We start from the raw sequence: 230686 nt of genomic DNA, 5'->3' as shown, positions 1-230686 counted from the left end.
AGACAAGCCCGTGATTAAGGGCGTGAGCTTTAACGCGCGCAAGGGCGAAAAGGTGGCTTTGGTGGGTGAGTCCGGCGGCGGCAAGTCCACGCTGGTCAACCTCATGTTGGGCTTGTACCACCCAAGCCACGGCACCTTGAATGTGCTGGGGCACGATGCGAGTGAGCTGACGGCTGCGCGCCTGCGTGCCTCAGTCGGCGTGGTCTTCCAGGAGGCGTTCTTGTTCTCTGGTTCTATTCGCGAAAACATTGCCTACGGCAAGCCGGGTGCGAGCGATGAAGAGATTATCGAGGTTGCCAAACGCGCCAATGCCCACGAATTTATTCAGGCCTTCCCTAATGGTTATGAGACCGTCATTGGTGAGCGTGGTCTGCGCCTGTCTGGCGGGCAGAAACAGCGCGTGGCAGTAGCGCGCGTGATGCTTAAAGACGCCCCAATCCTGGTGCTCGATGAGGCTACCTCTGCGTTGGATACCAAGTCTGAACGTGCAGTTCAGGCTGGTCTGGAAGAGCTCATGAAAGACCGCACCACGCTGATCATTGCCCACCGCCTGTCCACCATTGCGAACGTGGACACCATTATCACCTTGGACAAGGGCGTGGTGGATGAGAAGGGATCGCCGGAGTATCTGTCCACCACCGGCGGTATTTATGCGCAGTTGCTCAAGCTCACCGCCTCGACATCGGCAGCCGACCGCGCCAGGTTGAAGAAGTTCGGCTTCTCCCGTGAGTCTGAGACGAGAGACGAAGAAGTAGAGCACGAGGACTAAGCTGCGCGCGGGAGTACTAGGGTAGAAATCATGAAGTTTCCTACTCAAGATGAATTACGTGCCCGATTTACCCGCAAGTGGACTCAATTTGAGCCCGATGTACTCCCCCTGTTTATTGCGGAGTCTGACTTCCCCACCGCGCCGGCGGTGAAAAAGGTAATCCTGGATTACACCGAGCGTGAATGCTTCGGCTACAGCCCAGCGGCCAACGCTGTTGGTCTCGGTGAGGCGGTCGCTGATTTCCATGACGCTCGCTATGGCTGGCGTCCTGACGCTAAGAAGGTCTTCTGGATTGGTGACGTTGTCCGTGGCCTGCTGCTGGGAATCCAGTACTTCACTCGTCCTGATTCCCCAGTGGTTGTGCCGCTGCCGGCTTATCCACCATTCCTCGAGCTGCCTGAGACTGCTGGACGTGAGCGTATTGATGTCGGCATTAGCCCAGCCAACGGTGACTTGAAGGAAGGCGAAAAGCCGCGCTTAGACCTCGAGGCAATTGAAAAGGCGTTTGCGGAAGGCGCCGGCTCCATTCTGTTGGCAAATCCGTTCAACCCTTTGGGCTATGTCTTTGATGAAGAGCACTTGAGTGAGCTCGTTGCCCTCGCCGATAAATATGATGCCCGCATCCTATCTGATGAGATTCACGCGCCGTTGGTTTACGAGGGCCAGCACATCTCCATCGCGGGCCTATCAGAGACCGCGGCGCGCGTGACGATGACCGTGACTGCAACGTCCAAGGCATGGAACTTCGCTGGCCTCAAGTGCGCGCAGATTATCTTCTCCAATGACAAGGACGTAGAAATCTGGAACAGCTTGCCTCACGTTGCCCAAGACGGCGTGGGCACCCTGGGCATCATCGCCGCTGAAGCTGCATACCGCGACGGCATCTCCCACTTGGAAGAAGAAGTGGACTACCTGCGCGAGACCCGCGACTGGCTGGTAGAAGAGCTGCCAAAGCGCATTCCAGGGCTCATTACTTCCCGTCCTGATTCCACCTATCTGATGTGGCTGGACTTCCGGAACACCGCAATTGGGGACAAAGAATACCCAGCCGCGTGGCTCATCCAGCATGCGCGCGTGGCCTTCAATGAGGGCCTGACCTTCGGCGATATTGGCGCTGGTCAGGCTCGCCTGAACTTCGCTACCTCGCGGGAGATTCTGGAAGAGGCCATCGACCGCGTGGCCACTGCGATTGAAAAGGCATGAGATTAACAGCCCCCGTATTGCTATCTCACAGCACGGAATGTAATATCCCACACACTGGATAAGTGCAAGAAGCTGCGCTTATTAAATTCACTGTAACTTTCTACATTCCAAAGGACGGGCACTTCAATGTCAGACACCGTCGCATCACCCGCGAAGTCCAAGTCGGCTTCGCCGCTGATCACCATCCTCATTGCATCGCTGATGCTTTTCTCGATGTTCTTTGGTGCCGGCAACCTAATCTTCCCGCCCATGGTGGGCGTAAGCTCCGGCACCAACTTCTGGCCAGCCATCATCGGCTTCCTCATTGCCGGTGTGCTTCTGCCCGTCGCGGCGATTGTCTCCATTGCTATCTCTGGCTACAGCGTGCGTGACCTGGCCGGACGCGGTGGCCTCTTTTTCGGCATTGCATTCTCCGTCATGGCGTATCTGTCCATTGGTGCGTTCTACGCTTTGCCACGTACCGGTGCGGTTTCTATGGAAACCGCTATTACCCCACTGTTGGGCTGGGAAGGTACCGCTGCCAACGGCATTTTCAACGTCATCTTCTTCGGCATCGCCCTGGCGCTGTCCTGGAAGCCGAACAATGTCATTGACATCCTGGGCCGCTTCCTCACCCCAGCGCTGGTCATCTTGCTGATTGCCCTGATCACCCTAGCGGTGACCAATTATGAGCGTATTCCGGGCACTCCAACTGAGGCTTATGAGTCCAGCCCACTGGTAACCGGCCTGTTTGAGGGCTACAACACCATGGACGCCATCGCCGGTCTGGCGTTCGGTATCGTCATTATTTCTTCCCTGCGTGCTAAGGGCTTTGGCCGCGGCGGTACTCTGATTCGCTCCACCATCATCATTGGCATCATCGCTGGTACCTTGCTGGCTGCTATCTACCTGGGCCTGGGCTACATGGCGCAGACCGTCCCAGATGGCCAGTCTTATGAGTCCGGCGCTATCTTGCTCGCAGATTCCGCGAAGCTAACCATGGGCACCCCAGGCCAGACCGTCTTCTCCCTCATTGTCGTCCTGGCATGCTTGACCACCGCCGTTGGTTTGATCACCTCGACCTCCGAGTTCTTTAACTCCCTGGTTCCAAAGATCAGCTACCACGCTTGGGCAATCATCTTCACCGTGCTCTCCATCCTGATTGCTTTCCGTGGCCTAGATGCCGTGATGGCCGTTGCGGTTCCATTTATCGTCTTCCTGTACCCACCGGCAATCGCTCTGATTGTCATGACCTTGGTGCAGCCACTGGTGCGCAAGGTCGTTGGTTTCTACTGGGCCTACCGCCTTGCCTTGTGGGTATCTGTTTTGTGGTCCGCACTGACCACCATCTCCGCACAAGGTTGGGGAACAAATATCCTCGAACCGATGTTGAACCTATCGCCGGGTCAGGACCTGGATTTGGGCTGGATTACTCCAACGTTCATCGCATTCATCATCGGTGTCGTCATTGACGTCATTGCTAAGAATGCTGACCGTGAGGTTCAAAAGGCCAAGATCACTGACTAGTACTGAAGTCCCCAATCTCCTGCCCCGCAGCCTGGAAGTGAAATTCTAGATAGCGTGGCAGGAGATTTTGTTCTTGATATCCGTAAAAAGAGATTTGTTGGAGAAGAGTTAAAATGACAGAAGCAAAAAGCACCTCTCGCGCACACCTATCCGTTCTGGATTTCTGCACCATCTATGAAGGTGAAACCGAAACCGCTTCCATCGAGCACTCGGTGCAGCTGGCGCAACGCGCAGAGGAGCTGGGCTACTCCCGTATCTGGTACACCGAGCACCACAACATGCCATCGATTAGCTCTTCCAGCCCAGCCGTCTTGATTGCGCATATCGGCGCGAAGACCAACTCCATCCGCCTCGGTGCGGGTGGCATCATGTTGCCTAACCACTCCCCTTATGTAATCGCGGAGCAATTCGGCACCCTGGAGGAGATGTACCCAGACCGCATCGATCTGGGCCTGGGCCGCGCACCAGGCACCGATGCCCAGACTTTGGGCCGTGCACTGCGCCGTGATTTCAATGCGGCAGAGCGCTTCCCTGGAGACGTACGAGAGCTCGAAGCCTACTTGGCAGATAACTCCCCTATTCCGGGCGTCCAGGCGGTACCTGGCGCGGGCACCAATGTTCCGCTCTACATCCTTGGCTCCTCCATGTTCGGCGCTTCCTTGGCCGCAAAATACGGCATGCCTTATGCCTTCGCTTCGCACTTCGCACCAACCCATCTGGAGCAGGCCACTCAGTACTACCGTGAGAATTTCCAGCCATCGGCAACTTTGGATAAGCCTTATGTCATCGCGGGTGTCAATGTCACTGGCGCGAATACCAAGGAAGAAGCAGATGCTTTGTACGAAAAGGTCTGTTTTAACCGCATCAAGACCATGGTGGGCCGCGGGCGAATGCTCACCGATAACCAGGTGGAGCAACTCATCGGCTCCGCTCAAGGCCAGCAGATTCTAGATATGCTGCGCTACTCCGCCGTTGGCACGGAAACTGAGATTCGTGAATACCTGACTGATTTCCAAGAAATCTCCGGTGCGGACGAGCTCATGATTTCCGTGCAGGCAACCTCCCGTGAGACCACCCTGACTGGACTTGATGTCTTGGCGCGTGCGTGGGAGCTTGATCCAGCAATCGTTGCTGGCCGTCCGGGCGGCAACTAGACCTTTTGTTTATTCCCTGGAGACGGTGGCGAACTTTGCACACAAATTTTGAGGTTTCGCCACCCGAGGAATCAATTCCCGGCGCTGACCTGCTCGCTTATGGTGAATAAAATGAGCTAAAATTAGTGAGCTTTCACACAATGGGTCGGATAGATATTTTTAATATGTTTCTACCTATAGTTAGTCCGTGCATGAAACTACAGTGGATTAAATTCACGAAAGTGCCACAACCTGTAGATATGTCTACAAACCCCTCCCTCCCACGGGTTGAGATATAAACAAAAAGAAACTGAAAATTTCGGCCAGCAAAGCAGACATGTCCAATCTAGTAAACACTGCACCGATAAAGTTCAACGACAAATATATTTCCCCATCAAACTGCAACCATTAGCCACCATACGGTGATTGACCTCGGGCTTTTACGCCGCCACCATGCAAGGACAAGCCCAGCTGTCCCAAAGCCAATCAGAACAATTAACCTCAGCATGAGCTCAGCGCAGCCATAACAAGCTTGCAGTGAGAGAACCCATCCCTTAGTGTGAGTCGGATAGAAATTGACGTTGGCAGGCAACCTCCAGCACTTAAAGGTCTAGAAAACATTCAATGATCTGCTGGTGCTTTCCAGAGTTAATCGGAAGTTCCGATAAGGTGGATAAAGGAAGTTATAACCAACATCGAATTCTGAGTTGAAAAATTACTATAAATAGTTTCAAGCGTCGGGAGAAATCCTTGTTAGATTGCCGTTATGCGCATTTTTAGCAGCGTTTAGCCGAAGCGCACTGAATGCCAAAGCCGTGAATTCTGCCGAGTCACAGCCTGGGTTCAAGACTCAATATTCCCTGACAAACTGCCGTCATCAACTTTCGGTAATTGACTTTTCACCAAAGTCGATTCACCCATCTTCAAAACTGCGTCCTGGACTTAGAAATAAGGTCGGGGCCCCAGAACAAAAAGAGGAGCCACTCTCGATGTCTGCCCGCCGAGCACCTCAGCAGCACATGAAAATCGCCGAACACCTACGGAGCAAAATCCTGTCGGGTGATATTCCAGCGGGTAGCCTTCTGCCGTCTGAGGCCGAACTCTGCGAAGAATTCAGCACTTCCCGCGGGCCGGTGCGGCAAGCTTTGGCATCTTTACGCACAGAGGGAATCATCTCTTCGGGCCGTGGTCGCCGTTCTGTCGTACTGCCGCATGAGAAGACCGAAACTTTTGAGACCTTCATTTCCAACTATGACTGGATTGAATCCAATGGCTGGGAAGCAAGTTCCAAGACATTGTGGATGGCTCGCTGCCCAGCGCCGGAGCATATATCCCAAATGCTGTCCATAAATGAAGGTGACCCAGTGGTGTTTCTGCACCGTGTTCGCTCAGCCAACGGGATCCCTATCGCGGTAGAGCGCAGCTACTTCACGTTGCCGGTAGGCAAGCATGTTTTGTACATGGATCCAGATCAAGGCTCTTTGCACGCCAAGCTGCGGGATGTTGGATTGGGTCTGGACCACGGCCGCCGAGAAATGTACGGCAAGGTCATTGCTGATGAAGATGCCAAGCATCTGGAACTAGAGCCGGGTTCTTCTGCTATGGTTTCGAAGCTGCTGCTGTCCGACCACAACGGCACCCCAGTGGAATACACAGAGATGCTGCATGTCTTGGAAGGTATGACCATTACCTACAACTACATAGCCGGCACGCCTTCCCCGCTGGACATTTCTATGCGCCACTCCACCCGCTACGAAAAGTAAAGACGTGGAGAATTCCACATTTCACTAAGGCATTGGTTACTCTGCCTATATGAAATCGAGCACTAGAAGCCGGACACGGCTTCTGTATCTCCCCGCCAGCGTCATTATGGCCGGGTCACTATTGACCGGCTGCGCGGCGGGGCATACTGCTGTTGTTGATCCGGGGGACACAGATACATCGGCGATTTCGATTGCCATGACGTCCAGTGCCACCTCCCTGGATTTCACCACCACTGGTGGCGCCGCTATCCCCGCAGCGCTCATGGACAATGTCTATGAAACTCTCGTGACCATTGATCCCGAATCCGGCGATATCATTCCGCGCCTGGCGCACAGCTGGGATGTCTCCGATGATGCCACCACCTATACTTTCCATCTGCGTGATGATGTTGCCTTCACCAACGGTGATGCCTTCACCGCTGAGACCGCGAAGTTCTCCATCGAATATGTGCAAAATGAGTGGAGCAACGGCATTGCTTCCCAAATGGCGCCGGTTGAGTCCGCCGAGGCCATTGATGAGCACACCTTAGAGGTCACGCTCACCCAGCCTTCACAGTCTTGGTTGTGGAATATGTCGACGGCGATTGGGGCAATGATGAGCCCTGGGGGCATCGACAAGCTAGCAACTGAACCTGTCGGCACTGGCCCTTATCAGCTCAAGCAATTCTCAACCGGCGAGTTCATCGCGTTGGAGCCCAACCGTGACTACTGGGGTGAACAAGCGGAGTCCGATGTGACTATCTCCTACTATCCCGATGCGCTGAGCTCCATTAATGCCCTGCAGGCCGGCCAAGTCAACGTGGTGTGGTCCATGCAAACCCCGGAGCTGCTCAACACTTTGCCGGAGGAATTCAACGTTGAGGTAGGCACCACCAACGGCGAAGTGTTGTTGTCCATGAACAACAATGCAGCGCCTTTCGATGACCCCCTGGTCCGCCAAGCCGTCTCTTACGGCGTGGACCGCGAAGCCTTGAATGACGTGTTGTGGGAGGGCCTGGCCGCGGATACCGGCGGGCAGCCTGTGCCACCGACCGACCCGTGGTTTAGCGAGCACGACTTCTATGAATTCGACCCCGAGCGCGCCAAGCAGCTGATGGAAGATGCTGGCGTTGTGGGCACCGAGCTGACGCTGACGCTTCCCACCGTGCCATATGCCCAGACTGCCTCGGAGCTGTTGTATTCGCAGCTGACGGACATTGGTTTTGATGTCCGCCTCGAATCCGCCGAGTTCCCGGCCGTGTGGTTGGGCCAGGTCATGGGCGCGCAGGATTACCAAATGTCCTTGGTGGCGCACGTTGAGCCGCATGATATTCCCGTGCTTTTTGGCAACCCTAATTACTACTTGGGCTATGACTCGGAGCAAACTCGTGAGCTGCTGGCGGCGGCTGACACCGCTGAGTCCGTGGAGGAATACCACCAGCTGATGGAAGAAGCCGTGGGCACCATCATGGCTGATGCCGGCGCGCTGACGCTGATGAATATGCCCAATATTGTTATCTCCGACCCGGCTATTTCCGGGCTGCAGGTCAATGCCATTACTGATGCCATGATCTTGCGCAATCTGAGCTCGGAGGATGCCTCATGACATTCTTAAAGATTCTCGGGCGCTACATCATCACGCTCTTCGCTGCCTCCGTGCTGATTTTCCTGCTCATGCGCGCAGTCCCGGGCAACCCGGCGCGCGTAGCACTGGGTGTCAACGCGACTGAGGAAGCCGTGGCGGAGCTGACCACCAGCATGGGCTTGGACCGCCCGCTGTTGGTGCAATATGGCGATTGGATGGGCGGGTTGCTTACTGGCAACTTTGGTACATCCTTGTCTTCGCAGCAAGACATCACGGCACAGGTGCTTGACCGCGCGCAGGTCTCCCTCATCTTGGTGGCTGTCGCACTGGTATTGGCTCTGGCCATCGCTATCCCGGTTGGCATGTGGACTGCGCGGCGCAATGGACACATGGATGCCACGGTGGTCACTGCGCTCACGCAGGTGGGCATCGCTATCCCGAGCTTCCTGGTGGGTATTGTGCTCACCGCGTTCTTTGCCATCAATTTGGGCTGGTTGCCGGCCAATGGCTGGTCTCCGCCGAACTGGGGCTTTGGTACCTTCTTATCGCACCTGGTCATGCCGGTTATCGCACTCGCGCTGGTGCAGGGCGCTATCTTAACCCGCTATGTCCGCTCGGCTGTGTTAGATGTGCTGGACCAGGATTACATCCGCACCGCGCGTGCACTCGGCCAGTCCCCGGCGCAGGCACTGTGGCGCCATGGCCTGCGCAACGCGGCTCTGCCTGTGCTGACGGTGGCGGGTCTGCAGTTCACCACGCTAATTGTGGGCGCCGTGGTGATTGAGGCAGTCTTTGTCATTCCAGGTTTGGGCAGCATGCTTCTCGATGCCGTCTCCGTCCGCGACCTCACCACCGTTCAATCGTTGATCATGCTGCTGGTCGCGTTTACTCTCACCATCAATGCGCTCACTGATGCCGCCTACCGCTTCATTGATCCCCGCCTGCGCGAAGGAGCACAATCATGAGTTTCCTTCATCGCCTGCCTGCCACGGGCATCATCGGGTTAATCATCGTTTGCCTGACGGTGCTGGCCGCGCTGATCTCTTTGGTGTGGACTCCTCATGATCCGCTCATGGCCATTGCCGCGGACCGCTTGCAGGGATCCAGTGTTGAGCACCTTTTGGGCACGGACCGCTTTGGCCGTGATGTGCTTTCCCGATTGATGGTCGGCGCGCAGATCACGCTCTTTGTTGGTCTTGTTGCGGTGTCTATCTCCGCTCTCATCGGCGTGCCCCTGGGCATTGCTGCTGGCATGCGCCGCGGCAAGTTCCTTGACTCGCTGGTCATGCGCACCGCTGATTTGCTGCTGGCATTTCCCGCATTGCTGCTCGCCATCATCGCGGGTGCTGTGTGGGGCCCATCCACTCTCACCGCGATGATTGCCATCGGTATCTCCGGTATCCCCTCGTTTGCCCGCGTCGCCCGCTCCGGCACGCTTCAGGTGATGTCCCAGGACTTCATCGCCGCTGCACGTGTGTCGAAGGTCAGCGAGCTGACCATTGCTACCCGCCACGTTTTCCCCAACATTACCGGGCTAGTCATCGTGCAGGCATCTGTGTACTTTGCGCTCGCCATCCTGGCTGAGGCCGCGCTGAGCTACCTCGGCTTGGGCACCGCCCCGCCCGCCGCGTCGTGGGGACGTATGCTCCAAGACGCGCAGTCCCTGCTGGCCGTGCAACCTAGTCTCACCCTGTGGCCAGGTCTTGCTATTGCACTGACTGTCTTGGGCTTCAACCTCTTGGGCGACGCCCTGCGTGATGTTCTGGATCCCCGTCAAACCGCACAAAGGAACTGACCATGCCCGATGCACCAGCACCAGTGTTAGATGTCTCCAATCTAAAGGTCACCACCCACTCCACCACGCTGTTGGAGGGACTGAGCTTTGACATCACCCGCGGGGAACGCGTGGGGCTCATCGGCGAATCCGGTTCCGGCAAGTCCCTGACGGCGCTGTCCATCATCGGGTTGTTGCCTTCTGCTCTCAAGGCTTCCGGTTCGGTGTCCTTCCACGGCCGTGAGCTTCTTGAACTGCCAGATAAGCAGATGCGCAAGTTTCGTGGCACCAAAATTGGCATGATCTTCCAAGAGCCCATGAGCGCCTTGGACCCGCTGATGAAGATTTCCAAGCAGATTCCGGCATCCTCTTCCACCACCACTCGCCTGCTGGAAGAAGTCGGTCTAGATTCTTCTTTTGCCACGCGCTACCCACACCAGCTTTCCGGCGGGCAGCGCCAGCGCGTCATGATTGCCATGGCGCTCGCCCTCGATCCTGAACTTCTTATTTGTGATGAGCCAACCACAGCGCTCGACGCCACCACGCAGGCCGACATCCTGACTCTGATTGAGAAACTCGTTGAAACCCGTGGGCTTTCCTTGCTGTTTATCACCCACGACCTGGATGTGGTGCGCCGCATGTGCACCGAAACCATGGTGCTGCGCGACGGCGAGATCGTCGAAGCTGGCGCCACCGCCGACATCCTCAACGCCCCACAGCATGCATATACCCGGCAGCTCATCGCCGCATCCCAGCTGGGCAAGTCAATCCCGGATGACTCGCCGTTAACCGAGATTGACGTCAATATTGCCGAGGTCAGCAAGCTATACGGGAACAATGCCGCTGTGGACAAGGTCAGCCTGCAAATCACACGCGGCAGCCGCTGGGGCCTCGTCGGTGGTTCCGGTTCCGGCAAGACCACACTGATCAAAATGATTGCGGGGCTAATTCGGCCATCCGCCGGCGAGGTGGACGTGAACGGTTCCGTACAGATGGTCTTCCAAGACCCGCAGGGTTCCTTGAATCCACGCATGACCATTTTCAACATCATCGCCGAAGGTCTACCGGATAAGACTGATGTTGCCGCCAAAGTGGATGCGGTGCTCAAGTCCGTGGGGCTTTTGCCCGAGCATGCCGCGCGTTACCCGCACGAGTTTTCTGGTGGCCAGCGTCAACGCATTTCCATCGCGCGAGCCATCATTGGCAACCCAGAGATTTTGCTCGCGGACGAAGCCGTCTCCGCGCTGGATGTCTCCGTGCGCTCACAAATTCTGGAGCTGTTGAGCAAGCTTGTCGATGAACTCGACCTCACACTGATCTTCATCTCCCATGACCTAGCCGTGGTGCGCCAACTGTGCACGCACGTTGCGGTGATGAAGGACGGAAAAATAGTAGAACAGGGCCTCACCGAAGAAATTTGGGGAAGCCCTGAGCATGATTACACACAGAAACTACTCTCTGTGGTCTAGATATTGTGGGTTTAGCTTGACTGGATATCCAACATCAGGGATCCATCGAGCAAGTGTTCTTCGTGGTACTCAAAGACAGTAAAAGCTTCTTCAAGTGAAGCCATCTCCGCAGCATGGGCTTGTTGCGCGAGGTGCTCTTCCGACGGGGAACGGTGATTAAAGAAGTTCATGAGCACGAACCCACTTTCACATCCGCTAAAGGTTAATGTTCCAGGAACTAATATAGCTCACATCAATGTGATTTGCCTAGCTTAAGATCCGCCTAAGATAAGTGTATGCCCACTGAAACAGTCCTAGATGGATACACGCTCACAGAGCAACACACCATTGACCATGAGTACCTTCTCATCGGCTCGCCGTTTTCCACGCAGACCCCGCTCTTTCTCATTCTGCTGCTCATTGGCGTGCTTGGGCTCATCGCGGTGAGCCTCACCATGGCCTTGGGCAAAACCAGCAAACCGCTACATGTTTCTATAGCAGTTGTCTCCCTGCTGCTGATTGCGTCGAAGTACCTGTGGCTGCCCGTCGTCATGGCCGTGAAATACTCCGACTTCCAGCTATTTTGGTACTCGTGGAAGATCTATCCCAGCTACTGGATTGAGTACACAATCGCGATTGGAATCTTGATGATTTTGGGGCTGTTCGTGATGGCGGTCGCGCTGCGTAAGCGCTGACTTGTCCCCCACACTCGCGATTATAAATTGTGATGTCCACTGATTACCGGAATAACAGGCGGTTCTCTAGGAATTGTTAAACTTTTGTAGTCGATCTCTTAAGGATCTCCATGAGCGATACTTCATCGCAACCCCATAATTCCGACGGTCGGGAAACCGCAGTCGGAATCTACCCTCACAATATGCACCCGGCCTCGTTCCGGGTATTCCAGTTGAGGATCAACGAAACCGTTTCGGTATCGACAAAATCATTTTCTCCGTCACGGCCGTCCTAATTGTTAGCTTTATTATCTGGGGTGTCACTCGCCCGGATCAGGTCTCCTCCGCATCATCGACAGCCTTCGCGTGGGCAATCACCAACGCTGGTTGGCTGCTGAACTTCACCATGATCATGGCTATCGTGGTCATGGCATACGCTGGTTTTTCCAAACTTGGCCGCATCAAGCTTGGCACCGATGATGAAGAACCAGAGTTCAGCCGTTTCTCCTGGGTAGCCATGATGTTCGGCGCCGGTATCGGCGTGGGTCTGTTTTTCTACGGTCCATCTGAGCCACTGTCTTACTTCATCTCTCCCCCACCACACACCGTTGATGGCAATTCGGTGGAGGCTCTGCACCAGGCGATGGCACAGTCGCACTTCCATTGGGACATGTCCCCCTGGGCTGCCTACGCACTGGTGGGCGCAGCAATCGCGTACTCCTCCTACCGTCGTGGCCGTGTCACCCTGATCTCCTCCATCTTCAAACCACTGTTTGGTTCCCAAGACACCGACGGTCCGTTAGGCAAGGTTATTGATATCCTCGCGCTGATTGCCACGCTATTTGGCACCGCTGCCACCTTGGGTATCTCCGCCGTTCAGATCGGCGAAGGCGTGGAGATTGTCTCCGGCGCAGGCCCTGCCACCAACACCACGTTGATTATCATCATCGCGGTCCTCGGCATCGGCTTCGTCATCTCCGCAGTCTCCGGTGTCGCGCGTGGTATTCGCTACCTGTCCAACATCAATATCTCTCTGACGCTGGGCTTCATTGTCTTCTGTTTCATCGTGGGCCCAACCTTGTTGCTGCTCAACCTGATTCCATCCGGCATCTTGATGTACATCAATGAGCTGCTGCCGATGATGTCCAAGTCCCTATCCTGGGGCGATGAGACCATTGAATTCCAGTCCTACTGGACAGCCTTCTACTGGGCATGGTGGATTGCTTGGACCCCATTCGTGGGCATGTTCGTAGCGCGCATTTCCCGCGGCCGCACCCTGCGCGAGTTCACCGCGGTCACCGTCTTCGCCCCAACTCTGATTCTGGTTCTCGCGTTCACCGTCTTCGGTGGCACCGCGATTACCTTCCACCAGCAAGGTGTTGAAGGCTTCGACGGCTCCGCGGGTGGCGAGGCCGTACTATTCGCTATGTTCCAGAACCTGCCACTGGGCACCATCACACCGTTTATTTTATTGACTGTTCTGGCAATCTTCTTCATCACCTCCGCGGACTCCGCATCCGTGGTCATGGGCACCATGTCTTCCAAGGGCAACCCGGCACCAAACAAGCTGCTGGTTGTCTTCTGGGGCCTGTGCATGATGGGTATTGCGGTTGTCATGTTGCTCACCGGCGGCGAAGATGTGCTGTCCGGTCTGCAGAATCTGACTATCTTGTCCGCACTGCCATTTAGTGTGGTGCTGCTGGTCATGATGGTGGCATTCGTGATTGACCTGCGCGCGGACCCAATGTTTATCCGCCGCACCTACGCGCAGGCCGCTGTGGCCAACGCTGTTATTCGTGGCTTGGAGGAGCACGGCGATGACTTCGAGCTCACCGTCCGCCCAGCCGAAGAAGGCCGCGGTGCTGGTGCTGACTTCGACTCCACCTCAGACCGCTACACCGAGTGGTACCAGCGCACCGACGAAGACGGTGACGAGGTTGAATATGACTTCGACACCGGTGAGTGGGCCGATGGCTACACCCAGGATGTCGAAGGCGTGGAGAAGAAAGAGGATTAATCCTCAGGCTTTTTCACCGGGTCACCGGCTTTAGCACTAGGGCTGCCCGTCTGCACTGCAGTACGGGCAGCTTTTGTGATCGTGGAAGGATGCGCGTCTTCGGTGGCGAGTCGCTCAAAGGCTATCGATGCCAACGCGGCCGCCTGGTCCCCCAGAATCGAGTCATCAAAACGCGCTAATGGTGAGTGGTTCCATTCGCGTTGCGCGTAGGGAGTTTCCGGGTTGGAAGTGCCCAGCCAGAAGAAAGAGCCCGGTACTTGCGCAAGCACGGCGCCAAAGTCTTCCGATGCCATCATCGGCGCCTCAAATTGGCGGATCGAATCCTGTCCAAACTGCGCGCCCCACACCGTGGCCGCGAACTGGTTCTCACGCGCATTGGTCTTGGTGGTTGGGTACAGAACCTCAAAGTCCACTTCGACCGAGCAGCGGTGAGCGGCGGCAATATTAGAGGTAACCTCACCGATGACTTGGCGCACGGCCTGAATCTGCTCATCGCGCAGCACACGCACCGTGGCCCCCAAAGCCGCCTTATCTGGGATGGCGTTGAAGGCACCGTCGCCGGCGCGCAGGTTAGTCACCGTCAACACGATGGGCTCTAACGCATCAAAGCGGCGGGTAATGGCGGTCTGCAACGAGGTAATGATCTCCGCCAAACACGTCACCGGATCCACGGCATCATGCGGACGCGAACCATGCCCGCCCTTGCCGTAGACGGTAATGGCCAAATTGGACGAGGATGCCATGGTCGGGCCATTGATGTAGTGAAACGTTCCCCTATCCTGCGGGCCGACGTGCAAGCCATAAGCGGCAATCGGACGGCGCCCAGCAACATCGAGCACGCCCTCATCAATCATCAAATCAGCGCCACCGGGGCCTTCTTCGCCGGGCTGGAACATGAAGATGACATCGCCAGAAATTTCATCGCGGTACTGCGACAACACGCGCGCAGCCCCCACCAATGCTGCCGTGTGCAAGTCATGCCCGCAGGCATGCATGTAATCATTAGTCGAAGAAAATGGGCTGCCTGTGCGCTCTTTCACGGCGAGAGCATCCATATCCGCACGCAGCAGGACGGATACTGGGCGCTCCCCGCGCTTGCCACCGCGTAATACAGCGGTGACAGAACTCAAATCCTGCCCGAGTGTAATCTCCAGCGGCAATCCATCAAGAGCATCCAGCACAGCCTTCTGGGTGCTCGGGAGTTCCAGACCAATCTCTGGATGACGGTGGAGCTTGCGCCGCAAATCCTGCAGCTCTTCCAGCATCCCCTCGCCGCATTCACGGAAGACTTCCCCCGTTGCGCGGCCCTCAATCGTGGAAGAGACAAATGGCAGCGGCGGCAGCTGCTGACCTTGGCGCGGAAGCTTGCGCTTCTGCTTAAATTGGCCAGGCAGCGGCTTAGTCTCGATTGGGTAAGGGTTTCCAACAGGTTTTTCCATGCCAACCGAGTTTAGCGAGTTTACTCCGAGTCAGTAGACAGCGCCGCCACGAATGCTTCCTGTGGAACATTCACAGAACCAATGGCCTTCATGCGCTTCTTACCGGCCTTCTGCTTTTCCAGCAGCTTACGCTTACGCGAAATATCGCCGCCGTAGCACTTGGACAACACGTCCTTGCGCATCGCGCGGATATTCTCACGGCTAATGATCTTGGAGCCAATCGCTGCCTGAATAGGCACCTCAAACTGCTGGCGCGGGATGAGCTCTTTGAGCTTCCTGGTCATCTTATTGCCGTAGTGACCAGCGTGGTCCTTGTGCACAATCGCAGAGAATGCATCTACCGGCTCACCTTGGAGCAAAATATCCACCTTGACCAGGTCTGCTTCTTGCTCGCCGGCTTCTTCATAGTTCAAGGAAGCATAGCCCTTGGTGCGTGACTTCAACATGTCGAAGAAATCAAAGATGATCTCACCCAAAGGCATGACATAACGCAGCTCAACGCGGTCCTCGGACAGGTAATCCATGCCCTGCATCTGGCCACGCTTGGACTGACACAGCTCCATGGTTGGGCCGACATAAGCTTCAGGAACGATAATCGTCATCTTCACAATCGGCTCAAAGACTTCCGGAATCTTGCCGCCCGGCCAATCCGATGGATTGTGCACCATCTTCTCGGAGCCATCTTCAGAAATGACGCGGTAAGTCACCGAAGGTGCCGTGGAAATCAGATCCAGGTCAAACTCGCGCTGCAAGCGGTCACGGGTAATTTCCATGTGCAACAGGCCCAAGAAACCACAGCGGAAACCAAAGCCCAATGCGACGGAGGTTTCGGGTTCGAAGGTCAAGGAGGCATCGTTAAGCTGAAGCTTTTGCAACGCATCACGCAGATCTGGGAAGTCCGCCTGGGAAATTGGGAAAAGACCCGAGTAGACCATCGGCTTCGGGTCTTCATAACCCGTCAACGGTGCATCTGCGCCCTTATTCGCCCAGGTGACGGTGTCGCCGACCTTGGTCTCACGCACGTCTTTCACGCCGGTGATGAGGTAGCCCACCTCACCTGGCCCCAAGCCCTTGACCGGAGTTGGGGTCGGTGACACCACGCCGATTTCGAGAATCTCCAGCTCCACGCCGGTATTCATCATGCGCACCTTCTGGCGCGGAGTGAGCTTGCCGTCAACCATACGAATGTAGGTGACCACACCGCGGTAGGTGTCATACACCGAGTCAAAAATCATGGCGCGCGCTGGTGCATCCGCCCCAACCTCGCTGGAAGGTGCTGGGATGAGCTCTGCGACCTTGTCCAGAAGCTCTGGCACGCCCTCACCGGTCTTGCCGGAAACACGCAGAACTTCTTCCGGTTCCACGCCGATGATGTTCGCGATTTCCAGCGCGTACTTCTCAGGCTCGGCATTAGGAAGGTCGATCTTATTAAGGACCGGGATGATCTCCAGGTCATTTTCCATCGCCATATACAGATTCGCTAGGGTCTGCGCTTCAATGCCCTGCGCGGCATCGACAAGCAAAATTGCACCCTCACACGCATCCAAAGCGCGGGAAACCTCATAAGAGAAGTCCACGTGACCCGGGGTGTCAATCATCTGCAGCACCAGCTGCTCACCCTCATGCTCACCGGAGCGAGGAATCCATGGCAAGCGCACGTTCTGCGCCTTAATGGTGATACCGCGTTCGCGCTCAATATCCATGTTGTCCAGATACTGATCACGCATATCGCGGGCGTCAACGACGTTGGACAACTGCAAAATGCGGTCCGCTAACGTCGACTTACCATGGTCGATGTGCGCGATAATGCAAAAGTTCCGGATCTGGGCTGGATCCGTCAACGTTGATACGGCAAAATTGTTAGTCAAAAGATTCCTATTCGGTATTTCCATGCGCGTAAAGAAAGCTTGTATCAACCATACCGAAGACATGGTGAAAAATAGGAGTTAGGATGGTGGGCATGACTAAGACCTTTGTGTCGCGTTTGCGCAAAGTAGCTGGCATTGAGGTAAAAGACCCGTTAGACCTAGGCCTTTCCCGCATCAACGCACGACTGGGAATGCACGGTAGCCACGGCGGCACCGACCCCCGCAAGCCTGCCAAAATTCGAGTTGAGCACACTGAGAGCCGTTCCCGCTCCATTTTCTTCGCACCAGATATGGACGGCCAAGCCGACTCCGGTGAAGTTGTGTGGGTGTGGGCGCCCACTGGTGGGGCAGGCACTCCTCCCACTGAGCGCGCCATCCTGCTTGTCGGCCGCACCCGCTCCACTGTGCTGGGACTGCTGATTTCCCCGAACTCCGCGCATTCTGATGAAGACTCCTGGCTGGAAATCGGCTCCGGCGAATGGGATGACTCCGGCCGCCAATGCTGGGTCCGCCTGGACCGCGTGCTGGAAGTCTCCGAAGAGCAAGTCCGCCGCAAGGGCATCTTGTTCCCGCAGCGCCGCTTTGAGCGCATTGCCAACCGCCTGCGCCAGATGTATCACTGGGGATAGAAATTTGGTTTTGCCCCTGGACTGTTGGTATTATGTCCAGGTTAGTTAACTTCTTTTGCGTGATTGCGCTAGCGGTCAGGACCTTGGGTCCGCTCGTTAATCGCCGAGACTTCCATTAATGGTGGTCGGGAGCTATGCAGCTGAGGTTAAATATCCAATCACATTCGATTTACAAGAGGTATTTCTCATGGCAAACATCAAGTCCAAGCAAAAGCGCGTCCTCACCAACGAGAAGGCACGTCTGCGCAACAAGTCCGTACGCTCTGCTGTACGTACCGAAATCCGCAAGTTCCGTACCTTGGTTGAGGCTGGTGACAAGGCTGGTGCTGAGGCACAGCTGCGTACCGCTTCCCGCGCACTGGACAAGTCCGTATCTAAGGGCGTCTTCCACCGCAACACTGCGGCTAACAAGAAGTCCGGTATGGCTGCCGCTTTCAACAAGATGAACTAATCTTTTTCAAAGCACAACTGGTGCCCCATGCAAGTAATTGTGTGGGGCACCAGCTGTTTTCTAATGTTGTTCGAACTAATGCCGGCCGTGTTCGGTGTTGCGGCTAAGATACTTCTACGATGACTTTCCTGAAGCCCTTGGTGAAATGGGTAGGCGGTAAACGCCAGCTCTTGCCACAGATCCACGCTGCTCTGCCGCAGCAAGGCTACTCAACTTATTTTGAGCCTTTCTTCGGCGGCGGCGCTGTTTTGTGGTCCCTGGCTCCAGAAAAAGCGGTGGTCAATGATCTCAACATGGAGCTGATTAACCTCTACACCGTGGTCCGCGATGATGTGGAAGCTCTCATCGCCGAATTGCAGAACTACCCCAATGATGAGGCGTTTTTCTATGAGCTGCGTGCCATAGATCGGGATACCACCAAGTTCGCATTGCTTTCCGATGTCAAGAGGGCCGCCCGCACCGTCTACCTCAACAAGACGTGCTACAACGGCCTGTACCGCGTGAACCTCGCTGGTCAGTTCAACTCCCCTTTTGGGCGCTATAAGAAGCCGTTGATCTGTGATGTGAAGACGCTGCGGGGGGTCAGCGAGTATCTCAACTCCAATGAGGTCACTTTCCTCAACGGTGATTTCAAGGACTCTGTTGCCACTGCCCAGCCTGGTGATTTTGTGTATTTCGATCCTCCCTATGACCCGGTCAATATCACCAGCAACTTCGTTGGTTATGCCGCTGGTGGTTTCGGCCGCAGCAACCAAGTTGAGCTCAAAGAATTATGCGATGACCTGACCGACCGCGGCGTCAACTGGATGCTTTCTAACTCCGCCACTGATTTCATCCGTGACCTTTACTCTGACTACCACGTTGATATCGTGGGAGCATCCCGCGCTATCAACTCCATTGCGTCTAAGCGCGGCAAAGTCGATGAAGTCCTAGTGAGAAACTATGAGAAGTGAAGCTGACCTTCGCTCACACTTCAATGTGCCGAAAAGCCAAGTTCTAGGCCGCAATGATTACGGCTGGTTGCGCGTCTTTATGCACAAACAGCTCAACGCAGACGGCTTCTTCCGCATCACCGCGGCTGAGCTCAAAGAAATCTCCGCGCGTGAACCGCGGCTGATGGCCAAGCATGATTCCACGGCCGCACGGCCCTGGATTTTCAAAGAGCTCGGGCTCAACATTATCCCCGTATCGCGCTCTGAATACCTGGTGGGGGCCTTCGATCTCTTCACCAAGTTTCCCGATTCTGAATCCCTCGGCCCTATTCGCTACAAGCCGTTTCCTGGGAACATCGAGTCCTTGGACCCCAACGAGATTACCTCTGAGTCCGCCGCACTCAACGCTTCTGCCCTGTCTGAAATCTTGCAGGACTTCCTAGGCACTGACACTCTGCAGGCCACTGTTGCTGGCCGCATGTCCACCGGCAGCATCGATATGAGCCTCGCATGCGGCAATTTTCAGGTCACCAAAGCCCAGATGGAAATCGATGCTGGCCTCGAATCATCAGACCAACTATGTCTGGTTGAAGCAAAGAACCATCTTTCCGATGACTTCAATATACGCCAGCTCTACTTCCCCTACCGCCGCTTTTCTCAGTCCCTGACCAAGACTGTATCGCCTGTCTATCAGGTCTATTCCAACGGCATTTTCTATCTCTACCGCTTCGACTTTGAAGACGACCTGCGCCCAGAGTCAATCACACTAGTGGACTCCGCGCGCTACACGCTCACGCCATCCAACATCACGCTGGAAGTTGTGAAGCAGCTGTTGAAGTCCACAGCAATGACCGCCGAACCAGAAGGCATTCCTTTCCCACAGGCCGATAGCTTCGCGCGTGTGATTAACCTCTGCGAGCAGCTCCAGGATGCACCGTTGAATGTTGAGGAAATCACCGAGAATTATGATTTCACCTCGCGCCAAACCAACTATTACACCAGCGCCGCCAAGTACTTAGGCCTCGTGGAAGATAGCCACCGCACCTGGTCACTGACCGACTTCGGCGCAAAGGTTATGAGTTCTGAGCGCAACGAACGCAACATCGCGCTGATTAAGGCGCTTGCGCGCCACCAGGTCTTTCATATGGTGCTCATTCGCGCCTTAGAAAACGCCGAAGTCCCAGACAAGAACGCAATCATTGACATTATGAATGCTTCTAATCTGGGACTCAAGGACTCCACTGTCACCCGCCGCGCGGGCACCGTGATGTCCTGGGCGCAGTGGGTGTGGGATGTGGCCACCACCCAGGAGCTAGAAATCTAGATTCCGAATACGTCGCGGAATCCAGTGACGGCTAGGGCAATACCAGCGATTATGAAGAAGGAACCGGCAGCGATATCAATCCACGGCCCTGCTGCCAACAACTTGCGGCGCACTGCCTTCGTGGACACCACAAAGCTGATGAAGACGAACATGACGTAGCAGGACAAGCTCATCGCCAAAATCAGCGTGATTGCCACACCGATGGACGGACTCGCGGGTAGCAAGGGCGCAATCAATGCTGAGAGGAACAGAACAATCTTCGGGTTGGACAGGTTCGTTGCCAAACCGGTGCGGAAAGAATGGCGCATTCTTCCCAGCTGCGCTTCTTGTTCTGCCAGTGACATCGGCACTGCGCTGCGGGAATCCCATCCGGCTTTGAAGGTGGAATAGCCCATGTACACCAACCAGCTACCGCCCAGAAGCTGCACTAAACCAAGCAACTGCGGGAATGCCGTCAACAGCGCGGCCGCACCGAGTACGGTCAGCGTGGTCCACATCAGCACGCCTACTTGGATGCCAGTCACCGCGGCAACAGCGTGCCGGCGGGACTTGGTGGCCAAGCGGGTGATCAAAATGGTGTCCGGGCCTGGGCTTAATGCGCCCAGCAGGTTTAGAACAATGATTGTTGCAAGAGACGACAGGCTCACTCGAAGCGTCCCAGAAGATCCTCACGGCCAAACATCATCGCGGTATCAACTGCACTTGGGGTGCCAGCCTGTGGGTTTGCGCCTGCTTCCAGAAGTGCATCAATAACAGCATCTTCCTTCTTAAAGATCGCACCAGCCAATGGTGACTGCTTGCGGTCATTGAGCAGATTCACGTCAGCGCCCTCAGCGGCCAATGCCTTGACCAGTTCAGCGTGGCCGTTGTATGCGGCGAGCATGACGAAGGACTGGCCGTCCTGATTTACTAAATCAACGCTAACGCCCTGCTTGATGTATTCAATCAAAGAAACATCGCCATTGCGCGCGAGGTCAAAAAGCTTGGAAGCGAATTCCGCTACTTCTTGTTCATTATTTTGTTCAGTCATGCCGATTAGTTTATCGTGCGAGCTCCGAAATTCTCTTAACGGCTGCTTCGACCGCATAGTCCGCACCATCGCGGCCTAAGCTTTTGACCTGTCCGTCGAGGTCAGCAATCACGATGACAGCCTTGCTGATGTTCTCACCCGACCAGCGCCTGGCAATTGGTGCCGTCTTTTCCGCGACATAGGGGTGCAAACCGGACTGCTTAGCAAGGGAGAACTTGTCCCCGCGCGCGGTATACAGCCTTGCGATGACCCCGACTTTGTTCGCCAGCGCCGCTGCAATACCGACTGGTTCTGCGCCCAACTGCAATGCGCGACGACACGTGGCAATCGCCTCACCCGTGCGTCCCGCGACAGCCGCATCCGCGATGTCCCAGTTCTCTACCTCGGCCACGCCCGCGTAGTAGCGTTGCACCGTTTGGCGTGTGACATTGCCGCCGGTATCCGCCACCAACTGTGAAATGGCCGCTGACAAAGAGCGCAGGTCTGACCCCACGCCGGACAACAACGCGTCCACTACATCAGGGGTCGGGCGAACGTCATGCAGTGTAAACTCGCGCGTCGCCCACGGTTTGACCTCGTTGTCATAGAGCGAGAAAACCTCGTGGACTTGCGCGAGTTTTTGAATCTTGGCCACCAGCTCCGGCGGCTTCTTGCGGTTCTTCAGGTTTTTTCGCGAAATCGCGAAATTTATCACCATCGTCATGCCCGGCGCGGGATCCTTCGCCGCATCCACGATGAGCTTAATCAGCGCCGAACCCACACGTTCTGTATCGGAGATGACAATCACGCGGGTCTCACCAAACAACGACGGGCTCGTCGCCTCAATAATCTCCCACTCGGTGACCTCCGCAGCGCGCAGCACCTTCAGCTCCGGCTGCTCCCCCGTCTCTTCAGCCACCGCCTTTTGGATAGACCTCCGGGCACGCTCTGCCAAAAATTCATCATCGCCCAAAATCAGGTGCACCGGTTCCATGCTGACCATCATAGAATAAAGGCAAAAAGGAGAAGAACCATGTCAGGAAATGTTGAAGCAAAGACCACCCACGAATTCACAGCACCAGCCGAGGACGTATTTGACGCGTGGCTAGATCCAGTAAAGGTACGGTCCTGGTTCGCTGAGGATGCTCGAACGATTGAGACCGACCCGCAAGTAGGCGGCAAGTTCACGTTCTCCGATATGCGCGAAGACGGTGAAGCCGTGCACTGGGGTTACTACAAGGAAATCACCAAGCCGCAGAAACTGGTGTTTACCTGGTTTACCGACGATGAGGAAGAACAAGAGGATAACTCGGTGGTCACCCTAAACATCGAGCAGCTTGCCGATGGCTGCCGCGCCACCATCATCCACAGCATGGATGCCCGCTGGGCGGAGTGGGTAGAGCAGACCGTGAAAGGTTGGGCTTCTATGCTGACCGCGATCGATAGCTACCTTTCTTCCAATTAGAACCTGCCGTCCGCCGCGTGCTGGGAGCCGTCGGTGTAGACGGTGACTTGGCCGTCGCGGTTGGGATAGAACACGGGGATGCCATCGGGAGTTTGGATGCCACGGCTGCTCTTTCGGCCCTCACCGTCGAGCACGATGATCGCTTGGGTGCCTGCTGGGATGTCGTCGATTTCTTCGTCGGTGTTGACGGTAAAGACTTGCGTGATTTCCAGGGGCTGAGGTCGTGGTTGGAAGTTCACGCCAAAGACAATAAGCAGTGCGGCGATGGCGGCGAAAGTCTTACGGGGGTGGCCGCAGACAAGGCCGGCGACAATCCACCCGTAGGCCAGTAACACCACGATGGGTGAGGCAGCAATTACGGCGATGGGAAGCTCATGCGCGCCAGCGGCAATATGGTAGATCCACCAGGTGCAGGGCTCGATGAGTTTGAGGAGGAGAAAGGCGGGGGTATCGAAAGGCAACTGCGCGAGACCTGCGGCGATGAGTCCCAGAATCGTGATCGGCGCTGTTACTGGGGCAACCAGCACGTTGACAAGGACGGAGACCATGGAGACTTCACCGGCCATCAGGGCAACAATCGGCATGGTGGCAAAGTCCGCGGCGATGGCGACAGCTAGCGCGCGGGCGAGGATGTCCGGCCACTGTAGTGGCGCCAAGAGTCGGTGAAACATCGGCGTAAGCACCACGATGGATGCCGTCGCCGCTGATGACAACGCGAATCCGAAGCTGGCGGCCATGTCGCTATCCCACACAATCAGCCCAATGACACCAATGCACAACGAGTGAATGGGCTCCGCACGCGAAGAATTGACCACTGCCAATAGCCCCACCACCCCGGCGACACTCGCGCGCAGGACCGAGGGCTCGGTTCCGACGAGAACCACGAAACCAAACAGCGCGAAGCCGGCGGAGACCACCTGCACGCGTGGGCCCAGCCCAATCCAGCGGCACAATAGAAAGAACGCCGTGAGCACAATCGCCACATTCGCACCGGAGACCGCCGACAGGTGAGACAACCCGGTCTCAATGAACAGCTCTTGCTGGGATGTGTCTTGAAGTGAAGTATCGCCCAACACCATTCCAGGAATCAGTCCCTGGGATGCTTCACCCACGGTGGCTTGCACTACTTCCCGGAAATTATCGGAGACGCGCACGGCGATTCCCGCGAGGCCCGACGGCGGCGAAAAGCCCACCACTTCCCCGTTGCCAACCACCCCAGAGACACTCGGGGACTTGGACTCGCTCCAGCGCGCGTTGACCTCCACGAGGGAGCCGGATTCAATTCCATCGGGCAACTTTTCCACAAAGACCGGATAGGTCGATCCATGTGCCTTCAACCGAATAAGAAACCCCGAGGATGTCCCAGTCGGAGTCATGGTCACCGTGCCAACTGAAATCTCGTCCGGTGCCCAGCGCATGCGAAAATGCGCAACCAGCAGGGCTATTGTTCCCAGCGCGGACACCAGAATCGCTTGCCCGAACTGCTTAATCAGCACGAACGTGGTGGCGGAAATCAGCAGCACAATGACAGCCACCGGGAAATATCCCAGCAGCACCATCAACGTCATTGCCCATACAGAAACCGCTGCGGGTAAAAGGCGAAGCTCACGCATGCGCGGCTACACAGTCACAAGGTGTTGAAGCTTTTCAAACTTGGCCGGACCAATGCCACTGATATCCAGAAGCTGCTCCACCGAAGTAAAGCTCCCCACCGTATCGCGGTGCGACACAATCGACTCCGCGGTCACCTCACCCACGCCGGGCAATTGTGTAAGTTCAGCAGCCGTAGCCGAGTTCAGATTAATCTTCGAGGATTTAGAACCACGTGCACCGCCGTCTTCTCCTGCTTCGACCTGGGCAGGTGGGTCTTCCCCGATGCGGCTGACGTAGATCTGTTCGCCATCGACAAGCAACTGTGCATGGTTGATGGACACGATATCCGCGTCAGGAGCTAAGCCGGAGACCTCCAGGGCATCAGCGATGCGCGAGCCCTGCGGCAAGACAAGAATGCCCTGTTGTTCCACGGCGCCAACAACAGAAACCACCACCTCCTCGGGCAGGGCTTCTTCACTAGTGACCGTGGATATCTCAGGTGCCTGGGCGGCTTCAATGGGCGGAAGCTGCCCATCACTTTTCGGGGAGGACAAAGCCAGCCACAATAAAACAGCAACGATTGCCGCAATGGCAGCCACTATGGCTTGCCACGGGGCAATCTTTAGTCGTGGAGCAGGATAGGAAACGTCGAGGATGGGTTCTTCCCCAGTCGGTGCTGTAAGTTCAGATAACCGCTGGGAGATGCCAGGTTTTTGAGTCATGCCCTGAGACTAAAGCGGTGTCAACCCCCAGCGATAGCCTCAAGCTCAAAATCTGTGGATAACTTTAGTGACGCGTCACCTTAACGGCCGAGTTATCCACAGGCGGCCACGTCTTAAGCCGAGTACACCGCAGACACACCAATCGCGCCCGCGCCAACATGCACAGCCACTACATCATTGAGCTCCGTCAGAATGAAGCTGGAGCCCTCCGGCAACGCCTGCTCCAGCAGGTCTTGCAGGATCTCCGCTTGTTCCTCGGCATCATTGTGCTGCAGCGCGATAAACACCGGTTTGCCGCCGGCTTCCGATGCCACCAGATCCACCAGCTTGATAAAGCCCTTTGTCTGAGTACGGGTGCGGCCCACCAATTCCAGGCGTCCATCATTGAGCGCCATGATCGGTTTGGTAGCCAGCAGCGCCGTGGAAATCATCGCCGTAGTAGTAGACATGCGTCCCGAGCGGCGAATCTCATCCGTGGAGCTCAAATACACCCATGTCTTGCCACGCTCAATCGTGTTTTGCGCCGCTTCATAGCATTCATCCACGTCAGCGCCATCTTTGGCCAGTTTCGCCGCAGCCATTGCGGCAGCGCCCAACACCATGCCAGCAGTGCCCGAGTCAATCACGCGAACCTTATCGTCCGGGAAAACCGCCGATGCCGTGACCGCCGCCGACCACGTCGACGACAACTCCTTAGCCAGGTGCAGGCCAACAAGTCCTTCATCCCCGCCGCGTTCCATCTGCCGTCCATATTCAGCAGCAATTTCCAGCGCGGAGAGCGCTGAGGTGGTTGTATCCGAATCTTCGTTGTCCATCACGTGCAATTGGCACACCGTGATATCAAGTTCATCAACGATTTCTTGAGGCAGTCCAGCAGAAGAATCAGTCACAATACGAACTGGCATTAAATATCAGCCCCGGTGCCGCCCACAACGCGGGCGCCCATATTCCAGCCATCAAAATACCAATTCGCGTTCGCAATATTGTCTTCGTTGAAGCTCACCGGCGCATCCGGACGAGCCGGATCAAACGCAGGACGCGCAGTCAGCTGCGCCCAATGGGTGTTCTTCAAACCAGACAGCATCTGATACTGCTGGTTGTGCAGCGCAATCAAATTGCAGGTCAGCGCAGCAATCGCGCCGCCATGAGCCACCACCAGAACGGTATTGGTGTCCCAATCAGAATAGGACTCCATGAACTCATCAATGACCGGGCGTGCCCGCTTCGCCACATCCACGCGCGACTCACCCTCAGGCGGCGCCCACGTCGGATCATGGCGCCAAATTGCGCGCGCCCCCGGATACTGCTCATCCACTTCCGCCGAAGTCATGCCCTGCCACTGACCCAAGTTGGTCTCACGCATGCGCTCATCAACTTCAACGTCCAAGCCCAATTGCTTGCCGACGATCTCCGCCGTCACCTTCGCCCGCGACAAATCCGAGGCCAAGATGCGGGTAATCCCTTGGTTCTGCAGCAGCCGACCGGCAGACTCAGCCTGCGCCACGCCTTCATCAGAAAGCTGCGTATCCAAGTGTCCTTGCATACGACCTGTGGCGTTATAGGTGGTCTGACCATGCCTGATCAGTATAAGTCGGCGGCTCATGGGAATTTAGCCTAGTACTCTTCGTCGTCTTCTGGCTCTTTTTCAGCCAACGGAATATCATCAATCGACTCAACGTCGCGGATGTTATCCCACGTGCCCGGACGAGTTGCTGGCTCAATGCCCTCAATCTCAATCAGCGGGCAGTCATGGTACAGACGATCCAGTCCGTAGTACTCGCGCTCCTGCTCACGCTGAACATGCACGATGGTGAATCCATAGTCCAACAAAACCCAACGGTTTTCGCGCACACCTTCACGACGCTTCGGCTCAAAGCCTTCCGCAGTCAGGGCGTCTTCTACCTCTTCAACGATGGATCGCACCTGACGCTCATTATCTGCAGAAGCGATAACGAAAAGTTCCGTGATGGCCAGAACGTCAGAGACATCAATCACTGCGATGTTGCTGGCGGACTTTTCATCGGCAGCATGCGCTGCCAACTCTGCCATCCGGCGTGCCGCGTCAGTAATACTCACAAATATCCTTTACTTACTTTGAAATATGTATAACCCTCAAACAACTTTACAGCGCTTTACCTTCATTTGGGCTATACAGGTGATTTTTCGCAATATACTGCACAACCCCGTCCGGCACCAAGTACCAGACCGGCACACCACTGCGCGCGCGTTCGCGGCAGTCCGTCGAAGAAATCGCCATCGCTGGAATATCAATCAGCTCAATGCCGTCACGCTGGTCTTCCGGCACCATATCGCGGGTCAGCGGATAGCCAGGTCGGGTCACACCCACGAAGTGTGCCATCTCCAGCATTTCTTCCCAATCACGCCAAGACATGATTGAGGCCAGCGCATCCGCGCCAGTGATGAAGTACAGCTCCGCATCCGGATAAAACTGGCGGATATCGCGCAGCGTATCGATGGTATATGTCGGCCCCTCGCGCTCAATATCCACCCGGGATACCGTAAAGCGGGGGTTCGAGGCCGTGGCAACCATCGTCATCAAATAGCGATGCTCCGCGTCCGTGACATCACGATCCGCCTTCTGCCACGGCTGACCCGTGGGCACGAAAATGACCTTGTCCAGGTCGAAACGGTAGGCAGCTTCGCTCGCTGCCACCAGGTGGCCGTTGTGAATCGGGTCAAACGTGCCACCCATGATTCCAATTTTGTTCATAGACCCTAACCGTAGCGACGCTGATCAACGAAGCGTCCAAAGACATCCGCTACTTGCGCATCCCACTGGGATCCGCGCAGGAAGTAGCGGCCATGGTATCCGCCATTACCCTCAGAAGCGCGCAGCGTTCCCACGGTTGCATTGCACACGCCGTCCAGCGGCAGACAGTAGTTAATGCGGTTGTTGGTTCCCTTGGAAGCCACGGTGTTGTTAGGCATATCGCCCAAGATGCCGGAAGCATTTGGCACGCCCACGGTGTATGGATCATTGCGGTTGGTCATTGGGTTACCCATGTAGACCACGCCCGCGAGCTGACCACGGTTAGCCAACTGCTTCTCATGGCCCGCGAGGATCATCGCGCCCTGGGAGTAACCAATCAGAACGTAGCCTGGCTTGCAGCCAGTGGAGTTCTCATAGTGACCAATAGCCTGCATAACGCCAGCCTGACCGGTTTCTACGGAGTAACGGAACTGGCCCAGTGCGGATACCGCAGTGTTCACAACAGGAGCTGCGTAGCGGTAAGCAATGCGCAGCATGTCCATTACGGTTTCAGGCGCCGCTACGTTTGGTACTTCATATTCTGGGTAGGTCGCTGGGTACACGTTTGGGCTAAGCCCCAGTACGTGAACGTCCTTCATCAAAGAGTTGCCACCATGAGTTGCCTGGTAGCGACCTTCAGCTGTCTGCAGGAATGCGCGGATGGTCTCGCCTTCCCAACCATTGGACGGGCGCGGGCCGCCGTACCAGGTTGGAGAAATATTTGTGTTCTGTCCCGAACCACGCGCTGCAACTGCAACTACTGCTGGGCAGTGTTCTTGAGCAGTAGCGGTAGCTTGAGGGATAAAAGCAAGAGACAATGCAGCTGCTGCTGCCGTAATCAACGCGCGTACAGACTTCATGGCTATACAAATTCCTAGGGATTAAAAGGCGACCAATAACTGACTTGAACGGCTCCTAACACTAGCTTATTAAGGAATTTTTCGCTCACATTAATCTCATTGCCAGCAAAACCAAAGCCAAAAGAGTCACTGCAGTTGACATCACTACCACCGACCACACCTGTGGCCGAATTTTTTCTTCCACTAGCCCCGTATTACTCCGCTCATAGCGGCCAGCTTGGCGAACAGTAATATTAAGCGCCGCCACCATCGCAATCACCGCAATGAGCAAGAACGCGATTTCGTGCACTGAGGCAGACACTCGCATGCTCAGCCCCGCAACCACCAAAAAGGACACAAGGGTCCGCGTCCAGGCCATGGTTGTTCGTTCCGGTTGCAGTCCCGGATCAGGATGCCTTTGCATCACAGCAAGACCACTACCAGGCCAAAGACACAGCCAATCGCGGCGGCCGCAGACAGCACCGGTATCAGCTTCGGCGCAGGCATCGGCTTGCCCAATCGCATTGCGCGCTCGACGATAGCCCATCGTAAAGCTGCTCCCACCGCCACCATTGCTGCCGTGACGATGACGACGACGGAGACCGCGGAGTTAATCCACGGGCTCACGCCTTCGAACTCGAAAATCTCAATGGCGAGGCCGCCGGCAAGGAATGCCAAAGACGTCCGGATCCATGCCAAAAATGTGCGTTCATTCGCCAAAGTAAATCGCGGATCCGGGTCTTCGCCCTCCACCCAAAATTTCATGGTTACATGCTACAACCCCCGGGGTGTAATCTCAGATGAAAATTTAGATAAGGAGAACTACATGGAGACCTGGGAACCTACATTGTCCGCCGGTCCGCTGCTGGGAATCGCCCTAGCTGCGATTGCGCTGATTCTGCTACTGGTTATCAAGTTCCGAATCCACGCTTTTGTCACACTCATCATCGTTTCCGCGGTCACGGCGCTCGCCGCTGGCATCCCAGTCGCGGGGGTTGTGCCCACCATGATTGACGGCTTTGGTTCCACCATCGCCTCGGTCGCGCTGCTCGTAGGTCTTGGTGCAATGATCGGCCGTATCGTTGAAGCATCCGGCGGTGCGCAGTCGCTTGCCGATGCCCTCGTCAACGCCTTCGGCGCCAAACGCGCCCCTCTTGCCTTGGGTATTGCCTCCTTGATTATGGGCTTCCCAATCTTCTTCGATGCCGGCCTCATCGTCATGTTGCCGGTCATCTTCGCTGTCGCCCGCCGCCTTGACGGGCCGGTTCTGGCCTTCGGTATCCCTGCCGCCGGTGCATTCTCCGTCATGCACGTGTTCCTGCCACCGCACCCCGGCCCCGTTGCTGCCGCCGAGTTCTTCAACGCCGACATCGGCTACATCCTCGGCCTCGGCCTCATTGTTGCCCTGCCAACCTGGTACGTCTCCGGTTACCTCTGGGGCCGCTACCTGGGAAAGAAGTTCCCATACAAGGTCAGCGATGCGTTGCTCGGTGAGCAAACCGAACATGATCCTGCAACCGTCGCTTCCCCACTAAAAGTCATCAGCGTCATGCTCCTACCGATGCTGCTCATCTTCTGCAACACCGGCGTCAACACCCTCGCTGCGGCCGGCACCATCGATGGCACCGGCACTTTCGCCGATATCCTCACTTTCGTCGGTCAAACCCCAATCGCGCTGCTCATCACTTTGCTCGTCGCGATGGTCGTCCTTGGTCCGCGCAACGGTGACCAGTTGGAGAAGCTCATGGATGGTGCCCTCGGCCCCATCTGTTCCGTCATCCTCATCACCGGCGCAGGCGGCATGTTCGGCGGCGTTCTACGTACCTCCGGCATCGGCGATGCACTGGCCGACTCAATGTCCGACCTGGGCATCCCAGTCATCTTCGCCGCCTACCTCGTCGCTGCAGCACTTCGCGTGGCGCAAGGCTCCGCAACCGTTGCGCTGACCACCGCCGCAGCACTCATGGCGCCAGCTGTCGAAGCTGCCAACTTGAACGGAACTCAGCTCGCCCTGCTGGTGCTCGCCACCGCTGCAGGTTCCGTTTTCTCTTCCCTGGTCAACGACTCCGGCTTCTGGCTTGTCGGCCGTCTCCTGGGCATGGACGTATCCACGACCCTGCGCACCTGGACTCTGAACCAGGTGTTCATTTCCGTCATCGGCTTTATCATCGTCCTTATTCTGTGGGCGATCCTTCCAAGTAGTTAGCCGCTTGCTGAGCCACTTCTTCCACGGATGGCTCGATATCAATCACGACGCCCGCTTCATCCGGCTCCAACTGCTGCAACGTCTCAAACTGCGACTTCAGCAGCGACGCCGGCATGAAATGGCCCGTGCGCACATTCATCCGCCCCGACAGCAGTTCGAAATCGCCCGCGAGGTGCACAAACACCGCTTCCGGGCAGTAACTACGAATCAGATCGCGGTAGGAGCGCTTCAACGCACTGCACCCGATCATCAACCCACCCGAGGCAGCTAGCTCCTCACCAATGTTCTTCAACCAAGGCATCCTGTCCTCATCATTGAGCGGGATGCCTGATTCCATTTTGTCGATATTCGACTGCGGATGCATATCATCACCATCCCGGTACGGCAGCCCCACCAACGGGCTCAACTTCTCTCCCACCGAAGACTTTCCAGAACCGGAAACCCCCATGAGAACGACATAACGCGAAACTAGTGAATGCTCATTCATTCCTCCATTATCCACAGTTGAACTTGTCGCGATTCTGACAGTCCTAAAATTTCGCGATTTAGAGAAATTTCTTGAAATTTTTAGAAGGATGGGCCTTCGGGGTTGGCGGGTACTTGCTTGATCTCCGCTTAACTCCGGCCCACTCTGAAAATAATTTCGTGTTTTTGCGAAATCTCTTCTGTTCTTTAGAACGGTGGGTCGTCGGGGTTGGTTGGTACTTTGACTGTTTGCTCGGTGTCGTTCTCGTCGGTCTGTTCTGCCTCCTCTGTCTTTTCTGCTTGTTCTTTTTGTTTCATGATTTTGTCGGCTAGTTCTTGTGCGAGCTTTTCGGCTTCTTCCAGAATCCGGCGTTCGTTTTCGGCGCGTTCGTGCTCGAGTATCTTCTTCTGAATCCGGGCCCATGGTGCGATATCGTCACTGACATCAACCTCGATGCCTAGTTTGTGTATGGCTTCTAGCAGCATGAACACATTGTCGTTAGCCAGTAGTGGGTTATTACCGTGTAGGTTTCCTTCGCGCATGAGCGCTTGAGCAAGTTTCACGTCATCGACCCAGAGCTCATCGATAATGTCGCGGTGGTCTTGCTCGCGCTTGTCTGCTTCAGCGCGCTGTGTGTAATACTCATCGATATCATCGGCCATATCGTGTGCTTTGTCTTGCGCGTTCTTTCGCCGTGCGGCAATTTTTTGCTCGAAGGTCTGCAACCAGCGCTTTGCACCGGTACCGATCGGACCGTCTTGTGCGGTATCTGATACCCAGGAGCCGTCTTCAAACAACCAGTAGACAACATCCGATATCGGGTCGACGATGTACATCGCGCGGGTATCAGTCTTAATGTTGTGGTGGTGCTGACACAGTGCAAACAGGTTTGCTGGTGAGGTGGGGCCGCCTTCTGCATAGTTGTGGCGGTGATCGAGTTGGCAGTTGTGTGCGGCAACATTGCAGCCGGGCCAACGACATGTCCCGTCACGTCCTTCGACAAAGGTACGTATTGCATCGGTGGGCTGATAGCTTGCGGTTTCAGCGTGCGCAGCGTCATCCGCGTCGATGATGGTGGCGCCTTCGCGGAGCTTTTCCACGGTTTCTGGTCCTACCCAACCAACACCTTGTAAATAGGCTGGTGCGTTGTCGATGTCTTTCGCGGTAAACAACACCAGCTTGGTGACTGCATCTTTAGCTGGGTAGTCACCGCTTAAGACCTGGAGCATGGCTTCGGCACGGGAAATACCGAGTGCGGTGGCGGTGGCTTTAATACAGTCTTCTGCTTTTTGAATCTCATCATGCGGTGCTTCGACTGCGAGTGAGGATGAGTTGGCGGTGAGTTTGTTTTTAACCATTCGTCGTTGTGGCCGTGGGTCTTTGACCGGTATACGGTCATCGAATTCGTTGACTAGTTGACGTACACGTTGGGCAATGCGGTCTGGGGTGGGAAGTTGCTGGTTTTCTATCCGTGGGGTGAGATACCGGGCTATTTTGGCATCAATCTCGGAAATAACCTCGTCGCTGGCATCCGGCCCCAGTTTGGACATGGCGGTATCGATCGCGACAATGCGCGGAAAATCTAGGTGCCAGTACTTTTCTAGGACCGCATATAACAATGGCAATTCACGCGTTAAACGCTGCAGCGCCAGGAGGGTTTTGGTGACCGTGTTCGGGCTTTGACCGCAGTGCCGGGCGCACTGTTCGGTCACGAGTTCGAAATCTTCTTCTAACGCTGGAATTAGCTTTAACCACGCGGCGTATTCCGCACGGCGGGTGGATAGATAGAGTTGGGCTAACGGTTTATTTTGGTTACAAACTGCATAAAAGGGTGTGCTCATAACTTTCTCATTTGTTTAGAACTGGTTTTCTATAACCATAATACGGGCACCGGACACCACAAATCCAGTCGAACAAAGTAACGAATTAGCAACATTTTTAAAAGTGGCGGCGCGGCGGGCGCGGCTTTGGCACAATGGGACAAAGCGAATCGAAACAAGGAGAATTAAAAGTGACTTACCGCGTGCAAACCCCGATGACCGATGAAGTAATTGAGACCTTCCCAACCGCAACAGCGGAAGATATTGAGCATGTCTTGGCGGAAGCTCATAGTGCTGCAAAGTCGTGGGGCGCGCTAGGTATCGAGAAGCGTGCGGAGATTGTCGCCAAGATTGCAGAGCTTTTCGATGCACGCAAGCACGACCTGGGCGCCATCATCGCGGAAGAAATGGGTAAGCCTTTAGCAGAAGGTATTGAGGAGGCTGAATTCTCAGCGGACATCTTCAAATACTATGCCGACAATGGACCTAGCTTTGCCGCTGATGAAGAGATTCCGACGAACTCTGCAGGCAAAGCAGTTATCCGTCGACTGCCAATCGCCACGCTTTTGGGCGTTATGCCGTGGAATTTCCCGTATTACCAGGTAGCGCGCTTCGCCGCGCCAAACCTCATGCTGGGAAACACAATTATTCTCAAGCATGCGGAGATTTGCCCGCGTTCGGCGCTTGCAATTCAGCAGATCTTGAATGACGCTGGCGTACCGCAAGGCGTTTACAACAATGTGTTTGCTTCACATGACCACATCGCGGAGATGATTGCGGATCCTCGCATCCAGGGCGTATCGCTGACTGGGTCGGAGCGCGCGGGAGCCATCATTGGTGAGCAAGCAGGTAAGAATCTGAAGAAGGCTGTACTCGAGCTCGGCGGGTCGGATCCGTATATTGTGTTGGACACCAAGGACGTGAAGGCAGCTGCAAAGTTGGCATGGGAAACCCGCATGTACAACACTGGCCAGGCATGCAACTCCAATAAGCGATTGATTGTCATGGACGATATCTATGACGAGTTCGTTGTTGAATTAGTCGCGCTGGCGCAGCAGATGAAGCCTGCGGATCCAATGCAGTTGGCTGAATCGACTGAGAATTCTTATGCACCACTATCGTCGCGTTCTGCGGCAGAAGGCTTGGCCGAGCAGTTGAAGAATGCAGTCCAAGAAGGCGCAACTGTGCATGTCGGCGGCGAATTAGCCGAGGACAGCGCGTACTTCTCCCCTGCTGTGGTTACAGGCATCGAGCGGGGTTCGGGTTCTTATTATGAAGAGTTCTTTGGGCCAATCGCCGTGGTCAACAAGGTAAGTAGCGATGAAGAGGCGCTGGAGCTAGCGAATGATTCCCAGTTTGGTTTGGGTGGCGCGGTGTTCTCCGAGGATAAAGCACGAGCAGAGAAAATTGCGCGTCAGCTTGACGTCGGTATGTCCAATGTGAATACGCCTGCCGGTGAGGGCGCGGAGATTCCATTCGGCGGCGTGAAGCGTTCAGGTTTTGGCCGGGAGCTGGGACCACTGGCGATGGATGAGTTCGTAAATAAGCAGATGTACTTCGTTGCCGATTAAGGCGAGGAAGTACATCTGCTGTTGAGGAAAGGAATTGGAATACTAGAGCTCTGCTAGTGCTTCTTCTTCCTTTTCGCGCTTTGCGTTGGCGCGCTTGTTTTGGAAACGGCGGACGAATGCTGCGACTAGGACCAAGCCCATCAGGGTGTACATGCCAATTGCGATTGGGGAGCCAACCAGGATGGAGTAGTCACCGCCGGAGGACAGCAGCGCGTTGCGGAAGCTGGACTCTGCGAGTGGGCCCAGGATGACGCCAATCATGATTGGTGCCAGCGGGAAATCGAAGTGTCGCATGACGAAGCCAACGAGGCCGATGACCAGGACGAGCCAGAGGTCAGCGATAGCTGCGGAGGTTGCGTACACGCCCAGGGCACAGAACACGGCGATGCCTGGGTAGAGGTAGTAGCGCGGAATCAGCAGGAGCTTCGCCCACATTGGCGCCAGCGGCAGGTTCAGAATCAGCAGGACGAACAGGCCGATGAACAGGGATGCAAGCAGTGGCCAGACGAGGTCGGCGTTGCGCTCGAAGAGCAGCGGACCAGGCTGAATGCCATACTGCTGGAATGCTGCCAGCATGATGGCGGCGGTTGCGGAGGTCGGAAGACCCATCGCGAGCAGTGCGCCCATTGCGGTGCCGGCGGTTGCGTTGCCGGCAGCTTCAGGTCCGGCGACACCGCGGATGGCGCCTTTGCCGAACTGTGGGTCTTTGCGTTGTTCGTCGAGCTTGCGCTCAGTTGCGTAGGCCATGAAAGTTGGAACCTCTGCACCACCGACCGGGATGACGCCGAAAGGAACACCGAAGCTGGCACCGCGCAGCCATGCAGGGAGTGCGTCTTTGAACTCAGCCCAGGACAGGCGGGCGCGTTCGATCTTGCCTTCGCGCACCTTCGGAACAGGCTTAGTCTGCTCGTAAATGACGTAGAAGACTTCGCCGAGGGCCAGGATGCCGACGGTGACGATGATGATGCCGATGCCGTCGAACATTTCGGGGACGCCGCCGGTGAATCGCTGGGCGCCGGAGATCTCATCAATACCGACGGTTGCAACCAAAAGGCCAACAACCAGGGAAATCAGGCCGCGCAGCAGAGAGTCAGACACGACGGCTGCCGATGCAAGGAAGGCGAAGACTGCGAGGGCGAAGTATTCGGCAGGTCCGAAGAGGATGGCAAACTCGGCAAGCTTTGGAGCAAAGAATACAACCAGGGTCGTTGCGATAAGACCACCGGTGAACGCGCCGATGGCGGCTGTTGCAAGTGCCTGCGGGGCTCGCCCGCTCAGCGCCATCTTGTGGCCTTCGAATGCGGTTGCAATAGCTGTCGAACCACCAGGGGTGTTGACCAGGATGGCCATGGTGGAGTCACCGAAGAGACCACCGAAGTAGACGCCAGCGAACATAATGAACGCAGCGGTTGGGTCGAGGGTAAAGGTAATAGGTAGGAGCAGTGCCACGGCCATGGAGGAACCCATGCCGGGCAGAACTCCCACGGCGGTGCCGAGCAGCGCGCCGATGAGGACGTAGACGAGGTTCATCGGCGAGAATGCGTCGCCGAAACCCATCATGAGGTTATTGAGTGTTTCCATGATTAGAAGATGCCTCCTAGGATTCCGGCTGGCAGGTTAAGGCCAAGACCAGCGGAGAATGCGACCTGCACTGCGCAGGAGAACACGATTCCAACTGCGATGGCATTGAGGTATTTCTTGTGGCCCATGGCGACGGAGAATCCGGCGAACAGGAATGCCGCGGAGATGATCCAGCCAACTGGCTCAAGAATCAAAATGAAGACGATGAAGATGACGATGGATGCAGTCAGGGACCACCGGCGCGCGGTGTCGGGGCTGATGCGGGCGTCGCCGCGGTATTCACCGAGTGGGGTGACGTAGCGGGGTTCATCGCCAGGCGATGGCTTGCGAATGGTGTCAATGACCAGCATGACAACCAGGATGTATGAAAGTACAACAAGAATTGAGGGGTAGAATTTTGGCCCTGGTAGTGCCGCCGACTCCGGTACGTCCATTGTGAAGATTCCGTACGTGACGTAGGAGGCGAAGATGAACACGATGGCGGCCATGATCAAGAGGCCATAGCCCTTAAAAGACGGCAGGTCAGGGATAGACGAGGTCGTCTCAGATGACGTCTCTGATGGTGCTGAATTAGTCATGATGGAGGTCCTTAGTAGCCCAACTGTTTCCAAATATCGTCAACGATAATGCGCTCTTCTTCGAGGTTCTTCTCAAAGTCCTCGCCAATCAAAGAGCTATCAGCCCACTGGTTACGTTCAAGAACGTCAGCCCAGGTGTCGGACTCAAGTACTTCGCGCATGATGGTGCGAAGTTCTTCCACGTCTTCGTCTTCTAGTCCTGGAGGTGCAACAACACCACGCCAGTTGACCAGGGATACGTCGTAGCCTTGCTCGATCATCGTTGGGGTGTCGATGCCATCGACAGGCTCTTCTGCGGAAATGCCGAGCATCTTCAAACGCCCTGCTTCGATCTGGTCTGAGAAGTCGTTGTAACCAGAAACCGAAGCGTCAATGGTGCCCGACAGCAATGCGGTTGCTAGCTCAGCGCCACCGGAGTGCGCCATGTAGTTGACTTCCTTAGGGTCGACGCCGGCCTCATCGGCAAGCTGAGCGATGATCATCTGGTCCAAAGAACCATCCGATGATCCTTCGGCTCTTTGCCGAGAATCTCGTCCGCCATGGCCGTGACCCCCAGCCCATCATCGACCGCGACTTGGATGCCGAAATTGAATTCAGCCCCAGTCGCCTGCTCATGCACGACACCACCTCTACCCCGGCGTTGGTGGACATGGCGGCGATGCGCGATACCGTCGCGCGCGAAGGCGGCGACCCGCGCGCCATCCGCCCGCACCTGCCGGTGGAGGTATCCATTGACCACTCGCTCGCGGTGGAGCATTTTGCCCGGCGCGACGCGGCTCGGCTGAACATCGCTGAGGAAATCCGCCGCAACAAGGAGCGCTACCGTTTCCTCAAGTGGGCGTCGAACTCCATGGAGGGTATCCACATCAACCCACCGGGTACGGGCATCATGCACACCATCAATTTGGAACAGCTGGCCACGGTGGCAACAACCGATGGCACTTATGCTTTTCCTGACATGATGCTGGGTACGGACTCGCATACTCCGATGATTAACGGCCTGGGCGTTTTAGGCTGGGGTATCGGCGGTGTGGAGGCAGAGACTTTGATGTTCGGTATGCCCACTACGTTGCGGGTGCCGGAGGTGATTGGTGTGCGGCTCATCGGCAAGCTAGGTGCGGGAGTAACCTCAACGGACCTGGCGCTAACCTTGACCAGCAAGCTGCGAAAGTTTGGCGTGACCGGCAAGTTTGTGGAATTTTACGGTCCTGGAGTGTCCACCTTGAGCGTTGGTGACCGCGCGGTGGTGGCTAATATGGCGCCGGAGTTTGGTGCGACCACGGCATATTTTCCTGTTGATGAAGCCGGCATGGACTACCTCGCGATGACCGGGCGCAGCACCAAGCACATTGATTTTGTGCGCTCCTATTACAAGGAAGCGGATTTGTGGTTTGACCCGGAAGCCAACCCTGAATACGACCAAAGCCTGGAACTGGACCTGGGCACGGTGTTTCCTTCCGCGGCTGGTCCCCGCCGCCCGCAGGACTTGCACAGTATTAATACTCTCGCAGGAGTTCTCGCGGACGTTGAGCCGGAGGCAGAAGCATTTCCGCTGGCTATTGCCTCAACTACCAGTTGTACGAACACCACCGACCCGCGACTACTGATCACCGCAGGGCTTCTTGCCCGCAATGCCCGCGCAAAGGGTCTGACCCCGCCAAGCTGGGTAAAGACCTCGCTGGCACCAGGCTCCCCTGCCGCGGCGAGTTACTTAGAACGCGGTGGACTGCTGGAAGATTTATCCGCCATTGGTTTCGACATTGTTGGCTTTGGCTGCACCACGTGCATCGGTAACTCGGGCCCACTGACTCCGGAAATCCATGAGCAGGAAGGAAAGCCCGTCGCGGTACTGTCCGGCAACCGCAACTTCCCCGGCCGCGTGCATCCGGACTTGGATTATGGATTCCTCATGTCCCCACCGTCAGTCATCGCTTTTGCGCTGGCGGGCAGGGCGGATATTGATATTTCTGCGGAAGCCCTGGGAACAGATAGTGCAGGAAAGCCTGTGTATTTGCGCGATATTTGGCCAAGCCCGCACGATATCGATGAGACTTTTACCAAGGCGATGGCACCCGATGACTTCGGCGCAGATTTCTATGAGGCTTCCAACAACAAGTTGTGGCATGAGATTGATGCACCCGAGGGTCCGCTGTTTCCATGGGATGAAAAGTCCACGATATTGCGCCCGCCGCCGTTTGCGGACCTGGACCAGAAGTCGCTGCTTGGCACCTATGATGCTTACCCGCTGATGGTGCTGGGTGATGACATCACCACCGACCATATCTCCCCTGCCAGCGCGATTCCGAAGGATTCCTTCGTCGCTGACTTCCTCGTCGAGCGCGGCGAAGACCGCGATGACCTCAACGTCTTTGCATCGCGCCGCGGCAACTGGGAAGTGATGGCTCGGGGCGCGTTCTACTCCCGTGCGGTGAAGAACAAACTGACGGATGCGTCCGGAATTGCCATGACCACGCACAGTCCCAGCGGAGAAGAGATGCGCGTGTGGGATGCTGCCGGGCGGTATGCGGCGGAGAATCAGCCGGTGGTCATGGTGGCCGGTGACCGCTATGGCATGGGTTCTTCGCGTGACTGGGCTGCGAAGGTCCAGCGTTTGCTGGGCGTTCGCGCGGTGCTGGCCACCAGTTATGAGCGCATCCACCGCTCCAATCTCATCGGTTTGGGCATCTTGCCACTGGAGATTCCGCGTGACTTCGTGGACTTAGCGCCCGGCGACAGCATCCACATCCAGGCCGATGAGGTTAGCCCGCGCTGCCAGGTTCCGGTCACCATGACCAAGGTTGACGGGTCGACGGTGAGCTACGTTGCCAAGGCAGCCATCGAAACAGGCAACGAAGCGCAGTTGCTTGCCGATGGCGGCGTCATCCCCTCCATCCTGAGCACCGCATTGACTGCCTGATTAAGAACATTAGAAAAGGAATAGGAAGCAATGACTACTTTTACCTCTGATACCTATGATGAGCTGGGCGAAAAGCTCGACTCACTCCCATTTAACTTTGAAAACCTCGGCCTCGTTGAGCACTTTGCTGGGCCAGCAGAGACAGTGAAGGTCGACGAAGATAATCAGCTGCTCAAAGAACTGATGAAGCAGCCCGGTGAGGGCCGAGTTCTGGTGGTTGATGGTGACGAGAAGATCACGTGTGCGCTGATGGGCGGCAACATGGCCAAGATGTTTAAGGACAGCGGTTGGGCTGGCTTGGTTATCGTCGGTGCGATTCGTGACCGTGCTGAGCTGGCTGAGATTGAGCTGGGTGTGCTGGCGATGGGCTCAAACCCGCAGCGCAGTAAGAAAGAGCGTACGGGCAAGGTCGGGGTTACACTAGATTTTTCGGGCGTAAAGGTTGTTCCGGGCGCCATGGTTTATGCCGATTCTGATGGAGTGTTGATAGAGCGATGAAAAGTACACTGACGTGGATTCTTGTAGTACCTGCGTCGGTTTTACTTGGATTGGTCTTTAACTACTTCAATGTTGCTGCCGCGTGGATTCTGGCGGGCATTCTCATCGCGGGCGGCACTGCGCTGGTACGCAAGCAAGAACTGGTGCTCAATAAACATATTGAAAAATCTGGCCGCGGTGTCATCGGTGTGCTGGCAGGGTTACCGCTCGTTGGCGTGGGCATAGGTGAGGTCACGCCCTTTGTGCTGCCGGGCCTGGTGCTTTCAGTTATCACGGTGGCGCTCGGGATTGGTGCCGGCGTCATGCTGGCTAAAAGCGTGAAGGGTATTTCCCCGCAGACCGGTATTTTGTGCATGCTTCCGGGTGGTTCATCCACCATTCCGGTGATCGCGATGGAAACAGGCGCGGACTATCGCTTGGTCGCGCTGTCGCAATATTTGCGCCTGCTCATCGTGTCTCTTTCGCTGCCGCTGGTCACGTCAATTTTCAACGTGCACGCCGGCGCAGTAGCAGAGGAAACTGACACCTGGTGGGGTGCGGTGTTGTTGGTGGTGTTTGCGTTGGTGGGGCCTTACATCGGCAAGCTATTACACTTTCCTGCACCCCATATTTTCGCGCCGCTGCTGCTCACGGTGGCTGCCGGGCAGTTCATTCCGGAAGCTCTTATCATGCCGAATTTTGTGGCCGTGATTGGATTTTTGATCATCGGCTGGTTCTGCGGCGGCGGCCTTTCGGTGCCGGTGCTGAAGATATTCGCGCGCCAGCTGCCCATGACCTTGCTATTTATCATCATCACGATTGCGACCTGTGCCGCCACCGCCCTGCTGCTGACTGCCTGGCTCGACATCTCCTACTTTGATGCCTACCTGGCAACCAGCCCTGGTGGCTTGGAAACCGTCCTCGCGCTCGCGCATGAGGGCGGCTCCAGCCCCGCGGTAGTCAGCGTGCAGCTGATAAGGCTGATGACGCTGCTAGTGCTCGCCGGCTATCTGTCCACCATTATTCGGTGGATTATTAAGAGAGGCCGGGGATAATCGCATTAAGTCCAAGGAACAGCAGCAGTGTCAAAAGCGGGATAGCAATAGTCACTACAGCAATGTCTTTATAGGACAGGCGGTGGGTCATGCCACACACAATTAACATGGTAAGGACCGCTCCGTTATGAGGCATTGAGTCGAAGCTGACCGAAGCCATGGCGGTTACACGGTGCATAAGTTCCATACTGATGCCCTGCTCAGTGGCAAGTTGTGCAAGCTGCTCACCCATTGTCTGCATGGTGATGCTCAATCCACCGGATGAGGAACCCGTAATTCCTGAGATGACAGCAGTTGCAACGGTGGAAACCACCAAAGCATTTTCGCTAAACCCCAGCATATTGTCCTGCACTACGGCGAATACCGCGAGTGAGGCGATTACTGCGCCAAATCCAACTTCGGACGCAGTTGTGAAGCAAGGCAGAATTGCATTCTTGGCACCATCCGAAAACTCTCCAATGGACTGCTTTACGCGGCTTGGGAACATTAACACCATGACAACAATGGCCAGCGCCAACGAGATTGTCGGCCCCCAAACACCCGTAAGTGCCTGAATATCTGTCAAACCAAATTTCTCTTCAGCTAGGTAAGCCGTATCCATTCGCTCTGCGAAGTAGAAGACAAACGAAAAGTTAACGACAATGACAACGAGGATGGGAATCATCCCCAGCAAGCCCTGAGTCATAACCGAAGGATCTGTCTTGAGTGCGGTTGAGGCTTTTAGCCTTTCATCACCCGAATCTGTGCCCTCTCCAAGTCCGGCAGGAGTTTCAATGAAATTGCCGTCGGAATCCATCGGCATAAACTCTTCGCCGGTCTTCTTCATCTGCTTCATTCGATACTCGAGCCACGCGATTCCAGCAATAAGCATCACCGCAGCTGCACCGAGACCAAAATAGGGGGCTGCATAAACATTGGTACCGAAGTAGCTGGTTGGAATCGCATTATGCACCTGCGGGGAACCAGGAAGAGCGGCCAGTGCAAAAGTGATGGTGCCTAACGCAATGGCTGCAGGCATCAGACGCTTTGGGATCCCAGCTTCTTTGAAGAGAGCGGTCGCGATTGGCACGATAGTAAACGCAACGACCCATGCGGAGACTCCTCCATATGTGAGCAATGCCGTCGCGATGACTGTTGAAAGCATGGCGCGTTTCGGTCCGAAGAGCGTCGTGATTCCCTTTGCAAGATAGCGAGCTAGTCCCGTCGAAGTCATGAGGTAACCGAATATGGCGCCGAAGAGGAACAGCGGGAAGTAGCTGATGATAAATCCGCCCAACGCGGGCATAAAAATCTGGGTGTATGAACCCATAATCGGCTGTCCGGAAAAAACAACCGCGATGAGTGCTGCGATGGGTGCAACTACCACAACCGAATGCCCACGATAAGCAAAGATAATTAAGAAGGCTAGGGATATCACCACACCTATTAATGCGAGAAACATTGGAACTCCTGAAATTTTGAGGTCATTACTATCGCGAGCGCATTACTATGGAGCTTTATGACTGCAGATGCCCACGAGCGAATCTTGACGTGCTCGCGTCGACTTTTTAGTGAAAGAACTTTTGCGCAGGTCTCCTTGAAAGACATTGCCCACGAAGCTGAGGTTTCAGTTGCGCTGATTGTGAAGCATTTTCAAAACAAGGACTCTCTGTTTGAAGCGACCGTGGACTTCAGTAATTCGTCAGAGGCCCTTTTTTCAGGGCCATTCGAAGAGCTGGGCAGAACAGCAATTAGAGAGACTCTGACTGCACCGCATAATGCGCCTTACTCCATGGCCCGCATGATCACAGTGTCTACTGGGAATCCTGAGAGTTTGAACGCGATTGGCAAACGCATCCGATCAGACCTGCAAGAAGTTTTGGTCGATCGCATCCGCAATGAGGCGCCGCACCCAAACCCGTCGCCGGAAATCCGCGCACAATCTGCTTTGTCCCTGCTACTGGGACTATCAATGATGAGACGTTTCGCTGATACTGACTTTTTGTCATTCAGCGAAACGTCTCTAGAGAACCATTATTCGAAGATTCTCCAGCACATTGTTAATGGCGAAGCTCATTAATCACTGCGGAGAAATCTAGATTCCCGTGGCCATCTTCGACGAATGCAGCATAAGTATCTGCAGCAATCTTTCCGAGTACGGTATTGGTTCCAGTAGCCTGAGCAGATTCCATGGCCAACTTCAGATCTTTGAGCATCAGAGCCGATGAGAAGCCTGGCTTAAACTCACTATTAGCTGGCGATGTAGGCACAACATCTGGAATTGGCGCGTTAACTGAAAGCGACCAGGAGTTGCCCGTCGCATTTGACACGACATCAAAAAATGCTTGATGCTCAAGGCCAAGACGCTCGCCCAAGACAATGGCTTCAGATAGCACCAACTGTTGAACAGCCAGAATCATGTTATTGCAAGCTTTAACAGCTTGACCATTGCCGCTTTGCCCGCAGTGGGTAATGGAACGGCCCATGATGTCCAGCAGCGGTTTCGCCTGGTTAAATGCTTCTTCGGTTCCGCCGACCATAAATGCAAGTGTGCCAGCTTGAGAACCCGTCACGCCTCCGGAGACTGGGGCATCAACGAACAAGGACCCTTGTTCGTTGATGAGCTCCCCTACTTCGCGAGCATCTTGAACCGAAACCGTGGAGGAATCTATGTAGAGCTTGGCAGTGGAGTCTGACTCCACCAATTCCCCAACAACCTTTTTCACCAAGTCACCATTAGGGAGCATGGTAATAACAGCTTCTGCACCTTGAGCTGCTTCAACAGCGGTGTCAAAGGTTTGGACCCCAGCTTCTTCGGCGATCGAGCGGGCTTGGTCAGATACATCGAAACCACGCGTGGCCAGACCAGATTTGGCTAGGTTGACTGCCATGGGACCACCCATGTTTCCCAGTCCGATTACGGCAACTGTTGAGATTGACATGCTGTGTTCCTTCCTTAGTCCATAACCGGCATGGAGAACTGTGGCCCTGCATTGCTGTCATCCGGCCAGCGGCTGGTCACCGTCTTAGTCTTCGTGTAGAAGCGGAAAGAGTCAGGTCCATGCTGGTTGAGGTCACCAAAGCCCGAGGCCTTCCAGCCACCGAAGGTGTGGTAAGCAATTGGCACTGGAATGGGCACATTGATGCCAATCATGCCCACGTTGACCTGAGTAGCGAAGTCGCGTGCCGCGCCACCGTTGGAGGTAAAGATAGCGACACCGTTGCCGTACTCATGCTCATTCGGCAGCTTTACAGCTTCTTCAAGCGTTTCAGCTCGCACCATAGACAGCACCGGGCCAAAGATCTCATCGGTGTAAATCGACATTTCAGGAGTGACATTGTCGAAGAATGTTGGGCCGGTGAAGAAACCGCCAGCGAGAGATTCTCCCTCGTAGGAAGCATCAGTCATGTCGAGGGTGCGGCCATCGGCAAGCAATTCAGCGCCGGCATCGACGCCCTGCTGGATGTAGTTTTCTACCCTATTCTTAGCGTCCTGGGTAACCAAAGGTCCGTAGTCAGAGGTCTTATCCAGGCTGTGGCCGACCTGGAGTGAAGGGATCCTTGCGACCAATGCATCGCGCAGCCTGTCTGCAGTTTCTTGGCCCACTGGCACAACCACGGACAATGCCATGCAGCGCTCACCGGCGGAACCGAAAGCAGCGCCTACCAAGGTATCTGCGGTTGCTTCGATATCAGCATCTGGAAGAACAATTGCGTGGTTCTTAGCTCCGCCGAAGCACTGTGCACGCTTACCTGTCGCAGCACAACGCTCATAGATGTATTGAGCAATTGGAGTAGAACCGACGAAGCCAATGGCCTGCACGACATCGGAATCCAGCAACGCATCCACGGATTCCTTCCCGCCGTGAACCACGTTGAGGACACCAGCCGGAGCTCCAGCCTCCATGAACAATTCCGCCAACTTCACTGGGACGGAAGGGTCGCGCTCTGAGGGCTTGAGAATGAACGCGTTTCCCGCTGCAAGTGCCGGTCCGGCCTTCCACAGAGGAATCATCGCTGGGAAATTGAAAGGCGTAATGCCTGCGACAACGCCAAGTGGCTGACGCATAGAGTAGGTATCGATGCCAGCCCCGACTTCACTGGAGTACTCACCTTTGAGCTGATGTGGAGCACCAAGAGCGAATTCCAAAACCTCAAGTCCACGCTGAATATCTCCCTTTGCATCTGGGAAAGTCTTTCCATGCTCAAGAGACAATGTGGTGGCAAGGCTGTCCATGTTCTCATTGATGAGCGAAATCCACTTCATGATGATGCGAACACGCTTCTGAGGGTTCAGCTTGGCCCACACTTTTTGTGCTTGAGCCGAGCTTTCAATGACATGATTGATGTCGTCCACATTTGCCAGGGCAACCTCTGACTGTGGCTTGCCCAGAGATGGGTTTAGTACCGGCTGAGTCTTTCCTGACGTGCCGTCGTATGCTTGGCCGTCAACATAGTGCTTGATGATGTTCATGATGGTAGACCTTCCTCTGATCGATGTAGGACTCACATTAATGAGAGTCGCCGCACTAAACACGCAAAAATGTGTCCCATAACACCATTCACCCCCCCGTTGACCCGCCTAGCTGCATAGTACGATTTAAGCAGTGGGTGTACACCATTCACTTAATATCGTGGGAGGAATTCGGACGCAATGACGCCAACACACGGGCAATCACGCAAAGACTGGGAAGCCGACGTCATCCTAAATGACGGCGGGATAGCTTCACTGCGCCCCATCCGCACAACGGACACCGAAGAGCTTCGGCGATTCTACTCACGAGTCTCCGATCACTCGAAATACCTGCGGTTTTTCGCGGCCCATCCTGTCCTCACTGATGATGACATCAACCTGTGGGTCAACACTGACGGCTATGAGAAGGTCACTCTAGTAATGCTCGAGCGTGACAACATCATCGCCGTCGCAGGCTATGAGTTGGTGGATTCTTTCCTTCCCGCACGAGTTGGTGATGTGTCCTTCTTGGTGCAAGACTCGCACCATTCGCGGGGCTGCGGGAACATCCTGCTGGAGCATCTTGCTGAGATTGGCCGCGAAGGCGGCATGGAACGTTTCTATGCAGAAATGCTTATGACCAACCGTCAAATGGCCCAAGTATTCATTCGTGCCGGTTACTCTGCATCACCAGAACTTGAAGATGGGTTCTTGACCGTCGACTTCACTATCGAGCCAAACACTAAGTCACGCGAAGTTATGGAACGACGTGAAATGAGAGCAGAGGCTAACTCTATTGCTCGTATTTTGAATCCAACATCGGTCGCAGTAGTCGGCTCAATTGATGGGGTTGGATCCGTTATCCCTTCCCTCGTCCAGGGCAATTACCAGGGAAAACTACACATCCTCACGACAAACTCAAGTGAGGACTTCGCCGTTGAATCCCTGGAAAGACTTGGCGAGGATATTGACCTGCTGTTAATTGAACACGCTCCAGGAAACTTAGCTGCCATCATGGCTGCGGCCGCACAACGCAATGCCAAGAGCATCATTGTTGTCGCTAGCAGCTATAACCCGAACTTGTCCGCGAGCGATAGCCGCGAATTGGTGCTTACTGCGCGTGATTTCGGTCTGCGCGCATTAGGCCCTGCAGCGCTGGGTGTAATCAATACGGATGCGGCGGTAAGACTGAATGCGACCCCTGCTCCCATGCCACCGGCCGGCAGCGTGGGTATTTTTACTCAGTCGGCCGGTGTCGGCACACTCGTGCTTTCTCGTGCCATTGAACGTGGACTTGGAATCAGCTCATTCATCGCCGCCGGATCTTTCGCCGACCTCACCGGCAATGATGTTATTCAATATTGGGGCGCGGACGACAACACCTCAATTTGCCTGCTCTCCTTAGATTCCATTGGCAATCCCCGAAAATTCTTCCGAGTGCTACGGCGCCTCGCGCTGGAAAAGCACGTGGTGGTTTTCATTCCATCCCGGGCCCTCAAGTCTGCGCGCTATTATGCTGACGATGCCCCATACGAGTTGGAAGACGTGGACCCTCGGGCGTTGGACGAAACCATCCGTAATACCGGATCCATGGTCGTTACTCGCCGGGAAACCATGTACGATATCGCCCACTTGCTCGCCCTTCAACCGCTACCGCAAGGAAACCGGGTAGCACTGATCTCCAATAGCGAGGGTCTGACCACCCAGATGGAACAAGCCGCCACCAGGTTCGGACTAGATCCACGCCCTGTAACGGTGTACAAGTCACCCATTGAAAACATTGCTGACCAAGCGAAACAATCTATTGCAAACCCTGAAATCGATGCAGTCTTGGTTGTCGTTGTCGAAGTTGGCTCTGGGCACATGCTCAACCGCGTAAGTAAAGAGTTAGACGAACTCGCTGCTGCAACTCAAGATACTCCACTCATGGGATCCTTCGTGGGTTTTAGACAGCCAGACTTCTCTCCCGAGAGCTTACCCATTTTCGACACTTATGCCGATGCATTGGAAACACTCCAAATCATATTGAGCAATGAAAACAAGCGAAGCGACGCCCGTCCACACCCTAACGACGAGCTGGTTGAAGGCAATTACGCCAAAGCGCTGCACACTGTGGAAGAGATTTTGCGCCAATCTCCAGATGGACGCTGGGCAACGGATGCTGAATGTGCAGCAATCTTGGCCGCCTATGACATCAATGTTGTCCCTTGGTTCGCGGTCAACACCGTGGAAGAAGCAATCATGGCCAGTAAAGATCTGGGATGGGATGTGGTCCTGAAGTCTCTAAGCCCCATGGCGCGAGGAAGATCAGAATGGCCTGCGGTTATCCGCCATATACGCGATGAACACAGCATGAAAGAAGCTTGGAATACCTTGCGAGAAATGGCGGTTGAGCTTGCGTTAATTGAGGATTCGAGCACCGATATCTCGGTTCTAAAACCAGTCGTTCAAGCTAATGCCACAACAGGAGCGTCTTTGACAATCCGAGGCGTTGAAAGCACCGTAGTGGGTCCAATAGTCTCTGCGGGCATCTCCGGGATTACAAATGATCTACTCAAAGACATGGCTTGGCGAGTTCCTCCCATTCGGCGAACCGATGCTAGCTTGATGCTCAATTCACTAGCGGCAAGCCCCTTACTCACTGGATACCGTGGCGCAAAGGCATCTCAGATGTCCACGGTGGAAGACCTAATCATGCGCCTAGCGCGTCTCAAAGATGACATCAGTTCCATCGTGGAAGTGGAGCTAACGCCGGTAATTGCAGGCGTAACCTCCACCCAAGTTGTTGGTGCAAAGATGCGTATTGCCCCGCTAAACGCCCGGCGTGATCCCCTCGCCCGTGCCTTTTCGAAGTAGGTAGGTAAATCTTGAAACTCGCATTAATTGATACGGACGAGATCCACAACTACAGTCTCGGAACCGAGCACCCCATGGGGCCAGACCGCGTCGATGCTGCCCTGGCCCTCTCGCAACAGCTCGGCATACTGGATGCCTTTCAGATTTCCCAACCAAACGTGGCGACTGATGAAATCCTCGAACTCGTTCACAGCAAGGCATACATCCAAGCTACGCGCACCAATCACCCAAACCCGAAGTTTGGAATTGGCACAACAGATAATCCAGTAGTACCGGGGCTATCCGACGTTGCGGGGCGCATTAGCCGTGGAACTCTCGATGCCACACGCGCTGTGTGGGAAGGCACTGCCGACCGTGCAGTTAATCTTGCAGGGGGCTTACATCATGCATTCCCGGATTCAATGTCAGGCTTCTGCATGTACAACGACGCCGCAATAGCCATCACGTGGCTACTTGAGAACACAAATATTGAAAGAGTCGCTTATATCGATTTTGATGCACACCATGGTGATGGAGTGGAAAAGTTCTTCTGGGATGACCCTCGCGTGTTGACTATCTCCGTGCACGAGTCCGGGCTATATCTCTTTCCCGGAACTGGGCATGCTCATGAAATTGGTGGCTCAAATGCTGCAGGAACTGCTATCAATATTGCAGTATCGAAGAACGCTGCCGATCACGAGTGGCTACAAAGCATCCACGCGGTTGTCCCCGCTGTACTTCAGAAGTTCGCACCAGAACTGATCATCAGCCAGCATGGCGCTGATCCCCACCGTGATGACCCACTAACAGACTTGACTCTCAGCATGGATGCAATGGCTCTGGCCTATCATTCCATGAGTTCCTGGGTGGATCAGTTTGCTGGCGGAAAGTGGGTCGCATTAGGAGGTGGCGGCTATGAGCGCGTCTCAGTGTCTAGAGCTTGGACGCATGTACTGGCAGCAGTCAGCAAGCAGCCGGTCGATGCCACCACGAAGGTCTCAACTGAGCTCTTGATGGGTGATGAAGGCATCGACCGGAGTGCTTTGGAAATTTTTAGTCCCACTCTGGTCACAACCAGCCAGCCGAGTCCTGCGCTGATCGCGACTTCACGGGCAGTATTTCCCTATTGGGGCCTGCAGCCCTATGGCTAAACGAACGCAGAGACGCCCGTGATGGCACGGCCCACAATGAGGGAATTGATTTCGTAGGTTCCTTCATAGGTGTACAAAATTTCCGCGTCATTCATCATCTTGGACAGCTCATAGTCTGTAAGAATTCCATTGCCACCTCCAATATTGCGGCCAGCGGCGGCCGATTCACGCGCCAACCGCGTTGTGGTGGCCTTGGCTAAGGCGGCATGTGGCATTTCCAATTCGCCAGCTTCTTGCTTCCTCGCGATTTGGGCCATCATCGATAACGACACAGTGGCATTTCCGAGAATTCGAGACAACGCTTCCTGGATGAGTTGGAACTTTGCAATTGGACGCCCAAATTGATCGCGCGAGACTGCATATTCCCGCGCCTTATCAAATATACCCAACTGCAAACCTGCACCCTGCCAAGCAACCCACGCACGGGAGCTGCACAAAAAATCATTTGTATTCGCGAATGATTCTGCACCTGGAATGAGATTGTCATGTGGAATCACCACATCCTCGAAGTGGATATTGGCATTCTGCATGATGCGCAGCCCCATTTTTCGGGAAATTTTCTCTGCAGATACGCCATCACGATCCATCTCAACGATGAACCCTTTCACCGCATTATCCTCGGTATCGCGGGCAAAGCAGATCGCGAAATCAGCGAAAGTTCCACCACCAATCCAGCGTTTTTCGCCATTGATCACCCATCCGTCCTTGGTACGCTGCGCGGTAGTTGCCAAACCCCCTGCGATATCAGATCCATGATCTGGCTCGGTCAAAGCAAAACAGCCAAGCTTTTCAAATGAACGCAAACCCTCCAACCACTTTTCCCGTTGAGCATCGCTTGCCAAGGCATCAATCAGTGCAACTACCAATTCATTATGAATACCAACGAGCGCAGAAATAGAAACGTCCGCGCGGGTAACCTCTGCATACGCTAGACCACGGTAGAGGCGTGAGGTTCCAGAGAGCGCGATCTCACCAAGACCAAATTCTGCCAGCCTCGGGAGCAATTCAAATGGGAATTCTTCACGGTCCCAGTACTCTCCTACTGCTGGGCGAATTTCAGTCTGTAGAAACTCGTGGAGCTTTTGCAGGCGTTCTGCCTCTTCGACGTTCAATTGATCTGCAACACCAAGGATATCTGCATGCGGAAATGGAATATCATGGAACGAATGCTGCGTCATATCTTCAAGATTTATAATCGGGGGCATGGAAGTACTCTCCAAACATTACGCGGCTAGAGCCCATCCCCTAGCCTATACAGTACGATTTACCTAAGTACCGTACACGTAGATTTCTTCGTTGTCGCCACTTTCACAATCTTTATCAATCAATCTCTAAGGAACTACATGTCCTCCAAAGCACCACTCACCCCTCGCCAGCGAGAGCTCTTCAACTCACTACTGCGAGACTTCCTGGAGGAAGGATTCGAGTCGTTCACCATCGACAATGCAAGCAAGCGCTATCACTGCTCAAAGTCGACCATCTACGGCCTAGGTGCGACTCGAGACGAAATTGTGTCACGCATTCTGGTGAGCTATTTCAAGGAAGTTACAAGGCGAACAACACCAGACCTCGACTCCATAACGTCATATAGCAAGGCTTTTACCGACTATTTTGACAATATTAAGGAATCTCTTTCCGCAGCTAGCCCCAAGTTCATGCAAGATCTTGCCAAAGACCCGGTCGCACATGACATCTACGCAATCAATACCCAAGCCGCGACGCGAATCATCCGCAACTTATTGGAGCGCGGAGTCGAATCCGGAGAGTTCTCCATCGATTCCATTGAGATGACCTCGCACGTCATCCAACAGTCGATGGACAGTATCCAACAGGGGGCATTTTCCGACATTCTCGAAACCCAGGAGGCCTACCCTTACCTCGGACGACTAATACTCAACGGCGTAAGCAAAAAATAATTTCCTCGAATATCGCTAGAATTTACTTCCACTTCGAAGTATAGTTACTTAGGACACACATCACAGTCGGACGTGATACGTAGCTAATCAGACAAATTTTGTGCCGAATCTACGGGTTGTGTCCTTAATCTAGCTTGAGGAGTCTCATGAATCCGGTTACCGATCAATTCCTAGCAGCGCGCGACTTTCTCGTGGACAACCGCGAAAACTATCAAAAAGCAGTCAATGAATTTGAGTGGCCACGGTTAGATTCATTCAATTTCGCAATCGATTGGTTCGACCACCTGGCAACGCAGCCAGAATCCGAAAATCGTGAAGCAATCGTCATCAATGAACAGGACGGAACGAGCACTCGTCGTACATATAGCGAAATGTCTAAGCGCTCCCAACAGTTAGCGAATTGGCTAACTGTCCAGGGAGTCAAGCGCGGGGACCACGTCATGCTGATGCTCAATAACCAGCTTGAGCTCTGGGAGACCATGCTCGCATGTATCCGTGCAGGTTTTGTTCTCAATCCCGCAACCGCAATGTTGGGCACTGATGATCTTCAGGATCGTACTGAACGCGCAGAGGTTTCATGGGTCATTGTTAATGATGACGACGCTAAGAAGTTCCAGGATGTATCCGGAGACTTCACAGTCATTCAGGTTCAAGATGGTGAACCAGCACAAACCTCGCACCGCACCTTGTACTACTCCGACTCTCACAACGCTGCCGTTGAGTACACTCCAACACAAGAAACTCGCGGAGACGAGACCCTCCTGCTTTACTTCACTTCAGGCACCACTTCAAAGGCCAAACTCGTAGAACATACCCATACGTCCTATCCAATTGGCCATCTGAGCACGATGTATTGGATTGGTATTGAACCAGGTGATGTCCACTTAAACGTTGCAGCCCCTGGATGGGCAAAGCACGCTTGGTCAAACTTCTTTGCACCCTGGATCGCGGGAGCAACAATCTTTATTTACAACTACTCCCGCTTTGACGCAGCAGCGCTCATGGCTCAAATGGACCAAGAGGGAGTAACCAGTTTCTGCGCTCCACCAACAGTGTGGCGCATGTTAGTGCAAGCAGACCTCTCATTAATGAAGAAGCCTCCAACGAAGATCGTGGGCGCTGGCGAACCCCTCAACCCTGAACTGTTCAATGCCATTAAGCGTGGTTGGGGTGTAGAAATCCGTGATGGCTTCGGCCAAACGGAAACCTCTGTGCAAATCGCCAACACCCGTAGCGAACAAGTCAAACCTGGTTCCATGGGTAAGCCACTCCCAGGTTTCGACATTGCACTGATTGATCCAGCAACCGGAGAAATCGGCGATACCGGTGAGATTTGCATCAAGCTGGATCCTCGTCCGGTAGGTCTCTTCAGCGGATATGTGGCTTCCCCTGAAAAGAATGATGAAGTCTTCCGCGAAGGCTACTACCACACCGGCGATATCGCAGAACGCGATGAAGACGGATATATCTCCTACATCGGCCGCTCTGACGATGTATTCAAGGCTTCAGATTATCGTCTATCGCCATTCGAGCTAGAGTCAGTAGTCATTGAGCACGCAGCCGTTGCAGAGGTGGCAGTTGTCCCATCCCCGGACCCAATTCGTCTGGCGGTTCCAAAAGCCTATGTGGTTCTCGCCAGAGGATTTGAGCCTGATGCTCAGACCGCCGAGTCAATTCTCAAACACTGCCGTGACGGTCTCGCGCCTTATAAGCGCATTCGACGTCTTGAATTCTTCGAGCTTCCCAAGACTGTCTCCGGAAAAATCCGCCGCGTAGATCTGCGTAAACGGGAGAACGAGATTCATGCTGAAGATGGTGGTGAAAAGAAAGCATCCACCGAGTTCGCAGATTCTGATTTTCCAGCGCTAAAAGGCTAGAGTATTAGCTTAGTCAGAAAAGCAGCAGCCAAGGAGGAGACTATGTCACCACGTTCCGCGGCTGCTGCTTCTTTCGATTCCATCGCCGAGGGCCACCGTCAATGGGAGAAGCATCATTCCATTGAAAGTGCGGATGGAATTGCTGTTTTATCTTCCGCGGCACGTATGACCGAAATTCTCTTCCAGGGTGCAGAGAGTGTTTTAAAGCCGTACGGAATCACCTTCGCACACTTCGAGCTTCTCACCATGTTGGTCTACTCCCGCCGCGGCGGGTTACCCATGTCTAAGATTGGCGCAAGACTTCAGCTGCCGCCGGCGTCATTGACACACACGGTATCGAAATTGGAGTCTGCGGGTCTTGTTGAGCGCAGCCGTGATCCGAAGGATAAGCGTTCAACACTCGTCAGCATCACGGATCAGGGCATTGCGCTTTCAAGCACTGCCACCCCAGCGCTGAATGAGTATTTTACTAATTTGCCAATGCACGAAGCCGACCAAGCTTCTGTGCGCCGCATTGCTGCGGACCTCAGAATCCAGGCCGGCGATGAAGTACTAAATAACTTTAGGAATTCTTAAAGTTCGCTTCCCGCTTTTCTGAGAAAGCTTCCATACCTTCTTTTTGGTCTTGCGATGAAAACAGTGCATGGAAAGTACGTCGTTCGAACAGTAGTCCCTGAGAAAGGGACGTTTCATAAACTGCATTGACCTGTTCTTTGATCATCGATGTGGTGATTTGTGACTTTGACGCGATTAAGCTTGCTGTCTCGAGAACCTTGTCTAAAAGCTCATCTGGAGCGACGACCTGCGCCACTAATCCGCTGCGCTCTGCTTCTGCAGCATCCATCATGCGGCCAGTCAGGCACATTTCCATAGCCTTGGCTTTGCCTACTGCACGAGTAAGGCGCTGGGAACCTCCCATGCCAGGTGTGACTCCGAGGTTTACCTCTGGCTGGCCAAACTTTGCTTTCTCACCAGCAATAATAAAGTCACACATCATAGCCAGCTCGCAACCGCCACCCAACGCATATCCGTTGACGGCAGCGATGATCGGCGTGCGCAAAGCTACAAACTGATCCCAGTTTGCGAACCAGTCCGCCTTGTACATCTCAACACCAGTCTTAGACGACATTTCTTTAATGTCAGCTCCAGCAGCGAAAGCTTTCTCTGAACCAGTCAGAACAATCGCACCGATGGTTTCATCTGCATCAAATGCTCGGGCTGCTGCGATGATCTCATCCTGTGTGTCCATGTTCAAGGCGTTCAGCGCCTTCGGGCGGTTGAGGGTAATGAGCCCTACATGCTCACGAGTTTCAACGATAATGTTGTTGTATTCCATGGTTCTGCTCCTTAAAAATTCGGTCCGATGTTTCCACGACGGTCTAGTATTGCCACGACGGCGCTTGTGTCTACCTCTTCAAGGCTAGTATGGCTCCATTTCGGATTTCTATCTTTTTCAATAATTTGCGCTCTCACGCCTTCTAAGAAGTCACCGTCAGTACGCATGTTCAGTGACATCCAGTACTCCGTTGTTAAGGCGTCCGGCAGAGTACTGACGGATGCTCGATCAAGAAGGAGTTCAGTTACTTTCAGGGACAGTGGCGGATGATTGCTGATCTTCTGTTCAGCCTTAACTGCCCAGTGCTCCTCTGGATTATTACGTGCCAGAATTCTTAATCGCTCGAGCGTATCTTCCACACTGTCAGCTGAGTAAACATCAACCATTTCAGCACGGTCCCCGGGAAAACTCTCTCCGGGCTCAGAAGTGAACTTCTCAATCTCTGTCACATCACCTGAAGATGAAAGTGCTTCAGTCAGTGCATCCAGCTTGTCGTCGGTGACGTAGAAGTCCGCAAAACCCAAGTCAATCGCTTCTGCTGCCCCCACATGCACCGATGTGTAGGCCAAATGACGACCAAGTCGGTCACGCGATTTCGCCAAAACATAGGAGCCTCCGGCATCGGGAGCAAATCCGATTCCTACTTCAGGCATTCCCAGACGAGTTGTATCCGTCGCGATTCGGTGTGAACCGTGGGAGGATACGCCCACTCCCCCACCCAGCACAATGCCCTTCATGAGCGGGACATAGGGTTTCGAATACGTAGCAATCAGGTGATTTAGCTCGTATTCCTCTCTAAAGAAAACTGGCCCAACTTCCGCATCTGCATATAGCGCAGCAATATCACCACCAGCACAAAAAGCACGGTCTCCAGCGCCTCGGACTATGACCAGAGCAACGCTGTCATCACTCTCCCACGCTTTGAGAGTCTTAGTCATCGCCCGAATCATATCCAAGTCCAACGCGTTAAGTGCCTTCGGGCGATTCAATGTAATAATGCCAGCGTTACCTTCTTTGGCAGTTTGCACAGATTCTGTCATTGCAATTCTCCTTTAATTCCGTTCCATAAGTAGGGCTTCGCCCTGCCCGCCGCCACCGCATAAAGCAACGCCAGCCTTCTCTGCTCCATTAGCCAAGGCATGTGCGGCATGGACGACAAGGCGAGCACCAGAAGCTCCAATGGGGTGCCCCATTGCGATCGCTCCGCCTTGCAAGTTCACTGAGTCAGGATCGATCTCTAGTTCTTTGGCGGAGTGAACCACGACCGCAGCAAAAGCTTCATTGATTTCAATAATGTCTAGTTCTTCAACCTCCCATTTCTGGCGCCTCAAAGCTGCTTTGAGAGCATTCGCTGGTTGCGCCTGCAATGAACTATCTGGTCCCGCGACCTGTCCGACAGCGCGCAATGTCGCTAAAGGCACCCAGCCTTTTTCTTGTGCTTTACCACGTGTGGTCAATACGACTGCCGCTGCTCCATCAGAAATTGGTGAAGCATTTCCAGCAGTAATCGACCCATTTTTCTCAAATGCAGGCCGCAATTCTCCTAATGACTTCGCTGTGACTTGGTCTCGAATACCTTCGTCTGCTCCGACAACATCTTTGCCTTTTCGATGCTCTACCTCGACTTTTACTATTTCCTCCGAAAAGTCTGCGGCCAAGGCCCGCTGATGTGACAGTGCCGAGCAATGGTCTTGTTCTTCCCTAGTCACGGGGTACCGGTCCGCATACTTCTCAGACAGGCTTCCCATGGAAATTTCCAAGTCGGCAGCCCGCAATCCATCATGATCCATATGATCCAGCATGGTGGTTGGTCCGTATTTGTGACCACCTCGTACACCTGGCAACAAATGCGGAGACTGCGACATCGACTCCATGCCACCAGCAACGACAACTTCAGCTTCGCCTGATCGAAGTAGTCGCGCAGCGTCAATGATTGCGCTAAGCCCAGAGAGGCACACCTTATTTACGGTCGTGGTGTGTGCGCTGGCTGGTATGCCTGCTCCGAGGGCTGCTTGCTTTGCAGGATTCTGGCCAACCCCTGCCTGCAGCACCTGCCCCATAATAACGGCGTCAATTAGTGACGCATCAACACCGCTTTTGTCTAAAGCTCCACGTATTGCATAGGAGCCTAACCTTGTTGCCGCCAAGGAGGAGAGCCCACCCAAGAGCTTTCCAAATGGCGTTCTTGCTGCACCAACGATGACTATGTCTGTTTGTTTCACCGGTATCCCTTTGACAGTCGGAAGGACATTCACGAACAGTACGTTACAAGTGGCAATCGTACACCGAAGAAGTGAACTGCGTCATCGATTTAGCGTTTAGAGTTCTTGAGTTTAAATAGCGTGACTGCTGCCATATAGTGGATCCGTTGGTGGGGTAAAACATATCATCACTGAAATAACTTTGGCTTAATTGCACAACAGCAAGGAGCATTCATTCAATGTCTGAAACGCAGGTCTCTGAAGCACCTGAGACAAAAGGCACCAAAGGCTCAGTGAATAGGTCTTGGACCATCACACTTTTCGGCACCGCAGTCGGTGCCGGCATTTTGTTTTTGCCTATTTCTGCCGGTAGTTTCGGCTTCTGGCCTTTGCTCATCGCCACGGTACTCATTGGCCCAATGACCTACTTTGCGCACCTCGCGTTCTCGTGGATGATGAGCTCTTCTCGTCTGCAAGGCGAGGATGTTCTGGTAATTCTGACGGACTACTTCGGTAAGAACGCCGGCATTGTCATTGCGATTATTTACTGGTTCACGTTCTTCCCCGTGGTGCTGATTTACGGTGTCAGTATCGTCAACACCGTTGACAGTTTTGTGGTTAACCAGCTCGATGGCCCGTCCATCTCCCGTTGGGTTTTGGCTCCGGTACTTGTTGGTTTGATGACTCTGGCGCTGGCTTTCGGTGACAAGATCATGCTGATTGTCGCGCAGTTCGTGGTCTACCCACTGATTATTGCTCTGGCAGTGGTGTCTTTGTATCTGATTCCGCAGTGGGACTTCGCATCATTTATGGAAGCCGGACCAAAGGACGCCGGCGGCATGGTCAGCGCGATGATTCTGATCTTGCCGGTGCTGGTCTTTGCGTTCTCCTTTGTTGCTGCTATTTCCCAGTTCGTGCTCGACATGGAAAATGAGTACGGCGAGAACCACGGCAAGCAGACCACCAAGGTCATCCGCAATGCTGCTGTCTTGCTGACTGTCTTCACCATGTTCTTCGTTTGGTCCAGTGCACTGGCCATGGGCGCAGATGGCATGGACACTGCTAATGAGCAGAACCTGCCAGTCCTGTCCTACTTCGCCAATGTCACCGGTACTCCATTCATGGCGTACATGGCACCAGTTGTGGTTATCTGTGCGATTGCTTCTTCCTACTTTGGCCACTCATTGGGCACTGTTGAAGGCACTCGATACTTGGTGAGACTGGTTTTCCCATCGGCTAAGAAGATCTCAACCCGCAAGATGGACCTGTGGGTTTACCTGTTCATCTTCATTGCCACTTCCATCGTCGCGGTGATCAACCCTTCGATTCTGGACATGATTTCCGTGGTCGGCGGTATCTTCTTTGCACTGATGACGTACCTGCTGCCAATGTTCGCGATTTACAAGGTGGATGCGCTGAAGAAGTTCCGCTCCCGCAAGACCAACTACTTCGTCATGGTGATGGGTGTACTGGTTCTTTTCGCAACTATCTGGGACATGGTTTCTTAAGTGCTTAAATAGGGGGTATGACTGACAAGAGCAAGACCCTCTCATCCTTGCGATAACGGCCTGCCCGACCGGTATCGCCCACACCTATATGGCGGCAGAAAACCTCGAAGCTGCCGCCGCGAAGCTGGGCTATGACATCAAGATTGAAACCCACGGCTCCATCGGCGTCGAAGGTCACTTCACGCCCGAGGACATCAAGAAGGCCGACACAATTGTCATCGGTGCTGATACCGTCATTAATAAGGAGAGGTTCATCGGCAAGCGGCTGGTTGCCACCGGCGTTGATGAAGCCATCAAGTCTCCAAAAGAGCTCATCAACAAGGCGCTGAACGCATCCACGTTCACCCAAGAAGCCAATGCCGAAGCCAGTGATGAGGAAGAATCCTCCAATCCAGGCTTCGGAACCACGCTGTACAAGGCACTGATGAACGGTGTCTCCCACATGATCCCCTTCGTGGTCACCGGTGGTCTTCTCCTCGCACTGTCGCTCTCTATTGGCGGCACCGCCTCTGCCGAAGGCCTGGTCATCCCGGAAGATTCTCCATGGATGATCATCTCTCAGATTGGTGAGCTGGCCTTTTCTCTGATGGTTCCGGTGCTTTCTGGCTATATTGCCGTCGGCATAGCGGATCGGCCAGGCCTCGCGCCCGGCCTAATCACAGGCCTTATCGCGGTCAATGGCGATCTCTATGGCTCGGAAGCCAACGCCGGCTTCATTGGCGGTATTGTCACCGGTATTTTGTCCGGCTACATCGCTCTGGCCATTAAGAAGGTTCCGGTGCACAAGTTCGTGGCACCAATCTGGCCGATTATCATCATTCCAATCATCACCACGTTGGTGGTTGGCCTGCTGTTTGTCTATCTCATTGGTGCACCGATTGCATCGCTTTTCGATGCCCTGACGGTCGCACTCTCCGGAATGCAAGGCACCTCCACCCTATTTTTGGGCGCACTGCTTGGCGCGATGGTCGCTTTCGACATGGGCGGGCCCTTCAACAAGACAGCGTTCCTCTTCGGCGGTGGGCTCATCGCTGCTGGTAACCCACTTCCAATGGGTATGGTCGCAACAGCCATCGCGGTTCCACCAATCGCGGTTGGTGTGGCAACGCTCCTGCGTCGCGCCTGGTTCAACAAGGCTGAAAATGACCCGGGCATCGCTGCCCTTTTCATGGGCTTCTTCGGCATTACAGAAGGTGCTATTCCACTTGCCGCTGCGCGTCCGCTGCAGGTTATCCCCGCCAACGTGGTCGGCGGGGCGTCGCCGGTGCACTGGCCGGCTTGTTCAGCGTTGCCGATAACGTCATGCACGGCGGCCCCATCGTCGCCGTCCTCGGCGCGGTGGACAATGTCTTCGGATTCTTCATCGCCATGATCGCAGGCATTGCGGTCAACGCCCTGCTGATCATAGTGCTGGTGGGTCTTTCCAAGAAGAAGGACAAACCCGAGGGTAATACAGCAAAAACTGAATCTGACCATGATGTCTCTGGTTCTCCTGTAGCAACGAAGACTCGCACTGAAACTGCCCTGATTGCTGATGACATTGTGTTCTTGGATGCAGAGTTTTCATCTCGCGATGATGCAATTGCAGCGTTAGTAGGCGCCGCTGCCGAGGCAGGACGAATCACCAATGCCGATGATGTCGTTGCCGCAGCACTTGCCAGAGAGAAACAACACTCCACCGGCGTTGACCATCACGTGGCTATCCCGCACGCTCGCAGTGCTGCTGTTTCTAAGCCGACGCTCGCATTTGCCCGGTTGAGCGAACCAGGCGTGGTGTGGGCTGAAGGTGAAAAACCATCCCGGTTGATCTCCCTCATCGCAATGCCGGAAGACGCCGGCAAGGCACACCTCAAGTTGTTGTCCAAACTGGCTCGGCACGTGATGAATCAAGAGTTCCGCGAAGAGCTATATGCAGCAGCAACACCAGCAGATGCAGTTAACAAGATTAATTCTGTGGTGGTCTAGAGCTGATCTCCTTGTACTGTCGGATGAATGAAAGCCGCCCGCATTGCCAGTGCCCTAGCCCTCGTTATTATTTGGTTTATCATCGCTGGATTAGGTGGACCCACCTTCGGGAAAATCTCCGATGTCAGCACGAATGATAGAACCACGTTCCTCCCGGCTAGCTCTGAATCCACCCAGGTTAGTGAGCTAACCCCAGAGTTTTCTGATAGCCAAGGGATCCCGGCGATTATTGCGGGCGAAACCAGCGACGTTGGAGAGGTTGATCTCACCGAAAGACTTGAATCCACTGAAGGGGTCATACAGGTAATTGGCCCCACCCCTTCAGAGGACAGTCAAGCGGTCCAGTACATCGCGCTGATTGATACAGAATCAGCCGATGCCACGGAGGTCGTGCAACTGCTGAGTGATGAAGTCACGGATGACGGCTTCTACGTCACGGGTCCTGCCGGTTTCAGCGCGGACTTAGCCAATGCTTTTGCTGGTATTGATGGCATATTGTTGCTCGTTGCGCTAGCGGCCGTTCTGGTTATTTTGATTGCTGTGTACCGCGCAGTGCTGCTGCCGTTCATTGTCATTTTGACTGCCGTTGGCGCCCTCTGTGCCGCGATTGTGGTGATTTATTACATGGCTAAGGCGGACATCATCGTTCTAAATGGCCAGTCCCAGGGCATTTTGTCTATTCTAGTAATCGGCGCAGCGACGGACTATTCCCTGCTCATGGTGGCGCGTCAAAGAGAAGAGCTTCAAAAACAGGAATCTGTTGCAGATGCGCTGAAGTCATCATGGAAGGCATCGTTCGGCGCAATTACCGCGTCGGCTGCCACCGTGGCTATTGCCCTACTGTGCCTGTTGGTCTCTGATCTAAATTCCAACCGTTCACTTGGCCCTATTGCTGCAACCGGCATTTTCTTTGCCTGGGTTGCCGCACTCACCCTGCTTCCGGCGCTGCTTTATTTGTTCGGTCGCGCATCTTTCTGGCCGGCCAAGCCGAAGTTCACCGGGGAGCTAACTTCAGAGCAAAACGCTCACAAGTTCTGGTACAAAGTCGCTAACTTTGTACAGGGCTCCCCGCGTAAGGTCTGGGCTGGCACTCTAGTTTTGTTGTTCTTGGGTGCCGCATGGGTACCGCTTCTCAATGCCAATGGCGTGTCCAACTCGGATATCTTGTTATCCGATACGGAGGCAAAACAAGGCCAGGAAGTACTCAATGAGCACTTCGATGCCGGCTCTGGTTCCCCAGCCCAGATTATTGCGCCGGAAGAACTTGTCGATGAAGTCACTGGCATTTTAGAAAACCACTCTGAAATTTCCACCGTAACCCTGACGTCTGAGTCAGGCGCACCGGCAAATACTCCGCCAATGAACCTAGAACCAAACGTGGTTGATGGCAATGTTTATGTGCAAGCTACGCTCAACCAGGAGGCTGATTCCCTTGAAGCACAAGACACCATCGCGCAGCTGCGCGAGGAATTCGATGCACTCGACGGTGACGTTCTTGTCGGTGGCGAATCCGCTACCGCACTGGACTCGAATCGCACCGCGGAGCGTGACCTTCGAGTAATTGTGCCGCTGGTTCTCGCCGTCGTGCTACTTGTTCTGATTGTTCTGTTACGCGCCGTGTTGCTGCCGTTGCTGCTTTTGGGTGCCACTGTCGTAAGCTTCGGCGCGGCCATGGGTGTCTCCGCACTGGTCTTTAACGGACTTTTCAACTTCCCGGGCGCAGACCCAACCGTGCCGCTCTATGGCTTTATCTTCCTGGTAGCGCTGGGTGTTGACTACACCATCTTCCTTATGACCCGTGCGAAGGAAGATACACCCAAGATGGGCACACGCAGAGCCGTTCTGCACTCGCTAGCTGTGACTGGTGGTGTGATTACTTCCGCGGGTGTTGTCCTCGCGGCGACCTTCGCGGCCCTGGCGGTTATCCCATTGATGTTTATGGTGCAGCTCGCGTTCATCGTGGCCTTCGGCGTCTTGGTAGACACCTTCATCGTGCGTACCCTGCTGATTCCTGGCCTCGTACTCGAAATCGGCCCAAAGGTGTGGTGGCCGTCCAAGCAGCGTCACGAGGAAAGAACCGACTAAAACTCTGGCTAGCAGAAAAGCGGGAGGGCGACTGGTTGAGGTCGCTCTCCCGCTTTGGCTATGTCGCCTACCAAGTTCAGTGCTTCCACAAACAATATCGGTTTGGGTATAACCGAGTAGCATTTCAGAGTTCCGCCAATCGGAATCTCTTCGTTCAGTCGCCTCTGCGCCAACTCAAAGTCGCTTCTTTCTAGAATCTAGTCCTTAACTGGAAAATTCGACAAGAGTACGAGAATTGAACATTTCGTACTCTACGACGGGAATATTTCCAAAAGTAGGGTTGGACTAGTGGTCTTTCCCTAAAAGCTCTAGGTGGTTAAGCCAAGCCAATTCCATACGGGTATCCACTTCAATTAAGGAACGACTCGTTAGTTCCTCAAACTTGGAAATGCGATAACGCAACGTGTTTTCGTGCACAAAGAGCGCCTCACTTGCTTTGCGATAGCTAAATCCTGCTTCAATGAATGACCAAACTGAGTCGAGAAGCATCGCTCCCCCATCGGGTTCGTCTGCCAGAGGCTGCAAGAAATTTGTTTGAACCAATCGCTCAATCGACGGCATGCCTGGAACGGCGAGACGCCAGGACTGAGAGCGCACATCATGCCACCCGAAGGATCCCTTTGGCAGCGAGTCTCTGACCTGAATTGCCTCTGTCATTGATTCCGGTAGCCCACTCAGAGTACGCGGATCACCTACGGCGAATAGCAGATTGGGATGGCTCGGACGTACTGGACTTGCGGGAACAATCGCAGCAAGAAGCCCATCAAACTCACCGGCAACAGCGGGAGAATCTCCCGTTGAACAGGCCCTTTCCACCAGGTCCATCCATTCCATTCCGCCATCAAATCCGACGATAACCCGGTATTGAGATGTTGAGTCAAGTGAAAGATTGCGGGCACGATTTACAATCGCAATTGTGTCTGGCTCAGAAGAAAGCAACAGCATGATTAGTTCATTCTTCTCCGACCTACGGTGCATAATCTCCCCCGCAGAGTACTGGCGATAATCACGTGCGACAGCTGTCATCAGCTTCTCGCTCATAGCCCAAAACACTTCCAAGACCTCTAAACGGTCATCAAATGGAAGACCCATTTCGCCTGAGTATTGCTTGAATCTGTCCTGCGCTGAGGCAAGCGTCAACCGGTGCCCACGCATTACCGAGTCAACACCGATATTCTGCCCAATCCTGCGTGTGACCACCGATTCCAATGGCAGGCTAGAAGTCCAGTCCGGTACGGTCCCTAGCCCGATCTGGTCCAACACAAGATCGATAATCTCGCCAACAGTATTGACCAAATCCGACCGCTCAACATGAGCATATTCAGGCATTTCTTTGTAGATGCGATTAACCGCAGAAACTACTAATTCTTCATGCTCGAGCTTTAGTCGCGACAAGACCGAACTAATAGTGGAGTAATGAATATCATTCATGGAGCTAATTGTAGAAAATTACAAATCGTTTTGTCAGAGATTAGAACTTTATCCATTGAAGACATTTGTGTCTCACGTCATAGTTGTCACATCGGCAAATGCGAGCCGAATCTCCCTTCCCCCACACCCCGATACGCAAAGGTTGTCCAACATGACTCAAACGATTCGACCGGCTCAGGAAGCAATCCAGCCCGAAAGGACGAAGAAGCAGAAGCGCAAAGCATTCATCGGCGCTATCGCTGGGCACCTAATTGAATGGTACGACTACGGTGTTTATGGCTTCGTGGCCGTCTATGTCGGTACCGCATTCTTCGCAGCATCCACACCAGCGATCGCACTGTTGTCATCATTTGCAACTTTCGCGCTCTCCTTCTTTATGCGTCCACTCGGTGGACTTGTATTCGGTCCACTTGGTGACCGCATTGGCCGAAAGAACACGATGGCTCTCGTCATGTTCTTGATGTCAGGATCCACCTTCGCCATTGGTCTCATGCCGACCTATGCATCCGTCGGAATCTTTGCTCCCGCACTGTTGATTCTCGCCCGCTGTCTCCAGGGACTCTCCGCTGGCGGTGAGATCGGTACGGTTACTTCATACGTCGCTGAATTCGGCGGCGAAAAGCGTCGCGGCCTTGCGACTTCCCTGCTGATGACGATTGCGGTCTCCGGTCTTCTCCTTGGCTCAATTGTCGCGAATGGTCTCGCAGCGATCCTAGGTGAGACAGCGATGCAGGAGTACGGCTGGCGTATTCCATTCCTCGTGGCTGGACCGCTGGGTCTAATGGCTGCGTACATTCGTTCACGACTCGAGGATTCAGCACAGTTTGAAGTCATCTCTAAGTCTGGATTCCAGGAAAAGTCTCCTATTCGAGCTTGTTTCGCATGGAGCCGTAACTTGCTTCTGGTCGCATGCTCGATTGCGCTCTTGGCATCCATGTTCTACATGATCCTCACCTACGCATCCACTTACTTTGTGAACACGTTGGGATTCAGCACTTCGACCCGATTCTGGTTCATCACCGCTGCTGGTTTCACCGCTGCGTGTCTCATGCCGCTCGGCGGGTTGCTCTCGGATCTCTACGGTCGACGTCCACTGCTCATCTCCACGTCGGCCCTGACCATCCCAGCATTATGGTGGTTCTTCACGTCAGCGCCTGGTGCAACCCCAGGCTCAATTTTCCTACCGTTCATGTGCTGCGCAGTGCTGTTCGGACTCTATTCTTCAATGCCATACGCAATCATGACCGATCTGATTCCTACTCAGATTCGCGCAACTGGCATCTCCATGGCCTACAACATTCCAGTAGCAGTATTCGGTGGCTCTGCACCGTTCATCGCAACCTACCTGGTCAATCTAACCGACGATATTCGTACTCCAATGTACTTCTTCATTGGTACAGCGGTACTGTCACTCATTTCTTCCATCGTCATCTCTCCTCGCCACTACCAAGAGGTCAAGGTTGCAGAGAAAAATCTGCTCGACCGCATCGCGGCACATAAGGCAGGTGACCGCGAAGACGAAGTTTCCCCTGAAGTTACTCCTCCAGTGAAATAGTCGAAACTCACTCAGTCGCCCTTCAACACATTGCGCACAATTTCTGCAACGTGTTGAGGGGCGACTCCCGTGCCCTGGTCGATGTGGGTGCGGCAGGAAAAGCCGTCGGCGATGACGGCGTTGCCTTGGGCGCCGGCATCGCGGACTTTGGGGAAAAGCTCGCGCTCGCCAAGAGCCATGGACATCTCAGCGTGGCCCTTCTCAAAGCCCCAGTTACCGGCAAGACCGCAGCAGCCGGTTTCGATGTCGGATTGGGAGACGCCGAGGGCATCGAGAAGCTTGGCGGAATGTTGCGGGTCGCCGAGTGACTTCTCGTGGCAATGTACCTGGGTTAGCGCGCTGATATTCGCGGGCTGAATCTCACCGGAATCGACCTTTTCTTTGATGAGCGGCGCGACGAATTCCGCAAACGAGACAGTGGATTTGGCTAGTTGGTGGATGGCGGGGTCATCGGAAAGCTCTGTTGCCTCGCCTTTCAACATGACGGTGCAGGAAGGCTCAATGCCGATCACGGTCAAGCCACGATCCGTGTATGGCTTCATCACCTTGGCGGTCTGCTTGAGCACACGCTGAGTCATGTCCAGCTGACCGGTGGAATGCCAGGTCAGCCCGCAGCAGACAAATTCCTGGGGAATTTCCACGTTGAAGCCGAGTGCTTCAAGGACCTCGACCGCAGCAGTCGCCGGTGAAGTATCCAGTGAGGCGTTGAAAGAGTCTGGCCACAGGACCACAGTTTTGGTTGCCTGGTTGTTGCTACGCTTCTTATGCCACTTGCGCAGGGAGGATGGCGCGAAACGGATAAGCGGGCGTGAGGTGTCCAAGCCGCCGACTTTCGCGATGATGGTCTTGAGAACCGGCGTGCGCATGGACATATCGATTATGCGCGGGAGCAGCGGAACCTTGTGGGCAATGTGGCCCAGCAGCGGCAGCCAGCCCATCATGTAATGCGCCATCGGACGTATTTTGCCCTTATAGTGCTTGTGCAGAAACTCCGACTTGTAGGTGGCCATGTCCACGTTGACGGGACATTCAGAGGCACACGCTTTGCACGATAGGCACAGGTCAAGAGCCTCGAGGACCTCCTCGGACTTGTAACCATCGGCAACGGATTCACCGCGGAACATCTCAGACAAAAGCCGCGCGCGGCCACGGGTAGAGTGCACCTCATCGCCGGTGATCTGGAATGACGGGCACATGGAATTTTCTTCCGAACGGCACGCGGACACGCCCACGCAGCGGTTGACGGCGTTAACCATTGAGCCGCGGTCATGGCTGAACTTATGCACGGGAGTCAGCTCAAATGTGCGCTGACCAGGCGCCATGCGCAGACCCTCGGTGACCTCATCCGGGTCCACCAGGACGCCGGGGTTAAACAGGCCATCCGGATCGAGGATGTTTTTGAACTGTTTGAACAGCGCGCGCATTTCTTCGGAGTACATCCGGTCCAACAGTGCGGAGCGGGCGCGACCATCCCCGTGTTCACCGGACAGTGAACCGTCATAGGAAGAGACCAGTTCGGCGGCTTCATTCATAAACTTGTTAAAGATTTCGATTCCCTCTTCGCTGCCGAAGTCGAAGGAGATGCGCACATGCACGCAGCCTTCGCCAAAGTGGCCGAAGGGGATGCCGCGCAGGGAGTACTTGTCCATCAGCGCGTAGAGATCCCGCAGGTAATCGGCAAGGTTCTCCGGTGGAACGGCGGAGTCTTCCCAGTTGGGCCACGCTTCCCCACCGTCGGGCAGGCGTGTGACCACGCCGGCGGAAGCTTCGCGGATGCGCCAGAGCTCGCGCATTTCTTGGGGATTTGAAACAACAACTGAGTCGACGGTGGCCACGAACGCGGCGACGGTTTCAGCGAGTGCTTCGGCTTCTTCCAGACTATCGCCGCCGACCTCGCAGTAGAGCCAGCCGCCGGCCGGAATACCTTTGCGGTTGCCAGGCAAATTGCCGCCGGCTTTTTCCTGGCCACGCTTGCTGCGCAGGGCGTCAAGGAGGTCACCGCCCATTCCTTCGATGGTGGCAACGCCAGGAAGACGCAGACGTGCGGCCGCAGATGCGGCGTCGTAGACAGTCTCAAAAGCCAGGACTGCCAGGGCTTTCACCTTGGGCACCTCAACGAGCTTGACGGTCATCTTGGTGATGACACCAACGGTGCCTTCAGTTCCGGCGATGGCTTTGGCGGCATCAAAACCATGCTTATCCAACAGATAGTGCAGACCGTAGCCAGAGACTTGCCGCGGGAAGCGGCCGAGTTCGGTGTCGATGAGGTTGGCATGGGCATCGACAAGCTGATGCAATTGCTTATCGATGTTCTCGTCGCTAACACCATGGGAATCGAAGGTAACCTCTTCTCCGTTGGCCAACATGATGGTGACTGAGACGAGGTTTTCGGCCGCAGTGCCATAAGCAACTGAGTGCGAACCGCAGGCATTGTTGGCCACCATGCCGCCGATGGTGCAGCGCGAGTGCGTGGAAGGATCGGGGCCATAAGTCAGGCCGTGCTCGGCAACAGCGTCGCGCAGCGCGTCGCAGACAACGCCAGGTTCGACCGTGGCCGTGCGGTTGTCCCCGTCAATATCAAGAATGCGGTTGAAATAGCGCGAGGTATCAATAATCAGGCCTGTGCCGATGGCATTGCCCGCGACTGAAGTGCCGCCGCCGCGGGAGATGATTGACCACCCGCGTGCCTTTGCAACTGCGATGCCATCGCGGATGTCCTCAACCGACTTTGGTTCAAGGACCGCCTTGGGGATGCGCCGGAAAATCGACGCGTCCGAAGAATAAGCTGCGCGCGTGGTCATATCCTCGCGCATGCCCGTGCGAGCAATCCGTTTGAAGACGCTGGGATCAATCCGATCAAACTTAAGAGTATTAAGGGGAGCCTCAGGTAGATTAACCATTATCGCTATCTCAACTTTCATCGAAGATGACTGATTCTTGGACATCAGCGTTGAGTAACATGTTACATACAACGGACACAATTATAATAGGAATCAGCATTGGATTTTCGAGCAAACTTTCACGCTTCGGGCGTACCAGAACAGAGTCAGTCTCTGTCATCCCAAGTCATGGACTTTGTACGCGATTCAGTTCAGTCAGGAGAGATGGACACCGAATCCTGGTATTCCGTGTATCAACTTGCTGAAATGCTCAAGATTTCACGCTCCCCAGTACGCGAGGGGCTTTTAAGACTTGAAGAGGCTGGTCTAATCGAATTTGTCCGAAATCGCGGATTCCGAATCATCAAGACTAAGCCTGAGGAAGTTTCTGAAATCTTCGCGTTGAGGTTAGCAATTGAACCCGCCGCGACATCGCGCGCGGCTAAATTGCGGACCCCCGAGCAAATTGAAGACATGAACAAACTGTTATCACTCATGGTGCAGGCTTCTGAGAAAGCTGATGAAGCAGCCTTCTTCCATTGGGATCAACTATTGCACGAGCAAGTGTTAGCAGCAGGAAGATCGAAACGCGGTGCAAAGATCCTGGCGCAGCTTCGCGCTCACACCAGGATCCTGTCAACATCCACCGTGCGGCAATATCGAACGCTGGATCAGGTGCACTCCGAACACGTCCCCATTATTCAGGCCATCGAATCACAGGATTCAGAACTTGCCTTTACAACGATGTCAGAGCATATTACGGCAACCGGGAAGCTACTTCTGCGCCAAGCTATCGCAGCCAATCGCAGCCAATCGAATCATCCCGATGATTCCAGCGAATTACCAAGCCTGGAGTCAGAAGTTGAACGAATTTGGAACCTCTTCGCGTAGTATTTCGCGTTATTCCTCTTCTGTCGGCTTCACCATATCTTTTGAGTAGTTCAACACGAAAGCGCATACCGCACAAGCCGTCGCACAGCTAAATACCCAAGGGCTCAACCACTCATTTACACCCGTAACGGTCCCACCGGAGGCTGTCACGATTCCAAAAGTTTGGATAATGACGATTGCAGCTCCTCCGATTAGGAAAAGCACCATAAACACATAAAACAGCACCTGGAAGAATTTAAAGACTGATTTCATTCCTGATTCCTTATCTCTCACAATTTTCGCTTAACTTGCGGGTACGTAAATCGGTAGCCATTCCATACCAACCACCCAGGCCAACGCCATCATTGGAAGAACGAAATAGATGATGAGCGGAACAAACATCTTTGGCGGATCTGCATCTGCCATTGCAGCCGACAAGTAGATAGGAGCGCCAACAGGCGGTGATGCTCCTTCCGTAGACGTACACAGCAGCACAACAACAATTGCCAAAGTTGGATCCAAACCGACAACAGTAAGAGCAGCAACTGCCGGTGCACCAACGGCAGCAGCTGTCGCGGTCGACGACAGTGGAGTTGCCACAAGCACTGCCAAAATCGCAACCGCAATAAGCATGATCCAGCGAGGCAAATTCATAGAGTCGAGAAGACCGGAGAGCTGGCCGCCGACTCCAAGCTCTTCCATGATTGTCGCAGCAGCCAAGGCTGCGAACAATGAAATTCCCACCGTCGCAAACTGGTGTGAATCACGTCGAAGCTGCGCTTTGAACTGAATATTGTTCAAACGAATGCGGTTCGCACCTTCAATCAGCGCAATCGCGGTAATAAGAATCGGCACCCAAACAATAATCGAGATTGCACCAACGCCGTCTTCCCCGATAATGGCTTCTTTCCCAAGGTATCCAGCAAGCGGGCCAATCGTCAGAAGTACCGGGATGATGATCCCCAAGAAGATTGAAGGCGAACGCCAGCCTTCCTTCCATGCTTGCGAGAATGGTTTCATAGACTCGTGCGGAGTCGCTTCGATCTTGAACTTTCGAGACCAGTAGAACACTACAAGCATGCGATACAACACCGCGTATGCTCCACCACACGCCAAGGCAACATACACCGACGATGCGGATGCACCAGATGCAGCTGGTAGTGCCAAAATAATGAACATAGTTGAGTTTGGCGGCAGTGCAACGCCCAGACCCGAATTGCCCGCAACCAAGGTTGCAGCTCGTTCCGATGACCAACCAGTCTTTTTCATCCATGGAATCGTCACCGATCCAACGGTTGCCGAGTTACCTGCCGTCGAACCAGCGATCAACCCGATCATCGCGGAGGACAATGTAGAAACGTAAGCTGCTCCACCGCGAAGTCGTCCAAAAATGGAATTCAAAATTTCGATTAGTCGGTCAATAAGTCCCGTGGCTTGAACAACGATTCCCATGAACACGAATGCCATGCCCGCAAAGGTAACTTCCGACTGAGCAGCCGTAACCAATGCGTTGCCCAAAAGCTGCGGCGCATCAGCGCCACCTAGAAGTGCCGTAGCTAAAAGAGCTACGACAAGAGATTCAGAAATATCTCTTTTGATAACTGTGTTCATCACGACTGTTACCGCGATGAACACAAGCAGTGCTGCAATACCCATAACCTGCCTCAAAAACTTGTCCGTCAGTGATTGGAATCACGGTAGCATGTTACATGTCACTACACGCGGGAACTTTGCAAAAAGTTTTTGAGATCACCAAAAACACTGGTCATCTAGGCAATAATTTCAGATGCCAGTGTTTCTGGATTGGTTGTTTTAGTCGTTAGAGGAACTTAACACCCTGCGCGAGTGGAAGTTCACCGGAGTAGTTGACGGTGTTGGTGGCGCGGCGCATGTAGGCCTTCCATGCATCGGAGCCGGATTCGCGGCCGCCGCCGGTTTCCTTCTCACCTCCGAAGGCACCACCGATTTCAGCACCGGAGGTACCAATGTTGACGTTGGCGATACCGCAGTCGGAGCCAGAAGCGGAGATGAAAATCTCTGCTTCAGAGCTATCCTGGGTAAAGATAGCGGAGGACAGTCCCTGTGGAACGGCGTTGTGCAGGGCGATTGCTTCATCCAGGTCAGAGTAGGTGATGACGTAGAGGATTGGAGCAAAAGTCTCATTGTGAACGATGTCGGTTTGTTCCGGCATGCGCACCACGGCTGGTTCGACGTAGAAGGACTTCTCGGTATCGTCGACGATAACGCGGTTGCCGCCGACCAGTACTTCGCCGCCTTGTTCCTTCGCGGTTTCCAAAGACTTCTGCATGCCCTCATATGCGCCCTCGTTGATGAGTGGGCCAACCAGGACGGACTCATCGCGTGGGTCGCCGATGGTTAGAGTCTTGTAAGCAGCGACAATATTGTCCACCAGTTCATCCGCGATGGACTCGTGCACGATAAGGCGGCGCATGGTGGTGCAGCGCTGGCCAGCAGTGCCGGCGGCAGCGAAGACGATACCGCGCAGAGCCAGGTCAAGGTCAGCGGATGGGGTGACAATGCCTGCATTGTTACCGCCGAGCTCCAGCAGGTAACGGCCGAAACGAGAGGCGACGCGAGGAGCCACTTCGCGGCCCATGCGGGTAGAACCGGTGGCAGACACCAGTGCAACGCGTGGGTCATCCAGCAGAACTTCACCGACGTTGCGGTCGCCGAGGATGAGGTGGCTGATGTTCTGGTCTTCACCGCACTCTTCAATCGCACGGGCGAGCAGTGCATGCGCGCCAAGAGCAGACAGCGCACACATCTCCGATGGCTTCCACACCACGGTGTCGCCGCAGACCAGCGCGTTCGCGGTGTTCCAGGAGTAGACCGCGACTGGGAAGTTAAACGCGGAAATCACGCCGACCACACCAATTGGGTGCCAGGTCTCCATGAGACGGTGACCAGGACGCTCCGAAGGCATGGTCTTGCCGTAGAGCATGCGGGATTGTCCCAGTGCGAAGTCGCAAATGTCAATCATTTCCTGGACTTCGCCTTCAGCCTCAGAAATGGACTTGCCGGCTTCAACCTGAACCAGAATGCCCAGGTCATGCTTGTGCTCTGTAAGCAGCTCTCCCCAACGCTTCACCACATTGCCACGCCGTGGCGCTGGGACTTCGCGCCAGGACTTGTAGGCTTCATCGGCAGCCGTGATCATCTCAGTGGCCTGCTCTTTCGTGGTGCCCTGAATGGCGAAGAGGTCCTCGCCAGTCAGTGGCGTGCGGGTCTGCAGGTTACCGCCGCTGAGTTCGCCGGTGTAGCCGCACGCCGCAAGTGCGTTCTGGATGGTCTGAAGAAGCTGGTCATGAGTCTGAGTAGCCATGGAAAATATTTCCTTTCGAAGGTTTTAGAAATGTTGGGGGTTTAGCTTTGAAGGGCTGGGGTTGGGTGGATGGTTACTCCAAGTTGCTGCGCTGCGGCTGACAAGGAGGCCTCTTCCTGGGCTTTGTACAACTCGTAAGGTTCGACGATGTCGCGGCCAACAATCTTTGAAAGCGTGTCAAGGTCATAGTCCGTTCCTTGCTGTTCATTGTCACGAGTACCTTCATCTTTCAGGTTCGACTGGAAGATGCCCGCCGCCGAACGCGGCAGGAAGTCCTCGTAGACGATGGGCTGGGCGGTGAGCACACCGGAATCGATAAGCTGCTCTGCGTCGTACTCCCCTGGCTCAGCGCTACTTGTGACTTCATAGGTGAAGTAGCCCAAGCCCTGCTCACGCAGGCCCTTCTCTGTGTTGGGAAGGTTTTCTGCCCACACCTCGCGGGCAAGTTCCACGCGGGTCTTACCAGAGCCTGCAGCAAGTTTTTCATCCACCTGGGTGTTCATGGTGTCGTAGAGTTCGCGACCCTGCGGGGTCAGAGCGATGCCGCGCTGCTCTACCTCGCCGAAGCGCACGCGCAGCGCGCCTGGACCAACGGTGCCGTCTGCGAACTTAAACATGCGCTCTTCATCGAGTGCGCGGAAAGAAGTCTGGCGTAGCAAGATGTCGGGGCCATCCCAGTCTGGTGGGCCTTGGATTTCATCAATCATGGTGATGCCGCGGGCTTCCATGCGGTTGTACAAATCATCAATGTCCAACACACGCGGGGTGAGGTGGTTGATATGCGTGTAGCGCACGCCGCCGATATCAGAAGCAACCGCGGAGATCGCTTCTAGCTCGCGGTACCACTGCTCATCAATTGGCTCATCATTGAGCTCAAATGCTGCGGTAGCTAGCTCAATGAGCTTATCGGCATCGACTTCTTCGAGCCCCTTGCCTTCTGCGGCCTTGGCGGCCATTGCCACCAGTTCATCAGAGAAGATGTGACGCTCAGCTATGTAACTTTGCAAACGCTCTTGCAGTTCGGGACTGAAAAAGCGCGGGTCATCTGCCGCCAGCATGGAGGTAAACACACGGAAGGGGTTCTTGGCCAACTCATCCTTGTCAGTTGGGCGGAATGCCGTGGACACCACTGGGACCGAAGACTTGGAAGCATCACGCAGGTCATAGAAACCCACTGGGTACATGCCGAAACCGGCAAAGACCTGAGCTACCTGGCTCATCTCCTCTGGGGAGCCGACGCGGATGGCGCCGTGGCGCTCTGCCGTGACACGCCCGATGCTGCCCAGGCGTTCTGCCTCCGCGCCCATGGTGTCCATGAAGTCCGTGTTTACTGCCTCTGATACCTCCACCAAAGTGGTGTAGGCAGGGACTTCGGTTCCGTACATATCTGACAGACTGCGAGCAAAGCGAGCGCGAAGTTCCCATGTTTCTTGAAATACCATTGAAATTCTTTGTTCCTTTTACTATTTAGATGATGTTCTTTTCAATGACTGATTTGAGGTCTTGATCAAATCGGGCGGTGGAATAGCCGTCATGGGGAAGGAAAGATTCCCGGCCCTGAATTATGTCGGCGGCAAATTCGCCGGCAGCGGGGCCTTGCAGGAATCCGTGCCCGGAAAATCCAGTACAGTAGTAGAAACCGGTCACGCGGTCAGATGCGCCGATAATCGCGTTGCGGTCGGGAGTGTTTTCATAGAAACCCGCCCAGCCGGAATCCAGCTGTGGGTTCTGAAGTGATGGTGCGAATATCTTCGCCGCGGAATTGAATGCGCCGAGCCATTCAAAGCTGTAATCGCGGTTGAAGCTTGGTTCTTGTGGGTGGGAAATTCCCAGCAGCATGCCGTTGTAGTAGTTGTGCATGTACATGGTGGTGGACAAATCTAAGGTAAACGGCACCGTGGGGTGCGCTTGTGGCATCTGCGTGGTCAGCCCGATCATGCGGCGAACGGGTTCAACAGGCAAGGTGTGCCCGGCCATCTCACCAATCTTTGCAGACCATGCGCCGGCTGCGCACAGCACCTGCTCGGTGCGGATGGCGCCGCGTTGCGTAGTGACTGATTCGATCACCCCGCCGGAGGTAGAAATATCCAGGACTTCGGTGTGGTCCATAACCGTAACGCCAAGGGAGATTGCCGCGCGCATGTAGCCCTCGACCGCGGCTGCCGGGCAGGCATAGCCATCATCGGGAGAAAGTGAACCAGCAAGAATTGCCTTTGGGTCAATGAAGGGATTGACCTCAGCGACTTTCTCCGGGGTGATCATGGAAGAGTTCACGCCCAACTCATTCTGGGTGGCGGTTGCTTCTTCTAGGTTTGCCACTTCTTCTTCGGTGCGGGCCAGGAAAAGGTAGCCGACTTTCGCCAATTCAATGTTGGTACCAAAGTCTTCTTTCCAGGTGCGGAAGGAATCCAAGGAACGCTTGCCTAGGATGACATTCATGGGGTCAGAGAAGTTTGCACGGACTCCGCCCATTGGCTTAGCAGAGGATCCTCTGCCCACTTCGTGTTGTTCCACCACAACAATGCCGGTGACACCACGGGACGCTAGGTGCCAAGCAGCACTCATGCCCATGATCCCTCCGCCGATGATGACAATGCTGGCAATCTCTGGTTGCTTCTGCGCATAGTTCGGAACTAGTGGAACTTTAACGTCAACCACATCTTCCTCCTTTCACACCCAGTGGTCTAAACCACTCATGGCCGGTTATCTGTTATCGATAACTCTAACCCTAGGATTGTGATCGCGCAATAGAATGGAGAAACAATATTAAAAACCCTCACCCACCTGCACTTTAATGCCAGTGAGAGAGGGTTGAAGGGGCGAAAAGGACCTAAGAAGCAGGCGGATAATTCTTGGGGCGAGCGTATTCTAGGTGCTTCAGCATGAGCGCGGCAGCCTTTTCAGGGTCGCGTTCTTGGACCGCTTTCGCGATATCGACATGCTCCCGCGCTGAATGCTGCAGACCTTGACTGTCTTTCAGATAGCGATACGCACCGTTGACACGGGACTCATCACGCAGGTTAGAGATGGTTTTTGACCAACGTGAATTGCCAATGGAATCTACCACCGCCATGTGAAAGTCATGGTCAGCGTTGAGATAAGGCAACGCCGGATCTTCCCGAGTGGACGGCAAGGCCTCGATGGAACGCTGGGCAAGACGCACGATATTTTCAATTGCTTCAATGCCGATGTCGCGGGTGGCAGCCTGGCGCGCGGCTTCAACCTCAATAAGCACGCGCATTTCATAAACCTCATAGCGGTCATGCTCGGATAGCTCCACCACCCGAAAGCCGCGGTTGCGCACCGGCTCAAGTAGGCCGATAGCAGCCAGCGCCATCATCGCTTCACGCGCGGGCGAGTTAGAGATCCCCAGGTGCGAAGCCAAGGAGTTCGCCGAATAAATCTCACCGGGCACCATGATGCCGGAAAAGAGCAGTTGCCTAATGAGGTTTTGCGTCGATTGCTTCAACGTTGATTGACTCAGCGCGGACTCGCGCCCGACCTGTTCAATCCGCTTGGCCCATTCATCACCAGGTGCCATCTTAAGCCACCCCTTAACTCTGATTGTTTCTAACCGGTTCAATCCTAGCCAGGCACAGGCAGTTGATCCTGCATCAATCTAGGAACTTTTAGCCCCAAAAGAAGAAACTTTTGCCAAACGCTTCACTTATGGGTTATCGATAACATACCATGTAGCTCACGTCGCAAAACCCTATGCATTGAAACTCCCATCGTTTTGTGACAGCGGATGTATCCTCGCCTTATCAACCGAAAGGACCTGAGTTGAGTTCTTCATTAACTACCCACTTCCTCGCCCAAGATGCCGGTGGCGGCATCGACGGCGCTATCCAATCGGTCTTCGGACCCTTCGTAGAGTTCCTTGAAACGGCGGTCTTCTTCTCCATCCCGGTTCTCGGCGCGGATCTCCCTCTCGTGGTGGTCTGGCTGGTTGCAGGCGGTGTATTCTGCAACGTCTACTTTCGCGTACGTCCGCTAAAAGACGCCAAGCAAGCTTTCCGCGTTGTCCGCGGCTTGATGGCCAAGAAATCAGACCCAGGCCAGGTGACCAGTTTCCAAGCCTTTGCCACAGAGCTCGCCGGCACCGTCGGACTCGGCAACATCGCTGGTGTTGCCGTCGCCATCACCATGGGCGGCCCCGGCGCATCCTTCTGGATTGCAGCCGCTGGTGTGCTCGGTATGGCGGTTAAGCTCGCTGAGGCCACCTTGGGCCAGATGTTCCGCCGCGTCAACGATGACGGCACAGTCGCCGCTGGTCCGATGTACTTTTTGGAGTACGGTCTAAAATCCATCGGCAAGCCAAAGCTCGGTATCGGCCTGGGCTATTTCTACGCCATCGGCATGGCGCTGGCCGTAATGGGTGCCGGCAACATTTTCCAGGCCAACCAGGTTGCCATGCACCTGACTGACATCACCGGTGGTGAGGACAGCTTCCTCTACGGCAACGGCTGGATTATTGGCGTTGCCATTGCCATCCCGGCGGCAGTTGTACTGATTGGTGGAATTAACTCCATCGCCAATGCAACCAGCCGCCTGGTCCCAGTGATGTCTGTAGTTTATGCCGTCGCTGTGTTTATTGTTCTGGGCTTTAACTTCTCTGAAATCCCGAACGCATTCGTGCAGATTTTCCAGGGCGCATTCACCCCTGAAGGTATCTCCGGCGGCGTGCTGGGCGTGGCGATTATTGGTATTCAGCGTGCACTGTTCTCCAACGTGGCTGGTGTTGGTACCGCGGCTCTTGCCCACGGCGTGACCAAGAACCGTCGCCCCGCTGAGGAAGGTCTGGTTGCCGCATGGGAGCCATTCCTGGACTCCGTCATTGTGTGTACCCTGACCGCTGTTGCCATCATTGTTACTGGTGAGCACCTCAACACCGGCGCTGACGGCATTACCCTGGCTACTAACGCTTTTGCCACCGTCTCCTACGGTTTCACCTTCGTGCTGACCGTCTGCATCGTCTTGTTTGCATTCTCCACCGTGCTGTCCTACTGCTACTACGGCCAGCTCAACTTCGGCTACATCTTCAATGACAACAAGCGCGCAAAGCAGATCTACAGCGTCATCTACATCATCATGATTGTTGTTGGCGCATCCGTTTCCCTGGACACCGTTGTCCGCTTCTCCGACGCCACCTTCTTCCTGGTTGCTATCCCTAACCTGCTGGGCATCTACCTGCTGGCCAAGCCTTTGCGCAAGGAGATCTCTTCATACCGCAAGGCTACGGCCGGTGGTGAAATTGAACCGGTTCCAGAAAGAGACCGCGTGAACTTGCTGGATAACGGTTCCCCTACCAAGAACATTGACTAGAAAGATCTCTCCCCCATGTCTCAGACCAAATCTGCCATTGCCCTTTTCGCCGGCGCCGCTACTTTGTCCCTCTCCGCTTGCTCCTCCTCTGATGGCTCAGGCGATGGCCTTCTCGGTGCCATCGAATCTGGCAATGTCATCCTTGGCGTGAAGTTTGACCAACCAGGAATCGGCTTGCGCGAAGGCGATGGTTCCTTCACCGGCGCGGAATCCGATATCGCGACCAAGATTGTGGAGACCCTGGCCGAAGAAAACGGCTGGGATACTCCAAATATCGAGTACCGCGAAACCCCCGCCGCGCAGCGTGAGACTTTGCTGCGCAATGGTGAGGCGCATCTGATTCAGGGTGGCTATTCGATCACTCCGGACCGCATGGAGATTGTTGATTTCGCAGGACCGCTGCTGCTCACCCACCAGGCCTTGCTGGTGCGCACGGATGACTCCTCCATTCAATCGCTGGATGATTTGGACGGCAAGATTTTGTGCTCCACCACCGGTTCCAAGCCTGCGCAGCGCATCAAGGAAGAGATTCCGGCGGTGCAGTTGCAGGAATATGACACCAACTCCAGCTGCATTGAAGCGCTCTCACAAGGCAACGTGGATGCGCTAACCTCGGATGCCCCAATTCTTGCAGGCTACGCCGGACAGTATGACGGTGATTTTGAAGTGCTCGATATGACCAAGGCTGATGGATCTTTCTTCTCTGATGAGTGGTACGGCATTGGCCTGCAAAAAGATGACACCGAGGGCGTCGACGCCGTCAACCAGGCGCTCACTGACATGAAGGAGTCTGGGGAGCTCAACGCCATCATCGAGGAATACTTCGGTGACCTCGATTCCATTGAAAAAACCACCCCGGGCGATCTGTCCGGCATTTAAGGAGATTGCATGAACACCATCGCTCAACGCATCTTTGACCAGCGTGAAGCATCCCTTCGCCCGCCTTTGGGCGTAGTGCCCCCGGGCGCCGTGTCATTGGCGTTGGGTGAGCCCGACTTCGCTCCCCCGCAGGCGGTCATTGATGCCAGCCTCAAAGCCATTCAGCATGGCCGCACGAATTACACGGATCAGCATGGCATTGCAGAGCTTCGCGATGCCCTCCTGGCCGCACTCCCCGCCCGTCCTTCGGACTGGGATAAAAACAACATCGTGGTCACCCATGGTGCGACGGCTGGTTTGGGTGCGTTGTTCTTCGCGTTGATTGAGCCGGGTGACAAGGTGGTTATCCCGCAGCCGGCCTATTCTTTGTATGCGGACCAGGTGGTTTTGGCCGGTGGCACCGTGGAGTTTGTTCCCATGGGCACCGACCTGCACTTCGACTGTGAAAAGCTGGCAGTAGCGCTTAAGGGTGCGAAGATGGTGGTCTTTTCCAATCCTTCAAATCCCAATGGCATTGTGCACACGCGCGCCGAGCTGGAAAAGCTCGCAGAGCTTCTCGATGGCACAGAGACCATGGTTGTCTCCGACGAGGCCTATTCGGCCCTGACCTACACGGAGGAGAAATTCACCTCCGCGCTAGAAGTTGAGGGACTCAAAGAGCGAACACTCTACGTGCAGACGTTTTCTAAAAAGTACTGCATGACTGGTTTCCGCGTGGGCTATGTCGCCGGCGACAAGGATTTGATTGCCGCGATTGCGCAGATGCACCGCACTTTCAACGGCTCTGTTTCTGAGCAGGCGCAGCTCGCAGCGCTGGCTGCGGTGAAATTGCATGAAGCTGTGGTGACTCCGATGTTGGAGGAGTACGCGCAGCGCCGCGACCTGGTGGTGCGCTTGCTTAGCGATATCCCGCATGTCCAACTCGTGGAACCCGAGGGCGCGTTTTATGCTTTCTTCTCCTATGACACCGGCGTGCCATCTTCTGAGGTTGCGGCCGATTTGGCCGAACGTGGCGTGCTGGTTCGCGCTGGCGCCGAATATGGCCCAGATGCCGAAAGCCACATCCGATTGTCTTTTGCGGCTTCGCAAACAGATATCGAACGTGGCATCGGGATTATTAGGCAGTACTTTGAAGAAGGTGCTTAAGGTTTAAGCCTCTTTGGCAATCTTTTCTTCAATTCCGCGCGCGTCTTCCTCAACTTGTTCCAGGGAAGGCGCGCCTTCCTTTGTGCGCTTAATCCAAGCCGCGAGCACTTCGGGGTCAGTCGGCTTGGTGGCCAGAGAAACCACGATGTACACAATCGCGGACAGAATCAGACCAACATAGATTGGCTCGTTGGCAAAGACGCCGTCGAAGCGGTTTTCTGCCTGGATTTCTAAGATGCCCATGGTGATGAGCGTGCCCAGGGTACCAACGATCATGGCCCACGTCGCACCGGCACCCGTCCCGCGCTTCCATACCAGGCCGCCGATAATGGCAACCAGCAGCCCTCCGACGAGGATGTCATAAGCAATGGTCAAAGCTGCCACTACGTCAGGCACAGCCATGGCGATGAACAGCACAATCACGCCGAAAATCAGGACCCAGCGGCGGTTGATATTGATGTCTTCTTCGGCCTGTTCCGCGCGCGCTGCTGAGGCATCAGCAACCTTGACCACTTCCATTGGGCTCAGCTTGCGTGGTCCACGCTTTTCAGACATGCCCTTAAGCAGTGGGATAACGTCTGCCTGGACCACGGTGGCTGCAGCAATCAGACCACCGGATGCGGTGGACATCATCGCAGCAACCCCCGCAGCTAGTGCGATACCGCCGATACCGACTGGCAGAACTTCCAAAGCAACCGAAGCAAAGACGTCATCGCGAACTTCGATGCCAGGCAGGAGAACAGCTGCGGCCATACCGATGATCGCGCCGGCAACACCGAAGAGGATGCAGTAAACACCAGCCGCAGTACCGCCCAAACGGGCAACGCCCGGGGTCTTGGCGGTAAACACGCGCTGCCAGATGTCCTGGCCAATCAATAGGCCGAGTGTGTAGATGACGAAGTAGGTAATGATGGACTGCAGTCCCATTCCGCCGATGTCAAAGAACTCTGAATCCAAACGGCCCTGCAGCCCAGACCAACCGCCGGCTTGAGACAAGGAGATGGGCAGCATGAGCGCGAAGATACCAATGGTCATAATGACAAATTGCGCCATGTCAGCCAAGGTAATGGACCACATTCCGCCGACGGTGGCATAAACCAGCACCACAGCGCCGCCGACCAGAATAGACAGCCAGCGGTCCCAGCCAAAGAGCACCACGAAGACAGAGGCATAAGCGCCCGAGGAGGTCGCGGCCAACATCAAGGTGTACGCCAACATAATCAGTGAGGAAGCCTGCGTGGACTCGGTGCCATAACGCAAGGTCAGCATCTGCGAGACGGTAAAGATGCGAAGGCGCTGCAGTGCTGGCGCGAACGCCAAGCTGAGCACCAGCACGCCCACGCCAATAGCGGTGACCAGCCAGAAACCAGAAATACCGTAGGTGTAGCCCAAGCCAATGCCGCCCACGGCTGAGGCGCCGCCGAGGACCACTGCAACCATGGTGCCGGCGTATAGGGTGCCGCCGAGGTTACGCCCGGCAACTAGATAGTCAGCGGTATTTTTGATTCTCCTTGCGCCCCACACACCGAAGGCAATCATGCCAAGCAGGTATAGAGCCAAACTGCAATATTGAGCCATTCCATGGAGGTTCCTCTTTAGCGGTCAGTAGCAGGGATTTCTCTTTCTTCAACTTGTATTGCGCATCACAGCGCGTGACCCTATACTAAACATTAGTTGCCCAATAGGCAACAGTCTCCGAGAAGAACTTTCATGAGCAGAACATTCATTAAGGTAAAAGGATGAAGTCACTCCCCATTGAGCCAGTCGCAAGCGACATTGCCCTGGGTAGCCGTCTACGCGCACTGCGCGAACGTCGGCATTTCACCCTGGACCAAGTTGCTGAGCGCACTGGATTTTCCAAAGGTTTCATCTCACGTGTTGAACGTGACCTGACCAGCCCCTCTGTTCAATCCTTGGTCACTTTGTGCCAAGTTCTGGGCATCAATCCAGGTCAACTCCTAGATAGCCCCGAAGTATCCGTGGTGAAGTTTGAGAATGCGCCACGGGTTGATTTGGGAGGCGCGGGAATCATCGAAAGACTGCTCACCCCGCGTACACAGCGGGAAATTCAGATCATCCACATGTCCGTGGAAGCCCACGGACATGGTGAAGAAGAGCCGTACACCATGGATTGCCACATTGAATCCGTGCACGTCATCAAAGGCAGCTTCGTGGTCAATACCTCCTCGGAGGAATTCGCCTTAGAAGCCGGGGACACCCTGACATTTCCCGGCGCAGAACCTCACACCTGGCACAACCCCACTGGTGGCAGCACTGAAGTGCTGTGGGTGCTATCCGGAGTGTCATAAATCCACAGCGTTTAAGAAAGGACGCCCATCCCATGCTAGAAACCCCACGCGTTGAAGAAGGCGGCCACGTCGGCCCAGTTAATTCGGCCTTGGTTCCGCGCTACAGTGGCGAATCCACCTATGCCCTACTGCCGCGCTTACGCGATATTGAGGCACAGGACCGACAAGCTGGCATCAAGGTAGTCGGCGTTCCTTTTGACTCCGGTGTCTCCTACCGCCCTGGCGCACGCTTTGGTTCCAACCATGTGCGCCAGTCTTCCCGGCTGCTGCGCCCATACAATCCAGCGACGGATACTGCGCCTTTCGCGCAGACCCAGGTGGTGGACGCGGGTGACATGGCGGTTAATCCTTTCAACATCAATGAGGCCATTGAGGCTATCCAGCAAGACGCCATGGATCTCACCGCGGATGGTTCATCACTGATGACCATCGGTGGTGACCACACCATTGCACTGCCGCTGCTGCGTGCGGCATCGGCGCGCGCGAAAGAGCCGGTTGCACTGCTGCATTTCGATGCCCACTTGGACACATGGGATACCTACTTCGGTGCGGACTACACCCACGGCACTCCATTTCGCCGCGCGGTAGAAGAAGGCGTGTTGGATACAGAGGGCATCTGCCACGTGGGCACCCGCGGCCCCTTGTACGGCAAGAAGGACTTGGAAGATGACCGCCGCTTTGGTTTCGGCATTGTTACCTCCTCGGACGTGTTCCGTCAGGGCGTGGATGAAATCATCGCTAAGCTGCGTGACCGCGTAGGCAAGCGCCCGCTGTACATCTCTGTGGACATTGACGTCCTTGATCCTGCTCATGCCCCTGGCACCGGCACCCCCGAAGCTGGCGGACTGACCTCGCGTGAGTTGCTGGAAATCATCCGTGGCCTGCGCGGGCTCAACATTGTTGGCGCTGATGTCGTGGAGGTTGCTCCTTCCTACGACCATGCGGAAATTACCGGTGTTGCGGCATCACACGTGGCCTATGACTTGATTACGTTGATGGCTGACCTGCGCGGGAATACCCAGCGCGCTTAGGCTCTGCGCGAAGACAAGAAGGAGAACATATGACTACTCGCAATGGCGGCGACCTGGTTGTTGAAACCCTGCAAGCGCTGGGCATCAAGGATGTCTTTGGTATCCCTGGCCAGCACGCATTGGGGCTTTTTGATGCCCTGTCGCGCAGTTCTTTGAACTTTTACTCCAGCCGCGTGGAGAACAATGCAGCCTTTGCGGCTGATGGTTATGCACGTGCGACCGGCAACCCGGCGGCACTGTTTTTGTCCACTGGCCCCGGCGCGCTGACCTCGCTTGCTGGGCTCCAGGAGGCTTATGCCACTGGTGTGCCAATGATTGTGGTGTCTTCGCAGATTCCGGCCGCGGGCCTGGGCGCGCGCCGCAAGGGCATGCTGCACCAGCTGGATGAACAGACTGAATCCGTGCGCAACGTAACCAAATATCAGGCGACGGTGCAGCAGGCTGCTGCCATTCCAAGCGTTCTGGAAGATGCTTGCCGTGAGGCAATGACTGCGCCGCAGGGGCCAGTGTGGGTGGAGGTTCCGCAGGACATCTTGTTGGAATCTCAGGACACCGCGCATGGGCTACCGGCGATTACCGCCGCGACCACCGCGGCGGAGATCAACCAGCCGGAAGCACACCACGCACTGGTGAGCCGCGCGGCGGAACTGATTAACGCGAACTCCACCGTCATTGTTGCCGGCGGCGGCGTGCGTCGCTCCGGCGCGGGTGAACTGCTAGTGCAGTTGGCGGAAAAGATTGATGCGCCGGTGGTGTGCACTGTCGGTGGTAACACTGCCCTGCCGTTGGATCATCCACTGGCCGTGCATTTTATCGAAGACCGCCATGTCACAGACCTGATGGATAGTGCTGAAACCCTGCTAGTGTTGGGCAGCTCCCTGGGTGAGGTGACGTCCAATTACTTCACTATGAAGCCAACTGGCACCATCATCCAGGTGGATGCTGAGTCCAAGGTCTTGTCTTCAAATCATCCTTCACTGGGTATTCGCGCGGATATCTCCACTTTCTTGGCGCAGCTGCTTCCAGCGGTAGATACTGCAACGCATGCTGGCGCGGACAAGGCAGCTGAAGTAAACACCAAGGTGGCGGAGCGCATGAGCGAGCTTGGCCTGGAGCATGAGCAGCAGGTCATGGATGCAATTCGGGAGGCTGTGCCGGATGACATGCAGGCCTATTGGGATATGACCATCGCTGCTTATTGGGCGTGGAATGTGTGGGATGCCAAGGACGGCGAATTCCACTCGGCACAAGGCGCCGGTGGCCTAGGCTATGGCTTCCCCGCCGCCTTGGGCGGCGCACTAGGACTGGGCAAGCGCACCTTTGCGCTGGCCGGTGACGGCTCTTCCCTTTACTCCACTTCAGAACTAGCAGCCGCAGTCCAGCATGATATTCCGGTGACTTGGCTGATTGTGGATGATGGCGGCTACGGCATCTTGCGCGAGTACATGAATGAAGCTTTCGGCAAAGCCACCGCTACGGAGCTCGCGCGTCCTGACTTTGTGAAACTCGCAGAGTCCTTCGGAGTTCCAGCGTTCAGGGCAGAAAAAGAGACCCTGCAAGAAGTACTGTCACAAGCACTTGATGCAGAGTCTGGCCCCAACGTTGTGGTGTTGGAAACCCACTTGAAGATGTGGGAGCTAACCTAGGCTACGCCCAGCCGGCGGGAACAATTCCAAAGATGCTGCCAATGGAATAGAGGAACGCCAGGCCGTAAACGATGATGATGGTCGCTTGGAGGATCGGGTGCGCGGTCCAACCCAGCGACCATTCTGGGTTGCGGTCGCCGTACTTGCGGGAAGCGTGCAGCAACATCACCGGGATGATGGACATGACTACACCCGCAATACCGCCGGCGTAGCTCAAAGCTGAGACGAATCCGCCAAAACCCGCGAAGGTAATAATCAACGGCAAGCCAACGGTCATCGCTACTGCGACACCACGCTGCCAACCATGCTGTGGCCAGTGGAAGATGTCCAAGACGTTACGCATGGTGGTGTAGCCGATGGCGAGGAATGACGTCATCATTGCAAACAGCGCAAAGAGATTAGCCAGGTAATAAGCAATGGGACCGAGCTCCTCACCCCAAGAAACGGTGACGACCTCAGACACATTGGTACCCAGCAGACCGAGCGCTGCAAAAGGAACCGCAGCCAGGGTAATACCGGTAGCGACCATGCCGCCGATAATGGTTGGCACAATCTTGTCCGAGTGATTATCGCGCATACCGCGGGCAAGCTCCGGCACAACGTACTGCGCCATGAAGGTGAACACAGCCAGGTTCATAATCGGGATGATGAAGTAAGGACGCAAAATCCACAGATTCTCAAACTCAATACCAGGCCCGATGAAGGTCCACATCACCAGAATTACAACAATGGAGGCCATGGCGATGGTAATAACGGCCTCAGCAACACCAGTTGCTTCCAAGCCCTTGTACATAATGAACGTGCCCAGCGCGAAGAACAATAATGTACCGATAGTCGGCGGTATGCCCAACAGGTTATCCAGCAGCTCACCAGAACCAGCGGCATAACCAATCAGCGCGCCGGTGCCATTGACCGCAATCGCGGCAAATACCAGCCAGCGTCCCCAGTGGCCCAAGTACTGCTCAGCCAGACCAGACAGCTGCAGCGGCTTGTTGGTGCGCAGTGACACCTCTGCCACGTACATCATGGACAGCGTGGTCAAAATACCGGCGATTGCGAGTGCGATGAACAGCGCCAGGAAGCCACCGTTGCGGCCGGCATAAGGAAGGCTCAAAATACCAGCACCGATGTTGGTACCGAAGATCAGAGCGACAGCTTGCCACGGCGTGATGCGGCTTTCGCTTTCAGTTTCTTTCGAAGGATTGATAGATTCATCAATCTTGATGTTGTTGCTATTCAAATTTTCATCCCCTGTTTGAAATGAGTGTTCCCCTGACCGGCCCTGCGAAACTAGACGCTGGTCAGGGGGTACAAGTATGGAATTTTAGGCGAGAGCCTCGCGGATTTCCGTGGTAAGGATTTCCAGACCTTCACGCAGCAGGTGCTCCGGGATGGTCAACGCAGGCAGCAAACGAATGACGTTGCCGTCCAGACCACAGGTCAAGATGAGGATGCCCTGCTTCTTACATGCAGCAGCAATCTCATTGGTGACCTCGGCGTTGATGAGCTCAATGGCCATCATGGCGCCGCGACCGCGAACATCTAGGACGGATTCCAATTCGAGCAGTGGCTCGAAGTACTCGCGAACGATTGCTTCGATTTCACGTGCACGACCAGGCAGGTCATGGGCCTCAAACTCTTCGATTGCTGCGAGCGCTGCGGCACAAGCAACTGGGTTGCCGCCGTAGGTACCGCCCAAAGAGCCTGGGATTGGGCTGTCCATGATTTCCGCACGGCCAGTCACACCAGATAGTGGCATACCAGCAGCGATACCCTTCGCAGTGGTCACCAGGTCTGGGATGACCTGCTCGTTCTCAGACGCGAACCACTGGCCGGTTCGGCCGAAGCCGGACTGGATTTCATCAGCGATGAAGACGACATCATTATCGCGGCACCACTGCGCAATGGCTGGCAAGAAGCCTTCAGCTGGGACGATGAAACCGCCCTCACCCTGGACTGGCTCGATGACAACACACGCCAGGTTTTCAGGTCCGACCTGCTGGTCGAGCACCTTGATTGCGCGTGCTGCTGCCTGATCACCCTTGAGACCATCACGTGCTGGGTAGGACATTGGCACCCGGTGGACATCGGAAGCCAAGCTGCCGAAACCTGTCTTGTAAGGCTTGTTCTTCGCCGTCATGGACATGGTCAGGTTGGTACGGCCGTGGTAACCGTAGTCAAAAACTGCCACGGCATTCTTGCCGGTGTACTTACGCGCAATCTTGACTGCGTTTTCTACTGCCTCAGCACCAGAGTTTAGAAGAACGGACTTCTTCTCATGGTCACCTGGGGTGAGCTGGTTTAGCTTTTCACACACCGCTACGTAGGACTCATATGGGGAGACCATGAAACAGGTGTGGGTAAATTGTGCGGCAGCCTTAGACACAGCATCTGCAACTCGCTTATTGGAAGCACCAACGGACGTCACAGCAATGCCGGATGCGAAATCGATGTATGAGTTGTCATCGGCATCAACCAGGACACCACCATCTGCAGTAACGACATATCCAGGCAGACCTGGGGTCAGGGCACGGGCAATGGCTGCCTCACGGCGCGCATTAATCTCCGCGCTCTTTTCTCCCATTCCATCAGTGACTACTCGACGCTCCTGCGGCAGGTGGTAATCGAAGTCCTTCATGCTTCCTCCTTCAAAGGCTCAATCTTTGTGTTCTCACTCAGTATGGCTACTCACTGTGTTGCGCACCATGTACACTATGGCGAAAGATTGTGGTTCGGATATACAGAATGGACATTGCTGGATGCTGGAATTTGAGTGGTTGTTCAACCAAGGCGCCTTGGAAATCAACCCGATCTGCCCGTCCACTGCCGCCACATTTTCTGGTGTTCAGACCAATGAGTTGGAAGATGCCACGGAGTTCATTCAGCAGGATTCTGTAGTTCTCACCATTGCAATTGCGTTTGCCAACCGCGAGGATGAGCTCGCTGCCTACCTTGCCCACCTGGCTGAGGCCGGTGCGGTGGCGGTGGGTATTGGTACGGGTCTGATATTTCCTACCGTGCCGGAGTCGGTAATTGCGACCGCACAGGAACTTGGCATTGGTTTATTTGAGGTTCCACGTCAGATTTCTTTCATCTCTATCGTCGCGGCAGTTCACCAGGAGCAAAGCCGCCGTAATGATATTGCGCAACGCCGGCTTTTAGCGGCACAGGAGAAACTCACGCACACCGCGACCCGCGGTAACCTCACGGAATTGCTGCATGAGGCTGCTTATTTCATTGATGTTGAGCTCTCCATCATTAATGAACGCGACGATGTAGTGGCTTCTACCGCCCCACCAGCCAAAAGGAAATACTTCAGTTCTTATGAGATGACCTCCCATGGCGAGCGGCAGCACACGCTGAAGGTGGATTCTGATCATCCCATCACCGCCGAAGATCGCTCATTAATCAGGCACTGCGCTGGCCTGGCAGACATGTTGCTTGCTCGCCCGGTGGAGCTGCGCCAAGCACGCAATGAGCTCAATTCTTTTGCCTTGCGATTGAGCTTAGGCCTGCCGGATACCACCTCACCTTCGCAGATGCTGCCCACGACCTTGGATTTTCCGCGTGACAAGGAAGGCTTCACGCGCCCGGTAGTGGCACTTGCCGATGACACCCGCAGCCTTGAGCGCGGCAAGCTCGCTCTAGATGCGAACCTGGAAGACCGCGGGCAGTTTCTTTATGTCGCTCAATTAGACCCACTGAGTTTTCTATTCTTATTCCGCGGCGATGCCGAACTACAAGAAATGCTCGACCTCTTCGCCGGCTCACTTCGCCGCTTGCGCGTGGCCATTGGCAAACGCATCCACGCCACCGAACTGTCTTCAGATCACGTTGAGGAACTCGTCGCGCGTGCTCGCCCACTTCCGTTGGGTGAATATCTCTCCCCGCGCAGCCAATCCATGCCCTGGCTCAATTCCGAAGTCGTGCGCACCGCACTGGCCAGCCGACGCCGTGAAACCATCAACGTGCTGCGCACCATCGACGCCGAACGTAACTTGGACCTAGCCCGCACATTGTCCGTCTACTTAAGAAAAGGCGGACAGCTCAACCAAACCGCCGAAGCACTCAAAATCCACCGCCACACCGCCCGCAACCGCATCGCACAAATCGAGCAGCTCTGCGAAGTCGACCTTTCAGAGCCCGCAGTCTTTGCGGAACTGCTTTTCGCAATTGTCCAAGATTCCGACACGGACCTAGACTAAGAGAAAATGAGTTTTGCCGCAACCTCGGTAAATACTTCAACGCCGGCAATGCAGTCCTCGGGCGTGGTGTACTCAGCTTCGTTACGGGAGAATTAGCTTAACGAAGCTGCAGATCCGGAATAGTTTTCCCTAGTCTTTCAAGTTCACTCTCTATTTTTGACGTTAATGCTACGGCGTTTTGATATTGGGATGATTCGACGCCATAACGATTCTCAATGTCTTGGAGCCGCTGATCAAAAGACACTCTTTGCCCTGATCCATTCACACTCATGTCCGCAATATTCAGAATCAATAGTTCATGAGTCATCTCTGTCACTTCTGGGTTACCGTGGCAATAGACTTCTTGGGCGTATTTGAATCCCATCGGTTTCAATATCGTTCCTCCAATTTCTTCATGCTGCTGCTGATCGGAGGAATACTCGTACCCAACATCATGGATAAATCCTAGAATAAACATCTCTCGGGACTTAGATTCTGGCCAGCCGAAGAGAGAATCTGCTAGCTCGGCACATACTCTCCCAACTTCTCGAACATGCAACAGACGTCGATCGTCGATGCCTATAAAATCCTTGTGCCTATCGCTCATGAAATCCTCTTCTCACCCGAGCTCAAGTAGTGCAACAAGTCTGCAATGCGGCGACGCTGCGAATCAGCCATGTCAATAGACATCTCATTGGACAATGAAAGCCACGCGTAATTCACCGACTCATGGTCAATATTTACTTCTGTACTATCTGTTTTCCCCAGAAAGACCACAGTAAACTCTTGTCGAACCTCACCGTCCGAGTATTCAATCTTGACTTCAGGATTGGTATAAGTTCCAAGAACATCCGTGATTTCAACTTGTAACCCAGTTTCCTCCTGCACCTCTCGTATCGCGCAGTGAGGAAGACTTTCACCAAAATCAAGAGTTCCCCCAGGCAAAGTCCACTTTCCACTATCTGCACGCTGAACCATGAGGAGTCGATCGTTATCGCAGACGGCCACGGCTGCCGCTGGTTTTATTGAATTTGCCGCAGGTGCATCCGGATCCTCGAAGTAGTCATTTCTAACAGTCTTCAGTTTCTCCGCCATCCAGGATTTAATTTGTGGAGTGACTTCAAGAAGTCTCTTGTCATTAATTGACGGCACCTTAATGAACAGAATTTCAGTTCCCTGCTTCGACTTCTGCACGTAATGTGTGTGTGGCTTAATGACATAGAAATCACCAGCTGTGAAATCAAATTCTTGGCCGGTACCTAAGTCCTTGTACCGAGTCCAGCCTGAGATCATATACTGGAATTCCGTTGCTTCGTCGTGGTAATGGGGAGATTCCGCGGATGCGGATTCATAGCGTGAAATACCAATTTCTACATCCGCATCAGGAATATGTTTGAGTTCTTGAGGCCTAGCAAGGTTACCCACAAGGTACTGACGTGTCGATATTTCGAGGGCTTTAGAGATCTCAATGGAAAAGATACTTTCAATCATTGTTACTCTCCATCTTTCGAGATATCTTCTTGTTTCTGATGACCTTATTCACCAGTCTAACCGCTCCTGCAAAGACCAGCGTCAACAGCACGCTGGCGAGGCAAATCAAAAGCACCATCATTGAACTTGGCACATGTTCTTGCTCATTCAGTCCAATAATTGACATCGAATAGAACGAAATAATCAAAGTTGGCGCAAAAAAGAGAGCACTGGCAATGGTCAAAAAGGTATTAGTCTTTTGTGCCGCTTCGACATTTTTCTGCTCTGCCATTGCTTGCACCGATTGGGCGGTGTTGGCAAGCAACTCAGAGGCTCTGTATAACATCAAACGTCCCTCTTCAATTGTGTTCTTGATTTCATCTAAACGCTTGGTTGCCATATCTCGAAGTTGCGTATTTTCTAGGAATAGTTGGTTGCGCTTCGTACGACGTTCAAGATTTCTCGCAGCCAAAAATGCAGTAGTAATGAATTCCGACAAGATTCCAATCTCTTTTTGCGCGGTGCCTAATCTACGAGCTGCTACATCAGAATCTCCGCTCGTCACAATCTGAAAGGGCTGATTTTCCCACATGTCGAATTCAATCCGCCAATTTTCAAGATTGTATTGTTCGTACTTTATCGGGATTTCTACTGCATCGAAGATGCTGCCAATGCTGCTCTTTCGCAGAAAATATTCAGAACCTCTATTGAGCCAAATGCCATAATGCGGCCATCTTAAGTTGCTTTTCCGCTCTTCATCAAGCGGCTCATAAAGAGTGATTGTTCCATTTCTTAGTTGGAAGATTCGGCACCAGCGGTGCAAAATTCGTAGAGGTTCATTATGGTTTCCAGACCGAGCAGGCAAATTCTGAGCTAAGAGATCAACGCTAGGGATACTATTTCCATGCTCATCGACTAGTTGAGTATCACTCCTATTCGCGGAGACTCTTTGGATCATCGAGCCGACGGATTCTACAAGCTGCGTGGCCAATCGGGCATCAACTAGATGAGAAAGCATCATGGTGGCAGCATCAAAATGCTTGGAATTAAGTGCAACTTCAACCTCAAATGTCTTCACCCCTTCCCACAATCCCTCTTTGTTTTCTTCCACCCCAACGTCGATGGTGGCTTCGCCAGTTTTGGCCTCGTGAAACTGCACAATTTGGTTCTCAAACTCTATCTGCCGTTTGTGCCATCCATCCGCAATAATTCTTTGATTACCGTCAACGTATTCAACCTTCGCCAAATAACTAAGACCCTCATCCCATAAATCGGGCCAGTCTTTATATGCACGGCTGTACTCACTCATTGTTGCCCCCTTCTATCGCTAACTTCCTTTCTCGATACTACTGCTGTCCGTGCTGGTTCAACGCGGCTGGCAGTCGCGCGATTCGTGGAGTGAAATCAGACCATCATCGCAACAGGTAAAAGCACCACGACCGGCGCCAGGATGCAGCCGAGAATCATGAAGGTTGACCACTTGATGTGCACCCCGGCGCGGCGCAGCTGGTCATGCCACAACAGTGTGGCCAGGCTTGCCCACGGCGTGATGATGGGAGCGGCATTAACGCCGATGAGCAGCGCGATATAGCTGGCTGGTGTGCTCACCAGAGGTTCTAGGAAGAGGAACGCTGGGATGTTGTTCATCAGGTTAGCGGCCACGCCACCAGCGCCGGCGATGGATGCTAGTTCGATGTAGCTCGCAGGACTTGCCGATGTCATCCCCGTCAACCACCCCGCCACCCCAGTGGTGTGAATCAGCGCTGCAACCGTGGAGATAGCCGTGACCAGCAGCAAAGAATTCCACGGCACCAGATCAACCGAAATCAGGTCCTTGCGCCGCGGAGTGCATGAAGCCAGAATGATGAGCGCTGCGATTGAGGTGCTCAACCAGTACGGAATTGGACTTGCTAGCACTGGCATCAATACCGCCACCACCACGGCGCAGGTAGTCAACAGCGGATTTCGGCGTTGGGCATCGCTGCTACGCATGACTGTCGATGTCTCCTCGTTCGTGGCGACTTTCGCCTGATACAAGGTGAAGATGGCAGTCGCCGCAATCACAATAAGGATTGCAATTAGTGCCGGTTTCCACGCATAGGACAGGTACTCCACCGTGCCGCTAAACGCATCGGAGCCCAATGCCAGCAAGTTGGTCAGATTGGATACCGGGAGCGGCAAGGACGCGATATTTGCTATCCACACCACCGCGAAAGCGACGCCAATAACGGGGATTTTGTTGCGCCGAGCCAGTGGCACAGCCAGCGCCGTAATCATGACCGCCGTGGTATCCAGCGACAAAAATACCGTCACCACCACGGCCAAGATAATCAGCAAAATCCACAAGACCACTGGTCGCACAGCCCGGTGCCGCGGGGCGACCTTCTCCAACTTGGAGACAACCTCTTCAAACAGTCCAACCTGCGCGGACACGTTGACCACAATGGAAATCGCAATAACGAAGACAAATATCGGCACCAAGCGTGATACCAAATCACCCAACGAGCTGAGATCAACAATACCCAGCACCACCAGCACAGTTGCTGCCAGTGCGGCCATTCTTGCAGTCAAGCTCACGCGTTGCATCACCAGATAATCATAGGACGGCCTCGCCATTGCGGTTTGCAGGCGACTCCGCACGACCAACCAGACACTGGAGCCTGTCTCAATGTGGGAAAAGTTAACCTGAAATTTACCGTTTCCCGCCCCCGCTGGTCTACATAATAATGCTGGTCAACCTGTTGACGTTTGGAAAATTGGGGGTGGCATAAAAGCAATTAGGTGAGCTGGGGCACTTGACACTTCGATTGTGGACTGGATAGGTTTAAGGCAGATTGAACATGCAAACGTTTGCATGCTGTTGTTCCGGTTACCTCACTTCACGCAAAGGAGTCTGACATGGTGACTGCTCCGACCACGCTGCGAGACATCGCACGCGCCTGCAACGTTTCTGTTTCCACGGTCTCACGCGCGCTGGCGGACAACCCGGCCATTGCAAAAAAGACCCGCCAGCTCATCCAAGAAACCGCTAAAGAGCTCAACTACCGCCCCAATGCACAGGCACGAGCATTGAAGAGCTCGCGCACTGACGCCATCGGAGTTGTGGTTCCCAGCCTGGTCAACCCATTCTTTGCGGCGATGGCTGCCGCTATCGAGGATGAGGCTAATCAGGCGGGTTATGCCACCATCATCACCAGCAGTGGTGAAAGCTCCCCAAAGATCACCGAGGCCATCGAAGCGCTCCGCGCACGCCAAGTTGATGGCATCATCGCCGTTCCCCACATCGAGGCAGCGGAGATGCTCGAGGACGTCGCACTTTCAATTCCCCTGCTGTTTATTGACCGCCACCTCGAGGGCAGCAACATCCCCGCGGTCATCTCAGATGCGGCACCGGGCATCAAGGCAGCGCTTGAGGCTTTAAATTCCCGCGGTCACCACAAGGTCGGCTACTTGGCCGGACCACAAACCACCTCCACAGGCCGTGATCGCCTACAGGACTTCCGCCGCTATGCAGAAGAGCTTGGCATGGACCAGATCGTTCACCACGGCGGATACCTGCATGAAGAAGGCTTCCGCGGCACGCAGAAGCTACTGGAACAACAGCCCACCGCGATTATCGCCGGTGACTCCATGATGACCTTTGGTGCGCTGGAGGCATGCTATCGGGAAAACGTGGACATCGGCAAGCAACTTGCTCTCATCGGCTTTGATGACTTCGTCTTCATGCGCATCCAACCCGCTCCCGTGGCAATTATTGACCAAAGCGTGGAGCACATGGGGCGAACCGCGCTGCGTAACCTAGTGCAGTCATTCAGCGCCAAGTCTCCCCCGGAAGGTGCCGTGGTTAAGACCCGTTTTATCCCTCGCGAATCCATCGAATTTACGCCCTAACTAATTTTTAAGGAGGTGCAATCCATGTCAGACAACAACCTTGAGCACGAAGCCGTCCTGCAGCTAGCGAATGTTTCTAAGTCCTTCGGACCGGTCAACGTCATCAAAGACGTGTCCCTGTCGGTTCGCCGCGGGCAGGTCCAAGCGCTGCTCGGCGAAAATGGTGCCGGCAAATCAACCCTCATCAAGATGATTGCTGGTGTGCACGCGCCAGATTCCGGAAAGATTCTTATTGATGGCACAGAGGTCACCATCGCTTCCACGAATGATTCCGAAGCACATGGCATTGCCACTATCCACCAAGAACTCAACTTGGTGCCGACCTTATCCGTTGCCGAAAACATCATGCTGGGCCGCACCCCGAAGCGCTTTGGTCTGGTCAACTACAAGCACCTCAACGCCCAAGCGCAGGCGGCGCTGAACCTGATTGGTTTGGATGTGCCGCTCAAGCAAAAAGTGGGTGAGCTGGGTATTGCGAAGCAGCAGCTCATCGAAATTGCCAAAGCACTATCCATGAACGCGCGCATCCTGATTCTGGATGAGCCAACCGCTGCGCTGACCGGCAAGGAAGTGGACGCGCTATTCGCCATCCTGGATGAGCTCAAAGCCAAGGGCGTGGCCATGGTGTTTATCTCCCACCACCTGGATGAGCTGGCGCGCATTGCCGATACCATTTCCATTTTGCGTGATGGCGAATTCGTGGCGGAGGTTCCTGCCTCCACCGATGAAGACACCCTGGTGCAGCACATGGTGGGCCGCGCAATTGAAGATCAGTACCCGCGCGGTGTCGTCCCCGAAACCGGTGCACCATTGCTGGAAGTCAATTCCTTATCTTCCTCTGGCAGCTTCAATGATGTCTCGTTCACCGTGCACGCGGGCGAAGTCGTTGGCCTCGCCGGCCTAGTCGGCGCCGGGCGCACCGAGGTTGTCCGCGCGATTGCTGGCGCTGATAAATATGACTCCGGTCAGGTGCTGGTCTCCGGCAAGAAACTCAAGGCCGGCGATATCCAAGGCGCTATCCGCGCTGGTGTCGGCCACATTCCCGAAGACCGCAAGGGCCAAGCACTGGTGCTCGATGGCACCGTGAATGAGAACCTCGGCTACGCCACCTTGGCTGCTACTGCCAAGGCAGGCCTTGCGGACCGATCCGGGCAAAAGCATCGCGCGCAGGAAGTAGCTGAAAAGCTGCGTATCCGCATGGCCAATATTGACCAGCCAATTCGCAACCTATCCGGTGGCAACCAGCAAAAAGCCGTGTTCGGACGCTGGGTGTTGGCGCAGTCCAACGTGTTGTTGCTGGATGAGCCCACCCGCGGCGTGGATGTTGGCGCCAAGGTAGAGATTTACAACATCATCAATGAAATCACCGCCAACGGTGGTGCCGTACTCATGGTGTCCTCTGATCTGCCGGAAGTACTCGGAATGTCCGATCGCATCCTGGTCATGTCCGGCGGGCAGCTCGCCGGCGAATTGCCGAAGAACACCACTCAAGACGAAATCATGGCCCTGGCCGTGTCCAACCTTTCATCCGCCGCTAGCGCCGAAACCGTCGCGGCAGGCGGCCATGAGGCAGCGTTTGCCACCATCGAGGAGGAATCCAAGTGACCACCGCAGTAAATACTCCCGCCAACGCGGCGCCGAAGGCCAAAGGACCAAACAAGTTTTTGTCCTGGGTCATGGACAACGGCGCACTGGTTGGCCTCATCATCTTGTGCGTGGCACTGTTCATTGCCACCCCGCACTTTTTGACCGTTAACAACTTCCTCAACATCGGCATTCAGGCAGCAACCGTCGCCATCCTGGCGTTTGGCATGACCTTTGTCATCATCACCGCCGGCATTGACCTATCCGTCGGCTCGGTCGCAGCACTCGGCGCGATGGTGTCTGCCTCCTTCTTTACGGATTTGAACATGCCGGGCTGGCTCCCCCTGATTGTCGGCCTGCTCACCGGCTTGCTTGCCGGCGCGATCTGCGGTATCGCCACTGCTTATGGCAAGATTCCATCCTTCATCGCAACACTGGCCATGATGTCCATCGCCCGTGGCGCGACCCTGGTTATCTCTGACGGCTCCCCTATCCGCACCGCCGATTCCGTGAACTGGTTGGGCTCCACCGTGGCGGGCATTCCAATCCCGATTGTCATGATGGTCATCGCTGGACTTATCTGCTGGTTCATCCTAGAGCGCACCGTTTTGGGCCGTTCCATGTACGCCATCGGCGGCAACCTCGAAGCAGCCCGCCTGTCCGGTCTGCCCGTCAAGCGCATCCAGATCACCGTCTTCGCGCTCTCCGGACTCTTCGCAGCGCTAGCCGGTCTGGTCATGGCGGGACGCTTGAGCTCCGCGCAGCCGCAGGCCGGTGTTGGCTATGAGCTCGACGCGATTGCCGCGGTGGTCATCGGCGGTGCATCGCTCGCCGGCGGTCAAGGTCGCGCCACCGGAACCCTTGTCGGCGCGCTGCTGCTCGCAGTCATCCGCAACGGCCTGAACCTGCTGAACGTCTCTTCCTTCTGGCAGCAAATCGTCATCGGCCTAGTCATCGCACTGGCCGTGGGCTTCGATGTCATCCGTAATAGGACAGCGCAGTAGCGCTCGTCCTACTACGAAAAAGAACTTCACAACTTCATATCCGCTCTACCTCAACCTTTCTTCTCATCCCCTCACACTGCTTTTGAAAAGGAGCAACCATGTTTAATCTCTCCATCACCGCACGCAAGGCGCTGGCCATTACTTCTGTTGCGGCACTGTCTTTCACCGCCGTTGCATGTAACCGCGGCGAAAGCTCTGAAGGTTCCGGCGACTCCGTAACCCTGGCGCTGTCTACCCAGACCAACCCATTCTTCGTTGAGTTGCGCGACGGCGCGCAGGCAAAGGCAGATGCACTGGGAATTGAGCTGGACATCCAGGATGCATCGGATGACGCCGCAACCCAGACTGACCAGCTGCGCAACGCTGAAACCTCCGGCGCTGACGTGGTCATTGTCAACCCAACCGACTCCGACGCTGTGGGCTCCGCCGTGCAGTCCTTGAACAACGCTGACATCCCAGTTATCGCTGTGGACCGCTCCTCCAACTCCGGTGAGGTAGCAAGTTTCGTCGCATCCGATAACGTTGCCGGCGGCAAGCAAGCTGCTGAGGCTCTGGCTGCAGCAATCGGCGAGGAAGGCGAAATCCTTGTTTTGCAGGGCATCGCCGGTTCTTCCGCATCCCGTGACCGCGGCCAGGGCTTCGAAGAAGGCATCGCAGCATTCCCGAACATCAAGGTTGTGGGTAAGCAGACCGCTAACTTCGACCGCACCGAGGGCCTTAACGTGACCACCAACCTGTTGCAAGCTAACCCAAACATCAAGGCTATCTTCGCCGAAAATGATGAGATGGCACTCGGCGCTATTGAGGCTCTTGGCGCCCGCGCGGGTGAAGAAGTTAAAGTCTTCGGCTTCGACGGCACTGCTGACGGTCTGACCGCGGTTGAGGACGGCAAGATGGAAGGAACCATCGCGCAGCAGCCAGATGAGCTGGGCGCACGCGCGGTTGAGCAGGCTGCCGCTATCCTCGATGGCGAAACCCCTGAAGAAGAGGTTCCAGTTGAGGTTGTCACTGTCACCAACGAAAACGTAGCTGAGTTCAAATAAATGGGAACACTTACTGTTGTCGGTTCTATCAACGCTGACCTAACCGCGCGTGTGCAACGCCACCCTAACCCTGGTGAGACTTTGCTGGGCTCTGGTGGCGGAATTACCGCAGGCGGCAAGGGCGCAAACCAGGCTGTTGCTGCGGCTTATCTTGGCGCGAACGTCAAGTTTGTGGGCGCGGTTGGCCAGGATCCGTATGTTGAGCCGGCGTTGAAGCACTTGAAAGAATCTGGTGTGGACTTAGCCGATGTGGCTGAGGTGGATGACACCACGGGTCTTGCCATCATTACTGTTTCGGATGATGGTGAGAACACGATTGTGGTTATTCCCGGCGCGAATGCGCATGTCGATTCTCACTTCGTTGCCGAGCGCAGCGCTACGATTGCGCAAGCCGAGTTCGTGCTTTTGCAGGGCGAAATCCCTGCCGATGGTTTCGCCGCTGCCGTCGCAGCCGCCAAAGGCCGGGTTATTGTCAACCTCGCGCCTGTTATTGAGGTGGATAAAAATGCCTTGCTCGCAGCCGACCCGCTGCTAGCCAATGAGCACGAAGCAGGCCTTATCTTGGACCAGCTGGGAGTACAGGCTGCATCGGATGCGCCAAAGGATCTCGCACAAGCGCTTATCGATGCCGGCTTTAACTCCGTTGTTCTCACCCTCGGCGCCCAAGGTGCACTGGTAGCAGCAGATAAGGAACTCATCGATATTCCAACGCCGAAGGTCACAGCCGTGGACACCACTGGCGCGGGTGATGCTTTCGCAGGTGCGCTGTGTGCGCGCTTGTTAGAAGGCGACGACCTCGTGCAGGCAGCATCTTTTGCCGCACGCGTGGGTGCTACCTCCACGCTGAAAAATGGTGCGCAGGCCTCGTATCCCCAGCCATCGGATGTTTTAGGAGAGGTGACAGATGCTTAAACGCGGCCTTTTAAACCCGCAGCTTAATGAAGCAGTCTCCCATCTGGGACATACGGACGCGTTAGTCTTCGCCGATGCAGGTTTGCCGTTGCCAAAAGATGTCGCAGTCGTCGATCTAAGCATCACCTTTGGTCTTCCTTCCATGGACGATGTCATCCGCGCGGTCATGGCGGAGTTAGTCGTGGAGGGTGCTACGGTGGCATCGGAAAGCCCTGCGGAGTTTGTCTCTTTGGTGCAAGAAACCGGCAAGCTGGCTGATACCGCCGTGACCTATATCAGCCATGAAGAGCTCAAAGCATCGCTTACAGGTGCCAAGCTGATCATTCGCACCGGCGATACCACGCCTTTTGCCAATGTCATCTTCCGCTGCGGGGTGCCCTTCTAGAGCACTTTCAATCACAGCAAACTCCAGGCGGTGGTCCATAATGGAGCAATGAGTAAAGTCATTCGCGTTGTGGCCGCCGTCTTTTGCCGTGGAAGCAAGGTGCTGGCCTGCCGCAAAGCCCCCGGCACATCTTTGGCTGGGTACTGGGAATTTCCCGGCGGCAAGATCGAAGCTGGCGAGAGCGCTAAGCAAGCTCTTGCCCGGGAGATTTCCGAAGAATTATCTCTTCGCGCGCATGTGGGCGAAAAAATCACCACCACAACGCACGAGTATGACTTTGCCACCATTGAATTAACCACCTACTACTGCGAGATCCTCGACGGCACTCCGCAGCTGGTTGACCACGATGAAACCCGGTGGGTGAGAAAAGAAGAAGACCTAGCGTTGCGGTGGGCACCAGCCGATATCCCCGCGGTGAACATGGTGGTGGATCGTCTATGAGCAGCAACCATGATGATTCCGTCTTGCCTTTCGGAGTCTATGAAACCCCAGTTACCGCGCGGGTTCGCGAGAGACTAACACACACGAAGAGCGCGCACCCGACTGCCGGCATTCGGCTTATCGATGAACACGATGAAGTTAACGCGCACCGCTACCAAGTTGCCGTGTCGCGGGGCATTTCCAGGGTTTTAGAACAGCGTCTGGCTGAGCTGGGTAGCCCAGCGGAGCGGCTAGCGCTTATCAATTCCATCACCAAGGTTTTGGGCAACGATGAGGTCATTGATTCTGAAGAGCTGCTCTATGCCATCTTCGATACCGAGTTAGCTGCAGCCCCCGCCCTGCCCGAGGTTCCTTTCCACTCCAGCGCCTTATTTACTAACGCCATTGGCGATACCAACCTGTCTAGGGAGTTAGCTCGGGAGATTAAAACCGCTGATTCGGTGGATCTGCTGTGCGCATTTGTGAAAAATTCCGGTATCTCGGTACTCAATGACCAGCTTGAATTTTTACGCGACCATGGGATTCCTCTGCGGGTGATTACATCTACCTACTGCGGCGCTACCGAAGCAGCTGCGGTAAAAGCACTGGTTGAACGCTATGGCGCGAAGGTTCGTGTTAGCTACGAGCACAAAAGCACGCGGCTACACGCCAAAGCCTGGTTATTTCGCCGCAATTCTGGTTTCGATACTGCCTTTATCGGCAGTTCCAACCTCTCTCGCTCGGCATTGATTGATGGCTGGGAATGGAATGTGCGTGGCTCGAGCCCTGCGACCCCGGAAATCATCGATAAGTTCATCAAGACTTTCGATTCCTACTGGCACGATAACCACTTCGTGGAATTTAAACCCGACCGTGATTTTTCCCGTTTAGACAAAAGCCTTGTCGAAGCACGTAGCGGCGGTCGCGAAAACGAACGTTTAGAACTATCCGGGCTGCGCGTGGAGCCTTATCCATACCAACAGGAAATGCTCGAAGCACTCGATGCAGAGCGCAATGTCAAAGACCGGCACCGCAATCTACTGGTAGCGGCCACAGGTACAGGAAAGACCGTGGTGGCGGCGCTGGATTATCGTAATTTCAGCGAAGGACTGGGACGTCGCCCGCGGCTGCTCTTTGTCGCGCACCAGGAAAGGATTTTGAAGCAGGCGCAAAGAACGTACCGCGAAGTTTTATCCGATCCTGGTTTCGGCGAGCTCTTGGTGGGTGGTCAACGCCCGCACGAGTGGGATTTTGTCTTCGCCAGCGTGCAATCGCTCAAGCAGTCGGTGCTGGATAGATTACCAGCGAAGCACTTTGATTTTGTCGTGATCGATGAGTTCCACCACGCTGAAGCTGCGACCTACCGGCGTCTATTAGATCATCTTGAGCCCGTAGAACTGCTCGGGTTAACCGCTACCCCGGAGCGGTCCGATGGCGAGAATGTGCAGAAATTCTTTGATTACCGCGTAGCCCACGAGCTGCGCCTGTGGGATGCTTTGCACCTGCAGTTACTTACGCCGATGCACTACTACGGAATCGCCGATGGCACGGACCTTAGCGGTCTAACGTGGAATCGTACGCAGAAGGCATACGATACCGCGGAGCTAAGTGACCTTTATGTGCACGCCGGTGAGAAACGCACCAAATTTATTATCAACGAGATTCAAAAGCGCGTTTTAGATATCTCGCAGCTCAAAGCCTTGGGCTTTTGTGTTTCCATCGCGCATGCCGAATACATGGCCGCACAATTTAATACTTTTGGGCTACCTGCTCGCGCTGTCCACGGCGGTACTTCCCTACCGCAGCGCCAACAGGCCATCGCGGATTTGCGCAGCGGGGTCATCAAGGCGATCCTCTCCGTCGATCTTTTCAACGAAGGCGTGGATATCCCTGAGCTCAACACCTTGTTGCTGCTGCGTCCTTCGCAATCGCCGGTACTATTTGTCCAACAGCTCGGCCGTGGGTTGAGGCTTTCCCACGGCAAAGATGCCTGCGTGGTTTTAGATTTCATCGGCCAGCAAAATAACCAATTCGATTTCACCGAGCGCTACCAAGCACTCACCAAAAAGCGTGGCACTCACCTCATCCAGGAAATCGAAGCAGGCTTTCGCTCCATGCCTGCTGGGTCCAACATCAGCTTGGACCGCGTAACCCAGGAACAGGTATTGAAAAATATCCGCAATGCCGCCAGCAGTTCTTTGAAGAAAATCAAAGCACTGGCAGCGGATATTAACACCACGGATCTCTCAGAGTTTCTCGCCGAGTCCGGTATCCCAATTTCAGACCTATATAAAACCCGCAGCTCCAATCAATATTCCTGGACACGGCTGGTGCGCGAGACAGAAAATATCGATGCCCCCGAAGCGTTTGTTCCAGTTCCAGAACAAGACCGCACTACGGAAGAGTTTCTGCTAAAAAGGCTGCGCACCATGCTGCACATCAACGACCGCGCGCGGGCAGAGAACTACTTGCGTGTATTAGATCCGGTAGGACCTGACCCTGTTTCATTCGATGAAGAACTGCGCTCCTATGCACGAATGCTCGTGCTGTCTTTCTGGGCGAACCAACCGCAAAATCTTCTTCCGGCAGGCTTCGCCGAAGCCGTGAATCTCCTGCGCCGCTTCCCTGCCGTGCGCGAAGAACTACGCCAGATTATGGAATACGGCATTAGTGCTTCCCGCGTTGTTCCGCAGGCTTCTGGGGTAAGTATCTTGCAGTCTCATGCGGATTACTCCTTGGCGGAGCTCATCGGTGCTTTAGAAGATAAACCTTTGAAAGACATGATTTCATTGCCGCGCGAGGGCGTACGATACATCGAAAAGCTGCGCACTGACCTTTTCCTCGTGACTTTTAAAAAGCGAGCAGGCACAAGCGCTGCCACCGACTACCGCGACTATCCGATCTCGCCGGAGCTTTTACATTGGGAATCTCAAAACCGCACCACGCTGGCAAGTCCGTCAGGTCAGCGCTACATCCACCACAAAGAGCGCGGAAATAGCATTCGCGGTTCCACAGTGACAATGAGGTGGGTACAGCAGCTGCCTATGCTTTCCTGGGCAAGATTGACTATGTCTCCCACAGAGGCGAAAAGCCCATCCAATTTGAATGGGCTTTGCATAGGCCTATGCCCAAGAAGGTCTTTGTTGACGGCCGTACTGTTGCATAAGAGATTTTAGATTTCTTAAGTGTGATTGCCCCGAATAGTAGTCACCCTTTTAGCTTGGATGTCTTGTCCATAAGAAATGATGTTCGTTGTGAGTTCCTAAAGGGAGAAACACCACTCAAATGAACTTGACCATTCACCACATCCACTGGCGACGATTCTATAGGCCGCATTACCTGAAAAGAGCGCTCTTTGCTCTCAGATCTCGGTCTAAATTCTCTGGCATACGCGTTTAAAAACCGTGATGTGAAGACCATCAATAAAACTTTTTCTGGTGAGCCATCTCGCGAAGCTCTCAAGGTGTTCAACCGACAGTTCATCACGGGCACACCCGTCGCCACCACCTAGGATTAACAAGAAGCGCCTCGTGGTCGTAGCATAGACTTAAATGACACGGGCACTGCAAAACCACGACTTGTTCCAGTTTGTGCCTAAAATCCAGACCACCCCAGTGGGTTTCAGATGCGAATAAAGCATACCAAGCAATGAAACATTTAAGCCGCACAATTCCTCCAACAGCAGAAATCGCTAAGACTAACGATCGAACAAGTTTAATCGTGCAAATTTGGTTAGCCAGCGCACTCGGAGCCTCTGATTCTTCCATCAGGGATTATGTCGAAAAGCAGCCGCGGTTTCGTTCAGAATACGAGAAAGTGCCAGACCCTTCCACACTTCAGCTAGATAGCTAGGGGAAGCGGGCGGCAGATCTCGTCCTTGAGACGGTTCCAACACAAACCCGGGAGACGAAAGAAACTATGTTTACTACATCCAGAATGTAGTAAACATAGGATCAGATCGCTAGGAGAAGCTATGTTTGCTACATTCTGGATGTAGTAAACATAGAATTCCATCGGCATCTCTGATAGTTTTACTACATGCGTGCTTCTGATGCTCAACCAATTCTCGATGCTTTTGGATACTTACAGCATGGCCTCGTCACCTCTGCACAGGCTGCTGATTCTGGCGTAGATACCACGACGATGACCAGACTGTTCCAAAGAGACGTTATTCGACGGGTGCGACGCGGCGTTTATATCCTTGCCGGAGTTGCAGAAGATTCACTGACAGAGATTAGGGCTGCATGGCTATCAACATCACCGCGGATTCTGGGGGAAGATAGACTAAAAGACGAGTCTCCGATTGTGGTTTCTCATGTTTCGGCAGCCAGTGTATTAAATTTAGGGGATATCACACCGGCTGTACACACGTTCACATCTTCTTTACGCAAACAAACCTCTGCTGCCGACATTCGGCATCGTATGGCAAGCATCCCCACGTCCGACATCACCGTTATCGAGGGAATCCCAGTAACATCCCCGATACGGACCATAACTGATCTCGCAAAAGATCACTTAGATGGAGATCAACTCCATCATGCAATTGCCGACGCGATCCACGATCATCGTGTCAAAATTTCCGATTTAGCACAGGCTCTATTCTCTCATTCCCATAACTACGGCCACAGTAGTGGTGAGGAACTTATCGCAGAATCCATACGTCGGTTCCCGGCAGATGCAAGCAGCACTGAAGCATCCCAGTTCTCAGCTCTAGTCCAAGCCTTGGGAAACCCTAGCAATGGCGTGTTTGAGAATCCTATGGCGGCATTAAATAGAGAACTTCACGCTTCCATACTCAAAAGCTCCTTAGCCGATTCGTACATGAATATGGCCAGGCCAATTATTGGATCCTTCCCAGATCCTCCATGGAAATCCGCTATGCAGAAAAACGCAGAACTGCTGGCAGAAATATCAGGTTCCTTTCCGTCTTTTGCAATACCTGCGCTAGATACCACTTCCCAACTGTCTGAGATAATGCAAACTATCTCTCCGAAGATAAACTGGGATTTAATATGGGGAGACATTGCAGATAATAAGGGGGAAACGGCTGCAAACCACAATGACGCAAAGGGCGACGATGAATAACTCACAAAGAGCGCTAGAAACTGCCCGTAAGCGCACCCAGCTTCTAAATAAACTTCGCAAAGAGGCGCAGAATCAGAAAGTAGCAGCCCTTAATGTTCAGCATCAGTTTGCTTTCGATATGTTTCTCACCAGGCTGTTTTCTCACGCCGAATGCCCCTGGGTACTCAAAGGCGGAACAAGTTTATTGCTGCGTATTGGTTCTGGTCGCCGTAGTAAGGATATTGATCTTGCTCGGAATGATCATCTTCAACCGTCAGAAGCTTTAAAGGAACTCAGCCACTTCGTCAACACCCCGGGCCCGACTGATCCTGACTTTAGTTTTGTACTGAAAGAGCCTGCGCGTGATAATCAAGACCCCCAAGATCTCACTAGAGATTCTATCAAGGTGGCCATGAACATCGGGGGTTACAAAATTGTTGATTTCAGTTTGGATCTATCCACTCAACAACATCTAGATTGTCCGGTTGATCAGGTGCCTATTGCACCAGTTATTGAACATGAGAGCCTGCCTCCAGGGACTATTGTTTCGATGGTTGCAGTAGAAAACGTAATGGCCGATAAGCTGTGCGCTTGCTACGAACTTCATCGAGGGACTGAAGCCTCTACCAGATTTCATGACCTTATTGATCTCGTCCGCATTACCACTTCCCAACCCCTGGATGCGAAAAAGCTGTCGAAGCTAGTTTCTCGAGAAAACGAAAACCGGCCAACTGTCGTCCTCCCCAAGAGTCTTGAAGTCCCAGGGCCCAAATGGGAGAAAGGCTACTCCAAACAGGCACGTTCCGCTGCAGACTTTCCTGCCATCTACCAAAAACTAGAGGTGGCGTTAGAGACCGTGGGAAAATGCCTTAACGACCTACTTTCAGGTAAAGGCATTTCAGGGACTTGGAACCCCGATGGTCAAGTCCGGTTGAGTGGTGTTTCTGCCTTTCGATAAAACAAGCAGTGAAATTGGTCTTCAGGGGCCGGCTCGTTGCCGGTGCTGTTGCCGGTTCATGCAACCTCCTGAGTGTTGTCGGCGTCGATGACGTTGGCGTTGATCATCGCCTTGGTGTGTTCCAGGCTGGTCAGTGACATGTAGCGATTTTGCTGAATCCAGTCATCATGCTGTTCAGCCAGTACCGCACCGACGAGACGGATAACCGCGTCACGGTTAGGGAAAATACCTACGACATCCGTACGCCGACGGATCTCCCGATTATGTCTCTCGGTCGGGTTATTCGACCAGATTTTGGTCCACACTGATTTCGGAGCATGAGTAAACGCTAGGAGTTCCTCGAGGGCTTCTTCCAGGTAGTGAGCAACGTGCGGGAACTTTTCCTCGCAAAAAGCCACGACCTCCCGGGCTTGATTCCATACTGCCTGCGCATCGGGTTGTTGAAAGATGGTATGAAACATTGCCGATAGCGTCGGCCATTGCGTCTTCGGCACCATCGACGAGAGGTTCTTGGCAAAATGCGTACGACACCGTTGCCAGGACGCATTCGGTAGTACTTCACCAATGGCATGCTGGATGCCCAAATGGGCGTCACTGGTCACGAGGTAGACCTCGTTAAGTCCGCGGGCTTTGAGATCTCTAAAGAACCCGGTCCACGAGGCCACTGATTCAGAGGTAGCGACCTGCATGCCAAGTAGTTCCCTGTAGCCTTCGGCGTTAACACCGGTGGCTAGTAGTACGGAGGTTTTGACCACCCGCCCGCCTTCACGGACTTTCATGGTCAACGCGTCACAGGAAACATAGAGGTAGGGTCCGGTATCTAGCGGGCGAGTGCGGAAATCTTCGACCATGCCGTCAAGGTCTTTCGCCATCTCGGATACCTGTGACTTCGACAGGTTATTGATTCCCAAACTGGCGACGAGATCGTTCATCCTGCGAGTCGATACGCCTTTCAGGTAGCAGGTGGCGATCACGGTCGTTAGTGCGCGTTCTGCCCGGGTGCGTCGTTGAAGTAGCCAATCTGGGAAGAACGAGCCGGTGCGCAGTTTGGGCACGGCGACATCAATGGTGCCCACACGAGTATCCAGGTCACGGTGGCGGTAGCCATTGCGGACGTTAGTACGAGACTCAGAGGAGGTGGCGTATTCAGCGCCGCAGACCTGGTCAGCTTGAGTCGACAGGATTTGGTTAATGAAACCTTGAAGCATCTCGCGCATCAGATCAGGCGATGCTTGGGCAAGCAATTCGTCTAAGTAGGTAGTCGGGTCTATAGAATAAGGGGCAGCGGCCATCGTGGTTATCCCTTTCGAGGAAGTGTGGTTATGGAATCGAAAGGTACTACGGTGGTCGCCTCATGCATTCATCAGGCCCTCACCGGTAGTTACAGATACACCACGCTACGGGACACTGATAATAGAGAGTGCGGGACAAGAACCACTCGGAATGACCCACTAGCGGACTGGTCACAATCTGATTGTGTGCCTTCGTTGCGATCTGTCTTCCGGGCTGGTTCTCGCCCCGCACCGCGATCCGGTGATTCGGTCATGACTTTATAGGAGCGTGACCTCTCACCGTGACCACCCTGGCAGGTGTCATGGTACTAGTCCCATCAGTGTCTTGTCTGCCCGAACCCTCGGATCAGCGGCTACCTTCACCATTTCCCTATACGAAAGCGCTGACAGCCATGACCACAGACATCGATTTCTCTGCAAAACCCGTTGCTGGGGTCGACACCCACACCGACACCCACACCGTTGCCACGGTGACTGCAACCGGCCGGCATCTGGCCACCGAAACCTTTCCCACCACCAGGGCCGGCTACACACACCTCACCGAGTTTCTTAACAAGCACGGTGTCGGCACCGTCGGAGTAGAAGGAACCAACTCTTTCGGTGCCGGATTAACCCGGCACCTGATAGACCGTGGCTACACGGTAGTTGAAGTCCTGCGCCCGAAGCGCAGCATCCGACGCCGGGACGGGAAGTCAGATCCGGTGGATGCCCTTGCCGCCGCGCGACAGGTCCTGTCAGGTGAAGGACTGAGCACGCCTAAAGATTCCACAGGCCCGGTGGAGTCGTTACGAGCGTTACAGATCACCCGGAAACAGCTGGTGTCCACCACCACGACACTCATCACGACGATAAAGTCGATGCTGGTCACAGCCCCTAATGATATCCGCGCCCGCTACGGAACTATGACTAACCACACCCTTGTCAACGCATTGGTGTACTGCCGTCCATCGCCGGATCTTAGCGATCCGCGAAATGGTGTGCTGACCAGCCTGAAGATTCTGGCCACGACCTACCGCGCGTTGCGGGTGCAGTGTGATGAGTTGGAAGCCCGGATCGCTGCTCTGGTGTCAATGATCAATCCTCATGTCAGCAATATCGTAGGATGTGGGGCTCTTGTTTCCGCTGATCTGTTGATCAGCATCGGAGATAATCCTGAGCGCATTCACTCGGAAGCAGCGCTGGCGAACTTGTGTGGGGTGGCTCCATTGCCGGCAAGCTCTGGGCGAACCAACCGGCACCGGCTTAATCGTGGTGGTGACCGGCGTGCGAACTCGGCGTTGTATCGGATTGCTCTTGTGAGGATGCGCTATGACCAACGCACCAAAGCCTACGTCGCTAGGCGCACCGCAGAAGGGTTGTCGAAAAAGGAAATTATTCGCTGCCTCAAGCGAGCCATCATCAGAGAGGTCTACCGCGTGATCTGTACCAAGCGCAGTACGCCCCAACCGAGGGATCTTCGGCGAGATGAGCTGAAAGAACTGCGCATCGCGAAGCAGCTCACCCAGGTGTACGTAGCGCAACATTTAGGGTGCGCCCCGGCGAGGATCAGTGACATCGAGACTGGAAAACGTCCGTTAACGGAATTAGCGTCGGCCTACGAAAAATTCCTGAAAACCGCTTGACACACTATAGGAGCATCACAACCACCCCGATCTGCAACGCTGGGAGCAGTAACCTAAGAAAGTGCCCCCATTGTCGTAGTTGCCCCACCAGAAATTATTTAATCAGTGACTGTTGTTTACTGCCAGCATTCCTCCAGCACCAGTAGGGTCAGCGAACTCACAGCAATTTTTAGATAACGCCCATAAACAAGTGTGACGTCAGAAACTGATCAACATACCGAAGGTATCTTCCGATAGAGCACACTTATGTGACGAGGGGGATTCCGCGATAGCCACAGCAGCCATCAGGAGTTGCGGGGATCATTCCTGAATACTTCCGGCAGCGGATCACTGGAGGTGTACCACTCATGAACCGGTGGCGCCACACTGCGAAGTACCCTAAGCAAGTCATTCCTATGGCGTCGGTAGTTGACCGCAAAAATGGGTTCATGGTGAGCGATCCGATTGCGGAAGAGTTTCAACCGATTAATATCTCCTGCCAGCGCGTAGGGTTGTTCACCGGCAGGAAAAGCTCGGCAAATCACCTGGTTCCAGAGTCGTTCTCGTCGCTGCGCTGTAGTGGGATCGGGAAAAAGGGCTATTGATCCGTCATCAAGGGGCCTTGGAGCGGAGGGGATGACATTCCCCCATTCTCCGAGGGTTATCTGGGAGAGAATGTCGCCGTTGGTTAAGGGGGCGTTCTGTCGGCGATGTGGCACAATCGTTAGTCCAGTACCGGTGTCACGGATCTTCTTGGCGTCGTCTGCCCGGCTTCTAAACGTCCGGGCCTTCCCGCCAAATTCGTCCTTGAGGTCACGGGGAGCTTGGTCAATACGCAACAGCCAATCACGGTGGCCGCCGTTGTTCTGGCACCACTGCCCGAGGTATTCGTCGAGAGCGTTACGAAGGCTGACTTCAGTCACCGAAATAAGTGGCCAGAATGATGAAGACAATTCAGCGTTCCACCGGTAGAGATTAAGGGCGCGACCAGGATGCCCTTGCACTTCCGCGAGATAGGAGTGCATACGGTCTGTGCCAATGTGCTCAAGGACATTCTGGTCGCGTTGTGCATGCCCCCTTGATTTTCTCGCCATAGATCTATACTCTCATCTAACGAGAGGGCAGATGTCATAAGTGGCATACTGAACCCCATATAGAAAGCGCTCTCGTCCGAATACCAGGCCCAACCTGAAGCATCGCGACGGGGGCGTTTTCGCGTTATGATCCATCTCATAAATCATCGAGCAGAAACCGCCACACCCGAAAATATACATAATGCGCTAACGCCAGATCCGGGTCAGGCTAGAACTACAATTATCACTGGAGTCGCTGGGGTGCCACTGGATCGCATCCGCACTACCACGTGGAACGACGAGCTCCTGGATCTTCTCCGCATTTTGACCTTGATAATGAAACACGGTGCTGTTCAGCAGGAAATTCTCGACCGCATCCTAAACGCAGAGCTAATCGACGCAGACCAGTTGCCCGAATCTAGTGCCGCATCGAGGAAGGTTCCAAAAAACAATCAAGCGGGATCATTTCCAGGCTATGATTATCTAGCTGCATCACGGCAGGCTGTTTTAGTGAATGATTTGGGGTAGAGGGAAAGATGGCCCAAGCCTGCGGATGATCTCTTCTTGCCAAGATATACGAAAGAAAAATATGAAATTCACTATTTTACGGATTAGTAATTTTCAATCCTTTGGCCCCACGCCGACTATCCTTAATCTCGCCGATATGACATATGTTCTGGGACCAAACGGCGCAGGGAAGACTGCGGTCCTCGAGGCGCTGTCGCGCATGTTTAGCCCGGTTACGGCCCAGCGAACAGTTCGTATCAGTGATTTTCATGTACCTATGGACCATAGTCGGTCCGAGCTCCAGGATGAGGAACCAGTCCTCTGGATTGAGGTAGACATTGAGTTTCCAGAAGCAGATTCTGAGGGTTATTACGCATCCATTCCGCCCAACTTCCACCACATGATGATCGAGAGTGCTGATAGGGTGCCGAAAGTTCGTGTGCGATTAACAGCCAAGCTTGCCTTAGACGGAGTTGTCGAAGAAAGAATCGAGTATATACGTCAGGTAGATGAATCAGGGGAACCGACAGTTTGTTCCGAAATGTCCCGTTACGACCGGGGATACATTGAGGTGCATTATCTTCCGGCACGGCGTAACCCCAGTGAACACATTGCTTACACGGCTACATCTTTAATCGGTCGAACTCTGCGAGCAGCGGACTGGTCGCAAGAACGCACGACTCTTTCTGACCTTTCTGAACAGCTCACCGATGCTCTTACCTCTAACAGTGCGGTATCGAGTATGGGGCTCTCTCTGACGAAAGAATGGGGCGGACTCCATCGGGGTGAATTCTTCACAGAACCGACAATAACTTTCGGGCGGGGAGAATTAGAGGGAGTACTCCGCCAGCTCACTATCCATTTCTCTCCATCTCATGATGGGGCCTCATTGCCCTTCGACCTTCTTAGTGATGGACAGAAGTCCCTTCTGTATATCTCACTCGTACTTGCCTGGCAGTCGTTAGCTCGGCGGGTGTTAAGAAATGAAGAGGCATCGCTCGATCCAACTCGGCTACGACCTCCAGTCCATACAATTATCGCATTGGAAGAGCCAGAGAATAGTCTTGCACCTCAGTATCTTGGGCGGATCATCCGACAGCTGCATAATGCATGCTCCGAGGGTGATCTGCAGGCTCTGATCGCCACTCATGCTTCAACATTGCTGCGTCGAGTCAAGCCGGAGTCGGTCTGCTTCTTGCGGCTGAACTCAGAGCGAGAAACGACTGTCCATCGCGTCCTCTTGCCGGAGGATGATGACGAGGCTGCTAAGCATGTCCGAGAAGCTGTGCAAGCATACCCTGAGTTATATTTCTCACGGCTGGTCATCCTTGGTGAAGGTGACAGCGAACAAGTGGTGCTTCCCCGGATTCTGGCGGCTGCAGGAATTGCTGAGGACGATGCTTCTGTCTCGGTAGTACCCCTCGGGGGACGCCATGTGAATCATTTTTGGAGACTACTCAACGAGTTGAATATCCCCCATGTCACACTCCTCGACCTGGACAGCGGTCGGTACCAAGCCGGGTGGGGACGCGTCCGCTATGCCCTCAATCAGATCAACAAGGTAAAGCCGAAGACCTACCCAAGGGAAGAGCTTAACAATCTTCCTAAATGGGATTCCACAGACTCCTTCCCTCAGTTTCCGAGGGGTAAGGGGCCTATATGGGATCTCGAACAACAAGGGGTGTTTTTCTCTAATCCAGTAGACTTGGATTTGTTAATGCTTGAGGCGTTTCCAGACGCCTACGATGTTGAGCGATCGACTCCGGACAAGAAGGAGATTGTAGCGGTACTGGGAAAATCTCATGTCAACAAAGATCTCCTTAACCCGAAAGTGCTGTCGCTTTTTGGCGATTACCACGAAAACTTTAATTTGAAGAGTAAGCCTGCCACTCACCTACGCGCGCTCTCAATGCTCACCGATGAAGAACTCTGCGAAGGATTGCCCGCAGTTTTTAAGCGACTGATTAAGCATGTAGACGCGAAATTGATGGGACTACCCGAGTGATTCGCCCTGAGGAATGGTGTCCGTCCGATGGGCTGGCGCTGGAACCCTATGCTTTAACCGCTGTGACTAGTACAGGGAAAAATATTGTAGTGGCGGCAGGGCCGGGCGCTGGAAAAACGGAACTACTGGCGCAACGCGCGGATTTCCTGCTCCGCACTGGGGCATGCCCCTACCCCCGTCGCATCCTCGCCATCTCATTTAAGGTTGATGCTGCCCGAAACCTCCGTGAGCGAGTACGTCGACGTGTGGGAAGTCAACTTGCGGCTCAATTTGATAGTTTCACATTCCATGCATTCGCGAAACGGATTGTCGACAATTATCGCCCCGCTTTGACCGGACAAAATGCGCTTTCCCCCAATTATCGACTGGATGTGCATAACCAAATTCAGTATGAACAGATAACTTTCGATGACCTCGTCCCACTCGCCCTGGAAATTCTGAAATCCAATCGCTATGCCAAAAACGGGATCCGACAGACCTACAGTCACGTTTTTCTCGATGAATTCCAGGATGCAACAGCCCCCCAATATAACCTGCTAAAAGAACTCTTCTGGGACTCGCGTACCTTTCTGACAGCAGTGGGAGACGGAAAACAAAAGATCATGACGTGGGCCGGTGCCTTAAATGGAATCCTCCATACATTCGCAGATGATTTTTCAGCAATCCCACTGCCTCTCTATCAGAACTTCAGGTCAGCGCCTCGCCTGCGCAGGATGCAAAATCGCATGATTGCGGAGATGGATCCTGCCGCGGTTAGCCCCGGCCAAGAACTGACTGGAGACGACGGTGTCGTTGAAATAAGGGGATTTGATACTAGCTCCGAGGAGTCTGAAACCCTAGCGGAACGTATTCAAGACTGGCTCGACGAAGGAGTGGATCCGGGTGAGATTGCAGTCTTGGTGCGTCAACAGGCGGGGCTTTACACGGCGCCGCTTGGCGAGGAGCTTGCCAAGCGTGGTATCCCTTTTCGCAACGAACAAGAAAGTCAGGACTTGAATGCTGAACCAGCCGCAGTGTTGGTGTTCAACTTCCTTCGTGTCATAGCTGGTGATGGACAGGCTGATGCGTATGTCGAGCTTATGCGGTTTTCTAACCGCTCCAATTTGCCGGAAGAAGAGAGCCTGCAGTTTGACCGTCGCCTGAAAAACTTACTCCAGGAGGCACGCCAGAAGGTTCGGGTTTCTGAAGGCGATCACTCAGCGCCACAATTCTGGTCTATATGGACCGAGAAATTTCTGTCTCTTATATCCCGCCCGACCCTTGTGGCCTTGTCTCCTAGCTACCAGCAGGGCCAAAGGCTCGACGAAGTAATCCATCAAGCGCTTGATGCTTTCGAGCAGGAGCTTTCTAACTGTGGAGATGTAGTTGTGGCGCTGAAACGTCTGTCAGGAAAGGAGGCTGTTCGCTTCCTGAACATCCACAAATGCAAAGGACTGGAATTCGAAAAAGTCATCATTTTAGGGGTTGAGAATGAGATGTTTTGGGGAGATAAATCGAATTCTCTAGCTGAGTACTTTGTTGCTGTCTCACGTGCGAAAAACCATTTAGTTTTGACCTGGGCTCGATTTCGACCACGCCCTATAGGGCATGTTAAAAGGTGGGACGAGTTTAGAACTCAACACCAGAGGTTCATAAACTTTGGTCGTGGTGATTAGTGGCGTAGAGACGTGTGAGCGGTAAAGCAGTTTCGACAATCGTACTGATCATAAGTCGAGAACCAGCTATATTCGGTCCGGTTCTGTGTTTGTACTAGGTCGAAGATGCAAGCTTCATTTTTACTTATGTTTCACAGAGAGAGTGTCTAATGGTTTGTGTGTGAGGGGTTTCCCTTACATGAAGGAGATAAACCATAATGGATTCTGTGGCGAAACGAGATCCGGAAGATTCCGCGAAGATTAAAGCGATCGAGCAGAAACTGCTGGCGAACCCGGAGATAGCCAAGCTCATTGATGAGCTGGGAACCACAGCAACGGACGCCAACGACCTAGTCCGGGGATTACTGCAAGCTTCGGTCACCCGTGGCTTGGAAGCCGAAATGGATGCCCACCTGGGTTATTCCAAAGGCGATCGTGAGGCCAAAGCGGCCGGTGGTGGCGATAATTATCGCAACGGCTCCTATGTCAAAAAGGTTGATTCGAACTACGGCCCGGTCGATGTCACCGTCCCACGTGATCGGCAGGGCACGTTCTTGCCCACGATGGTGCCGAAAGGCTCACGCAGGTTAACCGATGTCGATGACATGATCATCAGTTTGTATGCCGGTGGCATGACAGTGCGCGATATCCAGCATCATATGGCCACGGCCATGAGGGTTGATATCTCGCATGAAACGATTTCCGCAGTGACTGATGCGGTGCTAGATGAAGTCATGATCTGGCAAAACCGTCAGCTAGACGAGTTCTACCCCGTAATTTTCTTAGATGCCCTGCGGATTAAAGTCCGCGATGGTGGACGGGTGGTCAACAAGTCTGCGTATTTGGCTATCGGGGTGGATATGGACGGTATCAAACACATCCTAGGGATATGGCTGGCGAAAGAAGAAGGCGCCTCGTTTTGGGCGCATGTGTGCGCGAATCTAGCTACTCGCGGTGTCCAGGACGTGTTCATTGTCTGCTGCGACGGTTTGAAGGGCCTACCGGAAGCAGTCGAAGCAACGTGGCCGGATTCGATGGTGCAAACCTGCGTAGTGCATTTGATTCGGGCAGCGAACCGGTGGGTTGCCTACGGCGATCGCAAAGCAGTTTCTGGACTGCTAAAGAAGGTCTACACCGCCCCTGACGAGGCAACCGCGCGCGCAGCGTTGGATGAATTCGCCGACTCAGAACTAGGCCGCAAATATCCACAGTCGGTGAAAGTCTGGTCCGATGCGTGGGAGCGTTTCGTGCCGTTTCTGCAGTTCCCGCCGATGGCCAGAAAGGTCATCTATACGACTAATTCCATTGAGTCGATGAATAACGAGCTGCGTAAAGCTACCCGTAACCGCGTGCAATTTACCAATGATGATTCCGCGATTAAGACGCTGTGGTTGATGATCTGCAATATTGAGGATAAACGCGCGGCTAAACGCGCAAAACAGGGCAAGAAAGCTGCTGCTACCAGCGGAAGGCTCATCGAAGGCAGAAAGGTCACCAACTGGAAACAAGCCATCAACCAAATGGCCGTGGCCTATCCGGAACGATTTACCAACTACCTATAAAGCACTAACCCCGAAAGCCCCACACACAAAATACTTGACACGCTCTTCACAGATGAGCCCCTTCGTCCCCCCACTGACGACCACACACCGACGAGTGAAGGAGGCATATAAAAGCACATTGAAAAGTTCCCCACTTAATAACTCTGGTCTGCGCTGTTGCATTGCTCCGGTATCCCCCGAACCCTTCGCTCGCTTCAAACACGTCGCATCCACGGCAGTGGCGGCTACAATGATTTGTTCTGGTCGTGGGTCCTGCGCAAACAAAAAGCAGGACGCTTCACAGCCAGTCGATGTTCTACTACATCACCATAGTAAAGATAAGAATAGCTTCGAGTATGAAGACAAAACATAGGCGTAGTCGGCATAACCCCGCTACGCACTGCCCCTCGTCGGTACACTACGAATATGTCTCAATCACTACCTGAACGCCATTCACTTCATACTGAACGTCTGCATTTAGAAATACTTCACAAAGACCACGCGGACGAAATGTTTAGCGTTCTACGGAACCCGATAATCTACCGGTATATGGATGGAAGGCCAGATACTCCAGAAGCGCTTCGTCAACAGTACGAGAAACAATCTTCAAACTGGGATGGAAGGCCAATATCATGGCACACTTGGATAATGCGCGAAAAGCGGGCTAACGCAGCCATTGGATATATACAAGCCACCTTGAATCACGCTGAAAAGAACGCTGAACTCGCGTGGGTTCTATCTCCCCTATGGACTGGAAAACGCTATTCGAGCGAGGCTGCCAGAAGAGTCATGCAGGAGCTTCACCATGGGGGTTTAGTCAGCACATTTACATGCACGATAGATAAACGCAATGCACCGTCACGACATCTCGCACAATCACTCGGGTTCGCTATATCCAACTCGCTACCGGTTGAGAGTCAAACATGGACATTGATTTCAAAAAGTATAAGAGAATAAAGTCAGCTCCGAACAGTGCAGGTTACCTCAGCCTCCCTCAGGCCAGAGCTACTTCCCCAAAGGACGACAGACCCCAAGGCCATTAGAATGCCGCAAACAAAAATGACTGATGAAGGGGATACCACGAGAGCTGCCAGCGCCCCTATGGAATAACCCGCAACAACACTCATCATTCCCACAGTACGATTTGCCGCGGTGGCGATCGGGCGTTCCTCATCCGAAATAATTTCGGCGCGAATTGTAGCAATAAACACTGCAGAACCCGCAGAAAACAGCTCGTCAAGCATCATTGAAATCCAGACGATACAAATGCAGGCGGTACCATAAAGAAAACCAAGACCCCACCCTTGCATAAAATATGCCAATAAAGTAAGAGTACCGAATAACTGAAGAAACGAAATCCGTCTTAGCCCAATGCGAGAAAGAATCACCGGCAAATAAGCGCCCAATATAGCAAATCCGACTGCCGAAGCAGACATTACGCCATACTCAAACGATGAAATTCCTGTTCTTTGGAATAAGACAACTAAAAATACCGCCATTATAACTGACTGACCACAATTATAAATAATGGACCATATAGAAAGACGCTGCAGAGGCCCCTTGCTGAAATTAAGAGCTATTCCATACCGAAGATTATACGATCGCTGTTCCCCGCCTACCGCAACCGGGATAGGAATATCTGACCGAACATCCGGGAGGGATCGAAATAGGAGCAGGGCAGCAGCCGCAGCAGCTACTGAAATTCCATACAAATAACCCGGAGACCACAGAGCGAGTAAAACACCAGCCAAAAATGGAGCTCCCGCGTCAGCCGACGATTCCGTAACTGAAAGATGGGAGAAAAGCCTAATTCGACGATCTTTCTCTGCTATGAGAGGGACAACAACATTGATTGCCACATTGGTTAAAATCGACGCCATTGACACAAGCACCGTTGCGAAGATGTATAACGTAGCAGCGACTAAAGGAGGAAAAAATAAGGCTATAATACAGACACAGAATGCTATAATGGGCCTGACCCCCGGAAAGTAGACACAGGGATTTAATCAAGAAGCACGTTTGAGTGTAGCTTCATTGTGCCGTTCAAACACGTTTGGTGCGAGGTGATTACACCACGAGTGCCTTCGCATCGTGTTGTACCTGGTGCACCACCGGAACACCTCCCTCCGACACACCAGCTGGTTAGTGAATGTTTTAGAATCTTGCAGCACTTCACGCTTCATTGAGGCGTTAAACGATTCAGCTAAGGCGTTATCTGCGCTGGTTCCAATTGCTCCCATCGACTGTTTCACCCCAAGTAGCGTGCATGTCTGCTGGAATGCTTGCGAGGTATAAACACTGCCGTGATCCGAGTGAAATATTGCCCCTTTAAGGCTGCCTCGCTGGCCTTTGGCAGCTGTGAGGGCATCTTGAACCAAGCTAGTGCGCATGTGATCCGCAATCGCGAAACCGATTAGCCTGCGTGAATAGCAGTCAATCACGGTAGCCAGGTACATATTTGCCCCACCGTCAATCGGCAAATACGTAATGTCACCGACATAGAGCTGATTTGGCTTGTCGGCAGTGAACTTCCGTCCGACTAGGTCCGGAAACACTGGTTTTTTCTTATCCGAAACAGTCGTGGTGACTTTGCGTTTTTTCGTGAACCCAAACAATTTCATTGACCTCATCACCCGTGCGACCCGTTTATGGTTGACAGGTCTATCCTTTGGATTGTCGTTGAGTTCTGCCGTGACGCGTTTGGCGCCGTAGCAGCCCTTTTCTGCGGCGAACACGGCCTTGACTTTCGCGCCGAGGATAGCATCGCTAAACAAGCGTTTCTTGCGCTTGGCTGCACTAGATTTCCATTTGTAATACGAGGAACGATTCAACGTCAGAACTTCACATAACCGCTTAACCGGGTAGGTTTTTCGCGCGTCGTCAACGAACCGGAAGCGGATCACCAATTCGTCTCTTCCGCGAAATATTTAGCAGCCTTTTGCAAAATATCGCGCTCTTCTTGCAAGCGTTTAACTTGGCGTTCAAGCTGCCGGATCCGCTCGGTGTCGGTGACCGAGGCCGACGAGGAAGAATCCGGGGTAATGATCGTGGTGCGCGCGGCCGTCCCGTACCTTTTGACCCAGTTATGCAAGGTAGCGCGGTTGATCCCGAGATCAGTGGCAATAGTGGTCAATGAAGCACCCGAGGAATTCTCATAGAGTGCGACAGCATCACGCTTGAACTCTTCGGTATAGGTCTTGCTTGGCATAGTGAGGAGATTACCTTTCAGTCCCACGTTGATGGGATATTAGGTGTCTACCAAACAGGGGTCAGTGCCCTGGCGAGAGCACACCGCGCCCAACAGGAAGCCTCCCGCCGCTCGCTGCGCACCAGCCTGCCCGGCCTGATCGGCTTCGCGACCGCCGTGCAGCTGATGTTCGCCGCCGTCATCGTCATCGCCGTGTGGCAGTCCCTCACCGGCGCGGCGAGCGCGGCGACCGCCGCCGTGGTGCTGTTCGCCGCCGCACGCTTCACCGGTCCACTCATCGACGCCGCCGACCTCGGCTCCGCGCTCCGGCTCGCCGGTCACGACCTGGATCGCATCGACAATGTCCTCGACGAACCCGCGCAACCCGAGGGCACAGACAGCATCGAACAGGCCGGAGAACTCGCCTTCGACCACGTCGACTTCACATATCCCGGGGGTCGACAAGTGCTGCACGAGGTGACTTTCTCGGCGCACCCGGGAACCACTACCGCTCTGGTAGGGCCGTCAGGATCGGGCAAGAGCACGATCCTGCAGCTGGCCGCCAGGTTCTTCGACCCCGACGCAGGCACTGTGCGCATTGGCGGTGTCGATGCCAGGCTGCTGCCGGTACAGACCGTGATGGAGCAGCTCTCGGTGGTCCAACAGAACGTCTACCTGCTCGATGACACGATCGAGGCCAACATCCGTTTCGGCAACCCGGAGGCCACTGACGACGAACTGCGCGAGGCGATCCGTCTGTCCCGCGTCGACGAGATCATCGACCGGATGCCCCACGGCCTCGACACGCAGGTCGGCGAGGCCGGAGTCGCGCTCTCTGGCGGAGAGCGTCAGCGCGTCTCCATCGCGCGAGCCTTCCTCAAGGACTCGCCCATCGTGCTTCTCGACGAGATCACCGCATCGCTCGATCCGGAGAACGCGATCGCCGTCCACGCCGGCCTGGCCGCACTGTCTGAAGGCCGAACCATGCTGATCGTCAGCCACGACCTGACGACGATCGCCGGAGCCGACCAGATCCTCGTCCTCGATGACGGCGCGATCGTGGAGCACGGCACCCACACCGACCTCGTCGCCGGCACAGGTCTGTACGCCGACTTCTGGGCCGAACGCGAACGGGCCCAAGGCTGGCGCGTCACCCACCCCACCGACGCCTCATGAAACGACACGCGAGAACAGCGCGGTGTGCGCACACATGCTACGCTGTCATCGTGACCGACCCGGATACACTGAAGGACCCCCGAGGATGACGACAAGCAACCCCGCGCAGATCAAGCTGGTGCTAACGGCGGTGTTCCTGGCCTACCTGGCGCAGATGACGCTGAACCCCATCATTGCCCCGCTCTCACGCGAGGTCGGCCTGGCCGAATGGCAGGTCGGGGTGACCATCAGCACAGCAGCGATCATGGTGGTGCTCACGGCTCAGATATGGGGGCGCCGGTCGCAGTCGCTGGGACGCAAACGCGTTCTCCTCGCGGCGCTGGCCCTCGGTGCGATCGCGACGGCAGCCTTCGCGCTGATCTGCCAGGTCGGCATGATCGGCGCTCTCAGCGGCACCGTTCTGTTCGCGCTGTTCGTCGTGCTGCGCGGTATCGGGTTCGGCACCGCCATTGCTGCTATCCAACCAACCGCGCAGGCCTACATCGCTGATGTCACCACCGATGAGACCACCCGGATCAAGGGCATGGCCGGTGTGGGCGCGGTCCAGGGCGTGGCTCAGATCGCCGGTTCCGTTGTCGGTGGCCTGCTCGCCGCTTTCGGGCTGATGGCCCCGATCCTCTCCGTCCCGGTGCTCCTCGCCCTCGGCCTTGTGCTGGTCGCCCTTCGGCTGCGCCCCGAGGCGCGCACCACACTGATCGAGAAGCCTAAGAGCGTCCGGCCGACAGACTCGCGGGTGTGGCCGTTCCTGCTCGCCGGGTTCGGCATGTTCACCGCCCTGGGGTTCATCCAGATCGTCACGGGCTTCATAGTCCAAGACCGACTTCACCTGGACGCGAAGACAGCCGGAGTGCTCACCGGCGCGGCCCTCCTGGCCGCAGGTATCGGCATGATCCTCGCCCAGACAGTCGTTGTTCCTAGTACGGGATGGGGCCCGGCCACCCTGCTGCGTGTGGGCGGCGTGGTTGCGCTGCTCGGATTCCTCGTGCTGATCCCCGATGCCGGGCCGGTCGCCCTCTTCGGATCGATCGCCCTCATCGGCCTGGGCTTGGGTACCGCCATGCCCGGCTACACCGCCGGACCAACACTGTTGGTCTCCCGCGAGGAACAAGGAGGCCTGGCCGGGCTCATCGCCGCCAACATGGGTCTCACCTTCGTCGTCGCACCCACCGCCGGTACCGTCCTGTACGGCGTCTGGACCTCTCTGCCGATCATCGTCGGCGCGGCCATCATGGCCATCGTCTCCGTGTTCGTTCTCCTTCACCCCCGATTCCGACGCATCCCGACTCCGCCCGAAGGCGATGCGACGAATTCGGACGTGCCAACGCAGGACGCCGGCCATGAACGTTGAGGCAAACGTCGTGGCAGGCATCACCGGGAGCCTGGAGCCTGCTTCGATATTAGGGGCAAGTGGCGCATCTGCTGAAGAATATAATGCAGATGTCTGGCAAGAGGCTGTCGCGCAACACAAGGACAGCGGGGTCCCAGAAAACCATGCGGTTAATGAAGTGTTGAATTTCGTAGAGGGCGCTGGAACAGAAAACCCGTATTTCAACACCAAAGCAGCGCAATCAGCCGGAGCAAGCTCTGAAACACTAGAAGCAGGAGCTATTTTCAATGAAATGGCCGCCAGTCCATCAGGAGTCAGTCCTCAAAATGGCATCCCCGTATGGGGAAATTATTGCGGGCCGGGGCATGGTGGCAGCGGCCTTCCCATCGACGTTCTCGATAGCTATTGCCAAATGCACGATCGATGCTACGCCGAACTTGGCTATTTGAATTGCGTTTGTGACGCTACACTTGTCGCACTCATCAATAACAATCTCGACAAGATGAGTAGTAATGCAAGGCCAGTAGCAATCGCGATCAGCGCCTACTTCACCGTCTCACCTTGCGTGAACTAGTCGCATATGCAGCGTCACACGCCTCCACAACGGTGGCCCCCACTCGAAAACAAGCGATGGGCCCAAGTCGGTGCAAGTATATGCTTCGTGATCGGCGCGCTATGCATCCTTGCGTATTTCATAACATCACCCACTCAAGGATGGGGGCCCTCCATTTTCTTGATCTATGGACCGTTACTACTCGGCGTCACGGGCATCATCTTCGGGATCATCGCGCAACGCTGGTATCTCATTGTGCTCAATGCTCTCCCGCCGTTGGCATTTCCGGCAATCATGTTCTTTGGAACACTCATACTTGGTCCATAAAATTTACTGCAGATTTCCAATCACAACTGTGGTTAGAAACCTGATGCCCAACTGGCTAGGGATCATCCCCGCTTTTACAACTCTCCTTGCAATTCCAAGCGGTGCATTTGGGTATCAACATAAGAAGTAGTTGGGCGCGCAATTTCTATACGTGCGCAGCACCTACGGCTTGCAGACCGCCATATGAAGCTGCAAAAACCCGCCAAATGAAGTTAACAGTCACACACTTGGACTGATGATGACATATGTAAAGTCGGGTACACCCCAAAAGGACAGTTTTTGAATTACAGGAATGCTCACAAACTCAATGTTCACTAGGGTGGGGTTATGGATAATGGAACAGAACCGTCACTACCTCTAGATATTCCTGAACATTCTGAGGTTATTTCCGGGCAAAAGGTCGGCTATGCGCGGGTTAGCTCTAAAGACCAAAACTTAGAGCGGCAAACAGCGGCGTTGAAGAAAGAGAAGTGCTTTCGCATCTTCGACGATACTGTCAGCGGTTCGTCCACCAACCGGCCTGGGCTTGATGGTGCGTTGAATTACGTGCGTCCTGGTGACCAACTTGTGGTTATGAGTATGGATCGGTTGGCACGGTCGCTGATCGATCTTCACCGCCTGGTCGATGACCTCACCGCGCGGGATGTTTCGGTGAAGTTTTTAAAAGAAGGGCAAACGTATTCGTTGAATTCGACTCCGATTGCCAAGCTCATGCTCGGGCTGCTCGGTTCGGTGGCGGAGTTTGAGCGCTCGATTATTCGTGAGCGTCAGGCGGAGGGGATTGCGCGGGCGAAAGCCCGCGGGGTTTATAAAGGACGCGCGAAAGCACTCACGGATGAGCAGCTTGCCCAGGCACAAGAGTGGGTAGGCGCGGGTGTTCCGAAAGCGGAAGTTGCCCGTAGGCTCGGCATTGGCAGGACAACACTGTACAGCTACCTCAATCAAGAAAAATAGCGCAGGCTATGGGTGTGTAAGTTCTTCTCATCCGAGAAGTGCACAACCACATGAAAGAGTGCAGTTCTGCGATTCGTACTCATGTCTATTTTATTCATATTTCTCCACTTGTGAAATTTGTTTTTGGCCAACTACTTGCCAACAATCTTCCTTTGAGCTCGTCTTTTCGAGGGACGTTTGAGGTTTCTTTAGCCCTAATACTGGTAGCACGTTATTTTGTGACGACATCGTTGGCCCAAAAGATGCTCTTTTGTCAGCAAAAGTAGCTAGCATTTGAATTGCTTGCTTTGTAGTGAGCACTAAAGCTGAACATTCGGCTTTAGTTTTTCGGGGAATAGCCGCATTTCGGCGCCTAAAGAAAATTGGAGATTTTGTCATGGGGAAACGTGTGCAATTGAACGTCACAGTAGTGGCCTTGACTGGATTGATTGCTTCGGGGATTAGCGTTCCCTCGTCAGCAATGGAATCGCAGGATAAGGCTGCTGAAGTTGCAAGTACCACTCAGAGCGTTCTGGAACAAACCGAACATAGTGCACCAATTCAACAGCTAGTTGAAACAGACAATGGTGCAATCGCTGCTGACGGTAATTTTTCAGTATCCGGTGGAGATATTGATGTAAGCCTTGGAGAAGGTGAGGTGCTGTCACTGGGACTGCCATCTGAGGTAGAAAAGGAATTGGAGTATTCACCTCGCGGGACGATGATTGCTTCGGGGGATCGGGGCTTAAACGTTGAAATTCAAAAAATTGAAAATGGCTCAGCAAGAATCCTCTCTATTGCTGAGGCACACTTCTCAGAAAGCGACACTCATGACTACGAGTACCCGTTGACTTTACCCGCAGGCGCATGGGCTGAAATGAATCCTGACGGGTCTGTCGCAATCCTGCGCGGATCGGATGAAGCTCCTTTTTCGGTGGAGGAATCTCAAGAGATCCTGGAAGAAAAACTGCCCCCACTCGATACGGGGGAAGATTACGTTGAAATCGACCAGGGATTAGGTGAGGCTGATTCAAACGTTCTTCCAACTGAAAAACTAGACCCTGTTGATCCAATTATGAGCGAGAGCTTAATTGGAATCATTGCACCAGCATGGTCTGTAGATGCTACAGGCACCGCTTTACCTACGGAGCTCAAGATTGAGGGAAACACCCTTATCCAATCAGTGGACACACGAAATGCAGTATTTCCAGTAGTTTCCGACCCTCTCCCACTGGTAGGAATCGCACTTGTAGGACTGGCGCGTATTTTGGCTCCGTTCGCGGTTAGAGCATTCGCAGCAGTCGCTATACGCCGTGGGGCGGCTTATACTATCCGCGGAGGATACGCTAGCTTTAGTGCGTTTAAAGGAGCTTATGGAACCAGAAAAGGCTACCAGTGGCACCACATAGTCGAACAGTCTACGATTCGTAGCCGCGGCTGGGATTCTCGCGCGATCCATCATCCAAATAATCTCGTTCAAATCCCGACCGAAGTTCATCAAAAATGCGTTAACTCTTGGATGGGCAAGAAGGGAGTTACAATCGCAGGCGTAACAGCAGCTAGAGGAAAGACTATTCGCCAAACCATCCAGTCGCGAAGCTTCTCATCGCAGCATGGTTTCGGAGTAGATTTGCTCCGCTATTGTGGAGTGAAAATCTAGAAGCCAATGGAAGGTCACCACATGAAAAGTCCGGCAACGTCGCAATCTTTAACCCAGTTCCGTGAGTGGTTGAATTCGCAGGAAATTCCCGAAGACGTGGCAAAGCCGCGACGCGCAGGATTCTTCATTGAAGAAGACGGAACAACTGAGTCTCTCAATAGAAGATGGCTTGCTGGTGACGAAGTTTCCTGGCTCGGCGGGCCAGCACCCCTAGAGGGAGCATGGCCTGTCAATGCAAATGGCAAACCGTTGGCGCATGTTGCGACGTTATCCCTGCACGTGGAGTTCGATAAAGAACTAGATTTTGACGACTTGGATGTAGGCGAGACTATAGACGGAAGCCCTCGATCTGGATACCTAACCGTCTTCCACGACCTCGAGGCTTATGGCGCTAGCTGGGATGACCCGTCATCATGGCTTGTAAAATGGTACACAGCCTATGACATTCCATCGCAGCGGTTCCCGCTTGTTTCTCCTCCAGCTGAGGTAGATACCCCAACTGAGGCATTTCAAATGGGAAGATTCGTTCCTGGATATTCAATTGTTTCTCCAAATGATGTCCACGGAGAGATCTTCGAACGATACGATCTCGCATACCAGGAGTACCTTCGTCAATGGCAAAAATTGCGCAAACCAAATCAGGGACCTCCATTACGCGAAGATCACCCAGTGCCGCTAACAGCGCTCTATGCTCATTCTGCTGCTGGTTTCGACACGGCAAACAACGAACTACTACCTGAGGTCTTGCCCAAAGACATCGATAATGAATTCAATTACTACGTGTGCCTAGCTCAAATTGAATCCTGGACAACGTTGATGGAATGGTTCGGAGACGCAAGCCCGCTCGAAGTATGGATAGCATTCGCGGACCTAGGACTAGGCGATCTCCACAAAAACTGGTGCCTAACACGAACGGATTAGTTACCATTTTCTATGCTGCTATAACTTTCTAAAAACAAAGGCTCAGTAGCTGTTTCAAATATTTGCAGGTAATACAAGTTTCCTAGGACAAACTCAACAGCTTTTGTCTTGGGAGAGCTATAGCAATGGAATTGCTACCCAGTCAGGAAGCAAAAGTAAGGAGAAGTTATGGGTGAACTTTTAATTATTATTGCTAGTTTGAGTGTCACTCTTCTAATTCCGGCGTTGCTGATAGCGTTCCTAGTTATTCTCCTTAGGCAGAATAAAAAGTAGGTTCCAAACCTGCTCTTTTGAACTCCGCACGGACCGCCAAGCCCATCCTCGGCTTGTGTGACTCTGTGTCGGAGTTTTAAGCGTTTTGCAACAAGCCGAGGGGACTGCTCGCACAAAAGCCCGCAGCGTTTATAAAAGACGCGCGAAAGCCCTTACCGCTAAACAACTTGCCCACAGAAATAGGCACCTCTGTTCGAGAAAGTATCCGTGAGTGTCGTACTCACGTGCAATAATTAGCCTATGACCCAACCTATTGATGAGCTGCTACGCAGTGCTGGTGTGCCGTTTTTCGATGCTAGTGACGGCACTCTCAGTGGTGGGGAGACGGCTAGTGCCAGTATTGTTAGCGCTTTAGTAGCGCATTGGGACAGGCTCGACGGTCAACAACAACGAGCACTCGTGAGCGCGCTGGAGGCTTCCACGCAGGCTACAGAAGAAGCAGAAGCCTTTGTGCGGAAACACCTCTGGAGTGGGCTGGGTTTGTCGGGCCGTTTGATTTGAGAGTCTTTCAGAGCAAACCCCGTTGCGGGGTGGAAAGATGGTCAATGATGAAGAAGTTTAAAAAGCACACCCCAGAACAGATCGTGGGCAAGCTTGACCAGGCCGCGAAGCTCAAGGCGGAAGGTAAAACGAACGCTGATGTAGCCCGCGATCTGAAAGTCAGTGAGGCAACACTGCATCGCTGGCAGAAAACCTATGGTCAGATGGATCGTGCTGGTGCACGAGAACTGAAAGCCCTGCGGGATGAAAACGACCGGTTCAAGAAGCTTTTAGGCGAAGCAGAGCTAGATAAAGCAGCCTACAAGGAGTTGGCTGAGGGAAAATTCTAACCCCCACAAGACGCTACGACGCCGTGCGTCATCTCATGGATGTGCTGGGGTTATCCCAGCGTCGTGCCTGCTTGATCGTGGGGGTTGCTAGAAGTTCTTTCCAACGAGCCCACAAACACGCCAAAGACGTTGTCACGTTCGATAAGTATGCTGAGCTTCGGCAATGGTTGCATACGTGGGCTGCACAGAATCCTCGGTGGGGATATCGCCGTGCCTGGATTAAAACTAAAGAGGAAGGTTTTGATGTGGGACGGGACGTGGTGCGGCGTGTGTGGCGTCAGGAAAATCTTCGGGTTCCGTCGAGGAAACGGTCGAAGCCGAAAACCTTGGCGGATCCCACTCCCAGGGTGGAGCCAGCAGCATGTCCGAATGATGTGTGGGCGTTGGATTTCCAGTTCGATTCGGACTATCACGGCAGGTCAATCAAGGTCTGCAACGTGATGGATGAGTTCACCCGTGAGCATGTCGGGTTTACAGCAGATTCCACTATTGATGCTGCAGCTGTTGTGGAATTGCTGGATGTTATTGCCTGTGAGCGTGGTCAGCGTCCTCGTGTGGTGCGGATGGATAATGGGCCTGAATTTATCAGTAAGACTCTGCAGTCGTGGGCTGCTGAGGAAGAGACGGTGCAGGCGTTTATTCCTCCTGGTCAGCCGTGGCATAACGGGTTTGTGGAGTCATTGCATAACAGGATGCGTGATGAGTTGTTTGAGCAGGAATGCTTCCTGGATCTGGAACATGCCCGGTACTGCATCGGACAATGGTGTCACAGGTACAATACGTATCATCCTCACTCGGCACTGGGATTTATCCCGCCGGAGGAATTCAAGAAGCAGTTTTTAAGCAAAGTCGCTTAAATCAACTGGACCTAAAATCCAGACCACCCCACTTCCTCAATCTACCCCTCACTTTTCCGTTCAAAGTACATGGGCATTAACATCGTTCCCGAGACCAACGTGAACCCCTCCGAGCCTTTGCCTCACGCGGAAAATGCAAGTTCGCACGATTAAATTGGCATGAGGGTCAGCATGGTTCACCAATGTTTAACAATTCCGCCACCTCAATCGAAGTCGAAATCAAGGAGCGATTCCAAGCCCTGAATCACATTGTGGTCAACGGTCGTGTTCTGTCCGCCGAGGCGAGTTAAACGGAGCACCTGATTTATGAGGCAGGAAAATTCTTCGACAGTCTAGATTTCTATCCACTGGACTAAGCCTAATTAATCAACCTTCACCATCACGCTTGCATCAACGTGATGGGTCTCCGGATGACCGGAAACGATGCAATCAACCAAACAGGTACAAAGGAGTAACTTTGTCTACTACATTCAACGATAGGGCGGATCAGGAAGAACCTGAAGAACGCTCGTCAACCGATAACCTTTTAAAAAAGCGCAGTTCTGCTGTACTCGGCCTTTACCCGCACGACCTTCACCCTGGTCTCGTGCCGGGTATCAGCGTCGAAGAGCAAAGGAACACTTTTGGAATTGACAAGATTGTTTTCTCCGTAACAGCGATCTTCATTGTCGCTTTCATCGCATGGGGAATTTCGAGTCCCGAGTCAGTCGCCTCAGTATCTTCAACTGCCTACGCCTGGGCTATGAACAATGTCGCTTGGCTACTCAATCTAGTTATGGGCTTGGGCCTGTTCGTAATGCTCTACCTTGCATTCTCACGGTTTGGAAATATTCCACTTGGCAAGGATGACGAAAAGCCTGAATTCTCCCGATTCTCGTGGATAGCTATGATGTTCGGCGCGGGTATCGGCGTAGGCATCTTCTTCTTTGGCCCCTCCGAGCCTTTGGCGTACTTCCTATCACCGCCGCCTCACACTGCGGAACCAGCAACTCCAGAAGCTTTGCACCAGGCTCTGGCTCAGTCACACTTTCACTGGGGTCTTGCAATTTGGGGACTGTATGGCCTCGTTGGCGGAGCACTTGCATATTCCACATTTCGGCGCGGCCGCCCGTCGCTAATGAGCTCGACTTTCAGGTCTTTAATAGGTTCGGATCCTCATCAAAAAATTGTCGGGCGGATCATCGATATGATGGCCATCATTGCTACCCTGTTCGGCACCGCAGCAACATTGGGACTTTCGGCGTTGCAAATTACCCGCGGCGTTCAGATCATTTCCGGCGCTGGTGAACTCGCGAATAACGTTGTCATCATAATCATCGGTGTCCTCGGTGCAGCATTTATCATCAGCGCTGTCTCCGGAGTTGCCCGAGGAATCCGTTATCTCTCTAATATCAACATCAGTCTTACCCTGGGGCTAGTCGCTTTCGTCTTCATCTTCGGGCCAAGCCTCTTCCTGCTCAACCTCATTCCATCGGGAATGGCCACATACATCGATGAATACATCCCAATGATGGGTAAATCTTTGTCGTGGGGACAAGAAACTCTGGACTTTCAAGGCGGATGGACAGCGTTCTACTGGGCTTGGTGGATTGCCTGGACACCATTTGTGGGCATGTTCATTGCCCGTATTTCTCGGGGTCGATCCATCCGTGAATTCGCACTGGCCACGATTGCGGCACCTACGGTTATTTTGATTCTAGCTTTCACTATTTTCGGTGGGGCTGCAATCAATTTCCATAACGAGGGCCTTGCACTGTTTGATGGCACGGCAGACAACGAGCAAGTCCTCTTCGCATTGTTTGACCAACTGCCTTTGAACTCAATCACCCCGATAATTCTGGTGATAGTTCTCAGCATCTTCTTTGTAACTTCCGCGGACTCTGCTTCCTTGGTCATGGGAACCATGTCTTCTCGCGGTAATCCCGCTCCAAATAAGCTCGTGGTCGTTTTCTGGGGACTGTGCATGGTCGGTATCGCCATCGTCATGCTCTTAGCTGGTGGTTCAACTACGCTAACAGCCCTTCAGAACCTCACCATCCTCATTGCATTGCCGTTCTCGGTTGTGCTGATTTTCATGACTATCGGCTTCATTAAGGATCTTCATACAGATCCCGCAGCTATTCGCCGCAACTACGCAAGCAACGCTGTTCGAAATGCTGTGGTCAGAGGTCTAGAAGAACATGGAGACGATTTCGAATTCTCTGTCTCCCCCGCTCCAGAGGGCCGTGGTGCAGGTTCAAAGTTTGATTCCCAATCTGAGGAACTCACCGAGTGGTATCAACGGACAGACGAAGACGGCAACGAAATCGACTTTGATTATGAGACCGGAAAATGGGGTGACCAGGACGATCCGGAAGAAAATCGCCAGGTCGGGGAAGATTCAGCACCCAGAAGTTAGTTACTGGTAATTGACACCGCTATCCGAAGATAACGGGCGTAAATTTTGTCCCCGAAACCGCCGCTCATAAAATAGTCGACGGTTTCGGGGATTTCTTCCAGTTTTACCGCTTACGAGATAACGTCATCCCAGAAGATGTTGCTGTGGCTAAGAAATTTGATTGCCTGCCGCAAATGCCAGTTTCGGACCAGAGTTTCTGGATTAAATCCGACATGCTCGCTGCTAGCAACGCTTCCAGTAATCACAGCACGCTCACCAATATCGAGTGAATTGACAGCGACCATGACACCGGAATTAATTCGTAAGAAGCCGAAGACGTCATCGATGCTGCCCCCAGGCTTTGAACCTTCAGATGGACCGAAGCAGTGACTCCTCCGATTGCTTTTGCCCACGCGCGGCGCTCCGAACTCGGATCCGAGGCATAAACTGCTTTCGCGCCTGCTTGAGCAGCAACATCACATGTAATCATACCCTGCATGCCCATGCCGACAACCAGAACGCGCTTTCCGGTTAGATCACCGCCAGCCTCAACCGCGGCCATCACGGTTGCGCCAGCGTAAGAGGCAACGGAGGCAACTGAATCCGAGAGGGCTTTGGGCAGCTTTGCTACGGGCTCTTTAGAACGTAGAACAAAAGGTGTTGCGAAGGCACCGGACAACGGCCACGCGCCGGCCCACAGTTAACTCAGGGTTGAAGGGCTTACTCATTTGTTGATCATGGAGCCGATAGAGAATGCGGGATCAGGGACGTAATCTGCGTTAGGAGCCTTGAACTACTCCTCATTCAAATGCCCGGTGAGTACGCCACGGCTGGTATCCCCAGCGCTGATAACCTCTGCTGATTCAGGAATACCTGCTTTACCCATGACTTTGTGGATAAGGAATGGTTCGGGACAGCCCATTGCGCCCAAGATGATATCCACGATTTCACGCGCGAAACCGTGGTCAGGCCGACTTTGAAACCCTGTAAGCGTAATTGCTTGCCCATGCCCTCAATTCCTGGCAACAGAGTCGGTGGTGAAGCTCGGTAACAAGTTTAGATAGCAGCCCCACTGCCCCTGAAGACAGCGCCTCGGTTCCTACGACTGCGCCGAGTCCGGAAATCACCAGGAAAATAATAGCCAAGATGAGCTTCGGTCTGAAGGCACTCCGATTGTTTCCGTGTACCGCCTACGGCTGATGGATGGCGAAAAGTCATGGTGGAGCGGCCGAATTACCCACTGGAAGTAGGCCAGCAGATTGAACGTTCGACTCTGATTCAGGTTCTATTTATCAGCGGCTATTAGATTCCGGCGTGGATATCCCGTCGGAAAGATACAGAGCACGAAAAGCTCACTTTGCCTAAATCCCGCCCGTCAGCAGCTTGGGTCTAATAAGGTGGAATTCAATTATCCACCAATGGAAGGCTCCGACAATGACGCTGATTCACATTGATTCCCACCAGGTTGAAAAGACTTTAAGCCCCAAACAGGCAGTCTTGGCGCTGCGCGAATACCTGCAGCAGGGTTTTGATCCGTCGACAGATTTGGAACGCAGCCGAGCAGAAATCACCAACGGTGACTTTCTATTGATGCCTTCTAATTCGCCGACAGGCTTTGGCATCAAGCTTATTTCCATCCCCGGTAAGACAGCAGACCCAAGCATTCCTAGTGTCAACGGCATTTATGTGCTTTTCGATGGCTCCACATTGCAACCCACCGCTACCATCGACGGCGTTGCTCTGACTAACCTACGCACACCGGCTGTGTCGCTCGCAGGGGTATCTCACTTACTTACTACTTCTTCACAGCCACTCGATGTGGTCATTGTCGGAGTAGGAGCCCAGGGCCGTGCTCACGCTAGAACCGTGGAATCAGTATGCGAAGGTATCCGCGATACAAAAATCACGTTCATCAGCCGCACACAGCCCGCTGACTTAGACAACTGGCTACAAGCGGGAAGCGACCCTGCCCACGAAGCTATCTGCAACGCAGAATTAATCATCACTACCACTACCTCCCCGCAGCCAGTCATCGACGATGCAGAAGTTCGCAATGACGCCGTAGTTGTCGCTGTAGGCTCACACTCCCCCGATGCCCGCGAGCTCCCCGGCGCGCTCCTAGCGCGTGCGCAGGTCATTATGGAAGAAGAAGCCGCAGCATTTCGCGAAGCTGGCGATATCATCCAGGCCGTTAACGAAGGCAATCTCGACAAAGAATCCCTCGTAAGCTTCACCGACGTTGTGCGCGGCGAGGTTGAGCTTCACCGCAGCGCCCCAGTGGTTTTCAAATTCACCGGCATGCCGTGGGAAGACTTGGTTCTCGCTGAGGCCATCGCCGCACGTATCTGATTCATTTTTCTATCGGCGTGCGGCCAAATAGAAAGCCGCTCCTCCGCTACACGGTCTAAAGAACTTTGTTAGACCATTCAGGTATTTGAACTTCAAAGGACTTGACAATATCACCTAACAAATAGGGCAAAGCCTTTTCCTGGTAGCGGCAACACTGGCCTTGAACAAGGCATTTACACCGCTCAAATGGCTGTATTGCTCCTTAAAATAGCTAACAAAGATAGCTTGCAAATTGAAAAACCCATATTTGCAGCTCAGAACCTGCGCGAGTTTGTATGCTGGGTGTTCCCGGCGTTTTACAAACCGCAAGATGAACCAACTGATGGGTGAATTCTTCCCAGGCCTGGAGCCTGAAAAGCTCTGGACAAATCACCGTCAAAGTAATATTGTTCAATTGTCCTAACATATTGCATGCCAAAAGGTAGACGAGCAGAGAAGGAAGCCCCATGACATCCAGCGCACCGGTCTGGCCCGCCGAACTTTTTAAAGACCTAGACCGCAACGGCCCGGTCCCGCTTTACTTCCAGGTAGCACAATGCCTGGAAGATGGAATTCGCGATGGCGTTTTACCTCCCGGCACCCGCCTAGAAAACGAGATTTCTTTAGCCAAGCGCCTCAGCGTCTCCCGTCCTACCGTGCGTCGCGCCATCCAGGAAGTGGTTGACAAAGGTTTGCTGGTACGCCGCCGCGGCGTGGGAACCCAGGTAGTACAAAGTCATGCGACGCGTCCGGTGGAGCTGACGTCTTTTTACAATGACTTGAAAAACGCCAACCTGGATCCAAAGACGGAAGTCTTGGAGCACCGTCTGCTGGCGATACCCCCGTGGCGATTTTGGAAAACCACATTCCCCCAGCCTTTAATGACATCACCCGCGAAGAGCTAGAAGACGGCGGCATGTATGACGCGCTGCGCCAGCGCGGTGTGAACTTGAAGATTGCAAACCAGCGAATCGGCGCACGCCGCGCGGTTGGTGATGAAAGCCGTCTCCTGGGCGTTGATGACGGCGGTCCGCTACTGACTGTAGAGCGCGTTGCTTTGGATAACTCCGGTCAGGTTATTGAGCTAGGTAATCACTGCTACCGCCCTGATATGTACGACTTTGAAACCACACTGGTCGCACGCTAGTCGCAGGCCAATTGAAAAGTAGAAAGACCTGGCATCCGATGGAGGACGGATGCCAGGTCTTTCTGTGTCGCTGGTGCCTTGGAGCAGCACCAGCAAGTTTTAATTAGTCACGCGGTAGATAGCGCTCTCCCTTTCTCCCACGGTCGATAGTGTTCACCACTATCGACCGTGGTTGATTTGGATGTGCTTCGTGCGGGAGTAGTCCTGTAGCGCGTAGAGCGATAGGTCGCGGCCGTAGCCGGAGCCCTTGAATCCGCCCATTGAACTTCGTTCGCAAGCACCAGGTGGGAGTTAACCCAGACAGTACCGGCGTCAATCTTGCGTGGAACATCGATGGAACGTGCGGCGTCCGTGGTCCACACTGAAGCACTCAGGCCGTATGGGGTGTCGTTAGCGCGCTCGATTGCTTCTTCTTCAGTCTCAAAGGTTTCCACAGTGATGACTGGGCTAAAGATTTCTTCTTGGGCAGCCTCTGTGCCAGGTAGAACGTTGGTCAGCACAGTTGGCTGAATGAAGAAGCCTTCACGGTCAGCCGCCGAGCCGCCCAGTGCGGCAACTGCGCCTTCGTTTTGTGCGCGCTCGAGGAATCCTTTGACTCGCTCAAAGTGCTGCTCAGACACCAGCGGGCCCTGCTCGATGTGCTCGCCTTCGGCTGGGTCACCGACCGTGAGGGTGCCAATCTGGGCAACGAGTTTCTCCACCAGTTCGGCTTCCACATCCTTGTCCACGAGGATCCTGGTACCAGCGCCGCACTCCTGGCCGGAGTTCCAGAAGCCAGCTTCACACACGCCCTCGGCAACCGCATCCAAGTCAGCATCCTTGAACACCACGACGGGTGCTTTGCCACCAAGTTCCAAGTGCACGGGCTTGAGGGTGCCGGAAGCTGCGGAGGCAACGGCACGGCCACTGCCAACACTGCCCGTCGTAGCAACCATGGCGATCTTCTCGTGACGAGACAGCGCCTCACCGACCTCACGGCCAAGGCCAGTAACTACGTTGAATACGCCACGAGGAAGAACCCCAGCAATGAGCTCTGCGAGCTTCAGCACTGACAGTGGGGTCTGCTCTGCCGGCTTGAGAACCAAAGTGTTACCAGCGGCAAGGATGGGAGCAATCTTCCAGGCACCCATGAGCAGCGGGTAGTTCCACGGCACGATAGCGCCGATGACGCCCAATGGCTCACGAAGAATGAATGACGTGTGGTCCTCAACGTAATCACCAGCACCCGCTTCAGTGAAAGCACGCGCAGCACCAGCGGAGAAGCGGAAGATATCCACGGTGCCATCGACGTCATCGCCCGCAACTTCCAAAGGCTTACCCGCGTTATGAGCTTCAAGACGTGCAAGCAGGTCAGCGTTTTCTTCCACGACATTCGCTATAGCAAGCATGGCCTCGGAACCCTCTTTCGGCGTCACACTTCCCCACTGCCGGAATGCATCATGAGCTGCATTGACTGCATCATCGACATCAGCAGTCGAACCGCGTGGAACAAGCGCAATTACCTGGCCATTGGCGGGATTGACCACCTCAGAATACTCTTCACCAGCAGACTCCACGAACGCTCCATTGATGAAGTGCTGCAATGGCGGGAATTCTTGCTCTGTAATGAAAGCGGCTACGTCAACACGTGTATTGGACATGTCATTCCTAGTCATTCAGCGGTCATGATGTGGATAACCACAACGGATTTACTGTGTCTAGAACACCATAAATTGTGATCACAAATCGCACAGGGTTTATTCAATCTTTAAAAGTTTGCGAACCACCTTGCTTCAATGCATTTTTGCGATCACACATCACAAGGTGGGTTTGTTGTCCGTCCTCGTGTTCCCTCCATCCCCTTTCCTTTGCAGTACCTCTCAAGGTCCGTCCACTCGTCATTGACCAATCCATCACGCCATCGGCTTTTGTTTCCATCAGAGAAGCTGCCAAGAACAACACTCCGCTGCCTGATGGCTGGGCGTTAAGCATCGAAGGCCTGCCAACACCGGATGCGCTGGAAGCTCTTGAAGGTGCGCTTCTTCCTGCTGGACACAAGCTCGCCAATGTTTGCCTGATGGTGGAATCTTTGGCCGGGCTTGCTGGCGGGCTGTGGTCTTTGGAGTCTCCCGCGTTTGATAAGGGCGGCGAGATCCCGTCGATTGGCGTTTTCATCATCGCGATCAATCCGGCTTTCTTTGGCGAGAATTACCTGGAGCGAATCGACTCCCATGTCCAGGTGCTTGAACGTGAACATGGGGTTTACATTCCTGGCCGCCAACGCGAAATCAAGAACGACATCAAGGTTGATGAGCAACTCTATGAACAGCTGCTCGCCAGCATCCAGGCAGCGGAATTGGTTCCAGTGCAAGGAGTGATTGGTGACGACTAAATGCATGACCTCGGCCGGCGTGGTCACTTCAATTCTCGCGTCGGTGCTTTTCGGAGCAATCTTCTTTGTCTCCGGAGCCATTGAAGCGCAAGCTTCGACGCTCGTTGCGTGGCGGGTGCTGCTCACTGCAGCCTGCTACGGACTCTTGCTAAGTTTTCCCGCTCGCCGGCGGGCCTTCAAAGCTTTCTGGGATGTCCTGCAGAAAGGTCCGCTTAACGTCTTCTACTTTGTTCTTCTGGTCGCACTGATTGCGCTGCAGCTGTGGCTATTCGCTTGGTCACACAAAGGCCATGCCCTAGATGCTTCGCTGGGTTACTTGCTTTTGCCCATCTTCCTAGTGGTGGGAAGATTCTTCTTTTCCAGCATTATCAGCCGTCTACAATGGATAGCTGTTGGTATCGCGATTATTGCAGTGACCACAAAATTTATTTTCAGCGCGCAGATTTCCTGGGTAACTTTCGCTATCGCGGTCGGCTACGCACTCTATTTCGCATTGCGCAGTTACTCCGGTTTTAATAGCTCCTTTTGCTACGGCGCTGAGACCATCGATCTCAGCCCAATTGCCATAGCGTTGTTATTCGCCATTCCAGACGCCTTGGATACCGACATGATGATCATGGTGATTTGCGCTGGCCTCGCCGGTGCAGTCGCCATGGCTCTCTACCTTGCCGCATCAGTGTTGTTGAGCATGCCCATCTTCGGGCTACTGAGTTACGGCGAACCAATCCTGCTATTCGCGGCTGCACTACTGCTTGGCGAGTCCCTCGATATGAGTGACGCCCTGGTGTATTCGCTTCTCGGGTTTGCGCTAGCCATTCTTGGATTCGATGGAATCTGGCGCTCACGCAAGACTTTGGAACCTATACTAGCTGTGTAATTCCGCGGACCAAGACGGCGATTGCGCCGGCTGCGGCGAGGAAAGTGGCCAATTGACGCGCAGTCGGGGTGGAAACCCTGTCATTGATCTTGTCGCCGAGCCAAGCACCAACGAAAAGCATTGCAATGGCAACAATCCACAGCCACAATGGCACACCGCCGAAATCAACACCGCCAAGCAAAACCAGCTTGAGCACGAAAGACACGGTGTTCGCGACAACGAGGACTGGGTGTAGTGTCGCCACGAAATCGCGGTAATCCCAATTGGTCAGCCGCGCATAAATCGTCAATGACGGCCCCGCGATTCCCGCGATGGTGGACATAAATCCCCCGGCCATACCGAAAGCGAAAAGCGGGCCTTTCGCTTCCGCGGGAATCTTGAACTTCTCTGCCGGGAACAATGAAATACCCAAGCCCAGCAGTACAAACACGCCGATGGCAATAAGCAGAATTGGCCCATCCAGGAAATGAATCACGGCAACCGCAGGAAGCGAACCTAAAATCAGGGCCGCCGAAATGATGCGGAACCGCTTCCAATCTGTTCGCTTCCGTACTGCCCACGCATTATTCACCGCATTAATAATGGAAAGTCCATTGACCATCGTGACGCCCTGCACCGGCCCCAAGAAGATGGACATGACGGGCCCGCCCAACAGGCCGACACCCATGCCGGTAATGCGCTGGAAGAACGCACCGATGAGGACGGACGCAAGAATGATGATGGCAACAGTTAACACAAACAACCACCTTATACAGGACACCTAGCTGAGCTGAAACAGCGGAGCTATATCTACGCAGCTACCCGCCCAGTAGGTTTCTCGGAACACATCGCGCCATTCGTGATTCACATTAAAAAATTTGCTCACGAAAGGAAATCATCCACATAGTTTGGCTTTGTCTAAATTCATAAAAATAAACGATCACATGATCGAATCGGGAGGGCTTTATGAAAAGGCTAATTGCAACAACACTTGGCGCACTCACAACAGCGACGGTACTGGTGGGATGTTCCGTGGACGGTTCAAACTCCGCGAGTGCCAATGAAACACAGATAATTCAGTCAGCCTTCGGGGAGGCTGAAATTCCAAGCAATCCACAGCGAATTGTGATCGTTCAAGCGAACTTCCTCGACTTTGCTTTGGCAATCGACCTAGCATCAGTTGGTTCAACCTACTGGGGTGATGCTGGCGGAATTCAGGATTACCTCCGAGAGGATGCACCTGAAAACATGGAGGTTGTAGGAAACGACGATGAACCCTATTTCGAGGCCATCGCAAATCTAAATCCAGACCTAATCATCGGAGATGAAGCCGTCGAAGAGAACCTGGAAAAGTTCGAGCCCATTGCTCCGGTCGCTGCAATTGCATCACGGGACGCGGAAGGCTCCAACAGCTGGCGCGACCAGCTGACTGCGTTGGCTGAGATTACTGGACGCGAAGATAAAGCCGCTGAAGTAATCAAAGAGACCGACGAATCTATTGAGCAATTGGACGCAAACATCGACGAACCAGGTCAGCGCACCATGCTGCTTCGTATCCGTGATGACCAAGTTCGCCAATATCTGCCCGATAGCTTTGTAGGAGCTGGAGTTCCACAGCGTCTACAAAAACATCGAGTTAGTGGAATCAGCAGTGCCGTCCGAAAACGGCGAGTGGTCCTTTATCCCTCCGGAAAATATCGGACTTCTCGATGCCGACCGCATTATCGCATTCGTCGACAGTCCCGCGCCCTTGGAGGCAGCAGAAAGCAACCCTTTGTGGAATACCCTTCCTGCAGTAGAGAACGGCCAGCTTTGCATCAGCGAAAACTTCACGCTCTGGGTTCACACCGGCCCCTCAGCGGCATCGATCGTGACTTCCGATCTTGAAGAGTGCTTCAGCGCGTAGATCTGCGGAAAAGCTCGGCATGATTCAATTACCCATTCGCCTCGCCGGCATTCTTAACAAGCGGATCTGGCAAATACACCTGTCCGCCCGAGGCCAGGAACTCTTGGCTCTTTTGTTGCATGCCGGCGATAGCGGATTGAGCTTCAGCGCTTCCGTAGGTATCGCGGATGTCCTGCGAGATTCTCATCGAGCAGAACTTGGGACCACACATGGAACAGAAATGTGCGGTCTTGGCAGGCTCAGCCGGCAGGGTTTCATCGTGAAATTCCTGCGCGGTGACCGGGTCCAGTCCGAGCGAAAATTGGTCATTCCAGCGGAACTCAAATCTCGCCTTAGATAGAGCATCATCACGCGCAGTTGCACCGGGATGATTCTTAGCCACGTCTGCTGCGTGTGCAGCAATCTTGTACGTGATGACGCCGGTCTTAACATCATCCCGGTTTGGCAGGCCAAGATGCTCTTTTGGCGTGACGTAGCACAGCATCGCCGTGCCATATCGGGCAATCTCCGTAGCGCCAATTGCGGATGTGATGTGGTCATAGCCTGGCGCAATATCAGTAACCAATGGCCCCAGCGTGTAAAACGGTGCGCCCTTGCACAGCTCCTGCTGGCGTTCAACATTCTCACGAACTTTGTGGAATGGAATATGACCAGGGCCTTCAACCATGACCTGAACATCATATTTCCATGCCCGTTCAGTCAACTCAGCCAAGGTATCAAGCTCAGCGAATTGAGCTGCATCATTAGCATCCGCGATTGAACCGGGGCGGAGCCCGTCCCCAAGGGAAAAAGCGACATCGTAGGCGGCGAAAATCTCACACAGCTCATCAAAGTGGGTGTAGAGGAAATTCTCCTGATGATGAGCCAAACACCATCCGGCCATGATCGATCCACCGCGTGAGACAATCCCGGTAACTCGGTCCGCCGTCAACGGCACGTAACGCAGTAGCACGCCGGCATGAACCGTCATGTAATCAACACCTTGTTCGCACTGTTCAATGACGGTATCCCGGTAGATTTCCCACGTTAGAGCATTTGCATCGCCATTGACCTTCTCCAGCGCTTGATAGATGGGAACTGTACCGATGGGGATGGGCGAGTTACGCATAATCCACTCGCGAGTGGTGTGAATATCATTTCCGGTTGAAAGATCCATCAACGTATCGGCGCCCCACTTCGCTGCCCATTCGAGCTTCGATACTTCTTCGTCGATCGAGCTTGTCACCGCGGAGTTTCCAATGTTGGCGTTGACTTTCACAAGGAAGCTCTTACCGATGATCATCGGTTCCGACTCCGGATGATTGACGTTAGCGGGAATGATTGCCGTTCCCGCTGCAATTTCACTGCGCACCATTTCCACATCGCAGTTCTCTCGCAATGCAACGTATCGCATTTCTGGCGTGATGATTCCACGTCGCGCATAGTGCATCTGCGTCACCGTGCTCCCAGAACGTGCTCGAATTGGAACTGGCATGCGTCCCTTCCATTGCTGCGAGGACGCCCCACGCCGCACCGCACCAAGCCCATCATCTTCCAGGCGCACACCGCGGGATTGATAAGTTTCCGTATCTTCGCGTGCTGCAATCCACTCTGCCCGCCGTGGTTCTAGGCCCACTTCAGGCACACTGCCAGGGCCCATCGTTCTATACACCTGCAAAGGCTCATTCGGGGTTCCATCAGGTGAATCGCTCTGATGGATTTCAGTTACCGGAACTCGAATTCCATGTTCCAAGTCATTCAACCAGCCAATGTGGTGGGAAGAATGTTGTTCAGAGTTTCGTAGACTGTACGCGTCATTGGGCGTTTTAGACAGACTGGTGCCACTATTTTTTGGATCAGACAATGAAGTCTCCTAATTTCCTACGCCGGTATTAACCGGATCAGGTTCAACGGTCTCGGACATCACTAGCCCGATCTCAGCTCCTCGTAGAAGCACCCGCATGGACATTCCCATTTTACCACCCAACCACGTTCGCGGCAATAACTCCCCTACTGGTATTTCCTTCTCGGCCAAATACAATCTGGCCGCGATGACACCTAGAGCCATAAAATGCAGCCACTAACAGAAGCTTCGAACCAAATAGTTAAATTCAAATCGACCTTTATGAAACCTTTTTATTCTCAGCAATCGTGAATCTAAAGGTGTCCAACGGCTGACTATTCACACAGTAAGCACCGCCTACCGTTAAGGGAATTGGATTCAGAGCCAGACATCACGGTGAACCGCTCTTACTAATTTAAATAGACAGGTTGGTACAGTCGTCTAAAGAATAGAAGGACTTTAGGGTCTAGTTAACTGAGGGATGATTCACACTATGCCAAATACTTCGCCTTCCATAGCGATTATCGGTCTGGGTCCGCGTGGGGTTTCCACGCTGGAGCGTCTTGTTGCGCATCTCAATGCGGAGACCACTACCCCGCAGGATCTGACTTTGCATCTCATTGATGATGCGCAGCACGGCGGCGGCCGAGTTTGGGACATTACGCAAACCAAGGCGCTGTGCATGAACACTTTTGCGCACGGCATGACGCTGTTTTCTGAGCCCGGCGCGACAGTGGATGCGCCGGTGGTGGAAGGCCCCACCATTTACGAGTGGGTGCGTCTGCACTTGGGTTATGAGGATGAGGTTTCCGCAGAAAAGCGTGCCTACGTTGAAAAGCACCCGTTGGGTGATGAATTAGCAAAGCGGTTTAGCAAGGAAGAACTGGAGCAGGTTAAGCCTGCTTCTTATCCTTTGCGCGCACTGTATGGCTATTACCTGGTGTGGTTTTATGAGTCGGTGCTCGCGGATATTCCGGAGTGGGTCACGGTAAAGACCCATAAGGCGCGTGCCACCGGTATTGAGGACAAGGGTGGTTTTGACACCATTTCCTTAAGTAACGGAGAAAGCATCGACGCAGATGTCACCATCGCGGTCACCGGCTGGCAGAACCAGGGATATTCAGAGCAGGAAAAATGGATCAAGCAAACACTTGATGAGCACCCTGATCTGAAGTGGATTCGCGCCAATAACCCAATTGAGCAAGATGTTGCTTCCATCAAGGACAATGAGCAGGTGCTCTCCCGCGGTTTGGGCATGGGCTTTTTTGATATTTTGATTCTGACCACGCAAGAGCGTGGCGGAAAGTTCGTGGATGATCCAAGTGCCCGCGGTGGGGTTCGCTATATTCCAACAGGCAAGGAGCCAACGTATTACGCGAGCTCGCGCCGTGGATACCCGCTCATGCCGCAGTCGGATGATCGCGGCTTGCCGGCGCCAGCGGAGATTCCACGGTTGAAGAAGGTCGTGGCAGAGTTGTCATCGCGAAGCGGTCGCCGTTCCATCGACTATGACGTGGAAGTGTGGCCGGCCGTTGCACGCGATGCTTACCACGCATATTTGAAGACGTTGGCACGCGTGGAGCCGGAGGCGCTCAAGGCTGACCTAGACACCATCGTGCAGGCAATCGATGACGCAGAGGTCGATGCCAGCGTTGTCTTCAACGGCATCACCGCCCTCGATGATGTCATCACGCAGTACACCACCAAGCGTTTTTCATTGTTGCGCTGGATGCATTTGCTGCCAGCCAACTTCGATAACTCGGATGAGCTCACAGCGTATCTGATGCAGCGATTGGAAGAAGACCTCAAGGATGCAGAGCAAGGGCCGGATAGCCCGGTTCGTGCTGCTTTGTGGTCGCTGGGCTTTTCCCGCAAGCCATCCCAAGTGCTTGGCGCGGAAGGCAGCTACACCGTGGAGTCGCGTCACCACATGTTTGATAAAGCCATCGCGTTGGCGCAGCTGGCGTGCTCAGGCCCACCAATCTTCCGCACCCGTCAGCTGATGGCGCTGGTGGATGCGGGAATTGTGAAGTTCATTGGCGGCTATCCGCTGCTGGACATGGATCGCCGTACTGGTGAGTGGACCATGAGCTCGCCGTCGTCGGGCGGTGTGCGCTACCGCGGCACCACCTTGTTAGATGCTTGGGTGCACAAGCCAGATATTCGCAAGACGCCTGCCGATGCCTTCACAAAGAATCTCGTGGACCAACAACGTGTTGTTCCATTCACGGATATTTGGGAAGACGGCACGGAGATTCCAACGGCATCCGTTGCCCAGGATCCGCAGACCCGCCGGGTTCTGCGCGAAGACGGCGAGCAAGATTCGCGCCTGCACATGGTGGGAATCCCAGCGCACGCGCAGTATCCAGATACCACCATTTCCCCACCGCTACCTGGCACTGACTCGTGGTTTATCCAAGAAGCGGACAAAGCTGCGACGAGCGCTGCGGGCATAGCTCTTGGTGTGAATAGAATGAACCAAGCTGTCTAACATAAGTCGACAACTAGGACTAGCATGGGAATCGTTCCAACAACGAAGGAGAATTTAAATGTCTGATTTGACCCCAAATCACACCGCCGGTGAACCACTAGAGGCAATCGACAAGGACAAGCTTGCGTCCCTGCGTCAAAAGAACATTGACAATCCAGAGGGCGGCAAGAAGGTCATCAAGACTCACACCGAGGCTGATGGCCACTTCCGTAATTACACTCAAGTTCGTGATCTGAAGCCAGTCCTGGTTTCTGAGCCACCGGCGCTGCTTGGTGATGACTCCGCGCCAAACCCAACTGAGATTGCACAAGCGGGCCTCGCAGCCTGCATCTCCGTAGGCATCCAGGCTATTGCTACCCACCGTGGCGTTACCCTGACCAAGATTGATATCGACATTGAGTCCAATATCGATGTTTCCCCCGTGTGGGGCGTTGGCGACTTGAATGATGAGAAGCGTCCAGGTGTCTCCGATGTTCAGGTCAATGTGGACGTTGACGGTGACGCTGACCGTGAAACCCTAGAGAAGATTGTGGATGATGCAATCCAGTGGTCCCCTGTGGTCAACACCTACACTCGTCCAGCAAACCTGACCCACAAGCTGGTCTAATCCGCTACGCTGGGCAAACATGAAGAAGTTTCTAAGCGTCCCCGCTGCCATCACAGTGTTGGCGGCGGGGACGCTTGTTTCATGCAGTACTGAGTCCCAGGAAAGTTCGCAGTCCCCTACCGCTTCTGAGACTCCTGCTGATTCAGCAACGTATCAGGAGTACGTAGCACTCGGAGATTCTTATTCTGCCATGGGTTCGCGGACAGCAGAGACAACAGGCCCAGCAGAGTGCTTCCGTTCAGCGGATAACTATCCATCGTTGGTAGCGCAGCATGAGGGGGTAAAGAACTTCGTAGATGCTACCTGCTCCAGTGCGGTAACCGCGGATATTTTTAGCACTCGCGCCGGTTCCGAGGGCCCGATCGAAGCACAGCTGGAGTCATTAACTAAGGACACTGACCTTGTCACCATTTCCATCGGCGGCAATGACATTGGTTTCCCCGATATCGCACGGTGCTTCCAGGAGGCTCGAGCTGCCGGCGAAGAATCAGATTGTGCGTCACGGTTCAACCGTGACGAGATGACCAATTCGGTCAATGAAATGCTCTTTAGCGTCTACAACAGTGTGCAGCAGCGTTCTCCTGAAGCACACATTATGGTCACCGGGTACATGCCACTGATTACGGATGAAGGCCAGTGCGAAGACGCGGCATTTATCTCCGAAGATGACCGCGGCTGGGCGGTAGGCCTGACCAATGAAATCAACGGACGCATCAAAGGTGTCTCCTCAGAGATGCAGATTCCGTTCATCATCCCCGAGAATGCAGAGGAACACACGGTCTGCACCCCACCAGAACAACGCTGGACGGATCTAACCGGCGCAGAGACAGGTGCTTATCCAATGCACCCGACTGCACGCGGCCAAGCAGCAATGGCAGAAGCCATCACAGCAGAGCTTTAATAAAGCCGCAGTGGAGCCGCAGTAGATATGAAAGTGCGCACCCACTCTCCTTGGCGAAGGAAGTGGGTGCGCACTTATCTGTTTGATCGAGCCCATCTAGCTTGTAGCACTAGCTCCTTGCCCCGGGACCATTTGCGTCAGGCTTGTCAGGCGAGCTGACATCAGTGTCAGCACTATCCAGCGGAGACTCTGGCGTGTAATCATTGTCCACGTCGCCGCCAACGTAAACATCACCATCGACCACCACGTGGCCCGGGATGCGGAATCGGCCATCATCGTCATACTCAAATTCTGGTACGTCGATGGGGTTGCCATCCTCATCATAACCAGGTGCCGGTTTGGCTTCTTGCTCTTCAAGTCTCTCCGGACTGTCTGTGCGCTCCCACTGGCGGGAGGCAACTTGACGCTCGGCCGAGTAGTCATCACCCATTGCCTTCAGCAGCGAGTACATCAATAGGAACATCATAATGAAAAATGGCAGGGCCACGATAATGACCACTTCCTGAATCGCCTCAATGCCTGATTCATTAATGAATAGCAGTGCTGCAGTGACGCCACCAACGGCGAATGCCCAACCAATACGGTAGTAGACAGGAGAAACATTTTCATCGCCGGAGGCAAAGGAGTCCATGACCAGTGCCGCGGAGTCAATCGAGGTAACGAAGAAGATCGCAATCACGAAGACAGCCAGCGAACCGGTAATGCCATAGAGCGGATACTGCTCAAGAAGCGCGAACAGCGCCACCGGAGTGTTGCCCTCTTCCACCACTGGCGTGGTGAGAACACCTGGGTCGGACTTTTCCATCTCAACCGCAGCGCGGCCAAAGATGGAGAACCAGATAAGAACGAAGATGGTTGGCAGAGCCAGCACACCGCCGATGAATTCACGCACGGTGCGTCCGCGGGAAATACGCGCAATGAACATGCCGACGAATGGTGCCCAGCAAATGGTCCATGCCCAGTAGAACACGGTCCAGCTGCCTAACCATCCAGGGTTCTCAGCAAAGGAATCAGTCCAGAACATCATCTTCGGAAGGGAGCTGCCGTAATTACCGAAGGACTCAACGGTGTGGCGCAGCAGCGTCAGAGTTGGCCCCATCAAGAGGACGAAGAACATCAAGACGATTGCAGCACCGATGTTGATGTTGGACAAAATCTTAATGCCCTTGTCCAAACCGGTTGCCACAGAAATCGATGACGCAATGGTAATGACCAAGATGATGGCTAGTTCCACGCCGGAGACCAGCGGAACATCCCACATAATGTTCATACCAGCGTTGATCTGCAAAACACCTAGGCCAACAGATACTGCTAGGCCGAATACTGTACCGATGATCGACAAAGCATCGATAAGCTTGCCTGGCCACTTATAAACGTTGCCACCAAGCAAAGGTGAGAAAACGGAAGACAAACGAGCCGGCATCTTACGCTTGTAGATGAAGTAGCCCAATGCCAGTCCAGGCACGATAAACGGTACCCACATGTGCGCCGCAAAGTGGTAGTAGGTGAATTCAAAGGCTTGCTCGATGGCTCCTTGGCTCATCGGCAGAAAATCACCGCGAGGCGGGTTAAAGCTGTGGTGCAGTGGCTCAGCAGCACCCCAAAACATCAATGTCGCGCCAAGACCTGCCGCAAACAGCATGGCGAACCATACCGGCACGGAGTACGCAGGCTTCTCATCATCGTCACCAAGACGCAGATTTCCGTACTTGGATACAAAAACGCCGAGAAGGAAGATGAACATCAGCGAGTAGCCGCCGATATACATCCAGCCCAGGTTTTCCATCAGCCAGCCTGAGATACTCGCGTAGACGTCTCTGGCTCGTGAGCCGAAAGCCAGAGTCACGGCAACAAAAATAACAACGAAGCCTGCTGAAACCAGGAAAATAAAAGGATCAGTCTTCAGACCAAGAAAATTCTTCTTGCCTTTCTTCTCCTCCGACTCCAAAGGTTTGTCAGTAGAACTTCTATTCGTTTGGGGTTGAGAGGTAGTCACTTTGTTAACTTTCCTTTATAGGGATAAGAACATAAGCCACACTAGTTCAATACCAATCCCTCTGTAACCTGAGTCACCAGTATTGGGGTAACTGCTTAATCTAAAGAATTACATGTAGCGCGTATTTACATCTTCCCCACAAGCCTGATTTTAACCTTAAGTTTTGACAAAGGTGCAGTATAACCACGGTGAATTTCGCAGCTTAGAAACCCTCAAGTGGGTGCAAAAAGACTTAATAACTCATATTCATAACAAATTATGCATTTCCCGAATATGGATTAATTTTTGCCATCTCAAAATGTGAGATTGCCCTAGTCAGCGTGGGTTAACATCGAATATGAGAAGCGTCAAAACATGGCGCTCAATATACCCACGGCGACAGCGTCACCATACCCTGGTCTCGCTGAATATTAGACAAGGAAATCCTGATGAAGAATGTGAATCGGACAAATCCACTTCCACTCAATGAACGTTTTGCAACGCGCGCACAGTTTTTCGCGCCGTCACCAATCCGCGCAGTGTTCGAAATGGAAATGGATGAGGGTGTCATCTCCTTGGCCGGCGGCAACCCAGAGCTCACGCACCTACCGTGGCCAGAAATCACACGGATCACCAATGACGTGGTGAATCAACATGGTTCTTCCGCTTTCCAATACGGTACCTCCGTGGGCCATCCAGAGTTGGTGCAAGAAATCAGGAACGTCATGGCGCTGGAAGGCATTGAAACCAACGCCGCAGACATCATTGTCACCTCCGGTTCACAGATGTCTTTAGATTTGGTTGCCAAGCTCTTTCTCAACAGCGGGGACACAGTTCTAGCCGCGGCACCGACCTACTCTGGAGCGCTCAACGTGTTCGCCGGCATGGAAGCTCACGTGGACCAGTTAGAGGGCGATGAAGAAGGAATTACTATTGATGCCCTCTCTTTAGCCATCACCCGCGCTCAGGAAGCAGGCTCAGATATCAAGCTGCTGTACGTGGTTTCCAACTTTGCCAATCCTTCGGGTGTGATGATGTCCCATCAACGCCGAATCGATGTTGCTGCATTATGCCGAGCACACGGCATAGTCATTATTGAGGACAATCCTTATGGCCAGGTGAACTTCGGTGTCGATGCCCCACCAGCGCTGCGTACGATTGACCCGGATAACGTCATTTACCTAGGTTCGCTGTCAAAGACTTTCTCCCCCGGCATTCGCATTGGCTGGGCAGATGCCCCGGCAATGGTGCACGCGAGCCTGGTGCCTGCGGCAGAGGCATCTGCGATTTGTCCTTCGCCACTCAGCCAACACATTGCGGCTGCATATTTACGCGAAGTGGACTGGCAGTCAGTAGTCGCCTCCAACGTGCAGATGTACAAGGGACGCGCTCAAGCACTTGATGCTGCACTAAAAGAGTTCATGCCAGAAGGTTGTAGCTGGCGCACGCCACAAGGAGGATTCTTCATCTGGGTCGATGTCCCACAAAACATCGATACCCCATCCTTGTTGGATGAGGCAATGGATGAAGGAATCCTATATATTCCAGGCACGGCGTTCTTCCTAGACGGCCGCGGGCGCAATTCCCTTCGCTTGGCTTATTCCCAGGTGGATGAGGCAACGCTGCGCGAAGGAGCGCGCCGCCTGGGCGCGATCCTCCAAAATGCACTAGAGCTTAAGCAATCTGCGTAGCTTCCCTACCGCTAAGAGCCTGAAGCAACCGAGCGAATCGAGTCATAGACTTCTTTCTCGCCCTCGGACAGGTTGTCTTCCCAGTAGGCGTGGGCATGTTCCATGAAGGCTTCGCGATCCACATCTTCTACGAGTATGGGAGAGCCCTGATCTTTCCAGCGGGTGATGACTTCCTGCTCATCCTCGTCGGCACACTGGCGGTTTTGCTCACGCACGCCCGAAATAGCGGACTGCAAGTCATCCTGTTCCTGCTCGGACAAACGCTCCCAGGTATCACCAGCAACCACGATAAGCTGCGAACCTACCGCGTGGCGCGAAAGACTGACATAGTCCACAACTTCATCCAGTGAATTCTCGGCGGTCAAAGAAATCGGGTTCTCCTGGCCATCGACAAGACCTTGCTGCAACGAAAGATAAACCTCTTCGAAGGCAACAGCCACGGGCTCTGCTCCGACTGCGGCCGCAGATGCCAAGTGCGCTGGGGTTTCTGGGTAGCGCAGGCGTAAACCTTCGAGGTCTTCCGGCGCGCGCACCGGCGCATTAGCGGAGAAAGTCCTGTCGCCCAAGTACCACACGCCAAGAATTTTAGCGCCGGTCTGTTCCTCGAAATCATCCTTGATTGGTTGCGAAGCCTCAGAATCAAACCACTCAAACAAGTGGTCCGGGTTGTCAAAGACATAAGCCATGTCCATCACGCCAATAGGCTCATAGACGGACGCCAGGGCGGATGAGCCTTGCAGGTCAATATCAATATCGCCGTCAAGTAGGGACGCAACGCGCTCCGCGTCACCGCCCAGCTGGCTGGACGGGAAGATGGTGAGCTGCAGCTCCGAATCACTTGCTACCAACTGTTGCTGTACCAACGCGGTACCGCACGCATTGTGGTGGTGGTTTAGGTTATAACTATTAGCAAACGTCAGTTGCTCTGAGCCGCGCACAGCCTGAGCGTGCAAAACGTTGGTTCCAATGAGTGCGCCGGCAACAAGTACTGCACCTGTTGCGAGTGCGCCCCAGCTTTTGGCTGAAGGGGTTTTCTGATTCATGCGAATATCTCCTTACATTCCAACCAGGTTGGGGACAACGGTGACGATGCCAGGGAAGAAAATGAGCAGCAACAAGACGATGCTGATTGGGACAAGAAACGGTAGTACTCCCTTGAATACTTCGCCCGCTGGCATGCGCAGCACCGAGCTCATAACGAAAAGCACCGTGCCGACTGGTGGGGTCAAAAGCCCCATCATTAGTGCCAGGATGGTGATTACCCCGAAGTGGATCGGGTCCACACCAAATTCGGTTGCCACAGGCAACAGGATTGGCACGGTAATCAACAGCAGCGCGGTAGCGTCAATGAAAGCACCGAGAACGAGCAGCAGAACCGCAGTGACAAACAGGAATGTCACTGGGGAATTCAGGTTGCCGGTCATCATGGAAGACAGTGCCTGCGGCACTTCCTCACGCGCTAGAATCCAGCCCAAGATGGTGGCTGCCGCAATGATCAGCATGATGGATGCGGTGGTCACTGCGGTCTCGCGCAATGCCTTCCACAGCAAGCTGATGGTGAGTTTGCGATAGATGAAGCCAAGGATCATGATGTACAGCGCACCCAGCGCAGCAGCCTCGGTTGGGGTGAAGAAACCGCCCAAGATACCGCCCAGGATGATGACCGGGGTCAGCAATGCACCGAGCACGCGAACGGTGGCTTCACCGATGGGGCGTGGATTTTCTGCTGGTCCCACGAGGTCTTCTTTGTGGCGCGATACATAAAGCGCCACCACCACCAGTAACGAACCGGCCAGCAGCAATGCTGGTAGCACAGAGGCGGCGAAGAGCGCACCGGTAGAAACGGCTGCGACCGAAGCATAGATAGCTGCCGGGATAGACGGCGGCATGACCGGTGAAATCAGCGAGGAAGATGCGGTCAAACCAGTGGCAAAGGACTTTTTGAAACCAGAGCGCTCCATGGCGGGAACCAAGGTTTTGCCCATGGCCGCGGCATCAGCCAGCGCTGATCCGGACATCCATGCAAAACCGACAGAAGCGAACACGTTGACGTAGCCCAAGTTGCCAGTCACGCGGTGCAACAGAGATTCTGCAAATTCGAAGAGACAGTCCGCTACTCCGGCGTAATTAGCAACGGTACCGAGCAAGATAAAAAGCGGCACGGCCAGAAGCGGGAAGCTGGCAATACCGTCTGCGGCAATGCGCATGGCAAAGCCCGGGCTGTTTCCGGTAGCCAGCATGTAGACCAAGCTGGGGCCCAGGATAGAAAGCGCGACGGGCACGCGGATGGCCATCAAGATACCGATGGCAATGAGCATGATTGCGACAGTCATTATGAACGCGCCTCCTTGGAATCAGTCTCAATGCCCGTGTGCTCGCCTGAGATATCAGCTGCGGCACGAAGGGCTTCATCTTCGATGGTCGAGATGTTTTCAAAGGGCGCCCACACGATATTCGCCAGCGCTTGGATGGTTGCAGACACGAATGCTGCAAAAGGAATGACGTAGAGCATCCACATCGGAATTCCGGTAATTTGCAGGGTTTGTCCAGTATCGGAAGAAATCAGGGCCCAGGAGTCTTGCGCCAACACGGCGCAGATTACCGCGCTGATGATGGAAGAAATAACAACCACCGTGCGCTTGAATCGAGGCTGGCCAACATTCATGATCGCTTCGATGCTCAGATGACGGCCCTGTCCCATCAGCGAGCCGACGAGGATAAATCCCAACGCCATAAGCGCATAGCGTGAAATCTCACCGATCCAAGGTTGGGTAGCCACTGGGAGGTAGCGTTGGAAGACTTGGACGGTTAAGAGGACAAAGATGAGAAGAACTAGCAAAGCACCAAGTACTTCTTCTATTTTGGATAACCAGATCAATGGTGCCGGACGTCTTGGCGCCCCCATCCATTGTGGTGTCGCTGGCATTTCAGTCATGTCAGTGGTCCTTGTTTTAGGGTGCCGAGGAAACGAATTTTATCGCTTACCCTGGTTTTCGTACCGTAATATTATTTCGTGCATCTATTGTGCGAATAAATGCACTCTACGGCAGGGCTAAGCTTTCCTCGGACTCAAATTCGGGTGGAATTCTAGAGCGTAGATTCTTGTCCGGTGACTTCATAGTCATCAGCGCCTGCAAGTTCGCGGCCGATGATGTAGCCGAACCCCAGCGCAGGGCCAAGATTGACGCCACCGGCAGGGTAGAAACCGCCCATGATGGAATTTCGGTCATTGCCTGCTGTGTACAAGCCTGTGATTGCCTCACCTTGCTCGTTGAGGACTTCCCCCTGGCCGTTTGCTGCGATACCCGCAAAGGTACCGAAGCTACCTGGGTGGACCTTTACAGCGCAGAAAGGTCCGTTTTCACTGTGTGCGTTTGGCGTCTCGCCGACTAGTTGTTTAGTCACGACCATTCTCCCTACTAAATGTGATTTGAATCGATACGAGTAATTTAATGAGAGCCGCAACACAAGACGAATCGTTTTCCGTTCAATGGAGTTAATTGTTCTTGGTTCGGATATCGCACCGTCATTTCCCTAAACCCGCAGCTCGCGCGATGACACGTTTGCAGTGGGGGTGACTAGGGGTAGCACCAAGGATCCGCCAGGGGTACAGCCGTTCATATAACGAACTGCCGATGTTTCCAGGAATAATCGGGCACCATTTAGCGTCCATGACGCGGAATTCGCGGCAGAACTAAAGGCTTATCGCCGTGGGAAAGCTGATTTCCGGATGCCGCTAGAACAGTCAAAATAACGTCATCATCGCACTCTTCGGCCTTACCCACCACTGATAGTGCCGCAACTAGGTGGCCATCTGCCCCCATCAATGGCACCGCATAGGCAACATTTTCACGCACCATGCCATTGGTAATTTTCGCGTAGCCATTACGGCGTGCGAACTCGACCTGGTCTTGAACGACATCTAAGTCATAGGTTTTCCCATCGGTCTTTGACACCATGGGTTCGGAAAAGACTCGCTCTAAAACGTCAAAAGGCGCATACGCTAGGAAGATGATCCCGTTGGAATTATCAAAAAGATCCATGCGCCCGCCTTGAGTCGCACGGATTTTGGCATCTCCGAAACGTGTGTACCGCTCAATGAACAGCACCTCGTTATCTTCAAACTGCGGCACCGCCAAGGACGTAAACTGCTGGACTGCCGAGTGGATTCCCTCCAGCACGGGACGCGCTCGAAAGCGCAATTCTTCCACCGGGTTGGTACGCGCAAACATCTCCCATGCACGCCTGCCCATAACCAGCCGCTTATCCTCAGTACGGTCGAGCAGCCCCACCTCTACCAGCTCTGACACCATGCGGTGCGCCGTGGACATCGGAAGATCTGCCCGGCGCGAAATCTCACTCACAGTCAGCGTGGAGTGAGTTTTATCGAAGGCCTCCAGGACACGAACGCAACGCTCTAGGACCGTTTCCCCAGACTTTGAATTCGCCATAGGCTTACTATACTCACAAAGCCCTTAGTGATAGTTTTGCTGCTACTGACCTTGCGCAACGAAGGTCTCACGTAGACGCCCAGTATCTGCCTCGCGGCCCGTGAAATGCTTGAAAGCATCAAGAGCCTGGCCAACTGCCATACCTGAGCCATCGACGACTGGGCAGCCAATAGCCTTCGCCTCGCGCAAAAGCTGGGTCTCCAACGGTAGGTAAATCACGTCGCTGACCCACTGGGTGGGCTTCAGGATAGAAGTATCAAATGCTGTACCTGGAAGTGCTTCCATACCGACTGGGGTTGCATTTACCACGCCATCGGCCTTGGTGATGTAGCCCTCCACATCGGCCATATCTACACCAGTAATGGTGAAAGAATCAACGTCTTCGGAGGCCGCTGCCTTCACGGTTTCTGCCAGGGTTTGTGCACGTTTTGGATCCAAGTCAGCGACAAACAGGTTCTTCACGCCAGCTGCAATCAGTGACTGTGCCACGGCATTACCAGCACCACCGGCGCCAACCTGGACAACGTTGTCGAGCTTGGCTTCCGGAAGACCTTGCTCCAAACCACGGCCAAAGCCGGTGACATCGGTGTTGTAGCCGTAGAACTTGCCGTCACGGATGACCACGGTGTTGACCGCGCCGATCTTCGCGGCGCGCTCATCTACCTCATCAAGGAACTCAAGTACTTCCTGCTTGTGCGGGTGGGTGATGTTGAGACCGTTAAAACCCAAGGTGCGCGCAGCATCCAGGATGTCTTTCAGTGCCCAGGACTTCGCTGGTTCCTCGGCGGTATCGATCACGCGGTACACGGTAGGAATACCTTGCGCTAAGCCTTCAGCTTCGTGCATACCCGGGGTGCGGGACTGGGCAATGCCGTGACCAATGAGACCAAGCAGCAAAGTTTTATCTGTCATAGTTGTAGATCCTCTAAATAATAAGATTTTTAATAATTAGCGCGGGATTCCGCGGACATCATCGCGCAGCGCGCGGTATTGCGCGGCCAAGCGAATCGGTTCATCTGCCCAGCCGAAACCGCGGTAGTCCCCTCGAACCTCAGCTACCTCAAAGAAGGTATTGCCCAAAGGCGCGGTGTAAAAGTGCAGATATTCGCCATTGCTGCTGCGGTCATAGCAAATATTGAGTGCTTTAATCTTCGTGATGAATCCCGGTTCCAGTCCGAAGCGTGCTGCCAGGTCATCATAGTAATTCTCTGGAATGGGCAACATCTTCAATCCACGCCTCACCGCGCGTTGTGCAACTGCAAAGACGTCATCACTGCCAAAAGCGATGTGTTCCGGGTAGTGCTCAGCAAAGAAACCACCCTGTTCAGAGCCTTCCGGAGCGGCCGACACTGTGATGCAAACATTCTCGCCTTCAATCGCCTGCTTGTGCACCAGACCTGCTGGCGACGGAATGAACTCCGGCACAGCTGGTTCCAATCCCAGAACCGAAGAGTAAAATAAACGGGTTTCCGCAGCCATATGCCGTGGCTGCGCCAAAGCAATGTGGTGAACAGAATTAATCAATACGTCAGAAGTCTCCGAGCTACTGGTTTCATCGGGTTCAAAACCGAACTCCGGTATCCATGTGCTTCCCCGGCCAGTTTGTCCTGGTCCACAAAAGTACAGTTCAGATCCATCTGGGGTAAAGACTGGATGTAGGTCTTCTTCATCTTCCCCGGTCATGCGTGGAACTGGTGTTGCTTTCAACGCGGTGGCACGCTCTGCCGCAGCAGTGGCATCATCCACGATGACACCCAAGCCTGTCAGCTCCGTTGCGCCACCGGTGGAACCTTCATCCTCCACGATGATGCGAACATCCCCCTGCACCCACGCTTGAAAGTCTGGTTTGGACTGGTGGTAGCCACCCAAACGGAATCCCAGTTGGTGCAGTGCCTTGGTGACTTCGCCCAGGCGCCCCGTGCGTAGTTCCACAAAGTCAAAGCCCCGTGGTGACTGAGCATCAGCCAGCTTCGGTAATTCCAACGGTGAGTCCGGCACCCGTGTTGCAGTTTTGTCCGCCAACCAAATCAGCGAGCGTAGACCATCGATCGCGGTCCGGCCGACCTCAGCCTCGCGGAATTCATCATTGAAAATCTCCAACGACACTGGACCGTTATAACCTGATTTGGCTACCTGCTCCATGAAGTTCTTCAGGTCGAAATCACCCTCGCCCGGGAATACGCGGTGGTGGCGTGACCACGGTAAGATTCCCATCTCCATAGTCGGAGCGTCCGCGAGCTGCAAGAAGAAAATTTTATCCGGATCCATATCCGCAATCCCCGATGGATCATCACCGCGGGAAAGAATATGGAAAGAATCCAAACACGTGCCCACATTCGGATGATCAGCCTTAACCACAAGGTCATAAGCATGCTGATAAGTATTAACATACTTGCCCCAAGCCAATGCCTCATAAGAGATGAAGCAGCCATAGCGTGCAGCCAACTCACCGGCGCGGCGCAGCTGATCCACGCGGACTTCATCATCATCCACAGTGGCAGTAGCCACGTTAGAGCACACCAAAATCTGGTCCATGCCAAGACGCTGCATGAGCTGGAACTTGGATTCCAGACGGCGCAGATTATCCCGGAAGATATCTTCTTCCACGCTCAGCAAGTCACGGAACGGCTGGAACAAGTCCAGTGTGAGACCCAATTCCGCAGCACGTTCACGAATTTGTTCTGGTGAATGCGGCGAGACAATCAAGTCTTGTTCAAAGATTTCTACTCCGTCAAAGCCGGCATCGGCAGCAGCCCGCAGCTTTTCCGCGAGAGTGCCCGATAGACAAACAGTCGCAATTGAAGAACGCATGAAGAGCTAGTCCTCCAGTTCTTTAACAGCCGCGTTCAGCAACGCGAAGCCGTGGTTCGAGTTCGGAACACCAGCGTAGATAGCGGTGTGTAGCAGAACCTCGCCAATCTTTTCAGAATCCACACCAGCGCGAAGAGCAGCACGGATGTGCATGTTCAGCTCACCGTCATTGCCCACAGCAGTCAAGATAGCGATGGTGAGAAGACGGCGTTCGGTGTGATCAAGTCCTTCGCGCTGCCAAATATCGCCCCATGCGGTGCGCGTGATGAAGTCCTGGAACTTCTCCGTCACCGGGGTCATCTTCTCAACGGAAGCATCAACGTGGGCATCGCCTAAGACCGCACGGCGATTGCCCATTCCCACTTCGTGCGCTGCCTTGCGGCCGTTGTCATATTCAGGTGCTGGATTCTGCTGAGTCATTGTTTCTTCCTTCACTTGGGTTCTTACGAGTGCGTACTGGGTCTTGCCACGGTTCACAGTAGGAGCAGCCGTCTTCGGAGTGCGGCCGGTGGATGAACTCCGCGTGATCGATGATGGCTTTGATGAGGTCATGTGTGTGACCGATAGTGCCGGTGTCAATGAGGTTGTTTTCCATTGCCTCTTTGTTAACGCCAATTCCGATCAGGCTGGCATACAGCCGCGATTGTGCTGAAGCTGTGACTGCAACGAGCTCCCGCAGGGTGGCCCACTCGGCGTGCCAGCTGCCCACACCGCGCTGCAAACGCGAGTCCATGGACTCCAGCATGGTGTTGGCCAGACCCGGCGCGCGGCGGGCATAGCCATCAGCAGCAATGGCTGCGGCTGGATTAGCCTTGTGCGGCATCGAGGACGAGCCGCCTGGGGTCGCTTCGCGCAACTCCCCGACCTCGGATGCGGACATAAACACGATGTCTCCAGCTATCTTGCGAATTGCACCCGCAACAATGGAGAGTGCAGATGCAACTCGCGCGAACGGCACGCGGTTGGTGTGCCAGACACGTGGGTGTGATTCCAACCCCAGCATCTGCGCGAGCTGATCGTGGATATCCAACCCATGCGGATGCGTCGCAGACAAAGTGCCAGTGGCTCCCCCGTATTGAACAGGAAGTAAGGTGCTTGCGCGCTCAACTTCCTGACATGCGTTATCGAGTACTTCCAACCAGTTCGCAGCAATGAGTCCGAAAGTCATAGATTGTGCGGCTTGGCCCAAGGTCCGCCCAACAATCGGAGTATCTGCATGTAACTCGCTTAGTCCGGCAAGCATACGCATGATATGCGTGCAGCCATCGAGCAGCTCTGCAATACCGCGTTTAAGGACCAACACCAGCGCCGTATCGATCGCGTCCTGGCTCGTGGCACCAGTATGAATACCTTTTATGCCGACTTCGCCAGCCAATGCCTTGAGCTGCTTGGCAATCGGGATAGCCGGGTTTGCGCCCCCGGCCGACAGCGTCGAAATTTCCGCGACATCTAATTCATAGGAATCAATCGCTTTAAGCGCAGCTACATGCTCATCATCCGTGATGAAACCACTGGTATGTGCTGCCGTAGCAAGTGCCTTTTCAAATTCCACAATCGCCAGCAGGAACTGTTCATCTCCAATGAAAGAATGAACAGCGGTGTCGCCACCGGCAATATCCGAATAAGTGCTACGTGAAAACGGGTATGTCATAAGCTCTACAGTAATGCTGGAATCTCGCACTAGTTTCCGGCAGCTTCGCCGGCTTCGGAATCAGCAACGATGTCGAAGAATGGGGTTTCCTTCTCCGGATCGGTGTGCTGAACGTAGATATCAAAGTGGTAGCCCTTATCGGTCTTTTCGGCGATAAGGAGGCTGCGCCTTTGTTCATCGACAAGCTGCAATACCGGATCCTGAGCATTCGCCTCTTCGAACTCCGGCAAGTACAGGCGGGTGTACAGGCGCTCCAGCATGCCGCGAGCGAAGACTCCAACCTTGATGTGTGGTGCCTCAACCTGCTGTGCTGGGACAAACCCCTCAATGGTGTCCAACAGACCAGGAATAATGGTCTTGAGCGTGGAAGTGCCGGTCTCATCGGCGAAGGCACGGCCCAAACCGCGGAAGCCTTCTGCAGTAGCTGGCTGCTCACGGCGTGGATCCAAATCAGAGTTGAATACACCCTGCTCATTTGGCTGCCAGAACTCAATCATGGAGTCCGCAATCGGGTTGCCATCACCGTCGATGGTGGTGACGGTGATTTCTACCGCGTCTTCACCATCCGCAACAATTTCTGAGCCTTCACGAATCAGACCAATGTGGACATAAGGACCCACGGTCTGCGACGGCATGATTCCGTACTCGGCCTCATCCTGGTCGCCGACAGCGAGCTCACCATAACGAAACTCCCCATTCGGAGATTTATCAATACGCATTTTCTGCTCCTTTTAAATCTTCAGATGTTTTATTCGAACGGGGTGGAGTTCTTGCCGCGCAGGACAATGTCGAACTTGTAGCCCAAGGACCAGTTTTCACGCGTCTGGTCATAGTCAAATACGGAAATCATGCGCTCACGCTCGCCTTGAGGTACCGAGTTGAAGATTGGGTCCTGGAAGAACATTGGATCATCCGGGAAGTACATCTGGGTAACCAGACGCTCACCGAACTGACGGCCGTAGAGGGAGAAGTGAATGTGCGCTGGACGCCACGCGTTGTGGTGGTTGCCCCAAGGGTATGCACCAGGCTTGATGGTGTAGAAGCTGTAGTTGCCGTCTTTATCAGTCAAGCAACGCGCCACACCGTTGAAGTGTGGGTCCAGTGGCGCTGGCCACGAGTCATTCTTGTGGCGGTAGCGTCCCGCAGCATTGGCCTGCCAAACCTCAATCAGGGTGTTGGCTACTGGATTGTTGTCCCAGCCGGTGACCTTACCGTGGACCAAGATGCGCTGGCCGATAGCTTCGCCGCCGTTGACAAGCGTCATGTCATTGTCCAGGCCACCGAGGTCTTTATCACCGAAGACTGGGCCGGTGATTTCACCGAGGCGCTCATTGACCATGATGAGGTCATTGCCTGGGTTACGTTTGATGGTGGTGCGGTATTCCGGAAATGCTCGTGGTGCCCACACATCAACGACGCCGACATTAGTCAATTGCTCTGACATCGCAAGATCCTCCCGAGAATTCTCTATCCTTCACCACGTCGCGCGAATGGGGTTACGGGCATCACGATATGGCTGGGGTTAATGCACATCACATTAGCCGTTTGTTCGGCGTCCACCCCCTATGTTCGATACGCGTACTGGAGTTACTGGGAGAAACTTCAACTACCTGCCACTTCCAGGTTTCATTGAATGGGAAGGGTGGTTGGCAAGGGGTGGAAAAGTACACGTCGGCGGACATTCGATGTGGAGTCGATTGCGCTTTCGCAGACGTTTTAGACCCTGGTTTTCAGTGTTAACTAAAGTTGAACAACTTTGTCATTTCCGGCGTTCCACCGGCATTAATAGGAAAGTCCATAGACTAAACTTCACCTATGCTCGCAAGCACCATTGCCGAGGATTTAAGGGATGCCATTGGCAAGGCACGCTATCTACCAGGGGACAAGCTCAATGAGGTCGAAGTTGCTGCACAATACGACGTCTCCCGTAATACTTTGCGTGAAGCATTTGCCACCCTCGCCGCCGAGCAACTTTTGGTAAGAATCCCCAACCGTGGAGTCTTCATTGCTACACCCGATGTTGAGTACATCATGGACTTATACCGTGCCCGCGCGATCATCAAACCGGCTGGCGCCCTATGGGGTGAATCCCTGGATGTCTACTACCTGCTTTCGGTGACTCACAATTCTATTGTGTCCCTAAGGACTGGTGATTTGGAAGCATTAGATGAAAATAACCAGAAATTTCACCGCGCCCTGGTGACGGCTGCGGGCTCCCATACGCTGAACCAAGAGATGAATAACCTCTTGGCACGCATACGCCTGTCCTGGTTGCAAGTTCTCCCCTCCTACCCTTCTTTGCATTCTAAGAATGTGGAAGAAAACGCCAAGATTGCCAAACTCTTGACCTCGCGTCAGCGCTATGAGGCAGCTGAGCTGGTGCGCACCAATTTGATGATCAATCTCTACCGCATTCTGGGTGCGCTTCGCACAGCGCAAAATGCTCGGAAACATAAGTGTAAGGAGAAGCAAAGGGAGATTGATATTTCCTTTCCGGCCGCGGAGATCACGTTTGAACCACCAACTCTGCATTGACCCGATGTGCTTAGTCTGCGTTGATGCGGTTTACTAGTGGGTATGCCCGAACCACGTCTTGACCTAGAAGCGCTCCTTGGTACGCAATCGCGTACCTATAAAACGCGTCAGGTCACAGAGGACATGGTGCAGCGCCCCATCCACGTCGCCATCGCTTTGTGGGATCAGCCCTGGAAGTCCGCCCACAATCAAAAGATTGAAGGCTGGGTTATCGCGGTGGATTCCAAACGTGCACGTTTTGTACGCCGCGGCCGCACCACCAAAGGCGATGTTGTGGAGCGAACCCTGGCGGAGCTCAATGACGCGTTGAAGAATCTGCGCGGCAAGGCATGGATTGTCACCGGCCGCCGCCAAGCAGGACTGCGTCTGGCGCTAGAAGAACAAGGCCACCTGGTCACCGGCAGCTTTTCGGAAAAGAACCGCGCCGGCAAACGCGCATCCATGCAGCGCAAGAAGGATGACCACGCTGCCCTGCGGGAGGCTAAGAAAACTGGTGAGGCTCCCGATACGGTCAAGACCACGCAGGTTCCCACCACCCCTGCGCACTGGTGGCCGCAGTTTGGCTCGGATAATGCACGTCCACAGGATGATGAGCTAGTGCGCATTGCTACCGATGCCTCCTCGGACACCGTATATAAAGGCTCCATGTGCTTTGTTGCCAACAACGGTGATTTCCAGCTGCGTACCGCAAAGACGAAAGCTTCTACCGATGAGTTGGAATTGGAATCGCTCACCCTGGCGCTGAAGTACTTGCACAAAGTTGGTGCAAGGCAGGCAGTCATTGAATCCGATTCCGTCGCTGCATTGGAAGCTGTGGACTACATCTTGTCCGGCGAAAAGCCGCGCACTGCCCCGCAGCAACGCCAAGGCCAGCGCAATTCACGCCGCCGCAACCCCCGCGGGCGCACCTGGCGCGGGCTCACGCCTGGTTCCCGCTCGCGTTTCCACCAAGCGTGGAAAGACCTCAACGGTCAATGCGACGTAAAGATTCGCCGCGTATTAGGTCACGCTGGTGACCCGCTTAATCAGGCAGCAGACCAGATTGCATATATGGGCCTGCGCGCTATCGCGCACCCACTTAAAGAAGCCCGCCCAACGCTCAAACACGGCATTAACAAGGCAATCAAGAAAGCCAAAGTTAATGCCGTGCAAGGCGCTGATTCTTAAACCAACTGCCCGCGAATAGCGGCGAGGTGCTCGCGGCGCTTCTTTTGCTCCACTGGGTCAGGAACCGGCAGTGAAGCAACCAGCTTCTTGGTGTAATCATCCTCCGGCTCGCGCATGACTTTCACACCGCGCCCATATTCCACCAGGTCACCGTGATACAGCACGCCCACGGTGTGGGAGACCATATCAATGACCGCCAGGTCATGGGAGATAAACAGGGCTGCGAAACCAAACTCCTTTTGTAGGTCCTGGAATAGCTCCAGCACCACAGCCTGCACGGATACGTCCAATGCAGAGGTCGGCTCATCTGCGATAACCAGCTCTGGGTTCAGCACCAGGCCACGGGCCAGCGAGACACGCTGACGCTGACCACCGGAAAGCTCATGTGGATAGCGGCCTGCGTAATTTTCTGGCAGCTCCACAGCTTCCAGCAATTCCTTGACCTTCTCGCGACGCTGCACGGCCGTGACATCCGGGCGGTTAATCAACAACGGTTCCGCAATACATTGCTCGATGGTGAAATACGGGTTAAAAGACGTTGCCGGATCCTGGAAGATAAAGCCCACGCGCTTGCGCAGCTCCCGCATCTGCTTGCCTTTAACCCCGCGCATTTCCTGGCCCAACACGTTGAGCGAACCGCCGGTAGTCTTTTCCAAGCCCACCATGGCGCGGCCAATGGTCGTCTTACCGGAACCAGACTCACCAACGAGGCCGAAGACCTCACCTTTATGAATGGAGAAATCAATTCCCTTCACCGCCTTGAAAGACGGTGCACCCAGGCGTCCCGGATACGTAATTTCTAGGCCCTTGGCTTGGACGAGGACTTCGCGCGAATCAAGTTCCTGGAAATCCTCCGCCGTGTAATCAGCGGTCAAAGACTTTGCGCCCAAGTGTGGAACTGCACCCAGCAGTTTCTTGGTGTAGTCCTCTTGTGGGTTAGAAAAAAGCTCACGTACCGGTGCGCGTTCAATAATGCGACCTTTGTACATCACCGCCACAGTGTCCGCGAGGTCAGCAACCACTCCCATGTTGTGGGTGATGATCACGATGGATGTGCCGTATTCATCGCGCAGGTTGCGCAGCAACTGCAGAATCTCCGCCTGCACCGTCACGTCCAAGGCGGTGGTTGGCTCATCGGCAACAATGGTCTTGGCACCAAGCTCGAGTGCCATCGCAATCATGATGCGCTGTTTCTGACCACCGGAGAATTCATGCGGGTAGCGGTCAATACGCTTTTCTGGGTCCGGAATACCAACGGCAGTCAGTGCCCGGATGCAGCGTTCGCGAAGTTCCTTCTTCTTGATCTTCGGATTGTGCGCGCGCAAGCCTTCCGCCATCTGCCACCAGATGGGAAAGACTGGGTTCATGGAACTGGATGGTTCCTGGAAGACCATGGACACATCACTGCCGCGCATCTTGCGTAGGTCGCTGCCTGACTTGGTCAAGACATCAGCCCCTTCCACCAGCACAATGCCTTCGGAGTGCGCGGTGTCCCCCACCAGTCCCAGGATGGAACGGGCAGTAACGGTCTTGCCGGATCCGGACTCACCGACCAGGGCAACAATTTCACCCTGGCGGACATCCAGGTCGACACCACGCACAGCGTGCACAAAGCCGCCGTCGGTATCAAAGCCCACATTGAGCTTGTCGATACTCACACGATTGCCATCAGAGTTCAGCGCCGAATGCTTCGCTTCGCTCTCAGGATATTGAGCTGCAACCTGATCCGAGGCATGCTTTGGAGCATCACCGGTGGGGTTATTGGAGGATGGAATTGAATTAGACATTCTTTACCTCGTTAATCGGGGCATTATCAGTGCTGTCGAAACGTGAACCTTGAGTCTTCTTCCGCTTACGGCGAATACGCAAACGAGGGTCATTCAAGTCATTGAGAGACTCGCCCACCAAGGTCACGCCCAGTACCGCAAGGACAATGGCTGAGCCTGGGAACATGGCTGTCCACCAAATACCGGAGGTCACGTCAGAGATGGAACGGTTGAGGTCATAGCCCCACTCCGCGGCGGATGTTGGTTCAATACCGAAGCCGATGAAGCCCAGTCCTGCCAAGGTGAGCACTGCTTCCGCAGCATTTAGCGTGAAAATCAGCGGCAGGGTTCGGGTCGCATTTTTGAAGATGTGAACAATCATCACGCGCCAGTGCGAGGCACCAACCACGAGCGCTGATTCCACAAACGGTTCAGCCTTCAGCCTTACTGTTTCCGCGCGAACCACGCGGAAGTACTGCGGGATAAACACCACGGTGATGGACAGTGCTGCCGCGGCGATACCGCCGATGGCACTCGAGCGACCGCCGGTCAATGCAATAGACATAACGATTGCCAGCAGCAGGGATGGGAAGGCATAAACGGCGTCTGCAATCATGACCATGACGCGGTCCAACCAGCCACCGATATAGCCGGAGATAAGACCAAGAAGAACGCCCAGAATCATAGACGCAGCAACCGCTGCGATAATCACGGCGACGGCGGTGCGGGTTCCCCAAATGACGCGGGAGAACACGTCAAACCCAGAGACAGTGGTGCCCCAGATATTGGTGTCTGATGGCGGCTGCTGGGTACCGAAGGAGCCGAATTCACCTGAAGTTTGTGCCCAGGAATAAGGCGCGATAAGCGGGGCAAAAATAGCGGTGATGATGAAGCCGATGGTCAGAATCAGACCGGCAATCAGCATGGCACGTTGCAGCCCGGCTGAGCGGATGACGTCTTTGATAATCGGAAGACGCTTCCAGCGGGCCTGTTGGGAAGAGATTTGTGTACTAGTCATTTTCTTTTAGAACCTCACCCTTGGGTCGATGAGTGCGGCGATGATGTCAACAATGAAGTTGGTGACCGCAACAATGACAGCCATGAGCATCACAATGCCTTGCACTGCGACGAAGTCACGGGCCTGCATGTACTGCACCAGGACGAAGCCCAGGCCATTCCACTCGAAGGTGGTCTCAGTCAGAACAGCGCCACCCAAGGAGAGCGCAATCTGCATACCCATCACGGTGATAACTGGAATCAAAGCCGGACGCAGCGCGTGGGTAGTAACCAAGCGGGATTCTTTCACGCCGCGTGAACGTGCAGACTCGATGTACTGACGTTCCAAGGTGCCAATCAAGTTGGTACGCACCAGGCGAAGGAAGACGCCACCGATGAGCAAGCCCAAGGCGAGCGCTGGAAGTGCGGCGTGACGCAGACAGTCGATGATCAAATCGATATCGCCAAGCCTGATGGCATCAAGCAAATAGAACGGAGTTGGATTGGTAATCCGGTTCAAGGTACTCGCACCTGATGTGGATACGCGTCCTGAAATTGGGAACCAGCCCAACTGAACAGAGAAAATCAGCTTGAGCAGCAGACCCACGAAGAAGACCGGGGTGGCATACGCCAAGATGGCGAAGATACGCAGGAATCCATCTGGCCAACGGTCACGGAATCGTGCCGCAATCATGCCCAATGGAATACCGATGATGAGCGCAACGATCAGTGCGTAAAGCACCAGTTCAAAAGTTGCCGCACCGTATTGGATGAGGATGTCTGTTACTTCGCGGCCATCGGTAAACGTCGTGCCGAAATCACCGCGAACAATCTGGCCGAGGTACTCAAAATACTGAATCAGCAGTGGGCGGTCATAGCCAGCCTCTGCAATTCGGGCTTCCAGATCTGCTGCGGACAAGCGTCCACCAAGAGCTGCTGTGATGGGGTCACCGGTGGAACGCATGAGGAAGAACACCGTGGTGACGAGGATGAAAATTGTTGGGAAGATCAACAAGAAACGGATAAGGATGTAGCGCGCAAAGCCGCCGCCACGCTCCTTATCCGTTTCTTGCTCTTCCGCAACCGCTTGGGTGGTTGCGGTCGTCATATCTTTACTTTTCCTTCGATTCGAATTCGAGAGTGTAAGTCCGAGTACTGCTTAGGTAATTGAGAGACTTACTTCGACAATGAGCCGTAGCGGAACAGGTAGGACGCATCGAGGGTTACGCCTTCTACTCCCTCAGCTGCGAATGCGAACTGACGTCCCTGCAGAAGTGGGATGGTGGACAGCTCTTCAGCCATGATTTCCTGTGCCTGGCCCAGCAGTTCTTCGCGCTCTGCTTCGTCTTCGGTCACTGCCTGCTGGCGGATGACGGAATCTGCTTCAGCGTTATCAAAGTGGTTGCCCAGGAAGTTATCCGTGGTGAAGAACGGGGTCAGGAAGTTGTCTGGGTCAGAGAAGTCTGGGAACCAACCCAGCTGGTACAGCGGGTAGACGTCCTGGACGCGGTCCTTCTGGTACTGCACCCACTCAGTGGACTGCAGGTCAACGGTGAACAAGCCGGTTTCTTCCAGCTGCGCCTTGATCATCGCGTACTCATCACCAGAGGACGGGCCGTAGTGGTCTGGATTGTACTGCAGCGCCAGGTTAACGGTTTCGGTCACGCCAGCGTCTTCCAGAATCTGGGTTGCCTTGTCTACATCTGGGCCGCCGTCTTCAGTGAGGTACAGGTCCTTAACTGGCTCGATTGCGCCAACCATGGATTCTGGAACGGAAGAGTACAGTGGTGCGAAGGTATCACGGTAGATGTCCTTAGCAATTGCGGCGCGGTCAATAGATGCTGCGATTGCCTGGCGTACTGCCTTGGCCTTCTCTTCATCAGCGTCTTCGGTTGTAGCGCCGAATGGCTGGGTGTTGAAGTTGAATACGATGTAGCGGATTTCGCCACCAGGACCATCGATGACCTGAACGCCATCAGCGTTGCGCAGGTCCTCAATGTCAGTTGCAGATAGTGAGCGGTATGCAGCGTCGATGTTGTTCTGCTCAATATCAAGCTTCATGTTGGATGCATCAGCGTAATAGCGAACATCAACGCCACCATTTTGTACGTCACCCAGAACGCCCTGGTAGGTATCCACTGGGGAGTAGCTGATCAGCTCGTTCTCAGAGAAGTTGGAGATGGTGTACTGGCCTGCGAAAGGCTCAGCATCAACAACAGCCTGGTTGTCGAGGACCTCATCGGCGGAGAAGACTTCTTCGTCAACAATTGGACCCACTGGAGAGTTCAGCACGCCAACCCAGGTCTGGTCATTTTCCTGCTTCAGGTTGAACACCACTGTCAGATCATCTGGGGTGTCAACGGATTCCAGGTTGCCCAGCAGGGATGCCGGACCGTTCGGATCGTTGATGCCAATCTGGCGGTCGAAGGAGAACTTCACGTCAGAAGAAGTCAGCTCATTGCCGTTGGCGAAGGTCAGACCTTCCTTCAGCTTCACGGTGAACTCGCTTGGTGAGGTAAATTCACCAGACTCAGCCAGGGATGGAACTGGAGTTGGGTCCTCAGAGCCTGGCTCAGATTCCATGAGGTAGCCGTAAACCTGACGGGCTACCTGGGAGGTGCGTTGTCGTAGGAAGCAGCTGGGTCAAGGCGGGTGATCTTGTCGGTGGTACCAACAACGATGGCGTCGCCTGAAGACTCACCGTTTGAGTCGCCACCTGCACCATCTGAGCCGGATTCGTCACCGGTGGATGCGCACGCGGTAAGTGCGAGACCAGTCATTAGCGCAAGAGCTGGGGCAAGAATTCGTGCCCGTCGGCGTGAGGCGGTCATTGAGTTTTCTCCTTGATAGGGGTCCAAATTAAGGATCTTTGTGGGGATCCTCGTAGGGATTAATATGCCTTAAAATTTCGGGAATTTTTAAGAAATTCTGCGCTCGAACAACTTCAATTAGCAAACTACTGTTTGCTCGAAATGCTAATTAGGCCTATGAACATGAAGTTTGCTCAAAGTTAACCATATAGCTATCTGAAAATATTGTGAACCAGACCACCCCCTTATTAGGGCTATTTCTTGGCTAACAATAGTGAGCGAATGAAATTGCATTACGCAATCGATTTGGGCACAACGAAGCCAGCCCCGCGGCATCGTTGTTTGATGTCGCGGGGCTGGCAGGAGTTTGAAGCGTGATGCTTCGCGCAACGCTAATAGGCGTTAGTAACCATGAGTAAGTGACAGGGAATGTTCATGAGCTCGAGGGGGAAGCTCTGCCAATCTCAGGGAAAGACTGGCGTTGTTGCTAGGCCTTGACTAGTGCGGTTTCAGCTGGGTTTGCAGATGTCTCTGATTCCAGTGCTTTCTGTTCTTCGGTTGGGAGCCGTCGAGCAATGGCGGAGAACATTGCACCGGTGATGTTGTGAAGCACGGCTGCACAGGCGCCAGGAAGCGCTGCTTCTGGGGAGAAGAACTTCGCAGACATACCCGATGCCAGCCCCGCGGACTGCGTACCAATCTCAACAGCCATGGTGCGGTTGTACGACTCCGGCGTTTTCAATACCTTGCCGGTGAAGTATCCCAAGGCGTATCCGAGTACGTTGTGCAGCAGCACTGCAGCAAACACAATGAGACCCATCTGGACCAGCAGGTCAACGTTGTTCGCCACGGTTGGGAAGACCACGCCGCCGATACCCAAGATAGAAATCCATGGCAGAACCGGAGCAATGTAGCCGATCCACCGGTCCAGCAGGTAGCGCAGGACCAAGCCGCCAACTACGGGAACCAGAACGGTTTGAACCAGGGTCATGGCCATGCCCGCGCCATAAACCTCAGTTTCCGCACCCGCGAGCAACAGCATGAGCATCGGGGTCATGATTGGAGACACCAAGGTGGACACCGAGGTCATTGCAACAGACAGGGCAACATCGCCGCGGGCGAGGTAGGTAATCACATTGGAGGAGGTGCCGCCAGGCACGGAGCCAAGCATGAGCAGACCAACAGCCAGCATTGGATTCAGACCCAGGATCTTTGCCACCAGGACCGCACACAGCGGCATGATGACGAACTGCGCGAAAACACCAATCAGGATTGGGAGCGGGCGCTTAGCAATTTCCTTGAAGTCCGGAATGGTCAGGGTCAAGCCCATACCAAACATAATGATCATCAAGAATTGGGTGATGTAGTCGCCCAAAGGAACAAAAGATGCTGGGAAAATCCAGGCCAGCGCGGTGCCCACAAGAATAAATACCGGGAACGCGGTCACAGCGATAGCCGCAGAACGGTCCTCGCGTGCGCGTTCCTTCTTCGTCATTGATGCTTGTAAAACATCGCCCTTTTTAGACGTCTTGTTAGACATTGTGCATGCTCCCAGATAATAAAGACTCCTGCATCCAGCAGCGCATGCGATGTGGGCATGGCGCGATGCAAGAGATTTGATTGTTGTACTTCACCAAGGCCAATGTGTAGGTGGCCTCTGCCCTCTGGGTGGGGGCATCTCGCAGCGATAATCGGGCAGTGGTGGTGCAGATATCGGCATGTGGCTTGAGGGAAATATTAGTGTGTTCTAGGAGTAAGACAAGTTTGCCTATGATTCAACACACTAATCCGGGGTAAAAGATTTGCGAAGCTCGCTGGGAAGATTCTTCGCAGAACCACGTTAAGCAAAAGCTTTTCGATGCTCCCGTCGAAAGCAGTCCGCCTTAGAATCGGGCGCGAAATTTGCGCCACAGGATTCGGGCGGCAGAGTGCGGGGTGGCAAGGATTTCCCGCGAATAGTTGCGCAGACGGTAGTTCTTCGGAGTTAAAGTCTGGTGCATTTTGATGGGAATGCCCAAATGCCATGCCCATAGCCTGGTGCGCAGGCTATGGAATTCATTAGTGACCACGTGCAGGACCCTGGCATCTTTGGCTAGAGCGTGGGAGTTTTCGAGGTTCTCATTTGTGCTGGTCGCAGTGGGCTCTTCCACGATGCGCGCTGGATCAAAGCCGTGGTCAATGAGGTACCTGCTCATCACAACCGCTTCCCCATCGCCGGAAACAATCACTTTTGCTTCAGGAAACTGCTGTGCGACAACCAGGGCTTTGTTCAAACGGGATACCAACAAGGCTCCCGGTTGACCATTAGTCACTCGCGATCCTAAAACCACAATGGGGTCAGCACGGTTCATGGCGTTGACGCTCTACTCACCCATCAGCTTGGCGCGCAGGTTAGCATCTTTTTGCTCAACCTCATTCGCCATGTTTTCCTGGTACGCAACCATCCGCTCCACCAATTCTGGGATGCCGACGCTCAAAATGCGCACGGCCAGCAAGCCAGCGTTTTTCGCGCCACCGATGGACACGGTTGCTACGGGAACCCCGCCGGGCATCTGCACGATAGAGAGCAAGGAATCCAGGCCGTCCAGATCCTTCAGCGCGCGGGGCAGGCCAATGACTGGCAGCGGGGTTGCCGCAGCAACCATGCCCGGAAGGTGCGCTGCACCACCGGCACACGCGATGATGGTCTTAATTCCGCGGGTGTGTGCATTCTTGGCGTAATCCAGCATCTTTTCCGGGGTGCGGTGGGCAGAAACCACACCGACCTCGAATGGAATACCAAACTCCGCAAGAACCTCTGCGGCTGGCTCAACGGTTGGCCAGTCAGAATCAGAGCCTATGATGAGGCCTACGAGTGGTGCAGTCATGTCTTTCCTCCAGTGCTTTTGCTTATTCCGATTAATAAGTCTTTTAACCTATTAATCGCTCCACGTGGCGTTGACCAGGAAGTCAGCTGCCAGGCGTGCGTCGCGGCGGGTTGCTTCCACGTCATCGCCGGTGAGGTTAACGTGGCCAATCTTACGGCCTGGGCGATGTCCCTTGCCGTACAGATGAATCTTGGCGCGTGGGAATCGGCGAGATACCTCAGTCGCGCGCTGGCCCATCGGCATCTCAGGATCAGTGTCCGCGCCCAAGACATTGGCCATAACGGTTACTGGCGCAAGCGCCGCGGTGTCGCCCAAAGGCTCATCCATGACCGCACGCAAGTGCTGTTCAAACTGCGAGGTTACGGAACCATCCTGGGTCCAGTGACCGGTGTTGTGTGGGCGCATTGCCAGCTCATTGACGGCAATGTCTTCTTCGCCGGAGTCATTGGTGAATGCGAAGAGCTCAACAGCCAGAACACCGGTGACGCCAAGTTCGGTGGCAATCTTCTCACCGAGCTCTTCCGCGCGCTTCTTCAATTCCGGGTTCATGTTCGGCGCCGGAGCTACAGCTTCAGCACACACGCCATTGCGCTGTACCGACTCAGTCAAAGGCCAGGAAGCAACTTCCCCGGATGGAGTACGGGCAACCAATACGGACAATTCGCGAACAAGCGCGACCTTTTCCTCAGCCATCAGGGGTACTCCACGGCGAGTTAGATCGGAGACCAAAGCCGTCAGCTCAGATTCATCCTTCGGGAACCACACGCCTTTGCCGTCATAGCCGCCGCGGCGCGCTTTCAGGCAGACCTGACCACCGGTCAAGGTCCAGAACTCATAAGCATCTTGTGCCGATTCAATAGCGGTAAAACGCGGAAGCGGAGCACCCAGTTCGGTCAGACGCTCGCGCATAACCAGCTTGTCCTGCGCATTAATCAGCGCAGAAGGCTGCGGCTGCACGTTGTAGCCAGCGTCAATCAGAGCAGTTAGGTGCTCATTAGGAACATGCTCATGGTCAAAAGTCACCGCGGTAGAGCCTTCCACTGCCTTGAGCAGGTCCTCATACTTGGTGTAGTCACCAAGGACCACGTCCGCGCAGACCTGCGCCGCCGAAGCATCACGCGCGCCGGCTAGCAGCCGCGGGGACTGGCCAAGTTCAATCGCAGCCGTCTGCATCATGCGCGCCAGCTGTCCATCACCAATAACAGCGATGACCGGCATGCCGGAAACGTGTGCTTGTGGGTTACCTTCTGGGTTTGATCCTTGTTCACTCACGCGTTCAATACTAGCCTCATGTACATGACTGACCTTACTTGGCCACGACACAGTATCTTTCAAAATTCGCTAATGACCGCACTGCTGGATGGAATCTATGACGGTGAGATGTCAATCGGAGAATTATTGGAAAAGGGGGACTTCGGGATTGGCACTTTTGATGCCCTAGACGGGGAAATGATCATTTTGGATGGCACCTGCTACCAGTTGCTCAGTGATGGCACAGCACGTGAGGCCAGCACTGAGCTGCACACGCCTTTCGCTGTAGCCACGAAGTTTGTGCCGCACATAACGTATAAAGCGCCCCACAATATGGAGCGCAAAGCGCTTAGTGCATTCATTGATGAGGTAGAGCCTTCCGCTAATTACATGTACGCGGTGCGTATCACCGGCACTTTTTCTTCGGTCAAAGTGCGCACGGTGACAAAGCAGGAAAAGCCATACCCTCCCATGACTGATGCGGTTTCCGATGATGCCGAGCACACCTTCACCAATGTCGCCGGCACTCTCGGTGGTTTCCGCACGCCGGTGTTTGAAAAGGGCGTGAATGTGCCGGGCTGCCACATGCATTTCATTGATGCAGATTTCAGCCGCGGCGGTCATGTGCTGGACTACGTAGTCGATACCGCAACCATTGAGCTGTGCCCGGGTACGGATTTAGAGCTTCGCTTGCCGATGACCCGCGAGTTCTCCCGCGCCAACCTGTGGCCGGAAGACCTCGACGAGCAACTGCACACCACCGAAGTCAAGGACTAAAGCCGTAGGCTTAAGCTCAGGGCTTAAGCCTACGGCTTTAGTTGCGAGCTGTCCGCTTGGAGAAGATACTCTCTGAGCTTCCGGTTGCAGCACGCCGAGCTTCTTCGACTTCGCGCCGCGCTTCTACCTTGACGCACTCTCGGCCATAGTCATCGACTACTTCGTAAGTTCCCTCAAGCGCAACGAGTTCTGAACGCAGTGCCCAGGCTGCCCCTGGCTTCTTCAGCTTGCCAGCGTGCTTTTCAATCATCAGTAGGCGCTCTAGGCTTAACTCTCGCTTTTCTCCCAACGCGACAAACTCGCGTTGAAGGTCTGGGGCATCGGTGGGACCGAAGAGGAGATCGGCCATGGCCCGGTATTTCTTCGCCATGTGCATTGAATGACCATCGCTCATCATTTCTTCCACTGATCGGTCACCTATGGAGCGAAATATGCCGATCCCTTGCCTGTTAATTTGTATGAATGCTTTGTAATTTTTCATGCCACTAACGCTAAACCGCTAGCGCAAGCCCTGGCTAGTGCCAATTGAAAAACCTGTGGATAACTACGGTGATACGTCAACGAAACAGGCAAGTTATCCACAGGCAAGGCGTTGTCGCAAAGGCCGAGACGGTCACACTACCGCCAGATGGGAGAGGCCATCTCTGAAAGCTGCTGGTTGAGCACCTTTTCAATGCGCTTGGTCTTAGGCACGTCCGGGAAATGGATGGCGCGGTCATAACCACGGATAGCGAGGGAGATTCCGCCGCGGCGACGGCGCACCCCAACGACATCGCGCAACGGAATAGAGTCTATCTGTCCCTGGAAGGTCGGAGCGCGTGCAATAACCCGGTGATTGGTCACGATGAAGCGCTTGCGCCGGTGACGCATGACCGGAATGACAAAACGCCACACCGATAGCGCTGCCCAAATAGCAACCACGGCGTTGCGAATAGCCACGTCAAAGGCCTGGTTATTGACCTGGACATCGAGCCAACCGATACCAATCCAACAAATGCCAGTTATAAGGACCAGCTCTAGTACTGGCCACAGCAAAGCGCGATACGGCGCGGTGACATCAACATGCTTGACCTCACCGTGACCCATCTTGACTATGCTCATGGGCTCCAAGCTTACTAGTTAGCGGTTGTCAGGACGAAGATGAATCACATCGCCGGCGGAGTAATACTGCCCACCAACGTTGATTCGACCGTCATCCGCAACACCGAGCACTTCGCCATAAATGTCTCCGGTGGGTGCTTCCAGCCGCACACTCATACCGATGGATGAGGACACTTTGCGGTAGTCCTTCATCAATTCTGGGTCCTGGTTTTCCCATTGATTAAGGCGCTTGTGCAATGCGGTGAGCAAAGCAATGGTTAATTCAGTGCGATCTGTTTCTTGACCTTCCAGCACAAGCGACGTCGCGTTCTCAATGGGCAGCTGCTCTTTGCTCAAAGACACGTTGAGTCCAAGCCCTAACACCACGCGCGCCGCCGGCTCCCCTGCTGACGCAGCGCCAAAGCTTCCGCCCTTGCCACTCGCTGCCCCACCGACAGGACCTGCTTCCGCCAAAATGCCGCAGAGCTTCTTGCCCTCAATCTGGACATCATTTGGCCACTTCAACTGCGCTCCTTCCACAATGTCAGTGACCGCCAGCCCCGCCGCTAGCGGCAGCGTTCCAAGGTGGTCCAAAGAGCGCGGCAATAAAACAACCGACTGAATAATTTGTGTCTTCGCAGGTGCAGACCACACGCGACCAAGGCGGCCTTTGCCGGAGACTTGTTCATCGGCAAGCAAAACTGCTCTGTCCTGCACTACCTCAGCCTGCATCAAATCAGTGTTAGTGGACCCCGTCTGCGCGGTGTGATCCACTGCAGAATACAGCCCGCTTTCCACCAAATCGGTGCGGATACGGGCAAGGTCTAGTTCTTCGCTTTTCGCGCTTGTACTACTCATGCGTTCCAGCATACTTGCCGAAATTATGAACTTTACCCGATATAATTCACTGTTTTTCTACCCCCGACGCGGGGGAAATTCCCCAAAAGCTTCCGCTGGGTAGTGCCCGTATCTTAGGGTAATTCCAACTGGTGTTCCATAAAAGAAAAGGTAGCAACCAACATGAAGAAGTCCCTCTTCCGCTCAGCTCGCACTGGCGCTGTAGTTACCACCGCGATTGCAGCATTGACCCTATCCGCATGTTCTTCTGATTCATCCACGGATTCCGCAACCGATACTGGTGAAGACTCCGCAGCATCTGATGACGCCGCCACCGATGATGGCGCTTCTGAAGAAGGCCGTGGCCCAATCACTTTCGCCATGGGCAAGAACGACACTGACAAGCTCATTCCAATCATTGAAAAGTGGAATGAAGAAAACCCTGATGAAGAGGTAACTCTGTCAGAACTCGCCGGTGAAGCCGACGCGCAGCGCGAAACCCTGGTGCAGTCCTTGCAGGCAGGCAACGCTGACTATGACGTCATGGCGCTGGATGTCATCTGGACCGCTGACTTTGCTGCCAACCAGTGGCTTGCACCGCTGGAAGGCGAGCTGGAAGTTGACACCTCCAACTTGCTGGAAGCAACCGTGGAGTCTGCAACCTACAACGACACCCTCTACGCACTGCCACAAAACACCAACGGCCAGCTGCTCTTCCGCAACACTGACCTGGCACCAGAAGAGGTTTCCACCTTCGATGAGCTGGCTTCCGCATGTGAGGCACTCGAAGACGGCACCGCATGTTTGACCACTCAGCTCAAGCAGTACGAGGGTCTGACTGTGAACACCGTTGGCTTCATGGAAGGCTGGGGCGGCAAGGTTCTGGATGAAGACGGCAACGTGACCGTTGATTCCGATGAATCCAAGGCTGGCCTGCAGGCTCTAGTTGACGCATACGAGGATGGCACCATCTCCCGTGAGTCCACCGCGGCTACCGAGGAAGAAACCAACCTGACCTTCACCGAAGGCGACTCTGCATTCGCCATCAACTGGCCTTACATGTACACCAACGCTGAGGAAGCTGAAGCGACCGCAGGCAAGGTTGAGGTACAGCCACTGGTTGGCCAGGACGGCGTTGGCGTTTCCACCCTGGGTGGCTACAACAACGGCATCAACGTGAACTCTGAGAACAAGGCAACCGCCCGCGACTTCATCGAGTTCATCATCAACGAAGAAAACCAGACCTCCTTCGCGGAAGGTTCCTTCCCACCAGTTCTGGCTTCCATCTACGACGATGAAGCACTGATTGAGCAGTTCCCTTACCTGCCAGCGCTGAAGGAATCCCTGGAGAACGCTTCTCCTCGTCCGGTTTCCCCGTTCTACCCAGCAATTTCTAAGGCTATCCAGGACAACGCATACGCTGCGCTGACCGACGGCAAGTCTGTTGATGACGCTACCGCTGATATGAAGGCAGCTATCGAGTCTGCTTCCTAAGAGCAACCACTGCTGCGCAAGAAGCACGAAGCGATAAGCAGTAAAAACTAAGAAACCGCAGTGCCCTGAAGGTGGGGGCGCTGCGGTTTCTTCGTGAAAGCGAGCGGAAAAGTTAAGCAAGCCAGTTTTCGGCCTGCTCAACCTACTTCTTGAATGGGTTGACCGAAGTCAGGTTCTTGCGCAGTGGATCCATTGGCTTGATGACATCATTGGTGACACCGGTGTCGATGAGCTCAGCCAGGTACTTACCGGTTGCTGGGCCCAAGACGATGCCCCACATGCCGTGGCCACCGGCAACAAATACGTTGCGGGACTTAGTCTCACCAATCAAAGAGAGTCCATCTGGGGTAACTGGACGGGAGCCTACCCACTCATCCTGGCGGTCATCCAAGTCGACATCGCGGAATGCGACGCGGGAGTTGTTGACGATGGATTCGATGCGACGTGGGATCAAAGGATCATCTGGGTCGCGGAATTCCATGGTGCCGGCGATGCGGAAACGGCCCTGGTAAGGGGTACATGCAATGCGCTGCTGTGGCAGGTAGACAGAGTGCTTGATTGGCTCTGGGGTTGCAACTGAGAAGGAGTAGCCACGGCCAGCCTGAACCGGAACCTTGACGCCGTGGTCACGAACCAGATCCGATAGCCATGCACCGGATGCGACAACAACCTTGTCTGCTTCCTCGCGTGTGCCGTCGGAGTAAACAACAGCTGCCTTTGCGCCGCCCTCAACAGATTCGACGGCCTTGCCGGTGACTACTTCGCCACCACGGTCAGTGACAGCCTTGGCAATGGCCTCAACATATGGGCCTGGCTCGATAAAGCGCTGGCCTTCCAGGCGGTACACGGCCTGAATCTCATCAGAGAGAATCGGAACCATGGACTGAGGATCATCCACGCGGTTGATTTCAACTTCCTGGCCATAGCGAATTGAGCCGGCGATTTCTTTGAAGAATCCACGGGAATCAGGCTCAGACTTGAAGCCGATTACGAATGGCCCCTCGTGGGACTTAGCTTCAACGCCGCCGAGCTCCAGCTCATCGAAAGCTTCAAGCGCGACCTTATCAATTGGGGTCAGCTTCTCCATGGTCTTATCCCATGCAGAATCAGAAGCGTGCGCCATAAATTGCGCTAGGAACTTCCACAGGCGAACATCCACCTTGAATGGCATTGACAATGCTGCATCTGGATCCAGCAACAGCGATGGAGCCTGTCCCCACAGGCCGCTCTCTGCCAATGGAATGGTCTTAGCCGGTGCTAGCCAACCTGCGTTGCCCCATGACGAACCAGCTGCGACACCATCACGGTCCACAACTTTGACGTCATAGCCGCGTTCCTGCAGGTGCCAAGCTGTAGCCAAACCGACCATGCCTGCGCCCACGATAATCGCTCGTGCCACGTATCCTCCTCGAGAAAGTACTGAAGTATTCCTTTTCGACACCCCAACAGAAATGCGAGCTGTCACTCACCGGATAATTATGCAACCTAACATCACCAATTGACTAGTTAGGTGGTGTAGTTGACCAAAATTAAGCTCTTTCGGGGTTGGTCGCTGTGCGAACGCCGAAATCTTGGTGACAGTACTGCGCGCACCCACCCTCATCAAGGTGAGAAAACAAACCGCTATTAGTCATTCTCTTCCCCAGTGCGGGTGCTAGTGTCATTATTTAAACAACCAAGTGGCAAGACGCTCTGGGTCGAGTATGGCGTGACGGGCAACACCAGCAAAGTGTCTGCGATTGTTTACAGCTACACGGGCTCCAGTGCACGAGTAAACCAAGGAATGACACTATTTCTGTGAAAAATTCCCGTGCCAAGCGGCATCTCCCCGCAGCGTTATTAATTACGCCTGCGCTATTAACCTTGGCCGTTGTCATCGGCTACCCCGTCATCCGCGCCATCATGCTCTCTTTCCAAGGCAACCGCCGTTTGGATCCAGAGACCGGCACGTTTGTTGAAGGTGGATTCGCCGGACTAGAAAATTACCTGTACTGGATCACCAACCGCTGTATGTCACCATCAGGTGAGGTCACCGTCTGTCCCCCAGGCGTTATTGCCACGGACTTTTGGCCAGCGGTGAAAATCACCATTTTCTTCGCTGTCACCACCGTGCTGTTGGAAACCATCCTTGGCATCATGATGGCCCTGATTATGAACGGTGAGTACCGCGGCCGCGGCCTGGTTCGCGCGGCAGTGCTTATTCCGTGGGCGATTCCAACTGCCGTAACCGCGAAGCTGTGGCAGTTCATGTTCGCACCACAAGGCATTGTGAACTCTGTTCTGAATCAACAAATCCACTGGACCACCGACCCGTGGGCAGCGCGATTGGCCGTCATCATCGCCGATGTGTGGAAGACGGCTCCATTTATGGCGCTGCTGATTTTGGCTGGTCTGCAGATGATTCCAAAGGACGTCTATGAAGCTGCCCGCATTGACGGTGCTTCACGTTGGCAGACCTTCGTTCACATCACGCTGCCACTGGTTAAGCCAGCGCTGATGGTAGCCATCTTGTTCCGTACCTTGGATGCACTGCGCATGTACGACCTTCCGGTCATCATGATTTCTGGTTCCTCCAACTCGCCTACCGCAACCATCTCGCAGCTGGTTGTAGAGGATATGCGCCAGGGCAACTTCAACTCAGCCTCGGCAATGTCGACGCTGATCTTCCTACTGATCTTCGCCGTGGCATTTACCCTCATTAAGTTCCTCGGCGCCGATATCGCCGGCGGAACCGGCATGGAAAAACACAAGCCGATTAAGAAAAGCGGTGAAACCACCGACGTGGACGAAGCCTCCGATCCGACAGCTTCGTCAGCTGCAGGAGAATCTGGTGAGCTTCAACCGACAGGGGTTGTGAGTTCACCGGACAGTTCAGTAGGCGGTTCACCGGGTGCTGCAACAGGTGATAGTGCGAAGGAGGAGCGTTAATGAAACAATCTAAGCTCTCACAAATCGGCCACTACGCCGGCATTATCTTCATCATGTTTTGGGGCCTGGCACCGTTTTACTGGATGGTTGTCACCGCGCTGCGCGACTCCCGGCACACCTTTGACACCACTCCGTGGCCAACGCACGTTACCTTGCAGAACTTCAAGGATGCGCTGGCAACCGATAAGGGCAATGACTTCCTCGGCGCGATTGGTAACTCTTTGCTGATCTCCCTGTGTACCACCGCGTTAGCCGTGGCGATTGGCGTATTTACCGCCTATGTTTTGGCGCGCATGGACTTCCCCGGCAAAGGCATTGTCACTGGCATTATTCTGGCGGCTTCAATGTTCCCGGGCATCGCGCTGGTCACTCCGCTGTTCCAGCTCTTTGGTGATTTGGGCTGGATTGGTACGTACCGCGCGATGATCATTCCGAATATTTCCTTCGCTCTGCCGCTGACCATTTACACACTGGTGAGCTTCTTTAGGCAGCTGCCGTGGGAGCTCGAAGAAGCAGCGCGCGTGGATGGTGCGACTAAGGCGCAGGCATTCCGTTTGATTCTTTTGCCGCTGGCAGCACCGGCACTGTTTACCACCGCCATCATCGCATTCATCACCACGTGGAATGAGTTCATGTTGGCGCGTCAGCTGTCCACCACCGCGACCGAACCAGTCACCGTTGCCATCGCGCGCTTCTCTGGTCCATCAGCATTTGAGTACCCATACGCCTCCACCATGGCTGCGGGTGCGCTGGTGACCATTCCACTGATCATCATGGTTCTTGTCTTCCAGCACCGTATTGTTGCCGGCCTTACCGCCGGCGGCGTGAAAGGCTAAGAATGCATCCGGAGCAAGCCCGCCTTCTTTGGGATTCCGGAATCGGTTTCCTGGGTTTTATCACCCTGATGACTTATGTCCAAGCAATTTTCAACGTCTTTGCCCCTGCGCCAGCAGTATGGCCAGGGTTTCTAGCCGCAGGCTTCACCTTCGGAATGTGGGGACTGCTGCGCGCTAAAAAGAAGTATTTTCGCCATCTCAACACAGAAAGTTCTGATGACTCATGACGAAACCAACCACTCACCGCTGGTACGAAAATTCTGTGTTCTACCAAATCCTGGTGGGTGTCTTCAACGACACCACCGGTGAAGGCATTGGCACGCTCAAAGGCGTGGAAGAAAAGCTCGACTATCTGCAGTGGTTAGGCATCGACTGCATTTGGCTTTCCCCTTTCTATGCCTCCCCGCTGCGCGATGACGGCTATGACATTGCGGATTACCGCGCGATTCATCCGGACTACGGCACCATGGAAGACTTTGATGACCTCATCGAAGCTATCCATGCCCGCGGCATGAAACTGATTACAGACCTAGCACTCAATCACACCTCCATGGACCACCGCTGGTTCCAAGAGTCCCGCAAAGACCCGCATGGTCCGTATGGCGACTACTACGTGTGGGGCGATGACCCGAACCGCTATCCGGAAATCCGCATCATCTTCACCGACACCGAATCCAGCAACTGGAGCTTCGATGAAGTGCGCGGGCAGTACTACTTCCACCGCTTCTACAAAGAGCAACCGGACCTCAACTATGACAGCCCCGCTGTGCACAAAGAGGTGCTCTCCCTCATTGATTTTTGGATGGACAAGGGCCTCGATGGTTTCCGCCTTGATGCTATTCCTTATCTATATGAACGTGATGGCGCCGGTGGGGAGAGTCTCCCGGAGACGCTAGAATTCATCGAAAAGCTGCGTGCCCACGTTGATGAGCACTACCCTGATGCTTTCATGATTGCGGAAGCCAACCAGCCGCCTGCCGAGACCCGTGAATACTTTGGCAACGGCGACCGCGTACACATGGTGTTTAACTTTCCGCTAATGCCCCGGCTCTACCAGGCGGTGGCCACCAGTCAGGCAAGCCCGATTATTGAAATCATGCCGGACTTACTGCATCTACCACCAGGCACGCAGTGGGGTAACTTCCTGCGCAACCATGATGAGCTCACTCTGGAAATGGTTTCCGGCCCTGAGCGTGAGCTGATGTACTCGTCTTATCTTCCCGATGATTCCATGCGTGCGCACCTTGGTATTGCGCGGCGTCTGGCTCCGTTGATGGACCATGACCGCGCCAAGATTGAATTGATGTACGCGCTGATGTTCGGCCTGCCTGGTGCGCCATTTTTGTACTACGGCGAAGAACTAGGAATGCATGATGAACCATCCCTGCCCGACCGCTACGCTGTGCGCACGCCGATGCAATGGGAGCCCGGCCCGGGTGCTGGTTTCACCACCTCCGATACACCGAAGCTTCCTATCGTAGGCGGCGAAGGCCTGTCCGTCTCTGAACAGCGCCACGACCCGGATTCCCTGCTGAGCTTCGTGCACTCGCTGATTGCTGCGCGCAAGGCGCATCCTGAACTTGGCATTGGCAACTATGAATCCATCGACGTGGCTGAGCCTTCCCTGCTTGCCGTTACCCGCACACTCAAGGCTGAAGACCGCGTTATCCCTTCTGATCCGATAAGCTCTGCGCCGCTGGTGTGCCTGTATAACTTTGCCCCGCACCCGATTGCCATCCCTCCCCAAGCCCTAGCTGGCGTTAACGGCGTGGGCCGCGTGGTCATCGGCTCTTTCGACACCGCCGCCGAAGTCCACTCCGGCGACGCACTCCCGGGCTTTGGCTTTGTCTGGCTAACAGCATAGAAAGCAACTTTTACTCGCCGATAACCGCACCTGCGACGGTTAGCGGGGAGTAAACTTTTATAACAGTGAGTTCGCTCTCTGCCCTAGATATCCCGCGGTTTTACCAGTCGCGGTGATTTTCAGGTTCACGGTTTCTGTCCAGATGTCTCTCCAACTACAGCTGTAATTGCAGCCGCTGTTGCGATTGTGGATGGCATTTTGTTTAAGTTTTGCTTCGGAAAATGAGTGACCTTCGTCAAAACACGAGGAAATTCTCATATTTTTTCGAGCGGCTTTAAGCCCGTGACCTGCGCAATTTTGTTTTGTGATTGAAATCACCGGGATTCAATGGTGGATTCCGGCAGGAATAGAGTCTAGGATTTCGAAACATGACCATTTCCTCACCTTTCACGGATCTTGACAGCTTGGAAGACGACAACACCACCGCAGGCAAACTTGCCGAACTGAAGCGTCGCCGCGCTGAAGCGACCTTACCTATGGGTGAGGCCGCGGTTGAGAAGGTTCACGCACAGGACCGCCTCACCGCACGCGATCGCCTGGACTACTTGCTCGATGAGGGCTCCTTCGTGGAGACCGACATGCTGGCAAAGCACCGCACCACCGACTTCGGCATGTCCAAGAAGAAGATTGTCACCGACGGCATTGTGACCGGCTGGGGCACCATCGACGGACGCGAAGTCTGCATCTTCTCCCAGGACGGCACCGTCTTCGGCGGCGCACTCGGCGAAGTTTATGGCGAAAAGATGATCAAGATTATGGAGCTGGCCATCACCACCGGCCGCCCATTGATTGGTCTCTACGAAGGCGCTGGCGCCCGTATCCAGGAAGGCTCCGTCTCCCTGGACTGGATTGCCCAGACCTTTTACCAAAACATCAACGCCTCCGGCGTCGTCCCACAGATTTCTGTCATCATGGGCGCATGTGCCGGCGGTAACGCTTACTCCCCCGCCCTGACTGACTTTGTTGTCATGGTGGACAAGAAGTCCAAGATGTTCGTCACCGGCCCAGACGTTATTAAGACCGTCACCGGTGAAGAAATCACCCAGGAAGAATTGGGCGGCGCTTCTGCACACATGATCAACGCTGGTAACTCCCACTACACCGCACAAAGCGATGAAGAGGCACTGGACTGGGTACATGACTTGGTTGGTTACCTGCCTTCCAACAACCGCCTGCAAGCACCGTTGGAAGACACCGAGTTCATCGATGAAATCACCGCTGATGACCTCAAGCTGGATGAAATCATCCCAGACTCCCCAACCCAGCCATATGACGTTCGCGAAGTCATCGAGTCTTTGACCGATGACGGCGAGTTCATGGAAATCCAGGCTGAGCGCGCCGAGAACGTCGTTATCGCATTAGGCCGCATCGAAGGCCAGACCGTAGGCTTTGTTGCTAACCAGCCAACCGTCTACGCCGGCTGCTTGGACATCGACTCCTCGGAGAAGGCTGCACGCTTCATCCGCACCTGTGACTCCTTCAACATCCCACTGGTTCTGCTCGTGGACGTACCAGGCTTCCTGCCAGGTCTAGACCAGGAGCACAACGGCATTCTGCGTCGCGGCGCGAAGCTGCTCTACGCATACGGTGAAGCAACCGTTCCAAAGATCACCATCACCATGCGCAAGGCCTACGGCGGCGCATACTGCGTGATGGGCTCCAAGGGCCTAGGCGCTGACGTGAACCTGGCATGGCCAACCGCGCAGATCGCCGTGATGGGCGCATCTGGTGCTGTCGGCTTCATCTACCGCAAGGAGCTCAAGCAGGCACACGAGAAGGGCTTGGACGTAGCTGAGCTGGCTAAGTCCTTCGAGCGTGAATACGAAGACCACATGCTCAACCCTTACAAGGCAGCAGAACGCGGCCTCATCGACGCAGTCATCTTGCCATCTGAGACCCGTCAGATGGTTGCACGTAACCTGCGCCTGTACGCCGACAAGAACGTTGCACGTCCTGCCCGCAAGCACGGCAACATCCCGCTGTAAGAAGTAACTCCCCGAATATCGGCCAAGCACCGCTTCACCTATGACAGTCATGGCGACTGTCAATGGGTGAATGCGGCCTCGCTATGTCGAAGCATGTTCGGGGTTGTAAACTAGCTGTTTATGACTAAAAAACCGGATCTGAAAACGACTGCCGGCAAGATCGAAGACTTAGATCAACGCGTCACCGAATCCCTAAACCCCTTGGGTGAGGGCGCAGTTGACGGTGGCCAAGAAGCTGGCCAGCTCACTGCACGGACCCGAATTGATGCTTTGCTCGATGCCGGTTCTTTTGTTGAAACTGACGCACTTGCACGCCACCGCTCCGTGGACTTTGACCGTGAGCACAACAAGCCATCCACCGATGGTGTTGTGACCGGTTACGGCACCTTGGACGGCCGCAAGGTCTGCGTGTTTAGCCAGGACGAGTCCATTTTTGAGGGCACCTTGGGTGAGGTTAATGGCGAGAAGATCATCAAGATCTACGACCTAGCCCTCAAGACTGGTGTTCCTATTGTTGGCATTCATGCTTCTGCTGGTCCTCGTGTCCAGGAAGGCATTGTCACTTTAGGCATGTACGGCCGCATCATGGCTCGTGCAACTTCAGCTTCTGGTTTGATTCCGCAGGTCTCCGTTGTTGTTGGTGATACTGAGGGCATGGCGTCATTCTTGTCTGGTTTCTCCGACGTTGTTGTTATGACCTCGCAGGCGGCGTTGCACCAGGCACGTCCAAGTGTTGTGGCGCAGGTCTTTGGTGAGGATGTCACTGCTGCTGAACTAGGTGGCGCTGGCGTTCACTGTGAAAATGGCACCGCGCAGATCATTGCTGAAACTGATGAGCAGGCTTTGCTCATGGCGCGTGATGTGTTGAGCTACTTGCCGGTGAATAACCGTGCGGAAGCTCCTCGCACCGAGGCAGAGATCATGGCAGGTTCCATTACTAACAACATCAGCGAGGCAGATAAGAAGCTGCTGGATATCATCCCGGATGAGGCTTCTACTGCTTATGACATGCGCGAGGTTGTAGACAGCGTCGTGGATGACGCTTCCTTCTATGAAGTCAGCGGCGCTTTTGCCCCCAACGTGCTCACCGGTTTTGCACGTATTGAGGGCCGCAGCGTCGGTGTTGTTGCCAACCAGCCAATGGCTAATGCTGGCGCGCTGGACTCGGCAGCGGCGGAAAAGGCAGCTCGTTTTATCCGCACCTGCGACGCTTTCAACACCCCAGTTGTTACCTTCGTAGACTCCCCTGGTTTCGTGCCTTCCGCTGAGGAAGAAAAGGCTGGCTTGGTTCGTCGTGCCACCAAGCTTGCTTATGCCTACGCGGAAGCATCCGTTGGCAAGATTACGGTTATCACCCGCAAGGCTTTGGGCCCAGCATTCGTTTTCATGGGTTCCAAGGATTTGGGTGCGGATCTTGCTTATGGTTGGCCAACCGCTGAGATTGCTGTCGCGCAGACCTCCCAGGCTGCCGAAGACATCTACGGCGCAGACGCCACCGAAGAGCAAAAGGCTGAGCTGGAAGAGAAGTTCATGGGTCCATACCAGGCTGCTGAGCGCGGCATGGTGGACGCGGTTATCTCTCCTGCTGCAACCCGCGGTCACTTGATTGAAGGCCTGCGCCTTCTTGAACGCAAGGTTGTTCCAGCTGCCCTGAAAAAGCACGGCAACATCACGCTATAACCCCACACTGACCCCGCATGCTGTCAGAAGAGTGTAAAACTTTTCGTAGCTGTAGACCACGTACACATTCTGTGGCAGTCTTAAGAAATAATCTGAAACTGCCGCACAGGGTGTAAAACACCAAAGGAAGAGAAGACATGACCACTTCGACTGTTACTGATAACGCCGACAAGGCCACCTCAGCACCACTGTTTAGCGTGGTCAAGGGAAATCCTTCCGCACGTGAGATTGCTGCGCTGACTGCCGTGTTCGCACAGCTTTCCAACCAAGCTCGGCGCGACGCTGCTGGTGCTGGCGTGTCCAAGCACGGTGAGCGCAACCTGTGGGGTCGTCCCGAGGACCGTTTCAACTCCCAGCTGCAGTTCAACCCAGCTGCGTTTAAGAACGTTCGCTTTTACTAGGGTCTCGGCCATTATCGTCCGTGCTTCTCAGTCAGGATGGTCATTAGTTTCAGCTAAGCAGCGGTAGCGCACACGATTTCAATCGTCTGTGCGCCACCGCTTCTTTTTATGCTTCACCCTAGATAGTGATCTAGAATTCCCCGCATGCAAATTATTCTCGCTTCTCAATCCCCATCACGCGCTTCAATTCTGCGCGGCGCGGGTGTTGAGCCGGTTCTGCGCCCGGCACACGTGGATGAAGCATCTCTCATTGACTCTCTCGGCGACGCTGCCCCCGCCGAGGTTGTTTCGCAGTTGGCTGTTGCCAAAGCTAAAAAGATAGCCCCTGACTTCCCGAATGATGTTGTTATTGGCGGTGATTCCATGTTGCTGCTTGATGGCCAGCTACAAGGCAAGCCACATACTATCGATGCCACCATCTCCCGCTGGGAGCAGCAAGCCGGCAAGACCGCTGAGCTACTCACCGGCCATTGCGTCATCTGGGGCGACCAGATGCACGTTGAGACCTCTAAGACCACCGTGCGCTTCGCACAGGCCACCCTGGCTGATATCCGTGCCTATGCCGCCACACAAGAGCCGCTCGAATGCGCCGGCGCTTTCACGCTGGAGGCCATCGGCGGTTGGTTCATCGACCGCATTGAAGGCGACCCTTCATCGGTCATCGGCCTCTCGCTCCCGGTTGTACGTCGCGCCTTGTATTCCTTCGGGCTGTCCGTCAGTGAGTTCTGGACGCCGTGCACCACTAAGGCCGACGCCGAAGAGACCACAGCGGATTCCGCTGCACCCCTGGCGCCTGTCACAAACTAGGGCTGCCAGGTAGATTGGTCAGCATGGAAATGAAAGACATGCTTGCGCCACCACCAGTTAAACTCCCCGAAGATCCGGCATTGGCCGAGGCTTCAGCCAACTCCCCACGTGAGCTGGCAGCCAAGTTCCCTGCCAGCCCTTATGCCTGGGCTGTGCTTGCGGAGGCCGAGTTAGAAGAAGCTAAGGCTTCCGCAGGCGACAATGCGGAGGCTGAGCCTTCTGCTTTCATCACCGCTTATGCTTTTGCCCGCACTGGTTACCACCGCGGGTTGGATCGTCTGCGCAGTAATGGGTGGAAGGGCTGGGGCCCGGTTCCTTTTGATCATGAGCCTAACCAGGGTGTGCTGCGTGCTATTGCTGCGCTTGGTCACGCTTCGCAGGCTATTGGTGAGTCGGAGGAGTATGACCGTCTTCGCCAGATGCTTTCCGATGCCGACCCAGCCTCCGTCGGCACCTTGCTCGACAACGAATAATATTTAGTTTTCTACCTCATTAGCCTGCGCTTCTCATATTTTCAGTGAGAGACGCAGGCTTTATCATTACTGTGGCAGCCATGACCAAGATTGAACCAAAAGTCCAGCTTCCATCCATTGGTTTCGGCACGGTGCACCTTGATGGCGCAGCCGGCGTTGAGGCCATGACTTCGGCGATCAAGACCGGCTATCGCCTGATTGATACCGCGTACAACTATGAAAATGAAGGCGCGGTTGGTGTGGCCTTGCGTAAGTCTGGTGTGCCGCGTGATGAACTCATTGTGACAAGTAAGCTGCCGGGCCGTTTTCACAAGTTTGAGCTTGGTCGCCCGCGGATCGAGGAAAGCCTTTACCGGCTGAGCCTGGACTATCTGGATTTGTTGCTTATCCACTGGCCGAATCCGAGCCAAGATCTGTATGTTGAGGCGTGGCAGGCGCTCATTGATGCACGCGACCGCGGCCTTGTTCGCCACATCGGCGTGTCCAACTTCTTGCCTGAGCACATGGAACGCCTGGAGAAAGAAACCGGTGAGCTGCCCGCCGTGAACCAGGTTGAGCTGCACCCCTACTTCCCGCAGGTAGAGCTGGTCGAATGGCATGATGCCCACGGCATCATCACCGAAGCGTGGAGTCCTTTGAGCAACGGTCGCGGACTTGTTGAGGAACCCCTTTTGGCGGAGATCGGTCAGAACCATGGTGTTGGCGGCGGCGAAGTCGCGCTTGCCTGGCACCACGCACGCGGTATCGTTCCAATTCCGCGATCCACCAAGCCGGAACGCCAAAAGTCCAACTTGGATGCTGTGAACATTGAGCTCAGCGCCGAAGAGATTGAATCAATCACCGCGCTCGGCCGCCCCAATGGCCGCATCAAGGACCAAGACCCCGCGGTGTACGAGGAATTCTAAACAAACTTCCTCGTGCACCGAGTGAAATACCGAGCAGTGCATCAGGCTTAAGTGCAATTGTTTAGTGCGCGACGTCCCATCGAAATCGCGTGATTCCGATGATGCCAGCCACGACTAGTACGATGAGCAGTAAGATCACGGGAGCCACCATGTCGCGTAATGGGTCGCCAGCCCAGGACAGCTGGGCGGCATCCACAAACCAGCGAACGGGTGAGTATTTAATAATGTTCTGAATGCCTTCGGGCATCGCGGACAATGGGCTGAATGCTCCCGATGTAAGCATGAGCAAGATCATCAAGATATTGCCAAGGCCAGTTGCCGCTGCTGTTGAGGGATAAATGGTTGACAGTGCGCAGCCGAGCGCCAAAAATGCGCACAGCCCAACCACGCAAACAGCTAGGACACCCACGATGTTGCTGGGTAGAGATACTCCAAAGGCTAGGACGCCGAGAGTCAATGCAGTGAGCATTCCCAATATTCCCACCGCAAAGTGAACGGTGAGAGCTGCGGCAACAAAAGTACCGCGGCGCAGCGGTGTGAGGCTAAGACGCCGCAGGGCACCTGATTCGCGCAGGGTAAGCATTGCAACTGGAACTTGTAGCACTCCGATCATCGCTAAGACTAGAGATGCGAATGCTGGCAAGGTCGCGTCAAGAAAACCCATGCCACCGAACTCTGCTCGTGCATCGTTTCCAAAGATGGCTCCGAGAATGATTACGAGTACCGGAGCAAATGCGAAGGAGAAAAATAGTCCCACAGGGTCTCGACGTTGAGAACGCCAAAGCGCGGTTACTAAAGCGCGATATGTAGTCATGATGCCTTCTCCTTTGCCTCAATACTTCGGCCGGTAAGAGCCAGGAATACGTCTTCAAGTCTGGGACTCGTCGTATCCAAGCTTGCGATAGTCAGATTGTTTTCAGATAGTTTCATCAACACAGCCTGGAGCGCTTCTGGAGAGCCATGGAAGCTCAATTCACTGCCATTGACCTGACAGTGAGTCAATCCTGAAATATCAAACAGATCGAGCGTTTCAGTTGGCGCCGAATGCAGCGTGATGGTTGCGCTGGTGCCGCCGCCATGTTCACGGATAAGTGCTGGAACGGTATCCATCGCGACTAAACGCCCGGCGTCAACAATTGCTACGCGGTCACAAAGTCGTTCGGCTTCTTCCATGTAATGAGTAGTAAGCACTACCGTGGTTCCGTTGTCTCTTACTTGCTCGATAATCTCCCACATATTCCGCCGGGATTGTGGGTCCAAAGCCGTGGTGAGCTCGTCTAAGAATGCAAGCTCTGGCTGGTTCAGCAATGCAAGAGCGACAAATGCTCGCTGTCGTTCACCACCGGATAGCTTTTCAATTCGGGTATTTGCTTTATCTTCGATACCAAGCTCCCGCAGCAGATCTCGCCAGGGACGAGTACGTACATACAGAGCTGAATACATTTCCAGAGCGTCCCGAACCGTAAGCCGGGGTGGCAACGCAGCATTCTGCAATTGCACCCCGACCCGCTGGGTTAACGCATCTTTCTCCCCGACTGGGTCAAGGCCCAGCACCTCGATGTCTCCAGAGCTGGGACGGTCCAAGCCTTCCAAACAATTCAGAAGGGTGGTCTTCCCTGCCCCATTGGGTCCGATAATTCCGAAGATTTCGCCGTGTTGGACCTCGAAAGAAACATCGTCAAGCGCGCGAAAACGCCCGAAGTCTCTAACGACATTGCGGCATTGCACTACGTTAGCCATTTAGGTTTCACCACCCTGTGGAGGCATGCCCGGCTGACCTGGCATTGCTTTAGCAACAATCTCATCTAGTAGTTCTTGACGCATCAAGGCAATGCCTTGGTTGGCATCGGCAAGCAAAAGCAAAGTGTCGCCCGGTTTGATATCAAACAGATCCCGCGCAGCTTTCGGGATGACCACCTGCCCCTTCGGCCCGACCTTAACCGTTGCTGCAAATTTTCCAGGCGGGGGTGTCTGGCTCACATCCATGTTCTCTTCCTCACTACTCGATTCCACAAAAAGCATGAAGTTCCACAAGTATAACTTGTTATACCACCCCGCGGGAAGGACCAATCAAAATGCGGCGCATTATATAGGTTTTCACTTGAAAAATTTATATAACTATAAAAGGGGGCTATCTTTGATTTAATCTCCCTAGCCCCCTACTCTGGAACGAGTGCCTGCACAGGCATTTTTCGTGCAAAAGGATTACGGAGGGTTTATGGCATACCTTGCCAAATCTCATAAAAGAGAAACTTCTGAAGATCCAACAAGCACTAATTCTTCAGAAGAGTTCAAGCATTCAACTGTAAATAAACCTGTATTTTTCACAGCTGCAGGTTTAATCATCGCATTTGTCCTGTGGGCTTGGGTGGCGCCCGGACAAGCTGAAACAGTCATTTTCGGATCCATGGACTGGATCGCCGAAAATCTTGGCTGGTATTACATTCTGACCGCGGGCATCATCGTTCTTTTCGTGGTCATCGTCGCGCTATCGCGTGTAGGAAACACACGACTCGGCCCAGACCATTCGAGGCCAAAATACCGAATGTTTACGTGGGCCTCAATGCTGTTCGCCGCTGGCATCGGCGTTGACCTGATGTTCTTCTCCATCGCCGGTCCAGCAACAAACTATCTCACGCCACCAGAGGCCGAGCCGCTCTCTGATGAAGCAGCCCGAATGGCAGCGATTTGGACAATGTTCCACTACGGCATTCCCGGATGGGCCATGTACGCGCTCATGGGTGTCGCGCTAGGACTATTTGCCTACCGCTACCACTTGCCGCTGAGCATCCGCTCCGCGATTGCACCCATCTTCGGTAAGCGCATCCATGGTGCAACCGGAAATGCCGTAGACGTCACTGCAACGCTAGGAACCATCTTTGGTATCGCAACCTCATTGGGTATCGGCGTTGTCTTCCTGAACTACGGTCTTTCAGAATTGTTCGGACTTCCTACCAACTCCGCAGTGCAGGTCGCACTGATTGCTTTGGCCGTTCTGATTACAGTTCTTTCAACGGTGTCCGGTGTGGATAAGGGCATTCGCCGACTGTCCGAGCTGAATGTACTGCTCGCGGTTGGTCTGCTGTTGTGGATTTTGATCACTGGCAAGACCGCAGAGCTGCTAGGCCAGCTCGTGCAGAATATTGGTGACTTTTTCAGCCGCTTCCCTGGCATGCTGTTTAACAACTTCGCTTACACCGAAGGCGCGCCTGCTTACCCAGCTGAGCAATGGTTGGGCGACTGGACTCTGTTCTTCTGGGCATGGTGGATGGCCTGGGCGCCATTCGTCGGTCTGTTCCTCGCACGTATCTCACGCGGACGTACGCTGCGAGAGTTCATCTTCGGTGTGCTCATCATTCCGTTCGGATTCATCCTGTTGTTTGTTTCCATCTTTGGTAACGCAGCACTGTCTGCCTTCCGCGACGGTGATGACGCATTCCTCCAAGAGGCGGTTGAGCTTCCCGAATCAGGTTTCTTCAACCTGCTATCGCAGTTCCCCGGCGGTACATTCCTCATCGCTGTCGCGGTGTTCGTCGGCATGCTCTTCTACATCACCTCAGCCGATTCCGGGTCGCTGGTCATGGCCAACATGACATCGCACGCGTCACTGCAAGACTCCGATGGCGCACCATGGCTACGAATCTTCTGGGCCGTAGTCACCGGCGCACTAACCCTGGTCATGCTCTTCATTGACGGCGTCTACACACTTCAGGCCGCTGCCGTTCTTATTGGTTTGCCGTTCTCAGTCGTGATGTACCTGCTCATGGCCAGTGTCCTCAAAGCCCTGCGCGCTGAATCCCGCAGTCTGGACTCCAGAATGCAATCGGTGGCTCTCGCATCGCGAGGCATAACTGCGGTGACCGATCAGTTGGATTGGAAGGAACGCTTGGCTGGCCGCATGGCCTTCCCAGGACCAGATCAGGCCAGAACATTTGTTGAAGAAGTTGGAACGCCAGCGGTTGAAACTGTTGCCCTAGAGCTGAGGGAATTGGGCGCAGACGTTTCTCTGTCCAAGGGCGAGTCAGCCGAAGACGGCATGCCGTTCGTTGATGTCACCATCAAGTTCCCTGAGCAAGAAGACTTCAAATATCAGCTCTGCCCTGTCATGCACGCAGTTCCAACGTGGGCGGCCCACCAAGACAATGATGATGAAAGCTTCTATGCCGTTGAAGTATTCACTGCTCGTGGTACCCGCGGTGTGAACGTCATGGACTTCACCGAAGACCAGGTCATTGCAGATGTTGTGAGCTCCTATGAGACCCACCTGACCTACATGGCCATGGGTGGCACTGAAGGTACATCGTTTACTGGTGTGGAAGCGCACGCCCCCACCGAATGGGATGGAACAGGTAGCGTCGATTCCGAACTGACTGACAATGAAGCCGACTCAAATTAAGAAAGTGAGTACTCACATGACTAAGAATCAACATTTCATTAACGGTGAATGGGTTGACTCCATTTCCGGAGCCACTCGTACCATCATCTGTCCTGCTAATGGCGAAGTCGTTGCAGAGGTAGCTGAAGGCGGCAAGGAAGACGTAGAAAAGGCGATTCTTGCCGCGCGCGAAGCTTTTGAATCTGGCGCCTGGTCAGGCGTCGCTGCCTCCAAGCGCGGTGATTTTCTGATTAAGGTCGCCGAGGAAATTGAGCGCCGCAAGGATGAATTCGCACGTGCAGAGGCACTTGATACCGGCAAGCGCTTGGTAGAGGCGGAAGGCGATATGGATGATATCGCCAACTGCTTCCGCTACTACGGAAAGATTGCGGATTCCAACCCTGGCCGTATCGTCGACGCAGGTGACCCAACGGTTCTTTCCCGCGTAGCTTATGAGCCAATGGGCGTGTGCGGCATGATTACCCCTTGGAACTTCCCACTGTTGCAGGCTTCCTGGAAGATTGCACCGGCACTGGCCACAGGCAATTCTTTTGTCATTAAGCCGTCTGAGCTCACCCCATCCACTACTTTGCTGATTGCTGATGTCCTCGACTCACTTGGACTTCCAGCTGGTGTAGCCAATGTGGTTATGGGTGACGGCGCCAACGTCGGTTCCGTACTCTCCTCCCACCCAGAAATCGACCTCATCTCATTTACCGGTGGTCTGGCAACGGGCCAGAAGATTGCAGAATCCGCAGCCAAGGGTGTTAAGAAGGTAGCTCTTGAACTTGGCGGCAAGAACCCAAATATTGTTTTTGCTGACGCAGACTTCGACGCCGCTGTTGATAACGCACTCAACGCAGGCTTCTTGGACTCCGGCCTCGTGTGCTCCGCTGGTACGCGTCTTATCGTGGAAGAATCCATCGCCGAGAAATTCGTCGACGAGCTGGTGCGCCGCGCCGAAGGCATTGTCATGGGCGGACCATTCGATGAGAAGGCAGAGACCGGCCCGCTTATCTCCAAGGAACACCGCGACAAGGTCACCGACTACGTCAACCGCGGCATTGAAGCAGGCGGACGTCTGCGCTGCGGCGGCCACTGGGGTGGAGACGAATTGGCCAACGGCTACTTCTACGCACCAACCGTGATCGATCAGGTGGTATCTGACAATCCTGCAGTACAGGAAGAGGGCTTCGGCCCAGTCATCACCGTAGAAACCTTCAAGACTGAAGCCGAAGCAATTGTTTTGGGCAATGACACCAACTACGGCCTTGCTGGTGCTGTCTGGTCCTCGAACCAGGGCACCGCGCACCGAGTATCCACCAAGCTGCGCCACGGCACCATCTGGATCAATGACTACCACCCATACATCCCACAGGCAGAGTGGGGCGGATTCAAGATGTCCGGCGTAGGCCGCGAGCTCGGCCCATCTGGCCTTGAGGAATACCAGCAGGCAAAGCACATCTACCAAAACACTGAGCCTGCAGCCACCGGTTGGTTCCCAGAGAAGTCCAACAACAAGTAACCAAGAACAAGAAACGCTCAAGTAAAGAACTAAAAGGAGATTTCAATGGCTGAACAGAAGGAATACGACTACATCATTGTTGGTGGCGGCTCGAGCGGTGCGGCGCTGGCTGCACGATTGAGTGAGAACCCAAATGTGAGCGTCGCCCTTCTTGAAGCAGGTCCACATGACTCCAAGCATGATGAGGTGCTCACCCTTAATCGCTGGCCCGAGCTACTGGAATCAGGCCTTGACTGGGACTACCCGATCGAACAGCAGGAAAACGGCAACTCCTTCATGCGCCACTCACGCGCAAAGGTGCTCGGTGGCTGTTCGTCTCACAACTCGTGCATCGCTTTTCACACCCCAGCAGAAGATGCAGACCTGTGGGAAAAGCTCGGCGCAACTGGCTGGAACCGCGAAACCGTACTGCCACTGATTAAGAAGCTAGAGACCAATGACCATGAGGGTGACCAGAACGGCCATGATGGTCCGGTTAACCTCATGTCTGTTCCGGCAACCGATCCAGTTGGTGTCGCAGTCCTTGATGCCTGCGAAGAAGCCGGTATCCCACGCAAGACCTTCAACAAGGGCGAAACCGTTAAGCACGGTGCGAACTTCTTCCAGATCAACTCGAAGCAGGATGGCACCCGCTCCTCTTCCTCGGTTTCCTACCTTCACCCAATCGAAGGCCGTGAGAACCTGGATATCCTCACCGACATGTGGGTTTCCCGCATCGTCTTCGATGAAGACAACAATGCAACGGGTATTGAATACATGCGCGATGTTTTCGGTCGCCGTGCCGTCTTGAACGCGAAGCGCGAAGTCATCATCTCTGCCGGCGCAATCAACACTCCTCAGCTGCTTATGCTCTCAGGAATCGGCCCAGCCGAGCACCTCAAGGAAAACAACATCGAGGTCCGCGTGGACTCCCCTGGCGTTGGCTCTAACCTGCAGGACCACCCAGAAGCTGTCATCAATTTTGAGACCACGGTTGATATGGTCTCAGACTCCACCCAGTGGTGGGAGATCGGTATTTTCACCCAGATTGATGAAGATACTGACCTGCCAGATTTGATGATGCACTACGGTTCCGTGCCGTTTGATATGCACACCTTGCGTCAGGGCTACCCAACCGCGGAGAACTCATTCGCGCTCACGCCGAATGTGACCCACGCGCGCTCCCGCGGAACGGTTCGCCTGCGTTCCAATGATTTCCGCGATAAGCCACTTGTTGATCCTCGTTACTTCACGGATGAGGAAGGCTATGACATGCGCATTGCTGTCGAAGGCATCAAGCTGGCCCGCAAGATTTCGTCGCAATCAGCGCTTGCCGATGTAGTCAAGCGTGAACTCTCCCCTGGTCCGGAGGTGCAAACCGATGAGGAAATCGCTGACTACGTTGCGAAGACCCACAACACGGTTTACCACCCAGCAGGTTCCTGCCGCATGGGCTCTGCTGACGATGACATGTCGCCGCTCGATCCAGAGCTGCGCGTCAAGGGCGTCAACCGCCTGCGCGTTGTCGACGCCTCCGTCATGCCGCAGCTCGTTGCCGTCAATCCGAACATCACCTGCATGATGATCGGTGAACGCGCAGCACAGCTCATCAGTGAACAATAGCTATCGTTCGGTAGCAGCTTAAGAAAGCTCTTGCCCTTTTGATCAATTACTGATCATTGGAGGCAAGGGCTTCTTCTTTTCCTCCACGCGCGAAATAGCTACAGCCGCGACTCGCTGTTGGATGCCCATGTCCAGTTCGGAGGTGAAGCCCACGCAGGAGCAGTTGATCTCTCCGAGGACATAGGTGTCGTTGCCGTCGGCGTCATCGGCAAGCATGAAATCTGCGGTCCAGACCAATGGGATATTGTCGCCGCCGAGCTTTTCAGCGATAACTGGGCGAGCCTCAGCGAACATATCTACCAAGTCCTGCCATGCCTCCGGAGTGTCATAGCTGTATTTTGCACCCGAGAACAGCGTGGCCGAGAAATTATCCCCGCCCTCTGCTGGCTTCTTATGCACCACGAAGACTGGTTCTGCGCCCACGAGCAGGATGCGGATTTCACCCTCGACGATACGCGACATAAAGCGCATGTCCACCAGCATGCCGTTATCACCAATAATGTAGCGGTCGCAGAATTCCATGAACTCACCCAACTCACGAATCTCGGTATGGTTATCCACCGCTTCCGTGCACTTGAGCTGCGTATCCAACGGCAAAGGAGTACCCGGCGTAACCGATGCGGCCAGTTCCTTATCTTCTAGTTGCACGCGCCAAATGCCGGAGCCAGTAGAACCACGGTTCTGCTTGAGCACGCGCTCACCAAAGGACAAGGATATTGGGAACGTGTCGTGGAAAGTTTCCACGTCGTAATAAGCAGCGGTATCGGATGGAACCAAGTCCGTGTCATTGAGCTTGACCAAAGCATCTTTAGCCCCGTAGGCCATCATCTCTTCTGGTGTGGACATGCCCACCAGACCCGCCTCAGTGAGCTGAGTCAGCAGCTCAAAGTAGACCTTCTCACCGCCGGGAATGTTGCCCGGATTTACGCGAGAGATATAGGCATCAAAGTTTTCAGAAACATAGGTGAAGATATCTTCGCGCCATTCGGGGCGGAAGTAGACAACCTCAGCATACCAGCCGGTTTCCAGAATGGAATTCACAATCGGCATGGTGTCTTTGCGGTGACCATCAAAATACTTGTCAGAGCCGCCTTCGACTTCGAAGACCACAATTGCTTTGTGCATGGGACTCTCCCTTCAAGGGTTAGTGGAGAAAAGGGGTGTTATACAAGTGGGCACCGCTTAGGCTCATCACATTCAGCCGCGCCCTCCACATGAAAAATAGCGCATAAACCCGTTGGCAGCGCACTCAACCGAGTGGCAATTTTTGTAGGGGTAACCTGCGCCTTTAGCGTTATAGATATTTAAAAATAGCGAGGTCAGATACCTATTCCCTGCGGTGCGCGCCCCGCGCATTGTTCGCTATGTGAATTTTCTGTAGTCAATACCACATTTTGCCATCCCAAGTGACCATTCGAGGGCCAGCCCTGTAAGGTTGAGGTGACGTATTGGAGCCAATAAATAGTTTCCACAATAAAGAAAGGCCGTCGACGTGACCGAATTCGATCCGCACCCACCTTTTCAGGATTACGCACACCCCGGCCGCCTCGTTTCGGCGCCCTGGCTATCCGCACGCCTAGGCATTAAAGGCCTTCGCGTATTCGAGGTCGATGAGGATTCGTTGCTCTACGATATCGGCCACATCCCAACCGCAACCAGGATTAACTTCCACACCGAGCTGCTGGACCAGGACACTCGGGACGTAGTGAACCCTGCGGGCTTTGCAGCATTGATGCGCGAGAAGGGCATCAAGCGCGATGACACCATTGTTATCTACGGCGACAAGTCCAACTGGTGGGCAGCCTTCGCACTGTGGATCTTTGAACTTTATGGCCATGAGGATGTTCGCCTGCTCGACGGCGGCCGTGACTCGTGGATGGCGGAAGAGCGCGATACCTCTTATATGGTTCCGGACTTCCCAGAATCTGATTACCCAGAGCCCCCACGCAATGACGCGGAGCTGCGAGCCTTTGTCACTGAGCTGATCGAACAAGATCCTAAGCGAGCGATCATTGATACCCGCAGCGCGGAAGAATACAACGGGGAGCCAACCACGCATTCCGCTAGCGGTGACTCCCAGTACGGAACCACCTTCCGCCACGGCCACATTCCAGGTGCAACCCATATCAAGTGGGACGCGGCGACCTACGCGAATGCCACTTTCCGTCCGCTGAAGGATCTGGAATCCACCTACGGCGAGCTACGTTCGGCATCGGAAGTTGTTTTGTACTCGCACCTTGGCGCACAGGGTGCACACACCTGGTTCGTTCTGAAGTACTTGCTGGGCTTCGATAACGTCCGCAACTATGACGGAGCTTGGGCAGAGTGGGGCAACATGGTCCGCATGCCGATTGAAAAGTCCGCCAATTAATCCGAGTTAGGGCCATCTCGGATTAGTTTCGAAGACATTCGGTTTCGGAGATTCACCGAGGATTAGCCAGATGTAATTGAAGACACGCCCGTACCTTCACACGTTTGTGCTGGTACGGGCATTTTGTCTATTGTTTGTTGCGAAAAAACAAAATATGACGGTATTCTCATGTTTCTGTGTGTAAGAATAGCTAGAGTTCAAACTTATTAATTTTTAGGAAGGTCTAATAGCCGTGGCAGTTGAATCCAAGAAGATCACCAAGGTTCTTATCGCCAACCGCGGCGAAATCGCGGTTCGCGTTATTCGCGCAGCTCGTGATGCCGACATCGCATCGGTTGCGGTATATGCGGAACCAGATGCAGATGCACCATTCGTCGCTCTTGCCGATGAAGCATTTGCCCTTGGCGGTCAAACTTCAGCAGAGTCCTACCTTGCCATTGACAAGGTTCTGGACGCCGCGAAGAAGTCCGGCGCGGACGCCATCCACCCTGGTTATGGTTTCTTGTCTGAGAACGCTGAGTTCGCACAGGCTGTCATCGACGCTGGCATCATCTGGATCGGCCCATCACCAAAGTCCATTGCTGACTTGGGAGACAAGGTCACCGCTCGCCACATCGCTGAGCGCGCGCAAGCGCCAATGACCCCTGGCACCAAGGATCCAGTTGCAGATGCAGCTGAGGTTGAGGCATTCGCTGACCAGCACGGACTGCCAATCGCCATCAAGGCAGCTTTCGGCGGCGGTGGCCGCGGCATGAAGGTTGCTTATGAAAAGTCTGAGGTTGCTGAGCTCTTCGAGTCCGCAACCCGTGAGGCAGTGACTGCCTTCGGTCGCGGTGAGTGCTTCGTTGAGCGCTACCTGGACAAGGCACGCCACGTTGAGGCGCAGGTCCTGGCTGACCAGCACGGCAACGTCATCGTTGTTGGTACCCGTGACTGCTCCTTGCAGCGTCGTTTCCAGAAGCTGGTTGAGGAAGCTCCTGCCCCATTCTTGACTGATGAGCAGCGTGCATCCATCCACGAGTCCGCAAAGCGTATTTGCCGCGAGGCTGGCTACTACGGTGCCGGCACCGTTGAGTACCTGGTTGGCTCCGACGGCCTCATCTCCTTCCTTGAGGTCAACACCCGTCTGCAGGTTGAGCACCCAGTAACCGAAGAGACCACTGGTCTTGACCTGGTACGTGAGCAGTTCCGCATTGCTGAGGGCCAGGAGCTGCGTATCAAGGAAGACCCAACTCCACGCGGTCATGCTTTCGAGTTCCGCATCAACGGTGAAGATGCTGCCGCTGGCTTCATGCCTGCACCAGGCACTGTTACTCGCTACGATGAGCCAGCTGGCCCAGGTGTCCGCGTTGACTCCGGTATGCGCGAGGGTTCCGTCATTGGCGGTCAGTTCGACTCCATGCTGGGCAAGCTCATTGTCTGGGGCGAGACCCGTGACGAGGCTCTGGCGCGCTCCCGCCGCGCACTGGCTGAGTACAAGGTTGAAGGTCTGCCAACGGTTATTCCTTTCCACCAGGCAATCACCGCTGATCCTGCATTCATCGGCGACGGCTCCAACTTTGAGGTCTACACCAAGTGGATAGAAGAAGAGTGGAAGAACGAACTTCCTGCTTTTGTCGATCCAGCTGAGGCAGCTGAAGAATCTGATGAGCTGCCAGCTCAGAAGTACGTCGTTGAAGTTGACGGTCGCCGCGTGGAGGTCGCTCTGCCAGGCAACCTGGTGGTTGGCGGCGGCGCTGCCCCACGTAAGAAGTCCAAGAAGCGTCGCGGTGGCGGCGCAAAGGCTGCGGTTTCCGGTGACTCCGTTGTTGCACCAATGCAGGGCACCGTCATCAAGGTCAATGTTGAAAATGGCCAGGAAGTCCAGGAAGGCGAAATTGTTGTCGTCCTGGAAGCCATGAAGATGGAAAACCCAGTTAAAGCACACAAGTCCGGTATCGTCTCCGACTTGGCTGTTGAGGCTGGCTCCCAGATCAACAAGGGCAACCCGATCCTTGAGATTAAGTAGCCTGAGCTAACACAACAAATACTTCTCCCCGAATTCGGTAATTCGGTCAGGAATTACCCTGGCCGTCGAATTCGGGGAGAAGTATTTTTATGTCTATCTTCAGCAGCTTTAACGCAGGAACTGCATCAAAGCCCGTGGGTTATTGATAAACGTCATGATGGTGCCAATGACACCAACAATGCCACCCGCTAAAGCAGCGGTCAGTGCTGCAACAATGGAACCACCTGAAGAGGAATTGGAGCTGCCTGAGCTGATCGGCTGCGCGTCGTCGCCGTTATCATCGCCGCCCTGCTCGTTTTCTGCCAGGCCACAGAGTTTGCCATCCAGCCACGCCAGGCTGAAGTTTCGGTATGAGACTTCGTTGAAAGAAGTAGACTCATAGAGCAGGCCAATGGAGCCGTCTTCCTGAACCGCCATGGTGGTGTATCCCGATGGGCCGGTTTCAAAAATGCGCTTAACAGGCCAGGTCTTGCCGTCATCACAGGACGCGGCGATGGTTCCCAAGGTGCGGTCTGTGCCCTGAGTGAACGAGTACAGCAGAACCTTCGACTCAGCACTGCCCGGCTCAGCGTTCGGGAATGCGCGAATCAGCTCCGCATTGTTGTTGCCTGGATTCCAGCCAGAGCCAGGATTGCTCTCTGCATTGAATGCTGGCTCATAGTAGGCGTTCTCCCAGGTCTGACCACCGTTGGTTGAGGTAGCAAAGATGCGCTTGCCGTTGTTCGAGCGTGAGCTCATGAGCAGGGAGCCATCGGAAAGCTCTGCGATGGTGTTCTCGTCGTAGCGAAGCTCTTCCCCATCAACGGAAGTCGCTGGCGCGTACTCACCAAGGTTCCAGGTCTCACCGCCATCATCGGAGTACACCGATGTTGCCCTGATGGACTCATCCTTCATTCGCCATGCGTACTGCTGCACCAAGCGTCCCGCGTGCGGGCCGTGTTCAATCTGGATACCGGCACCGGAGGTGGCAAAACCAGACATCATGTCATGGCCGGCCCCGCGCAAAACCTCATCCGTGATCACGCGATTCTCCCAGGTACGGCCATTGTCCTTCGACACAGCCATACCAAGGTTCATGGTGTTGCGGTGGCTTTCATCAATGCTGCCGTCCTCGTTGTAGGTGTAGGCAGGATTGTTGTGGAACACGCCGGAGTCAAAGCTTTGGACGTGGAAATTGAAGATGTGTCCGGTGTTCTTATCAGTCACGTAGGACGGGTCCGAAAAGCCGATCTTGTCGTCGCCGGCTTTGCCTTGGGAAATGACAGTTTCTGGACCCCAGGTCACGCCATTATCGCTGGAGCGACGCTGCACGATGGAGTTTGCATTCGGTGAGTCACCGCCGTTGAAACCTCCAGCCAGTGGGCGGCGGTCATAGGAGGCCAGCAGGTCACCGTTGCTGGCAACAGCCAACGCCGGGATGCGGATGTTGTTTTCAGAATCAAAGCCCATGATCAATTGCCCAGCGCTCATCTTCGCATCCATGCTTATCGATGCATCAGGGTGCTCAAACGCCGTTGCCTCATCCCACGAGGTGTTTAGGCCAACCCGGGCATCTGCACTGACGATGTCTACGACTTCGCCGTCAACCAGCGCCGACACTTCCGCTGCAAGTTCCACATAGCCAAGCTCAACATCATCCTGGGTCACCTCATGGGTGATAACACAATTAGCTTCTTCGCCCACAGCGATAGTCAGGTTCTGGCAATCAGCAGCATCCTGTTCCGAAGCAACTTCACTGATCACATCATTATCGCTGATGTTGCGGATAGTCAGGGTTGCTTCTACGGTATCGCCGACACCGTAGCTGTCTTCAGACTCCTCAGCATCCATGTCTACGTCCAGTGCAGCCTGGGCGATGATGGCTTCCTCGCCCACAATCTGATCCAAGTCCTGGTTCTCACCGGTATGGCCCGGGGTTTCAAACAACCTCGCATCCAAGGTCGGGGTGAAGCTCCCTGCCTCCAGGTCTTCTTCGGTGACAACGTGGGACAAGGTGTTGCACTCTAGTTCCCCACCACCATTGGCCATGTTGGTCCAGCGGCACGGCTGCCAGTTATCCAGGTTGGATCCAGTGGTTTCAAACGCACGGCCAACGCCGGTGTCATTGTCCACCACCAGGCTGTAGCGGATTTCATCTCCGACCTTCCACGCCTGGCCATCTTGGCGCGGGTTGGTTACTTCCAACCGCACTTCCAAGCCGTCAACGGCGGCAACGGCTTGCGCAGCATCAACTGCGTCAACTACGTCGCCAGACTCGGCGGATTCTTCCCCGGTTTCTTCGGGTTCAGTTACTTCTGCAGTTGTTTCTGCCTCAACTTCGGCAGAGGGTTGAGCGGAAGTTTCTTCAGGCAGCGTCTGCGCGGACGCCACGATTGGGTTGAGGGCAAAGGACATGGATAGAGCAACGGGCAAAGCCAAGGCTGCTTTGGTTCTTTTCACTTGATTCCTCTTCTTAAGGGGCACAGACATCAGATGTCTGACATGGACACCTGACATAAAATCTTAAAGTGTTTCAAAGCATATTTCTATGAAATGAGTGAATTAGTGCATAATCCCAAAAGGTTTCTCAAGGATTGCCCTTGCCAAACGGTGCGACCTTTTCAAAACCGCAAGTCAACGGAGCTTGGCGTTCTCCGTCCCTGAAACGGCACATCCAGATTAGCGCGCGCAATGACCTCAGCTGGCTCCGTAAAGACTGCTCGCAACCAGGAGTGCAAGTGAATCTTGTCTGATATCCCCGGCTAAATGCGTTTGAATCGACAAAGCCCCGCGGCATCGATTCTAAAAATGATGCTGCGGGGCTTACTGGTGCTTCTTAGCGCTAGGGACTGTGAAACACCGCGCTACTGCTGTGAGGGCAGGGATTACTCCATGTATCCGATGTCTTCAACACCAACGGTTGCCAAGGAGTACGCACCGTAGTTGGCAAGCTTCGGGTCAGCCACGGCAACCATGTCTGGGCCGTTGGCGAATGGCATAATGCCGTACGTTCCTAGAGCTTCCTTCTCCAGCTCATTGGCGCGGGCGATCTGCTCATCGCCGTCACCGATTTGCTGCAGTTCTTCGATTTTCGCATCAAGCTCTTCAGTACCGGTACCGGACTGGTTCAGTTCAGAGTCAGACATGTACGTCTGACCGAAGTAAGCGACACCGAATGGGTCGGACGAGGTGAAGCCCATTGGGAAGACGTCGAAGGAGCGCTCCGTGATGACCTTAGAGAAGTCCGAGGATGGACGTTCCTGGATCTGCAGGTCAACGCCGATGTCCCGCATCATCTTTTGGGTTGCGCTGGCACTCGCACGGGAGTTAGGGTCATCGCCCAGTAGCACGTAGTTCAAGGTCAGGGTCTCGCCGTCCTTTTCACGAACGCCGTTGCTACCTTCGGTCCATCCTGCCTCATCAAGCAAGGACTTCGCCTTTTCAACATCGAACTGCACCAGCTCACCGAAGATGTCCTCGTAGCCCTCCTGGGTCTGGTACAAGGTGAAGGAGCCTGGAAGTTCCTCTTCGTAGCCAATTCCGTTGAAGCGGATGGTAGCCAGCTGTGCACGGTCAATACCAGTCATGATGGCTTCACGGACCTTGATGTCGCCCAGGTGTGGGGATTCACTGTTCAAGGTGATCAAGATGTTGGATGGACGGATCGCAGTGCGGATTTCAATGCCATCCATGTCTTCAACGGATGCCAGGCGATCCTTGGAAGCAACACCGGTTGCATCAACTTCGCCTGCCTTGAAGGCGTTGATGGAAGCCTGTGATTCCATCTGGCGGAAGGTCACGCGGTCCAGCTTTGGTTCATCACCCCACCAATTTTCATTCGGCACGAAGGATACGGTTCCGGTGTTGAAGTCAACGTTGTCCACCTTGTATGGCCCAGCGCCCCATTCTGGGTGCAGCTCATTGATGTAGCCTTCGTTGTAGACCTCAGCCGAATCAACTTGGGTTGGCAACAAGAAGCCGAACAGCCCCTGCCACCATGCGTACTCCTGCTTGAAGGTGACCACTGCCTGCTTTTCGTTCTCACCCTGGGTCACGGATTCAATGAGCTCGTAGCCATCGGTGGAAGAGACATTGAGTTCTTCATTCTCACCGTTGTTGAACTTCCAGGTGTGCTCAAAGGACTTCCAGTCAATTGGGGTGCCATCGTTGTACTGGGCATCCTCGTGAATGGTGTAGGTGACCACGGTCTTGCCATCAACTACTTCATCGGTGACATCTGTCAGGTAGTCATTGTTTGGCTCGAACTCACCCTTGCCGTTGAACAAGGTCATCTGCGGGTTGTAGAACTTCCACACGTTGTTGGTGTAGAGCGTGCCGTCAGCCTGGAATGGGTTCTGCTGCTCAGAAATCTCTAAGATTGCCAGGGTCAGCTCACCGCCCTTGGCCAGGGATTCACGGTCTTGTTCGTTGTAGGCACCGTCGAGGGAGACCTCGAGCTCTTCGCCTGGTGCGGATGCGCCATCAGCGCTGGAGTCGGAACCTGAGGAGCCGGAGTCGCCACCCGCACAGCCGGAGAGGATCAGCGCGGATGCGGTGACTGCCGCGATTGCGGACTTACGGAATGAGATTTTCATGAGAACACCTTTTCTTTTCAAAGGAGCGTGCCGTGGCACAACAAGGGAAATTGGAATATTCAATTGTTCTGATCGCACTTACGTGCAGTTTTAGGTAGTGCTTTCAGCCGGTTGATACGCAATCCGTTTTCGGTCACGCTCAACCGTCGGGTCTGGGACCGGAATGGCTGAAAGCAGGGACTTGGTATATGGGTGCTGCGGGTTGTCAAAGACATCTTTGATATCTCCAACCTCGACGAAATCGCCCTTGTACATTACGGCTACCTTGTCTGAAAGGTGGCGGACCACAGAGAGGTCGTGTGCGACGAAGACAAAGGAGATTCCCAGGCGGCGCTTGAGGTCATGGAGCAGGTTGATAACGCCAGCCTGGATGGACACATCCAGTGCGGACACCGGCTCGTCCAACACAATCAGCGAAGGATTGGTGGCAAGCGCACGAGCCAGGCCAATGCGCTGGCGCTGACCGCCAGAGAAGTGTCCCGGGAAACGGTCAATCTGGTGAGATTCCAGACCAACTGTCGTCATAAGCTCGGCCACGCGTTCATCAATATTGCCGTCGTAGCCCAGCGAATGCAGCGGCTCCGCAATGATTTCGCGAATGGTCATGCGCGGGTTCAAGGAACTCATGGGATCCTGGAACACCATCTGAATATCGCTTCGCAGCTGACGTCGCTTGCTGCTATTGAGCTTCGATGCATCTACACCGTTGAGCACGATGCTAGAACCTGATGGTGGATTCAGCTCCATGATTTCCAGCAAGGTTGTGGTCTTGCCGGAGCCGGACTCACCCACGATGGCGAAGCACTCGCCTTCATGGACATCGAAGCTCACGTTCTTTACCGCATGGACAGTGCCCACGCGACGCTTGAGCACTGAGCCCTTCATCAACGGAAACTCCTTGTTGAGGCTCTTGACCTCCAAGGTGACCCTACGCTGGTCAAAAGGAATGCCCTCAAACTTATCCGGCGCGAAATCTGGAATCGGATACATCGGTTCGCCGTTGATTCGTCCCTGAGAGATTTCTTCGGAACGGATACACGCAACGCGGCGGGATTCATCCCCACTGATAGGAATCAAAGGTGGTTCCAGTGTCAAGCATTCTGCAATGGCGACCGGGCAACGTGCCGCGAACGGGCATTCCGCCTTCGGCTCCAAGAGCTTCGGTGGTGTGCCCTTAATAGGAATCAAAGGAGACTCCTCCGCCTGGTCCACACGGGGCGTGGAACCAAGCAGACCAACGGTATATGGCATCTTGGGCTCCTGGAATGTGGAGAACACATCTCCGTATTCCACTGGGCGGCCTGCATACATCACCATGACATCGTCAGCCGTGCCTGCAACCACGCCCATGTCGTGGGTAATCATGATGGTTGCTGCACCGGTCTCCCGCTGCGCAACCTTGAGAACATCAAGAATCTGAGCCTGAATGGTCACGTCCAACGCGGTGGTTGGCTCATCGGCGATGATGACCTGCGGGTCATTCGCAATCGCGATGGCAATAACCACACGCTGACGCATACCACCAGAGAACTCGTGTGGGAAGCTCTTGATGCGCTTGTGTGGTTCTGGAATACCCACCAGATCCAGCAGCTCAATTGCCTTCTTCTCCGCCTTGGACTTAGAGATATTGGCATGCACCTGAATGGCTTCAACCAACTGGTCACCAATGGAAAATACGGGGGTCAAAGCGGAAAGTGGATCCTGGAAGATCATCGACATTTCTTTGCCGCGAATCTTCGACATTTCCTTATCCATTTTGCCAATGAGCTCTTGGCCCAAAAGCTTTACGGAACCAGTAATGCGTGCGTATTCGGGCAAAAGTCCCATGATCGCCATGGAGGTAACTGATTTACCTGAACCGGACTCACCAACAATGCCAAGCGTGCGCCCTGGCATAAGGTCAAAGTCAACACCTCGCACCGCATGGACACGTCCTGCCTCTGAAGGGAATGCAACTTCAAGGTTGCGAACTGAGAGCAATGGAGTCTGAGAAATTGGAGAACTCATGCTTTGCCTCCTGAATTCGAGTTCGGGTCAAGGGCATCGCGCAGACCGTCAGCAATGTATGCCATGGACACGGTCAGCATGGTCAGTACACCTGCAGGGAAGTAGAAGCGCCATGGAGAAGACTCCAGTGCACTCGCACCACCGGCCAGCAAGGTACCAAGTGATACGTCTGGCATTTTCACACCCAGGCCCAAGAAGGACAGGGCGGTCTCTGACATGACCGTGGAAACCAAGCCCAGCGCGAACTGGATAATCAGCAGCGAGCCAATGTTTGGAACGATGTGTCGAACCACAATCTTTGGCCTGGATACACCCATGTAGGACGCTGCACGCACGTAGTCGTTTTCACGAATACTCAGTGCGAGTGACCAAATGACACGGGCCGCATACATCCAGCCGAACAAGATGAGGACGAATGTCAGCATCTTCCAGTCACCACCGGTATCAGCAACCAACAGTGCGATGAGCAAGAAGGTTGGGATAGCCAGCAGGAAGTGGATGACGGTCAAAATGACCTTTTCCACTGCGCCGCCGTAGATGGCTGCGCCTGCGCCGATGAGCGCTGACAAGATTGTGGTGGCAACGGTAACCGACACCGCAATGATGAGAGTTCGGCCAAGACCGTGCACTGTCTGTGCATATAGGTCATTTCCGGCATCATCAGTACCAAACCAGTGTTCAGAGCTTGGGCCGGTGGCCAAGTTCAGGAAGTCTGGGTCATCAAATGACCACTTGGCAAAGACTCCACCGAAAAGTGCGAAGAAGACCAAGAGAATAAAGATGAGCAAGCCAACCACTGCCATGCGGTTGCGTAGGAAGCGGCGGGTGTAGAGCTTTAGTTTGGAAGTACCTTTGAATCTCGAGCTTGAGCTGGATGATGCCAGCTCTTCAGTCTCATCGGTGGGAAGACCCAGCGCCTTTGGAACGCCTGGCTCCGTGGTTGGAGTGAAGTCTGCCGTGCCGGTGCGTGGACCGAGCGCAAGGTTTTCGGATGCCGCGTCAATGCCAAGATCGCTACGGCGTTGGCCACGCTCTGGTTTGCGTGCGCTAAAGCGCGACTGTGTTGCTTTCTTCTTGTCATCCATTTAGCTCACCCGAACTCTCGGATCCAGCGCCACGACAACAATGTCAGCAAGTACTGCTGAGATTGCCACCATGACTGCGCCGAATGCTGCCACTGCAGTTGTGCCATGCACGTCATTACGGCTGATGGTTTCAATAAAGTACTGGCCCATTCCGTTCCAGGCGAAGATCTGTTCCGTCATAATTGCGCCGGTAAAAATGCCCGGAACGGAGAATGCAACCGAGGTTGCCACCGGAATGATGGAGGTACGTAATGCGTGCTTGCGGATTGCTTTTCCGCGGGTAAGTCCCTTCGCACGAGCGGTACGAACGTAGTCAGCATTGAGGTTGTCCAGTAGAAGAGTTCGCTGCATCATGTGGTAGCCAGCGTAAGAAATGATGACCAAGGAGATGGTCGGCAAAATCAGGTGCTGAGCGGTATCAATGAGCGCAGGAAAGAATCCTTGAACGTTTTGGCTTGATGCACCGGTGACGTAGACAATGCGACGTCCAGCGATGTCATTAATCCAAAGACCACCAGCAACAACCAACAGCGATGCAACCGCAACGTGAACGTTCATGGTCACGATGGAAGCGGACTGCCAGAAACGGTCGGACATCTTGTATTGGCGGGAAGCCGTGTAGACACCAAGTCCGACGCCGATGATGACGGACAAGATGGTGGCCAGTAGTAGCAGCTGCGCGGAGACTAGGGCACGATGGCCAATCTGGTCAATTACTTCTTCACCAATTGGGGACTTGCCCCAATCCCAGCGGAAGAGAATGCTTGAAAGCCAGTTCCACCAGCGCTCCAGCAGCGGAGTATTTTCACTTAAATTAAGCGGCGTTAGAATTCGGTCAATTTGATCAGCAGATAGTGGGGGTCGTCGAGCCGCGTAATTAGATTTCGGGTCGAGGAACGAAGCCGCAAGCAAGTATGCGATGTTGGTGGCCAGGAATACCACCAAGATCCAACTCGCGGTCTTTTTGATGATGTATTTGAACATCCTCATCCATTCCGATTGAAGTCAATAAAACAAGCCTCAAATGTGTTCCGCCCTTCCCGTCAACGGATAGAGCAGTGGGTCACATTTCAGCCACTTCATCGTAAACCTCCCGCCCGGCTTTTCAAGCCGTTTTCATGAAACTGAAAATACTTAAGGGGTGGAATTACCCCCATTTTGAATAATCTAAGCGGAAACGTAAAAAATATAAACTTTACATAACCACAGGTAGATCGGATAAAATTTTCTACCCGGCAATCGATTGTTAAGAGCCTTCCAGGCGGATAGATATCCCACAAGCCACATTTCCGCATGTCAGACACGTACAAATGGTCTCCTGCCGCGAAACATATGCTCAATTCAAGAAACTACCGATTTTCATTTATTTATATTCACGCTTGGCGGAATCTCAGCGCATGAAACAACGACTATCTGATGTAAAGCTTGTTTTTGATTTTTAGGTGTCATTACAGCAGCAGCCTGATTATGCTCAGGGGCATGGATCTCAGCAACGTTAATGACACTCAACTTCGTGTCCGCATTGCCCAAGAAGAAGACCGCACTTACCTACTGCGTCTCCTCTACCTCACGTCAGTATTCGGGGATGAATCTGAAGCTCTCCCGGAATCACATATTCCGGATGTTCAGCGCTACGTGGGCGATTGGTCTCCCCTGGTAGATGGCGGCGTGCTGGCCTTCTCCAACTTTGAGGTTCCTGCTGGTGGCGCCTGGTTGCGCTACTTCACTGGCGATGAAAAGGGTGCGGCTTACATGGGCCCACAATCACCAGACGCTGACCCACATGATGAAAGCTTGTGGGCCACCGAGTTTGATCCTGAATCAATCCCCGAGCTGTGCATTGCCGTTGAGCGCCGCTACGCGGGACAGGGCCTGGGCAAGATTCTGCTGGATAATGTTGTGGAGCTTGCCCGCCAGCAAGATGCACCGGCTGTTGCTTTGTGGGTAGATTCTGAAAACCCACGTGCACGCAAGCTTTATGAAGCAGCAGGCTTTAGCGATATTGATATCCCGAATGCTGCGCCAGGCGCGATGATCAAGTACTTCTAATTACTGCATAAAACGCACAATGCCCTCTACTTCCCATCTTGTGGGATGTAGAGGGCATCGCTGCGCAGGCCGTAGGGAGCGCTAATTCTTAGCTCTCCCCTGCCGCCTACGGCTTAGCTGATGACTGCGATGAGGTCGCCGCCTTCAACCTTGGTTGCCTGTGCAATGGCAACGCGCTCAATCTTGCCGTCCTTGGTTGCAGAGATGGATGCTTCCATTTTCATTGCTTCAATGACAGCAACCTGGTCGCCTGCCTTGACTTCATCACCGGCTTGAACGGTTGGGTTCACAACGCCGGAGAATGGAGCAGCCACGTGGCCTTCCTGCTTCGGGTCAGCCTTTTCCACGGTGGCGGTCACGGACTCTACGGACTGGTCACGGACCTTGAGTGGACGAATCTGACCGTTGACGTTCAGGATGACAGAGCGCATGCCCTTCTCATCTGGCTCACCGACAGCATCAAGACGCACAACCATCTGCTTCAAATCAGCACGGTCGTTGGAGCCTTCTGGAAAGAGGTGGATAATGCGCTCTTCGCCCTCATTGAGGCCGTAGAAGAAGTCCGCATCATTCAACGCTTCAGTATTGCCGTAGTGGCGACGGAACTCATTGAACTCATCCCACTGCTTCGGGAACAGCAGGCGGTTCAGAGATGGGCGACGCTCGGAAGAATCCTCGGATTCAAGGTGCGCTGCTTCTTCTGCTGGGACCTCGCTGAGCTTGAGCTCACCAGTGCGGCCCGACAAAATCTTGTCACGCAGCGGTGGCCAGCCACCAGGAGGAGTACCAAGTTCACCGCGGAGGAAGGCAATAACCGAATCCGGGATGTCGTACCTAGTTGGGTTCTCTTCAAAGTCCGCCGGGTCAACACCTGCACCGACCAGGTGCAGTGCCAAGTCACCAACCACCTTGGAGGATGGAGTCACCTTGGTTGGGCGGCCCAGCATCTCATTAACGGCAGCGTAGTTGTCTTCGATGACCTCGAAGCGGTCTGCCAAGCCCAATGCGGATGCCTGCGCACGCAGGTTGGAAAGCTGACCACCAGGAATCTCATGCTTGTACACACGGCCCGTTGGGCCAGGAATACCGTTTTCAAATGGCGCGTACAGCTGGCGCACTGCTTCCCAGTAAGGCTCCATGTTGGAAATTGCTTCCAGGTCAATCTTCGTATCGCGGGAAGTATTCGCGAAAGCACCGACGATGGCGGACAAGGATGGCTGGGAGGTGGTGCCCGCCAGTGGCGCCGAAGCGCCATCGACAGCATCTGCACCAGCCATGGCTGCCGCGTAGTAGGTAGCCAACTGGCCACCCGCAGTGTCATGGGTGTGCACGTGAATTGGCAGATCAAAGTTCTTGCGCAGCTCAGTGACCAACGTTGCGGCAGACTCTGGACGCAGCAAACCAGCCATGTCCTTAATCGCCAGCACGTGGGCACCGGTCTTCACAATCTCTTCCGCCAGGTTGAGGTAGTAATCCAGCGTGTAGAGCTTTTCATTCGGATCGCTCAAGTTGCCGGAGTATGCCATGGCAACCTCAGCCACGGTGGTGTTGGTTTCCAGTACTGCCTCAATTGCAGGACGCATCTGGGAGACGTCATTGAGCGCATCGAAGATACGGAATACATCCACACCGGACTTTGCCGCTTCCTGCACGAATGCGCGGCACACGCTGTCTGGGTATGGGGTGTAACCCACGGTGTTGCGGCCACGCAGCAACATCTGAATGTTCACGTTCGGCATTGCCTCACGTAGCAAGTCCAGACGCTGCCAAGGGTCCTCAAAGAGGAAGCGCATAGCTACGTCATAGGTTGCACCGCCCCATGCCTCGACGGAATACAGCTCTGGGGTCAGGCGCGCTACGTGCTCAGCTGCGGTAACCAAAGCGGTACCGCGCACGCGGGTTGCAAGCAAAGACTGGTGTGCGTCACGGAAGGTGGTGTCAGTAACTGCCAGAGCAGACTGGTTACGTAGCTTCTCCGCGAAGCCCTGTGGTCCCAGCTCCAGCAAATCGTCGCGGGAACCGCGTGGCAGATTCACATTCTGGCGGTCAATCTTTGGCAGCTTATCGAATGGACGCAGGTCCGTTGGGCGCTTGCCATTTGGCTGGTTCACCGTGACATCCGCCAGGTACTCCAGGATTCGGTCCTGCTCATTGGATGCAGGAGGAGCCTTGAGCAAATCTGGGTGGTTGTTGATGAAGCCGGTGTCAATGCGCTTGCTCACGAAATCTGGCTCACGCAGCAGTGCACGAAGGAATCCAATGTTGGTAGCAACACCAGCGATGTTGAATTCCTTCAGTGCACGGCGAGAACGCTGCACAGCCTGTGGGAAGTCCTTGCCACGGCAGGTCATCTTCACCAGCAGGGAGTCAAAGTTAGGTGAGATTTCCGCACCGACGGAGGTAGCGCCGTCCAGACGAACACCTGCGCCACCCGGCGAACGGTACGCAGTCAGGGTGCCGGTATCTGGGCGGAAACCGTTGTTTGGATCTTCGGTGGTGATACGGCACTGCAGTGCGAAACCGTTGAGGCGAACTTCTTCCTGGCTCAGGCCCAAGTCTTCCAGGGTTGCGCCCGCAGCAATCTGCATCTGTGACTTCACAATGTCAATGCCCGTGACTTCCTCAGTCACGGTGTGCTCCACCTGCACGCGTGGGTTCATTTCAATGAACACGTGGTTGCCGCGTTCATCAACCAAGAACTCAACGGTGCCAGCACCTTCGTAGTTGATGTGCTTACAGAAGTTCACGGCATCCTGGCAGATGCGGTCACGCAATTCTGGATCCAGGTAAGGCGCTGGAGCAATCTCCACTACCTTCTGGTGGCGACGCTGTACGGAGCAGTCACGCTCAAATAAGTGCATGACATTGCCCTTGCCATCCGCAAGAATCTGCACCTCAATGTGCTGCGGCTTGATAACAGCGGTCTCCAAGTAGACGCGGCCGTCACCGAAAGCAGTCTCTGCTTCACGGGAAGCTTCAGCTACGCGCTCCTTGAATTCTTTTTCATTTTCAATGAAACGCATGCCGCGTCCACCGCCGCCGGCCAAAGCCTTGGCGAACATTGGGTACTCAAAATCCTTCGATGCCTCAAAAAGCTCATCCACATCAGTGGACGCCTTGGAGTCATGCAACGTTGGCAGACCAGCGGCAGTTGCAGCTTCCACTGCTGCTGCCTTATCACCGGTCAGGTCCAGCGTGGATGGTGATGGGCCGATGAATTTGATGCCCTCAGCTTCACACGCACGCGCTAGCTCTGCGCGCTCGGAGAGGAAACCGTAGCCGGGGTAGACAGCGTCCGCACCAGACTTCTTTGCAGCGCGAATGACTTCATCAATATTGAGGTAAGCCTTGACGGGCTGGCCCTCAACTCCAATGCGAACTGCTTCATCCGCGAAAGCGCGGTGGAAGGAGTTGCGGTCCTCACGAGGATAAATTGCAACAGTCTTAGCTCCGGTCTCATAAGCGGCGCGGAATGCACGAACTGCAATCTCGCCGCGGTTAGCGACCAGAATCTTCTTGAACGATGGAAGCGCGGAATCGACCACGATTGCGTGTCCTTTCATGGAGACAACAAGAAATCAACACTCGCAAAACTGGATAATCCTTTTTCACCAGTTTCTCGCCGGGGTGTTGGCAACGAGTGTCAATCTTGTTGACTGGGATGAATAAGAGCATCTCCTAAACACTGACGCATTTAGGGTGATGCCCATAACTATACGTCTATTGGTGAATTCGCAACACATTTTCACAAAATTGGATTCTCAGTGCACAAATTCCAGATGTGATCACATCTGTGACCAGTGTAAAAAGCAATCCGCTGCCAGGAAACACAGAGGCTTCAAGCAGCGGATTATTAAAATTGTCTTACAATCTTCTGGCTCTTTAGAGGCGATTTCTTGCCAACTCTGCCCCACTTTGGGCGGGAGTGAACGCTGGATTAGCAGCCTTCGCTAAATCGGCATTGTTTCTTTACCTACTTAGCGGAGAGTTCTCGTTCCAGGTCGTCTCCATCGCCTTCGATTGCCGCGTTTTAGAAGGACTTTGGAGGAACAGAACGCTGTTCTTCGCCAACGTATGCGGATAGCGGACGAATCAGAGAGTTATTCTCATTTTGCTCCACGATGTGCGCGGTCCAGCCGGTAATGCGAGCCATAACGAAGATTGGGGTGAAGAACTCAATTGGGAAGCCCAGGATGTAGTAGGCAGGTCCAGCTGGGAAGTCCAAGTTGGGCTTGATCTTGATGGAGGTGTTTTCCTCCATAGTCTTAGCCAAGATGTCGTACATTTCTACCCACTTGGTCTGACCATGTTCTTCAGCCAGTTCCTTGAACGCTGCTTCCATGGTTGGAACGCGGGAGTCACCCTTCTTGTACACGCGGTGACCAAAGCCCATGACCAAGTCCTTGTTGTTGAGCTTTTCCTTCGCCCAAGCTTCCGCCCTGGAGGGGTCATCAATTTCCAGCATGTTGTGCATGACGGCCTCATTCGCACCACCGTGCAGTGGGCCCTTTAAAGCGCCGATAGCAGCGACAACTGCAGAGTAAGTATCAGACATGGTGGAAGTAACAACGCGGCCGGTGAAGGTTGATGCGTTGAAGGAGTGCTCAGCGTAGAGAATCAAAGACTTATCAAAAGCCTCGATATCGGAGCGGGAGTTGGCTGGTGAACCTTCTTCATCACCGAAGACCATCCACAGGAAGTTCTCGGCAAAGCCCTTCTTACGGGATGGCTCAATGTAGCTCTTGCCCTGACGGCGGCGAATATCCAGGGCCACAATCGTTGGCAACTTCGCCATGAGCTCCAGCGCGGAGTGACGCACATGCTCAGAGTCACGAGTGTAGGCATCTGGATCCTGCGCACCAATGAAGGAAACCGCGGTGCGCAGCACGTCCATCGGGTGGCACGACAGTGGCATGGACATGATCAAGTCGATGAGGTGACGGTCTAAGTGGCGCAGTGCCTTTTCACGAGCAGAGAAACGAATCAAGGATTCTTGCGTTGGTAGTCGTCCATTCCACAGCAGGTAGGCCACTTCCTCGAAGCTGCAGTAGCGTGCCAATTCTTGTACTGGGTAGCCGCGGTAGGTCAAAGAGTTGGTCTCCGGAACAACCTTGGACACAGAGGTTTCATCAACGACAACGCCGTAGAGGCCTTTGCGGATTTCTGGGGTTTCAGACATGGTGTTCTCCTTAAAACGTGGGCTTGTAGGTGTCTTGGGAGTAGGTGAATACGGACTGGTCAAAGTCGTTGTATTCCTCATAGCGCACTAGCTCGTACAGGTGGGAGCGGTGTTGCATGCGCTCGAGCCATTCCTCGGATTGCAGGCCATCGGTCTGCAAGTCGCGGAGGAATTCCTCGGTTGCGCCCATCGCTACGCGGAAGGTGGATACCGGCCAGATGACTGCGTTGTAGCCCAGCTCTTGAATTTGCTGTGCGGAGAGCAGCTTGGTTTTGCCAAACTCAGTCATATTCGCGAGCAGTGGGATATCAACTGCGGCGCGGAATTTCTCAAAGTCTTCTTCCGTGTACAAGGCTTCAGTGAAAATCATGTCGGCACCGGCACCGGCATAGGCTTTGGCCCGTTCGATGGCTTCATCAATGCCGTGGATTCCCGCGGCATCAGTGCGCGCACAGATGATGAAGTTCTCATCGCGGCGTTCATTGACGGCAGCGGCGATACGGCGCACCATCAAATCGGTGGGCACCACTTCTTTGCCGTCTAGGTGTCCGCAGCGCTTCGGGTTCACTTGGTCTTCCAAGTGGCAGCCGGCAAGGCCGGCATCTTCCAGCGTGGCGATGGTCCGCGCGGCGGACATTGGTTCACCGAAGCCTGTGTCGGCATCGACAAGCACTGGCAAATCCGTAACCCGAGCGATCTGCCCGGAGCGCTGTGCAACCTCTGTCAGCGTGGTCAAGCCGATGTCTGGAAGCCCCAAGTCATTGGCCAGCACAGCACCGGAGATGTAGACGCCTTCGAAGCCGCCGATGTCTTGGATAAGCCGTGCGGTTAGCGGGTTGAAAGCACCAGGCAGCTTGGTCAGCTCGGAGCTTTCTAGCGATGCCCGAAACGCCGCACGCTTTTGAGCATTGGTTGTGGTGGAGCCAAACAATCCAGCCATTTAGAAAATCCCTCCTGGGGTTTGTGGTGCCTGTGCCAAAGCTTCATCCGTCAAACGGACGTTGAGCTCACGCAGGTCATCAAGGTTTTCTACATTTTCTGCGGCAGCGAGGAAGCGGTCTTGTTCTTCCCTAGACACCAGACCCTCAGCCAGGGTGCGGAACTTGGCAATGTACTGCTCACGCGCGAAGGGGCGTGTACCGAATGGGTGGGCATCGGCCACTGCCATTTCATCTTCGAGCACGGTGCCATCTTTGAACGTGATGACTGCCTTGGCACCAAAAGCCTTCTCATTCGGGTCATGGGAGTGGTAGCGGCGGGTCCACTCCGCATCTTCCACGGTGGAGACCTTGTGCCACAGTTCAACGGTCTCGGGGCGGTTGGCGCGCTCCGGTGCGTAGGAATCCACGTGGTGCCAGGTGCCGTCTTCTAACGCTACGGCGAAGATGTACATGATGGAGTGGTCCAGGGTTTCGCGCGATGCATTCGGGTCCATCTTCTGCGGGTCATTCGCGCCGGTACCGATGACGTAGTGGGTGTGGTGCGAGGTGTGCAGCACGATGGATTCAACATCCGCGGTGGACAGCGCCTTGTCTTCCAGGGTGGATTTCATGCGGCGTGCCAGGTCAATTGGCGCCTGGGACTGGTATTCCGCGGAGTGTTCCTTGGTATAGGTATCCAAAATAGCGCGCTTTTCTTCACCTGCTTCTGGCAGCGGCACGGTGTAGGTGCGTTCTGGGGAATGCAGCATCCAGGCGATGAAGCCGTCTTCGCCTTCCCAGATTGGCGCCGGTGCGCCCTCGCCGCGAAGGGCACGGTCTACTGCCTCAATGGCCATCTTGCCGGCAAAAGCTGGGGCGTAGGCCTTCCACGAGGAAATCAAGCCCTTGCGGGACTGGCGCGTAGCGGTGGTGGTGTGCAGCGCCTGGCCAATCGCCTGGTAAATGGTGTCTGTATCCAGCTCCAGCATGGTGCCCAGGCCTGCTGCGACCGATGGGCCAAGGTGCGCGACGTGGTCAATCTTCCACTCGTGCAGGCAAATGCCCTTAACCAAGTTGACCTGAATTTCATAGCCGGTGGCAATGCCTCGCAACAATGCCTTGCCATCAAGGCCCTTGTGCTGCGCCACGGCGAGAATCGGCGGGATGTTATCGCCTGGGTGTGAGTATTCTGCAGCCAGGAAGGTGTCATGGAAGTCCAACTCACGCACGGCCGTGCCGTTGGCAAGAGCAGCCCATTCCGCAGAGTAGTTACCGTCAATACCGAAGACGGTTGCGCCGCCTTCTTCAACCTTGTGGCCCTGTGCGATAACGCGGGCGGAGGTTACCGGGCGGCGGATAACAGAAGCAACAGCGACAGAGGCATTATCAATGATGCGGTTGATAATCATGTCTTTGGTCTCTTGACCAACTTCAACCGGGTCAGCTGCGACCTGCGCGATTTTGTACGCCAAGTGCTCCTCATATGGGAAGTCTTCAGCAGACTTATGGGTACGTACTGAATGCTCAATCATGTTCTTTTCAACAAGTCCTTTTCTTAGACACGTCCAACAATTGCGTTACCCGTCACAGTAGGATCCCTCAATGCACTGCGCCACAGGTGCAGTTTGTGTAATAATGTGGCATTAATTAGTGAAATCTGCGTAATCTGCATAACTTGCAGTTCATCCCAGGTTTCAAAGGAAGGTGAATGATGAGCAAGCATTTCGCGGGGGCAAGGATCCACGCACTGCGAAAGACCTACGGGCTGACCCAAGTTGAGATGGCGAAGCAGCTGAACCTTTCCACCAGCTACCTCAACCAGTTGGAAAACGACCAGCGCCCCCTCACCGTCACGGTGCTCATCCAGCTATCCGAAGCCTTCAACGTGGACACCACGTACTTTTCCGCAGACCGCGATCTCCGCGTGGTCAATGAGCTGCGCTCACTATTTCCCACCACGGAAGATGACACGTTGCATGATTTGGCGTCCCGCTTCCCGGAACTGATGCCCAAGCTGGTCTCCATCGCGCAATCCAATCCCGTAGAGGCCACTCCCTCACCATTGGACATGGTGCAGAAGTATTTCTTTGAGTCGCACAATTACATCCATGAGCTTGATGTCCTCGCTGAGGAGCTTGCCGCCAAGTTGGGCGATAAGATTCTGCGCCTTAATCACTTGGCTAATCTGTTGGACCGCGAGTTTGATGTTCACGTTCGCTTTGGCCGTTCCAGTCAGACCGAGCGCCGTATCTATGAGGCTTCTTCGCGTGAGCTTTCATTGCGCGCAGGGCTTTCCGATGCCCAGCTGACCTTCCAGTTAGCCATGCAGTATTGCTTGCTGGCCTACCCGGAAGTTTTGGACAATCTAGTCCACGAACTCCCCGAAGGTCTTGCCCAGCACACCGGGCGCTATGGCTTGGCACAGTACTTCGCCGCGGCCGTTACTCTTCCCTATACGGATTTTCTCGAAACAGCTGAGAACACCCGCTATGACATCGACCGCATTGCGTCTATCTTTGGCACCGGCTTTGAAACCACCGCGCAACGGCTGACCACCCTGCAACGCCCCGGCGCGCGCGGTGTTCCCTTTGTGTTCATCCGCACCGACCGCGCTGGCAATATTTCCAAGCGCCAATCCGCAACATCCTTCCACTTCTCCCGCACCGGCGGCTCCTGCCCGCTGTGGGTAATTCACCGTGCGTTTGAAACACCCAACCGCATTACTCGCCAGGTGGCCACCATGCCGGATGGCCATACCTACATGTGGATTGCGCGGCACGTGCAGGGCCAGGTGAAATCCTTTGGCACCCCGCGGAAAGAATTTGCCGTGGGACTGGGCTGCAATATCTCCCAAGCGGACAAACTCATCTACTCCGACGCACTCAACCTGTCGCCTGCTTCGGCGACTCCCATTGGCCCGGGCTGCACTATCTGTCCACGTGAGGCCTGCCCGCAGCGCGCTTTCCCACAGGCCGGCCGTGAGCATGCGCTTGACCTCAACACCACCTCTGATACTCCATTTGATGTCGCCTAACGGTTCCAATTCCCGCCAAGTTCAGTAGAATCACTGCTTAGACGCTTGCACGCTTATCTTTCGGAGGAACCCACTGGCTGGCCACAACCCCGGTGACAACTCAGGGCAGTACCCGAATTATGGCAACCAATACTCATCTCATGATGACTATCCAACGCATAGCTATGCTGAGTACCAGCAGTCAGTTAAGCAGAATCAAGTCTTTGCCTCCGACCGCAAGGCTGAGGAACACGAGCTAAAGCAGCGGAAGAAGAAATCTAACCGCAACCGCCTGATCGCTGCGTCCGCCATGGTTATAGTCATTGCCGGCGCCTTTGGTTTTAGCCTCACTCAGGACGCCACGGTGGAAGACAACATCAACGATGGTGCCTCAGGAATTGTTGATGAGGTTAATGACAACATCAACATTATGGGCGCTTCTTCCGATGGTGAAGCTGCGCTTGCATACGCACGGGAGAAATTAGATGTTTCGCACTACTCCGAATCTCAGTTGCGTGAAGAGCTAGTCAATGAGTATGGCGAGGTCTACACGGAGGATGCTGCCGACTACGCACTGAACAACATCGATGCCGACTGGAACGCGGAGGCTTTGGAAGCAGCAGAAAGCTACATTCGCCACAGCCACTATTCCTATGATGGGCTCATTCACCAGCTCAGCTCGCCATCCAGCAATGATTACACCGCGGAGCAAGCACGCTACGCCGCCGATAACGTGGAAGCTGATTGGTACGCCGAGGCTCTCGAGGCAGCGGATTCCTACTGGTCAAATCAGAATATTGACTTAACTCCCGAAGAGCTACGAGACCTGTTGACTTCAGACACTATTGGGCGCTTCACCGAGGACCAGGTTGACAGCGCACTCCAAGACCTTGGAATTGCTGATTAGTCACCAACCCACTTGAAGCACCACCGATTTTAGAACACAGTCATATGCATCTACCTGCGCGCTTTCGAATACTTAGTACACGCATTCTAGCTGCAGTAAAGCTGTGTCCACTGCCTTTGACATCATGAGTGGCGTACCCAAGCACTGGTGGCTTCCCTAACCACCGCCCCCAATGAATCACTGCATGGGTATAAAAATTCCCCCCTCCTATCACTCATGCAAAGGATCATGACCATGACTGGTTCACAGCCCAACCCCTACGGCCAAACCCCACAAGGCTCCCCGGACCCACAGACTCAAAGCTACGGCGAGTACAAGGCGTCTGTTGCTGAGAAGCCGAACAAGAAAAAGCGCAGCTTCCTCAAGTGGGGTGTCGGCGCAGTGGCTGCCGTTGTCCTCTTCAATGCTTTTGCCGGCAATGATGACGATGACGCTGTGACTACCGCGGACTCTGACGACAATGACAGCGTGATCGCTGAAGCCGAAGCAGACGCTGACACCAATTCAGGTGCGGAGTTTGCCAGCCTTGAGGACTCTGATTCCGATTCCGTTTCCGGTACGGACGAGGCCAACGAGGCAGCTATCGATGCAGTGCCTGCCGATGACGGCGTGTCCACAGAATTCAAGAATGCCCTCCGATCTGCCGAGAACTACCTGGACTTCAGCTCTTTCTCCTACCAGGGCCTGTATGACCAGCTCACTTCCGAGTACGGCGAGGCTTACCCAGCGGAGGCCGCCCAGTACGCAATGGACAATGTGGCTGTGGACTGGAGCCAGGAAGCACTGGAGTCTGCGGAGAACTACTTGGAGTTCAGCCACTTCTCCTACGCCGGCCTGTACAAGCAACTGACTTCTGAATACGGTGAAGAGTTCACTGCGGAACAAGCCCAGTACGCAGTAGATACCGTCGATGCCGACTGGAACGCCGAGGCAATCGAAGCCGCCGAAAGCTACCAAGAACTCATGCCAATGTCTGGCACGGAACTGCTCAACCAGCTCACTTCCGAGTACGGCGAGCAGTTCACCCAGGAGCAAGCCCAGCAAGCTGTCACAGCCGTCGGACTGTAATCCACACCGAAATCGACTCGGTTTTAAGCTCCCAGCGCAGAACCAGTTTAGGTGAGACGTCAATCACCTGAATACAATGCTCATGGGTTTATATCTATCAGTAGTATCTACTTTGGCTCCGCAACTAAGTTGTTGGAGCCTTCCCTATTTCTAACTTCATTCATAAAGGAATATTGATGAAAGTCTCTGTGCCTACCCCTGATAACGGCGCAGGCCGTTCCACCGCGAACGGCCGCATCTTTGGACTAAAGAAATCCACCCTTTCCCTGATCACTGCACTCGCGGTTGGCACCCCACTGCTCGTTGCATGCGACAGCGCCGACGCAATCCCAGTCAACACCGAAGTCATTAGCACCCCTGCTGTCACCACGACCGAGCAGACTCCTGCTCCTACGACGACGTCCAAGGCACCAAAACCGGAGCCAACAAGCAGCAGAGAAACCACCACCTCCGCACAACCGGCACCTTCAACAACCTCAGCAAAACCAGCTGAACCAACCGAAGAAACCACCTCAGCAGCACCAACCACCACCTCCAAGGCACCAAAGCCAAAGGTAACCTCTATGTCCAAGGCATCAGCTCCTTCAACAACTTCCACAAAGTCATCTGAGCCAACGGAAACGACCGAGGAACCGGAGCCAACAAAGCCAGCTGAGCCAGTGGAGGAAATTCCAAGCGATTATCGTGCTGCGCTCGGGTCCGCAAAGTACTTCTTGGCTAACGATCAGGGAACGTCGTACCAATACATTTACGACATCATGATTATGGATGCTGGTATCGTTCACTCACCTGAAGCGACCAAGTACGCACTCGACAGCTTGGATATTGATTGGAACCAGCGCGCAGTGAACAAAGTCAGGTCGTACACCAGTGAAGGTGGTCGCTCGTACAGCGTTACGCTTTACCAACTAACTGAGCGCGTGGACTTTACTGAAGAGCAAGCTCTCTTTGCTCTGGAAAACGTCGACATCGATTGGAATGCTGAGGCACTAGAACAGGCGCAAGAACGAATTGACGGAAATAATGGTGTGTCAAAGACAGCTCTGTTCTCATGGCTTACAAGCGAATCGTCTACCGCAAAGTTAATCGGCGCTGGCGGCTTCAGCGACGACGAAGCGTTTTACGCCGTCAATAACGTTGACGTTGATTGGAACGAGGAAGCAGTCGAGGAAGTGAATGTGAAACTCGAGACATTCTCTCCTATCTCTCGAGAAAGGCTGTACTTTATGCTTTCTCCAAGCTTCACGAGCCAAGGTTTCACCCGTCCGCAGCTTGACTACGCATTCGCGCAGTTTCCAGAAAATACTTGGAAGGAACAGGCTGTCCGGGAAGCTCGCGTTTACACTCTAAACAACGATCCGTCTCGTGCAGAACTCATCAATTTCCTCGTTAATGGCGAAAAATACACCCGAGAAGAAGCAGAATATGCTGCCGATACATTAGGCCTGTAAGTAAGAAATTAGAACACTCAGGCGATGCGCCGGACGGTGATGTCCGGTGGGTTTGAGATGATTCTTTTCGTACGCAGCCAGAGAATAAGTAGGTGGCTCCTCTTCTCCCCGTGTGGTGACGGCTCTGGTTGTGTACACCAACATTTCGAGTGTCGGCGCTCGAAAGGACGGGTGGCAGCCCGGTGCCTCAGCGTGAGTTTTTACCCCTTACTAGCACGCTGGGGCTTTCCTAACGCAAAAAGCCTCAGCTTTTCTCCGCAAGCGCAAGGTTTGGGAGGAAGGCTGAGGCTTCGTCGTGTTCGGCTGAGCCGAGGTGTAGTTACTCCAGGTCGTCGTGGGCAACCAGGCGGCGGGCGGCCTCGGTGATGGTGCCGGACAGGGATGGGTAAACAGCCATGGAATCAGCGAGCTGGTTCACGGTCAGCTGGTTGGTAACCGCGACCGCGATTGGAAGAATGAGCTCAGATGCGGTTGGGGCGACGATGACGCCACCGATAATGCGGCCGGAAGTCGCGCGGCAGAACAGCTTCACAAACCCGTGGCGCAGGGATCGCATCTTCGCACGAGGGTTGGTGGACAGCGGCATCATGATGGTGCGCGCAGCAACTTCGCCGGCCTCAATGTCTTTCTGAGTGAAACCAACCGCAGCAATCTCAGGGCGGGTAAACACCGCAGTAGCAACAGTCTTCAAGCGAAGCGGGGAAACACCCTCACCCAAAGAGTGGTACATCGCAATGCGGCCCTGCATCGCAGCAACCGAAGCCAATGGGAACAGGTCAGAACAGTCACCAGCAGCGTAAATGCCAGGAATGTTGGTGCGGGAAACACGGTCAACCTTGATGTGGCCAGACGGTGCGGTTTCCACACCAATGTTCTCCAAACCAAGGTCAGCGGTAGAAGGAACCGAACCAATAGACATCAATGCGTGGGAGCCGAAGATCTCACGGCCGTCGGTGGTCTTTACAACCACGCCGCCATCCTCAGTGCGGGTGACGGTATCCACGCGGCAGTTCTTCTCCAACTCAACGCCACGCTCAGCCAGAACCTGCTCCAACACGTCAGCGGCATCAGCGTCATCGTGAGGCAAAATGCGGTCACGGGAAGCAACCATGGTGACCTTAACGCCCAGCTCAGCGAAAGCCGAGACGAACTCAGCACCGGTCACACCGGAACCAACAACAATGAGGTGTTCAGGCAGCTCAGTAATGTCGTAGACCTGCTGCCAGTTCAAAATACGCTCACCGTCAGGCTTTGCGCCCGGCAGCACGCGTGGGGTTGCGCCAGTAGCAATCAGAACGAGGTCTGCGTCCAGAACCTCTTCGCGGCCATCCTCATTGTGGGTAACAGTAACCTTGTGTCCACCGCTAGTAGCAGGAACCTGGTCCTTATCAAAGCGGCCACGTCCATCAATAATACGAACGCCAAGCTCTTCAGTTCGCGCGCGAACGTCATCAGACTGGTGGTTCGCCAGCGCAGTAACACGCTCATTGAGAGCCTGCAGCGCTAGCTCAGTCTTGCCAATACCTTCATTAAGGCCCATGTCATCAGCACGGCGAAGGTCTGTCTTAATGTTTGCACCAGCGATAAAAGACTTTGAAGGCACGCAGTCCAACAAAATACTGGCACCGCCCATGCCCTGATCTTCAATGACGGTAATATCTGCGCCATACTTGGCACCGGCCTGCGCGGCCTCATAGCCGCCTGGGCCACCGCCGATAATAACAATGCGCTTTTGGTGCTCAGCCATGTTCAACCGACTCCTTTAAAAGTCATGGGGATTTATTCCCTTAGAGTCTAACTGTTAAAGGTTAAAAGTTCTTAGCCAGGTCAACCGTTGTGCTACCCCTAGAATTTAAACCCATGTGAGGGCCAGATTACGGTTCTAGGATTTGTTCGCTTCCGCCTCAATCGTTGATTCAAACTGATTGACCACAGAGCCAAACAACTTCACGCCAACACCAATCGCGCGTTCATCCACCAGCAAGTCGCCCTGGTGCAGGTCATTCATATCGCCGTCACCAGACCAGCAGCCCAGACGCACCATGGAGCCTGGCACGTGTTCGAGGTACCAGGAGAAATCTTCGCCGCCGGAAGACTGCGGTGCTTGAACAATTGATTGCGGATCAATTGCTTTGGCTGCCGATGCAATCAGCGCCGTCGCCACATCATCATTGAGCACCGGCGGCACACCGCGGTGATAGGTCAGCTCATGTGTGACACCCGTTGGTGCCAGAACTTGCTCAACCATTTCTTGGAAGATCCCGGAGATATCACGCCAAATACCAATATCGGCAGTGCGCAAAGTACCCGATAAGGAGCCCGTCTGTGGCATCGCATTCGGTGCGTAGCCTGAGTTGATAGTGCCGAAGACCAGCACAGTGCCCGTGCGGGGATCAACCCGGCGCGACAGTAGTGCAGGAAGTTCAGTGACAACCTTGCCCATTGCGTAGATGACGTCAGCCGACAGATGCGGGCGGGAGGTATGTCCACCAGGGCCTTTGATATCTAGTTCAATAACGTCGGTCGCAGAAGTAATCGCACCGGCGCGCAGGCCGATGCGCCCCACGCGCAGCTTCGGCTCAACGTGTACTGCGTAAATCGAGTGCACGCCGTTGAGAGCACCCCAATCAATGACATCGGTTGCGCCCCCAACCCAGACTTCTTCCGCTGGTTGGAAAATCACGCGCACGCCAATGCTGAGTGGGAATTCACGGTGGTAGTCCGCAATCGCGCAGGCTAAGCCCAAAGCGATAGTGGTGTGAACATCATGGCCACAAGAATGCGAAACACCTGGGGTCTTGGAGCTAAATTCCAGACCAGTGACTTCTTGGACCGGAAGGGCGTCAATATCCGCGCGGAAGGCAATCCGGCCTTCCTCAGTGTCCGGACCAATGTCCACCATCAGACCGGTTTCTGGGAAACGCTGCGCGTCCAACCCATACTCGGCCAAAATCTTGGCCAAATAATTGGTGGTTTCGAACTCTTGGTTGGATGGCTCCGGATGGCTGTGAATATGACGACGCCAACCGATTACTTCTGCACGGTGAGAATCAAACCAGTCATTGACGAATTCCGAAACGGTCGGCTGCGTCATAGTCAGACTCTCCTTGATACTCACGGCGCCCATGAATGTGGTGGGCAGAAGATTTCTTCTTCTCTGCGCAATTCTACAACTAGACAGTGCGGTTCATAAATTGAACATGCTGTATGTGGCGCCAGCCAGTGTTTTTCAAGGAATTTAAGACGGCTTAGTATCCCCTATTCGGCACCATCACGCGGTTTTATTGATAGCTCTCCTGACGCCTTTGGTCTTCTTCGCTTTCACCTCACCACGTTTATGATCGGTGTATTCCCGCGAAAATGGCTCAAGGCCTTCAAGATGCGCAGCCAAATGGGATTCGTTTTCTCCTTCTCCATCACCTGCTTTGCCTGCTTGAATTCGCATCAACGCTGCGCGTGTGCCGGTGGTTGTACAGATAGAACTGACATTCTCACCTGACTCTGGCAGCAATAGTGATGGCGGTACTTCCAGCGCCAAAGCTAGTTTGTACACCGTTGATAGCGCTGGGTCTGCGCTAGTCCCCGAGTTGTTTTCATTGCGTTCTAGATTGCAGACTTGTGTTCGTGACAGCCCCGAAATCTCTGCCAGAACTTGCTGCGTAATTCCCCGAATACGTCGAATCCTCTTGAGATTCTGCGCAAACGTAAATCCATAACTTGCCCATAGCAAGCGCTCAACGCTTACGGCCATGGACCTCACCCCCAAGGTATGCCGTGCCAAATAGTGGGTATTCAGCATTTTGAATACTTCAAATAAATATGAAAAAAGACGCCAGCGATTCCCCCGAATCTCTGACGTCTGTGAGCTTAATCGAGCTCTAGAAATCTTTCCACGTTTTTATTGTCACACTTATGAAGGCTTACAGGGCTTACAGGGTTACAGGTCGATGTTGCGTGGACCGTACAGGCGGTCACCAGCATCACCAAGGCCTGGAATGATGTAGGCGTTTTCATCAAGTGCCGGGTCAACACATGCGGTGACCAGACGAACCGGGTATCCGGACTCAGCCAAAGCGTCAACGCCAGGCTGTGCGGAAATCAAGCAAATGGCAACAATGTCGGTTGCGCCGCGGTCAACCAGCAGCTTCAACGAGTGCAGCAAAGAACCACCGGTAGCCAACATTGGGTCCACTAGGAATACGGTGCGACCGCTCAAATCTTCTGGCAGCGCTTCCAAATAAGGAACTGGCTCGTGAGTTTCCTCATTGCGAGCCATGCCGATGAATCCAACCTGTGCATCAGGAATCATCGACAAAGCTGGGTCAATCATGCCCAGGCCAGCGCGAATAATCGGCACAATGATTGGCGGGTCCAGCAAACGGGTGCCGTCAGCGACAGCAACAGGGGTCTTGCATTCGAAGTGCTCAACGGGCAGATCGCGGGATGCTTCGTATACCAACATCGCGCCCAAATCGGCCAATGCTGCACGGAAGGAAGCGTTGTCGCTGCGCTCATCGCGCATCAAAGTTAGGCGGGATGTTGCAAGGGGATGGTCTACTACGTGGATGTCCATAAGCTACATCGTAAATCATCTACGGAACCATTCTTATATTTGCGCAGTCTTAATTGAGTATGAGCCCGCTTAGCACTTTTGAAGTCGACCCAGAACACACTCGTTCCCTTGCCCGCGACCTGGATGAGGCCTCGCAGTTCCATGCTCCTGAACACGCTGCAATGCCAGAAGATCCCACGGTCGCGGACTTTGTAACCATTCTCAATCAAGCAATAGCCAACCTCACGGCGCGCTCAGAACAGCTTCACGCAGATACGGCACACATTGCGCGCGCAGGCTTTGCACTTGCCGATGCCGCTGAGGCGACCGATAACGCAGCAGGCCAAGCATTCAATGGATTTCAGGTGAGTTAGTCATGCAGATCATTATGGAAGCAATCTCTAAAGTCTCTCAGCTCAAGCCACCGGAGCTGCCACAGTTCAAACTCGTTAACGCACCTGATATCACTGCTGTGCGGCCGCTGGCGCAGATTGCTGGTGCCGATCCTTCCCAGATCCTTGATGCGGTCGGGGTTCTAGAAAAAGACCAAGGAACAATCCGTGAGGTTGCTTCACAAGCCGCCGGGCTGATTGGCAACTGCGCGCGTGACCTCATCGGCTTAGTCATGGAACTTGGTACTCGTGCTGTGCCGATCGCGCTGGGTTTGTTGGTGCCCAATCCGGCAGCACGCCTAGCCGCAGAGACCGCACTGCGAGCTTTAGCGATGGAATATCTGGGACGCGCGCTTTCTCGTGCGGGGCAGTTGGTGAATGAGCTTGGCTCGATTGCCGCACCGCTGGTGGAGATTGCTTCTCGCACCGTTTCTTCGACCGTCGATGGCGGTAAGGCATCTTTGAATTCACTAGAAGCCACACCACAACAAGCGGCGCTCGCACCGGCCGGGCAGTCCACCGCCAGCACCAAAGAAGCTGGGGTGACAACAATGTCTTTGGAAGAGCCAGCCCCTTCCCTATCGTCGTCTTCCGCGTCTGGTTCGTCTGACGGTTCTGCGGCTGGCGCGAAGGCAGTTGATACCGCGTTGTCGATGGTGGGAACACCCTATGCTTGGGGCGGGACCTCGCCCAATGGCTTTGATTGCTCAGGTCTTACGCAATATGCCTACCGTGAAGCAGGCGTGGAACTCCCGCGTTTGGCGGAACAGCAAACCGTGGGCCAACAAGTATCGGCTGATCAACTAGTTAAGGGCGATTTGGTGGTCTGGAATGGACACGTTGCCATGTATGCCGGTGATGGGCAGATTGTGGAAGCCGGGGATCCGGTTCAGGTTAATCCTTTGAGGACCTCCAACATGGGTATGGAATTCAAGGGCTTCTGGCGTCCGACTGCATAGGGTTTGGGTAGAATTGTCGGCCATGAGCTCACGCGCGATTGTTCCAATTAAAATTTCTTTAACTGAAGGCGACTTTTACACCCTCTGGGCACCGAAATGGCGCCAGCAGGGTACGGAGTGGCAGGCCCTTCTTGGTGATGATGATTCCGTCTTGGGGTTCCGCACCGAGGCCGAGCTCTTAACCTTTATCGAGTCCAATGAACGCCACGACCTGATTGATCATCCGGAGTGGGAAGAGTTCAATAAGGGTGCTGCGCACCGCGTCAGCCCAGACAAGCGTGATGTCTACGACCTCATCGGGGTACCTGAGAACCTAGCTGGACGCCCCAGCCACGAGAACATCTCCGCGGTTGCCCGCAACTTTGAGATGGCTGAAGTTATCGCTTCGGTAACTGGCTCCCAGCACACCAGCATCTTCTTTGCCAGCCACTCCATTCTGCGCAATGCTTCCCGCGGCCTCGACCACTTCTCTGGCGACCAGGGACTGCAGGAATGGACCGCCATCGGTCGCGTCATCTTGTCCAACTGGCAGGGTGTTATCGAAGATCTTGATGACCAAGTTCGTATCGTGCCATCCAATGAACTGGATGAAACAACTGTCACCGCGAACGCTTCCAAGATTTCTGCAGCAAAGCAGGCATCTGAGGAAAAGAAAAAGAAGCAAGAAGAACAGCGCAAGGAACAAAAAGAAGCCGCTGATCCATATGATGGCTCCGTCTGGGCTGCAGCCGGCATCGACCCGGTAAAGATCACCGTAGATTCCCGCTCTGTATACACTCTGCGCACCTACCTGGGTGAGTCCCCTGTGTTCTTGGGTAAGTGGGGCGAGATTTACACCTTCCCATCCTCCAAACAGCTTCTGCGCTGGATGATGGAAAATGACGATCACGACATGGCACGGGTTGCCACCTGGGAAGACCTAGTTACCGCCGCGAATGCAGGCGAGTTGGAATTCACCGTGCACCCAGATAACCAGTACTCCTTCAACGGTATTGTCCGTGATATCACCAAGGGCCCAGAGGCTGTTGATACTGATCAAATGAGCCGCTGCTACGAAATCTGCGCGGATGCAGCCGACTGGGCAGGAGACGACTCCATCAACTCATTCATGCTGGCAAACCCACGCTTCCAGGACTACTTAGGCTACATGCTCGGTTCTACTGAGACCGCTGGCTATGTTCCATCCAAGCCTTTCAACGACCACGCTGAAGCGTGGAAGAGACTCGAAGAAATGCTGACCAAGCGCTTCTCCAAGTTCTAACCAGAAGTTCCAGGATTGGTTTTTACAAGCACGCCGCGCATGGCCTCGATGAGGTCAGCGTGGCGTTTCTTTGTGGTCAGAGCCTCCGGAACAATGTGTTCAAAGCCATGGAACGCGCCTTCATAAACAACGAAGTCTACGTCTATACCGGCTGATTCAAGCCGCTCGGCAAATTCTTGTGATTCATCAAAGAACAAGTCCAAGCTGCCCACGCCAATCCAGGTTGGTGGCATACCTGTGAAGTCTTCGCGGTAAAACGGTGAGGCATATTCTGGCAGCTCCGCATCAAGGTGGTCTGGGCCAAGATACATCTTCCAAGCTTCATTGTTCAGCCCTTCCGTCCAGATGAACTTTCCTCGCGCGTGTGGTCCCCCGGCATCATCCATGGCTTCAACTTTGAGCTCCGTGCGGTGATCCAGCATCGGATAAACCAGTCCTTGGAATGCAACGGGATGGCCCTCATCAATTGCGCGCTGGACAATTCCTGCGGCTAAACCACCACCGGCGCTATCCCCGCACACGGCAATGCGGTCGGGATCAATGCCGAGTTCGGCTGCATTGTCTTGCATCCAGCGCAGCGCCGCGTAGCAATCATCAAAATCAGCCGGGAACCGGTGTTGTGGCGCCTTGCGGTACGCCGGTGCAATGACCACCATGTCCAGTTCATTGGCAACCCGCGCGTTCGCTGAATCATAGACATTGACAATGCCACCGACATGCCCGCCACCGTGGATCCACAACATCGCTGGGCGAGGTTCGCCTTCGTCCCCACCCTGCTCCGGGGTATCCGGGAGAAACTTTCGTGCATAGAACGGGTGCCCGTCATCGGGGCTTACACCCTTGATATTGGAAATAGCGCCCTCACCGTCAAACTTGGTCGGCATATCTTTATCCGAAGCTTTGTTTAACAGCCGCAGCAAGGCGGTGCTTGGAAGCAAGTCCAAGGGCAGTTCAAGGATCTGCGAGCGCAAATCCGGAGCGACTTTCTCAATTAACTTCTGGCGCTGCTTGGTGTATCGGTTGCCCGCAATAGCGGCAGCGCCAAGGGTGATTCCGCTGAGCGTGAGAATGCTTAACGCAGCTTTAGCCTTCCAGCCACGTGCGTTGGCTAAGTTATTTGCTGACATGTTCCGAGTCTACTGAGCAAACAAGTGTTTATGCAGTGCCTGCGTGAGCTCCTCAATGAGCTGCTTCGAGGCCTTCGCTTTCGGTGCGAGATGATCAAAGCCGTGATAAGCCCCACGAAAAGTGAGAAACTCCACCTTTACCCCGGCGTCATAGAGGCGTCGTGCAAAGGCCTCAGCTTCGTCATAGAACAAGTCCAAGTCACCAATCCCAATCCAGGTTGGTGGTGTTCCTGCAAGGTCCGCGCGGTGCAACGGCGAAGCATAAGGAGCAAGTTCTCTATCCGCGTGGTCTTGCCCCAAATAGAGTTTCCACGCTGCAGCATTGGACCCGGCCGTCCAGATGAACCGCCCGCGTGCCGTCGGCTTCAGCTCTGATTCCGCAGCAACAGCGTCGTCGAGATTCAGCCCGCCGCGGTGATCCAACATCGGATAGACCAAGCCTTGGAATGCCACCGGATGGCCGTCATCAATAGCACGTTGAATCACGCCAGCTGCCAATCCACCACCGGCACTATCCCCGCACACCGCGATGCGCTCAGGGTCGATTCCGAGGTCTACGGCGTTTTCTTGCACCCACCGCAGCACAGCATAGCAATCATCTAAATCCGCTGGGAATGGCGCTTTACTGGCTTTGCGGTAAGACGGCGCAAAGATCTTCATCCCTAAGTCATCGGCGATCTGCGCATTTTGTGGATCATAGAAACCTGGTGTTCCAATCAGGTGCCCACCACCGTGCGTCCACACCATCGCCGGACGGAGTTCAGGCTGGTCCTCTTTGGCATCCGCAAGCCGCCGCGGCACAATCTGCCGGGCGCTAAACGGATGCCCATCATCCGGGTTGTGGCCCTCAATAACCTGGATATCCACATCACGGTCAGTATCGCGAATGGCATCAATGCGAGAGACCATTCCCAAAATCAAAAGCATCAACGCCGGCGGCACCAGATGGTTGGGAAGATACAGCGTCGGGGTGCGCAGTTCTGAGGAAACCTGCGCGAGATATGGCTTCCGGCCTTTGACATACGACCGCAAGCCGATACCAATGAGTCCGCTAACAAGCCCCGTTAGGGCAACAGCACTAAGCGCTGCTGTCCTCGCGAACTTATCTCTGTGCGGCTTCGTCATAGACTGCGTTTACCTTCTAAGGCTGCGTTTTTAAGGTCTGACCCGCAGGCTTAATCCTCGTCGGAGTCTCCGGCGTCTTCGGAGTCAAAGTCGGCAGCGTCTTCGGCAAACTCGGCATCAGATAGTTCTTCATAGGCAGGCAAGATGACGGACTCAATGATGTGCTGGCGGTGTTCCTGGGTGGTGAAGCTGTTTTGAATAGCTGCCACGGTCAGTTCAAAGAACTCCTCCAAGCCATAGCCCAAGTCTTCACTGAGGGAAATGAATTGCTGGGTCAGCGCGGTGGTGCCCACAGCGCAGGTAAAGCCCAGCTGCTGAAGCAAAGGTAATGGGTGATCTGCCAGGGAATCGACATCACCATTGGCAATATCTTCATCCGGATTGGTTTCCACGGCAA

The 230686-nt window shown here is 54.3% G+C and carries 194 protein-coding genes, 6 pseudogenes and 1 riboswitch (2 of these 201 cut by a window edge); of the genes and pseudogenes, 103 read left to right on the top strand and 97 right to left on the bottom strand.

Annotated features, from left to right (window positions below; translation table 11 throughout):
• From CCASEI_RS04375 to CCASEI_RS04335, 9 genes are all read left to right on the top strand, one after another.
• Window positions 1-769 carry the 3' portion of an ABC transporter ATP-binding protein gene (locus tag CCASEI_RS04375; protein ID WP_025387247.1) on the top strand. It extends 1124 nt beyond the left edge of the window, so 769 of the gene's 1893 nt are visible here — the last part of the coding sequence; its start codon lies beyond the left edge, outside the window; the stop codon is at window positions 767-769.
• Window positions 770-799: 30 nt separating this feature from the next.
• Window positions 800-1972: a MalY/PatB family protein gene (locus CCASEI_RS04370; RefSeq protein ID WP_006821385.1), complete on the top strand. Its 1173-nt coding sequence runs from the start codon at window positions 800-802 to the stop codon at window positions 1970-1972.
• A 126-nt stretch (window positions 1973-2098) separates the two neighbouring features.
• A complete protein-coding gene (brnQ, locus tag CCASEI_RS04365) occupies window positions 2099-3478 on the top strand; it encodes a branched-chain amino acid transport system II carrier protein (protein WP_006821384.1) in 1380 nt (459 codons plus the stop codon).
• A 113-nt stretch (window positions 3479-3591) separates the two neighbouring features.
• Entirely contained in the window at window positions 3592-4632 is a 1041-nt protein-coding gene (locus CCASEI_RS04360) for an LLM class flavin-dependent oxidoreductase (protein WP_025387246.1), read from the top strand.
• A gap of 968 nt (window positions 4633-5600) precedes the next feature.
• Entirely contained in the window at window positions 5601-6374 is a 774-nt protein-coding gene (locus tag CCASEI_RS04355; protein ID WP_006821382.1) for a GntR family transcriptional regulator, read from the top strand.
• A gap of 196 nt (window positions 6375-6570) precedes the next feature.
• Window positions 6571-7959, top strand: a complete 1389-nt coding sequence (locus tag CCASEI_RS04350) for an ABC transporter substrate-binding protein (RefSeq protein WP_025387245.1) — start codon at window positions 6571-6573, stop codon at window positions 7957-7959.
• Window positions 7956-8903, top strand: coding sequence for an ABC transporter permease (locus CCASEI_RS04345; protein WP_025387244.1), 948 nt, complete (start codon window positions 7956-7958; stop codon window positions 8901-8903). Before CCASEI_RS04350 ends, CCASEI_RS04345 begins: the two co-directional genes overlap by 4 nt.
• A complete protein-coding gene (locus CCASEI_RS04340; RefSeq protein WP_025387243.1) occupies window positions 8900-9733 on the top strand; it encodes an ABC transporter permease in 834 nt (277 codons plus the stop codon). The genes CCASEI_RS04345 and CCASEI_RS04340 overlap by 4 nt, the downstream gene beginning before the upstream one ends.
• 2 nt (window positions 9734-9735) lie before the next feature.
• Window positions 9736-11181 (top strand): ATP-binding cassette domain-containing protein, encoded by a 1446-nt coding sequence (locus CCASEI_RS04335; RefSeq protein WP_038574427.1) that lies wholly within the window; start codon window positions 9736-9738, stop codon window positions 11179-11181.
• A gap of 11 nt (window positions 11182-11192) precedes the next feature.
• Here the strand turns inward: CCASEI_RS04335 and CCASEI_RS15195 are convergent, their stop codons facing one another.
• Complete coding sequence (locus CCASEI_RS15195; protein ID WP_006821377.1) at window positions 11193-11351, bottom strand: hypothetical protein; 159 nt, start codon at window positions 11349-11351, stop codon at window positions 11193-11195.
• Between the two features lie 105 nt (window positions 11352-11456).
• On the opposite strand from CCASEI_RS15195, the gene CCASEI_RS04330 reads away from it, so the two are divergent.
• Window positions 11457-11855, top strand: a complete 399-nt coding sequence (locus CCASEI_RS04330; RefSeq protein WP_006821376.1) for a hypothetical protein — start codon at window positions 11457-11459, stop codon at window positions 11853-11855.
• Between the two features lie 110 nt (window positions 11856-11965).
• A pseudogene (locus CCASEI_RS04325) lies at window positions 11966-13851 on the top strand (BCCT family transporter).
• On the opposite strand, the gene CCASEI_RS04320 reads toward CCASEI_RS04325, so the two are convergent.
• Window positions 13848-15290 (bottom strand): M20 metallopeptidase family protein, encoded by a 1443-nt coding sequence (locus CCASEI_RS04320; RefSeq protein ID WP_025387241.1) that lies wholly within the window; start codon window positions 15288-15290, stop codon window positions 13848-13850. The pseudogene CCASEI_RS04325 and the gene CCASEI_RS04320 overlap by 4 nt on opposite strands.
• Window positions 15291-15310: 20 nt before the next feature.
• On the bottom strand, window positions 15311-17158 hold the full coding sequence (gene lepA, locus CCASEI_RS04315) for a translation elongation factor 4 (protein ID WP_006821373.1): 1848 nt from the start codon (window positions 17156-17158) through the stop codon (window positions 15311-15313).
• Window positions 17159-17250: 92 nt separating this feature from the next.
• Here lepA and CCASEI_RS04310 point away from each other — a divergent pair, with 92 nt between their 5' ends.
• The 4 genes from CCASEI_RS04310 to CCASEI_RS04295 all read left to right on the top strand — a co-directional run bounded on the left by CCASEI_RS04310 (window position 17251) and on the right by CCASEI_RS04295 (window position 20494).
• A complete protein-coding gene (locus CCASEI_RS04310; protein WP_025387240.1) occupies window positions 17251-17787 on the top strand; it encodes a type II toxin-antitoxin system PemK/MazF family toxin in 537 nt (178 codons plus the stop codon).
• Window positions 17788-17974: 187 nt separating this feature from the next.
• Entirely contained in the window at window positions 17975-18238 is a 264-nt protein-coding gene (gene rpsT / locus CCASEI_RS04305) for a 30S ribosomal protein S20 (protein ID WP_006821371.1), read from the top strand.
• Between the two features lie 119 nt (window positions 18239-18357).
• A complete protein-coding gene (locus CCASEI_RS04300) occupies window positions 18358-19191 on the top strand; it encodes a DNA adenine methylase (protein WP_025387239.1) in 834 nt (277 codons plus the stop codon).
• On the top strand, window positions 19181-20494 hold the full coding sequence (locus CCASEI_RS04295; protein ID WP_025387238.1) for a type II restriction enzyme: 1314 nt from the start codon (window positions 19181-19183) through the stop codon (window positions 20492-20494). Before CCASEI_RS04300 ends, CCASEI_RS04295 begins: the two co-directional genes overlap by 11 nt.
• Here the strand turns inward: CCASEI_RS04295 and CCASEI_RS04290 are convergent.
• The 3 genes from CCASEI_RS04290 to holA are packed head-to-tail and all read right to left on the bottom strand — an operon-like array spanning window position 20491 to window position 22506.
• Window positions 20491-21141, bottom strand: a complete 651-nt coding sequence (locus CCASEI_RS04290; RefSeq protein ID WP_006821368.1) for a LysE family translocator — start codon at window positions 21139-21141, stop codon at window positions 20491-20493. The two genes, CCASEI_RS04295 and CCASEI_RS04290, sit on opposite strands and share 4 nt — an antisense overlap.
• Entirely contained in the window at window positions 21138-21524 is a 387-nt protein-coding gene (locus CCASEI_RS04285) for an ankyrin repeat domain-containing protein (RefSeq protein WP_025387237.1), read from the bottom strand. The genes CCASEI_RS04290 and CCASEI_RS04285 overlap by 4 nt, the downstream gene beginning before the upstream one ends.
• A 10-nt stretch (window positions 21525-21534) precedes the next feature.
• Window positions 21535-22506, bottom strand: coding sequence for a DNA polymerase III subunit delta (gene holA / locus CCASEI_RS04280; protein WP_025387236.1), 972 nt, complete (start codon window positions 22504-22506; stop codon window positions 21535-21537).
• 30 nt (window positions 22507-22536) lie between these two features.
• Here holA and CCASEI_RS04275 point away from each other — a divergent pair, with 30 nt between their 5' ends.
• The gene (locus CCASEI_RS04275) at window positions 22537-22968 is read left to right on the top strand and encodes an SRPBCC family protein (protein WP_006821365.1); all 432 of its coding nucleotides are present in this window, start codon (window positions 22537-22539) and stop codon (window positions 22966-22968) included.
• Here the strand turns inward: CCASEI_RS04275 and CCASEI_RS04270 are convergent.
• The 9 genes from CCASEI_RS04270 to CCASEI_RS04230 form a co-directional block, all read right to left on the bottom strand.
• Entirely contained in the window at window positions 22965-24581 is a 1617-nt protein-coding gene (locus CCASEI_RS04270; protein ID WP_025387235.1) for a ComEC/Rec2 family competence protein, read from the bottom strand. The two genes, CCASEI_RS04275 and CCASEI_RS04270, sit on opposite strands and share 4 nt — an antisense overlap.
• A gap of 6 nt (window positions 24582-24587) precedes the next feature.
• On the bottom strand, window positions 24588-25283 hold the full coding sequence (locus CCASEI_RS04265; protein ID WP_025387234.1) for a ComEA family DNA-binding protein: 696 nt from the start codon (window positions 25281-25283) through the stop codon (window positions 24588-24590).
• 113 nt (window positions 25284-25396) lie between these two features.
• Window positions 25397-26188 (bottom strand): DegV family protein, encoded by a 792-nt coding sequence (locus tag CCASEI_RS04260; protein WP_006821362.1) that lies wholly within the window; start codon window positions 26186-26188, stop codon window positions 25397-25399.
• On the bottom strand, window positions 26188-26886 hold the full coding sequence (locus CCASEI_RS04255) for a histidine phosphatase family protein (RefSeq protein ID WP_006821361.1): 699 nt from the start codon (window positions 26884-26886) through the stop codon (window positions 26188-26190). Before CCASEI_RS04255 ends, CCASEI_RS04260 begins: the two co-directional genes overlap by 1 nt.
• Window positions 26887-26897: 11 nt before the next feature.
• Window positions 26898-27359 carry a ribosome silencing factor gene (gene rsfS, locus CCASEI_RS04250; RefSeq protein ID WP_025387233.1) on the bottom strand — a complete coding sequence of 154 codons (462 nt, stop codon included), beginning with the start codon at window positions 27357-27359 and terminating at the stop codon, window positions 26898-26900.
• A 46-nt stretch (window positions 27360-27405) separates the two neighbouring features.
• Window positions 27406-28014, bottom strand: a complete 609-nt coding sequence (gene nadD, locus CCASEI_RS04245) for a nicotinate-nucleotide adenylyltransferase (protein ID WP_006821359.1) — start codon at window positions 28012-28014, stop codon at window positions 27406-27408.
• 5 nt (window positions 28015-28019) lie between these two features.
• Window positions 28020-28913, bottom strand: a complete 894-nt coding sequence (locus CCASEI_RS04240) for a cutinase family protein (protein WP_025387231.1) — start codon at window positions 28911-28913, stop codon at window positions 28020-28022.
• A gap of 85 nt (window positions 28914-28998) precedes the next feature.
• Entirely contained in the window at window positions 28999-29316 is a 318-nt protein-coding gene (locus tag CCASEI_RS04235) for a DUF202 domain-containing protein (RefSeq protein WP_006821357.1), read from the bottom strand.
• The gene (locus CCASEI_RS04230; protein WP_025387230.1) at window positions 29316-29657 is read right to left on the bottom strand and encodes a YidH family protein; all 342 of its coding nucleotides are present in this window, start codon (window positions 29655-29657) and stop codon (window positions 29316-29318) included. Before CCASEI_RS04230 ends, CCASEI_RS04235 begins: the two co-directional genes overlap by 1 nt.
• A 61-nt stretch (window positions 29658-29718) precedes the next feature.
• On the opposite strand from CCASEI_RS04230, the gene CCASEI_RS04225 reads away from it, so the two are divergent.
• Entirely contained in the window at window positions 29719-31098 is a 1380-nt protein-coding gene (locus CCASEI_RS04225; RefSeq protein WP_025387229.1) for a GntP family permease, read from the top strand.
• Here CCASEI_RS04225 and CCASEI_RS04220 read toward each other — a convergent pair.
• Window positions 31067-31585, bottom strand: a complete 519-nt coding sequence (locus CCASEI_RS04220; RefSeq protein ID WP_025387228.1) for a gluconokinase — start codon at window positions 31583-31585, stop codon at window positions 31067-31069. The two genes, CCASEI_RS04225 and CCASEI_RS04220, sit on opposite strands and share 32 nt — an antisense overlap.
• Before the next feature lie 185 nt (window positions 31586-31770).
• Complete coding sequence (locus CCASEI_RS04215) at window positions 31771-33276, bottom strand: HNH endonuclease signature motif containing protein (RefSeq protein WP_225868440.1); 1506 nt, start codon at window positions 33274-33276, stop codon at window positions 31771-31773.
• 263 nt (window positions 33277-33539) lie between these two features.
• On the opposite strand from CCASEI_RS04215, the gene CCASEI_RS04210 reads away from it, so the two are divergent.
• The gene (locus CCASEI_RS04210; RefSeq protein WP_025387226.1) at window positions 33540-34955 is read left to right on the top strand and encodes an NAD-dependent succinate-semialdehyde dehydrogenase; all 1416 of its coding nucleotides are present in this window, start codon (window positions 33540-33542) and stop codon (window positions 34953-34955) included.
• Between the two features lie 42 nt (window positions 34956-34997).
• Here CCASEI_RS04210 and CCASEI_RS04205 read toward each other — a convergent pair whose 3' ends face one another.
• Genes CCASEI_RS04205 through CCASEI_RS04195 form a run of 3 tightly spaced genes read right to left on the bottom strand, consistent with a single transcriptional unit; the run spans window position 34998 to window position 37605 of the window.
• Entirely contained in the window at window positions 34998-36536 is a 1539-nt protein-coding gene (locus CCASEI_RS04205) for a tripartite tricarboxylate transporter permease (RefSeq protein WP_025387225.1), read from the bottom strand.
• A 2-nt stretch (window positions 36537-36538) separates the two neighbouring features.
• Window positions 36539-37114: a tripartite tricarboxylate transporter TctB family protein gene (locus CCASEI_RS04200; protein WP_025387224.1), complete on the bottom strand. Its 576-nt coding sequence runs from the start codon at window positions 37112-37114 to the stop codon at window positions 36539-36541.
• Window positions 37115-37125: 11 nt separating this feature from the next.
• A complete protein-coding gene (locus CCASEI_RS04195) occupies window positions 37126-37605 on the bottom strand; it encodes a Bug family tripartite tricarboxylate transporter substrate binding protein (protein ID WP_404825287.1) in 480 nt (159 codons plus the stop codon).
• 11 nt (window positions 37606-37616) lie between these two features.
• On the opposite strand from CCASEI_RS04195, the gene acnA reads away from it, so the two are divergent.
• Genes acnA through CCASEI_RS04180 form a run of 3 tightly spaced genes read left to right on the top strand, consistent with a single transcriptional unit; the run spans window position 37617 to window position 41563 of the window.
• Window positions 37617-40031 (top strand): aconitate hydratase AcnA, encoded by a 2415-nt coding sequence (gene acnA / locus CCASEI_RS04190; protein ID WP_025387222.1) that lies wholly within the window; start codon window positions 37617-37619, stop codon window positions 40029-40031.
• A 30-nt stretch (window positions 40032-40061) separates the two neighbouring features.
• Complete coding sequence (gene rraA / locus CCASEI_RS04185; RefSeq protein ID WP_006821346.1) at window positions 40062-40529, top strand: ribonuclease E activity regulator RraA; 468 nt, start codon at window positions 40062-40064, stop codon at window positions 40527-40529.
• Window positions 40526-41563 carry an AbrB family transcriptional regulator gene (locus CCASEI_RS04180; protein WP_006821345.1) on the top strand — a complete coding sequence of 346 codons (1038 nt, stop codon included), beginning with the start codon at window positions 40526-40528 and terminating at the stop codon, window positions 41561-41563. The genes rraA and CCASEI_RS04180 overlap by 4 nt, the downstream gene beginning before the upstream one ends.
• Here CCASEI_RS04180 and CCASEI_RS04175 read toward each other — a convergent pair.
• Window positions 41544-43004, bottom strand: a complete 1461-nt coding sequence (locus CCASEI_RS04175) for a GntP family permease (RefSeq protein ID WP_025387221.1) — start codon at window positions 43002-43004, stop codon at window positions 41544-41546. The two genes, CCASEI_RS04180 and CCASEI_RS04175, sit on opposite strands and share 20 nt — an antisense overlap.
• Before the next feature lie 57 nt (window positions 43005-43061).
• On the opposite strand from CCASEI_RS04175, the gene CCASEI_RS04170 reads away from it, so the two are divergent.
• Window positions 43062-43622, top strand: a complete 561-nt coding sequence (locus CCASEI_RS04170; protein WP_025387220.1) for a TetR/AcrR family transcriptional regulator — start codon at window positions 43062-43064, stop codon at window positions 43620-43622.
• On the opposite strand, the gene mmsB is transcribed toward CCASEI_RS04170, so the two are convergent.
• The gene (gene mmsB / locus CCASEI_RS04165; RefSeq protein ID WP_025387219.1) at window positions 43603-44478 is read right to left on the bottom strand and encodes a 3-hydroxyisobutyrate dehydrogenase; all 876 of its coding nucleotides are present in this window, start codon (window positions 44476-44478) and stop codon (window positions 43603-43605) included. The genes CCASEI_RS04170 and mmsB overlap by 20 nt on opposite strands.
• A 20-nt stretch (window positions 44479-44498) precedes the next feature.
• Complete coding sequence (locus CCASEI_RS04160) at window positions 44499-46016, bottom strand: CoA-acylating methylmalonate-semialdehyde dehydrogenase (RefSeq protein WP_025387218.1); 1518 nt, start codon at window positions 46014-46016, stop codon at window positions 44499-44501.
• Between the two features lie 180 nt (window positions 46017-46196).
• On the opposite strand from CCASEI_RS04160, the gene CCASEI_RS04155 reads away from it, so the two are divergent.
• Both CCASEI_RS04155 and CCASEI_RS04150 read left to right on the top strand, forming a co-directional pair.
• Window positions 46197-48851, top strand: a complete 2655-nt coding sequence (locus CCASEI_RS04155) for a GNAT family N-acetyltransferase (protein WP_025387217.1) — start codon at window positions 46197-46199, stop codon at window positions 48849-48851.
• Window positions 48852-48862: 11 nt separating this feature from the next.
• Window positions 48863-49981 carry an acetoin utilization protein AcuC gene (locus tag CCASEI_RS04150; RefSeq protein WP_006821339.1) on the top strand — a complete coding sequence of 373 codons (1119 nt, stop codon included), beginning with the start codon at window positions 48863-48865 and terminating at the stop codon, window positions 49979-49981.
• Here the strand turns inward: CCASEI_RS04150 and CCASEI_RS04145 are convergent.
• The gene (locus tag CCASEI_RS04145; protein WP_006821338.1) at window positions 49978-51186 is read right to left on the bottom strand and encodes an acyl-CoA dehydrogenase family protein; all 1209 of its coding nucleotides are present in this window, start codon (window positions 51184-51186) and stop codon (window positions 49978-49980) included. The two genes, CCASEI_RS04150 and CCASEI_RS04145, sit on opposite strands and share 4 nt — an antisense overlap.
• A gap of 138 nt (window positions 51187-51324) precedes the next feature.
• Here CCASEI_RS04145 and CCASEI_RS04140 point away from each other — a divergent pair, with 138 nt between their 5' ends.
• The 3 genes from CCASEI_RS04140 to CCASEI_RS04130 all read left to right on the top strand — a co-directional run bounded on the left by CCASEI_RS04140 (window position 51325) and on the right by CCASEI_RS04130 (window position 54350).
• Entirely contained in the window at window positions 51325-51897 is a 573-nt protein-coding gene (locus CCASEI_RS04140; RefSeq protein ID WP_006821337.1) for a TetR/AcrR family transcriptional regulator, read from the top strand.
• Window positions 51898-52043: 146 nt separating this feature from the next.
• A complete protein-coding gene (locus tag CCASEI_RS04135) occupies window positions 52044-53774 on the top strand; it encodes an AMP-binding protein (RefSeq protein ID WP_006821336.1) in 1731 nt (576 codons plus the stop codon).
• A gap of 42 nt (window positions 53775-53816) precedes the next feature.
• A complete protein-coding gene (locus tag CCASEI_RS04130; protein ID WP_006821335.1) occupies window positions 53817-54350 on the top strand; it encodes a MarR family winged helix-turn-helix transcriptional regulator in 534 nt (177 codons plus the stop codon).
• On the opposite strand, the gene CCASEI_RS04125 is transcribed toward CCASEI_RS04130, so the two are convergent.
• From CCASEI_RS04125 to CCASEI_RS04115, 3 genes are read right to left on the bottom strand one after another with little or no spacing between them, the layout of a single operon-like run.
• Window positions 54337-55110 carry an enoyl-CoA hydratase gene (locus CCASEI_RS04125; RefSeq protein WP_006821334.1) on the bottom strand — a complete coding sequence of 258 codons (774 nt, stop codon included), beginning with the start codon at window positions 55108-55110 and terminating at the stop codon, window positions 54337-54339. The genes CCASEI_RS04130 and CCASEI_RS04125 overlap by 14 nt on opposite strands.
• 11 nt (window positions 55111-55121) lie before the next feature.
• Window positions 55122-56150 (bottom strand): enoyl-CoA hydratase/isomerase family protein, encoded by a 1029-nt coding sequence (locus tag CCASEI_RS04120; RefSeq protein WP_006821333.1) that lies wholly within the window; start codon window positions 56148-56150, stop codon window positions 55122-55124.
• 12 nt (window positions 56151-56162) lie between these two features.
• Window positions 56163-57332, bottom strand: coding sequence for an acetyl-CoA C-acyltransferase (locus CCASEI_RS04115; RefSeq protein ID WP_225868439.1), 1170 nt, complete (start codon window positions 57330-57332; stop codon window positions 56163-56165).
• Window positions 57333-57550: 218 nt separating this feature from the next.
• On the opposite strand from CCASEI_RS04115, the gene CCASEI_RS04110 reads away from it, so the two are divergent.
• The 3 genes and pseudogenes from CCASEI_RS04110 to CCASEI_RS04100 all read left to right on the top strand — a co-directional run bounded on the left by CCASEI_RS04110 (window position 57551) and on the right by CCASEI_RS04100 (window position 62869).
• Window positions 57551-58819, top strand: coding sequence for an SLC5/6 family protein (locus CCASEI_RS04110; protein ID WP_025387215.1), 1269 nt, complete (start codon window positions 57551-57553; stop codon window positions 58817-58819).
• Window positions 58820-58907: 88 nt separating this feature from the next.
• Window positions 58908-60784, top strand: a pseudogene (locus CCASEI_RS04105) (fructose-specific PTS transporter subunit EIIC).
• Window positions 60785-60811: 27 nt separating this feature from the next.
• Entirely contained in the window at window positions 60812-62869 is a 2058-nt protein-coding gene (locus tag CCASEI_RS04100; protein WP_025387214.1) for an MMPL family transporter, read from the top strand.
• A 285-nt stretch (window positions 62870-63154) separates the two neighbouring features.
• Here CCASEI_RS04100 and CCASEI_RS04095 read toward each other — a convergent pair whose 3' ends face one another.
• The gene (locus CCASEI_RS04095; RefSeq protein WP_006821329.1) at window positions 63155-64300 is read right to left on the bottom strand and encodes a PucR family transcriptional regulator; all 1146 of its coding nucleotides are present in this window, start codon (window positions 64298-64300) and stop codon (window positions 63155-63157) included.
• Between the two features lie 151 nt (window positions 64301-64451).
• Between CCASEI_RS04095 and CCASEI_RS04090 the strand changes: the two genes are divergently transcribed.
• On the top strand, window positions 64452-65855 hold the full coding sequence (locus CCASEI_RS04090) for an MFS transporter (RefSeq protein WP_006821328.1): 1404 nt from the start codon (window positions 64452-64454) through the stop codon (window positions 65853-65855).
• A gap of 11 nt (window positions 65856-65866) precedes the next feature.
• Here the strand turns inward: CCASEI_RS04090 and CCASEI_RS04085 are convergent, their stop codons facing one another.
• Window positions 65867-68755: an FAD-binding and (Fe-S)-binding domain-containing protein gene (locus CCASEI_RS04085; RefSeq protein WP_025387211.1), complete on the bottom strand. Its 2889-nt coding sequence runs from the start codon at window positions 68753-68755 to the stop codon at window positions 65867-65869.
• A 168-nt stretch (window positions 68756-68923) separates the two neighbouring features.
• Between CCASEI_RS04085 and CCASEI_RS04080 the strand changes: the two genes are divergently transcribed.
• Window positions 68924-69625, top strand: a complete 702-nt coding sequence (locus tag CCASEI_RS04080) for a GntR family transcriptional regulator (RefSeq protein WP_081466590.1) — start codon at window positions 68924-68926, stop codon at window positions 69623-69625.
• A 9-nt stretch (window positions 69626-69634) separates the two neighbouring features.
• Here CCASEI_RS04080 and CCASEI_RS04075 read toward each other — a convergent pair whose 3' ends face one another.
• The 6 genes from CCASEI_RS04075 to CCASEI_RS04050 form a co-directional block, all read right to left on the bottom strand.
• Complete coding sequence (locus tag CCASEI_RS04075; RefSeq protein WP_025387210.1) at window positions 69635-69877, bottom strand: hypothetical protein; 243 nt, start codon at window positions 69875-69877, stop codon at window positions 69635-69637.
• A 30-nt stretch (window positions 69878-69907) separates the two neighbouring features.
• Window positions 69908-71260, bottom strand: a complete 1353-nt coding sequence (locus CCASEI_RS04070; RefSeq protein ID WP_006821324.1) for a TRAP transporter large permease subunit — start codon at window positions 71258-71260, stop codon at window positions 69908-69910.
• A gap of 163 nt (window positions 71261-71423) precedes the next feature.
• Window positions 71424-72947, bottom strand: a complete 1524-nt coding sequence (gene amaB, locus CCASEI_RS04065) for an L-piperidine-6-carboxylate dehydrogenase (protein WP_006821323.1) — start codon at window positions 72945-72947, stop codon at window positions 71424-71426.
• Window positions 72948-72988: 41 nt separating this feature from the next.
• On the bottom strand, window positions 72989-74389 hold the full coding sequence (gene hglS / locus CCASEI_RS04060; RefSeq protein ID WP_025387209.1) for a 2-oxoadipate dioxygenase/decarboxylase: 1401 nt from the start codon (window positions 74387-74389) through the stop codon (window positions 72989-72991).
• A gap of 25 nt (window positions 74390-74414) precedes the next feature.
• Entirely contained in the window at window positions 74415-75605 is a 1191-nt protein-coding gene (locus tag CCASEI_RS04055) for an NAD(P)/FAD-dependent oxidoreductase (protein WP_006821321.1), read from the bottom strand.
• Window positions 75606-75777: 172 nt separating this feature from the next.
• Window positions 75778-76488 carry a GntR family transcriptional regulator gene (locus tag CCASEI_RS04050; protein ID WP_025387208.1) on the bottom strand — a complete coding sequence of 237 codons (711 nt, stop codon included), beginning with the start codon at window positions 76486-76488 and terminating at the stop codon, window positions 75778-75780.
• 242 nt (window positions 76489-76730) lie between these two features.
• Between CCASEI_RS04050 and CCASEI_RS04045 the strand changes: the two genes are divergently transcribed.
• The 3 genes from CCASEI_RS04045 to CCASEI_RS04035 are packed head-to-tail and all read left to right on the top strand — an operon-like array spanning window position 76731 to window position 80297.
• A complete protein-coding gene (locus tag CCASEI_RS04045; protein WP_025387207.1) occupies window positions 76731-78272 on the top strand; it encodes an alanine/glycine:cation symporter family protein in 1542 nt (513 codons plus the stop codon).
• Between the two features lie 15 nt (window positions 78273-78287).
• Window positions 78288-79151 carry a glutamate ABC transporter substrate-binding protein gene (locus tag CCASEI_RS04040; RefSeq protein WP_025387206.1) on the top strand — a complete coding sequence of 288 codons (864 nt, stop codon included), beginning with the start codon at window positions 78288-78290 and terminating at the stop codon, window positions 79149-79151.
• Window positions 79152-79160: 9 nt separating this feature from the next.
• Window positions 79161-80297, top strand: a complete 1137-nt coding sequence (locus CCASEI_RS04035) for a pyridoxal phosphate-dependent aminotransferase (protein ID WP_025387205.1) — start codon at window positions 79161-79163, stop codon at window positions 80295-80297.
• Between the two features lie 3 nt (window positions 80298-80300).
• Here the strand turns inward: CCASEI_RS04035 and CCASEI_RS04030 are convergent, their stop codons facing one another.
• On the bottom strand, window positions 80301-81875 hold the full coding sequence (locus tag CCASEI_RS04030) for a sodium:solute symporter (RefSeq protein ID WP_051461184.1): 1575 nt from the start codon (window positions 81873-81875) through the stop codon (window positions 80301-80303).
• A 161-nt stretch (window positions 81876-82036) separates the two neighbouring features.
• On the opposite strand from CCASEI_RS04030, the gene CCASEI_RS04025 reads away from it, so the two are divergent.
• The 3 genes from CCASEI_RS04025 to CCASEI_RS04015 are packed head-to-tail and all read left to right on the top strand — an operon-like array spanning window position 82037 to window position 85283.
• The gene (locus CCASEI_RS04025) at window positions 82037-82606 is read left to right on the top strand and encodes a helix-turn-helix domain-containing protein (RefSeq protein WP_025387204.1); all 570 of its coding nucleotides are present in this window, start codon (window positions 82037-82039) and stop codon (window positions 82604-82606) included.
• A gap of 32 nt (window positions 82607-82638) precedes the next feature.
• Window positions 82639-83637 (top strand): agmatinase, encoded by a 999-nt coding sequence (speB, locus tag CCASEI_RS04020; RefSeq protein ID WP_006821314.1) that lies wholly within the window; start codon window positions 82639-82641, stop codon window positions 83635-83637.
• Between the two features lie 29 nt (window positions 83638-83666).
• The gene (locus tag CCASEI_RS04015; protein WP_025387203.1) at window positions 83667-85283 is read left to right on the top strand and encodes a thiamine pyrophosphate-binding protein; all 1617 of its coding nucleotides are present in this window, start codon (window positions 83667-83669) and stop codon (window positions 85281-85283) included.
• A 1-nt stretch (window position 85284) separates the two neighbouring features.
• On the opposite strand, the gene CCASEI_RS04010 is transcribed toward CCASEI_RS04015, so the two are convergent.
• Window positions 85285-86502 carry an aromatic amino acid transport family protein gene (locus CCASEI_RS04010; protein WP_404825299.1) on the bottom strand — a complete coding sequence of 406 codons (1218 nt, stop codon included), beginning with the start codon at window positions 86500-86502 and terminating at the stop codon, window positions 85285-85287.
• Between the two features lie 105 nt (window positions 86503-86607).
• On the bottom strand, window positions 86608-87921 hold the full coding sequence (gabT, locus tag CCASEI_RS04005) for a 4-aminobutyrate--2-oxoglutarate transaminase (protein ID WP_025387201.1): 1314 nt from the start codon (window positions 87919-87921) through the stop codon (window positions 86608-86610).
• Between the two features lie 121 nt (window positions 87922-88042).
• Here gabT and CCASEI_RS04000 point away from each other — a divergent pair, with 121 nt between their 5' ends.
• The gene (locus tag CCASEI_RS04000) at window positions 88043-89488 is read left to right on the top strand and encodes a PucR family transcriptional regulator (RefSeq protein ID WP_025387200.1); all 1446 of its coding nucleotides are present in this window, start codon (window positions 88043-88045) and stop codon (window positions 89486-89488) included.
• 97 nt (window positions 89489-89585) lie between these two features.
• Here the strand turns inward: CCASEI_RS04000 and CCASEI_RS03995 are convergent, their stop codons facing one another.
• From CCASEI_RS03995 to CCASEI_RS03980, 4 genes are all read right to left on the bottom strand, one after another.
• Window positions 89586-90074: an HD domain-containing protein gene (locus CCASEI_RS03995; protein ID WP_006821309.1), complete on the bottom strand. Its 489-nt coding sequence runs from the start codon at window positions 90072-90074 to the stop codon at window positions 89586-89588.
• Window positions 90071-90958, bottom strand: a complete 888-nt coding sequence (locus CCASEI_RS14350; protein ID WP_006821308.1) for an NUDIX hydrolase — start codon at window positions 90956-90958, stop codon at window positions 90071-90073. Before CCASEI_RS14350 ends, CCASEI_RS03995 begins: the two co-directional genes overlap by 4 nt.
• Complete coding sequence (locus tag CCASEI_RS03985) at window positions 90951-92246, bottom strand: CorA family divalent cation transporter (RefSeq protein ID WP_025387199.1); 1296 nt, start codon at window positions 92244-92246, stop codon at window positions 90951-90953. Before CCASEI_RS03985 ends, CCASEI_RS14350 begins: the two co-directional genes overlap by 8 nt.
• Window positions 92247-92341: 95 nt before the next feature.
• Window positions 92342-93523: an ArsB/NhaD family transporter gene (locus CCASEI_RS03980; protein ID WP_038574420.1), complete on the bottom strand. Its 1182-nt coding sequence runs from the start codon at window positions 93521-93523 to the stop codon at window positions 92342-92344.
• 312 nt (window positions 93524-93835) lie between these two features.
• On the opposite strand from CCASEI_RS03980, the gene CCASEI_RS03975 reads away from it, so the two are divergent.
• The 10 genes and pseudogenes from CCASEI_RS03975 (at window position 93836) to CCASEI_RS03930 (ending at window position 106198) form a co-directional block, all read left to right on the top strand.
• Window positions 93836-94828 carry a LacI family DNA-binding transcriptional regulator gene (locus CCASEI_RS03975; protein WP_025387197.1) on the top strand — a complete coding sequence of 331 codons (993 nt, stop codon included), beginning with the start codon at window positions 93836-93838 and terminating at the stop codon, window positions 94826-94828.
• A gap of 24 nt (window positions 94829-94852) precedes the next feature.
• Entirely contained in the window at window positions 94853-96433 is a 1581-nt protein-coding gene (locus tag CCASEI_RS03970; protein ID WP_006821305.1) for a sugar ABC transporter ATP-binding protein, read from the top strand.
• A gap of 71 nt (window positions 96434-96504) precedes the next feature.
• The gene (locus CCASEI_RS03965) at window positions 96505-97416 is read left to right on the top strand and encodes an ABC transporter permease (protein ID WP_035094069.1); all 912 of its coding nucleotides are present in this window, start codon (window positions 96505-96507) and stop codon (window positions 97414-97416) included.
• 98 nt (window positions 97417-97514) lie between these two features.
• Window positions 97515-98459 (top strand): substrate-binding domain-containing protein, encoded by a 945-nt coding sequence (locus tag CCASEI_RS03960; RefSeq protein ID WP_051461182.1) that lies wholly within the window; start codon window positions 97515-97517, stop codon window positions 98457-98459.
• Window positions 98460-99371: a ribokinase gene (locus CCASEI_RS03955; RefSeq protein ID WP_025387195.1), complete on the top strand. Its 912-nt coding sequence runs from the start codon at window positions 98460-98462 to the stop codon at window positions 99369-99371.
• Complete coding sequence (rbsD, locus tag CCASEI_RS03950; RefSeq protein ID WP_025387194.1) at window positions 99364-99756, top strand: D-ribose pyranase; 393 nt, start codon at window positions 99364-99366, stop codon at window positions 99754-99756. The genes CCASEI_RS03955 and rbsD overlap by 8 nt, the downstream gene beginning before the upstream one ends.
• 48 nt (window positions 99757-99804) lie before the next feature.
• Window positions 99805-100197, top strand: a complete 393-nt coding sequence (locus CCASEI_RS03945) for a (deoxy)nucleoside triphosphate pyrophosphohydrolase (RefSeq protein WP_025387193.1) — start codon at window positions 99805-99807, stop codon at window positions 100195-100197.
• Window positions 100194-103342 (top strand): annotated as a pseudogene (locus CCASEI_RS03940) (DUF3427 domain-containing protein). The gene CCASEI_RS03945 and the pseudogene CCASEI_RS03940 overlap by 4 nt, the downstream one beginning before the upstream one ends.
• A gap of 872 nt (window positions 103343-104214) precedes the next feature.
• Entirely contained in the window at window positions 104215-105261 is a 1047-nt protein-coding gene (locus CCASEI_RS03935) for a type IV toxin-antitoxin system AbiEi family antitoxin domain-containing protein (protein WP_006821296.1), read from the top strand.
• Entirely contained in the window at window positions 105254-106198 is a 945-nt protein-coding gene (locus CCASEI_RS03930) for a nucleotidyl transferase AbiEii/AbiGii toxin family protein (RefSeq protein ID WP_025387192.1), read from the top strand. Before CCASEI_RS03935 ends, CCASEI_RS03930 begins: the two co-directional genes overlap by 8 nt.
• A 56-nt stretch (window positions 106199-106254) precedes the next feature.
• Here CCASEI_RS03930 and CCASEI_RS03925 read toward each other — a convergent pair whose 3' ends face one another.
• Complete coding sequence (locus CCASEI_RS03925) at window positions 106255-107490, bottom strand: IS256 family transposase (protein WP_025387191.1); 1236 nt, start codon at window positions 107488-107490, stop codon at window positions 106255-106257.
• Window positions 107491-107882: 392 nt separating this feature from the next.
• Between CCASEI_RS03925 and CCASEI_RS03920 the strand changes: the two genes are divergently transcribed.
• The gene (locus tag CCASEI_RS03920; RefSeq protein WP_025387190.1) at window positions 107883-109112 is read left to right on the top strand and encodes an IS110 family RNA-guided transposase; all 1230 of its coding nucleotides are present in this window, start codon (window positions 107883-107885) and stop codon (window positions 109110-109112) included.
• Window positions 109113-109396: 284 nt separating this feature from the next.
• Here the strand turns inward: CCASEI_RS03920 and CCASEI_RS03915 are convergent, their stop codons facing one another.
• A complete protein-coding gene (locus CCASEI_RS03915) occupies window positions 109397-110185 on the bottom strand; it encodes an Abi family protein (RefSeq protein ID WP_006822476.1) in 789 nt (262 codons plus the stop codon).
• Between the two features lie 126 nt (window positions 110186-110311).
• Between CCASEI_RS03915 and CCASEI_RS03910 the strand changes: the two genes are divergently transcribed.
• The 5 genes from CCASEI_RS03910 (at window position 110312) to CCASEI_RS15680 (ending at window position 116808) form a co-directional block, all read left to right on the top strand.
• The gene (locus tag CCASEI_RS03910; RefSeq protein WP_139017141.1) at window positions 110312-110692 is read left to right on the top strand and encodes a hypothetical protein; all 381 of its coding nucleotides are present in this window, start codon (window positions 110312-110314) and stop codon (window positions 110690-110692) included.
• Window positions 110693-110753: 61 nt separating this feature from the next.
• Window positions 110754-112676, top strand: coding sequence for an ATP-dependent nuclease (locus CCASEI_RS03905; protein ID WP_025387188.1), 1923 nt, complete (start codon window positions 110754-110756; stop codon window positions 112674-112676).
• Window positions 112673-114331 carry a UvrD-helicase domain-containing protein gene (locus CCASEI_RS03900; RefSeq protein WP_006822478.1) on the top strand — a complete coding sequence of 553 codons (1659 nt, stop codon included), beginning with the start codon at window positions 112673-112675 and terminating at the stop codon, window positions 114329-114331. Before CCASEI_RS03905 ends, CCASEI_RS03900 begins: the two co-directional genes overlap by 4 nt.
• Window positions 114332-114528: 197 nt before the next feature.
• A complete protein-coding gene (locus tag CCASEI_RS03895; protein WP_025387187.1) occupies window positions 114529-115872 on the top strand; it encodes an IS256 family transposase in 1344 nt (447 codons plus the stop codon).
• A gap of 405 nt (window positions 115873-116277) precedes the next feature.
• Window positions 116278-116808 (top strand): GNAT family N-acetyltransferase, encoded by a 531-nt coding sequence (locus CCASEI_RS15680; RefSeq protein ID WP_006822479.1) that lies wholly within the window; start codon window positions 116278-116280, stop codon window positions 116806-116808.
• Between the two features lie 2 nt (window positions 116809-116810).
• Here CCASEI_RS15680 and CCASEI_RS14995 read toward each other — a convergent pair whose 3' ends face one another.
• Entirely contained in the window at window positions 116811-117731 is a 921-nt protein-coding gene (locus tag CCASEI_RS14995) for an MFS transporter (protein ID WP_143341329.1), read from the bottom strand.
• Between the two features lie 126 nt (window positions 117732-117857).
• Window positions 117858-119059, bottom strand: a protein-coding gene (locus CCASEI_RS03885) for an IS3 family transposase (protein ID WP_404825269.1) whose coding sequence is annotated in 2 segments (ribosomal slippage) — window positions 117858-118765 and window positions 118765-119059 — 1203 coding nt in all. Because the reading frame shifts where the segments join, the coding sequence is not laid out codon by codon here.
• Between the two features lie 165 nt (window positions 119060-119224).
• Between CCASEI_RS03885 and CCASEI_RS03875 the strand changes: the two genes are divergently transcribed.
• The 5 genes from CCASEI_RS03875 to CCASEI_RS03855 all read left to right on the top strand — a co-directional run bounded on the left by CCASEI_RS03875 (window position 119225) and on the right by CCASEI_RS03855 (window position 123375).
• Window positions 119225-120214 carry an ABC transporter ATP-binding protein gene (locus CCASEI_RS03875; protein WP_155894816.1) on the top strand — a complete coding sequence of 330 codons (990 nt, stop codon included), beginning with the start codon at window positions 119225-119227 and terminating at the stop codon, window positions 120212-120214.
• A gap of 85 nt (window positions 120215-120299) precedes the next feature.
• Window positions 120300-121562, top strand: coding sequence for an MFS transporter (locus tag CCASEI_RS03870; RefSeq protein ID WP_006821858.1), 1263 nt, complete (start codon window positions 120300-120302; stop codon window positions 121560-121562).
• A complete protein-coding gene (locus CCASEI_RS15190; RefSeq protein WP_006821859.1) occupies window positions 121552-122115 on the top strand; it encodes a phospholipase A2 family protein in 564 nt (187 codons plus the stop codon). Before CCASEI_RS03870 ends, CCASEI_RS15190 begins: the two co-directional genes overlap by 11 nt.
• 159 nt (window positions 122116-122274) lie before the next feature.
• Entirely contained in the window at window positions 122275-122421 is a 147-nt protein-coding gene (locus CCASEI_RS03860; RefSeq protein WP_155894815.1) for a hypothetical protein, read from the top strand.
• A gap of 327 nt (window positions 122422-122748) precedes the next feature.
• Window positions 122749-123375: a recombinase family protein gene (locus CCASEI_RS03855; protein ID WP_006821861.1), complete on the top strand. Its 627-nt coding sequence runs from the start codon at window positions 122749-122751 to the stop codon at window positions 123373-123375.
• 90 nt (window positions 123376-123465) lie between these two features.
• Here the strand turns inward: CCASEI_RS03855 and CCASEI_RS15185 are convergent, their stop codons facing one another.
• Window positions 123466-123753 carry a hypothetical protein gene (locus CCASEI_RS15185; RefSeq protein ID WP_143341330.1) on the bottom strand — a complete coding sequence of 96 codons (288 nt, stop codon included), beginning with the start codon at window positions 123751-123753 and terminating at the stop codon, window positions 123466-123468.
• A gap of 37 nt (window positions 123754-123790) precedes the next feature.
• Here CCASEI_RS15185 and CCASEI_RS03850 point away from each other — a divergent pair, with 37 nt between their 5' ends.
• From CCASEI_RS03850 to CCASEI_RS03830, 7 genes and pseudogenes are all read left to right on the top strand, one after another.
• Window positions 123791-125014, top strand: coding sequence for a hypothetical protein (locus tag CCASEI_RS03850; protein WP_143341331.1), 1224 nt, complete (start codon window positions 123791-123793; stop codon window positions 125012-125014).
• Between the two features lie 21 nt (window positions 125015-125035).
• Entirely contained in the window at window positions 125036-125935 is a 900-nt protein-coding gene (locus tag CCASEI_RS03845; RefSeq protein ID WP_025387182.1) for a DUF1963 domain-containing protein, read from the top strand.
• A gap of 513 nt (window positions 125936-126448) precedes the next feature.
• The gene (locus CCASEI_RS14685) at window positions 126449-126709 is read left to right on the top strand and encodes an antitoxin (protein WP_081748460.1); all 261 of its coding nucleotides are present in this window, start codon (window positions 126449-126451) and stop codon (window positions 126707-126709) included.
• A gap of 44 nt (window positions 126710-126753) precedes the next feature.
• The gene (locus tag CCASEI_RS03840; protein WP_081748459.1) at window positions 126754-127038 is read left to right on the top strand and encodes a transposase; all 285 of its coding nucleotides are present in this window, start codon (window positions 126754-126756) and stop codon (window positions 127036-127038) included.
• 23 nt (window positions 127039-127061) lie between these two features.
• Window positions 127062-127895, top strand: a complete 834-nt coding sequence (locus CCASEI_RS03835) for an IS3 family transposase (protein WP_155894813.1) — start codon at window positions 127062-127064, stop codon at window positions 127893-127895.
• 101 nt (window positions 127896-127996) lie between these two features.
• Window positions 127997-128185 (top strand): annotated as a pseudogene (locus tag CCASEI_RS15180) (flavin reductase); the annotation flags it as partial.
• A 167-nt stretch (window positions 128186-128352) separates the two neighbouring features.
• Window positions 128353-130293 carry a BCCT family transporter gene (locus CCASEI_RS03830; protein WP_006821523.1) on the top strand — a complete coding sequence of 647 codons (1941 nt, stop codon included), beginning with the start codon at window positions 128353-128355 and terminating at the stop codon, window positions 130291-130293.
• Window positions 130294-130534: 241 nt separating this feature from the next.
• Here CCASEI_RS03830 and CCASEI_RS03825 read toward each other — a convergent pair whose 3' ends face one another.
• A complete protein-coding gene (locus CCASEI_RS03825) occupies window positions 130535-130951 on the bottom strand; it encodes an MDR/zinc-dependent alcohol dehydrogenase-like family protein (RefSeq protein WP_025387179.1) in 417 nt (138 codons plus the stop codon).
• A gap of 114 nt (window positions 130952-131065) precedes the next feature.
• Window positions 131066-131215 (bottom strand): hypothetical protein, encoded by a 150-nt coding sequence (locus CCASEI_RS15275; RefSeq protein WP_174401644.1) that lies wholly within the window; start codon window positions 131213-131215, stop codon window positions 131066-131068.
• A gap of 491 nt (window positions 131216-131706) precedes the next feature.
• On the opposite strand from CCASEI_RS15275, the gene CCASEI_RS03820 reads away from it, so the two are divergent.
• Together CCASEI_RS03820 and CCASEI_RS03815 are read left to right on the top strand one after the other, a co-directional pair.
• On the top strand, window positions 131707-132621 hold the full coding sequence (locus CCASEI_RS03820; RefSeq protein ID WP_006821522.1) for an ornithine cyclodeaminase family protein: 915 nt from the start codon (window positions 131707-131709) through the stop codon (window positions 132619-132621).
• 446 nt (window positions 132622-133067) lie between these two features.
• A pseudogene (locus CCASEI_RS03815) lies at window positions 133068-133747 on the top strand (GntR family transcriptional regulator).
• 107 nt (window positions 133748-133854) lie between these two features.
• Here CCASEI_RS03815 and CCASEI_RS03810 read toward each other — a convergent pair.
• Window positions 133855-135387: an aldehyde dehydrogenase family protein gene (locus CCASEI_RS03810; protein ID WP_155894812.1), complete on the bottom strand. Its 1533-nt coding sequence runs from the start codon at window positions 135385-135387 to the stop codon at window positions 133855-133857.
• A gap of 74 nt (window positions 135388-135461) precedes the next feature.
• Between CCASEI_RS03810 and CCASEI_RS03805 the strand changes: the two genes are divergently transcribed.
• Together CCASEI_RS03805 and CCASEI_RS03800 are read left to right on the top strand one after the other, a co-directional pair.
• A complete protein-coding gene (locus CCASEI_RS03805; protein ID WP_169731172.1) occupies window positions 135462-136118 on the top strand; it encodes an Ldh family oxidoreductase in 657 nt (218 codons plus the stop codon).
• Window positions 136119-136122: 4 nt separating this feature from the next.
• Window positions 136123-136995, top strand: coding sequence for an EamA family transporter (locus CCASEI_RS03800; RefSeq protein WP_035094124.1), 873 nt, complete (start codon window positions 136123-136125; stop codon window positions 136993-136995).
• Here CCASEI_RS03800 and CCASEI_RS03795 read toward each other — a convergent pair.
• The gene (locus tag CCASEI_RS03795) at window positions 136979-137737 is read right to left on the bottom strand and encodes a sulfite exporter TauE/SafE family protein (RefSeq protein ID WP_025387177.1); all 759 of its coding nucleotides are present in this window, start codon (window positions 137735-137737) and stop codon (window positions 136979-136981) included. The genes CCASEI_RS03800 and CCASEI_RS03795 overlap by 17 nt on opposite strands.
• A gap of 203 nt (window positions 137738-137940) precedes the next feature.
• On the opposite strand from CCASEI_RS03795, the gene CCASEI_RS03790 reads away from it, so the two are divergent.
• Window positions 137941-138861 carry an ABC transporter substrate-binding protein gene (locus CCASEI_RS03790; RefSeq protein WP_006821517.1) on the top strand — a complete coding sequence of 307 codons (921 nt, stop codon included), beginning with the start codon at window positions 137941-137943 and terminating at the stop codon, window positions 138859-138861.
• Between the two features lie 47 nt (window positions 138862-138908).
• Here CCASEI_RS03790 and thiC read toward each other — a convergent pair whose 3' ends face one another.
• Complete coding sequence (gene thiC / locus CCASEI_RS03785; RefSeq protein WP_404825298.1) at window positions 138909-140693, bottom strand: phosphomethylpyrimidine synthase ThiC; 1785 nt, start codon at window positions 140691-140693, stop codon at window positions 138909-138911.
• A 27-nt stretch (window positions 140694-140720) separates the two neighbouring features.
• Window positions 140721-140830, bottom strand: a riboswitch (TPP riboswitch).
• A 365-nt stretch (window positions 140831-141195) separates the two neighbouring features.
• Between thiC and CCASEI_RS03775 the strand changes: the two genes are divergently transcribed.
• From CCASEI_RS03775 to CCASEI_RS03765, 3 genes are read left to right on the top strand one after another with little or no spacing between them, the layout of a single operon-like run.
• Window positions 141196-143193: an FAD/NAD(P)-binding protein gene (locus tag CCASEI_RS03775; RefSeq protein ID WP_006821515.1), complete on the top strand. Its 1998-nt coding sequence runs from the start codon at window positions 141196-141198 to the stop codon at window positions 143191-143193.
• A gap of 58 nt (window positions 143194-143251) precedes the next feature.
• Complete coding sequence (locus tag CCASEI_RS03770) at window positions 143252-143800, top strand: OsmC family protein (RefSeq protein WP_006821514.1); 549 nt, start codon at window positions 143252-143254, stop codon at window positions 143798-143800.
• Between the two features lie 19 nt (window positions 143801-143819).
• A complete protein-coding gene (locus tag CCASEI_RS03765) occupies window positions 143820-144701 on the top strand; it encodes an SGNH/GDSL hydrolase family protein (protein WP_006821513.1) in 882 nt (293 codons plus the stop codon).
• Window positions 144702-144810: 109 nt separating this feature from the next.
• Here CCASEI_RS03765 and CCASEI_RS03760 read toward each other — a convergent pair whose 3' ends face one another.
• Window positions 144811-146649 (bottom strand): BCCT family transporter, encoded by a 1839-nt coding sequence (locus CCASEI_RS03760; RefSeq protein WP_025387174.1) that lies wholly within the window; start codon window positions 146647-146649, stop codon window positions 144811-144813.
• Window positions 146650-147125: 476 nt separating this feature from the next.
• On the opposite strand from CCASEI_RS03760, the gene CCASEI_RS03755 reads away from it, so the two are divergent.
• Window positions 147126-148367, top strand: a complete 1242-nt coding sequence (locus CCASEI_RS03755; protein WP_006821511.1) for an aminotransferase-like domain-containing protein — start codon at window positions 147126-147128, stop codon at window positions 148365-148367.
• Between the two features lie 11 nt (window positions 148368-148378).
• On the opposite strand, the gene CCASEI_RS03750 is transcribed toward CCASEI_RS03755, so the two are convergent.
• From CCASEI_RS03750 to pcaH, 11 genes are all read right to left on the bottom strand, one after another.
• Window positions 148379-149410 (bottom strand): sialic acid TRAP transporter substrate-binding protein SiaP, encoded by a 1032-nt coding sequence (locus CCASEI_RS03750; RefSeq protein ID WP_006821510.1) that lies wholly within the window; start codon window positions 149408-149410, stop codon window positions 148379-148381.
• A gap of 12 nt (window positions 149411-149422) precedes the next feature.
• Entirely contained in the window at window positions 149423-150700 is a 1278-nt protein-coding gene (locus CCASEI_RS03745) for a TRAP transporter large permease (RefSeq protein WP_025387173.1), read from the bottom strand.
• Entirely contained in the window at window positions 150700-151302 is a 603-nt protein-coding gene (locus CCASEI_RS03740) for a TRAP transporter small permease (protein WP_006821507.1), read from the bottom strand. The genes CCASEI_RS03745 and CCASEI_RS03740 overlap by 1 nt, the downstream gene beginning before the upstream one ends.
• 152 nt (window positions 151303-151454) lie before the next feature.
• Window positions 151455-151772, bottom strand: a complete 318-nt coding sequence (locus CCASEI_RS03735) for an FAD-binding protein (protein ID WP_225868437.1) — start codon at window positions 151770-151772, stop codon at window positions 151455-151457.
• Between the two features lie 257 nt (window positions 151773-152029).
• Window positions 152030-152818, bottom strand: coding sequence for an IclR family transcriptional regulator (locus CCASEI_RS03730; RefSeq protein ID WP_025387171.1), 789 nt, complete (start codon window positions 152816-152818; stop codon window positions 152030-152032).
• Window positions 152819-152860: 42 nt separating this feature from the next.
• Window positions 152861-153730, bottom strand: coding sequence for a shikimate dehydrogenase (locus CCASEI_RS03725; protein WP_025387170.1), 870 nt, complete (start codon window positions 153728-153730; stop codon window positions 152861-152863).
• 36 nt (window positions 153731-153766) lie between these two features.
• Complete coding sequence (locus tag CCASEI_RS03720; RefSeq protein ID WP_006821504.1) at window positions 153767-155629, bottom strand: sugar phosphate isomerase/epimerase and 4-hydroxyphenylpyruvate domain-containing protein; 1863 nt, start codon at window positions 155627-155629, stop codon at window positions 153767-153769.
• A 6-nt stretch (window positions 155630-155635) separates the two neighbouring features.
• On the bottom strand, window positions 155636-156049 hold the full coding sequence (gene pcaC / locus CCASEI_RS03715; RefSeq protein ID WP_006821503.1) for a 4-carboxymuconolactone decarboxylase: 414 nt from the start codon (window positions 156047-156049) through the stop codon (window positions 155636-155638).
• The gene (locus CCASEI_RS03710; RefSeq protein WP_025387169.1) at window positions 156024-157280 is read right to left on the bottom strand and encodes a lyase family protein; all 1257 of its coding nucleotides are present in this window, start codon (window positions 157278-157280) and stop codon (window positions 156024-156026) included. Before CCASEI_RS03710 ends, pcaC begins: the two co-directional genes overlap by 26 nt.
• A gap of 29 nt (window positions 157281-157309) precedes the next feature.
• The gene (pcaG, locus tag CCASEI_RS03705) at window positions 157310-157999 is read right to left on the bottom strand and encodes a protocatechuate 3,4-dioxygenase subunit alpha (protein WP_006821501.1); all 690 of its coding nucleotides are present in this window, start codon (window positions 157997-157999) and stop codon (window positions 157310-157312) included.
• Between the two features lie 29 nt (window positions 158000-158028).
• Window positions 158029-158724: a protocatechuate 3,4-dioxygenase subunit beta gene (gene pcaH, locus CCASEI_RS03700; protein WP_006821500.1), complete on the bottom strand. Its 696-nt coding sequence runs from the start codon at window positions 158722-158724 to the stop codon at window positions 158029-158031.
• Between the two features lie 371 nt (window positions 158725-159095).
• Between pcaH and CCASEI_RS03695 the strand changes: the two genes are divergently transcribed.
• Complete coding sequence (locus CCASEI_RS03695) at window positions 159096-159815, top strand: GntR family transcriptional regulator (RefSeq protein ID WP_006821499.1); 720 nt, start codon at window positions 159096-159098, stop codon at window positions 159813-159815.
• 42 nt (window positions 159816-159857) lie between these two features.
• A complete protein-coding gene (locus CCASEI_RS03690; RefSeq protein ID WP_006821498.1) occupies window positions 159858-160982 on the top strand; it encodes an RNase H family protein in 1125 nt (374 codons plus the stop codon).
• On the opposite strand, the gene CCASEI_RS03685 is transcribed toward CCASEI_RS03690, so the two are convergent.
• From CCASEI_RS03685 to CCASEI_RS03650, 8 genes and pseudogenes are all read right to left on the bottom strand, one after another.
• Complete coding sequence (locus CCASEI_RS03685) at window positions 160979-162769, bottom strand: dipeptide ABC transporter ATP-binding protein (RefSeq protein WP_006821497.1); 1791 nt, start codon at window positions 162767-162769, stop codon at window positions 160979-160981. The two genes, CCASEI_RS03690 and CCASEI_RS03685, sit on opposite strands and share 4 nt — an antisense overlap.
• Window positions 162762-163766, bottom strand: a complete 1005-nt coding sequence (locus CCASEI_RS03680; RefSeq protein ID WP_006821496.1) for an ABC transporter permease — start codon at window positions 163764-163766, stop codon at window positions 162762-162764. The genes CCASEI_RS03685 and CCASEI_RS03680 overlap by 8 nt, the downstream gene beginning before the upstream one ends.
• Window positions 163767-163772: 6 nt before the next feature.
• The gene (locus CCASEI_RS03675) at window positions 163773-164852 is read right to left on the bottom strand and encodes an ABC transporter permease (RefSeq protein ID WP_006821495.1); all 1080 of its coding nucleotides are present in this window, start codon (window positions 164850-164852) and stop codon (window positions 163773-163775) included.
• 68 nt (window positions 164853-164920) lie between these two features.
• A pseudogene (locus CCASEI_RS03670) lies at window positions 164921-166575 on the bottom strand (ABC transporter substrate-binding protein).
• Between the two features lie 466 nt (window positions 166576-167041).
• Complete coding sequence (locus tag CCASEI_RS03665; RefSeq protein ID WP_404825286.1) at window positions 167042-168094, bottom strand: bile acid:sodium symporter family protein; 1053 nt, start codon at window positions 168092-168094, stop codon at window positions 167042-167044.
• Between the two features lie 343 nt (window positions 168095-168437).
• On the bottom strand, window positions 168438-168905 hold the full coding sequence (locus CCASEI_RS03660) for a YdcF family protein (RefSeq protein ID WP_006821492.1): 468 nt from the start codon (window positions 168903-168905) through the stop codon (window positions 168438-168440).
• 12 nt (window positions 168906-168917) lie between these two features.
• Window positions 168918-169421: a 5-(carboxyamino)imidazole ribonucleotide mutase gene (gene purE / locus CCASEI_RS03655; protein WP_006821491.1), complete on the bottom strand. Its 504-nt coding sequence runs from the start codon at window positions 169419-169421 to the stop codon at window positions 168918-168920.
• Window positions 169422-169472: 51 nt separating this feature from the next.
• Window positions 169473-170693 (bottom strand): 5-(carboxyamino)imidazole ribonucleotide synthase, encoded by a 1221-nt coding sequence (locus CCASEI_RS03650; protein ID WP_081748458.1) that lies wholly within the window; start codon window positions 170691-170693, stop codon window positions 169473-169475.
• A gap of 24 nt (window positions 170694-170717) precedes the next feature.
• Here CCASEI_RS03650 and budA point away from each other — a divergent pair, with 24 nt between their 5' ends.
• On the top strand, window positions 170718-171449 hold the full coding sequence (budA, locus tag CCASEI_RS03645; protein WP_025387165.1) for an acetolactate decarboxylase: 732 nt from the start codon (window positions 170718-170720) through the stop codon (window positions 171447-171449).
• 37 nt (window positions 171450-171486) lie between these two features.
• Here budA and CCASEI_RS03640 read toward each other — a convergent pair whose 3' ends face one another.
• The 3 genes from CCASEI_RS03640 to CCASEI_RS03630 all read right to left on the bottom strand — a co-directional run bounded on the left by CCASEI_RS03640 (window position 171487) and on the right by CCASEI_RS03630 (window position 173387).
• On the bottom strand, window positions 171487-171930 hold the full coding sequence (locus CCASEI_RS03640) for a hypothetical protein (RefSeq protein ID WP_155894811.1): 444 nt from the start codon (window positions 171928-171930) through the stop codon (window positions 171487-171489).
• A gap of 137 nt (window positions 171931-172067) precedes the next feature.
• Entirely contained in the window at window positions 172068-172550 is a 483-nt protein-coding gene (locus CCASEI_RS03635; protein WP_025387163.1) for a hypothetical protein, read from the bottom strand.
• An 18-nt stretch (window positions 172551-172568) separates the two neighbouring features.
• Window positions 172569-173387 (bottom strand): biotin--[acetyl-CoA-carboxylase] ligase, encoded by an 819-nt coding sequence (locus CCASEI_RS03630; RefSeq protein WP_038574931.1) that lies wholly within the window; start codon window positions 173385-173387, stop codon window positions 172569-172571.
• A 162-nt stretch (window positions 173388-173549) separates the two neighbouring features.
• Between CCASEI_RS03630 and CCASEI_RS03625 the strand changes: the two genes are divergently transcribed.
• Window positions 173550-174860 carry an ABC transporter substrate-binding protein gene (locus CCASEI_RS03625; RefSeq protein ID WP_006821486.1) on the top strand — a complete coding sequence of 437 codons (1311 nt, stop codon included), beginning with the start codon at window positions 173550-173552 and terminating at the stop codon, window positions 174858-174860.
• Window positions 174861-175002: 142 nt separating this feature from the next.
• On the opposite strand, the gene CCASEI_RS03620 is transcribed toward CCASEI_RS03625, so the two are convergent.
• The gene (locus CCASEI_RS03620; RefSeq protein ID WP_051461242.1) at window positions 175003-176229 is read right to left on the bottom strand and encodes an NAD(P)/FAD-dependent oxidoreductase; all 1227 of its coding nucleotides are present in this window, start codon (window positions 176227-176229) and stop codon (window positions 175003-175005) included.
• 428 nt (window positions 176230-176657) lie between these two features.
• On the opposite strand from CCASEI_RS03620, the gene CCASEI_RS03615 reads away from it, so the two are divergent.
• The 10 genes from CCASEI_RS03615 to CCASEI_RS03570 all read left to right on the top strand — a co-directional run bounded on the left by CCASEI_RS03615 (window position 176658) and on the right by CCASEI_RS03570 (window position 186739).
• The gene (locus tag CCASEI_RS03615) at window positions 176658-177788 is read left to right on the top strand and encodes a carbohydrate ABC transporter permease (RefSeq protein ID WP_025387160.1); all 1131 of its coding nucleotides are present in this window, start codon (window positions 176658-176660) and stop codon (window positions 177786-177788) included.
• Entirely contained in the window at window positions 177788-178624 is an 837-nt protein-coding gene (locus CCASEI_RS03610) for a carbohydrate ABC transporter permease (protein WP_006821483.1), read from the top strand. The genes CCASEI_RS03615 and CCASEI_RS03610 overlap by 1 nt, the downstream gene beginning before the upstream one ends.
• A gap of 2 nt (window positions 178625-178626) precedes the next feature.
• Window positions 178627-178851 (top strand): hypothetical protein, encoded by a 225-nt coding sequence (locus tag CCASEI_RS03605; RefSeq protein ID WP_025387159.1) that lies wholly within the window; start codon window positions 178627-178629, stop codon window positions 178849-178851.
• Window positions 178848-180488 carry an alpha-amylase family protein gene (locus CCASEI_RS03600; RefSeq protein WP_025387158.1) on the top strand — a complete coding sequence of 547 codons (1641 nt, stop codon included), beginning with the start codon at window positions 178848-178850 and terminating at the stop codon, window positions 180486-180488. The genes CCASEI_RS03605 and CCASEI_RS03600 overlap by 4 nt, the downstream gene beginning before the upstream one ends.
• Before the next feature lie 368 nt (window positions 180489-180856).
• Window positions 180857-182473 carry an acyl-CoA carboxylase subunit beta gene (locus tag CCASEI_RS03595; protein ID WP_025387157.1) on the top strand — a complete coding sequence of 539 codons (1617 nt, stop codon included), beginning with the start codon at window positions 180857-180859 and terminating at the stop codon, window positions 182471-182473.
• Window positions 182474-182593: 120 nt separating this feature from the next.
• A complete protein-coding gene (locus tag CCASEI_RS03590) occupies window positions 182594-184153 on the top strand; it encodes an acyl-CoA carboxylase subunit beta (protein ID WP_006821479.1) in 1560 nt (519 codons plus the stop codon).
• A 137-nt stretch (window positions 184154-184290) separates the two neighbouring features.
• Entirely contained in the window at window positions 184291-184554 is a 264-nt protein-coding gene (locus tag CCASEI_RS03585) for an acyl-CoA carboxylase subunit epsilon (protein WP_025387156.1), read from the top strand.
• 144 nt (window positions 184555-184698) lie between these two features.
• Window positions 184699-185361, top strand: a complete 663-nt coding sequence (locus CCASEI_RS03580; protein ID WP_025387155.1) for a Maf family protein — start codon at window positions 184699-184701, stop codon at window positions 185359-185361.
• A gap of 23 nt (window positions 185362-185384) precedes the next feature.
• Window positions 185385-185834, top strand: coding sequence for a DUF3151 domain-containing protein (locus CCASEI_RS03575; protein ID WP_006821476.1), 450 nt, complete (start codon window positions 185385-185387; stop codon window positions 185832-185834).
• 80 nt (window positions 185835-185914) lie between these two features.
• Entirely contained in the window at window positions 185915-186739 is an 825-nt protein-coding gene (locus CCASEI_RS03570; RefSeq protein ID WP_025387154.1) for an aldo/keto reductase, read from the top strand.
• A gap of 61 nt (window positions 186740-186800) precedes the next feature.
• Here CCASEI_RS03570 and CCASEI_RS03565 read toward each other — a convergent pair whose 3' ends face one another.
• From CCASEI_RS03565 to CCASEI_RS15555, 4 genes are all read right to left on the bottom strand, one after another.
• The gene (locus CCASEI_RS03565; RefSeq protein ID WP_006821474.1) at window positions 186801-187553 is read right to left on the bottom strand and encodes an ABC transporter permease; all 753 of its coding nucleotides are present in this window, start codon (window positions 187551-187553) and stop codon (window positions 186801-186803) included.
• Window positions 187550-188479, bottom strand: a complete 930-nt coding sequence (locus CCASEI_RS03560; RefSeq protein ID WP_006821473.1) for an ABC transporter ATP-binding protein — start codon at window positions 188477-188479, stop codon at window positions 187550-187552. The genes CCASEI_RS03565 and CCASEI_RS03560 overlap by 4 nt, the downstream gene beginning before the upstream one ends.
• Window positions 188480-188761 (bottom strand): AbrB/MazE/SpoVT family DNA-binding domain-containing protein, encoded by a 282-nt coding sequence (locus tag CCASEI_RS03555; protein ID WP_225868436.1) that lies wholly within the window; start codon window positions 188759-188761, stop codon window positions 188480-188482. It lies immediately after the preceding gene.
• A gap of 216 nt (window positions 188762-188977) precedes the next feature.
• Window positions 188978-189136, bottom strand: a complete 159-nt coding sequence (locus tag CCASEI_RS15555) for a hypothetical protein (RefSeq protein WP_229255166.1) — start codon at window positions 189134-189136, stop codon at window positions 188978-188980.
• Here CCASEI_RS15555 and betT point away from each other — a divergent pair.
• From betT to CCASEI_RS03540, 3 genes are read left to right on the top strand one after another with little or no spacing between them, the layout of a single operon-like run.
• Window positions 189081-191135: a choline BCCT transporter BetT gene (gene betT / locus CCASEI_RS03550; protein WP_229255154.1), complete on the top strand. Its 2055-nt coding sequence runs from the start codon at window positions 189081-189083 to the stop codon at window positions 191133-191135. The genes CCASEI_RS15555 and betT overlap by 56 nt on opposite strands.
• A gap of 16 nt (window positions 191136-191151) precedes the next feature.
• Window positions 191152-192639 carry an aldehyde dehydrogenase family protein gene (locus tag CCASEI_RS03545; RefSeq protein WP_025387152.1) on the top strand — a complete coding sequence of 496 codons (1488 nt, stop codon included), beginning with the start codon at window positions 191152-191154 and terminating at the stop codon, window positions 192637-192639.
• A 45-nt stretch (window positions 192640-192684) separates the two neighbouring features.
• Entirely contained in the window at window positions 192685-194241 is a 1557-nt protein-coding gene (locus CCASEI_RS03540) for a GMC family oxidoreductase (RefSeq protein ID WP_025387151.1), read from the top strand.
• A 42-nt stretch (window positions 194242-194283) separates the two neighbouring features.
• On the opposite strand, the gene CCASEI_RS03535 is transcribed toward CCASEI_RS03540, so the two are convergent.
• Window positions 194284-195366 carry a Cj0069 family protein gene (locus CCASEI_RS03535; protein ID WP_025387150.1) on the bottom strand — a complete coding sequence of 361 codons (1083 nt, stop codon included), beginning with the start codon at window positions 195364-195366 and terminating at the stop codon, window positions 194284-194286.
• Window positions 195367-195733: 367 nt separating this feature from the next.
• On the opposite strand from CCASEI_RS03535, the gene CCASEI_RS03530 reads away from it, so the two are divergent.
• Both CCASEI_RS03530 and CCASEI_RS03525 read left to right on the top strand, forming a co-directional pair.
• A complete protein-coding gene (locus CCASEI_RS03530) occupies window positions 195734-196612 on the top strand; it encodes a sulfurtransferase (RefSeq protein WP_025387149.1) in 879 nt (292 codons plus the stop codon).
• Between the two features lie 232 nt (window positions 196613-196844).
• Complete coding sequence (locus tag CCASEI_RS03525) at window positions 196845-198620, top strand: acetyl-CoA carboxylase biotin carboxylase subunit (RefSeq protein WP_006821466.1); 1776 nt, start codon at window positions 196845-196847, stop codon at window positions 198618-198620.
• Window positions 198621-198728: 108 nt separating this feature from the next.
• On the opposite strand, the gene CCASEI_RS14335 is transcribed toward CCASEI_RS03525, so the two are convergent.
• The 5 genes from CCASEI_RS14335 to CCASEI_RS03500 form a co-directional block, all read right to left on the bottom strand.
• Window positions 198729-201059, bottom strand: coding sequence for a sialidase family protein (locus CCASEI_RS14335; protein ID WP_025387148.1), 2331 nt, complete (start codon window positions 201057-201059; stop codon window positions 198729-198731).
• A gap of 425 nt (window positions 201060-201484) precedes the next feature.
• Window positions 201485-203194, bottom strand: a complete 1710-nt coding sequence (locus CCASEI_RS03515) for an ABC transporter family substrate-binding protein (RefSeq protein WP_025387147.1) — start codon at window positions 203192-203194, stop codon at window positions 201485-201487.
• A gap of 90 nt (window positions 203195-203284) precedes the next feature.
• A complete protein-coding gene (locus CCASEI_RS03510; protein ID WP_025387146.1) occupies window positions 203285-205201 on the bottom strand; it encodes a dipeptide ABC transporter ATP-binding protein in 1917 nt (638 codons plus the stop codon).
• A complete protein-coding gene (locus tag CCASEI_RS03505; protein WP_025387145.1) occupies window positions 205198-206286 on the bottom strand; it encodes an ABC transporter permease in 1089 nt (362 codons plus the stop codon). Before CCASEI_RS03505 ends, CCASEI_RS03510 begins: the two co-directional genes overlap by 4 nt.
• A complete protein-coding gene (locus tag CCASEI_RS03500) occupies window positions 206287-207270 on the bottom strand; it encodes an ABC transporter permease (protein ID WP_006821461.1) in 984 nt (327 codons plus the stop codon).
• Window positions 207271-207765: 495 nt separating this feature from the next.
• Between CCASEI_RS03500 and CCASEI_RS03495 the strand changes: the two genes are divergently transcribed.
• Window positions 207766-208335: a GNAT family N-acetyltransferase gene (locus CCASEI_RS03495; RefSeq protein ID WP_025387144.1), complete on the top strand. Its 570-nt coding sequence runs from the start codon at window positions 207766-207768 to the stop codon at window positions 208333-208335.
• 113 nt (window positions 208336-208448) lie between these two features.
• Here CCASEI_RS03495 and CCASEI_RS03490 read toward each other — a convergent pair whose 3' ends face one another.
• The 4 genes from CCASEI_RS03490 to prpD form a co-directional block, all read right to left on the bottom strand.
• Window positions 208449-211898, bottom strand: a complete 3450-nt coding sequence (locus CCASEI_RS03490; protein WP_404825285.1) for a pyruvate carboxylase — start codon at window positions 211896-211898, stop codon at window positions 208449-208451.
• A gap of 467 nt (window positions 211899-212365) precedes the next feature.
• The gene (locus CCASEI_RS03485) at window positions 212366-213577 is read right to left on the bottom strand and encodes a bifunctional 2-methylcitrate synthase/citrate synthase (RefSeq protein WP_404825284.1); all 1212 of its coding nucleotides are present in this window, start codon (window positions 213575-213577) and stop codon (window positions 212366-212368) included.
• Window positions 213525-214454 (bottom strand): methylisocitrate lyase, encoded by a 930-nt coding sequence (prpB, locus tag CCASEI_RS03480; protein WP_025387141.1) that lies wholly within the window; start codon window positions 214452-214454, stop codon window positions 213525-213527. The genes CCASEI_RS03485 and prpB overlap by 53 nt, the downstream gene beginning before the upstream one ends.
• Entirely contained in the window at window positions 214455-215966 is a 1512-nt protein-coding gene (gene prpD / locus CCASEI_RS03475; RefSeq protein WP_025387140.1) for a 2-methylcitrate dehydratase PrpD, read from the bottom strand.
• A 179-nt stretch (window positions 215967-216145) separates the two neighbouring features.
• On the opposite strand from prpD, the gene CCASEI_RS03470 reads away from it, so the two are divergent.
• The 4 genes from CCASEI_RS03470 to CCASEI_RS03455 all read left to right on the top strand — a co-directional run bounded on the left by CCASEI_RS03470 (window position 216146) and on the right by CCASEI_RS03455 (window position 220873).
• Window positions 216146-217468: a short-chain fatty acyl-CoA regulator family protein gene (locus CCASEI_RS03470; protein ID WP_025387139.1), complete on the top strand. Its 1323-nt coding sequence runs from the start codon at window positions 216146-216148 to the stop codon at window positions 217466-217468.
• Between the two features lie 289 nt (window positions 217469-217757).
• Complete coding sequence (locus tag CCASEI_RS03465) at window positions 217758-218354, top strand: Ltp family lipoprotein (protein WP_225868435.1); 597 nt, start codon at window positions 217758-217760, stop codon at window positions 218352-218354.
• A gap of 234 nt (window positions 218355-218588) precedes the next feature.
• On the top strand, window positions 218589-219422 hold the full coding sequence (locus tag CCASEI_RS03460) for an Ltp family lipoprotein (protein WP_025387137.1): 834 nt from the start codon (window positions 218589-218591) through the stop codon (window positions 219420-219422).
• Between the two features lie 176 nt (window positions 219423-219598).
• Complete coding sequence (locus CCASEI_RS03455; protein WP_025387136.1) at window positions 219599-220873, top strand: Ltp family lipoprotein; 1275 nt, start codon at window positions 219599-219601, stop codon at window positions 220871-220873.
• Between the two features lie 319 nt (window positions 220874-221192).
• On the opposite strand, the gene CCASEI_RS03450 is transcribed toward CCASEI_RS03455, so the two are convergent.
• The 4 genes from CCASEI_RS03450 to upp all read right to left on the bottom strand — a co-directional run bounded on the left by CCASEI_RS03450 (window position 221193) and on the right by upp (window position 225446).
• Window positions 221193-222620 carry an NAD(P)H-quinone dehydrogenase gene (locus CCASEI_RS03450; protein ID WP_006821449.1) on the bottom strand — a complete coding sequence of 476 codons (1428 nt, stop codon included), beginning with the start codon at window positions 222618-222620 and terminating at the stop codon, window positions 221193-221195.
• Window positions 222621-222755: 135 nt separating this feature from the next.
• Window positions 222756-223967: a M20 family metallopeptidase gene (locus tag CCASEI_RS03445; protein WP_006821448.1), complete on the bottom strand. Its 1212-nt coding sequence runs from the start codon at window positions 223965-223967 to the stop codon at window positions 222756-222758.
• 177 nt (window positions 223968-224144) lie between these two features.
• Complete coding sequence (locus tag CCASEI_RS03440) at window positions 224145-224624, bottom strand: helix-turn-helix domain-containing protein (RefSeq protein WP_006821447.1); 480 nt, start codon at window positions 224622-224624, stop codon at window positions 224145-224147.
• 186 nt (window positions 224625-224810) lie between these two features.
• On the bottom strand, window positions 224811-225446 hold the full coding sequence (gene upp, locus CCASEI_RS03435; RefSeq protein ID WP_006821446.1) for a uracil phosphoribosyltransferase: 636 nt from the start codon (window positions 225444-225446) through the stop codon (window positions 224811-224813).
• 59 nt (window positions 225447-225505) lie between these two features.
• Between upp and CCASEI_RS03430 the strand changes: the two genes are divergently transcribed.
• Genes CCASEI_RS03430 through CCASEI_RS03420 form a run of 3 tightly spaced genes read left to right on the top strand, consistent with a single transcriptional unit; the run spans window position 225506 to window position 228037 of the window.
• Window positions 225506-225799, top strand: a complete 294-nt coding sequence (locus CCASEI_RS03430; RefSeq protein ID WP_025387135.1) for a hypothetical protein — start codon at window positions 225506-225508, stop codon at window positions 225797-225799.
• Between the two features lie 2 nt (window positions 225800-225801).
• On the top strand, window positions 225802-226776 hold the full coding sequence (locus tag CCASEI_RS03425; RefSeq protein WP_174401643.1) for a C40 family peptidase: 975 nt from the start codon (window positions 225802-225804) through the stop codon (window positions 226774-226776).
• Between the two features lie 22 nt (window positions 226777-226798).
• The gene (locus CCASEI_RS03420) at window positions 226799-228037 is read left to right on the top strand and encodes a hypothetical protein (protein WP_025387133.1); all 1239 of its coding nucleotides are present in this window, start codon (window positions 226799-226801) and stop codon (window positions 228035-228037) included.
• Here CCASEI_RS03420 and CCASEI_RS03415 read toward each other — a convergent pair.
• The 3 genes in view from CCASEI_RS03415 to CCASEI_RS03405 are tightly spaced (at most 50 nt apart) and all read right to left on the bottom strand, a layout consistent with a single transcriptional unit that may run on beyond the window.
• Window positions 228034-229164, bottom strand: coding sequence for an alpha/beta hydrolase (locus CCASEI_RS03415; RefSeq protein WP_006821442.1), 1131 nt, complete (start codon window positions 229162-229164; stop codon window positions 228034-228036). The two genes, CCASEI_RS03420 and CCASEI_RS03415, sit on opposite strands and share 4 nt — an antisense overlap.
• Window positions 229165-229173: 9 nt before the next feature.
• On the bottom strand, window positions 229174-230289 hold the full coding sequence (locus CCASEI_RS03410) for an alpha/beta hydrolase (RefSeq protein WP_025387132.1): 1116 nt from the start codon (window positions 230287-230289) through the stop codon (window positions 229174-229176).
• A gap of 50 nt (window positions 230290-230339) precedes the next feature.
• Window positions 230340-230686, bottom strand: the 3' portion of a protein-coding gene (locus tag CCASEI_RS03405; protein ID WP_051461241.1) for an amidohydrolase family protein. 586 nt of this gene lie beyond the right edge of the window; the window shows 347 of its 933 coding nt (coding positions 587-933); its start codon lies beyond the right edge, outside the window — the gene reads right to left on this strand; its stop codon occupies window positions 230340-230342.

It is taken from the genome of Corynebacterium casei LMG S-19264, assembly GCF_000550785.1.
Taxonomy (GTDB): Bacteria; Actinomycetota; Actinomycetes; order Mycobacteriales; family Mycobacteriaceae; genus Corynebacterium; species Corynebacterium casei.
The sequence above is the reverse complement of the archived record's forward strand: the minus strand, read 5'-3'. Positions and strand labels throughout refer to the sequence as shown.

Coding starts and splice junctions, on each gene's coding strand:
- CCASEI_RS04370 (WP_006821385.1), top strand. CDS start 800: ATGAAGTTTCCTACTCAAGATGAATTACGTGCCCGATTTACCCGCAAG.
- brnQ (WP_006821384.1), top strand. CDS start 2,099: ATGTCAGACACCGTCGCATCACCCGCGAAGTCCAAGTCGGCTTCGCCG.
- CCASEI_RS04360 (WP_025387246.1), top strand. CDS start 3,592: ATGACAGAAGCAAAAAGCACCTCTCGCGCACACCTATCCGTTCTGGAT.
- CCASEI_RS04355 (WP_006821382.1), top strand. CDS start 5,601: ATGTCTGCCCGCCGAGCACCTCAGCAGCACATGAAAATCGCCGAACAC.
- CCASEI_RS04350 (WP_025387245.1), top strand. CDS start 6,571: ATGACGTCCAGTGCCACCTCCCTGGATTTCACCACCACTGGTGGCGCC.
- CCASEI_RS04345 (WP_025387244.1), top strand. CDS start 7,956: ATGACATTCTTAAAGATTCTCGGGCGCTACATCATCACGCTCTTCGCT.
- CCASEI_RS04340 (WP_025387243.1), top strand. CDS start 8,900: ATGAGTTTCCTTCATCGCCTGCCTGCCACGGGCATCATCGGGTTAATC.
- CCASEI_RS04335 (WP_038574427.1), top strand. CDS start 9,736: ATGCCCGATGCACCAGCACCAGTGTTAGATGTCTCCAATCTAAAGGTC.
- CCASEI_RS15195 (WP_006821377.1), bottom strand. CDS start 11,351: ATGAACTTCTTTAATCACCGTTCCCCGTCGGAAGAGCACCTCGCGCAA.
- CCASEI_RS04330 (WP_006821376.1), top strand. CDS start 11,457: ATGCCCACTGAAACAGTCCTAGATGGATACACGCTCACAGAGCAACAC.
- CCASEI_RS04320 (WP_025387241.1), bottom strand. CDS start 15,290: ATGGAAAAACCTGTTGGAAACCCTTACCCAATCGAGACTAAGCCGCTG.
- CCASEI_RS04310 (WP_025387240.1), top strand. CDS start 17,251: ATGACTAAGACCTTTGTGTCGCGTTTGCGCAAAGTAGCTGGCATTGAG.
- rpsT (WP_006821371.1), top strand. CDS start 17,975: ATGGCAAACATCAAGTCCAAGCAAAAGCGCGTCCTCACCAACGAGAAG.
- CCASEI_RS04300 (WP_025387239.1), top strand. CDS start 18,358: ATGACTTTCCTGAAGCCCTTGGTGAAATGGGTAGGCGGTAAACGCCAG.
- CCASEI_RS04295 (WP_025387238.1), top strand. CDS start 19,181: ATGAGAAGTGAAGCTGACCTTCGCTCACACTTCAATGTGCCGAAAAGC.
- CCASEI_RS04285 (WP_025387237.1), bottom strand. CDS start 21,524: ATGACTGAACAAAATAATGAACAAGAAGTAGCGGAATTCGCTTCCAAG.
- holA (WP_025387236.1), bottom strand. CDS start 22,506: ATGGTCAGCATGGAACCGGTGCACCTGATTTTGGGCGATGATGAATTT.
- CCASEI_RS04275 (WP_006821365.1), top strand. CDS start 22,537: ATGTCAGGAAATGTTGAAGCAAAGACCACCCACGAATTCACAGCACCA.
- CCASEI_RS04270 (WP_025387235.1), bottom strand. CDS start 24,581: ATGCGTGAGCTTCGCCTTTTACCCGCAGCGGTTTCTGTATGGGCAATG.
- CCASEI_RS04265 (WP_025387234.1), bottom strand. CDS start 25,283: ATGACTCAAAAACCTGGCATCTCCCAGCGGTTATCTGAACTTACAGCA.
- CCASEI_RS04260 (WP_006821362.1), bottom strand. CDS start 26,188: ATGCCAGTTCGTATTGTGACTGATTCTTCTGCTGGACTGCCTCAAGAA.
- CCASEI_RS04255 (WP_006821361.1), bottom strand. CDS start 26,886: ATGAGCCGCCGACTTATACTGATCAGGCATGGTCAGACCACCTATAAC.
- nadD (WP_006821359.1), bottom strand. CDS start 28,014: ATGAACAAAATTGGAATCATGGGTGGCACGTTTGACCCGATTCACAAC.
- CCASEI_RS04240 (WP_025387231.1), bottom strand. CDS start 28,913: ATGAAGTCTGTACGCGCGTTGATTACGGCAGCAGCAGCTGCATTGTCT.
- CCASEI_RS04235 (WP_006821357.1), bottom strand. CDS start 29,316: ATGCAAAGGCATCCTGATCCGGGACTGCAACCGGAACGAACAACCATG.
- CCASEI_RS04230 (WP_025387230.1), bottom strand. CDS start 29,657: ATGAAATTTTGGGTGGAGGGCGAAGACCCGGATCCGCGATTTACTTTG.
- CCASEI_RS04225 (WP_025387229.1), top strand. CDS start 29,719: ATGGAGACCTGGGAACCTACATTGTCCGCCGGTCCGCTGCTGGGAATC.
- CCASEI_RS04220 (WP_025387228.1), bottom strand. CDS start 31,585: ATGAATGAGCATTCACTAGTTTCGCGTTATGTCGTTCTCATGGGGGTT.
- CCASEI_RS04210 (WP_025387226.1), top strand. CDS start 33,540: ATGGGACAAAGCGAATCGAAACAAGGAGAATTAAAAGTGACTTACCGC.
- CCASEI_RS04205 (WP_025387225.1), bottom strand. CDS start 36,536: ATGGAAACACTCAATAACCTCATGATGGGTTTCGGCGACGCATTCTCG.
- CCASEI_RS04200 (WP_025387224.1), bottom strand. CDS start 37,114: ATGACTAATTCAGCACCATCAGAGACGTCATCTGAGACGACCTCGTCT.
- acnA (WP_025387222.1), top strand. CDS start 37,617: ATGATCCTTCGGCTCTTTGCCGAGAATCTCGTCCGCCATGGCCGTGAC.
- rraA (WP_006821346.1), top strand. CDS start 40,062: ATGACTACTTTTACCTCTGATACCTATGATGAGCTGGGCGAAAAGCTC.
- CCASEI_RS04180 (WP_006821345.1), top strand. CDS start 40,526: ATGAAAAGTACACTGACGTGGATTCTTGTAGTACCTGCGTCGGTTTTA.
- CCASEI_RS04175 (WP_025387221.1), bottom strand. CDS start 43,004: ATGTTTCTCGCATTAATAGGTGTGGTGATATCCCTAGCCTTCTTAATT.
- CCASEI_RS04170 (WP_025387220.1), top strand. CDS start 43,062: ATGACTGCAGATGCCCACGAGCGAATCTTGACGTGCTCGCGTCGACTT.
- CCASEI_RS04160 (WP_025387218.1), bottom strand. CDS start 46,016: ATGAACATCATCAAGCACTATGTTGACGGCCAAGCATACGACGGCACG.
- CCASEI_RS04155 (WP_025387217.1), top strand. CDS start 46,197: ATGACGCCAACACACGGGCAATCACGCAAAGACTGGGAAGCCGACGTC.
- CCASEI_RS04145 (WP_006821338.1), bottom strand. CDS start 51,186: ATGCCCCCGATTATAAATCTTGAAGATATGACGCAGCATTCGTTCCAT.
- CCASEI_RS04140 (WP_006821337.1), top strand. CDS start 51,325: ATGTCCTCCAAAGCACCACTCACCCCTCGCCAGCGAGAGCTCTTCAAC.
- CCASEI_RS04135 (WP_006821336.1), top strand. CDS start 52,044: ATGAATCCGGTTACCGATCAATTCCTAGCAGCGCGCGACTTTCTCGTG.
- CCASEI_RS04130 (WP_006821335.1), top strand. CDS start 53,817: ATGTCACCACGTTCCGCGGCTGCTGCTTCTTTCGATTCCATCGCCGAG.
- CCASEI_RS04125 (WP_006821334.1), bottom strand. CDS start 55,110: ATGGAATACAACAACATTATCGTTGAAACTCGTGAGCATGTAGGGCTC.
- CCASEI_RS04120 (WP_006821333.1), bottom strand. CDS start 56,150: ATGACAGAATCTGTGCAAACTGCCAAAGAAGGTAACGCTGGCATTATT.
- CCASEI_RS04110 (WP_025387215.1), top strand. CDS start 57,551: ATGTCTGAAACGCAGGTCTCTGAAGCACCTGAGACAAAAGGCACCAAA.
- CCASEI_RS04100 (WP_025387214.1), top strand. CDS start 60,812: ATGAAAGCCGCCCGCATTGCCAGTGCCCTAGCCCTCGTTATTATTTGG.
- CCASEI_RS04095 (WP_006821329.1), bottom strand. CDS start 64,300: ATGAATGATATTCATTACTCCACTATTAGTTCGGTCTTGTCGCGACTA.
- CCASEI_RS04090 (WP_006821328.1), top strand. CDS start 64,452: ATGACTCAAACGATTCGACCGGCTCAGGAAGCAATCCAGCCCGAAAGG.
- CCASEI_RS04085 (WP_025387211.1), bottom strand. CDS start 68,755: ATGGTTAATCTACCTGAGGCTCCCCTTAATACTCTTAAGTTTGATCGG.
- CCASEI_RS04080 (WP_081466590.1), top strand. CDS start 68,924: ATGGACTTTGTACGCGATTCAGTTCAGTCAGGAGAGATGGACACCGAA.
- CCASEI_RS04075 (WP_025387210.1), bottom strand. CDS start 69,877: ATGAAATCAGTCTTTAAATTCTTCCAGGTGCTGTTTTATGTGTTTATG.
- CCASEI_RS04070 (WP_006821324.1), bottom strand. CDS start 71,260: ATGGGTATTGCAGCACTGCTTGTGTTCATCGCGGTAACAGTCGTGATG.
- amaB (WP_006821323.1), bottom strand. CDS start 72,947: ATGGCTACTCAGACTCATGACCAGCTTCTTCAGACCATCCAGAACGCA.
- hglS (WP_025387209.1), bottom strand. CDS start 74,389: ATGGTATTTCAAGAAACATGGGAACTTCGCGCTCGCTTTGCTCGCAGT.
- CCASEI_RS04050 (WP_025387208.1), bottom strand. CDS start 76,488: ATGGCACCTGGTGATGAATGGGCCAAGCGGATTGAACAGGTCGGGCGC.
- CCASEI_RS04040 (WP_025387206.1), top strand. CDS start 78,288: ATGTCTCAGACCAAATCTGCCATTGCCCTTTTCGCCGGCGCCGCTACT.
- CCASEI_RS04035 (WP_025387205.1), top strand. CDS start 79,161: ATGAACACCATCGCTCAACGCATCTTTGACCAGCGTGAAGCATCCCTT.
- CCASEI_RS04030 (WP_051461184.1), bottom strand. CDS start 81,875: ATGGCTCAATATTGCAGTTTGGCTCTATACCTGCTTGGCATGATTGCC.
- CCASEI_RS04025 (WP_025387204.1), top strand. CDS start 82,037: ATGAAGTCACTCCCCATTGAGCCAGTCGCAAGCGACATTGCCCTGGGT.
- speB (WP_006821314.1), top strand. CDS start 82,639: ATGCTAGAAACCCCACGCGTTGAAGAAGGCGGCCACGTCGGCCCAGTT.
- CCASEI_RS04015 (WP_025387203.1), top strand. CDS start 83,667: ATGACTACTCGCAATGGCGGCGACCTGGTTGTTGAAACCCTGCAAGCG.
- gabT (WP_025387201.1), bottom strand. CDS start 87,921: ATGAAGGACTTCGATTACCACCTGCCGCAGGAGCGTCGAGTAGTCACT.
- CCASEI_RS04000 (WP_025387200.1), top strand. CDS start 88,043: ATGCTGGAATTTGAGTGGTTGTTCAACCAAGGCGCCTTGGAAATCAAC.
- CCASEI_RS03995 (WP_006821309.1), bottom strand. CDS start 90,074: ATGAGCGATAGGCACAAGGATTTTATAGGCATCGACGATCGACGTCTG.
- CCASEI_RS14350 (WP_006821308.1), bottom strand. CDS start 90,958: ATGATTGAAAGTATCTTTTCCATTGAGATCTCTAAAGCCCTCGAAATA.
- CCASEI_RS03985 (WP_025387199.1), bottom strand. CDS start 92,246: ATGAGTGAGTACAGCCGTGCATATAAAGACTGGCCCGATTTATGGGAT.
- CCASEI_RS03980 (WP_038574420.1), bottom strand. CDS start 93,523: ATGCAACGCGTGAGCTTGACTGCAAGAATGGCCGCACTGGCAGCAACT.
- CCASEI_RS03975 (WP_025387197.1), top strand. CDS start 93,836: ATGGTGACTGCTCCGACCACGCTGCGAGACATCGCACGCGCCTGCAAC.
- CCASEI_RS03970 (WP_006821305.1), top strand. CDS start 94,853: ATGTCAGACAACAACCTTGAGCACGAAGCCGTCCTGCAGCTAGCGAAT.
- CCASEI_RS03965 (WP_035094069.1), top strand. CDS start 96,505: ATGGACAACGGCGCACTGGTTGGCCTCATCATCTTGTGCGTGGCACTG.
- CCASEI_RS03960 (WP_051461182.1), top strand. CDS start 97,515: ATGTTTAATCTCTCCATCACCGCACGCAAGGCGCTGGCCATTACTTCT.
- CCASEI_RS03955 (WP_025387195.1), top strand. CDS start 98,460: ATGGGAACACTTACTGTTGTCGGTTCTATCAACGCTGACCTAACCGCG.
- rbsD (WP_025387194.1), top strand. CDS start 99,364: ATGCTTAAACGCGGCCTTTTAAACCCGCAGCTTAATGAAGCAGTCTCC.
- CCASEI_RS03945 (WP_025387193.1), top strand. CDS start 99,805: ATGAGTAAAGTCATTCGCGTTGTGGCCGCCGTCTTTTGCCGTGGAAGC.
- CCASEI_RS03935 (WP_006821296.1), top strand. CDS start 104,215: ATGCGTGCTTCTGATGCTCAACCAATTCTCGATGCTTTTGGATACTTA.
- CCASEI_RS03930 (WP_025387192.1), top strand. CDS start 105,254: ATGAATAACTCACAAAGAGCGCTAGAAACTGCCCGTAAGCGCACCCAG.
- CCASEI_RS03925 (WP_025387191.1), bottom strand. CDS start 107,490: ATGGCCGCTGCCCCTTATTCTATAGACCCGACTACCTACTTAGACGAA.
- CCASEI_RS03920 (WP_025387190.1), top strand. CDS start 107,883: ATGACCACAGACATCGATTTCTCTGCAAAACCCGTTGCTGGGGTCGAC.
- CCASEI_RS03915 (WP_006822476.1), bottom strand. CDS start 110,185: ATGGCGAGAAAATCAAGGGGGCATGCACAACGCGACCAGAATGTCCTT.
- CCASEI_RS03910 (WP_139017141.1), top strand. CDS start 110,312: ATGATCCATCTCATAAATCATCGAGCAGAAACCGCCACACCCGAAAAT.
- CCASEI_RS03905 (WP_025387188.1), top strand. CDS start 110,754: ATGAAATTCACTATTTTACGGATTAGTAATTTTCAATCCTTTGGCCCC.
- CCASEI_RS03895 (WP_025387187.1), top strand. CDS start 114,529: ATGGATTCTGTGGCGAAACGAGATCCGGAAGATTCCGCGAAGATTAAA.
- CCASEI_RS15680 (WP_006822479.1), top strand. CDS start 116,278: ATGTCTCAATCACTACCTGAACGCCATTCACTTCATACTGAACGTCTG.
- CCASEI_RS14995 (WP_143341329.1), bottom strand. CDS start 117,731: ATGGCGTCGATTTTAACCAATGTGGCAATCAATGTTGTTGTCCCTCTC.
- CCASEI_RS03875 (WP_155894816.1), top strand. CDS start 119,225: ATGTTCGCCGCCGTCATCGTCATCGCCGTGTGGCAGTCCCTCACCGGC.
- CCASEI_RS03870 (WP_006821858.1), top strand. CDS start 120,300: ATGACGACAAGCAACCCCGCGCAGATCAAGCTGGTGCTAACGGCGGTG.
- CCASEI_RS15190 (WP_006821859.1), top strand. CDS start 121,552: ATGAACGTTGAGGCAAACGTCGTGGCAGGCATCACCGGGAGCCTGGAG.
- CCASEI_RS03855 (WP_006821861.1), top strand. CDS start 122,749: ATGGATAATGGAACAGAACCGTCACTACCTCTAGATATTCCTGAACAT.
- CCASEI_RS15185 (WP_143341330.1), bottom strand. CDS start 123,753: ATGACAAAATCTCCAATTTTCTTTAGGCGCCGAAATGCGGCTATTCCC.
- CCASEI_RS03845 (WP_025387182.1), top strand. CDS start 125,036: ATGAAAAGTCCGGCAACGTCGCAATCTTTAACCCAGTTCCGTGAGTGG.
- CCASEI_RS14685 (WP_081748460.1), top strand. CDS start 126,449: ATGACCCAACCTATTGATGAGCTGCTACGCAGTGCTGGTGTGCCGTTT.
- CCASEI_RS03840 (WP_081748459.1), top strand. CDS start 126,754: ATGATGAAGAAGTTTAAAAAGCACACCCCAGAACAGATCGTGGGCAAG.
- CCASEI_RS03820 (WP_006821522.1), top strand. CDS start 131,707: ATGACGCTGATTCACATTGATTCCCACCAGGTTGAAAAGACTTTAAGC.
- CCASEI_RS03810 (WP_155894812.1), bottom strand. CDS start 135,387: ATGTCCAATACACGTGTTGACGTAGCCGCTTTCATTACAGAGCAAGAA.
- CCASEI_RS03800 (WP_035094124.1), top strand. CDS start 136,123: ATGACCTCGGCCGGCGTGGTCACTTCAATTCTCGCGTCGGTGCTTTTC.
- CCASEI_RS03790 (WP_006821517.1), top strand. CDS start 137,941: ATGAAAAGGCTAATTGCAACAACACTTGGCGCACTCACAACAGCGACG.
- CCASEI_RS03775 (WP_006821515.1), top strand. CDS start 141,196: ATGCCAAATACTTCGCCTTCCATAGCGATTATCGGTCTGGGTCCGCGT.
- CCASEI_RS03770 (WP_006821514.1), top strand. CDS start 143,252: ATGTCTGATTTGACCCCAAATCACACCGCCGGTGAACCACTAGAGGCA.
- CCASEI_RS03765 (WP_006821513.1), top strand. CDS start 143,820: ATGAAGAAGTTTCTAAGCGTCCCCGCTGCCATCACAGTGTTGGCGGCG.
- CCASEI_RS03755 (WP_006821511.1), top strand. CDS start 147,126: ATGAAGAATGTGAATCGGACAAATCCACTTCCACTCAATGAACGTTTT.
- CCASEI_RS03750 (WP_006821510.1), bottom strand. CDS start 149,410: ATGAATCAGAAAACCCCTTCAGCCAAAAGCTGGGGCGCACTCGCAACA.
- CCASEI_RS03745 (WP_025387173.1), bottom strand. CDS start 150,700: ATGACTGTCGCAATCATGCTCATTGCCATCGGTATCTTGATGGCCATC.
- CCASEI_RS03740 (WP_006821507.1), bottom strand. CDS start 151,302: ATGACTGAAATGCCAGCGACACCACAATGGATGGGGGCGCCAAGACGT.
- CCASEI_RS03730 (WP_025387171.1), bottom strand. CDS start 152,818: ATGGCGAATTCAAAGTCTGGGGAAACGGTCCTAGAGCGTTGCGTTCGT.
- CCASEI_RS03725 (WP_025387170.1), bottom strand. CDS start 153,730: ATGACAGATAAAACTTTGCTGCTTGGTCTCATTGGTCACGGCATTGCC.
- CCASEI_RS03720 (WP_006821504.1), bottom strand. CDS start 155,629: ATGCGTTCTTCAATTGCGACTGTTTGTCTATCGGGCACTCTCGCGGAA.
- pcaC (WP_006821503.1), bottom strand. CDS start 156,049: ATGACTCAGCAGAATCCAGCACCTGAATATGACAACGGCCGCAAGGCA.
- CCASEI_RS03710 (WP_025387169.1), bottom strand. CDS start 157,280: ATGACATACCCGTTTTCACGTAGCACTTATTCGGATATTGCCGGTGGC.
- pcaG (WP_006821501.1), bottom strand. CDS start 157,999: ATGCGTATTGATAAATCTCCGAATGGGGAGTTTCGTTATGGTGAGCTC.
- pcaH (WP_006821500.1), bottom strand. CDS start 158,724: ATGTCAGAGCAATTGACTAATGTCGGCGTCGTTGATGTGTGGGCACCA.
- CCASEI_RS03695 (WP_006821499.1), top strand. CDS start 159,096: ATGCTCGCAAGCACCATTGCCGAGGATTTAAGGGATGCCATTGGCAAG.
- CCASEI_RS03690 (WP_006821498.1), top strand. CDS start 159,858: ATGCCCGAACCACGTCTTGACCTAGAAGCGCTCCTTGGTACGCAATCG.
- CCASEI_RS03685 (WP_006821497.1), bottom strand. CDS start 162,769: ATGTCTAATTCAATTCCATCCTCCAATAACCCCACCGGTGATGCTCCA.
- CCASEI_RS03680 (WP_006821496.1), bottom strand. CDS start 163,766: ATGACTAGTACACAAATCTCTTCCCAACAGGCCCGCTGGAAGCGTCTT.
- CCASEI_RS03675 (WP_006821495.1), bottom strand. CDS start 164,852: ATGACGACCGCAACCACCCAAGCGGTTGCGGAAGAGCAAGAAACGGAT.
- CCASEI_RS03665 (WP_404825286.1), bottom strand. CDS start 168,094: ATGTCTAACAAGACGTCTAAAAAGGGCGATGTTTTACAAGCATCAATG.
- CCASEI_RS03660 (WP_006821492.1), bottom strand. CDS start 168,905: ATGAACCGTGCTGACCCCATTGTGGTTTTAGGATCGCGAGTGACTAAT.
- purE (WP_006821491.1), bottom strand. CDS start 169,421: ATGACTGCACCACTCGTAGGCCTCATCATAGGCTCTGATTCTGACTGG.
- budA (WP_025387165.1), top strand. CDS start 170,718: ATGACTGACCTTACTTGGCCACGACACAGTATCTTTCAAAATTCGCTA.
- CCASEI_RS03640 (WP_155894811.1), bottom strand. CDS start 171,930: ATGAAAAATTACAAAGCATTCATACAAATTAACAGGCAAGGGATCGGC.
- CCASEI_RS03635 (WP_025387163.1), bottom strand. CDS start 172,550: ATGAGCATAGTCAAGATGGGTCACGGTGAGGTCAAGCATGTTGATGTC.
- CCASEI_RS03630 (WP_038574931.1), bottom strand. CDS start 173,387: ATGAGTAGTACAAGCGCGAAAAGCGAAGAACTAGACCTTGCCCGTATC.
- CCASEI_RS03625 (WP_006821486.1), top strand. CDS start 173,550: ATGAAGAAGTCCCTCTTCCGCTCAGCTCGCACTGGCGCTGTAGTTACC.
- CCASEI_RS03620 (WP_051461242.1), bottom strand. CDS start 176,229: ATGGTCGGTTTGGCTACAGCTTGGCACCTGCAGGAACGCGGCTATGAC.
- CCASEI_RS03610 (WP_006821483.1), top strand. CDS start 177,788: ATGAAACAATCTAAGCTCTCACAAATCGGCCACTACGCCGGCATTATC.
- CCASEI_RS03605 (WP_025387159.1), top strand. CDS start 178,627: ATGCATCCGGAGCAAGCCCGCCTTCTTTGGGATTCCGGAATCGGTTTC.
- CCASEI_RS03600 (WP_025387158.1), top strand. CDS start 178,848: ATGACGAAACCAACCACTCACCGCTGGTACGAAAATTCTGTGTTCTAC.
- CCASEI_RS03595 (WP_025387157.1), top strand. CDS start 180,857: ATGACCATTTCCTCACCTTTCACGGATCTTGACAGCTTGGAAGACGAC.
- CCASEI_RS03590 (WP_006821479.1), top strand. CDS start 182,594: ATGACTAAAAAACCGGATCTGAAAACGACTGCCGGCAAGATCGAAGAC.
- CCASEI_RS03585 (WP_025387156.1), top strand. CDS start 184,291: ATGACCACTTCGACTGTTACTGATAACGCCGACAAGGCCACCTCAGCA.
- CCASEI_RS03580 (WP_025387155.1), top strand. CDS start 184,699: ATGCAAATTATTCTCGCTTCTCAATCCCCATCACGCGCTTCAATTCTG.
- CCASEI_RS03575 (WP_006821476.1), top strand. CDS start 185,385: ATGGAAATGAAAGACATGCTTGCGCCACCACCAGTTAAACTCCCCGAA.
- CCASEI_RS03570 (WP_025387154.1), top strand. CDS start 185,915: ATGACCAAGATTGAACCAAAAGTCCAGCTTCCATCCATTGGTTTCGGC.
- CCASEI_RS03565 (WP_006821474.1), bottom strand. CDS start 187,553: ATGACTACATATCGCGCTTTAGTAACCGCGCTTTGGCGTTCTCAACGT.
- CCASEI_RS03560 (WP_006821473.1), bottom strand. CDS start 188,479: ATGGCTAACGTAGTGCAATGCCGCAATGTCGTTAGAGACTTCGGGCGT.
- CCASEI_RS03555 (WP_225868436.1), bottom strand. CDS start 188,761: ATGCTTTTTGTGGAATCGAGTAGTGAGGAAGAGAACATGGATGTGAGC.
- CCASEI_RS15555 (WP_229255166.1), bottom strand. CDS start 189,136: ATGACTGTTTCAGCTTGTCCGGGCGCCACCCAAGCCCACAGGACAAAT.
- CCASEI_RS03545 (WP_025387152.1), top strand. CDS start 191,152: ATGACTAAGAATCAACATTTCATTAACGGTGAATGGGTTGACTCCATT.
- CCASEI_RS03540 (WP_025387151.1), top strand. CDS start 192,685: ATGGCTGAACAGAAGGAATACGACTACATCATTGTTGGTGGCGGCTCG.
- CCASEI_RS03535 (WP_025387150.1), bottom strand. CDS start 195,366: ATGCACAAAGCAATTGTGGTCTTCGAAGTCGAAGGCGGCTCTGACAAG.
- CCASEI_RS03515 (WP_025387147.1), bottom strand. CDS start 203,194: ATGAAAATCTCATTCCGTAAGTCCGCAATCGCGGCAGTCACCGCATCC.
- CCASEI_RS03510 (WP_025387146.1), bottom strand. CDS start 205,201: ATGAGTTCTCCAATTTCTCAGACTCCATTGCTCTCAGTTCGCAACCTT.
- CCASEI_RS03505 (WP_025387145.1), bottom strand. CDS start 206,286: ATGGATGACAAGAAGAAAGCAACACAGTCGCGCTTTAGCGCACGCAAA.
- CCASEI_RS03500 (WP_006821461.1), bottom strand. CDS start 207,270: ATGTTCAAATACATCATCAAAAAGACCGCGAGTTGGATCTTGGTGGTA.
- CCASEI_RS03495 (WP_025387144.1), top strand. CDS start 207,766: ATGGATCTCAGCAACGTTAATGACACTCAACTTCGTGTCCGCATTGCC.
- CCASEI_RS03490 (WP_404825285.1), bottom strand. CDS start 211,898: ATGAAAGGACACGCAATCGTGGTCGATTCCGCGCTTCCATCGTTCAAG.
- prpB (WP_025387141.1), bottom strand. CDS start 214,454: ATGGCTGGATTGTTTGGCTCCACCACAACCAATGCTCAAAAGCGTGCG.
- prpD (WP_025387140.1), bottom strand. CDS start 215,966: ATGATTGAGCATTCAGTACGTACCCATAAGTCTGCTGAAGACTTCCCA.
- CCASEI_RS03470 (WP_025387139.1), top strand. CDS start 216,146: ATGAGCAAGCATTTCGCGGGGGCAAGGATCCACGCACTGCGAAAGACC.
- CCASEI_RS03465 (WP_225868435.1), top strand. CDS start 217,758: ATGGTTATAGTCATTGCCGGCGCCTTTGGTTTTAGCCTCACTCAGGAC.
- CCASEI_RS03460 (WP_025387137.1), top strand. CDS start 218,589: ATGACTGGTTCACAGCCCAACCCCTACGGCCAAACCCCACAAGGCTCC.
- CCASEI_RS03455 (WP_025387136.1), top strand. CDS start 219,599: ATGAAAGTCTCTGTGCCTACCCCTGATAACGGCGCAGGCCGTTCCACC.
- CCASEI_RS03450 (WP_006821449.1), bottom strand. CDS start 222,620: ATGGCTGAGCACCAAAAGCGCATTGTTATTATCGGCGGTGGCCCAGGC.
- CCASEI_RS03445 (WP_006821448.1), bottom strand. CDS start 223,967: ATGACGCAGCCGACCGTTTCGGAATTCGTCAATGACTGGTTTGATTCT.
- CCASEI_RS03440 (WP_006821447.1), bottom strand. CDS start 224,624: ATGGCCGTAAGCGTTGAGCGCTTGCTATGGGCAAGTTATGGATTTACG.
- upp (WP_006821446.1), bottom strand. CDS start 225,446: ATGGACATCCACGTAGTAGACCATCCCCTTGCAACATCCCGCCTAACT.
- CCASEI_RS03430 (WP_025387135.1), top strand. CDS start 225,506: ATGAGCCCGCTTAGCACTTTTGAAGTCGACCCAGAACACACTCGTTCC.
- CCASEI_RS03425 (WP_174401643.1), top strand. CDS start 225,802: ATGCAGATCATTATGGAAGCAATCTCTAAAGTCTCTCAGCTCAAGCCA.
- CCASEI_RS03420 (WP_025387133.1), top strand. CDS start 226,799: ATGAGCTCACGCGCGATTGTTCCAATTAAAATTTCTTTAACTGAAGGC.
- CCASEI_RS03415 (WP_006821442.1), bottom strand. CDS start 229,164: ATGTCAGCAAATAACTTAGCCAACGCACGTGGCTGGAAGGCTAAAGCT.
- CCASEI_RS03410 (WP_025387132.1), bottom strand. CDS start 230,289: ATGACGAAGCCGCACAGAGATAAGTTCGCGAGGACAGCAGCGCTTAGT.